The 200,553-nt window shown below is 70.3% G+C and carries 176 protein-coding genes, 1 tRNA gene and 3 pseudogenes (1 of these 180 cut by a window edge); 86 read left to right on the top strand and 94 right to left on the bottom strand.

Annotated elements, in window-relative coordinates; genetic code table 11:
* Positions 1 to 517: 517 nt before the first annotated feature.
* The gene (locus tag ABH935_RS22700; RefSeq protein WP_370379925.1) at positions 518 to 1,120 is read right to left on the bottom strand and encodes a single-stranded DNA-binding protein; all 603 of its coding nucleotides are present in this window, start codon (positions 1,118 to 1,120) and stop codon (positions 518 to 520) included.
* A 247-nt stretch (positions 1,121 to 1,367) separates the two neighbouring features.
* On the opposite strand from ABH935_RS22700, the gene ABH935_RS22695 reads away from it, so the two are divergent.
* Positions 1,368 to 3,233: a long-chain fatty acid--CoA ligase gene (locus ABH935_RS22695; protein ID WP_370379924.1), complete on the top strand. Its 1,866-nt coding sequence runs from the start codon at positions 1,368 to 1,370 to the stop codon at positions 3,231 to 3,233.
* Here ABH935_RS22695 and ABH935_RS22690 read toward each other — a convergent pair.
* Genes ABH935_RS22690 through ABH935_RS22680 form a run of 3 tightly spaced genes read right to left on the bottom strand, consistent with a single transcriptional unit; the run spans position 3,224 to position 4,958 of the window.
* Positions 3,224 to 4,006, bottom strand: a complete 783-nt coding sequence (locus ABH935_RS22690; RefSeq protein WP_370379923.1) for an oxygenase MpaB family protein — start codon at positions 4,004 to 4,006, stop codon at positions 3,224 to 3,226. The genes ABH935_RS22695 and ABH935_RS22690 overlap by 10 nt on opposite strands.
* Entirely contained in the window at positions 4,003 to 4,365 is a 363-nt protein-coding gene (crcB, locus tag ABH935_RS22685; RefSeq protein ID WP_370379922.1) for a fluoride efflux transporter CrcB, read from the bottom strand. The genes ABH935_RS22690 and crcB overlap by 4 nt, the downstream gene beginning before the upstream one ends.
* Positions 4,362 to 4,958: a CrcB family protein gene (locus tag ABH935_RS22680; RefSeq protein WP_370379921.1), complete on the bottom strand. Its 597-nt coding sequence runs from the start codon at positions 4,956 to 4,958 to the stop codon at positions 4,362 to 4,364. Before ABH935_RS22680 ends, crcB begins: the two co-directional genes overlap by 4 nt.
* A gap of 329 nt (positions 4,959 to 5,287) precedes the next feature.
* Here ABH935_RS22680 and ABH935_RS22675 point away from each other — a divergent pair, with 329 nt between their 5' ends.
* On the top strand, positions 5,288 to 7,708 hold the full coding sequence (locus ABH935_RS22675; RefSeq protein WP_370379920.1) for a phosphocholine-specific phospholipase C: 2,421 nt from the start codon (positions 5,288 to 5,290) through the stop codon (positions 7,706 to 7,708).
* 1 nt (position 7,709) lies between these two features.
* On the opposite strand, the gene ABH935_RS22670 is transcribed toward ABH935_RS22675, so the two are convergent.
* Both ABH935_RS22670 and ABH935_RS22665 read right to left on the bottom strand, forming a co-directional pair.
* Positions 7,710 to 8,222, bottom strand: coding sequence for an N-acetyltransferase family protein (locus ABH935_RS22670; protein ID WP_370379919.1), 513 nt, complete (start codon positions 8,220 to 8,222; stop codon positions 7,710 to 7,712).
* Positions 8,223 to 8,307: 85 nt separating this feature from the next.
* Positions 8,308 to 8,646: a hypothetical protein gene (locus ABH935_RS22665; protein ID WP_370379918.1), complete on the bottom strand. Its 339-nt coding sequence runs from the start codon at positions 8,644 to 8,646 to the stop codon at positions 8,308 to 8,310.
* Positions 8,647 to 8,851: 205 nt separating this feature from the next.
* Between ABH935_RS22665 and ABH935_RS22660 the strand changes: the two genes are divergently transcribed.
* The 7 genes from ABH935_RS22660 (at position 8,852) to ABH935_RS22630 (ending at position 17,733) form a co-directional block, all read left to right on the top strand.
* Positions 8,852 to 10,051 (top strand): MFS transporter, encoded by a 1,200-nt coding sequence (locus ABH935_RS22660; RefSeq protein ID WP_370379917.1) that lies wholly within the window; start codon positions 8,852 to 8,854, stop codon positions 10,049 to 10,051.
* 47 nt (positions 10,052 to 10,098) lie between these two features.
* Positions 10,099 to 11,403 carry a D-arabinono-1,4-lactone oxidase gene (locus ABH935_RS22655; protein ID WP_370379916.1) on the top strand — a complete coding sequence of 435 codons (1,305 nt, stop codon included), beginning with the start codon at positions 10,099 to 10,101 and terminating at the stop codon, positions 11,401 to 11,403.
* Positions 11,404 to 11,564: 161 nt separating this feature from the next.
* On the top strand, positions 11,565 to 12,995 hold the full coding sequence (locus tag ABH935_RS22650) for a choice-of-anchor A family protein (protein ID WP_370379915.1): 1,431 nt from the start codon (positions 11,565 to 11,567) through the stop codon (positions 12,993 to 12,995).
* A 232-nt stretch (positions 12,996 to 13,227) separates the two neighbouring features.
* Positions 13,228 to 14,955, top strand: coding sequence for a nitrite/sulfite reductase (locus ABH935_RS22645; RefSeq protein ID WP_370379914.1), 1,728 nt, complete (start codon positions 13,228 to 13,230; stop codon positions 14,953 to 14,955).
* A 28-nt stretch (positions 14,956 to 14,983) separates the two neighbouring features.
* The gene (locus tag ABH935_RS22640) at positions 14,984 to 15,193 is read left to right on the top strand and encodes a hypothetical protein (protein ID WP_370379913.1); all 210 of its coding nucleotides are present in this window, start codon (positions 14,984 to 14,986) and stop codon (positions 15,191 to 15,193) included.
* Positions 15,194 to 15,294: 101 nt separating this feature from the next.
* Positions 15,295 to 16,287, top strand: a complete 993-nt coding sequence (locus ABH935_RS22635) for a GH25 family lysozyme (protein ID WP_370379912.1) — start codon at positions 15,295 to 15,297, stop codon at positions 16,285 to 16,287.
* A 318-nt stretch (positions 16,288 to 16,605) separates the two neighbouring features.
* Positions 16,606 to 17,733: a hypothetical protein gene (locus tag ABH935_RS22630; RefSeq protein WP_370379911.1), complete on the top strand. Its 1,128-nt coding sequence runs from the start codon at positions 16,606 to 16,608 to the stop codon at positions 17,731 to 17,733.
* Positions 17,734 to 17,791: 58 nt separating this feature from the next.
* Here the strand turns inward: ABH935_RS22630 and ABH935_RS22625 are convergent, their stop codons facing one another.
* A complete protein-coding gene (locus ABH935_RS22625; RefSeq protein ID WP_370379910.1) occupies positions 17,792 to 18,577 on the bottom strand; it encodes a hypothetical protein in 786 nt (261 codons plus the stop codon).
* Positions 18,578 to 18,628: 51 nt separating this feature from the next.
* Here ABH935_RS22625 and ABH935_RS22620 point away from each other — a divergent pair, with 51 nt between their 5' ends.
* Positions 18,629 to 20,359 carry a thiamine pyrophosphate-dependent enzyme gene (locus tag ABH935_RS22620; protein ID WP_370379909.1) on the top strand — a complete coding sequence of 577 codons (1,731 nt, stop codon included), beginning with the start codon at positions 18,629 to 18,631 and terminating at the stop codon, positions 20,357 to 20,359.
* A gap of 31 nt (positions 20,360 to 20,390) precedes the next feature.
* On the opposite strand, the gene ABH935_RS22615 is transcribed toward ABH935_RS22620, so the two are convergent.
* Positions 20,391 to 21,239 carry an LLM class flavin-dependent oxidoreductase gene (locus ABH935_RS22615; protein ID WP_370379908.1) on the bottom strand — a complete coding sequence of 283 codons (849 nt, stop codon included), beginning with the start codon at positions 21,237 to 21,239 and terminating at the stop codon, positions 20,391 to 20,393.
* Between the two features lie 486 nt (positions 21,240 to 21,725).
* Here ABH935_RS22615 and ABH935_RS22610 point away from each other — a divergent pair, with 486 nt between their 5' ends.
* The 8 genes from ABH935_RS22610 (at position 21,726) to ABH935_RS22575 (ending at position 29,545) form a co-directional block, all read left to right on the top strand.
* Positions 21,726 to 22,457: a phosphoadenylyl-sulfate reductase gene (locus ABH935_RS22610; RefSeq protein ID WP_370379907.1), complete on the top strand. Its 732-nt coding sequence runs from the start codon at positions 21,726 to 21,728 to the stop codon at positions 22,455 to 22,457.
* 1 nt (position 22,458) lies between these two features.
* Complete coding sequence (gene cysD, locus ABH935_RS22605; RefSeq protein WP_370379906.1) at positions 22,459 to 23,382, top strand: sulfate adenylyltransferase subunit CysD; 924 nt, start codon at positions 22,459 to 22,461, stop codon at positions 23,380 to 23,382.
* Positions 23,382 to 24,743 carry a sulfate adenylyltransferase subunit 1 gene (locus ABH935_RS22600; protein WP_370379905.1) on the top strand — a complete coding sequence of 454 codons (1,362 nt, stop codon included), beginning with the start codon at positions 23,382 to 23,384 and terminating at the stop codon, positions 24,741 to 24,743. The genes cysD and ABH935_RS22600 overlap by 1 nt, the downstream gene beginning before the upstream one ends.
* A 124-nt stretch (positions 24,744 to 24,867) precedes the next feature.
* Complete coding sequence (locus tag ABH935_RS22595; protein WP_370379904.1) at positions 24,868 to 25,986, top strand: ABC transporter substrate-binding protein; 1,119 nt, start codon at positions 24,868 to 24,870, stop codon at positions 25,984 to 25,986.
* Positions 25,987 to 26,012: 26 nt separating this feature from the next.
* The gene (locus ABH935_RS22590; protein ID WP_370379903.1) at positions 26,013 to 26,813 is read left to right on the top strand and encodes an ABC transporter ATP-binding protein; all 801 of its coding nucleotides are present in this window, start codon (positions 26,013 to 26,015) and stop codon (positions 26,811 to 26,813) included.
* Positions 26,803 to 27,684 carry an ABC transporter permease gene (locus ABH935_RS22585; RefSeq protein WP_370379902.1) on the top strand — a complete coding sequence of 294 codons (882 nt, stop codon included), beginning with the start codon at positions 26,803 to 26,805 and terminating at the stop codon, positions 27,682 to 27,684. Before ABH935_RS22590 ends, ABH935_RS22585 begins: the two co-directional genes overlap by 11 nt.
* Positions 27,681 to 28,442: a sirohydrochlorin chelatase gene (locus ABH935_RS22580; protein ID WP_370379901.1), complete on the top strand. Its 762-nt coding sequence runs from the start codon at positions 27,681 to 27,683 to the stop codon at positions 28,440 to 28,442. Before ABH935_RS22585 ends, ABH935_RS22580 begins: the two co-directional genes overlap by 4 nt.
* 125 nt (positions 28,443 to 28,567) lie before the next feature.
* Positions 28,568 to 29,545 (top strand): quinone oxidoreductase, encoded by a 978-nt coding sequence (locus tag ABH935_RS22575; protein ID WP_370379900.1) that lies wholly within the window; start codon positions 28,568 to 28,570, stop codon positions 29,543 to 29,545.
* 19 nt (positions 29,546 to 29,564) lie between these two features.
* On the opposite strand, the gene ABH935_RS22570 is transcribed toward ABH935_RS22575, so the two are convergent.
* From ABH935_RS22570 to zapE, 4 genes and pseudogenes are all read right to left on the bottom strand, one after another.
* Entirely contained in the window at positions 29,565 to 29,975 is a 411-nt protein-coding gene (locus ABH935_RS22570) for a hypothetical protein (protein WP_370379934.1), read from the bottom strand.
* Between the two features lie 58 nt (positions 29,976 to 30,033).
* Positions 30,034 to 30,403, bottom strand: a pseudogene (locus tag ABH935_RS22565) (N-acetyltransferase family protein); the annotation flags it as partial.
* Positions 30,404 to 30,516: 113 nt separating this feature from the next.
* Positions 30,517 to 31,362, bottom strand: coding sequence for a polyphosphate kinase 2 family protein (locus ABH935_RS22560; RefSeq protein WP_370379899.1), 846 nt, complete (start codon positions 31,360 to 31,362; stop codon positions 30,517 to 30,519).
* A gap of 76 nt (positions 31,363 to 31,438) precedes the next feature.
* Positions 31,439 to 32,524 (bottom strand): cell division protein ZapE, encoded by a 1,086-nt coding sequence (zapE, locus tag ABH935_RS22555; protein ID WP_370379898.1) that lies wholly within the window; start codon positions 32,522 to 32,524, stop codon positions 31,439 to 31,441.
* A 144-nt stretch (positions 32,525 to 32,668) separates the two neighbouring features.
* Between zapE and ABH935_RS22550 the strand changes: the two genes are divergently transcribed.
* Both ABH935_RS22550 and msrB read left to right on the top strand, forming a co-directional pair.
* The gene (locus ABH935_RS22550; protein ID WP_370379897.1) at positions 32,669 to 33,445 is read left to right on the top strand and encodes a pyrimidine reductase family protein; all 777 of its coding nucleotides are present in this window, start codon (positions 32,669 to 32,671) and stop codon (positions 33,443 to 33,445) included.
* 5 nt (positions 33,446 to 33,450) lie between these two features.
* Complete coding sequence (msrB, locus tag ABH935_RS22545; RefSeq protein WP_370379896.1) at positions 33,451 to 33,861, top strand: peptide-methionine (R)-S-oxide reductase MsrB; 411 nt, start codon at positions 33,451 to 33,453, stop codon at positions 33,859 to 33,861.
* 71 nt (positions 33,862 to 33,932) lie between these two features.
* Here msrB and ABH935_RS22540 read toward each other — a convergent pair whose 3' ends face one another.
* Both ABH935_RS22540 and ABH935_RS22535 read right to left on the bottom strand, forming a co-directional pair.
* Entirely contained in the window at positions 33,933 to 34,748 is an 816-nt protein-coding gene (locus ABH935_RS22540; protein WP_370379895.1) for a hypothetical protein, read from the bottom strand.
* Positions 34,745 to 37,330, bottom strand: coding sequence for an ATP-binding cassette domain-containing protein (locus tag ABH935_RS22535; RefSeq protein ID WP_370379894.1), 2,586 nt, complete (start codon positions 37,328 to 37,330; stop codon positions 34,745 to 34,747). Before ABH935_RS22535 ends, ABH935_RS22540 begins: the two co-directional genes overlap by 4 nt.
* 250 nt (positions 37,331 to 37,580) lie before the next feature.
* Here ABH935_RS22535 and ABH935_RS22530 point away from each other — a divergent pair, with 250 nt between their 5' ends.
* The gene (locus tag ABH935_RS22530; RefSeq protein WP_370379893.1) at positions 37,581 to 37,874 is read left to right on the top strand and encodes a hypothetical protein; all 294 of its coding nucleotides are present in this window, start codon (positions 37,581 to 37,583) and stop codon (positions 37,872 to 37,874) included.
* Between the two features lie 179 nt (positions 37,875 to 38,053).
* Here the strand turns inward: ABH935_RS22530 and ABH935_RS22525 are convergent, their stop codons facing one another.
* Both ABH935_RS22525 and ABH935_RS22520 read right to left on the bottom strand, forming a co-directional pair.
* The gene (locus ABH935_RS22525; RefSeq protein ID WP_370379892.1) at positions 38,054 to 38,839 is read right to left on the bottom strand and encodes an NUDIX domain-containing protein; all 786 of its coding nucleotides are present in this window, start codon (positions 38,837 to 38,839) and stop codon (positions 38,054 to 38,056) included.
* A gap of 440 nt (positions 38,840 to 39,279) precedes the next feature.
* A complete protein-coding gene (locus tag ABH935_RS22520; protein ID WP_370379891.1) occupies positions 39,280 to 39,990 on the bottom strand; it encodes a hypothetical protein in 711 nt (236 codons plus the stop codon).
* Positions 39,991 to 40,333: 343 nt separating this feature from the next.
* Here ABH935_RS22520 and ABH935_RS22515 point away from each other — a divergent pair, with 343 nt between their 5' ends.
* Together ABH935_RS22515 and ABH935_RS22510 are read left to right on the top strand one after the other, a co-directional pair.
* The gene (locus tag ABH935_RS22515; protein ID WP_370379933.1) at positions 40,334 to 40,999 is read left to right on the top strand and encodes a molybdopterin-dependent oxidoreductase; all 666 of its coding nucleotides are present in this window, start codon (positions 40,334 to 40,336) and stop codon (positions 40,997 to 40,999) included.
* The gene (locus tag ABH935_RS22510; RefSeq protein WP_370379890.1) at positions 40,983 to 41,759 is read left to right on the top strand and encodes a cytochrome b/b6 domain-containing protein; all 777 of its coding nucleotides are present in this window, start codon (positions 40,983 to 40,985) and stop codon (positions 41,757 to 41,759) included. The genes ABH935_RS22515 and ABH935_RS22510 overlap by 17 nt, the downstream gene beginning before the upstream one ends.
* On the opposite strand, the gene ABH935_RS22505 is transcribed toward ABH935_RS22510, so the two are convergent.
* Positions 41,735 to 42,772: a hypothetical protein gene (locus ABH935_RS22505; protein WP_370379889.1), complete on the bottom strand. Its 1,038-nt coding sequence runs from the start codon at positions 42,770 to 42,772 to the stop codon at positions 41,735 to 41,737. The genes ABH935_RS22510 and ABH935_RS22505 overlap by 25 nt on opposite strands.
* Complete coding sequence (locus ABH935_RS22500) at positions 42,769 to 44,589, bottom strand: DUF4192 domain-containing protein (protein ID WP_370379888.1); 1,821 nt, start codon at positions 44,587 to 44,589, stop codon at positions 42,769 to 42,771. Before ABH935_RS22500 ends, ABH935_RS22505 begins: the two co-directional genes overlap by 4 nt.
* 189 nt (positions 44,590 to 44,778) lie before the next feature.
* Between ABH935_RS22500 and ABH935_RS22495 the strand changes: the two genes are divergently transcribed.
* The 7 genes from ABH935_RS22495 (at position 44,779) to ABH935_RS22465 (ending at position 52,109) form a co-directional block, all read left to right on the top strand.
* The gene (locus tag ABH935_RS22495) at positions 44,779 to 45,468 is read left to right on the top strand and encodes a response regulator transcription factor (RefSeq protein WP_015795955.1); all 690 of its coding nucleotides are present in this window, start codon (positions 44,779 to 44,781) and stop codon (positions 45,466 to 45,468) included.
* Positions 45,465 to 47,012 carry an ATP-binding protein gene (locus ABH935_RS22490; protein ID WP_370379887.1) on the top strand — a complete coding sequence of 516 codons (1,548 nt, stop codon included), beginning with the start codon at positions 45,465 to 45,467 and terminating at the stop codon, positions 47,010 to 47,012. Before ABH935_RS22495 ends, ABH935_RS22490 begins: the two co-directional genes overlap by 4 nt.
* A gap of 126 nt (positions 47,013 to 47,138) precedes the next feature.
* A complete protein-coding gene (locus tag ABH935_RS22485; protein WP_370379886.1) occupies positions 47,139 to 48,977 on the top strand; it encodes a trypsin-like peptidase domain-containing protein in 1,839 nt (612 codons plus the stop codon).
* Between the two features lie 31 nt (positions 48,978 to 49,008).
* Entirely contained in the window at positions 49,009 to 49,812 is an 804-nt protein-coding gene (gene lipB, locus ABH935_RS22480; RefSeq protein ID WP_370379885.1) for a lipoyl(octanoyl) transferase LipB, read from the top strand.
* Between the two features lie 67 nt (positions 49,813 to 49,879).
* A complete protein-coding gene (gene lipA, locus ABH935_RS22475) occupies positions 49,880 to 50,830 on the top strand; it encodes a lipoyl synthase (protein ID WP_370379884.1) in 951 nt (316 codons plus the stop codon).
* Positions 50,831 to 51,099: 269 nt separating this feature from the next.
* Positions 51,100 to 51,330 carry a hypothetical protein gene (locus ABH935_RS22470; RefSeq protein WP_370379883.1) on the top strand — a complete coding sequence of 77 codons (231 nt, stop codon included), beginning with the start codon at positions 51,100 to 51,102 and terminating at the stop codon, positions 51,328 to 51,330.
* Between the two features lie 50 nt (positions 51,331 to 51,380).
* Positions 51,381 to 52,109, top strand: a complete 729-nt coding sequence (locus tag ABH935_RS22465; protein WP_370379882.1) for a DUF4191 domain-containing protein — start codon at positions 51,381 to 51,383, stop codon at positions 52,107 to 52,109.
* A gap of 183 nt (positions 52,110 to 52,292) precedes the next feature.
* On the opposite strand, the gene ABH935_RS22460 is transcribed toward ABH935_RS22465, so the two are convergent.
* Entirely contained in the window at positions 52,293 to 52,700 is a 408-nt protein-coding gene (locus ABH935_RS22460; protein ID WP_370379881.1) for an RDD family protein, read from the bottom strand.
* A 241-nt stretch (positions 52,701 to 52,941) separates the two neighbouring features.
* On the opposite strand from ABH935_RS22460, the gene glnA reads away from it, so the two are divergent.
* On the top strand, positions 52,942 to 54,366 hold the full coding sequence (gene glnA / locus ABH935_RS22455; protein WP_370379880.1) for a type I glutamate--ammonia ligase: 1,425 nt from the start codon (positions 52,942 to 52,944) through the stop codon (positions 54,364 to 54,366).
* A gap of 130 nt (positions 54,367 to 54,496) precedes the next feature.
* On the opposite strand, the gene ABH935_RS22450 is transcribed toward glnA, so the two are convergent.
* The 11 genes and pseudogenes from ABH935_RS22450 to ABH935_RS22400 form a co-directional block, all read right to left on the bottom strand.
* Complete coding sequence (locus tag ABH935_RS22450) at positions 54,497 to 54,781, bottom strand: hypothetical protein (RefSeq protein WP_370379879.1); 285 nt, start codon at positions 54,779 to 54,781, stop codon at positions 54,497 to 54,499.
* A gap of 514 nt (positions 54,782 to 55,295) precedes the next feature.
* Entirely contained in the window at positions 55,296 to 57,917 is a 2,622-nt protein-coding gene (locus ABH935_RS22445) for a glycosyl hydrolase (protein ID WP_370379878.1), read from the bottom strand.
* A 521-nt stretch (positions 57,918 to 58,438) separates the two neighbouring features.
* The gene (locus ABH935_RS22440) at positions 58,439 to 60,607 is read right to left on the bottom strand and encodes a hypothetical protein (protein ID WP_370379877.1); all 2,169 of its coding nucleotides are present in this window, start codon (positions 60,605 to 60,607) and stop codon (positions 58,439 to 58,441) included.
* Positions 60,608 to 60,804: 197 nt separating this feature from the next.
* On the bottom strand, positions 60,805 to 62,835 hold the full coding sequence (locus ABH935_RS22435) for a hypothetical protein (protein ID WP_370379876.1): 2,031 nt from the start codon (positions 62,833 to 62,835) through the stop codon (positions 60,805 to 60,807).
* Between the two features lie 392 nt (positions 62,836 to 63,227).
* The gene (locus ABH935_RS22430) at positions 63,228 to 65,072 is read right to left on the bottom strand and encodes a phospholipase C (protein WP_370379875.1); all 1,845 of its coding nucleotides are present in this window, start codon (positions 65,070 to 65,072) and stop codon (positions 63,228 to 63,230) included.
* 214 nt (positions 65,073 to 65,286) lie between these two features.
* A complete protein-coding gene (locus ABH935_RS22425) occupies positions 65,287 to 65,694 on the bottom strand; it encodes an arsenate reductase ArsC (protein ID WP_370379874.1) in 408 nt (135 codons plus the stop codon).
* Positions 65,695 to 65,767: 73 nt separating this feature from the next.
* The gene (locus tag ABH935_RS22420) at positions 65,768 to 66,517 is read right to left on the bottom strand and encodes an aquaporin (protein WP_370379873.1); all 750 of its coding nucleotides are present in this window, start codon (positions 66,515 to 66,517) and stop codon (positions 65,768 to 65,770) included.
* Positions 66,514 to 66,873, bottom strand: a complete 360-nt coding sequence (locus ABH935_RS22415) for an ArsR/SmtB family transcription factor (RefSeq protein ID WP_370379872.1) — start codon at positions 66,871 to 66,873, stop codon at positions 66,514 to 66,516. The genes ABH935_RS22420 and ABH935_RS22415 overlap by 4 nt, the downstream gene beginning before the upstream one ends.
* A gap of 178 nt (positions 66,874 to 67,051) precedes the next feature.
* Positions 67,052 to 68,467 carry an FAD-dependent oxidoreductase gene (locus ABH935_RS22410; RefSeq protein ID WP_370379932.1) on the bottom strand — a complete coding sequence of 472 codons (1,416 nt, stop codon included), beginning with the start codon at positions 68,465 to 68,467 and terminating at the stop codon, positions 67,052 to 67,054.
* Positions 68,468 to 68,533: 66 nt separating this feature from the next.
* A pseudogene (locus tag ABH935_RS22405) lies at positions 68,534 to 69,040 on the bottom strand (M28 family metallopeptidase); the annotation flags it as partial.
* Positions 69,041 to 69,297: 257 nt separating this feature from the next.
* Complete coding sequence (locus ABH935_RS22400) at positions 69,298 to 69,552, bottom strand: hypothetical protein (RefSeq protein WP_370379871.1); 255 nt, start codon at positions 69,550 to 69,552, stop codon at positions 69,298 to 69,300.
* 134 nt (positions 69,553 to 69,686) lie between these two features.
* On the opposite strand from ABH935_RS22400, the gene ABH935_RS22395 reads away from it, so the two are divergent.
* Both ABH935_RS22395 and ABH935_RS22390 read left to right on the top strand, forming a co-directional pair.
* The gene (locus tag ABH935_RS22395) at positions 69,687 to 70,064 is read left to right on the top strand and encodes an ArsR/SmtB family transcription factor (protein ID WP_370379870.1); all 378 of its coding nucleotides are present in this window, start codon (positions 69,687 to 69,689) and stop codon (positions 70,062 to 70,064) included.
* Positions 70,065 to 70,101: 37 nt separating this feature from the next.
* Positions 70,102 to 70,716, top strand: a complete 615-nt coding sequence (locus ABH935_RS22390; RefSeq protein ID WP_370379869.1) for a trans-aconitate 2-methyltransferase — start codon at positions 70,102 to 70,104, stop codon at positions 70,714 to 70,716.
* Positions 70,717 to 70,789: 73 nt separating this feature from the next.
* Here the strand turns inward: ABH935_RS22390 and ABH935_RS22385 are convergent, their stop codons facing one another.
* The gene (locus tag ABH935_RS22385; protein WP_370379868.1) at positions 70,790 to 71,647 is read right to left on the bottom strand and encodes a hypothetical protein; all 858 of its coding nucleotides are present in this window, start codon (positions 71,645 to 71,647) and stop codon (positions 70,790 to 70,792) included.
* A gap of 674 nt (positions 71,648 to 72,321) precedes the next feature.
* On the opposite strand from ABH935_RS22385, the gene ABH935_RS22380 reads away from it, so the two are divergent.
* The 3 genes from ABH935_RS22380 (at position 72,322) to ABH935_RS22370 (ending at position 76,389) form a co-directional block, all read left to right on the top strand.
* Positions 72,322 to 73,131, top strand: coding sequence for a hypothetical protein (locus ABH935_RS22380; RefSeq protein ID WP_370379867.1), 810 nt, complete (start codon positions 72,322 to 72,324; stop codon positions 73,129 to 73,131).
* Between the two features lie 183 nt (positions 73,132 to 73,314).
* Entirely contained in the window at positions 73,315 to 74,001 is a 687-nt protein-coding gene (locus ABH935_RS22375) for a hypothetical protein (protein ID WP_370379866.1), read from the top strand.
* 258 nt (positions 74,002 to 74,259) lie between these two features.
* Positions 74,260 to 76,389, top strand: a complete 2,130-nt coding sequence (locus ABH935_RS22370; protein WP_370379865.1) for a bifunctional polysaccharide deacetylase/glycosyltransferase family 2 protein — start codon at positions 74,260 to 74,262, stop codon at positions 76,387 to 76,389.
* Between the two features lie 133 nt (positions 76,390 to 76,522).
* On the opposite strand, the gene ABH935_RS22365 is transcribed toward ABH935_RS22370, so the two are convergent.
* Complete coding sequence (locus ABH935_RS22365; RefSeq protein WP_370379864.1) at positions 76,523 to 76,945, bottom strand: methionine adenosyltransferase domain-containing protein; 423 nt, start codon at positions 76,943 to 76,945, stop codon at positions 76,523 to 76,525.
* A gap of 71 nt (positions 76,946 to 77,016) precedes the next feature.
* A complete protein-coding gene (locus tag ABH935_RS22360) occupies positions 77,017 to 78,510 on the bottom strand; it encodes a DUF2079 domain-containing protein (protein WP_370379863.1) in 1,494 nt (497 codons plus the stop codon).
* A 398-nt stretch (positions 78,511 to 78,908) separates the two neighbouring features.
* Between ABH935_RS22360 and ABH935_RS22355 the strand changes: the two genes are divergently transcribed.
* The 3 genes from ABH935_RS22355 to ABH935_RS22345 all read left to right on the top strand — a co-directional run bounded on the left by ABH935_RS22355 (position 78,909) and on the right by ABH935_RS22345 (position 83,159).
* Positions 78,909 to 79,457 carry a SigE family RNA polymerase sigma factor gene (locus tag ABH935_RS22355; RefSeq protein ID WP_370379862.1) on the top strand — a complete coding sequence of 183 codons (549 nt, stop codon included), beginning with the start codon at positions 78,909 to 78,911 and terminating at the stop codon, positions 79,455 to 79,457.
* Entirely contained in the window at positions 79,454 to 80,797 is a 1,344-nt protein-coding gene (locus ABH935_RS22350; protein ID WP_370379861.1) for a hypothetical protein, read from the top strand. Before ABH935_RS22355 ends, ABH935_RS22350 begins: the two co-directional genes overlap by 4 nt.
* A gap of 136 nt (positions 80,798 to 80,933) precedes the next feature.
* Entirely contained in the window at positions 80,934 to 83,159 is a 2,226-nt protein-coding gene (locus ABH935_RS22345) for a hypothetical protein (protein WP_370379860.1), read from the top strand.
* 136 nt (positions 83,160 to 83,295) lie between these two features.
* Here the strand turns inward: ABH935_RS22345 and ABH935_RS22340 are convergent, their stop codons facing one another.
* Together ABH935_RS22340 and ABH935_RS22335 are read right to left on the bottom strand one after the other, a co-directional pair.
* Positions 83,296 to 86,091, bottom strand: a complete 2,796-nt coding sequence (locus tag ABH935_RS22340) for an AAA family ATPase (protein WP_370379859.1) — start codon at positions 86,089 to 86,091, stop codon at positions 83,296 to 83,298.
* Positions 86,092 to 86,184: 93 nt separating this feature from the next.
* Complete coding sequence (locus ABH935_RS22335) at positions 86,185 to 87,015, bottom strand: alpha/beta fold hydrolase (protein WP_370379858.1); 831 nt, start codon at positions 87,013 to 87,015, stop codon at positions 86,185 to 86,187.
* A gap of 369 nt (positions 87,016 to 87,384) precedes the next feature.
* On the opposite strand from ABH935_RS22335, the gene ABH935_RS22330 reads away from it, so the two are divergent.
* The gene (locus tag ABH935_RS22330; RefSeq protein ID WP_370379857.1) at positions 87,385 to 88,347 is read left to right on the top strand and encodes a LuxR C-terminal-related transcriptional regulator; all 963 of its coding nucleotides are present in this window, start codon (positions 87,385 to 87,387) and stop codon (positions 88,345 to 88,347) included.
* A 66-nt stretch (positions 88,348 to 88,413) separates the two neighbouring features.
* Here the strand turns inward: ABH935_RS22330 and ABH935_RS22325 are convergent, their stop codons facing one another.
* Positions 88,414 to 89,898, bottom strand: a complete 1,485-nt coding sequence (locus tag ABH935_RS22325) for a UbiD family decarboxylase (RefSeq protein WP_370379856.1) — start codon at positions 89,896 to 89,898, stop codon at positions 88,414 to 88,416.
* A gap of 24 nt (positions 89,899 to 89,922) precedes the next feature.
* Entirely contained in the window at positions 89,923 to 90,486 is a 564-nt protein-coding gene (locus ABH935_RS22320; protein WP_370379855.1) for a UbiX family flavin prenyltransferase, read from the bottom strand.
* 104 nt (positions 90,487 to 90,590) lie between these two features.
* Between ABH935_RS22320 and ABH935_RS22315 the strand changes: the two genes are divergently transcribed.
* Together ABH935_RS22315 and ABH935_RS22310 are read left to right on the top strand one after the other, a co-directional pair.
* Complete coding sequence (locus tag ABH935_RS22315; RefSeq protein ID WP_370379854.1) at positions 90,591 to 91,487, top strand: LysR substrate-binding domain-containing protein; 897 nt, start codon at positions 90,591 to 90,593, stop codon at positions 91,485 to 91,487.
* Between the two features lie 206 nt (positions 91,488 to 91,693).
* Entirely contained in the window at positions 91,694 to 92,416 is a 723-nt protein-coding gene (locus tag ABH935_RS22310; RefSeq protein ID WP_370379853.1) for a hypothetical protein, read from the top strand.
* A gap of 23 nt (positions 92,417 to 92,439) precedes the next feature.
* Here ABH935_RS22310 and ABH935_RS22305 read toward each other — a convergent pair whose 3' ends face one another.
* From ABH935_RS22305 to ABH935_RS22295, 3 genes are all read right to left on the bottom strand, one after another.
* Positions 92,440 to 92,697 carry a transposase gene (locus tag ABH935_RS22305; protein ID WP_370379852.1) on the bottom strand — a complete coding sequence of 86 codons (258 nt, stop codon included), beginning with the start codon at positions 92,695 to 92,697 and terminating at the stop codon, positions 92,440 to 92,442.
* 97 nt (positions 92,698 to 92,794) lie between these two features.
* Complete coding sequence (locus ABH935_RS22300) at positions 92,795 to 93,238, bottom strand: pyridoxamine 5'-phosphate oxidase family protein (RefSeq protein ID WP_370379851.1); 444 nt, start codon at positions 93,236 to 93,238, stop codon at positions 92,795 to 92,797.
* A gap of 59 nt (positions 93,239 to 93,297) precedes the next feature.
* The gene (locus tag ABH935_RS22295) at positions 93,298 to 93,957 is read right to left on the bottom strand and encodes an SDR family NAD(P)-dependent oxidoreductase (RefSeq protein ID WP_370379850.1); all 660 of its coding nucleotides are present in this window, start codon (positions 93,955 to 93,957) and stop codon (positions 93,298 to 93,300) included.
* 91 nt (positions 93,958 to 94,048) lie between these two features.
* Between ABH935_RS22295 and ABH935_RS22290 the strand changes: the two genes are divergently transcribed.
* Positions 94,049 to 94,450, top strand: coding sequence for a MerR family transcriptional regulator (locus tag ABH935_RS22290; protein WP_370379849.1), 402 nt, complete (start codon positions 94,049 to 94,051; stop codon positions 94,448 to 94,450).
* A gap of 48 nt (positions 94,451 to 94,498) precedes the next feature.
* Here the strand turns inward: ABH935_RS22290 and ABH935_RS22285 are convergent, their stop codons facing one another.
* From ABH935_RS22285 to ABH935_RS22275, 3 genes are all read right to left on the bottom strand, one after another.
* Complete coding sequence (locus tag ABH935_RS22285) at positions 94,499 to 95,590, bottom strand: hypothetical protein (protein WP_370379848.1); 1,092 nt, start codon at positions 95,588 to 95,590, stop codon at positions 94,499 to 94,501.
* Between the two features lie 45 nt (positions 95,591 to 95,635).
* Positions 95,636 to 96,385, bottom strand: a complete 750-nt coding sequence (locus ABH935_RS22280) for an SDR family NAD(P)-dependent oxidoreductase (RefSeq protein ID WP_370379847.1) — start codon at positions 96,383 to 96,385, stop codon at positions 95,636 to 95,638.
* 352 nt (positions 96,386 to 96,737) lie between these two features.
* Positions 96,738 to 97,652, bottom strand: coding sequence for a hypothetical protein (locus ABH935_RS22275; RefSeq protein ID WP_370379846.1), 915 nt, complete (start codon positions 97,650 to 97,652; stop codon positions 96,738 to 96,740).
* Between the two features lie 207 nt (positions 97,653 to 97,859).
* Here ABH935_RS22275 and ABH935_RS22270 point away from each other — a divergent pair, with 207 nt between their 5' ends.
* Positions 97,860 to 98,444, top strand: a complete 585-nt coding sequence (locus tag ABH935_RS22270; RefSeq protein WP_370379845.1) for a papain-like cysteine protease family protein — start codon at positions 97,860 to 97,862, stop codon at positions 98,442 to 98,444.
* A gap of 14 nt (positions 98,445 to 98,458) precedes the next feature.
* Complete coding sequence (locus tag ABH935_RS22265) at positions 98,459 to 99,277, top strand: hypothetical protein (RefSeq protein WP_370379844.1); 819 nt, start codon at positions 98,459 to 98,461, stop codon at positions 99,275 to 99,277.
* A 62-nt stretch (positions 99,278 to 99,339) separates the two neighbouring features.
* Here ABH935_RS22265 and ABH935_RS22260 read toward each other — a convergent pair whose 3' ends face one another.
* The 3 genes and pseudogenes from ABH935_RS22260 to ABH935_RS22250 all read right to left on the bottom strand — a co-directional run.
* On the bottom strand, positions 99,340 to 99,927 hold the full coding sequence (locus ABH935_RS22260; protein ID WP_370379843.1) for a hypothetical protein: 588 nt from the start codon (positions 99,925 to 99,927) through the stop codon (positions 99,340 to 99,342).
* A 34-nt stretch (positions 99,928 to 99,961) separates the two neighbouring features.
* Entirely contained in the window at positions 99,962 to 100,156 is a 195-nt protein-coding gene (locus ABH935_RS22255) for a hypothetical protein (RefSeq protein WP_370379931.1), read from the bottom strand.
* Positions 100,157 to 100,348: 192 nt separating this feature from the next.
* Positions 100,349 to 100,486: pseudogene (locus tag ABH935_RS22250) on the bottom strand (hypothetical protein); the annotation flags it as partial.
* A 393-nt stretch (positions 100,487 to 100,879) separates the two neighbouring features.
* On the opposite strand from ABH935_RS22250, the gene ABH935_RS22245 reads away from it, so the two are divergent.
* The 7 genes from ABH935_RS22245 to ABH935_RS22215 all read left to right on the top strand — a co-directional run bounded on the left by ABH935_RS22245 (position 100,880) and on the right by ABH935_RS22215 (position 108,202).
* Positions 100,880 to 102,340, top strand: coding sequence for a carboxylesterase/lipase family protein (locus tag ABH935_RS22245; RefSeq protein ID WP_370379842.1), 1,461 nt, complete (start codon positions 100,880 to 100,882; stop codon positions 102,338 to 102,340).
* 261 nt (positions 102,341 to 102,601) lie between these two features.
* Entirely contained in the window at positions 102,602 to 103,087 is a 486-nt protein-coding gene (locus tag ABH935_RS22240) for a hypothetical protein (protein ID WP_370379841.1), read from the top strand.
* Between the two features lie 312 nt (positions 103,088 to 103,399).
* A complete protein-coding gene (locus ABH935_RS22235; RefSeq protein ID WP_370379840.1) occupies positions 103,400 to 104,164 on the top strand; it encodes an NYN domain-containing protein in 765 nt (254 codons plus the stop codon).
* Between the two features lie 30 nt (positions 104,165 to 104,194).
* Positions 104,195 to 105,037, top strand: coding sequence for a carboxymuconolactone decarboxylase family protein (locus ABH935_RS22230; RefSeq protein WP_370379839.1), 843 nt, complete (start codon positions 104,195 to 104,197; stop codon positions 105,035 to 105,037).
* A gap of 188 nt (positions 105,038 to 105,225) precedes the next feature.
* Positions 105,226 to 105,933 carry a TetR/AcrR family transcriptional regulator gene (locus ABH935_RS22225; protein WP_370379838.1) on the top strand — a complete coding sequence of 236 codons (708 nt, stop codon included), beginning with the start codon at positions 105,226 to 105,228 and terminating at the stop codon, positions 105,931 to 105,933.
* Positions 105,930 to 107,492 carry an MFS transporter gene (locus tag ABH935_RS22220; RefSeq protein WP_370379837.1) on the top strand — a complete coding sequence of 521 codons (1,563 nt, stop codon included), beginning with the start codon at positions 105,930 to 105,932 and terminating at the stop codon, positions 107,490 to 107,492. Before ABH935_RS22225 ends, ABH935_RS22220 begins: the two co-directional genes overlap by 4 nt.
* A gap of 71 nt (positions 107,493 to 107,563) precedes the next feature.
* Positions 107,564 to 108,202, top strand: coding sequence for a hypothetical protein (locus ABH935_RS22215; protein ID WP_370379836.1), 639 nt, complete (start codon positions 107,564 to 107,566; stop codon positions 108,200 to 108,202).
* A gap of 76 nt (positions 108,203 to 108,278) precedes the next feature.
* On the opposite strand, the gene ABH935_RS22210 is transcribed toward ABH935_RS22215, so the two are convergent.
* The 3 genes from ABH935_RS22210 to ABH935_RS22200 all read right to left on the bottom strand — a co-directional run bounded on the left by ABH935_RS22210 (position 108,279) and on the right by ABH935_RS22200 (position 110,066).
* Entirely contained in the window at positions 108,279 to 108,944 is a 666-nt protein-coding gene (locus ABH935_RS22210) for a DUF4097 family beta strand repeat-containing protein (protein ID WP_370379835.1), read from the bottom strand.
* A gap of 193 nt (positions 108,945 to 109,137) precedes the next feature.
* Positions 109,138 to 109,473, bottom strand: a complete 336-nt coding sequence (locus tag ABH935_RS22205; protein WP_370379834.1) for an RNA polymerase-binding protein RbpA — start codon at positions 109,471 to 109,473, stop codon at positions 109,138 to 109,140.
* 203 nt (positions 109,474 to 109,676) lie between these two features.
* Positions 109,677 to 110,066 carry a hypothetical protein gene (locus ABH935_RS22200; protein ID WP_370379833.1) on the bottom strand — a complete coding sequence of 130 codons (390 nt, stop codon included), beginning with the start codon at positions 110,064 to 110,066 and terminating at the stop codon, positions 109,677 to 109,679.
* A gap of 545 nt (positions 110,067 to 110,611) precedes the next feature.
* Here ABH935_RS22200 and ABH935_RS22195 point away from each other — a divergent pair.
* Positions 110,612 to 113,842 (top strand): carbohydrate-binding protein, encoded by a 3,231-nt coding sequence (locus ABH935_RS22195; protein WP_370379832.1) that lies wholly within the window; start codon positions 110,612 to 110,614, stop codon positions 113,840 to 113,842.
* A 52-nt stretch (positions 113,843 to 113,894) separates the two neighbouring features.
* Here ABH935_RS22195 and ABH935_RS22190 read toward each other — a convergent pair whose 3' ends face one another.
* Positions 113,895 to 114,803 carry a LysR family transcriptional regulator gene (locus ABH935_RS22190; RefSeq protein WP_370379831.1) on the bottom strand — a complete coding sequence of 303 codons (909 nt, stop codon included), beginning with the start codon at positions 114,801 to 114,803 and terminating at the stop codon, positions 113,895 to 113,897.
* A gap of 70 nt (positions 114,804 to 114,873) precedes the next feature.
* On the opposite strand from ABH935_RS22190, the gene ABH935_RS22185 reads away from it, so the two are divergent.
* A complete protein-coding gene (locus tag ABH935_RS22185) occupies positions 114,874 to 115,287 on the top strand; it encodes a tautomerase family protein (RefSeq protein ID WP_370379830.1) in 414 nt (137 codons plus the stop codon).
* Between the two features lie 63 nt (positions 115,288 to 115,350).
* Positions 115,351 to 116,139: a thioesterase family protein gene (locus tag ABH935_RS22180; protein ID WP_370379829.1), complete on the top strand. Its 789-nt coding sequence runs from the start codon at positions 115,351 to 115,353 to the stop codon at positions 116,137 to 116,139.
* Between the two features lie 132 nt (positions 116,140 to 116,271).
* Here ABH935_RS22180 and ABH935_RS22175 read toward each other — a convergent pair whose 3' ends face one another.
* Positions 116,272 to 117,078 (bottom strand): trans-aconitate 2-methyltransferase, encoded by an 807-nt coding sequence (locus ABH935_RS22175; protein ID WP_370379828.1) that lies wholly within the window; start codon positions 117,076 to 117,078, stop codon positions 116,272 to 116,274.
* A 63-nt stretch (positions 117,079 to 117,141) separates the two neighbouring features.
* Between ABH935_RS22175 and ABH935_RS22170 the strand changes: the two genes are divergently transcribed.
* Positions 117,142 to 117,465: a hypothetical protein gene (locus ABH935_RS22170; protein ID WP_370379827.1), complete on the top strand. Its 324-nt coding sequence runs from the start codon at positions 117,142 to 117,144 to the stop codon at positions 117,463 to 117,465.
* Between the two features lie 29 nt (positions 117,466 to 117,494).
* Here ABH935_RS22170 and ABH935_RS22165 read toward each other — a convergent pair whose 3' ends face one another.
* On the bottom strand, positions 117,495 to 119,183 hold the full coding sequence (locus ABH935_RS22165; protein ID WP_370379826.1) for a DEAD/DEAH box helicase: 1,689 nt from the start codon (positions 119,181 to 119,183) through the stop codon (positions 117,495 to 117,497).
* A 245-nt stretch (positions 119,184 to 119,428) separates the two neighbouring features.
* Between ABH935_RS22165 and ABH935_RS22160 the strand changes: the two genes are divergently transcribed.
* Together ABH935_RS22160 and ABH935_RS22155 are read left to right on the top strand one after the other, a co-directional pair.
* A complete protein-coding gene (locus ABH935_RS22160; protein ID WP_370379825.1) occupies positions 119,429 to 119,626 on the top strand; it encodes a hypothetical protein in 198 nt (65 codons plus the stop codon).
* Positions 119,627 to 119,711: 85 nt separating this feature from the next.
* On the top strand, positions 119,712 to 120,830 hold the full coding sequence (locus ABH935_RS22155) for a GntR family transcriptional regulator (RefSeq protein WP_370379824.1): 1,119 nt from the start codon (positions 119,712 to 119,714) through the stop codon (positions 120,828 to 120,830).
* 450 nt (positions 120,831 to 121,280) lie between these two features.
* On the opposite strand, the gene ABH935_RS22150 is transcribed toward ABH935_RS22155, so the two are convergent.
* The 6 genes from ABH935_RS22150 to ABH935_RS22125 form a co-directional block, all read right to left on the bottom strand.
* On the bottom strand, positions 121,281 to 122,333 hold the full coding sequence (locus ABH935_RS22150; RefSeq protein WP_370379823.1) for a glycoside hydrolase family 76 protein: 1,053 nt from the start codon (positions 122,331 to 122,333) through the stop codon (positions 121,281 to 121,283).
* A 16-nt stretch (positions 122,334 to 122,349) separates the two neighbouring features.
* A complete protein-coding gene (locus ABH935_RS22145; RefSeq protein ID WP_370379822.1) occupies positions 122,350 to 123,675 on the bottom strand; it encodes an ABC transporter substrate-binding protein in 1,326 nt (441 codons plus the stop codon).
* A gap of 39 nt (positions 123,676 to 123,714) precedes the next feature.
* Positions 123,715 to 124,590 (bottom strand): carbohydrate ABC transporter permease, encoded by an 876-nt coding sequence (locus tag ABH935_RS22140; RefSeq protein ID WP_370379821.1) that lies wholly within the window; start codon positions 124,588 to 124,590, stop codon positions 123,715 to 123,717.
* Positions 124,587 to 125,417, bottom strand: coding sequence for a carbohydrate ABC transporter permease (locus ABH935_RS22135; protein WP_370379930.1), 831 nt, complete (start codon positions 125,415 to 125,417; stop codon positions 124,587 to 124,589). Before ABH935_RS22135 ends, ABH935_RS22140 begins: the two co-directional genes overlap by 4 nt.
* 100 nt (positions 125,418 to 125,517) lie before the next feature.
* Positions 125,518 to 126,942 (bottom strand): glycoside hydrolase family 125 protein, encoded by a 1,425-nt coding sequence (locus tag ABH935_RS22130; RefSeq protein ID WP_370379820.1) that lies wholly within the window; start codon positions 126,940 to 126,942, stop codon positions 125,518 to 125,520.
* Positions 126,943 to 127,123: 181 nt separating this feature from the next.
* Positions 127,124 to 128,326, bottom strand: coding sequence for a GntR family transcriptional regulator (locus tag ABH935_RS22125; protein ID WP_370379819.1), 1,203 nt, complete (start codon positions 128,324 to 128,326; stop codon positions 127,124 to 127,126).
* 147 nt (positions 128,327 to 128,473) lie between these two features.
* Here ABH935_RS22125 and ABH935_RS22120 point away from each other — a divergent pair, with 147 nt between their 5' ends.
* Both ABH935_RS22120 and ABH935_RS22115 read left to right on the top strand, forming a co-directional pair.
* Positions 128,474 to 130,411, top strand: a complete 1,938-nt coding sequence (locus ABH935_RS22120; protein WP_370379818.1) for a glycoside hydrolase family 76 protein — start codon at positions 128,474 to 128,476, stop codon at positions 130,409 to 130,411.
* A gap of 29 nt (positions 130,412 to 130,440) precedes the next feature.
* Positions 130,441 to 131,067, top strand: a complete 627-nt coding sequence (locus tag ABH935_RS22115; protein WP_370379817.1) for a DUF3995 domain-containing protein — start codon at positions 130,441 to 130,443, stop codon at positions 131,065 to 131,067.
* A gap of 16 nt (positions 131,068 to 131,083) precedes the next feature.
* On the opposite strand, the gene ABH935_RS22110 is transcribed toward ABH935_RS22115, so the two are convergent.
* Complete coding sequence (locus ABH935_RS22110) at positions 131,084 to 131,650, bottom strand: TetR/AcrR family transcriptional regulator (RefSeq protein WP_370379816.1); 567 nt, start codon at positions 131,648 to 131,650, stop codon at positions 131,084 to 131,086.
* A gap of 89 nt (positions 131,651 to 131,739) precedes the next feature.
* Between ABH935_RS22110 and ABH935_RS22105 the strand changes: the two genes are divergently transcribed.
* The gene (locus ABH935_RS22105) at positions 131,740 to 132,639 is read left to right on the top strand and encodes an SDR family oxidoreductase (protein WP_370379815.1); all 900 of its coding nucleotides are present in this window, start codon (positions 131,740 to 131,742) and stop codon (positions 132,637 to 132,639) included.
* Between the two features lie 97 nt (positions 132,640 to 132,736).
* Here the strand turns inward: ABH935_RS22105 and ABH935_RS22100 are convergent, their stop codons facing one another.
* Together ABH935_RS22100 and ABH935_RS22095 are read right to left on the bottom strand one after the other, a co-directional pair.
* Positions 132,737 to 134,809, bottom strand: coding sequence for a glycosyl hydrolase family 8 (locus ABH935_RS22100; protein WP_370379814.1), 2,073 nt, complete (start codon positions 134,807 to 134,809; stop codon positions 132,737 to 132,739).
* 34 nt (positions 134,810 to 134,843) lie between these two features.
* A complete protein-coding gene (locus ABH935_RS22095) occupies positions 134,844 to 138,602 on the bottom strand; it encodes a beta-mannosidase (RefSeq protein WP_370379813.1) in 3,759 nt (1,252 codons plus the stop codon).
* Positions 138,603 to 138,845: 243 nt separating this feature from the next.
* On the opposite strand from ABH935_RS22095, the gene ABH935_RS22090 reads away from it, so the two are divergent.
* The gene (locus tag ABH935_RS22090; RefSeq protein WP_370379812.1) at positions 138,846 to 139,436 is read left to right on the top strand and encodes a hypothetical protein; all 591 of its coding nucleotides are present in this window, start codon (positions 138,846 to 138,848) and stop codon (positions 139,434 to 139,436) included.
* A 110-nt stretch (positions 139,437 to 139,546) separates the two neighbouring features.
* On the opposite strand, the gene ABH935_RS22085 is transcribed toward ABH935_RS22090, so the two are convergent.
* Both ABH935_RS22085 and ABH935_RS22080 read right to left on the bottom strand, forming a co-directional pair.
* Complete coding sequence (locus ABH935_RS22085; protein WP_370379811.1) at positions 139,547 to 140,212, bottom strand: hypothetical protein; 666 nt, start codon at positions 140,210 to 140,212, stop codon at positions 139,547 to 139,549.
* Positions 140,209 to 140,715 (bottom strand): RNA polymerase sigma factor, encoded by a 507-nt coding sequence (locus tag ABH935_RS22080; RefSeq protein WP_370379810.1) that lies wholly within the window; start codon positions 140,713 to 140,715, stop codon positions 140,209 to 140,211. Before ABH935_RS22080 ends, ABH935_RS22085 begins: the two co-directional genes overlap by 4 nt.
* A 280-nt stretch (positions 140,716 to 140,995) precedes the next feature.
* Between ABH935_RS22080 and ABH935_RS22075 the strand changes: the two genes are divergently transcribed.
* On the top strand, positions 140,996 to 142,126 hold the full coding sequence (locus ABH935_RS22075; protein ID WP_370379809.1) for a S1C family serine protease: 1,131 nt from the start codon (positions 140,996 to 140,998) through the stop codon (positions 142,124 to 142,126).
* 60 nt (positions 142,127 to 142,186) lie between these two features.
* On the opposite strand, the gene ABH935_RS22070 is transcribed toward ABH935_RS22075, so the two are convergent.
* Positions 142,187 to 142,570, bottom strand: a complete 384-nt coding sequence (locus ABH935_RS22070) for a cupin domain-containing protein (RefSeq protein WP_370379808.1) — start codon at positions 142,568 to 142,570, stop codon at positions 142,187 to 142,189.
* A gap of 64 nt (positions 142,571 to 142,634) precedes the next feature.
* On the opposite strand from ABH935_RS22070, the gene ABH935_RS22065 reads away from it, so the two are divergent.
* The gene (locus ABH935_RS22065; protein ID WP_370379807.1) at positions 142,635 to 143,105 is read left to right on the top strand and encodes a MarR family winged helix-turn-helix transcriptional regulator; all 471 of its coding nucleotides are present in this window, start codon (positions 142,635 to 142,637) and stop codon (positions 143,103 to 143,105) included.
* An 89-nt stretch (positions 143,106 to 143,194) separates the two neighbouring features.
* Positions 143,195 to 143,437, top strand: coding sequence for a hypothetical protein (locus tag ABH935_RS22060; protein WP_370379806.1), 243 nt, complete (start codon positions 143,195 to 143,197; stop codon positions 143,435 to 143,437).
* Positions 143,438 to 144,137: 700 nt separating this feature from the next.
* Here ABH935_RS22060 and ABH935_RS22055 read toward each other — a convergent pair.
* The gene (locus ABH935_RS22055; protein ID WP_370379805.1) at positions 144,138 to 144,641 is read right to left on the bottom strand and encodes a GNAT family N-acetyltransferase; all 504 of its coding nucleotides are present in this window, start codon (positions 144,639 to 144,641) and stop codon (positions 144,138 to 144,140) included.
* Positions 144,642 to 145,144: 503 nt separating this feature from the next.
* On the opposite strand from ABH935_RS22055, the gene ABH935_RS22050 reads away from it, so the two are divergent.
* Complete coding sequence (locus tag ABH935_RS22050) at positions 145,145 to 145,816, top strand: hypothetical protein (RefSeq protein ID WP_370379804.1); 672 nt, start codon at positions 145,145 to 145,147, stop codon at positions 145,814 to 145,816.
* A gap of 44 nt (positions 145,817 to 145,860) precedes the next feature.
* On the opposite strand, the gene ABH935_RS22045 is transcribed toward ABH935_RS22050, so the two are convergent.
* Positions 145,861 to 146,547, bottom strand: a complete 687-nt coding sequence (locus ABH935_RS22045) for a YoaK family protein (RefSeq protein WP_370379803.1) — start codon at positions 146,545 to 146,547, stop codon at positions 145,861 to 145,863.
* A 90-nt stretch (positions 146,548 to 146,637) separates the two neighbouring features.
* Here ABH935_RS22045 and ABH935_RS22040 point away from each other — a divergent pair, with 90 nt between their 5' ends.
* Both ABH935_RS22040 and ABH935_RS22035 read left to right on the top strand, forming a co-directional pair.
* Positions 146,638 to 146,901: a hypothetical protein gene (locus ABH935_RS22040; RefSeq protein ID WP_370379802.1), complete on the top strand. Its 264-nt coding sequence runs from the start codon at positions 146,638 to 146,640 to the stop codon at positions 146,899 to 146,901.
* A gap of 60 nt (positions 146,902 to 146,961) precedes the next feature.
* Positions 146,962 to 147,948, top strand: a complete 987-nt coding sequence (locus ABH935_RS22035) for a DUF4389 domain-containing protein (protein ID WP_370379801.1) — start codon at positions 146,962 to 146,964, stop codon at positions 147,946 to 147,948.
* 5 nt (positions 147,949 to 147,953) lie between these two features.
* Here the strand turns inward: ABH935_RS22035 and ABH935_RS22030 are convergent, their stop codons facing one another.
* Positions 147,954 to 148,145, bottom strand: a complete 192-nt coding sequence (locus tag ABH935_RS22030; protein WP_370379800.1) for a hypothetical protein — start codon at positions 148,143 to 148,145, stop codon at positions 147,954 to 147,956.
* A 109-nt stretch (positions 148,146 to 148,254) separates the two neighbouring features.
* Here ABH935_RS22030 and ABH935_RS22025 point away from each other — a divergent pair, with 109 nt between their 5' ends.
* On the top strand, positions 148,255 to 149,154 hold the full coding sequence (locus ABH935_RS22025; RefSeq protein WP_370379799.1) for a helix-turn-helix domain-containing protein: 900 nt from the start codon (positions 148,255 to 148,257) through the stop codon (positions 149,152 to 149,154).
* Here ABH935_RS22025 and ABH935_RS22020 read toward each other — a convergent pair.
* The 6 genes from ABH935_RS22020 to ABH935_RS21995 all read right to left on the bottom strand — a co-directional run bounded on the left by ABH935_RS22020 (position 149,151) and on the right by ABH935_RS21995 (position 158,027).
* Complete coding sequence (locus ABH935_RS22020; protein WP_370379798.1) at positions 149,151 to 149,972, bottom strand: NAD-dependent epimerase/dehydratase family protein; 822 nt, start codon at positions 149,970 to 149,972, stop codon at positions 149,151 to 149,153. The two genes, ABH935_RS22025 and ABH935_RS22020, sit on opposite strands and share 4 nt — an antisense overlap.
* 14 nt (positions 149,973 to 149,986) lie before the next feature.
* The gene (locus tag ABH935_RS22015; protein WP_370379797.1) at positions 149,987 to 150,967 is read right to left on the bottom strand and encodes a 5-dehydro-4-deoxyglucarate dehydratase; all 981 of its coding nucleotides are present in this window, start codon (positions 150,965 to 150,967) and stop codon (positions 149,987 to 149,989) included.
* A gap of 8 nt (positions 150,968 to 150,975) precedes the next feature.
* Positions 150,976 to 151,809 (bottom strand): carbohydrate ABC transporter permease, encoded by an 834-nt coding sequence (locus ABH935_RS22010; RefSeq protein WP_370379796.1) that lies wholly within the window; start codon positions 151,807 to 151,809, stop codon positions 150,976 to 150,978.
* A complete protein-coding gene (locus ABH935_RS22005; protein ID WP_370379795.1) occupies positions 151,806 to 152,750 on the bottom strand; it encodes a carbohydrate ABC transporter permease in 945 nt (314 codons plus the stop codon). Before ABH935_RS22005 ends, ABH935_RS22010 begins: the two co-directional genes overlap by 4 nt.
* A complete protein-coding gene (locus ABH935_RS22000) occupies positions 152,747 to 154,060 on the bottom strand; it encodes a sugar ABC transporter substrate-binding protein (RefSeq protein ID WP_370379794.1) in 1,314 nt (437 codons plus the stop codon). Before ABH935_RS22000 ends, ABH935_RS22005 begins: the two co-directional genes overlap by 4 nt.
* Before the next feature lie 217 nt (positions 154,061 to 154,277).
* Complete coding sequence (locus tag ABH935_RS21995; protein WP_370379793.1) at positions 154,278 to 158,027, bottom strand: fibronectin type III domain-containing protein; 3,750 nt, start codon at positions 158,025 to 158,027, stop codon at positions 154,278 to 154,280.
* 172 nt (positions 158,028 to 158,199) lie between these two features.
* Here ABH935_RS21995 and ABH935_RS21990 point away from each other — a divergent pair, with 172 nt between their 5' ends.
* From ABH935_RS21990 to ABH935_RS21980, 3 genes are all read left to right on the top strand, one after another.
* Positions 158,200 to 159,060 carry an IclR family transcriptional regulator gene (locus ABH935_RS21990; RefSeq protein ID WP_370379792.1) on the top strand — a complete coding sequence of 287 codons (861 nt, stop codon included), beginning with the start codon at positions 158,200 to 158,202 and terminating at the stop codon, positions 159,058 to 159,060.
* Between the two features lie 254 nt (positions 159,061 to 159,314).
* Entirely contained in the window at positions 159,315 to 160,772 is a 1,458-nt protein-coding gene (locus tag ABH935_RS21985; protein ID WP_370379791.1) for a sugar porter family MFS transporter, read from the top strand.
* A 69-nt stretch (positions 160,773 to 160,841) separates the two neighbouring features.
* Positions 160,842 to 161,327: a DUF2000 family protein gene (locus tag ABH935_RS21980; RefSeq protein WP_370379790.1), complete on the top strand. Its 486-nt coding sequence runs from the start codon at positions 160,842 to 160,844 to the stop codon at positions 161,325 to 161,327.
* Positions 161,328 to 161,390: 63 nt separating this feature from the next.
* Here ABH935_RS21980 and ABH935_RS21975 read toward each other — a convergent pair whose 3' ends face one another.
* Complete coding sequence (locus ABH935_RS21975) at positions 161,391 to 161,762, bottom strand: ArsR/SmtB family transcription factor (RefSeq protein WP_370379789.1); 372 nt, start codon at positions 161,760 to 161,762, stop codon at positions 161,391 to 161,393.
* A gap of 132 nt (positions 161,763 to 161,894) precedes the next feature.
* Here ABH935_RS21975 and ABH935_RS21970 point away from each other — a divergent pair, with 132 nt between their 5' ends.
* Complete coding sequence (locus tag ABH935_RS21970; protein ID WP_370379788.1) at positions 161,895 to 163,373, top strand: MFS transporter; 1,479 nt, start codon at positions 161,895 to 161,897, stop codon at positions 163,371 to 163,373.
* Positions 163,374 to 163,489: 116 nt separating this feature from the next.
* Complete coding sequence (locus ABH935_RS21965) at positions 163,490 to 164,854, top strand: DUF2252 domain-containing protein (protein ID WP_370379787.1); 1,365 nt, start codon at positions 163,490 to 163,492, stop codon at positions 164,852 to 164,854.
* Positions 164,855 to 164,870: 16 nt separating this feature from the next.
* Here ABH935_RS21965 and ABH935_RS21960 read toward each other — a convergent pair whose 3' ends face one another.
* Together ABH935_RS21960 and ABH935_RS21955 are read right to left on the bottom strand one after the other, a co-directional pair.
* Positions 164,871 to 165,386 carry a hypothetical protein gene (locus ABH935_RS21960; RefSeq protein WP_370379786.1) on the bottom strand — a complete coding sequence of 172 codons (516 nt, stop codon included), beginning with the start codon at positions 165,384 to 165,386 and terminating at the stop codon, positions 164,871 to 164,873.
* A 120-nt stretch (positions 165,387 to 165,506) separates the two neighbouring features.
* Positions 165,507 to 167,039, bottom strand: coding sequence for an MFS transporter (locus tag ABH935_RS21955; protein WP_370379785.1), 1,533 nt, complete (start codon positions 167,037 to 167,039; stop codon positions 165,507 to 165,509).
* Positions 167,040 to 167,201: 162 nt separating this feature from the next.
* Between ABH935_RS21955 and ABH935_RS21950 the strand changes: the two genes are divergently transcribed.
* The 5 genes from ABH935_RS21950 to ABH935_RS21930 all read left to right on the top strand — a co-directional run bounded on the left by ABH935_RS21950 (position 167,202) and on the right by ABH935_RS21930 (position 172,272).
* On the top strand, positions 167,202 to 168,086 hold the full coding sequence (locus ABH935_RS21950) for a helix-turn-helix transcriptional regulator (RefSeq protein ID WP_370379929.1): 885 nt from the start codon (positions 167,202 to 167,204) through the stop codon (positions 168,084 to 168,086).
* Positions 168,087 to 168,151: 65 nt separating this feature from the next.
* Entirely contained in the window at positions 168,152 to 168,730 is a 579-nt protein-coding gene (locus tag ABH935_RS21945) for a hypothetical protein (RefSeq protein WP_370379784.1), read from the top strand.
* 42 nt (positions 168,731 to 168,772) lie between these two features.
* Positions 168,773 to 170,899, top strand: coding sequence for a ThiF family adenylyltransferase (locus tag ABH935_RS21940; protein WP_370379783.1), 2,127 nt, complete (start codon positions 168,773 to 168,775; stop codon positions 170,897 to 170,899).
* Positions 170,896 to 171,639, top strand: coding sequence for a hypothetical protein (locus tag ABH935_RS21935; protein WP_370379782.1), 744 nt, complete (start codon positions 170,896 to 170,898; stop codon positions 171,637 to 171,639). The genes ABH935_RS21940 and ABH935_RS21935 overlap by 4 nt, the downstream gene beginning before the upstream one ends.
* Before the next feature lie 30 nt (positions 171,640 to 171,669).
* A complete protein-coding gene (locus ABH935_RS21930) occupies positions 171,670 to 172,272 on the top strand; it encodes a hypothetical protein (RefSeq protein ID WP_370379781.1) in 603 nt (200 codons plus the stop codon).
* 57 nt (positions 172,273 to 172,329) lie between these two features.
* Here ABH935_RS21930 and ABH935_RS21925 read toward each other — a convergent pair whose 3' ends face one another.
* Positions 172,330 to 173,289: a glycosidase gene (locus ABH935_RS21925; protein ID WP_370379780.1), complete on the bottom strand. Its 960-nt coding sequence runs from the start codon at positions 173,287 to 173,289 to the stop codon at positions 172,330 to 172,332.
* A gap of 413 nt (positions 173,290 to 173,702) precedes the next feature.
* On the opposite strand from ABH935_RS21925, the gene ABH935_RS21920 reads away from it, so the two are divergent.
* A complete protein-coding gene (locus ABH935_RS21920; protein ID WP_370379779.1) occupies positions 173,703 to 174,524 on the top strand; it encodes an MHYT domain-containing protein in 822 nt (273 codons plus the stop codon).
* A gap of 132 nt (positions 174,525 to 174,656) precedes the next feature.
* On the opposite strand, the gene ABH935_RS21915 is transcribed toward ABH935_RS21920, so the two are convergent.
* Positions 174,657 to 176,972: a glycosyltransferase gene (locus tag ABH935_RS21915; RefSeq protein WP_370379778.1), complete on the bottom strand. Its 2,316-nt coding sequence runs from the start codon at positions 176,970 to 176,972 to the stop codon at positions 174,657 to 174,659.
* A gap of 656 nt (positions 176,973 to 177,628) precedes the next feature.
* Here ABH935_RS21915 and ABH935_RS21910 point away from each other — a divergent pair.
* Positions 177,629 to 178,252: a hypothetical protein gene (locus tag ABH935_RS21910; RefSeq protein WP_370379777.1), complete on the top strand. Its 624-nt coding sequence runs from the start codon at positions 177,629 to 177,631 to the stop codon at positions 178,250 to 178,252.
* Between the two features lie 137 nt (positions 178,253 to 178,389).
* On the opposite strand, the gene ABH935_RS21905 is transcribed toward ABH935_RS21910, so the two are convergent.
* Positions 178,390 to 180,258 carry a hypothetical protein gene (locus tag ABH935_RS21905; RefSeq protein ID WP_370379776.1) on the bottom strand — a complete coding sequence of 623 codons (1,869 nt, stop codon included), beginning with the start codon at positions 180,256 to 180,258 and terminating at the stop codon, positions 178,390 to 178,392.
* A 45-nt stretch (positions 180,259 to 180,303) separates the two neighbouring features.
* On the bottom strand, positions 180,304 to 181,023 hold the full coding sequence (locus ABH935_RS21900) for an SDR family NAD(P)-dependent oxidoreductase (RefSeq protein WP_370379775.1): 720 nt from the start codon (positions 181,021 to 181,023) through the stop codon (positions 180,304 to 180,306).
* Between the two features lie 248 nt (positions 181,024 to 181,271).
* Here ABH935_RS21900 and ABH935_RS21895 point away from each other — a divergent pair, with 248 nt between their 5' ends.
* Positions 181,272 to 181,769, top strand: coding sequence for a MarR family winged helix-turn-helix transcriptional regulator (locus tag ABH935_RS21895; RefSeq protein WP_370379774.1), 498 nt, complete (start codon positions 181,272 to 181,274; stop codon positions 181,767 to 181,769).
* Between the two features lie 20 nt (positions 181,770 to 181,789).
* Here ABH935_RS21895 and ABH935_RS21890 read toward each other — a convergent pair whose 3' ends face one another.
* Both ABH935_RS21890 and ABH935_RS21885 read right to left on the bottom strand, forming a co-directional pair.
* Entirely contained in the window at positions 181,790 to 183,379 is a 1,590-nt protein-coding gene (locus tag ABH935_RS21890; RefSeq protein ID WP_370379773.1) for an LCP family protein, read from the bottom strand.
* 39 nt (positions 183,380 to 183,418) lie between these two features.
* Entirely contained in the window at positions 183,419 to 185,698 is a 2,280-nt protein-coding gene (locus tag ABH935_RS21885; RefSeq protein ID WP_370379772.1) for an AAA family ATPase, read from the bottom strand.
* A gap of 171 nt (positions 185,699 to 185,869) precedes the next feature.
* On the opposite strand from ABH935_RS21885, the gene ABH935_RS21880 reads away from it, so the two are divergent.
* Positions 185,870 to 187,408 (top strand): hypothetical protein, encoded by a 1,539-nt coding sequence (locus ABH935_RS21880; protein WP_370379771.1) that lies wholly within the window; start codon positions 185,870 to 185,872, stop codon positions 187,406 to 187,408.
* 86 nt (positions 187,409 to 187,494) lie between these two features.
* Here ABH935_RS21880 and ABH935_RS21875 read toward each other — a convergent pair whose 3' ends face one another.
* The 6 genes from ABH935_RS21875 to ABH935_RS21850 all read right to left on the bottom strand — a co-directional run bounded on the left by ABH935_RS21875 (position 187,495) and on the right by ABH935_RS21850 (position 194,392).
* On the bottom strand, positions 187,495 to 188,418 hold the full coding sequence (locus tag ABH935_RS21875) for an undecaprenyl-diphosphate phosphatase (protein WP_370379770.1): 924 nt from the start codon (positions 188,416 to 188,418) through the stop codon (positions 187,495 to 187,497).
* 239 nt (positions 188,419 to 188,657) lie between these two features.
* Positions 188,658 to 189,260 carry a hypothetical protein gene (locus ABH935_RS21870; RefSeq protein ID WP_370379769.1) on the bottom strand — a complete coding sequence of 201 codons (603 nt, stop codon included), beginning with the start codon at positions 189,258 to 189,260 and terminating at the stop codon, positions 188,658 to 188,660.
* Positions 189,261 to 189,357: 97 nt separating this feature from the next.
* Positions 189,358 to 191,097: an MFS transporter gene (locus tag ABH935_RS21865; protein ID WP_370379768.1), complete on the bottom strand. Its 1,740-nt coding sequence runs from the start codon at positions 191,095 to 191,097 to the stop codon at positions 189,358 to 189,360.
* A gap of 162 nt (positions 191,098 to 191,259) precedes the next feature.
* On the bottom strand, positions 191,260 to 192,729 hold the full coding sequence (locus ABH935_RS21860) for an FAD-dependent oxidoreductase (RefSeq protein ID WP_370379767.1): 1,470 nt from the start codon (positions 192,727 to 192,729) through the stop codon (positions 191,260 to 191,262).
* 175 nt (positions 192,730 to 192,904) lie between these two features.
* Positions 192,905 to 194,020, bottom strand: coding sequence for an AI-2E family transporter (locus ABH935_RS21855; RefSeq protein WP_370379766.1), 1,116 nt, complete (start codon positions 194,018 to 194,020; stop codon positions 192,905 to 192,907).
* A 69-nt stretch (positions 194,021 to 194,089) separates the two neighbouring features.
* Complete coding sequence (locus ABH935_RS21850) at positions 194,090 to 194,392, bottom strand: co-chaperone GroES (protein ID WP_370379928.1); 303 nt, start codon at positions 194,390 to 194,392, stop codon at positions 194,090 to 194,092.
* A gap of 150 nt (positions 194,393 to 194,542) precedes the next feature.
* On the opposite strand from ABH935_RS21850, the gene bcp reads away from it, so the two are divergent.
* The 3 genes from bcp to ABH935_RS21835 all read left to right on the top strand — a co-directional run bounded on the left by bcp (position 194,543) and on the right by ABH935_RS21835 (position 196,116).
* Positions 194,543 to 195,022: a thioredoxin-dependent thiol peroxidase gene (gene bcp / locus ABH935_RS21845; protein ID WP_370379765.1), complete on the top strand. Its 480-nt coding sequence runs from the start codon at positions 194,543 to 194,545 to the stop codon at positions 195,020 to 195,022.
* A gap of 40 nt (positions 195,023 to 195,062) precedes the next feature.
* A tRNA-Leu gene (locus tag ABH935_RS21840) sits at positions 195,063 to 195,136 on the top strand.
* A 101-nt stretch (positions 195,137 to 195,237) separates the two neighbouring features.
* Positions 195,238 to 196,116, top strand: coding sequence for a DUF4190 domain-containing protein (locus tag ABH935_RS21835; protein WP_370379764.1), 879 nt, complete (start codon positions 195,238 to 195,240; stop codon positions 196,114 to 196,116).
* 71 nt (positions 196,117 to 196,187) lie between these two features.
* On the opposite strand, the gene rdgB is transcribed toward ABH935_RS21835, so the two are convergent.
* From rdgB to murI, 6 genes are all read right to left on the bottom strand, one after another.
* The gene (rdgB, locus tag ABH935_RS21830) at positions 196,188 to 196,805 is read right to left on the bottom strand and encodes an RdgB/HAM1 family non-canonical purine NTP pyrophosphatase (protein WP_370379763.1); all 618 of its coding nucleotides are present in this window, start codon (positions 196,803 to 196,805) and stop codon (positions 196,188 to 196,190) included.
* Between the two features lie 78 nt (positions 196,806 to 196,883).
* Positions 196,884 to 197,465 (bottom strand): hypothetical protein, encoded by a 582-nt coding sequence (locus ABH935_RS21825; RefSeq protein ID WP_370379762.1) that lies wholly within the window; start codon positions 197,463 to 197,465, stop codon positions 196,884 to 196,886.
* 79 nt (positions 197,466 to 197,544) lie between these two features.
* Entirely contained in the window at positions 197,545 to 198,276 is a 732-nt protein-coding gene (gene rph / locus ABH935_RS21820; RefSeq protein WP_370379761.1) for a ribonuclease PH, read from the bottom strand.
* 151 nt (positions 198,277 to 198,427) lie between these two features.
* Complete coding sequence (locus ABH935_RS21815) at positions 198,428 to 198,919, bottom strand: indole-3-glycerol phosphate synthase (protein ID WP_370379760.1); 492 nt, start codon at positions 198,917 to 198,919, stop codon at positions 198,428 to 198,430.
* A gap of 43 nt (positions 198,920 to 198,962) precedes the next feature.
* The gene (locus tag ABH935_RS21810; protein ID WP_370379759.1) at positions 198,963 to 199,736 is read right to left on the bottom strand and encodes an MBL fold metallo-hydrolase; all 774 of its coding nucleotides are present in this window, start codon (positions 199,734 to 199,736) and stop codon (positions 198,963 to 198,965) included.
* Positions 199,733 to 200,553, bottom strand: the 3' portion of a protein-coding gene (gene murI, locus ABH935_RS21805) for a glutamate racemase (RefSeq protein ID WP_370379758.1). It continues 70 nt past the right edge of the window; 821 of the gene's 891 nt are visible here — the last part of the coding sequence; its start codon lies beyond the right edge, outside the window; the stop codon is at positions 199,733 to 199,735. The genes ABH935_RS21810 and murI overlap by 4 nt, the downstream gene beginning before the upstream one ends.

Genomic DNA, 200,553 nt, shown 5'->3' with positions numbered 1-200,553 from the left:
CGGCGGCTCGGCGGCTCGGCGGCTCGGCGGCTCGGCGGCTCGGCGGCTCGGCGGCTCGGCGGCTCGGCGGCTCGGCGGCTCGGCGGCTCGGCGGCTCGGCGGCAGCGTGCTCGACACGCGGGAGTAGCGCAAGCTTCTGCGGCGCCAAGCATCACGACCATCCGGCAGTGTGCAAGGTCGGGCGTCGCGCGGCCAGCCTCGGGGCGGAAATCCGCGTACTTCAGGCTTCTGCGCCGGCCACTGCGGGCGCGCCAGCCGCAGAGTGCGCGTGCGGCCAGGAGTGAGCGATGCGCGTGTCTCGGGGCATGGCATGCTGACCGGCCGCGGCCGAGTGCGGTCGACTGGCGGTTCTCTCCTTTCCCCCGCCCCCATCCCACCTGCCAGTTCACACGCATGGGCGCGTCGCGAGGGGCGGTCGGTCCCCGCGACCGACCGCGTGCCTCGTTGGCGAGGGTGCTTGAGGGCGGCGATGTGCGCCGCGCGCTCAAGCGATGTTGGTGCTGGTGTTGGTGCGCTGTCAGGCGGCTGCGGGGAGGCTTGTCACCTCCATCTCGGTGGGCGTCGGTTCGGAGGAACTGTCGAGGGTGGGCGCGCTGCCTAGCCTCGGCGGCGCTGCGGTGTCGATCGCCGCCAGCCCCGCGACCGCGGGCTCCAGTTCGCCGGGCGCGGGCGCCGTCTCCGTCGCCGTCGCCGCGAGGGCCGCGGCTGCGGCTTCCTCCTCGCGGCGGCGGGTGGGGCCGGGGATGCGGGTGGTGCCGGGGCGGGGGGCTTGGCGGTAGACGGTGGTGCCCCAGCGGAGGTCGTGGCCGATGGCTTGGATGTCGAGTTCGGCGGTGACCACGTTCTCCTCGCCGCGGCGCCAGCGGCTGATGCGGAGGCGGCCTGCGGCGACTACGGGGTCGCCGACGCCCATGCTGCTCGCCACGTGGTCGGCCAGGGTGCGCCAGCAGACCGCGCTGAAGTAGTTGGGGTCGCCTTCGGTCCAGGTGCCTGTGCGTTTGTCGTAACGGCGGGGGGTGTTGCGGATCTGGAAGCGGGCGATCGGGTTGCCGTCGGCGGACTGGCCGTAGCGGACTTCGCTGCAGACGGTGCCGACCACGGTGACGGTGGTTTCGTTCATCGGTGCATCCCCCTGGATGTGCTGATGTGCTTGTGCTCTGGCTGGTTCTGGCTGGTCTGGCTGGTCTGGCTCTGTGGTGCTGGTGATCGCCGGCCCCCGGGTGGTTCTGGAACTATGCTCGCATTCTTCGCTAATCGGGCACAAGGGTTCGAGGAGGGTGCACTCGATCGGCCCAGTCAGGGCTCTTCCGTGGGGCGGTGGGCGGTTTTAGTGTTTGCCGAAACGAAGCCGAAGCAGGAGGTTCGTCGTGACCGGTACCCAGGAGAGCGCTGCCGCTGAGGACTTCCAGGCCGCGGTCGCGGGGCTGACCGTGCCCGCGCTGATCGAGCGCAACGCGACCGAACACGGGGAGCGGCCGGCGCTCACCAGCGCTCCGGATGCCGACGGCAATACCAGTACCCTGACCTGGGCCGAGTTGCGGGAGCGCGCCGCGGAGTTCTCCGAGGGGCTGGTGGCGCTGGGGTTGGAGCCCGGGGACCGGATGCTCACCATGATGTCCAGCCGGCCCGAGCACTGGATCGTCGACTACGGCGCCCAGCACGCCCGCGCCATCCCCTGCACCGCCTACGCCACCCTGTCCACCGAGCAGATCGGCTACGTCGCCGCGCACAGCGCCGCCCCGATCGTGGTGCTGGAAGGCCGGCAGGAGATCGAGCGCTGGCAGCCGGTGCTGGCCGATCTGCCCGCCCTGCGCCACGTCATCGTGGTCGAGGAGGCCGACTGCGTCGTCATCGGCGAGGCCGCGCACGGCAAGCAGTTCCTGCCCTACAGCGCGGTGGTGGCCATCGGCCGCGAGCGCCTGGCCAGCAACCCGAGCCTGTTCGAGCAGCGGTGGCGGCAGATCCGGGCCGAGGACCCGGTCGGCATGATGTACACCTCCGGCACCACCGGCGATCCCAAGGGCGTCGTGCTGACGCATCTCAACGTCCTGTACGAGGCCGAGGTCGTGGACTCGATCACCCCCGTCGCGGACTTCCCCGACACCATCGCCTACCTGCCGCTGGCCCACATCGCAGAGCGCGAGCTCAGTCTGTACGGCTCCGTCATGAAGGTCGCGCACGTCCATCTGTGCCCCGACCCCCGGCAGATCGTCGGCGCACTGGGCCGCGTCCACCCCGTCGGGCTGTTCGGCGTGCCGCGCATCTGGGAGAAGCTGGTCGCCGGTATCCAGGGCCTGCTGAAGGTGGCGCCTCCGGAACAGCGCGAAGCGTTCGAGAGGGCGCACGCGGTCACGCTGGAGGCGTTCGACCTCCGCGCGGCCGGCAAGCACGTCCCGGAGGAGCTGGCGCAGGCCGTCGAGGAGGCGGACCGCACCGTACTGGCCCCGGCGCGCGCCCTGCTCGGCCTGGACAAGGTCACCCGCGCCACCAGCGGCGCGGCTCCGATCTCCGTGGAGACCCTGCGCTATCTCAACGGCCTGAACCTCCCCCTGATGGAGCTCTGGGGCATGTCCGAGACCAGCGGCGCGGCGACGGTCTGCACGCCGGACGCCAACCGCGTTGGCACCGTCGGCAGGCCGATCCCGGGCGTGGAGTTGAAGCTCGGCGACGACGGCGAGGTGTTCGTCCGCGGCCCGATCGTGCTGGCCGGCTACCTCCAGCCGGACGGCAGCGTCCAGTCCCCGCTGGACGCCGACGGCTGGCTGGCCACCGGCGACGTCGGCACGATCGACGCCGACGGCTTCCTGACCATCACCGACCGCAAGAAAGAACTCATCATCACCTCCGGCGGCAAGAACATCGCCCCGACGCTGATCGAGAGCCACCTGACCACGCACCCGGCCGTCGGCTTCGCCGCCGCGATCGGCGACCGCCGCCCCTACGTCACGGCCCTGATCGTCCTGGACCCCGACGTGTTCCCCGCAGAGGCCGTGCACTCCCCCGAAGCCCGCGCCGCGGTAGACCAGGCCGTGGAGAACGCCAACGCGAAGCTCTCCAGAGTCGAACAGGTGAAGAAGTACACGATCATCGCAGGGCCCTGGACCCCGGACACAGGTGAGGTCACGCCGAAGCTGAGCCTGCGCCGCCGGGTGATCGTCGACCGCTACGCCGACGTCATCGACGAGATGTACGCGCTGGCAGAGGGAGCCGGCGAAGAGGAGCTTCACGCATAAGCGCGGAAGCGCCTCCGGAAGTACTGCATATAGAGCGCCATGGGCAGGCGACGTACCCGTCGGGGAACCCACGGGTACGTCACCCGCGCCGCCCGCATCCCAGAGCGGAACAACCGCTCGCGGCGCGGGCCCCACGCGAGCCCGAACTGTTCCCGCACTTCCTCCGGCAGCAAGCCTGTAGTGATGAGCCGGTTCACCGGCAACAGCGGACGCAGAAGGAGCGGGACCGCCTTGCTGTAGAGCAGGTCATGACAGATGCGCTTGGCCTCGTCGGAGACCACCAGCGCCGCCAACGCGCTGTCCCAGTACTTCTCGAACTCCTCTACAGAGGACGGCCACAAGTCCTCAGGACAGCCAAGAAGAGTGCCGTATACAGAGCTCTCCCGACAGAACTCCTCCCGCATCGCAGGAGACATCGGCCCCAGCGTCAACTCATAGATCTGAACGGCTGACTGGTAGAGCGTCGCGGCGACCCAGAGCTGGAGATCGGGATCGCTAGCGGAGTAGCCCGGCCCTTTGACGTAGGTATGGATCCGGTTCACACGACCGGCGACCCATGCGGATTCCTCACGCGTGCCCAGAGTAGAGCTGTAGATGAAGTCCAGCGTCCCGCGCAGCCGCTTAAAGGGATGCTCTGCGAAGTTGCTGTGTTCGGCCACTCCCTGCGCGACCTTAGGATGCGCCACCTGTAGCAGGATCGCGCGGCCGGCACCGACGAGAACACAAGCCTCGCTGACGACCCTCTGGATCGCGGTCTCGTGCGACGTCCTCACTGCGCCAACCCCAATCCGGCCGCACCCGCGAGCAGCCCGGCAGCCAGGCTCACGCCGACATTCGTCACCGCTTTAGCGAACGCCCGCTCCTCCACCAGCCTCACCGTCTCCACACTGAACGTCGAGAACGTCGTATAGGCCCCGCAGAAGCCGGTACCGAGGATCGCCACCGCCTGTTTGGACAGCCCATGATGGGCACTCATACCCACCAACACCCCCAGGACGAACGCCCCTGTGACATTGATGACGAGCGTTCCCCAGGGGAAAGCGCCCCGGTTCCGGGTCGCCACGAACCTGTCCACCAGGTACCGCGCGGGCGCTCCTACAGCGGAAGCGAGCGCAACAGCAAGAAGTGTCATGCGCGGGACCATCCAGGGGAACGCCTGACGAGAACCGCGCGCGCCAGGAAGATGCCGAGGGCTGTAGCCACCAGCCCGGAGAACAGACTGCCGAAGACGTTAAGAGCGGCGAACCCATAGCGTCCCGCGGCCATGAGCCGGTCCGTATCGACCATCCATGTGGAGAACGTCGTATACGCGCCCAGGAACCCGACCGCTCCGAAGGGCCGCACATAGCGCGTCGGCGGCCACACCTCAATGACGCACACCAGTAGCACCGCCAGGATGAACGACCCGCTCACGTTGATGGCGAACGTCGTCGCCGGGAACGTGTGCGCCGCCGTCGGAAACGCCTGACCGAGCAGGTAGCGCGCGGGCCCGCCGAGGAACCCGCCGGCCGCGATGACCGCAATCACCCGTGCGAGGCTGGGCGCTGGAACGACTGGGACGCCTGAGGAGTCTGAGGCACCCGAGGCTGCTGAGGACGCCGAACCCTCCGAAGGCGCCGCGGACAGGATCGGCGCCTCGACACTGCTGCCCTCGGCTTCGGGCGGGACCTCGTGGTGCCAGGCGTGGTGCTGCCCGGAACTGGAGGACGGCTGCGGCGGATTCACGCGCCCCATGATCGCCTGCACGGCCGCCTGGCGCCAAAAGCATCCGGCTAGGGCCGGATAGGGGCATCACGGACGTCCCCCTATTTTCGCCATGGCGCGTATAGCCGAATCCGACCCCTGTCGATTGTTGACGCGCTGGCCAGAGCCGTAGCGACCGTGGAGCACGGGTCCGGCGTGCGTTCCCTTGGAGTCTCCTCCACAGACGCTTGGATTTTACCGTTACGCCGCAGATCACGCATTTACAAGCACTGCGATGCGCACCTACATTCACAGGGCATCTCGCGCGAGCAACCACCCTCACCCGATCTCTCCCACACGCCTGGAGTGAGATGTCTCCCCTTTCCAGACGCAAGTTCCTGTCCGCTTCCGCGGCGGCCACCGCCGGTGCCGCCTTCCTACCGGAAACGCTGCGCACCGCCATGGCCGCCACCGCGGGCATGACCGGCTCGCTCAGCGACATCGGCCACATCGTGATCCTGATGCAGGAGAACCGCAGCTTCGACCACTACTTCGGCACCCTGGCCGGGGTCCGCGGCTTCAGCGACACCTCGCCGTACGTGTTCCAGAACGGCACCACGGTGTCCACCCAGCCCAACGGCAGCAAGACCATCCTGCCCTGGCACCTGAACACCGCGACCACCAGCGCGCAATGCGTTCCGGACCTTGATCATGGCTGGAGCGGCACCCACAACGCCTGGGCCAACGGCTCCTACAACGGCTGGGTCGCGGCCAAGGGCGTCGAGACCATGGGCTACTACACCCGGGCCGACATCCCGTTTCAGTACGCCCTCGCCGACGCCTTCACCATCTGCGACGGCTACCACTGCTCCGTCATGGGCCCGACCAACCCGAACCGGCTCTACCTGTGGACCGGGATGATCGACCCGAACGGCACCGGCGGCGGCCCGGTCACGGACAACTCCGAGGCCGGATACACCTGGACCACCTACCCGGAGCGGCTGCAGGCCGCCGGCATCACCTGGAAGGTGTACCAGGAGACCGACAACTATGACGACAACGCGCTGGCCTGGTTCAACCAGTACAAGAACGCCTCCACCAGCAGCCCGCTGTACCAGCGCGGCATGGTGAAGTCCACGGACTCGGTCGCCGAGTTCCAGGCCGACGTCACCAACGGCACCCTGCCGCAGGTCTCCTGGATCGTCGCGCCGGCCGGCAAGTCCGAGCACCCGAACTACGCCCCGGCCCTGGGCGCGGACTACGTCTCGAAGATGCTCACCGCGCTGGCGTCCAACCTGGACGTGTGGTCCAAGACCGTCTTCATCCTCAACTACGACGAGAACGACGGCTTCTTCGACCACGTCGTCCCGCCGACCCCGCCGGCCGGCACCCCCGACGAGTTCGTCGGCGGTCTGCCGATCGGGCTCGGCGTCCGGGTCCCGCAGATCGTGATCTCGCCCTGGTCGCAGGGCGGCTGGGTGGACTCCACGATCTACGACCACACCTCCACGATCCGGCTGATCGAGGCCTGGACCGGGGTGCAGGAACCGAACATCTCGGCGTGGCGGCGCGCGGTCTGCGGCGACCTCACCACCGCGCTGAACTTCGCCAGCACGACCACCACGTTCCCGAGCCTGCCGGCCACCGGCCCGCTGGTCACCGCGGCGAACAACCAGTGCTCGACGCTCCCGACGCCGACTCCGCCGACCACGCAGAGCATGCCGACGCAGGAGTCGGGCACGAAGGGCCAGCGCGCCACGCTCTACCAGCCGAACGTCACCGGCCGCTACGACCTGGCCGCCGGCCGGTTCTGGACGGACTTCTCCAACGCCGGCGCGCAGGCCGTCCCACTCCAGGCCTACACCACGGCCTACCGGACCTTCGCGAACTGGCAGTACCTCGTCCCGCCGAACTCCACGTCCTCGGACTACTGGAGCGCGCAGAGCGTCAGCGCGGGCAAGTACTCGCTCGACGTGCACGGCCCCAACGGCTTCCTGCGCACGTTCGTCGGCGACCTGACGACCATCAGCAACGCCTCCCTGCCGCACCTGGAAGTGAAGCCGAGCTACGACACCGCGAACAACGCGCTGGTGCTGACGATGACCAACACCGGCACCGCCTCCGCGGTGATCACCGTCAAGGCGAACCACTTCATCACCGGCGGCCCCTGGACCTTCACGGTCGGCGGCGGCGCGACGGTCACCCACTCCTGGCCCACGGCCGGCGGCTGGTACGACCTGACGGCCACCGCGAACGTCGGCGACAACTTCCTGCGCCGGTTCGCCGGGAAGATCGAGACCGGCCAGCCCGCGGCGCCCGGCACGAACGGCGGGGGCGGCGGCACGCCGGCCGTCCTGGACCGGACCGGCTGGACCGTGAAGTACGTCGACAGCCAGGAGACGGTCGGCGAGAACGGCGCGGCGACCAACGCTATAGACGGCAGCACCTCTACGTACTGGCACACGCAGTGGTACAACGTCTCGCCGAACCCGCCGTGCCCGCACGAGATCCAGCTCGACATGACCGCCTCGCACTCCGTGTCCGGCTTCACGTACCTGCCGCGGCAGGACGGGAGCAACCACGGCTGGGTCGGCCAGTACGAGTTCTACGTCAGCTCCGACGGCACCAACTGGGGCACGGCGGTGGCCACCGGCACCTTTGCGAACGACAACACCCTGAAGACGGTGAACTTCACCGCCGCGACCGGTCGCTACGTGCGCTTCCGCGCGCTGACGGAGGTCAACGGGAACCCGTGGACCTCCTGCGCGGAGCTGAACGTTATAGGGATCTGATCTACCGGAAGGTCTCGTAGCGCATCTCTACGAGGTTGTGGGAGGGGTCGAGGTTGTGCGGCATCGAATCGCCGGTCAGCACGAACCCCTCCCGCTCATAGAAGCGGCGGCCGCGGTCGTTGTCATCCCGGACCAGCAGGACGAGTTCCTTAGCCTCCGTAGTGCGCGCGAAGTCGATGACGGCCCGGTTCAGGCGGCGCGCGACGTCGGTTCCGCGCGCCTCGGGACGGACGTACACACCGAGGACGATCCATGAGCCCGGGCGGTCGAAGTGCGGCGCCGCGCTCCACATGCCGACGAGCCGGCCCGTCGCGTCGTCGACGGCGACGTAGAAGGCCTGCTCCTCGGACGTGGCGTTGATCCGCGCGCGCTCCTGCCACTCCTCGTCCGGAACGGCGAGGGCCTGCTCGTGGGTCTGGCCGAAGTTGGTCGGCGAATCCAGCAGCGCTTCCAAGCGCAGCTCCCTGAAGTCCCGCCACTCATCCGCAGTGGTGCGGCGCACGGTGTAAGCCATACAGCGCATCTTCACAGGCGTACAGAGCCCGGCGCCAGCGAGTTCCGCGGGGCAGCCGATCAGGGAAGTCGGTCAGGCCGTCATGTCAGGCGACCAGCCCGACGAACCCGGCGAGGAACGCCGGCGCCCCGAGTCCGACCAGGCCCCAGCCGACGACCTCCAGCAGGCCTTCCCGCTTGCACTGCCGGTGGTGCGCCGCCCGGCCGCTGCTCAGCCGGGCCGTGGACTCGTGCAGCCACTTCGCGCTGTGGACCGACAGGTCGGCCCGCTTGGAGGCCAGGAGTCTGAGCACGTCCAACGCCAGCACCAGGCCGAGGGCGAGGAACAGCAGTCCGACCGCCACCGCGCCGGCGTCCCCCCAGGTGCCGTGCAGGGCACCGGAGTGGTCGGCGAGGCGAGCGCCCAAAGACCTCGAAGCGGTCATTCCGTGACTCCCAAAGAGTGAATCCGGGACGTGGCCGACGGGGACGGCGACCAGTCCTGCAGCAAGAGTCTCACCTATAGATCTGATAGTCGCGACATGTGGGACGAACGTGAGCAACGTTTCGATTAATTCACGGCGACCGGCGGTGACACCCGCCCGGCCGTCCCAGCAGGCGCACCAGTCCCACCAGGCTGACGATCGCCGTATGGTGGCCAAGCACTACGCCGCGATCTTCAAGGCGCCGGGGTCGAAGGGCTTCTCCTCGGCGGCGTTCGTGGGCCGGCTGCCGATGTCGATGCTCGGTCTGGGCATCATCTTGATGATCAAGGAGTCGACCGGGAAGTACGCGCTGGCCGGTGTGGTCTCCGGGACGATGGCGCTGGTCCAGGCGTTCTTCGGACCGTTCCTGGCCCGGCTGATCGACCGGCGGGGGCAGGCCGAGATCGGGTTCCCGTCGCTGGCCGTCTCGACCGCCGCGCTGATCTCGCTCATGCTCTGCGTGCGTTTCAAGGAGCCGACCTGGTCGTGGTTCGCTTCGGCCGCGCTCGCCGGGGCGTTCATGCCGAACGTCGGGGCGCTGGTGCGGGCCCGCTGGACCAAGCTCTACACCGGTACTCCGTCCCTGCACACCGCGTACTCCTTCGAGGCGGTCATGGACGAAGTCGTCTTCATGATCGGCCCGATCCTGGTGACCTTCCTTACTCTGCAGGTGCACCACGAGGCCGGGGTCGGCCTGGCCACCGGGTTCCTGGCGGTCGGCGCCTCGGCGTTCCTGATCCAGCGCCGCAGCCAGCCGCCGCCGCATCCGCCGGAGCACCACACGGAACCCGCGGCCATCGCGATCCCCGGCATGCGCGTGGTGCTGGTCTGCGCGATCGCGATCGGGCTCATGTTCGGCTCGATCGAGGTGGTGACCGTGGCCTTCGCCGAGGAGCACGGGCACAGCGACTGGGCTGGGCTGCTGCTGGCCGTCTATGCCGGCGGCAGCTTCATCGCCGGTCTGATCTTCGGCGCGACGCACTGGGAGACCCCGCTGGCCAAGCGGGCGCTGATCCTGCTGACCGCGGTGCTGATCACCGCGACGCCGATGACGCTGGCACCGAACATCGGCGTACTGGCCCTGGTGCTGCTGCTGGCCGGGTTCGCCATCTCCCCCACCCTGATCACGCTGGTCGCTCTGGTCGAGTACCTGGTCCCGGCGGCCCGGCTGACCGAGGGCATGGTGATCGAGACCACCGGGGCGGCGGTCGGGATCACCGCCGGGTCGGCGGTCTCGGGCTGGCTCATCGACCGTTCCGGGGCGCACACCGCATATCTGGTCCCAGTGGCAGGAAGCGCACTCGCCCTCTTGACTGCGCTGCTCGGCTCGCGTTGGCTACGTCCGGGGGATCCGGCGATCGAGTGAACGGCGCGGCTCAGAGCTGGCGTGCCGGCGGAAGAATCGGGTGAGGCGTGGCGGGCGCGAACGAGTGGTCCAACTGGGCCGGCAACCAGACGGCGAAGGCGGCCAAGGTGGTCACCCCGCGATCCGCCTCCGAGGTCGTCGAGATCCTGCGCACCGCCGATGACGACGGGATGACCGTCAAGGCCGTCGGCTCCGGCCACTCCTTCACCCCGGCCGCGGTGACCGACGGGGTCCTCGTCAAGCCGGACGGCCTGACCCGCCTGAAGCAGATCGACAAGGAAGCCGGACTGGTCACCGTCGAGTCCGGGATGCCGCTGCACCAGCTCAACGCGCTCCTGGCGGAGAACGGCCTGGCGCTCACCAATATGGGTGATATCCAGGTGCAGACCGTCGCCGGCGCGATCGGCACCGGCACGCACGGCACCGGCCGCGCCTCCGGCTCGATCGCGGCCCAGGTGGCGGCGCTGGAGCTGGTCCTGGCCAACGGCGAGATCGTGATCTGCTCCCCGACCGAGAACGCCGAGCTGTTCCAGGCCGCGCGCCTCGGCGTCGGCGCGATCGGCTACGTGACCGCGGTGACCTTCCGCACCGAGCCGTCGTTCCTGCTCTCCGCCCACGAGGAGCCGATGAAGCTGGACGCGGTCCTGGACGGCTTCGACGACCTGGCCGACGGCAACGAACACTTCGAGTTCTACTGGTTCCCCTACACGACCAGCACCAACATCAAGCGCAACAACCGGTCCTCGGGCCCCGCGGCCCCGCTGTCCGGCTTCCGGCACTGGATGGACGACGAGTTCCTGTCGAACTCGGTCTTCGGCGCCGCGCAGCGCCTGGCCCGCACCGCCCCGCGGCTGACCAGGACGGTCTCGAAGGTCTCCGGCTCGGCGCTGTCCGCGCGCACCTACACCGACCGCTCGGACAAGGTGTTCACCTCGCCGAGGCGCGTGAAGTTCGTGGAGATGGAGTACGCCGTTCCGCGTACCGCGTTCGTGTCGGCCTTCCGCGAGGTCACGCAGCTGATCAACAACTCCACCTGGAACGTGAACTTCCCGATCGAGGTGCGCGTGGTCCCGGGCGACGACCTGTGGCTGTCCACGGCGCACGGCCGCGACACCGCGTACATCGCCTGCCACATGTATCAGGGCACACGGTTCGAGGAGTACTTCAAGGCCGTCGAGCAAGTGCTCGTCGGACACGAGGGCCGGCCGCACTGGGGCAAGATGCACACCCGCGACGCCGAGTACCTGGGCAAGGCCTACCCGCGCTTCGAGGACTTCCTCGGAGTGCGCGACCGGGTGGACCCGAAGCGGTTGTTCGCCAACGAGTACACCCGGCGCGTGTTCGGGGACTGAGGATCCGGGGCGGTATACGACCGACCACCGGCACCGGCACCAGCTCCAGCTCCAGCTCCAGGAACACGGTCTGCAGGACCCCGGCCTCCCCCATCTCGCCACATTGAACTCCTAGCATCGGCACGGAAAGTGAGTGCTCGATCACGCTCGGGAGTTTTTCGGTGGCGACGGAACAGGAAACCGGCACGAAACAGCGGCGCCTGGCGGCGGTGCTCGGCGTGTCCGGGGCGACGCTGGCCGCCGCGGCGCTCGCGGCGGTGAGCGCGGCCCAGGGCGCCGTCGGGCCGATCACCGGGACCTCGCCGCTCGCCCCGCCGCTGGGCGCCTGTATCGGCGCGCAGTGCCCGGGAACGTGGCCGATGCCGCACAACGGCGACTTCGCCGGCCGCGACGCCGCGATCAACATCTTCAGCGGTGCGAACTTCTCCGCGACCGGCCGGGCCGCGGAGGCCGAGGGCAAGATCGTGACGCTCGGCGACTTCACGGTGGACAAGGCCGGAGGCGGCCTGTTCAACGCCGGCGTGGTCGGGGTCGGCTCGCGGGTCCCGCCGCCGGACGGCACGGACTTCCTGACGGTCGGCGGGAACATCGACATCAAGAGCGGCAACCGGCTGGAAGTCGGCGGCAGCGACTCCAAGACCACGGCTTACGGCGACGTGCGCTACGCCGGGACGCTGAGCGGCCGGGTGGACGTGGTCGCTCCGAGCAAGACCGTCCACGACGCGCAGGCCACCGCGCCGTACGCGGCGCTGCGCACCTACATCCAGGACCGCTCCGCCTGCGCCGCCACGGCGCCAGCGACCGGAAGCGTCACCGTGGACGGCCCACTGGTGACCTTCCGCGGCGATGGCGCCAGCATGCTGCAGGTCTTCGACGTACCCGGGGACATCGGCGGGGCCAGGGCCGCGGACTTGGTGTTCACCGGGATCCCCGCCGGGGCCAGCGTCCTGGTCAACATGACCGGGAGCAGCCCGACGCTGAACACCAACACCGGCAGCGGCTTCCCCGGCGACCAGCTGACGGAGATGCGGCCGCGGCTGATGTGGAACTTCCCGAACGCCACCACGGCCGAGGTCAAGGGCGGCGCGCAGTTCCAGGGGTCGATCCTCGGCGGCACCCCGGGCGGGACGCTCACCATCTCGACGCCGGGCCAGAACGGCCGGGTGTACGTGGCCGGGAGCCTGGTGCTGACCAACGCCAGCGCCGGGTCGGAGATCCACGCGTACCCGTTCGACGGGGTGCTGCCGGAGTGCGGGGCGACGCCGAACTCGTCCTCCTCGACTTCGACGACCTCGACGAGTTCCTCGTCCAGCAGCAGCTCGTCGTCGCCGTCCGAGCCCACAGTGGGACCCTCGACCTCCACCACCCCCAGCCGGCCCACCCCCACGACGCCCACCACCCCCACCGGCACGACGACCCTGCCCACGACGCCCACGGGGACCGGCCCGACGGCCTCCGCGTCCGCCCGCGAGCACGGCCTGGCCGCGACCGGCAGCAGCTTCGCCCCGCTCCTCGGCCTGGCCGCGGCCGCCCTGGTCGGCGGGGCCGGCGTCCTGGGCTTCACCTCCCGCAAGAAGGGCAAGCACGCCTGATGTGAGACGGCAGGTCCGCATCCCGGACGACAGTGGACGCGTCCGGGATGCGCTGTCAGGCTGATGACCATGTCCCGTGCCGGAATCGCCCTCGTGAGCCGACGCCATGTCGACTACGGACGTCTGTCCAGCATGGCCTGTACGGTCCGCACCGCGAACTGACCGCGCTGCTCAGCGGCATTCCGCCGCCCTCCCACCGGCCGTATGAACCCTCGCTAAGGACTCCTCCGCCATGACCGCCACCCCGTCCACGCCTGCCCGCGCCGGCCGACCCCGCCAGCAGCGCGGCGAGGGCCAGTGGGCCAAAGGCTATTTCACCCCGCTGAACGCCAACGAGCAGACCAAGAAGGACGACGACGGCCTGAACGTGCGGGCCCGCATCGAGAACATCTACGCCTATCGCGGGTTCGACGCCATCGACGGCGGCGACCTGCGCGGCCGGTTCCGCTGGTGGGGCCTGTACACCCAGCGCCGCCCCGGCATCGACGGCGGCAAGACCGGCATCCTGGAGCCGGAGGACCTCGACGACAAGTACTTCATGCTGCGGGTGCGCATCGACGGCGGCCGGCTGAGCCTGGCCCAGCTGCGCGCCATCGCCGAGGTCTCGGAGAAGTACGCGCGCGGCACCGCCGACGTCACCGACCGGCAGAACATCCAGCTGCACTGGGTGCGGATCGAGGACGTGCCGTCGATCTGGAAGACGCTGGAGGGTGTCGGCCTGAGCACCGCCGAGGCCTGCGGCGACGTCCCGCGCGTGATCCTCGGCTCGCCGGTGGCCGGCATCTCCGCCGCCGAGGTCATCGACGGCACCCCGGCGATCGAGGAGATCTCCCGGCGCTACATCGGCAACCCGGAGTTCTCCAACCTCCCCCGCAAGTTCAAGACCGCGATCAGCGGCCTGCAGGACGTGGTCCACGAGATCAACGACATCTCGTTCGTCGGCGTGGTCCACCCCGAGCTCGGCCCGGGCTTCGACCTGTGGGTCGGCGGCGGCCTGTCGACGAACCCGCACTTCGCCAAGCGGCTCAACGCCTTCGTGCCGCTGGAGGAGGTCCCGGAGGTCTGGGCCGGCGTCTGCAGCATCTTCCGCGACTACGGCTACCGCCGCCTGCGCAGCCGCGCGCGCCTGAAGTTCCTGGTCGCGGACTGGGGCGCGGCGAAGTTCCGCGAGGTGCTGGAGACCGAGTACCTCAAGCGCCCGCTGACCGACGGCCCGGCGCCGGAGCCCGCGCCGACCTACGAGCGCGACCACATCGGCGTGCACGTCCAGAAGGACGGCAACCACTACGTCGGCTTCGCCCCGCGCGTCGGCCGCGTCGACGGCGCGACCCTGGCCAAGATCGCCGACCTGGCCGAGGCCGCGGGCTCGGACCGGGTGCGCACCACCACCGAGCAGAAGCTGCTGATCCTGGACGTGGCCGAGGAGCGGGTCGAGGAGTTGGTCAGCGCCCTGGAGGCGCTGGACCTGCAGGTCCGCCCCTCGGTGTTCCGGCGCTCCACGATGGCCTGCACCGGCATCGAGTTCTGCAAGCTGGCGATCGTGGAGACCAAGAAGAGCGCGTCGAACCTGATCGACGAGCTCGAACGCCGGCTGCCGGGCTTCGACCAGCCGCTGACCATCAACGTGAACGGCTGCCCCAACTCCTGCGCGCGCATCCAGGTCGCCGACATCGGCCTGAAGGGCCAGTTGGTCCTGGACGAGAACGGCGAGCAGGTCGAGGGGTACCAGGTGCACCTCGGCGGCCACCTCGGGGCACAGGTCAAAAAAGAGGCAGAGTCCACGGACCCGGCGGACGTCGAGGACGGCGCGTTCGGCCGCAAGGTGCGCGGCCTGAAGGTGACCGCGGCGGCGCTGCCGGACTACGTCGAGCGTCTGGCGCGCCGGTTCCAGGAGCAGCGGACCGAGGACGAGACGTTCGCTCAGTGGACGGCGCGCGCCTCGGAGGCGGACCTGTCGTGAAGGTGGATCTTGTGAAAGCGGACCTGTCGTGAGCGAGCGCGCGGCCCCGGCGTACTGCCCGTACTGCGGTGACGAGGACCTCCGTCCGGAGGAAGGCGGTCACCGGCGGTGGTCGTGCCGCTCGTGCCGACGGGTATTCGAAGTCGCGTTCGTCGGCCTGCTGGCGCCCGGCGCCGGCCGGCCGGCCGGAGCGGACAATGCGCCGCATTCTGCCCCGCATTCCGGGTCCGGGTCCTGACAACCGAATGCCAAGTTATCCCCAAAGGCACAGTAAAAGCCCTCCCAAAAGCGGCTCCGTGCGACCAGAATGGTCTGTGACGACCCCATAAGGAGCCGCCTGTGACCATTTTCGGACCCGACATATCGTCCTATCAGAGCGGGCTGAGCTTGTCCCGGCTCACGGACGCCTCGTTCGTCATAGCCAAGACGACCGAGGGTACCTACTACACCGATGCCGACTACCAGACCTGGCGAACCCAGGCCGCACAGCTCGGCAAACCGTTCTTCTGGTACCACTTCCTGTCCGGCGAGAGTGCCACGGCCCAGGCCCAGCACACCGCGGCCAACGTGGGTGACAGCTCCCTGCCGGGCATGCTGGACGCCGAGCCCGCGGGATCGTTCTCGCCGTCCCTGGACCAGATCCTGGCGTACATCGACGCCGCGCACGCCGCGGGGCTCAATCTGCGCCTTCTCTACCTCCCGCAGTGGTACTGGGCGCAGATCGGTTCGCCCGGTCTGTCCGCGGTGGCCAACCGGGGAGTCTCGCTCGTCTCTTCGGTGTACCCGGGCGGCTCGGGGGGCCCGGCGAACATCTATCCCGGAGACGGGGCCGCCGGCTGGCAGCCCTACGGCGGGATGACACCCCTGATCTACCAGTTCACGAACCAGGCGTCCGACGGCGGACAGCCGTTGGACTACAACGCGTTCCGGGGGACGGCCTCGGATCTGATCTCGGCGCTGAATCCAGGCACCGGCACCCCTTCCCCTTCGGAGGACGATGACATGCCCGCATTCGCTACAGGAGAGGTCGCGACAGGCGCCGGCGCTGTGACGATCGTGCTGCCGCCGCCGGCGAACATCGGCAGCGCCGGCTGGGGCAACGTGTGGTTCAGCCTCGGCGCCGACTTCGGCACGGCGCACGTGCGCGTCGCCATCTTCACGCACGGCGAGGGATGGTCGCACATCTACCAGGACGTGGTCGTCGACGCCGCGGCCGACCGCGTGAACCCGTTCGGCGGTCCGCTGCCGAGCGGCGTGCAGAAGATCAGCGTCGCCCGCCGGGCGAACCCGGACACCCCGCTGGCGTACCTCATCGAGGCCACTCACCGCTGAGGGGCATGACAAGGGACGGGCAAGGGTTCCGGCCGCACATCGCAGGGTGAGCATCAAGGAAACCTTCGCTTAATCGTTTGAGGCCAACCCGTTGACCCGGGTTGGCCTCATTGCTAGTTTCCCCCTCGCAGACGATCTCAGGGACCGGAAGTTCCCGGGTTTCGTCGGGCGCTGACAGGCCCCATCGCATCGCACCACGGACGTTCACGGCGAGCGCGCGGTACCGCCGCGTGCCGATCCCGTGCGCCCGCGCACCAAACACGCCGCTGCGGCCAACCCCGGCCGGGCGGCGAGGTCCCAGCGAGAGGAAGCCACCACATGCTCCACACCCCCACGACCCGCCGTGGCAAGGCGCGCCTGGCCGCCGCCGCCATCGGCGCCAGTGCCGCGCTGCTCGCCGCGCTCGGCACTTCCGGGACGGCGCAGGCCGGCGCTCCGGCCCCGCACCTGCGTACCGGCGTGCTCCCCACCGTCGCCGGCGCCGCAGCCATCCGCGCGCAGGCCGCCCACGAGGCCGGCCTCGCGAAGACGGCCGCGACCGGTCCGGAGACGCTGTCCTACGGCGGCGGCATCGACGGCATCGGTGTGATGGACCAGCACCCGAAGGTCTACCTCATCTTCTATGGGAGCCAGTGGGGCACTCAGGGCAAGGACGCCAACGGCAACCTGACCTTCTCCAACGACCCGCAGAAGGGCGCAGCGCCGGCCCAGATGCTCTTCAAGGGCATAGGCACCGGCGGTGAGGCGTGGTCCGGGACCATGACGCAGTACTGCGACGGCTCGGGGGTCAAGACCGGCGCGACCAGCTGCCCCTCCGGCGCTCTGCACGTGCCCTACCCGACCGGCGGCGTGCTCGCCGGCGCCTGGTACGACAACTCCGCCAAGTCCCCGGCCGCCGCCAGCGGCCACCAGCTCGGTGAGGAGGCGCTGAAGGCCGCGAAGCACTTCGGCAACACCACCGCGGCGAAGAACCGGGGCGCCTACTACGTGATCCTGTCCCCGCACGGCTCCAACCCGGACAACTACCAGGGCCAGTACTGCGCCTGGCACGACTACAACGGCGACACCACGCTGACCGGCGGCGCCATCGCGTCCACCGTCGGCGACTTCGCCTTCTCCAACCAGCCGTACAACATGGACTCCGGCCAGGGCTGCGGCGTCAACTTCCTGAACTCCGGCAGCAAGGGCACGCTGGACGGCTGGACCATGACCCTGGGCCACGAGTACAGCGAGACCATCACCGACCAGAACCCGGCCGGCGGCTGGACCAACAACGTCGCGGGCTCGGCCTACCAGGGTCAGGAGAACGCCGACGAGTGCGCCTGGCTCAAGGGCGTGACCGGCGGCGCCGGCAACGTGAAGTTCGGCAACGGCACCTACACCTTCCAGGGCAGCTGGTCCAACGACACCAACGTCTGCGCGCTGACGCACGCGACGGTGAAGTAACCCTGCTCTAGGAGCGAAGTAACCCTGTTCTAAGAGCTATGCGATTCCCGCCGAGTTCTCAGCCCTCGGGCTGGGGCTCGGCGGGAGTCCACAGGTCCTGCCGCGGCGGCATCACCGAGGCGCCGGAAGCGCCGAGCTGGTCGTGGGCCGGGTCCGGCTGTGCCGGGAGCATGATCGTCGGCGCGTCGTCCGAGCCGGGTTGCGGGGGGAGCATGAGGGTTGGCTCGTCGTCCGCCTGCTGTTGGGGGATCGCGGTGTGCCCAACAGGGGCGGGCACACCGAGAGCGTCGTGCTGCGGAGCCTCTCCGTACACTTCTACTCCGTTCGTTCGTGCCGTCGCGACCAGACTCTGCCGCACTTGCGGCCAGGTCGCCATCACCAGCGCCGCGAACACCCCGGCCTGGAGCGTCTTCTCGCGCCCGAGCGCACCGCGGTACACGACCTCGCTCACCACGTCGCCGCCGCGCGCCTTCGTCAACCGCGGCGCCGCGAACTCTCCCAGCAGCGCCATCGCGTGGTCCACCACCCACTTGCGGCCCGGCAGCGGCGGCAGCAGGTGCCGGATCTTCTCCGCTTCACGGGCCATCGCCGCGTCGGAGACCACGTCGACCACGTCCCGCACGATCACCCGGACGGCCTTGCCCCAGGGCACGTCCTCGCCGTCGAAGGCCATGTGGTCCGGTCCGACGGCCACCTCGCCGTAGCGGTCGAGCAGCCCCAGGGGTTTGAGCGCCAATGAGGGAAGGTCGGTGCGCCGCCGCAGATACGCCGCGAGGGAGATCTCCCACAAAGCGGCGGCCGGCACGGATGGCATCGGGATCGTCGGTATCTTCTGGTCCCCCACGCGGCTCACTCTAGCGACCCCGGCTCGGGCCCCCTCCCCGAGACTGGCGGCATGCCTACTGTCGCGGACGTGCTGTGGAAAATGCTCGCCGATGCCGGAGTGCGGCGCTGTTACGGGATAGTGGGCGACGCCCTGAACCCGGCGATCGACGCGCTGCGGCGGGCCGGCGACATCGACTTCGTCCACGTCCGGCACGAGGAGTGGGGCGTGTTCGCGGCGGTCGCGGAGGCGAAGATGTCCGGGCGTCCGGTCGCGGTGTGCGGGACCGCCGGCCCCGGCGTGAGCCACCTGATCAACGGTCTGATCGACGCCCGCAAGGAGGGCGCCCCGGTGATCGCGATCGCCGGCGACGTCGAGACCGCCATCATGGACACCGACGGTTTGGAAGAGCTGAACCCTTATACGTTCTTCAATGTGGCGTCCCTCTATACGGGACGCCTGGTAGACCCCAAACAGCTGCGCCCCGTAGTGACCTCCGCGATCACCACCGCGCTGACCGAGCACGGCCCGACGGTGATCTCGCTGCCCGGCGACGTCGCAGCGGCGGACGCACCGGATGTGGCGACGCATATAGCGTTGCCCAACACTGTCGCGGGCCCCGCGCCTGACGAGGACATCGCCGAGCTCGCCGACATCATCAACGGCGCGAAGACCGTCACCATCTTCGGCGGCGAGGGCTGCCAGAACGCCAGGGACCAGGTCCGCGTGCTCGCGGACAAGCTGAACGCACCGGTCGGCTACAGCTTCAAGGGCAAACAGTGGCTGGAGTACGACAACCCGCATGCGGTCGGCATGACCGGACTGCTCGGCTACGGCGGCTGCTGGGAAGCGGCGAACCACGCCGACGTGCTCCTGATGCTGGGTACTGACTTCCCGTTCCCACAGTTCCTCCCGCACAAGGGCGTGAAGGTGGTCCAGGTGGACCGGGACGGACGCCGCCTGGGCCGCCGGGTACCGCTGGCGCACGGACTGGTTGGCGATGTCGGAGCGACCCTGGACCGCCTGATCCCGCAGGTGACTCCTAAGTCCGACGACGCCTTCCTGCGTAAGTGTCTAAAGAAGACAGAAGAGTTCGACAAACAGCTCCAGCACTACGTCGAACACGGTCCGGCGCTCAAGCAGATCCGACCCGAGTACCTGACAGCGACGCTCGACAGGCTCGCCCCCGCAGAGGCGGTGTTCACTGTGGACACCGGTACCGCCTGCATCTGGGCCGCGCACTATCTGCACTTCGGCCCGAAGCGCCACATGTTCGGCAGCCTCACGTGGGCCTCCATGGCCAGCGCCTCACCCAACGCGTTCGGCGCCAAGATGGCCTTCCCGGACCGTGCGGCGATCGCGCTGTGCGGCGACGGCGGTTTCACGATGCTCGGCCTCGGCGACCTTCTCACGGAGGTGCAGCGCAAGGCCGAGATCGTCCACGTGATCCTGAACAACGGCAAGCTCGACTTCGTCTGGATCGAGATGCAGGAAGCCGGGCTCACGCCGTGGGGCGTCGACTTCCAGAACCCGGACTTCGCGAAGGTCGGCGAGGCGATGGGCGCCAAGGGCATCAGGATCGAGCGCCCCGCCGACCTGGAGCAGGGGCTGAAGGAGGCGTTGAACCACCGCGGCGGACCCGTGGTGGTCGACGTGGTCGTCGATCCCTATGCCTTGGCGCTACCGGCGCACACTCCGGCGGAAACCATTAAGGGCTTCACGCTCAGCGTCGCCAAGCAGGCGCTCACCGGGCACCTCGGAGACGTCGTCAAGGAGGCGACGCACAACGTGCGGCTGCTTTAAAGGTCCGCAAAGGTCCGCGGCGCCATAGAGCTCAGATCGCCTCCGCGAGCCGATCCACCTGACCCGGATCGCGGCCGTAGCAGTAGAGCACCACCTCGTCGACTCCGAGTTCCGCGTACTGCGCGATGGTCTGCCGGATCGTCGCCGGAGTCGTGAGCATCCCCTCGACCATCCGATCGGCCCTGCCGCCGGTGAACCGGTAGTACGCGGCCATGGCCGTCCGGGCGTCGTCGACGACGTCCTCAGGACCGAGCGCGACGTTCGCCTGAGCCACGATCCGCGGCCGTCCGGACCGGCCGGCCTCGTCCCAACAGCGGCGCACCGTCTCGATCAGCGGCCCGATCCACGACGGCGCCGCGGCGGCGAGGAACCCGTCGCCGAAGTGGGCCACGCGAGCCAGCGCGGCCGGACGGAACCCGCCGAACAGCACCTCGGGACCGTTCGCGCGGTACGGACGCGGGCCGATCGGCCCGACGGTGTCGCTATGGGGAGCGCCGGACCAGATCCGCTGCATGACGCGCATCTGCCGGTCGAGCAGACGTCCCCGGGTGTGCAGGTCCGTCCCGGCCGCCTCGTGGTCGTCCTCGCGACCGCCGACGCCCAGACCGAGGACGAACCGGCCGCCGCTGAGCCGATCGAGGGTGGCGGCTTGTTTGGCCAACAGGACCGGCTCCCGCAGCGGCGCGAGCAGCACCTCGGTCTGCAGCCGTACGCGGCTGGTCGCGCCGGCCAGGACGGCCAGGGTGACCAGGGGCTCCGGATTGTCGTAGACGAGCCGGTCGAGCAGGCCGAGCGTGGTGAACGGTCCGGTGTCAGCGGCGCGGGCCCAGTCGAGCAGCAGCTCGGGGGCGCTGATGGGCAGACCGATTCCGACTTCCATGGGAAAACCTCCGTGAGGGCACGACTAATCGATGCCGCCCTCTCCAGGACTTCGACGCTGCGAAGCGTAGGGCTCCCGTTCTGCGGCGTTCGTGCTGAGGAGCTCCCTGTCGGAGTATTCGGCAGCCTAAAGCGCGATCCGCGGCCGGAACAAACCCATTTCGGCACCGCGGAGTGGCGTGAGACACACAGTCCGCATCATGGACGACAGTGGACGACCCGCGGACCGCGTGCGACTCTCTAGTCATGTCTCGTGCTGGAATCGCGCTCGTCGGTCGGCGTCACGTCGACTTCGGACGGCTGTCCAGCATGGTCTGTATGCCGGTCCAGTAGACCTCGCCCGCGATCTGCCGTTCAAGATCTTCCAGGGCCACGGTCCGCCGGCACTCCCCCCACGCCGTCCGTGTGACGCCGCTTCCGCGCGGCGCCCGGCGCGTCGGGCGTCCGGCACGCCCGTGTGCCCGCCACTGTAAGGGGAAGCCCCGAAATGTCAGCGGACACCACGCTCGCGTCGGTCGACCCGGCCTCGACGGGACGTACCGACCTGCGGGCGCTGGCCGAGAAGGCCAACGCGGAACTCGAACACGCCCCGGCCGGGCGCGTCGTCGAGTGGGCCCACGCCACCTTCGGCGCGGACCTGGTCGTCGCCTCGTCCATGGCCGACACCCACCTGGTGCACCTGGCGTCCACCGCGGCGCCGGGCATCGACGTCGCCTTCCTGGACACCGGCTACCACTTCGCCGAGACCATCGGCACGCGCGACGCGGTGGCCGAGGTGTACCCGGTGCGGCTGCTGAACATCACGCCGCTGCAGACCGTGGCCGAGCAGGACGCCGAGTACGGCCCCCGGCTGCACGAGCGCGACCCCGACAGGTGTTGCGCGCTGCGCAAGGTCGAGCCGCTGGAGCGCGCGCTGAAGCCCTACGTCGCCTGGATCAACGGCATGCGCCGCGAGGAGTCCCCGACCCGCGCGGACATCCCGGTGATCGGCTACGACGCCAAGCGCGACATGGTCAAGATCTCGCCGCTGGCCGCCTGGACCCAGGACGACCTGGACGCCTACATCACCGACAACGGAGTCCTGACCAACCCCCTGTTCCTTGAGGGCTACACCTCGATCGGCTGCGAGCCCTGCACGCGCAAGCCCCTGCCGGGCGAGGACCCGCGGGCCGGGCGCTGGGCCGGCAACGCCAAGACCGAATGCGGACTGCACACCTGACATGAGCACCCTGACCCACGACGAGACCGCCCCGGCGCACGATCATCTGCGCACGCTGGAAGCCGAGGCGGTCCACATCATCCGCGAGGTGGCAGCCGAGTTCGAGCGGCCGGTGCTGCTGTTCTCCGGCGGCAAGGACTCGATCGTCATGCTGCACCTGGCGCTGAAGGCGTTCGCGCCGGCGCCGGTGCCGTTCGGGCTGCTGCACGTGGACACCGGCCACAACTTCCCCGAGGTGCTGGCCGTGCGCGACCGCACCGTCGCCGAGCACGGGCTGCGGTTGTTCGTGGCGCACGTGCAGGACTACATCGACGACGGCCGCCTGGTCGAGCGCCCCGACGGCACCCGCAATCCGCTGCAGACGGTGCCGCTGGTCGACGCGATCCAATCCCACAAGTTCGACGCCGTCTTCGGAGGCGGTCGCCGCGACGAGGAGAAGGCCCGCGCGAAAGAGCGGGTCTTCTCGCTGCGTGACGACTTCGGGCAGTGGGACCCCAAGCGCCAGCGTCCGGAGCTGTGGCGGCTGTACAACGGCCGGCACCGCCCCGGGGAACACGTGCGCGTGTTCCCGCTGTCGAACTGGACCGAGCTGGACGTCTGGCAGTACATCGCCGAGCAGGAGATCGAGCTGCCGGAGATCTACTACGCGCACGAACGCCAGGTGTTCGCCCGCGGCGGCATGTGGCTGTCCCCGGGCGAGTGGGGCGGTCCGCGCGAGGGCGAGACGGTGCAGACCCGCGTGGTGCGCTACCGCACCGTCGGGGACATGTCGTGCACCGGCGCGGTCGACTCCGACGCCTCCGACGTCGCCGCGGTCATCGAAGAGATCACCGCCTCCCGGATCACCGAGCGCGGGTCCTCCCGCGCGGACGACCGCCTTTCCGAGGCCGCCATGGAGGACCGCAAGCGAGAGGGGTACTTCTAATGACTGTGCTGCTGGACGCGCCGACCGCGAAGGACACCCAGGTCGCAGGACTGCTGCGGCTGGCCACCGCCGGCTCGGTGGACGACGGGAAGTCGACCCTGGTGGGCCGGCTGCTCTACGACACCAAGTCGGTGCTGGCCGACCAGTACGAGGCCGTGGAGCGCACCTCGCGCAACCGCGGCCTGGAGCAGGCCGACCTGGCGCTGCTCACCGACGGCCTGCGCTCGGAGCGCGAGCAGGGCATCACCATCGACGTCGCCTACCGCTACTTCGCCACGCCGCGCCGGCGCTTCATCCTGGCCGACACCCCCGGGCACGTGCAGTACACCCGCAACATGGTCACCGGCGCCTCCACCGCCGAGCTCGCCGTGATCCTGGTCGACGCGCGCAAGGGGCTGGCCGAGCAGACCCGCCGCCACACCGCCGTCTCCGCGCTCCTGCGGGTGCCGCGGGTCCTGCTGGCGGTGAACAAGATGGACCTGGTCGACTTCGACAAGGACCGGTTCGCCGAGATCGAGGCCGACTTCGCCGCCTACGCCACCGCGCTGGGCATCGAGCACCACGCCGCCCTGCCGGTCTCGGCGCTGCGCGGCGACAACGTCGTGGAGCCCTCGGCGGATCTGGCCTGGTTCGAGGGCCCGACGCTGCTGGAGTTCCTGGAGAACGTGCCGGTGCAGACCGAGCGGCGCCCGGCCGGCCGGTTCCCGGTGCAGTACGTGATCCGGCACCAGTCCGCCGACTACCGCGGCTACGCCGGCACCATCGCCTCCGGGCACCTGGAGGTCGGCGACCCGATCGTGGTGCTGCCCTCGGGCCAGCGCTCGACCATCGCCGCCATAGACCTGCTGGGCCGCCCGGCCGAGCGCGCCACCGCCGGCCAGGCCGCGACCCTGCTGCTGGCCGACGAGCTGGACGTCTCGCGCGGCGACCTGATCGCCCCGGCCGAGGCCGCCCCGGCCGCCGTGCAGGACGTGGTGGCGACCGTGTGCCACCTGTCGGAGAAGCCGCTGAAGGTCGGCGACCGGGTGCTGCTGAAGCACACGACCCGCACGGTCAAGGCGATCGTGAAGGAGATCTCCGCCAAGCTGGACATCTCCGACCCGCTGGCCGCCGCGTCCTCGACCGCCGCCGACGCCGCCAACGCCGAGGCCGACGAGTTCGCCTGGGACGACGACGCCCCCACCGCGCACACCCTGCACGCCAACGACATCGGCCGCGTGGTCCTGCGCACCGCCTCGCCGATCCTGCTGGAGCCCTACGCCGCGGACCGCGAGACCGGGTCCTTCCTGCTGATCGACCCCGCCAGCGGCGACACCCTCACCGCCGGCATGTCCGGGGACCCGCTGGGGGTCTTCTCGTGATCGAACACGCTTTGTTCTCCCAGAACTTCACGGGGGACGTCCGATGTCGGGCCGCCGGGCAGCACCTCAGGCCCCTGTTCCGACATCGAAGATCCCCGTAGTCCCGCAGTCCCTGGAGCGCACGTTGATACGAAGGGCTTTCTCCACCGTCGCCGCGACCGTCGCGGCCGGCTGGATGCTCGTGTCGCTGGTGATCGTCATCGCCGCGTACGTCTCCACCACGGATCACTCCTCCGGATCGACCACGGCCTCCTCCACCACCGCCGCGGGCGCCACGTCCACGGCCGCCGGGGAGCTGCGGCTGGGCTACTTCGCGAACGTCACGCACGCCACGGCCGTGGTCGGGGTCGCGCACGGCGACTTCGCCAAGGCCCTGGGCTCCACCAAGCTGACCACCCAGATCTACAACGCCGGCCCCGCGGAGATGACCGCGCTGCTCGGCGGCCAGCTGGACGCCGCCTACGTCGGGCCCTCCTCGGCCCTGTCGGCCTTCGCGCAGTCGCACGGCCAGGCGCTGAAGATCGTCGCCGGCGCCACCAGCGGCGGTGCGGAGCTGGTGGTCCGGCCCGGGATCGCCGGCGTGGCCGACCTCAAGGGCAAGACCCTCGCGACCCCGCAGAAGGGCAACACCCAGGACGTCGCCCTGCGCGCCTGGCTGAAGCAGAACGGCCTGACCGCCAACCCGGACGGCACCGGCGACGTGTCGGTGAACCCGCAGGACAACGCCGCCACCCTGGACCAGTTCAAGGCCGGGCACATCGACGGCGCCTGGCTCCCTGAGCCCTGGGCCTCGCGCATGGTCCTGGAGGCCGGGGCGAAGGTGCTCGTCGACGAGCGCACCCTGTGGCCCGGCGGGCAGTTCGCGGCCACCGACCTGGTGGTGTCCAGCACCTTCCTCGCCGCGCACCCGGACACCGTCAGGGCCCTGATCGACGGCCAAATCGCGGCCAACCAGTGGATCGCCTCGGCTCCCGCCGACGCCCAGAAGCTGGTCAACGACCAGCTGAAGAAGCTCACCGGCAAGGCCCTCACCGCCGCCGAGATCCAGCGCGCGTTCAGCGAGCAGACGGCGACCGACGACCCGCTGGCCGCCTCGCTCCAGACCTCGATGGATCACGCCGTGTCCACCGGGCTGCTCAAGAAGACAGATCTGCACGGCATCTTCGACCTGACGCTGCTGAACACCGAACTGGCCAAGGACGGCCGGCCCGCGGTGTCCGACGCCGGGCTGTCCACCAAGTAGCGCCAGAGAGTTAAGGGGAGACCGCCATGACCGCCGCCATCGCTGAAACCACCACCGACGCCGTCGCCTCGGGCCACTCCCCGGAGTCCCGTCCGGCCGTCCGGCTGACCAAGGTCGGCAAGACCTTCCGGGGCGGGGCCCCGGTGCTCGACGGCATCGACCTGACCGTCGCGCCGGGCGAGTTCGTGTGCCTGCTCGGCGCCTCGGGCTGCGGCAAGTCCACGCTGCTGAACCTGGTCGCCGACCTGGACGCGCCGAGCGCCGGCACCGTCGAGGTGCCCTCCGGCCGCGCCGCCCTGATGTTCCAGGAGTCGGCGCTGTTCCCGTGGCTGACCGCCGGGGAGAACATAGACCTGGCGCTGCGGCTGCGCGGCCTGTCCGGCCGCCGCGACCGCCGCGCCGAGACCGAGCGGCTGCTGGACCTGGTCCGGCTGCGCGGCGCCTACGACAAGCGTCCGCACCAGCTCTCCGGCGGCATGCGGCAGCGCGTCGCACTGGCCCGGGCGCTGGCCCAGGACAGCCCGGTGCTGCTGATGGACGAGCCGTTCGCCGCGCTGGACGCCATCACCCGCGACGTGCTGCACGAGGAGCTCATCCGGCTGTGGGAGGCCACCGGGCTCGCGGTGCTGTTCGTCACGCACAACGTGCGCGAGGCGGTGCGCCTGGGCCAGCGGGTCGTGCTGCTGTCCTCGCGACCCGGCCGGGTCGCGCAGGAGTGGCGCGTGGACATCCCGCAGCCGCGCCGCATCGAGGACAAGGCGGTGGCGGACCTGTCGGTCGAGATCACCGATCACCTGCGCAAGGAGATCAGCCGCCATGGCCGCTGACACCGACACCGGCGGCCGGCCCGGCGACACTCTCGCACACATCGAAGCCGGCCTTGACGCGCTGGAAACATCGGCGGAACCGGAATCCAGCAGACTCAGGAGCGTGGCCGCCTCCGTCATCCCGCCGATCGTCGCCGTCGCGCTGATCCTCGCCGTCTGGCAGATCCTCTACGCGGCGAAGATCTGGCCGGACTGGAAGCTGCCCGGGCCCTCGCAGGTCTTCTCCTCGCTCAAGGACACCTTCTCCGGCGGCGACGCCTGGGGAGCGGTCGGCCACAGCATCGCGCACGGCGCGGTCGGCTTCGGAGCCTCGGTCGCCCTGGGCACCCCGCTGGGCATCCTGGTCAGCCGGTTCAAGACGATCCGGGCCGGCATCGGCCCGATCCTGTCCGGCCTGCAGTCGCTGCCCTCGGTGGCCTGGGTCCCGCCGGCTCTGATGTTCTTCGGCCCGACCCCGGCCATGCTCTACACCGTCGTGCTGCTCGGCGCGGTGCCCTCGATCTCGGTCGGCGTCGTGTCCGGGCTGGACCAGGTGCCGCCGCTGTACCTGCGGGTCGGCCACAACATCGGCGCCCGGGGCCTGGCCTCGGTGCGGTACGTGCTGCTGCCGGCGGCGCTGCCCGGCTACCTCGCGGGGCTGCGCCAGGGCTGGGCCTTCGCCTGGCGCTCGCTGCTGGCCTCGGAGATCATCGTGCAGTCGGCGAACCTCGGACACTCGCTGGGATTCCTGCTGAAGAACTCCCAGGACGCCAACGACATGTCCGGGGCGTTCGCGGCGATCGTGCTCATCCTGGCCGTCGGGGTGGCGGTCAACCAGCTGCTCTTCGCGCCGCTGGAGCGGCGCGTGCTCAAGGCGAGGGGGTTGGCGTGAACCAGGCGGGTGCGATGCTGGCGGTCGCCCACGGGAGCCGCGACCCGCGGCACCGCGAGGTCATCACAGGGCTCGTGGACGCGGTACGCGAGCAGCGGCCGGGGCTGCGGGTCGAGACGGCCTTCCTCGACCACTGCGGTCCGACGACCGCGCGCGCCCTGCACGGCCTGGTCCGTGACGGGTACCAGCAGGTGAAGGTGGTGCCGCTGCTGCTGAACACCGCCTTCCACGTGCGGCAGGACATCCCGGCGGCGGTGGCCGCCGCGCACGAGTCGCTGCCGCGGCGTTGGAAGGCCGGGGTGGCGCAGCCGATGGTGGCCGAGCCGCTGGGACCGCATCCGCTGCTGATGGCCGGCCTGGAGCGACGGCTGCGCGAGGCCGGGGTGTGGCCCGGCGACGAGGAGGCGTCGGTGGTGCTGGCCTGGGCCGGGTCCTCCGACCGGGTGGCCGCCGCGGCGGTGGACGAGCTGGCCGAGGACTGGCAGCGCAGCGGCTGGGAGCACGTGGTGCCGGTCCCGGCGGTCGGCGACCAGGCCGGGGACGCCGTGCGGGCGCTGCGCGAGCGCGGCGCGCGGCGGGTCGTGGTGGCGCCGTACTTCCTGGCGCCGGGGTTCCTGGCCGACCGGATCCGGGGCTCGGCGCTGCGCGCCGGGGCGGACGCGGTGGCGGCCGAGCTCGGGAACGCGCCCGAGGTGGCCTCGGCGGTGCTGGCACGGTTCGACGGGGCGATGACGGGCTGCCTGGCGCACGTGGCGTGAGCCGTGGCGTGGGACGGAGCCTGAGCCGTCACTTGAGCGATTCCGTCATTCGGGCATGCGGAATCAAGCCGGCGGAGGCAAGGTTGCAAGCGGCGAACCACAGCAACCTTTGAAAGGATCCGTGTATGCGCGCGATCGTCGTCGGCCAGACCGGCGGACCCGAGGTCCTGCAGCTCTCCGAGGTCAACGACCCGAAGCCGGGACCCGGTGAGCTCCTGGTGAAGGTCGGCGCCACCGGCGTGAACTTCATCGAGACCTACCAGCGCAGCGGCCTGTACGCCGTGAGTCTGCCGTTCACGCCGGGGGCCGAGACGGCCGGGCACGTGCTGGCGGTCGGCGAGGGCGTCACGGACTTCAAGCCCGGCGACCGGGTGGCGACCGTGGACGCCCGCGGCAGCTACGCCGAACAGGTGATCGTGCCGGCCGAGCGGGCCGTGGCGGTGCCGGACGGCGTGGACATCGAGACCGCCGCCGCCGTGATTCTGCAGGGCATGACCGCGCACTACCTGACGCAGAGCACGTACCCGATCAAGGCCGGCGAGACCGCGCTGGTGCACGCCGCGGCCGGCGGCATGGGCCTGCTGCTGACCCAGCTGGTGAAGGCGGCCGGCGGCAAGGTCATCGGCACCGTCTCCAGCGAGGCCAAGGCCAAGCTGGCGACCGACGCCGGCGCCGACGAGGTCATCCGCTACGACCAGGTGTCCGGCGAGGAACTGGCCGAGGAGGTCCGCCACCGCAACGGCGGGCAGGGCGTGCACGTGGCCTACGACGGAGTCGGCAAGGACACCTTCGAGGCCTCACTCGGCGCGCTGCGCGTGCGCGGGATGCTGGCCAGCTACGGCAACTCCTCCGGCCCGGTCCCGCCGGTCGCCCCGCTGCGGCTGATGCAGGCCGGCTCGCTGTTCCTGACGCGGCCCACGCTGGGCAACTACATCGTGGCCCGCCAGGAGCTGGAATGGCGCGCGAGCGACCTGTTCCGGTGGATCCAGGAGGGTGCGCTGAACGTCCGGATCGGCGCGACGTATCCGCTCGGCGAGGCCGGGCTGGCGCAGCAGGACCTGGAGTCGCGGAAGACCACCGGCAAGCTGCTGCTGATCCCGTAAGCACCGGTCCTCGGACAGGTCACGGCCGCGTCCCGGCTCGGGCCCGTTGGGCCGCCGGGCCGCGGCCGGCGGCGACGGCACACAGCAGCGCGGCGGTCGCGGTGGCAATCGGCCCGGCGTGCATGGTCGAGCCGAGGGCGTCGAGGCATTGGAACGCCGCCACCACCGCGGATGCGGCCAGCGCGGTCGCCGCCGCCAGCGACAGCCACGCCAGCCGGACCGCCGGCACCGTCAGCCGCAGCGACGACAGGACGATCAGACCGGCGCTCAGCCACCGCACCACGTGCAGGCAGTCCAGGTTGTGGCGGGCCGGCCAGGGGACGGCCAGCGACGCGAGAGTCAGCGCCGCGAACCCGAGGGTGGCCAGCGTGTTGGCCCGAGAACGGTCGGTACCGGGCTGCGCCGCCGTGACCATGGCACCCATGGTCACGCATATCATCGGATGAAACAAGGGCCTTGATAAAGCCCGGAAGATCAATCGAACTTCTGATGATCTGAAAACCGATCGACTGCCACAGGTGCACGGCCCGGGCGTTGCTCTCCACGACGGCGTTGAACTGCATCCCCTGATAGCCCTGCTCGCGAGCCCACTTCAGGGAGTACTCACCGAGCGCCCGACCGACGCCCCGACCCGCGGCCGCCGGATCCACCCATCTTGGCGGTGCCGAGGACCGTGCCGGCGTCGTCGACCGCGACCACGGTCAGCCCCGGCGGTCGCTCCATCCAGAGCGCGCGGCCCTCCTCCTCGGAGGGCTCGTAGGGGTAGACGTAGGTCTCCCCCTCGGCGCAGATGGTGCGGAAGAAGGGCCAGATGTGCAGCCAGTCCTCAGCGGTGGCTTCGCGGATGTGCACGGTCATGGCGCGACGATAGCGGCCGGTCAGCTGGCCCCGGTCTGGACCCGGTCCGGCCCCCGCCGGCAGAACCGCCGACCCGAAAGGGGCGTTGAGGGTGTGTTCGAATATTTCGAATATCAGGAAGCGAGCACGCGCTTCTTCTCCTCGTCGACGTCGTAGCCGGCCGGCGGCCACTTCGGGTCCAACCGCTCCAGCGTCTCGACGAGCAGGTTGGTGATCGCGAAGTTCCGGTACCACTTGCGGTCGGCGGGGATCACGTACCAGGGCGCGGTCTCCGTCGAGGTCAGGTTCAGCGCGGCCTGGTAGGCCTCGGCGTAGGCCGGCCACAGCTTGCGCTCGGCGACGTCGTTGGTGCTGTACTTCCACAGCTTCGTGGGGTCGTCCAGGCGGGCCAGCAGGCGTTCCTTCTGCGTGTCGCGGCTGATGTGCAGGAAGCACTTGACCACGGTCGTGCCCTGGTCGGCGAGTTCCTGTTCGAACTCGTTGATCAGGCCGTAGCGCAGCTCCCACTGCTCGCGCGGGACCAGGTCGCGGACCCGGACGATGAGGACGTCCTCATAGTGGCTGCGGTCGAAGACGCCGACCATGCCGGGCGCCGGCAGAGCCTTGCGGATGCGCCACAGGAAGTCGTGGGACAGCTCCTCCTCGGTCGGGGCCTTGAAGGAGGAGATGCGCAGGCCGCCGGGATCCATCACGCCGGCCACGTGCTTGACCGTGCCGCCCTTGCCCGAGGTGTCCATGCCCTGCAACACCAGCAGGAGGCTCTGGCGGGCCGGCTCGACGCCGCCCCGGGACTGCGCGAACAGCCGCTCCTGCAGGTCGGCCAGGCGCGCGGCGAGTTTCGGCAGCTTCTGGAGCGCCTCGGATTTCGAGTCGACGCCGGGGTGCGCGTCGGAGGGCAGCTTGCTCAGCTTGACCGGGGAATCGGGGGCCCGCAGCAGGTGCGTGAAAGACTTCGCCATGAAGGAAGACTGCCATCCGGGTTAACAGTTCGCATGCCATGGCGTCCGTTCCGGGACTGGGAACGGTGCCTGAGAACTACGCTCCCGCGCCGACGGCGGCTTCCTCGGCGGCGGCGAGCGCCACGCCGTCCCGGGCCAGGGCGGTGATCCGGGAGATCGCGCGCAGGTACTTCTTGCGGTATCCGCCGCGCAACAGCTCCGGGGTGAACAGCTCGCCGAGCGGCGTGCCGGAGGCGACGACCGGGACCTTGCGGTCGTAGAGCCGGTCTATCAGCACCACCAGGCGCAGGGCGACGTTCTGGTCGTCGAGCGGCCGCACGCCGGTGAGCCCGACCGCGCTGACGCCGTCGATCAGGGCGCCGTAGCGGCTGGGGTGGACCGCGGCCAGCTCGCCGGTCAGGCCCTCGAAGGTGTCGAGCGTGGCGCCGGAGTGCTGCTCAACGGTGCGCGCCACCGTGTCCTCGGCGACCGGGGCCGGCGGCGTGGGCAGATCGCGGTGGCGGTAGTCGGGGCCATCGACGCGCAGCACCTCGAAGCGCGCGGACAGCGCCTGGATCTCGCGCAGGAAGTCGGCGGCGGCGAAGCGGCCCTCGCCGAGCTTGTCCGGCAGCGTGTTGGAGGTCGCGGCCAGCTTCACGCCGCGGTCGGACAGGCGGGTGAGCAGCGTGGAGACCAGGACGGTGTCGCCGGGGTCGTCGAGCTCGAATTCGTCGATGCAGACCAGCGCGAAGTCCGACAGGCGCTCCACCGCGGCGGCGAAGCCGAGGGCCCCGACCAGACTCGTGTACTCGACGAAGGTGCCGTAGGCCTTCTTCTCGCGCGGGGCCGGGGACTCGTGCCAGAGCGAGGCCAGCAAGTGGGTCTTGCCGACTCCGAAGCCGCCGTCGAGGTAGACGCCGATCGCCCCGGGGGCGGGAGCCTTCTTGAACAGCCCGCCGCTCTTCTTCGGGGCCACACCGACGGTCGCGGCGAAGGCCTGGAGCCGGTCGCGCGCCGCGCTCTGGCTCGGCTCGGCCGGGTTCGGCACGTAGCTGGAGAAGCGCACCTGGTCGAACCGCGGCGGCGGGACCAGGTCGGCTATCAGCCGGTCCGCGCCGACCTCGGGGCGGCGGCCGACGAGGGTCGCAGCGGGCGCGGAGACTATCGGAGCAGACGTCGGCACTCTTCCAATGTCGCAGGCCGGAGCGGGTGTCCAGACCCATTCAGGGGGTGTAATTGATCACATGTGAAGCGAGTCACAAATCCTTGTGCGGCGGGTGGATGAGCAGCGCGTGTCAGAAGTCGCCCAGTGTGATTCGCTGGTCCCATGTATCAGCTGTTGCCACCGTCGAACCGCAGCCGCCAGGTCGATCTGGCCGAGGTCTACGCCTACCCCACCGGGGCTCGGCGCTGGGTGCGGGCGAACATGGTCGCCACCGTCGACGGGGCCGCCACCGCCTCCGGCAAGTCCGAGGGCATCTCCGGCGAGGCGGACAAGCGCATCTTCGGTGTGTTACGCGCGCTGGCGGACGTGGTGCTGGTCGGGGCCGGGACGGTGCGCACCGAGCAGTACCGCCCGGCGCGGGTACGTGAGCAGTACCAGGAGGCGCGGGCGGCGGCGGGGCAGGCCCCGACCGCGGCCGTCGCCGTGGTGTCCCGTGCGTTGGACCTGGACTGGTCGATGCCGCTGTTCACCTCCCCGGCGGTCCCGACGATCGTGCTCACCACGACCGACGCCCCGCAGGACCGCATCGACGCCGCGAGCGAGGCCGGCGCGGACGTGATCGCCGCCGGCACCGGCGACGTCGACCTGGCCCTGGCCGTGGACCGGCTCGCCGAGCGCGGCCTGGGCCGCATCCTGTGCGAGGGCGGACCGCACCTGCTGGGCCAGCTGGCCGCCTCCGGGAAGCTCGACGAGCTGTGCCTGTCCATCGCGCCGCAGCTGCGCGGCGGGGACTCGATGCGGATCCTGGCCGGCCCGGATCTTACGGACGGGTTACCGCTGATACTGCACAGCCTCCTGACGGAAGACGGATTCCTCTTCAGCCGTTATCTAGTCGGGGGAACACACAGTTCCGTCGATGGGCCCGGTAAGGAAGGGTGAGTCACATGGTCGAGAAGGTGGAGAGGTCCGAGGCGGAGTGGCGGTCGTTGCTGACGCCGATGGAGTTCGCGGTGCTGCGCGAGGCCGGTACGGAGCGTCCGTGGAGCGGGGAGTACGTGTCCACGCACACGGAGGGGACGTACCACTGTCGCGCCTGTGACGCGCCCTTGTTCCGGTCGCAGGCGAAGTACGACTCGCACTGCGGCTGGCCGTCGTTCTACGAGCCCGGCGAGGGCGACGCGGTCACGCTGCTCCAGGACCGGAGCCACGGGATGGTGCGCACCGAGGTGCGGTGCGCGGCGTGCGGGTCGCACCTGGGGCACGTGTTCGACGACGGGCCGGCCGCGCACGGCGGTCAGCGGTACTGCATCAACTCGGTGTCCTTGAAATTGGACGAGGAGGAGAACGCTTCCTGAGCGTCTCCCGCCACTAGCGCTGCGCTGTTCCCAGCGCAGCGCCTGTTTCCCGCGCAGCGGAATCGCTCGCCTCAGTCGCCCCGCTGCCACCTCGCGGCACCGGCGCCGACCGCGAGCAGGGCCACCGCCGCGAGCAGGGCGGTGGCCGCGAGCGAGGTCGGTGGGATCGGGTGCATGCCCGACTTCAGCGGCGGCCACGCGGTCAGCACGCGCGGATTGAGCAGCGAGGACAGCACGGGGGTGGTGCGCAGGGACTGCTCGGCGTCGGTCAGAACCTTGGCGACGCTGGGCAGACCGGTCAGCATGCGGCCGGCGGCCAACGGCACCGCGAGTGCGACGACCGCCACAGCCACCGCGACCGACGCGCGGTACCAGGCGGTCAGCCACCCGACAGCCAGCCCGAACAGCCCGGCGGCCGTCGCCGCCGCGGCCGCCGGCGCCACGCCCTGCAGCACGGGATCGGCGGCGGCGCCGTCGGGGATCAGAGTGCGGTCGCCGGCATAGGCCCACGCCAACGCCAGGGCGTAGCCGAGCGCCGCGGACAGCGCGACCAGCGCACCACTCAAGGCGGACAGGAGCGCGGTGAGCGTGGTCTTGGCGACCGTCAGCCAGGCCCGCCGGGGCACCACGGCGAGGGTCACGTAGCGCATGGCGTAGTGCCGCTCATGCCCCGACGCAGCGGCACCGAGCACAACCGCGGCGGCGAGCGCGGGCAGCGTCCCCGCCAACCGCAGCAACGCCACGACCCGCTCCGAGGCCCCCGCCGACACCGCCAGTGCCGCCGCCACGCCGAACGCGGCGGCCGCCACAGCGGCACCTCCGGGGACCCGTCGCGTAGCCCGCAGGCTCCCGAGACGGCGCAGCTCATAACGGAACGCGGCGATCATGCGGACGTTTCCTGCTCTGCCGGGGCCGCCTCAGCGACCGACGCTTGCTGCTGGTTCTGATGCGCCGCCCGCGCGGCGGCGGCCCGCCACGGGGTCATGCCGTCGCTGCCGCCGTCCGGCTGGGACGAGGGCGACGCCACGGTGAAGGGGACGGCGGGCTGGGGCTGTGCAGGGGCGGGCGCGGGGGTGTGCGCCGGGGCTGCTGAGGTGGCGGCGGCGCTGGACGGCGCAGACGCGACGACAGCCGCAACGGGCTCGGGAGACGTAGGCGCCACAGGACGCTGCGACCGGCCGCGTCCCCAACGGAGTCCGAACGCACCGGCGCGGCGGTGCGTCGGACGCGGGGTTTGCGGAGACTTAGTTGGTGTGCGCGGCTCGGGACTCGGCACCGCGCTTTGGGTAACGGCCGACACGCTCGGCTGATCCTCCGCAACAGCACCCTGCGGCTCCGACACAGTGCCCTGCTGATCTGCGCTGTTGGCCGGATCTTGCGACGACTGCGCGCTGACGCTCTTCGCCTCGGCAGCCGATGCCAGATTGCTCGCCGAACCCTGGCCACCGACAACAGTCGGCGCCTTGCTCGGCCGCACCTGCGAACCCTTCACAGCCGACCACCGCGAGCCGGCGACCGACCCCTGGGTGCGCCACGAACCGGCCGCACTCGACTTGACGCCATCAGCCCGCACGGCCGCCGAATCAGCACTCGCAGCCGCGCGCACACCGCTCGCCGCCTCGCCTGCCGCCACCTGCCCCGGCTGCACGGCGGCGACCCCGCCGACCTGCTCAGCCGAGCGCCACTCGCCAACACTCGCCGCGCTCTCGGGCGCTGCCACCGGTGCCTGTTGCTCGGCCGCAACCTGCTTGCCTGCCGCAGACTCGCGCGGCCCGGCCACCGAGCCGTGAACATGAGCCCGCTCCGCCTGCCGCTCAGCCAGAGCCTGCACACCGACGCCCGCCGCAGCTTCCCGCACTGCCGCCGGCTCCTGCTGCTCAGCCGCAACCTGCGGGCCCGCTGCCTGCCGCTCAGCCTGCGCACCGACGCCCGCCGCCGGCGCCTCGCGCACTGCGACCGGCTCCTGCTTCTCAGCCACAACCGGCAGGCCCGCTGCCTGCCGCTCGGCCAGGGCCTGCGCACCAACGCCCGCCCCAGCCTCCCGCACTGCCACCGGCCCCTGCTTCTCGGCCACAACCTGCAGGCCCGCTGCCTGCCGCTCACTCAGGACCTGCGCACCGACGCCCGCCGCCGCCTCCCGCACTGCCACCGGTTCCTGCTTCTCGGCCACAACCTGCAGGCCCGCTGCCTGCCGCTCAGCCTGCGCACCGACGCCCGCCGCCGCCGCCTCCTCGCGTACTGCCACCGGCTCCTGCTTCTCCGCCACAACCTGCGCACCTGCCGCAGACTCGCGCGTCACCAAGCCCCGCGCACCAGCCTGCCGCTCGACCGGGGCCGGCGCTCCGACGCCCGCCGCCGCCTCCCGCCCAGCACTCGTCCCCTGCGAAGCCTGCGCCATCACCTCCGCCAGCGCCGCTCCACCGCCGCCGCCACCGCCGGCAGCCTCGGCGCTCGCCTCCGCCGCGGCCTCGATGACCTCGGCCTCCTCGATCTCGTCGGCGACGAGGCGGACGCCGGAGTGCCAGATGGTGTCGGTGCGGTTGAGGCCTGGGAGGAGTTCCTTTTGGCGGGGGACGGGGCGGAGGCCGAAGACGTCGTCGTCGTGGCCGATCTCGCAGAGTTCGTGGAGGCAGACGCCGGCTACGTGGGCGACTTCGCCGATGCGGGCTCGGTCGAGGCCTCGGACTTGGAGGGCGCCGGGGCCGGCGGGGGCCAGGCGGGCGCCTTCGGCTTCGAGGGCGGCGGCCAGGCGGGCCGCTTGAGGGCTGCGGACTTGGACGACGGTGGCTCGGCGTTCGTCGAAGACCTCGGCGGCGGAGCGGCTGGCGATGACGCGGCTGATGCCGTCCTGCTCGTCGCGGCGGAGGACGACCACGTGGTCGGCGGTGCCGGAGAGGGTGTCGGGGTCGGTGGCGGCCACCAGGACGGTGCGGCCCTGGGCCGCGTAGGCGCGGATCAGGGCGTGGAACCAGGACATGCCGTGGGTGTCGAGGGCGTGCGGTTCGTCCAGGATCAGCGCCGCCGGGTCGCCGAGCAGGGCGGCGGCGATGGCCAGGCGCTGGCGCTGGCCGGGGTCGAGGCGGCCGCAGCGGACGGTGGCCTGCGTGGACAGGCCCGCGACTTCGAGCACTTCCGCGATGCGGGGCTTCGGCACGCCGCCGCCGGCCGCGTAGAGCTGCAGGTGGGCCTGGACGGTGCGCCCCGGGTGGACGGCGTCGGGGTTCAGGGCCAGGCCGACCTCGCGGACCGCCGGGCGCAGGGCGCGGTAGGGCCGCCCGCCGAACAGGGTGCGGCCGCCTCCGGGTTCGAGTTCGACCATCAGGCGCAGGACCGTGGATTTTCCGGTTCCGGGCGCTCCGAGCAGGGCCGTCACCTGGCCCGGATAGACGTCGAACGACACCCCCTGGACAGGGCCGCCGTCCGCGCCGCGCGACCGGCGGGTGCTGGTCAGCTCGATCGCCTCGATCACCGCGACTCCTCTTGCTCCGGGCCCTCCGCTGTCGCGCGGCACCGGCTGTTCGGCGCCGGTGTCCACCGATTGATCACCGTCCGCGACATCGCTGTCCGCTACGGTAGCCGTGATCACTCACGGGACCGGGGGAAATCACCGTGAAGAGTGATGAAGTGTCGCAGCCGACTGCCTATCGCCGGCTTCTGGACAACCCCGCTCCGGCGTGCGCACCATGAGAGGACCCCCCACTCGCGAGGAGGTCTGCGCCATGGCCCTCGCCCCCGCCGTCCCCCTTTCCGCCGCCATCGCCGAACACCTGGCCGCGACCGAAGGCGAACACGGCCTGTACGCCGAGATCGTCGCCGCCGACCCGCGCCTGACCTTCGCCGTCGAGACGCTGATCCGCGAACACGCCGACCTCCGGCGTGCCATGCAGCGCGATATCGCGGGCATGAGCGAGAAGCAGCTGGCCGAGCTGACCCGGCGCCTGGACCGCCACTGCCAGCGCGGGAACGACCTGGTCTACGAGGCCTACAGCGTGGACATCGGCGGGGAGACCTGACCGCCCGCACGCACGCAGCGTGAGGCCGGTCGTTCAGTCTCCTTAGTCGTTCAATCAGTCCAGTGGATCAGCAACCGCAAGCACTCAGCCGAACGCAGCCGTTCAACGACCGTTCGAACGAGCCGCCGGAATCGCCGGAATCGGCGGAATCGGCGGCTCGACCAACCGTTCCGGCCTGCTCAGTCCACTGACGGCCGCAGCATCGGCGGGTTCAGCAGCGTCGCGCTGCCCCGCCGGAACAGCTGTGCCGGCCGGCCGCCCTGCCGCGAGGTGGTACCGCCGGTCGGCACCAGGAAGCCCTGCGTGCCGGTCACCTTCCGATGGAAGTTGCGCGGGTCGAGCTGCACGCCCCACACCGCCTCGTAGACGTTGCGCAGCTCCCCCACCGTGAACTCCGGCGGGCAGAACGCCGCGGCCAGCGACGAGTACTCGATCTTCGACCGCGCCCGCTCGACCCCGTCGGCCAGGATCCGCGCGTGGTCGAAGGCCAGGCCCTCCGATCCGGGCAATGCCGCGACCGGCAGCCACTCGGCGGCACGCGCGTCGCCCCCGGCTGCCGGGAACGGCCCCTCGGACCCCTCCTGCAGCGAGGTCAACGGCGCCAGCGCCAGGTACGCCACCGACACCACTCGCATCCTCGGGTCCCGGTCCGGGGTGCCGTAGCTGGCCAGCTGCTCCAGGTGCACGCCGTGATCGGGCACGCCCTGCGAGTCCTGCCCGGCCACCTCCAGCCCCAGCCCGGTCTCCTCGGCCAGCTCCCGCACCGCGGCGTCGCCGAGGCTCTCGTCCGGCTTCACGAACCCGCCGGGCAGCGCCCAGCAGTCCGCGAACGGCGGCTCGCCCCGTCGCACGGCCAGCACGCTCAGCCCCTGCTCGGCGACGGTCAGCACGACCAGATCGACGGTCACCGCGAACGGCGGGTAGTCGGTCGGGTCGTAGGCCGGGTCGGCGAGGTCCTGTGGCATTCGTTCATCGTAGCGTGATGTCGTCAGGGTGACGAGAACTGGGCTCGGCCGAGCTGATCACGGCAGGTGAGCACCGGCATCAATCCCAGGACCACGCAGCGCCGACGGCGTAGGATCGCCCTATGGCGAATGAGGATCCTGAGTGGATCACCATACTGGCATACGAGAACCTGCCGGGTTGCCCGGCACCGCGGCGCGCCATCGCCGATTGACTGCTCGACCACGGCATCGACTGGCTCCCGTTCGACCCCGCGGACGTCCGCGTCGACCTGTACTGCGGACGACGCCCCGACGGCCACTGGCACGGCAAGTTCCAGATCCAATTCCGCGCAGACCACCTGCGACACCTCGGGCTGCACCCCGAGCAGCCCTGGTCACGCATCACCGGACCGGAGCGCCCGGGCTGGTGGCGCGCCGAAGCACTGCGCCACATGATCGGCTCACCCAAGCACCGTCGCGGCTAACCGCCGCGGGGTCATGCCCGTGCCGGTGAAGAGCCACGACGCGATCTCGACCTCGGTGACGCGAAGCCGGATCGGCGCCACCCGGCGACGCTCCGCGACCCAGCGGATCAGACGGTGCGGGTCCCGAATCGCGGCCGCGAAGTGCACCAGGTTCAGGTACCAGATCTCACGATGGAACTCCTTCTCCAGCCACGCGTCCGGCCCGAGCGCCTGTGCGTAGGCGGCCGAGAGCCGGTCCGCGGCCTCGTCGACGGGCCTCGCGCACGCCATCACCGACAGCCGGGTCAGCGTCAGACCGGTGACCTCGAAGGTCAGGGGCCGGACCCCGACCGACGCCGCACGCAGGGCGTCGGCATAGCGGGCGACGCTGGGATCGTCGTCCTCGACGTCGTCACGCGGGTACTCCAGCGCGCGCATAGTCAGGTGCGAGTTGCCCACGGCGCCGGTCAGCCAGTGACCGTCGCCGGCGACCGCCACGGCTTCGCAGGTCAGCGTCTCCACCGACGCCGCCGCCCGGGAGTCCGGACGGAGCAGCGCGGACACGCCCCACCGCCGATCGCCCTCGGCCGGCACCACCTGGATCCCGTACGAGCCGGTGGCCAACGCCTCCGCACCTTCGGCGAAGAGCCGATCGAAGGTGGCACCGTCGGTCCCGCGCAGCAGCGGTTCTCTCGCCGGTTCACTCACTCAGTGCTCTCCTGTGCTCTCCCGTGTTCTCCCACGCGAGGAGGCTCGCGGGGGTTGAGAGGGAAGACACCTGACCGTCTTCGCTCGGTTGCAGACCCGGGTCGACGTGCGACGCACTGAATGCGGCCGTGGATTCCCGCATAACGCGGGAGCGCGACTTATTACGAACCAAAGAACCTCCTGCTGAATGCTGGTGCCGCACGACCTGCGGTGATCTGATGGGTTTGTGGCAGAGGCATTGGACGCTTCCCGCAGCGACGTCGACGGGGGTGTCGGTGCCGGCGGGCGCGGCGACGGGCCTGGCCGGCCGGACCGGGAAGGGCGGCCGGTCGGGCGACGGGTCGTGGTCGGCGTGATGGGGCTGGGCACCCTGGGGGTGCTCGGCGGTTCCGCCGTACAGCGGTTCCTGGCCGATGTGGCGCAGCACGACCCGACCGGGCTGTCGAATCTGCTCCCCCTGGGCAACCAGTTCCGCATCTACACCGTGACCGGGAGCGTTCCGACCCCGGATCCGACTACCTACCGGCTGTCCGTCTCCGGCCTGGTGGACCACCCTCAGCAGTACTCACTCACCGATCTGGCGGCGCTGCCGCAGACCGACATGGTGCGGGACTTCCAGTGCGTCACCGGCTGGCGCGTCCCGAACGTGCCGTGGAGCGGGGTGCGGTTGCGGGACATGCTCGCCCTGGCCGGGGTACAGAGTTCCGCGAAGGCGTTGCGCTTCGTCTCCTTCGACGGGACCTACACCGAGTCGTTGACGCTGGACCAGGCCCAGAACCCGGACATGCTGGTGGCGCTGAAGATGCTCGGCGGACCGGTCAGCCACGAACACGGCGGGCCGGTGCGCCTCTACGCGGCGCCGATGTACGGGTACAAGAGCATCAAGTGGCTCTCGGAGATCCAGGTGGTGGACGCGGTCCGCCCCGGCTACTGGGAGGGCTACGGCTATGACGTGGACGCCTGGGTCGGGAAGTCGAACGGGAGGAACGGCGATGTCCCGACCGGCTGAGGCCGGCCGCGTCCGGCGCAGGATCGAGCGGTTCACGCGGGCCGAGCGCTGGGTGCACCGCGTGACGGCCACACTGATGCTGACACTGATCGCGACCGGGGCTGTGCTGTATCTGCCTTCGTTGTCGGTCTGGATCGGGCACCGCCCGGCGGTGGCGCTGATCCACCTGTACTCCGGGTTCGCCCTCCCGATCCCCATGGCGGCCGGGCTGTTCTCTCGTGCGTATCGGGCAGACGTGCGGCGGCTGAGCCGGCACACCGACGTCGACCGCGAGTGGCTCCGCAATCGCGCCTGGCGCGAGGACCGGGCCCGGGACCTGACGCTTCCGGTCGGCAAGTTCAACGCCGGCCAGAAGCTGAACGCGTCCTTCCAGTGCGGCGCGATCCTGGTGATGGCCGGGACCGGAACCCTGATGTGGTTCCCGCACCTGGTGGGAGTGTCGGCCCGGACCGGCGCGACGTTCGTGCACGACTGGCTGGCGCTGGCGATCGGGTTCGTGGTGATCGGCCACGTGTGGTTCGCGCTGAACGACCGGCAGGCCCGGATCGGGATGCGGACCGGCTGGGTGACGCGCGGCTGGGCGGAACGGGAGCATCCGGCCTGGGCGGCCGAGGTGGCGGCGGAGGAGGGGTCCGGAGACGGTACCCCGGGCTCCGACGCCCCGAGTGAGGCGGAGGACCGCGCGGCCCGCGGTGAGGCGGGCACGCGCGATCGGGTGGAGGGCCGCGCCGTTCATCAGGCGCGAGCCTGGGACAGGTAGTCGACCGCCGCCGCGCACGGAGTACGCCGGTTGGTGACGACCACGTCCATGGCGTCCCTGGCCGGGTGCATACGCGCCAGCATGTAGCGGTCCGTGCCGGCCGGATAGTCCCCACGCTGACAGGGCACCGCCGACGGATCGGCCGCGGCCATGACCCGCCCGGAAGTCGGCACATGGTTCGCCGTGCCGTCGGGGATGTCAGTGCTCTGCCTGACCGTCCCCAGCATCTGCTTGGTGTTGGCCGGTGCCGAGAACGGGATGAGTGGACCGGGGACGACCCGCGACCGGGCGCCGCGCACGGCTGCGAGGCCGTCCGTGGTCCGGTCGGCGGACCCGCCGCCGAGCTGCGACCAGCCGCTGGGGCCGGAACCATCCGAACCACCCGAACCACCCGAACCGCCCGAGCCGTCCAGGCCGGTCGAGTCGGCGGGGTCGGCAGGGGTCTGCGACTCCGGGGCGGCGGGGTCGGCGGCGCGGGGGCTGGTGTGCGACACCCGGTAGGCCGCGATCTCACCCCGCGTGCCGTCCGGCAGGACCACCGGGCGCGGGTGGAACGCGTACCCCGGGTCGGCCGCCTCGGCCGGCTCGGCGAGCCAGGGCACGGAGTGGCCGTCGTGATGCATGGCCAGGAGGTGACCCCACAGCCCGACGTCGGCCGGGCGGTCCGGGGCGGTGAGCGTCCAGCCGCTGGCCGTCCAGCCCTGGAGCGTCACGGCGCCGGGGCCGGGAAGGACCTGGCCGTGCTCGCCGTGCCGGATGTGGTGCCGGGCATGCGGCGCCCCGGCCGCGTCGGCGGACGACGCCACGCCGAACGCCTGGCTCGGCAGCAACGGCACGGCAAGCGCCGCCATCGCGACGGCGAAACCCGAGGTGCGGCGGGCCCGGGAGGAAGTCCCACCCGGCCGAACCATGGCGTGTGCCGCTCGGCGACGAACGTCGGCGAGAGCCCGGGGAAGGAGCGGCTGCGGCTGCTGGGCCGGGGCCGGCGGGGCGACTTGCTCTATGCGGTTCATGGTGACTCCAGTTCGGTTTCGGTTTTTGTGCGGACTTTCTTGGTGGAGCGAGGAGAAGGAATCGGGGCCGGAGTGTCAGGCACACCGGGGTCGGCGGCGGCCTCGTCGAACATCTCGCGCCGCGTGTTGGCGGCGGACTCGCGCACGCCCTCGCCGTCGATGGCGTGGTGCAGGCCGGCGCGGATCAGCGAGGCGAACTTGTACTCGGGATCGATGGCCAGCGCCCGGTCCACCGCGCACTGCGCGATGGCGGGCCGGCCGATCGCCCACGCCGCCCACGCGGCCAGTGCGTAGGGGGCGAGGCGAAGATCGGGGTGCGGCGCGCGCCGGGCCAGCTCCGCGCCCAGCCGCAGCAGCCGTCCGGCGGAGTCCACGGTCGCGGCGGCGCACGCCAGGTAGTCGCGCACCCGCCAGTTGAGCAGGGCGACCAGCAGCTCGGCGGTCTCAGCGTCGCTGATGACCGGCGGCACGAGCAGCGAGCCGGGTGGCTCGGCGAGCACCGGGCCCTCGGACGCGCCGGCGCCGGCCGGGACACGGTTGGTGACGCGGCGGGACGTGCGCGCGGCCGAGATGACCGCGCCGGCGGACTGCGGAGCGCTGCCGTTGACGTGTGGCGCGGCCTGCTCGGCGGCATCGGCATCGGCAGCGGCAGCGGCAGCGGCAGCGACAGAACCGTCAGCCGAACCGGAGTCCGTCTCGGAGGACTGCGATCCGGAGTGCTCGGTGGACAACGCGGCGGTCGCGCTGCCGGACAGGCCGCGACGACCGGCTCGGGGACCCTCGGGACGTACCGAGCGCGGCGCGGGTTCGTCCGAGTCCGCGCCGCAGCGGGTCAACAGCACGTCCATCAGGCGGCGGGCGTCGGCCAGGCCGGCGTCGGTGTCGTACCAGGTGGGGTCCAGCTGCTCGACGGCGGCGGAGGTGCGGGCCAGGACCTCCGGCGGGTACGGGTCCAGGGTCGCGTCGAGCGCCTCGCGGCTGGCGTAGACGGTGTGGCCGCGGGCGGCGAACGCACCGGCCAGGGCGGCCGGCGCCTCGGCGGGGACGACGGTCCCGGCCGACGGGCAGCAGCGGTTGTTGCGGCACATGTAGGACCACCAGCGGCCGTTCGCCGTGTAGAGCGCGTCGACCACGGTGACCCGCTCCTCGCTGGCCGCCGCCTCCAGCTGGGCCCGGAACGCGGCCATCAGCTTGCGGCAGTGGTCGGGCCGGGCCTTGGAGCCGGCGGCGCCGCGCGGGCCGAACGCGATCAGGATGGCGATGTCCGCGTTCTGATCGCGCAGCCGCGCCGCGAGTTCCAGCGCGGTGCTCCGTTCGTGTCCGCGGACCAGGTCCAGATCGATGCGGACCCCGTGCCGGATGAAGCTGCCGCCTTCGGCCGAATGGCTGACGCCGAGGACGACCAGGCTGTTCTCCGGGTGGAAGCCGAACAGGAACGGGATCGAGGCGACCACCGAGCCCGGGGAGGCCAGCCGGACGGTGCCGACCGGGGCCGCGGGATCGGCCGCACCGGCGTGGCCGCTTGGTCCGGCATCCGGGTCGTCGCCTCCACCGGCAGCCGCACCCGGCGCCGCACCGGCAGCACCCGCAGCACCGGCAGCACCGGCAGCACTGGCGGCACCGCCGGACGCCCCGCCGGGCACACCGGCTCCGGCCTGGCCCGGAATCCCGCCGTGCGCACCGCGCGAACGGGACGGGGCCGGCGTACCGGCGGCGGCTCCGGCGGCCCCGGCTGCGGCGCCGCCGGTATCGGGGCCGCCGGACGGGAGGCCGTCGGCGGCGACGGCTCCGGGGGCGGTGGTGAGGTCGTGATCCATGACCGCTACTGTGCCGATTCCCGGGCACGGAGCGCGACCAAGACATGACCGACTGTGGATAAACCCGGGTTGTGGATAACCGGTATCCCTCTAACGGTCTAATCCGCACGCTCGGCGGCGCACCGATCGCCGGGAAAAACATCCGCGTGATCTCAGCGTCTTCTCAACCGGGCGGGGCAGAATGCGGCCATGCACATCCTCGTGGTGGACGACGACCAGGCGGTCCGGGACTCGCTGCGCCGCTCGCTGGCCTTCAACGGCTACGAGGTCGAGCTGGCGGCCGACGGACTGGCGGCGCTGGAGGCGATCGCGAAGCGGCGGCCGGACGCCGTCGTGCTCGACGTCATGATGCCCAGGCTGGACGGCCTGGAGACCTGCCGCCGGCTGCGCTCGGCCGGCGAGGACCTGCCGGTCCTGCTGCTCACCGCGCGCGACGCCGTCCCGGACCGGGTCGCGGGCCTGGACGCCGGCGCCGACGACTACCTCCCCAAGCCCTTCGCGCTGGAGGAGCTGCTGGCCCGGCTGCGCGCGCTGCTTCGCCGCACCCAGGGCAGCCTGGCCGACCAGTCGGACGCCCCGCTGGCCTTCGCCGACCTCACCCTGGACCCGGCCACCCGCGAGGTGACCCGGGCCGGCAAGCCGGTGCGCCTGACCCGCACCGAGTTCAACCTGCTGGAGCTGCTGATGCGGCACCCCCGGCAGGTGCTGACCCGCGCCCAGATCCTGGAGGAGGTCTGGGGCTACGACTTCCCGACCACCGCCAACTCCCTTGAGGTCTACGTCGGCTACCTGCGCCGCAAGACCGAGGCGGACGAGCTGCCCCGCCTGATCCACACGGTCCGCGGAGTGGGGTATTCCCTGCGTGAGACGGCCCCGTGAACCCATTCATCCCCGCCGACCAACTGGAGTCCGAGGAGCGCCCGGGACCTTACGAACGACTGCGCGCCAAGATCACGGTCATGATGTCGCACGTCCCGCTGCGCACCCGCATCACCGCGCTGGTGATGGTCGCGGTGGGGCTGAGCGTCGCGCTGGCCTCGATCGCGGCCTGGGTGACGGTGCGGAACCAGATCCTGAACCAGATGGACAGCAGCCTGTACCAGAAGGCCCAGAGCGCCAGGACCCTGGTCAACGCGCACGTCGCGGTGGGGCTGCTCGACCCGACCGTGTACGTCGTCTACGACGGCGGCGGCACCCCCACTGGCCAGTCGAATCTGCCTCCCCAAGTGGTCCAGGACGACATCAAGTTCTCGAACGCGGACCTGGAGGTCGCCCAGCACACCCGCGACGACCACTACTCGACGCTGGTCATCGACGGGGTCCGCTACCGGGCGCTGAGCGTGCCGATCACCACCGTCGAGACCGCGCTGCAGCCGCCGACCGAGCGGACCGCCGTCCTGGTCGCGGAGTCCATGGCGGACACCCAGCAGACCCTCGGCCGGCTCAGCCTGGTCTCCATCCTCGTCGGCATCGCCGGCATCGCGGTGGCCGGCAGCGCCGGCATCACCGTGGGCCGGGCCGGGCTGCGCCCCGTGGACCGGCTCACCGAGGCCACCGAGTACGTGGCCAGGACCGGCGACCTGCGGCCGATCGAGGTCCAGGGCACCGACGAGCTGGCCCGGCTGGCCACCAGCTTCAACAGCATGCTGACCGCGCTGGCCCGCTCCCAGGAACACCAAAGACGCCTGATCGCCGACGCCGGCCACGAGCTGCGCACGCCGCTGACCTCGATGCGCACCAACATCGACCTGCTCTCCCAGGTCTTCGGCGCCGCGTCGAACCACCCGGCACCGGGTTCGAGCCGGGCGCCGGGTGTGAACCGAGTACAGATCAGTGACGCGGACCGCGCGGAACTCATCGGCGACGTGCAGGCCCAGATGGAGGAGCTGTCCGTCCTGGTCGGCGACCTGGTCGAGCTCTCCCGTGACACGAAGCCGCAGACCGCGCCGGAGCCGGTGAACCTGAGCGACGTGGTGCGGCAGGCCGTGGACCGGGTCCGCAGACGCGCCCCGCACCTGAAGTTCGACATCCAGCTCCAGCCCTGGTACCTCGACGGCGATCCGGCGGCCCTGGAGCGCGCGGTGACGAACCTGCTGGACAACGCCGCCAAGTGGAGCCCGGAGAACGGGACCGTCACCGTGCGGCTCGCCGACGGGCTGCTCCAGGTCGCGGACCAGGGCCCGGGCATCGCTGAAGAGGACCTGCCGCACGTCTTCGAGCGCTTCTACCGCTCCACCGAGGCGCGCACCATGCCGGGCTCCGGCCTGGGCCTGGCCATCGTGCGGCAGGCCGCTGAGAACCACGGCGGCCGGGTCGCGGCGGCGCGGGCACCGAGCGGCGGAGCCCTGCTCGGGTTCTGGCTGCCGGGGCAGCCGACCGAGGAGGACAGTCCCCAGAACAGCGGTAGGGCAGCGAACGCTTAGCGCATAAGGTCGATAAACAACAGGTCCCGTACCTGTGGAAACACAGGGGATCCGGGCCCTTCTTTTTCGGTCACCTCTTGCCCGGGTCTCAGCAGCATTTAAGGTGAACAGGCGAAGCTCCTCCTCATGAACGAACCCTCGAGCAACGCAGGCGGCAGCGGCGGCCTGGGCGACAACGGCGCCAACGAAGCGGCGCAGCAGGACGTGCGTGAGAGCTTCGGAGCCAACCCCGCCGCGTCGGGCGGCTCGGGGGCCCAGGACCCCCAGGCGGGCCCGGCCCAGCAGGACGCGGTCCCCCCGACCGTGGCCTCGCAGCCGGCCCCGCAGGCCGCCCCCGCGGACAACCCGACGCTGATCCAGCCGGCCGCCGACGGACCGGACCAGACGCTGATCCAGCCCGCCGTCCCGGCGACGCCGGACCCGGCGGCCGGCGGCTACCAGGCCCAGGCTCAGGCGCAGTCCGGCCCGATCGGCCCCGGCCCGCAGGCGCCGCCGACGGCGCCGACCGCGCAGACCGCGGGCCAGCCGCAGCCCGGCGCCGCCTTCGGCCCGGCCGCCCAGGCGCACGAGGCCCAGCAGTCCGGCGTCGGCGCGCACCTCGGTCCCGGGCCCACTCCCCCGCCGAACTGGGCCGCGCCCTCGGACGGCACGGCCTTCCCCCCGTACACGCCCCCCGGCGCCGCCCCGCAGCGCACCGCGCTCAGCGGCGGCAAGATGCTCGTCGCCGTGGCCCTGATCGCCGGCCTGATCGGCGGCGGCATCGGCACCGCGGTCACCTACGCGGCCAAGGACAACAACAGCTCCTCCTCCAGCGCCGCGGCCAGCACGCGGTCCCCGCTGAACACCAACAACACCGCGCTGAGCACCCCCGGCAGCGTCACCCAGGTCGCCGCGTCGGTCATGCCGAGCGTGGTCGACATCCAGGTCAGCACCGCCAACGGCAGCGGTGACGAGGGCACGGGCATCATCTACAGCTCCGACGGCCTGATCGTCACCAACAACCACGTGATCGCGGCGGCCAACACCTCCAGCCAGAGCAACAGCAACTCCAACGGCAACAACGGCGGAACTGGCGGGACCGGCGGCAGCAGCGGCGGCAACGGCAACCCGTTCGGCGGCGGGACCGGCGGGACCGGTGGCAACGGCAACAACTCCACCAGCGGCCCGGCGACCATCACCGTCACGTTCAACGACGGCCGCACCGCCAGCGCGCACATCGTCGGCACCGAGACGCTGGCCGACCTCGCGGTGATCAAGGTCGACGGCGTCTCCGGCCTGACCAAGGCCTCCTTCGCCGACTCCAAGAACCTGGCCGTGGGCCAGCAGGTGGTGGCGATCGGCTCGCCCCTCGGCCTGACCAGCACCGTCACCTCCGGCATCGTCAGCGCCCTGAACCGCCCGGTGGAGACCCAGGCCGAGGACGGCAGCACCGTGGTCCTGGACGCCGTCCAGACCGACGCCGCGATCAACCCCGGCAACTCCGGCGGCCCGCTGGTCGACATGCAGGGCAACGTGATCGGCATCAACTCCGCCATCGCCTCCAACACTCAGAACTCCGGTGGCCTGGGCGGCAGCGGCGGCCAGGCCGGCTCCATCGGCCTGGGCTTCGCGATCCCGATCTCCGAGGCGCTGCCCATCGTGGACGCTCTGGCCCAGGGCAAGCCCGCGCAGATCGCCTCGCTGGGTGTGGCGCAGAACGGCCAGAGCGACACCACCACCCGCACCGCGGGCGGCTACAAGGTCCAGCAGGTCACCTCCGGCGCCCCGGCCGACAAGGCGGGCCTGAAGGCCGGCGACGTGATAACCAAGATCGGCGACCGGCTGGTGTACTCCTACCAGGACGTGGCGGCCGCGGTGCGCTCGCACCGGCCGGGCGACGTCGTCCCCATCACCTACACCCGCGGCGGCTCCTCGACGACGGTCAACGTCACGCTCGGGGTTCTGGCGACGCAGCCGGCCCAGTAGAGCCGGTAATAAGCAGGCGTACCCTTGAGGGGTGTCTGAAGAACGTATCTCGGTCCTCCGCGCCGGTTTCGGCGCGGAGGCCGTTCCGTATCTGGCCGCGTGGGACCTCCAGCGCGAGATCCACGCCCGACGGGTCGCCGACGAGATCGCCGACACCCTGATCCTGCTGGAGCACCCCGCGGTGTTCACGGCAGGCCGCCGCACCGCCCCCGCGGAGCGGCCCACCGACGGCACCCCGGTCATCGACGTCGACCGCGGCGGCCGCATCACCTTCCACGGCCCCGGCCAGCTCGTCGGCTACCCGATCCTGCGGCTGCCGGAGGCGATGGACGTGGTCGGCCACGTCCGCCGGCTCGAAGAGGCGATGATCCGGGCCTGCGCCGAGCTGGGCCTGGAGACCACCCGGATCCACGGCCGCAGCGGCGTGTGGATCCTGGGCGAGCAGATCGAGCGCGAGGACCTGGGCGGCCTGAAGCTGCAGCTGAAGACGGTCGGCGCGCCGGTGGACGAGGACGAGGAGTTCGACCCGCGGCTGGCCGGCCCGGAGTACGCGCCGTCCAACGCCGGGCAGCGCCGGGCCGACCGCAAGCTGGCGCAGATCGGCGTGCGCGTCGCCAAGGGCGTGACCATGCACGGCTTCTCGATGAACTGCGATGTGGACCTGGCCTGGTTCGACAAGATCATCCCCTGCGGGATCCGGAACGCCGGGGTCACCTCGCTGTCCGCCGAGCTGGGCCGGGACGTCACGGTCGAGGAGGTCGCGCCGCTGGTCGCGCGGCATCTCGACGACGTGGTTTCCGAGGCGTTCGGGCTCGTCGGCGCCGTCAAGGAATAGCCTGCGGGCCACGTAGGCTGGCAATCACAGGAAAAAGCAGTACCACTTTCTTGCAAGGAGACTCGAAGTGACGGCCGTCACCCCAGAACCCGAAGGCCGCAAGCTGCTCCGGCTTGAGGTCCGCAACAGCGCCGTCCCCATCGAGAAGAAACCCAGCTGGATCAAGACCCGCGCCAAGATGGGCCCGGAGTACACCGGCCTGAAGAGCCTGGTGCGCAGCGAGGGCCTGCACACGGTGTGCGAGGAAGCCGGCTGTCCGAACATCTATGAGTGCTGGGAGGACCGGGAGGCCACCTTCCTCATCGGTGGCGACCAGTGCACCCGGCGCTGCGACTTCTGCCAGATCGACACCGGCAAGCCCAAGGCGTACGACACCGACGAGCCGCGCCGCGTGGCCGAGTCGGTGCAGACCATGGGCCTGAAGTACGCCACCGTCACCGGCGTGGCCCGCGACGACCTCGCGGACGAGGGCGCCTGGCTGTACGCCGAGACCGTCCGCCAGATCCACGCGATGCTGCCCGGCTGCGGCGTGGAGCTGCTGATCCCGGACTTCCACGCCAAGCCCGAGCACCTGGCCGAGGTCTTCGGCAGCCGTCCGGAGGTGCTGGCGCACAACATCGAGACCGTGCCGCGCATCTTCAAGGAGATCCGCCCCGGCTTCCGCTACGAGCGCTCGCTGGACGTCATCCGCCAGGCCCGCGACTTCGGCCTGGTCACCAAGTCCAACCTGATCCTGGGCATGGGCGAGGAGCGCGAGGAGATCTCGCAGGCGCTGGCCGACCTGCGCGAGGCCGGCTGCGACCTGGTGACCATCACCCAGTACCTGCGGCCCTCGCCGCGACACCACCCGGTGATGCGCTGGGTGAAGCCCGAGGAGTTCGTGGAGCTCGCCGAGGAGGCCCGCGAGATGGGCTTCGGCGTCATGTCCGGCCCGCTGGTGCGCTCGTCGTACCGCGCCGGGCGGCTGTACAAGGAGGCCGTCGAGGCGCGCGAGGCGGCGGCCGGGGTTCCGGCGTGACGTTCGCCGCATCGGCCGGCGCAGCCGCGCTGGTTTCGTCCGCTGGATATCAAGTGGTTTCTTAGGGAGCTGTGATGAGCGGCCCCGGTCCGAGTCGGACCGGGGCCGTTTCGCATGCCGGACGCGGGGAATGCCCGGCATTGCGGATCGCGTTACCACGATTTGACCGGCAACACCAGACCCTGTAACAAAGAAAGCTGATAGTGGTGGTGGCCCGCCACCGGCTCCGTTCCCCGACGTCCCCCTTTCTCTCTGGTCGAGGTTCCGCAATGAGCATCGCAACGTCCTCCGCACCCGCTCCCACGATTCGCACTGCTCACCCGGCGACGTCCTCCGTCCGCACGATGATCCTCACCTTCGAGCGCCGGGTCCTGCGCGCCGGCGGCCAGCGGGGGGCGCTGGCGAACGCCCGCGCGGCCGTGCTGGAGGGGCAGGAGAGGGCCGCGCTGCGCGCCGAGGCTCACGAGTCGCTCACCAGGATGAGCATTCAGTCGCGCTAAGGTCCGCACTGGTTTACCACCGGGCGCCGGTACCACGTATTCTGCGTGGCATGGCACGCGACACCACGACGAAGACCCCCGCCGGCGGGGATGCGCCCAAGAAAAAGGGCCGGCTGAAGCAGATCCGCGAGGTCTACGGGATGACCCGCAAGGAGGACCCCAAGCTTCCCCTGGTGCTGGCCGCCTGGGCCGTGGCCGCCCTGGTGGTGTTCGTAGCCCTGGGCTTCCTGCTCGGGTCCCCGCTGTTCTACGGCATCTTCGGCATCCCGGTCGCCGTGCTGGCCGCGATGATCGTCTTCGGGCGGCGGGCGCAGCGTGCGGCGTACTCCTCGATCCGGGACCAGGCCGGTGCCGCCGCCTCGGTGCTGGACACGCTGCGCCGCGGCTGGGACGTCACCCCCGGCGTGCGCTTCAACCGGCAGCAGGACATGATCCACCGGGTGCTGGGCCGCCCGGGCATCATCCTGGTCGGCGAGGGCAACCCGAACCGGCTCAAGGCGCTGTTCACCGAGGAGCGCCGGCACCTGACCCGGCTGTTCGGCCCGGACGTGCCGCTGGTCGCCGAGGACATCGTGGCCGGCGAGGACGAGGGCATGGTGCCGCTGGGCAAGCTGAACAAGACGGTGATGCGGCTCAAGCCCGCCACCGGCAAGGCCTACCTGCGTCCGGCGCAGGTGCAGGAGTACCAGAACCGGCTCAAGGCCGTCGGGCCGAACATGCCGATCCCGAAGGGCCCGATGCCGCGTAACGGCAAGATGCCGCGCGGCCAGGTGCGCTAATCGTCGCAAGCCTACGTCTGCCGGACGTAACCCCGGCGAAACGCCACGGAACGTACGACGGCCCGCGACCGGTGATCGGTCGCGGGCCGTCGGCGTTCGCCGGAGGTCGCTGGTCAGCGGCGGGGTGGTCTGGACGCGGCCTGGATCATGCGAGCAGCCATATTCGGCCGGGCGAGCGAAGGCTCAGCGGGTGCTGACGATCATCGTGTGCGCGATCCGGTCGTGCAGGCCGCGGCCGTCCGCGTCCCAGACCACCGCGGGGATGACCAGGAACAACAGCACGGTGCGCATGCCGATCGAGTACAGCGAGGCCCGGCCGCCCTGATCGGAGCCGACCCGCAGGCCCAGAACCGCCATCCCGAGGGTGGAGCCGCTGATCCCCAGCCCCACCAGGTAGATCACGGCCAGCAGGCTCAGCGCCGCGAACTGGCCGTTGCGCAGGAGCCGGTCGCCGACCAGCAGGTACGCCATGCCGTAGGCGATGGCCCAGTCGATCATCAGCGCGGCCAGCCGGCGGCCGACCGAGGCCATCGAGCCCGGACCGGTGCGCGGGAGGCCAAAGCGCTGGCCGGAATAGTCGGACGAGGTCATGGCCACCACGGTACTCCGCACCGATTCGCGGTCCGCCACCAACGTCGGACAAGGGCGTTCCCCGGGCACCGCGGGGCCCACAGGGTAGGTTGGAGAAGACCCGGGCTCTGTGTAACACGCCGGAAACAAAAGGGACACGGCCGGGAAACCCCCCGGTCCTACGGTCGCATGAGTGCCTGATGGGTCCCGGCCCCGGTGGCGAGAGGCTTCCGGCCGGTGAGAATACTCAAAGGAGTAGTGGATGTTCTCGAACGCCGACGAGGTACTCAAGTACCTCAGGGACAACGACGTGAAGAGCGTCGACGTGCGGTTCTGTGACCTGCCTGGGGTGATGCAGCACTTCACGGTGCCGGTCGAGTCGTTCGACGCCGACGTCTTCTCGAACGGCCTGGCCTTCGACGGCTCCTCGATCCGCGGCTTCCAGGCCATCCACGAGTCGGACATGCAGCTGCTGCCCGACCCCAGCACCGCGCGCCTGGACCCGTTCCGCGCCGAGAAGACGCTGAACCTGAACTTCTTCATCCACGACCCGCTGACCGGTGAGGCCTACTCCCGCGACCCGCGCAACGTGGCCAAGAAGGCCGAGGCGTTCCTCAAGGGCACCGGCATCGCCGACACGGCGTACTTCGGCCCCGAGGCCGAGTTCTACGTCTTCGACGACGTCCGCTTCGCATCCGGTCCGGGCGAGAGCTTCTACCACATCGACGCCGAGGCCGCGTTCTGGAACACCGGCCGCTCCGAAGAGGGCGGCAACCGGGGCTACAAGCCGCGCGTCAAGGGCGGCTACTTCCCGGTGGCCCCGAACGACCACTACACGGACCTGCGCGCCACGATGAGCCGCACGCTCATCGAGTCCGGCCTGATCGTCGAGCGCCAGCACCACGAGGTCGGCTCGGCCGGCCAGGCGGAGATCAACTACCGGTTCAACACCCTGCTGGCCGCGGCCGACGACCTGATGCTGTTCAAGTACATCATCAAGAACGTCGCCTGGCAGGCCGGCAAGACCGCCACCTTCATGCCGAAGCCGGTCTTCGGCGACAACGGCTCAGGCATGCACTGCCACCAGAGCCTGTGGAAGGACGGCGTCCCGCTGTTCTACGACGAGGTCGGCTACGCGGGCCTGTCGGACACCGCCCGCCACTACATCGGCGGCCTCCTGAAGCACGCCCCGTCCCTGCTGGCCTTCACCAACCCGACGGTGAACAGCTACCGCCGCCTGGTCCCCGGCTACGAGGCCCCGGTGAACCTGGTCTACTCCCAGCGCAACCGCTCGGCCTGCATCCGCATCCCGATCACCGGCTCGAACCCGAAGGCCAAGCGCATCGAGTTCCGCTGCCCGGACCCCTCCTCGAACCCCTACCTGGCCTTCTCCGCCATGATGATGGCCGGCCTGGACGGCGTGAAGAACAAGATCGAGCCGATGGCCCCGGTCGACAAGGACCTCTACGAGCTCCCCCCGGACGAGCACGCCTCGATCCCCCAGGTCCCCGGCAGCCTCCCGGCCGTACTGGACTCCCTGGAGGCCGACCACGGCTACCTGCTCGAAGGCGGCGTCTTCACGCAGGACCTGATCGACACCTGGATCTCGTACAAGCGCGAGCGCGAGGTGGACCCGGTTCGGCTGCGCCCGACGCCGCACGAGTTCGAGCTGTACTTCGACATCTGAGCAGTGCTCAGACCTGCGTAAATAGGTTCGCAGGAACTTGAATCACCCCAGGTTGGCAACCAGCTGACCTGGGGTGATTGCCGTGGCTATCCATTCACTGAAGCCCGGCCACCGCTGTGCGAGAGCTTGGTCAGGGAACGACGGTCAAGGTCAGGGTCCACAGCTTCGACGGTGGGCCGGACGGGTCCGGGTTGTAGGTGCTGGAGCTGCTGAAAGTCACCGTGCCGGGGCGCAGCAGCCTGACTTGGTCGTGGCGGGTCCCGATCGGTTCGACCTGATCGCTGATCGACGCCACGGAGGGGTCGGAGGTGGTCGGCGCGCTCCAGGTGACGCCGCGCAGTGCGAGGAGCTCTAGCTCCACGGTGGTTCCCATGTGCAGACAGGCGCTGCGCACCGGGTTGTCGGTGGTGGGCACTACTACGGCGAACGTCCCGGACAGGCATTTGGCAGGGCTGCTGGCCGATGCAGGAGTTGTCTGCTGTGGCGGGGACGCCACCGAAGCGGGTGGCGCGGAGCCCGAAGCAGCCGTAGTGCTCGGCGCACTGGATCTCGGCGGAGGTGCCGAACCGGTTGTCGTTGTCGCGCTGGTCGAGGCTGGCGTCGTCGGCGAGACGGATCCGGACGATGTCGAGTGCGATGCCGTGTGCGATGTCGATGAGCAGCCGGCGACAACAGTGGTCGCAAGGACGACAACGGCAATCGTCGCACGCTTCGGCGTTCGTGGAAGTACATGCATGGCGGGGACTCCCAGTTGGCACGATGCAGCACCGGCGGTTCGCATTTGGACGCGGCAGCCCCGGCCTCGGTTCCCATCGCGCACCCGCTCCCGCAACCGCAACCAAAACCGCAACAAAAAGAGTGCGGCGTCCCCCAGAGTCGGGGGACGCCACACTCGTCATTTCACTACTGACGGAAGCGGGAACTCAGCCTTACGGCGTCCGGACCTTCCAGATGCCGCGTCCGTGGGTGGCCGCGTAGAGGTTTCCGTCCGGGCCGAGCTGCAGTTGCAGCGTGGCGTTGGTCGGCAGGCCGTTGCCCAGGATGCTCCAGCAGGAGGTGTGCGGGCCCTGGTAGAACACGCCGAGGTCGGTGGCCAGTGCGATGCCGCCGTGCGGCAGGATCTGGATCGAGTCGGCCGGGACGTCGGGCAGGTTCGCCGAGATGTCCTTCCAGGTGGTGCCGCCGTCGTGGCTTTCGAAGATGTGGCCGAAGTCCGCGCCGGGGCCTTCGGTCCACTTCCGGGAGAAGCCGCTGACTGCGACGTAGACGTGGTTGTTGTCGCTGGGGTCGATGGCGATCGAGGACAGGTAGCGGTTGGGCAGCGAGGTGCCGTCGGTCGACAGGGTCAGCTGGTGCCAGCCGGTGCCGTCGGCGTTGCCGACCGCGATGCCGCGGCTGAAGCCGACGCTGTTGCAGCCGCCGCCGCACCAGGCCGCGTAGATCTTGCCGCCGGAGTCTGCGACGGCGGAGGCGTCGTTTCCGGCGCCCAGGTCGTAGACGTCGGTCCAGTCCGAGGTGGCGCGGATGGCGTAGCCCTTGGTTTGGACGGCGATGTGCTGGCCGCCGGCGACCCAGGTGTTGGAGTTCTTGGTGTCGGCGGTGAACGGCGCGGTGAAGCGTGCGGTGCCGTTGACGCCGTCGTTCGGCGGCACGTTGTACTCGGTGGACGTCGAAGGATCGATGGAGACGTTCTGGCCGCAGTCGTTGGTGACCCAGATGTTCTCGTTCGTGTATTCCTCGGCGATGTTGCAGCCGTTGGCCGGGTCCACGAGGGTGTCGCCGCCGTCGCCGCCGAAGTTGGAGCCCATGACCGCGGGGCCGCTGCGCAGGATCGACTGCCCGTTGTCCTGCAGGCCGCCGGAGACCGCGACGCCCTTACCGGACGGGTCGGCGCCGACGCCGACCGAGTAGTACTGCAGGGTGTCGATGGTGCCGTCGTTGAGCGACTGCCAGTCGGCGGCGTGGCCGCCGGCATCCAGCACGCCGTTGACCGGCCGCTTGTAGACACCGCCGTCGTTGCCGACCACCACGTAGCTCTTACCGCCCATGCTGCCGATGGCGACGGCGTGCTGGTCGGAGTGGGTGGTCGGGGAGCAGGTACCGGTCTGCTTGGTCGGGTCGATGGACCAGCAGGGGTAGGTGAAGTTCCAGTACGGTCCGACGGTGTTCCAGGTGGTGCCGGCGTCGTGGGACTCGTAGACCTCTTCCAGGCCCATGTAGACGTGGTTCGGGTCGGTGGGGTCGACCTGCAGGAACTGGTTGTACCAGGCCTGCACGCCGGGGTTGTAGGTGGAACCGGTCTCGGCCGAGCCGGAGGCCTCCAGCTTCGGCGAGTCCGCGACCAGGGTCCACGGCCCGAAGGGTGTGCCGTTGGAGACGTAGACGCCGCCGAGCGTGGACTGCGGGCTGGAGATCTTCGTCGGGTCCTGGTTGATGGCGTAGAACTTCGAACCGTCCGCGGAGGACGCGAAGGTCACCGCACCGACGTTCGCCGCCGCGGTCGGCAGCGCGCCGAGCGAGGTGGTGATCAGGGCCCAGGTACCGCCGGTCTTGGTGTAGAACCCGTTGTAGGTGTCACCGCTGCGCCACCCGACGGCCGCGATCAGCTTGGTCGGGTCCTTCGGGTCGGCGGTGATGTCGTTGACGATGTTCTTGTACGGCGCGTGCGGGTCCGTGGCCTGGGAACCACCGGGCAGGTAGCTGGGGTTCGGGGCGAACTCCAGCTTCCACGCGCCGTGCAGGTCGCTCAGCGGATGCGAGTACAGGCCGCGGGTGGTGGCCGCGTAGACGGTGTCGCCGATGAAGCGGATCTTGCGGATGCTGGTGGACTGCAGCTCGGTGCCGCCGACCCGGTCGTGCGTGGAGAACGTCCCGTGCACCGGGTGTGAGAGCACGTAGACGCCGGAGCCGGTGAAGGTGTCCGAGGCGGTGTTCGCCTCGCCGGTGGCGTACCAGAGCCGCCCGGTGGCATCCAGTTCCAGGTCACCGGTCGAGGCCGCGGGCAGCGCCTGGGAGATCGGCGTCCAGTTGCCGCCGCCGGTGGTGGAGCGCCACACCCCGCCGTTCGCGGCGCCGGCGTAGACGTGCCCGGCGTTGTCCGCGGCCATACCGGTCATCCGGCCGGTGACGTTGCCGGCGCCGGCGGAGGAGTTGGAGTCGTAGTCGCGGTACAGCGGGTCGTCGGAGTTGTAGGCCGCCGTGGTGACCGACTTCCACGTCGGCCCGTAGTGCGGCATCGACTGCATCTGCTGCCACGCCGCGCCATAGGCGCCGGGGGCGACGACGCCGGGCGCGCTACGCGCCGCGAAGTACTCGTTTTCGGCGGCGTTCGGATCGTCGACGCCCCCGTCGGGGTTGCCGGGAGGGCCACCGATGGCCGCGGCTCGATTGTGCCCCGTAGATGAGGCAGGAGTGCCGATCGCATGCGGCCGGTTGTGGTTCTGCGCAGCTCCGATGTTCGCGGCGGATGCCTGCGGCCCGGTGAGTGCCAGCGCTAAGGCGGCACAGGCTGCTCCGATCGGGAGCAGACCAAATCGTGAGGCAGTTCGCATGCCGTGGGTCCCAACCTTTCGAGGAATGGTGAAGGTTGTGCCTGCGCAGCGTTCCATGTGGCATGGCACTTTGAAGAGACCGGAACGGTCACGATTCGGCAAAATGAGGTCCTGACCTGCCCTTGCGTGATTCAGGACGTTCCCTTGACCTACCCTTGTCTCAGTGCCCAAGCAATAGAACCCCTGATGGGAGGGCTGGGCCGTCGTAGCCGCCCCCGGCCTCGGGGCCGATCACCGTGATGGTCAGGTCTGAGACGACCCGCAGTCCAGCAGACTCGTGCCAGGGAACGTATCGCGTATGACAGGGCTCCGTGAGGGCAACACAAGCGCCGCCCGCACCCCGCGGCCAGACTCGGGAATCGGATTCACTCGCGTGGGGGACGAAACGCCACCCTCTGACCAGGACCCGGAGCACGTGCCCTTGCTGCCCGCTCGCACAGACAGCGGACGGCCGTGTCCATCGCTGAAGACGATGGACACGGCCGCCGTTCAGCCTGCCGGAGCAGGCATCACCGGGAGCTCTACCTCAGAGCCCCGAGCGCCGACGTCCTTGGATGCTGGGGCGTAGCGTAGACCGGTCCGGTAGTCGCCCGGATCGGGCCTCCGCGCATCGCGAGGCCGCCGCCGACGGTGTACATGCCTTCGTCGAAGGCCTGGCCGTTGGTCGGTGCCTTGCCGACGGCGAAGACCGCGATGGACTTGCCGTTCACGACCGAGCAGGAGATGTAGTCGCCGACCATCGGGCCCTGTGACGTGCCGGCGATCTGGGCCATGGTCATCGGGCCTGCCACCGTCTGGCCCGCGGCCCAGGTGGTGCCGCCGTCGGTGGAGGAGGTGAACCCGACGTACATCTGGCAGGTCGAGACCGAGCAGTTCGCGTTCGGGTAGAAGTAGTAGTACAGGCCGAGTTTGGCTGTGCTGCCGGAGGTGGCGTGGTCGACGCCGAGGCCGGGGATCATGTGCTCGATGCCGCTGGTGGTGGCGTCGATCGGGATCCGGGTCACGGCCGACCAGGTGGTGCCGTTGGTGGTGGTGGACATGACGATGTCGTTGGCCGGGCAGCCGGAGCGGAAGCGACAGTCCTGCCAGGCCACGTAGATCTTGCCGGAGGAGTCGATCTCCGCTGACGGCAGGCCGTCACCGGAGCGCAGGCCGCCGCCGACGGTGTGGGAGCTGATGTTCGCCACGGTGGTGACCGAGCCCCAGGAGCTACCGCCGTTCGTCGACATGAACGACGCGATCGACCCGCCGTTCGTCGAGAACGGAACGATGACGTTGCCGTTGGGCTGGACCAGCGGCTGGCCGCCCAGACCGCTGGGCGAGCCCGACGGCTGCTGGACCGCCGACCACGTCAGGCCGCCGTCGGTGGAGGTGGACATGACCTCGGAGTTGCCCGAGGAGGTGATGTCGACCTCGGTGTAGCAGTTGCCGTAGTGCGGGCTGGTGGATGTGTTGTCGCAGACGATCCAGTTCTTGTCGTAGCTCTGGCCGTCGAATCCGGCCGAGTTCACAGGGTTGCCCCACGTCATACCGCCGTCGCTGGAGCGGCTGACCAGGACGCCGGGGACGTTGCCGGAGGAGTCGATCGGCAGGGTGGAGATCAGCCAGACGGCGTGCTTGGCGTCGTAGACCACGGACGCGTCAGAGACCTGCGCGTAGCTCCCGCCGCCTTGGTTGACGGTGATCCCGGGCAGGAACCCGTTGTGCCAGGTGACGCCGCTGTCGGTCGAGGTCTCCCAGCCGATGTCCGAGGAGCCGCCGCCGTTCACGCGGCCGACCTGGTGTGTCGCGACGACCGTGGTGCCGAACGCGTAGGTGTCCGGTTCCACCTCGGTCGCATGCTGCGCGTCGGTGTCCGTGAACGGGTCGGTGGAGACCTTGAGCAGCGACGGCCCGGTGCCGTTCACCGTCAGGTTGAACGTCGTGGAGTGCGTCGCGGACGCGCCGGTGCCAGTGACGGTGATCGGATAGGTGCCGCTGGGCGTGCTGGAGGCGGTAGCGACCGTCATCGTCGAAGACCCGCCGGCGGTGATCGGGTTGGTTGAGAACGTCGCCGACGCGCCCGACGGCAGGCCTGAGGCGGACAGCGTCACGCTCTGTGCGCTGCCGGAGGTGACCGCGGTGGAGATCGTCGAAGTCGCCGACGCGCCGGGGTTCACGGCCGCCGAGGCCGGGCTGTCGCTGATCGAGAAATCATTGGTCGGGACGCCGCCGGACAGCGTGACGTCGTCGTACAGCGTGTACGTCGGGTCACCCGGGTAGTTGTCGTCCTTGCTGGTCAACGTCAGCGTGTAGTTGTGGTTGGCGGTTAGCGTCTTCGTGACCTGCTTCCACCCGGAGTTGGACACGCAGGTCTTGGCCAGCACCGTGGTCGTGGTGTTGGTGGTGGTGTCCTTGAGCGTCGCGGTGGCCCAGTCGTAGGTGACGGTGTCCGGACACACCACGTCGTACCAGAACGACAGCGACGGACTGGTCGCCGGCGCCGTGAACGACTGCGCGATCGAGGAGGTGTTGCTCGGGCTGGTCGAACCGACCATCGCGGCGTACGTGCCGGAGTGCGGGTTCGTGGTGGTGACCGAGGTGACACCGGACGTGGTCCAGCCGGTCAGGTTCCCAGTCTCGAAGCCGCCATTGGTGATCGAGGTGGCGGCCGACGCGGGGGTGCCGACGGCCGCGGTGCCCAGGAACATCAGCCCGACCGTCGAGACGACGGCGAGCAGTCTGCTTCTCAGCGGGCGTGGGGGACGGTGACGCACTTTGACTCCCGATGTGAGGCGCCGGGCGGATCCTCGCCCGGCTGCGGATTACGTGGGGTGCACGCGGGGTTGGGTAACGTCAGGGGCGGAGGGTTTTCTCCGACCCCTGACACCCTGCGGTGGGATCCGAATCAGTGCACAGCGACGTCGTCGTACAGCGTGTAGGTGGGGTCGCCGGGGTAGTTGTCGTCGTGGCTGGTCAGGGTCAGCGTGTAGCTGTGGCCGGCGGTGATCGACGAGGTCACCTGCTTCCAGCCGGAGCTGGAGACGCAGGTCTTGGCCAGCACCGTCTTGGTGGTGTTGGCGGTGTTGTCCTTCAGCGTCACGGTGGCCCAGTCGTACTGGACGGTGTCCGGGCAGGTGACGTTGTACCAGAAGGCCACGGAGCTGGTGCCGGTCGGGGCGGTGAAGGTCTGTACTGCTTTGGAATCACCGTTGGTCGCGCTGCTGCTCCCGAGCCGGGCGGCATAGGTGCCCGAATGCGCACCCGAGTTGACCACCGATGCGGTTCCGGCAGTAGTCCAGCCGGTGAAGGTGCCGGTTTCGAACCCTCCGTTGGTGATCCCGCCGGCCGACGGGGAAGTCACGGTCAGCGTGTAAGTGACGGCGTGAGTGTGGGAGGTTCCGGTGCCGGTCACGGTGATCGGGTACGTCCCCGCCGGGGTCGAGGCCGCGGTGGCGATGGTCAGCGTCGAGGATCCGCCGGCCGTCACGGACGTCGGACTGAAGCCGGCCGTGGCACCCGATGGCAGTCCGGACGCGCTCAACGCGACGGACTCGGTGTCGCCACCGACGGCCGAGGTCGAGACCGTGGCCGTCGCGGAGCCGCCTTGGGTCACCGAACCGGAGCCCGGCGTGGACGACAGCGAGAAGTCAGGCGTCGGCGCGGTCTCCGACACGATCGTCGCGTAGATCTCCGCCGTGGAGCTCCCGCTGTCCGCACTCCCCCAGCTCACCGCGAGCTGGTTGTTCGGCAGGGTGGTCAGCCCGAAGGTGTCTCCCGGCCACACCTGGCTGTTGCCGTAGTTCGTGGAGATCTGCTGCGGCGAGCCGATCAGACCCGAGGCCGTGGTGAACGTCTGCAGGTAGGTCGCATACCCCTGCGACGGTGCGTTGGTCTGCCAGCCCACGTACGCGGTGCCGGCCGGGCCGCCGGTGACCTCCATGATGTGGGCCGCGTTGGTGTTGTCCGGCGTGACGCGCGTCGGCGCCGACCAGGTCGCGCCGTTGTCGGTGGAGTACGACAGCCAGCCGGTGTCGGTGTTCGAGGTCTGAGTGTCCCAGGTGGCGTACAGGGTGCCGCCGGCGTCGATGGCGATCGAGCCGTTGATCCACCAGTTGGCCAGCGCTATCGTCCCGGCGTCGGGACGGACCTGCACGGTCGAGGTGGGCCAGGTGGCCCCGGCGTCGTTGGACCAGGTGAAGTACTCGTAGCCGGGATGCAGGGCGTAGGTGCCGGCGTCGGTCTGGTGGCCCTCGTACAGCGCGTCCACCCGGCCTTGGGGATCGACGAGCAGCGGCGCGGCGAACGCACCCATCGTCGGGTAGTTCGGCCCGATCGCCTTGAATCCACTGAAAGTCTTGCCGCCGTCGGTCGATTTCTCCATCACGGTGTTCAGCTCGCCGTTGGAGAAGGAACAGGAGCCGGTAGGGCTGCAAATCGTCTGGACGTTGGAGCTGTCCGGTCCGTAGTCCCACGTCACGTACACGGTGCCGTCCGGCGCCACCGCGATGTAGGGCCGGTCGCCGAAGTATCCACTGCCGGGCGGGACGACGTTCGCGGTCTGGGTGAACGTGGCCCCGTGGTTGAACGACGCCTCAACCACCGGATAGTTGCTCGTCGACATGAAGGACACGTACACGGTGCCGTTCGGAGCGACCGCGAGTCCGGGGTCCCAAGCGCCGGACGACCCCGCCATGGTGACCGGGCTGTTGTAGCTCGTGCCGTTGTTCGTGGATCGTGCGAAGCCGATACCGCCGCAGCCGATCCACGCCTGGTAGATGTCACCGGCTGTGTCCGCAGCCGACACGACTTCCTGGTTCTGGCCGGAGCACGCGGAGCTGACGTCCAGGATCGGGCCCACTGTCGCCCGCGGGGCCGGGTGCGCCGAGGCCGGTGGCGATGTCGCGACTCCCGCGACGAGGAACATCGCTGAGGCCACTGCCAGACTTCGCAACCTGCGACGTGAGGTGTGGCGGTTTCGGGCACGGGCTCGGAGCATGGTGGCACCCCTTTCGACTGCACTGGCGGGTTGGGGGTGTTGCTGGAGCACAACCGCACAAAATGTCGCGGGCACGGCGGATGCTAGATATCGGCCTATACATAGTCAAGGTTCTGCTAACACCCGATATCTACGCAGTCGATAGTAGATATGCGCGGCACGAAACCTGACAACCATCGCCCCCACGTCTGGCTTCTGATCAGATCCCAGCCGGGCGGCGGCGGCGCCGGCCTTGCCCGAAGCAAATGAAGGCGGGGGGGGGGGGGGGGGGGGGGCGCGGGCCGCCCCCCCCCCCCCCCCCGCCGCCTGGCGGTACTCAGCTCACGCCGGGCTCAGCCACGGATCGCGGGCTGGCCGGTGATCGGGTCCAGGAAGAGCTGGTCGTTGTGGCCGTGGTTGCCGTGGAAGTCGAACATGCCGTTCAGGCTTCCGGCGACGGTGGCGAACGAGCCGGGGATGTTGCCCAGCTTCCAGTTGCTCTGGACGAACTTGATGATGCTGCTCTGGTCGGTCAGCGTGTGGTCCACGTAGTTGTGCTTCGCGAACGGGGAGATGACCAGCAGCGGCAGGCGCGGGCCGTAGCCGCAGCGGCCGTTCTGGCCGGCCAGCGGCTTCTGCGCGGTGTTGGTACCGCAGATGCCGGTGCCGTTCAGCCAGTCCTGCGGGCCGGGAGGCGTCGGCACGTTGGCGGTGTTCGAGGGGTTGTGCACGCCGCTGTAGGCGTGGTCGTAGTAGCCGTCGGAGTCGTCGTAGTTGATGACGACCGCGGTGCTGGACCAGTCCGGGGTGTGCTGCAGGGCGTTGATCTCGTTGGTGACGAACTGCTGCTCGTCGTACGGGTCGGAGTAGCCTGCGTGGCCGTCCTCGTAGCCGGGGGCCTTCAGGAAGCTGACGGCGGGCAGCTTGTCCGGGGACACGTAACCGTGCGCGATCCCGGCGACCAGGGAGTCGAAGTCGCTGGTGTCGTACTGGTGGTTGGCCGTGTCGAACTGGGGCGTGCCGTTGACGTAGCTCTGGGTGTCGGTGCCGATCGAGTTCAGCGAGGCCGGCGCCAGGTGGTGCGGGTTGGCCGTGGAGGCGTAGTACTGGAACGGCTCGTGGTGGGCGATGTAGTCGTCCTTGTTGCCGTAGTTGGTGGCGCCAGGCGTGGTGCCGCCGGTACCGCCGACCGCCGCGCCGACCGGGTGGACCGCGTTGCACAGGCCCTGGTCGGAGGCCGGGGCGGTGGCGAACTTGCCCTTGAACTCGTCCGGGATGAAGGTGCTGGTCGGCTGCGGATTGGCCTTGGTCGCGACGGCGAAGGACGTCGTGGGCTTGAAGCCGCCCTGGAACCAGCCCCAGCTCAGGCCGGCGGCGTTGAGCTGGTCGCCGATGTTCTGGCCGGTCAGCGACGCCGCGTCGCGGGTGGAGCAGTCGTCGTAGTAGCCCTGCGCGTCGGCGATCAGGGAGCTGCCGCCGTTGCCGTCGGCGACGGTGTCGCCGTTGGTCGCCGCACCGTTGATCATCTTGTCGACGCTGCCGGTGTCGCCGGAGATCAGGTTGATCGCCCCGGGAGCGGACGGACCGAACGTGGTCCCGTAAGAGTTGTCGCTCATCGCGTACTGCTGCGCGTAGTTCCACAGCCCGGTGACGGTGTTGCCGTCGTAGTAGTTCATGACATCACTCGGGCTGCACTTGGCGCCGGTGCCGCTGGTGCCGCCACCATTGCCCACCGTAGTGACGAACTTGTCCATGGCCCCGCCGTCGAAGGCCTTCTGCTCGTCGTTGTAGTCGTGGTCCTGGTCGCACTGCACGACGTCGTTCAGGTTCGACGGGTCGAGGCGCTGCGGGTTCACCTGCTTGCCCGAGGCGTCCTTGTTCGGGTTGTTGGTCAGCAGGTTCCCCTTGCCACCCGCACCCTTGGTGTCGGCGAGGGTGTTGGCCTTGGGGGTGTTGCCCTTGGCCTTGAACTCCTGGCCGGAGGTGTTCGTCGCGTTCGGGTAGGTGCCGAAGTAGCGATCGAAGGAGACGTTCTCCTGGAAGATGACGACCAGGTGCTTGATCGGGGTGGTGGTCGTGGCACCGTTCGCCGCCGAGCTGCCGGAAGCGGCGGCGCTGACCGCGGCACTGGTCAGCGCGAGCGCCGAACCCAACGCGGCCACGCCGATCGCCGTCCTGCGGATTCTGGACACGCTCATGTCCCTTCATCGAGGTCTGTGGGCGAGCCCCAGCATTCCGCTGCGCGGCGCGCAACCTATCGACGCAGCGTGAACGCGTGGCGAGCCTTTGGCAAACAGAACACGCATACGAACACCCGAATTCGACCTTCTTGCCACACGAAGGTCCTATTCAGTGGCGGGAGGGACGCGGCGCCCGCGGTAACGAGATCGCGCTTACGGAGGTCGGACCGGCTCAGGCCGCCGGGACGATCTCGTCGATGAGCCCCTTGATCAGCTTCTCGATCTCGTCGCGGATCGGGCGCACGGCTTCGACGCCCTGGCCGGCGGGGTCGGGCAGGGGCCAGTCGAGGTAGCGCTTGCCGGGGTAGACGGGGCAGGTGTCGCCGCAGCCCATAGTGATGATGACGTCGGAGGCGAGGGCTGCTTCGTCGGTGAGGACCTTCGGGCTCTCGGCGGACAGGTCGATGCCGACTTCCTGCATGGCTTCCAGCACAGCGGGATTGACCGAGTCGGCGGGGGCGGAGCCGGCGGAACGGACGGTGACGCGGTCACCTGCGTAGTGGGTGAGGAAGCCGGCGGCCATTTGGGAGCGGCCGGCGTTGTGGATGCACACGAAGAGCACGGAGGGCTTGCTAGGCATCGGGAGGGTCCTTTCGGAACGGATCGCGGTCTCAGTGCGTGGAGGCTTGGGGTAGTTCGGTCCGGCTGCTTGATCATCGCGATGCCACCGGAGTCTGTTCGGCGGCCAGCAGATCCGCCTCGTCGGCCGCGTCCACGGCTGCTTTCTCCTGCGGGTACAGCGCCAACACCAGCCCCAGGCCGACGGCGGCGCCGATCACCTGGAAGGCGACGAACCCGAGAATCGAGCCGGGCGCGATCCCGGCGAAGGTGTTCGTGAAGGCTCGCGCGATGGTGACGGCGGGGTTGGCGAACGAGGTGGAGGACGTGAACCAGTACGCCGCTCCGATGTACGCGCCGACTGCGGGCGCGGCGAGGGCGCCCCGACCGGTGCGGACCAGGGAGAAGATCAGCAGGATCAGCCCGGCGGTGGCGACGGTCTCCCCCAGCCACAGGTGCCCGGAGCTACGGGTGTGCGTGGATGCGGTGGCTGCGGGCAAGGCGAACATGAGGTTCGCCAGGAGCGTCCCGCCGATACCGCCGGCGATCTGCGCCGGGATGTAGGCGACGACCGTCTTGGCGTCCACACCGCTCCCGGTACGCCGCCCCAGGACGAAGTCGGCGAGAGTGACGACCGGGTTGAAGTGCGCTCCGGAGACCGGTCCGAATATCAGGATCAGCGCGGTGAGCCCGAACACGGTGGCGGTGGAGTTCTCCAGCAACTCCAGCCCGACGTCGTTCGGCGAGAGGCGTGCGGCCATGATCCCGGAGCCGACGACCACGGCGACCAGCAGCCCGGTACCGAGGAATTCGGCGAAGGCGCGGCGGGTCGGCTGTGGGTTCACGCCGACACCGCGCCGGGGGCGAGCAGCGCGGACAACTGGGCCAGGGCCTCGGGCCGGGCCCGGTAGTAGATCCAGGTTCCGCGACGCTCCGAGTCCAGCAGCCCGGCCTCGCGCAGCACCTTCAGATGGTGGCTGATGGTCGGCTGCGTGACGTCGAAGGAGGCGGCCAGGTCGCAAACACACGCCTCGCCGCCGGCGTGCGAAGCGACCAGGGAGAACAGCCGCAGCCGCACCGGATCGGCCAGCGCCTTGAACACCGTGGCGAGCCCGGCGGCTTCGATCTCGGTCAGGGGCTCGGCGACCAGCGCGGTCGCGCAGGCTTCGCCCTCGACCAGCGGCAGCAACTTCTTCGACATGTGTCTATGTTTACCGTTATCAATGAGTGCAGGCAAACGGACGTGTGAACGTGCTCGTAATAGAAGATGCGCCTCTCAACGCCGGCTACGCCTCCTGTTGCTGTCCGGCGGTAGTGGGAAATCCGCGTACGAAGGTTCCCGCCGGACCTGCTCGGATCGACCGGAACCGGGTCGTTGCTCAGCTGCAACACCCTGGCCCGCCGCCGGTGCTGGCGATCGCCAGTGGATCGGCGAGCAACCCGCCGGAGATGCCCGTGGCCAGCCCGATCGTCACCGGCTCGGACGTGCCGCACGAGCTGCCGCAGCCGCCAGCTTCGGCGTCGTCCCCGGGCAGGGTGGTATTGCAGACGCCGGTCTCGGGCAACTCCAAACGCACGTCGCGTGCGGCGTCCCAGTCCCCGTCCAGAGCGGCGGCCACGGAGCGGGCCTGCTCGTAGCCGGTGGCCAGAAGGAAGGTCGGGGCGCGGCCGTATGACTTCATGCCGATGGCGTAGAAGTTGGGCTCCGGGTGTGCCAGCTCGTCCGCGCCGTGGGGCGGGACGGTGCCGCAGGAGTGCTCGTTCGGGTCGATCAACGGGGCCAGGGCGCGGGTGGAGCCCAGGATCGGATCCAGGTCCAGGCGCAGCTCGGAGGCGATCGAATGGTCCGGACGGAAGCCGGTCGCCCCGACGATCCGGTCTACTGTGACGGCCTTCTTGGCGCCGCGAACATCGACGCTCTCCACCTCGACCGTGCCGTTTCCCAAGGTCCTGATGGCATGGACAGAGAACTGATTCACCAGCTCGATCCGGCCCTCCGTGACGAGTTGCTTCAGTCGGGTGCCCAAGGCTCCGCGGGCCGGGAGCGCGTCGTCTGCGCCGCCGCCGTAGGTGCGGGCGGCCGAGCCGGTGCGGATCGCCCAGGACACGCGCGTGCCAGGCTCCTGGTCGGCGAGTTCGGCCAGCGACAGCAGGGTGTTCGCCGCCGAGTGCCCGGCGCCGACCACCAGCGTGTGCTTGCCGGCGTAGGTGTCGCGGGCGGCGCCGAGGACGTCGGGCAGCGCCCGGTCGATGACGGCGGCGGCCTCGGTTTCGCCGTGTGCGGGCAGGCCGGAGGCACCGAGGACGTTCGGAGTGCCCCACGTGCCAGTGGCATCGAAGACCGCGCGGGCGTGCAGATCAGTGGTCTGATCGTCCGCCTCGACCCTGAGCAGAAACGGCGCGAACTCGCGGCTGCGCGAGCGGACACGGTCCACACCGACCCGGCTGATCGCCACGACTCGATGACCGAGGCGCAGGTGCGGGACGATCTGCGGCGTCGCGGCCAGCGGCACAAGGTACCGCTCGACCAGCTCCGCGCCGGTGGGGGCGGAGTCCTCGTCCGGCGCGGTCCAGCCGGTCTTCTCCAGCAGGGTACGGGCGGCGGCGTCGATGTCGTACCGCCAGGGGCTGAACAGCCGCACGTGTCCCCACTGCTGGACCGCGGCACCGACGGCGTCCCCGGCCTCCAGGAGCAGGAAGTCGATATCGCGGTCGGCCAGGTGCGCGGCGGCGGCCAGGCCGACCGGGCCGGCGCCGATGACGACGACCGGCAGGTTGGCCAAGGACTCGTTCACGGCTTGGGCTCCGTTCGTCTCAGCGTGCGTGTTCGATGTCGCGAGGTTGATGACCGTAGCGATAGCCAAACGCGCCATGGCGGTCAGGGTTTCAGGCTGGACCCGGTCGGCGGTATCGCCCGCGGAGTGGTAGCCGGGCATCCCCGCCCCCAGGCCGACCGCGGCGATTCCGGCGGCGGCGTACTGGCGGTTGTCCGAGGCGACCTGGCCGGCACGCAGCAGGACCCCGGTGGCTTTCCCGGCCGCGTCGAGTGCGGCCAGGATCGCCCATGCCGGACCGCCGGCCTCGACGGCGACCGCCTCGTTCAGCTCCCCGGCGCCGTCGATGTTGACGACCAGTGGCGTGTGTCCGTCGGGGGCCAGGGCGGCGGCGTGGTGCGCGGAGCCGACCGCGCCGATCTCCTCACCGTCCAGCAGCGCCACCGACAATCCGATGCCCGCGGGCACGCGCTCCTTCAGCTGCCGGGCCGCCTCCAGCACAACCGCGACGCCGGAGGCGTTGTCCGAGGCGCCGGGGCGGTGGACGCCGTCGACGTCGCCGACGCCGTCGTAGTGCGCGGTCAGCCAGATCATCGTCCCGCCCAGCGCGGCTTGGGCGACGACGGCGTACAGGTTGGCCGCACCTCCGGCGGCGGTGTCGAACCGGTCGGTCGCGGGGACCACGTCCATTTCGGTCAGCGCGGAGGCCAGGAGGCTCCGGGCCACCGCTCCGCCGGGCGTGGCCACCCGGCGCCCGGCCAGTCCCCGCGCGGCCAGCGCCGCCACCGTGGCCTTCATCCGCGCCGCCGACGGCTCAGCCGACTCAGACGGCGGCACGGTGCTCTCGGTAGTCATGCGCCGCAGCCGCACGTGCCGGAGGCGACCACCTCGGTCTTGGCCTCAGATCCGCAGCACGAGCCCTCGGCCCCGGCCTGCTCGGTGGTGCCGCAGCACGGGGCGGCGGTCCCGGTGACCGGCTCGGTGCCGGTGTTCGTCGCCGGGCTGCCGCAACAGCCCGCCCCGGCCGCCGGGCTGAACGCCTCGGCGAGATCGCCCTGGAAGCCGCCGACGGTGGCGGTGCTGGTGCTCGTGGTCTGCTCGCTCATGGCCTTGCTCCTCACGCAACGGTCCCGTGACCTGGGTGTCAGGTTCTGCGACGGCTGATGGCGTCGCCTTGTCTCGAAGTTTTTCGAAGTAGCGTCAGCTTGCCCCCTGTTTCGAAGTCTGTCAATCTAGACGCATGTCGAAACTGAAGGAGCTGCCGCTGCTCGACCCCGAGCCGGTCGCGTGCTGCGAACCGCTGTCCGAGCACTCGATCTCCACCGCCGACGCCGTCGCCCTGGCCCCGGCGTTCAAGGCCCTCGGCGACCCGGTCCGGCTCCAGTTGCTCTCCCAGATCGCCAGCGCGGCCGACGGCGAGACGTGCGTGTGCGACCTGACCCCCGGCTTCGAGCTGACCGGACCCACCATCAGCCACCACCTCAAAGTGCTGCGCGAGGCCGGCCTGATCGAAGGCGAACGCCGTGGCACCTGGGTCTACTACCGGGCCATCCCGGAGAAGATGACCGCCCTGGCACGCCTGCTGGTCACCGCGGAGACAGCCGCCGCCATCGCCTGACCGGCGGCGGAAGCGCACCGTCGGGTAGAAATAGGCCATGCCATCACTACCGGACCCCGGCCACTGGGACACGGTCTACCGGGACAAGCAGCCCGAGCAGGTCAGCTGGTTCCAGACCGACCCGGCGATGTCGCTGGAGCTGATCGCGGCGGCCTCCCCGCGCACGGACGATCCGCTGATCGACGTCGGGGCGGGGGCCTCGGTGCTGGTCGACCGGCTCCTGGACCGCGGACACACCCACCTCAGCGTCCTGGACGTCGCCGAGTCCGGATTGGCCGCCGCCCGAGACCGGCTCGGAACCCGCGGCGCCGAGGTCGAGTGGATCGTCGCCGACCTGCTGGCCTGGAAGCCGCCGCGCCGCTACGCCCTGTGGCACGATCGCGCGGTCTTCCACTTCCTCACCGAATCGGCCGACCGGGACCGCTACCGGCAGGTTCTGAACCAGGCACTGGCCGACGGCGGCCACGCGGTCATCGGCACGTTCGCCGCCGACGGCCCCCAGCAGTGTTCCGGCCTGCCGACCGCCCGCTACACCCCGGACGATCTGGCCGAACAGTTTCCGGGTCTGCGCGTCCTGGACTCCCGCCGCGAGGAGCACCGCACACCCTGGGACGCGGTCCAGCCCTTCACCTGGCTGCTCCTGACCAGGTAGGCGCCGGGCCGGCTTCTGCCACCGTGCCCGGCCGACACTCTCGGCCGGGCACGGCTCGTTCAGCGACTCGGCGCTACTGCACGCAGCCGCCTGCGGCGTTGCTCCACAGCGGCTGGACGGCGAAGGTGCCCTTGGACGTCGTGATGGTCGACAGGTTCTGCCACGCGCACTTGTCGCCGATCTCCGAGCCGCTGCTGTCGTACCAGGCGTTGAGCAGGGGGTCGGTGATGGTTTCGGCCATTTCGTGGCCCTCGACGATGCTGACGCCGTCCAGGGGGCTGCGGACGGAGTTCGCGCCGCAAGAGCTGCCGGCGTCGGTCATGTAGGGCAGGTCGGTGTAGGTGACGTTGCGATCGGAGCTGACCGCGCCGTGGTAGGCGCACCACTGCGTGCCGAAGCCGCGGGTGCTGTGCCCGGTCGGGGTGGCGACGACGATCTCAACGTTCGATGACGTGCCCGCGCCGAAGTGGCCTGCCGCCTTGGCGGCCTCGGACTGGACCGCGGAGTCGCTCGGGTGGCTGGGTACCGAGGCGCTGTCCGACCAGGTGCCGGCCAGAAGGCCGGACTGGGAGCCGCCGCCGTACTGGTTGACGGTGGACAGCCACTGGGTGCCGCCGACGGAGGACAGGAAGTTGTTCAGATAGGCCTGCTCACCGCTGGGGTCCGACTGCCACCCCCAGTAGACGACGTAGACCTTCGGCGCATTCTCGACCGGACCGCCGTGGTTGATCAGGTTGCTGACGGCGGCCGGCGCCGGGTGCACGGTACGGGCCTTCAGCTGGTGCCCGGCGTTGCCGGATGGGCTCGCCGAGGCTGTTGCGGTAGTGGCCATGCCGAGCGCGGCGGTGAGGGCCGCCGCACCGAGGACGGCGGCGAGGCGCCTGCCGCTGATGCGGCGGTGGGGATGCGCGGTGCTGGGGCTGCTTGACACGGTTCTGTTCTCCCTTCAGCCGTCGGCGTACGGCTCGGCGCAGCGGTGACTGGCGGAGCGCGCGATCCGACGGGGTGATGGATGGTAGAGCCCTGATTTATTGGTGTGGGCAGGGCTCTCCTGGCGTGGAGAAACGAGCGTGCGCGAAGGTGGCGATGTCATGGGGATCAGCTACCCCATGTCTTGCTCAGGTGATTGTCGGGACAACTTCGAACCCTGTCAACGGATTCTGACAAGGAGATTCGGAGCCGGCCCCCGGCATCGCCTCAGAGTCCTCACACTGTTCGCCGCCGCGCTCACCCTTGTCGAGGCGACCTACGACGGATGCGGCAGAACTGAGCGGCTGAAGACCTGCCGGCGTGCACCTCGGCATCGCGTCGTCCGCCCCGGCCTAGGTGGGCACCGCGAGACCGGCTATGACCGGCATTGCGTTTTACAGGAATCGAGCGGGCCGTGGCACGCGGCTCCCGGTCCCACATCCTTTGCCGGGTCTTGTGACTTCTGCCGTGGCCGGGCCGTCGGCGCGGATGGGATACTCGCCCGGCTGGGAAGGCGCGCCCGACCCGTCTGGCGGCGCGCCCGATCCGGCCAGGCACCGAGGTTCCGGCAGCTCGGCGGCCTTGTGGCGGCCGGGCGGGCCCGCGGGCCCGGCGGACAGTGAAGGCGGCACGACCGTGAGCAGCGTGGACTTCCTCGCCGACCTCGGCCCGACGGCGAACGCGCAGGCTCTCACCCGGCTGCTGTCCGCGGCGGCCGCGCCGCCGTGGCCGCACGAGCTGCGCGGCTACGAATCGGCGCGGCGGGCTTTTGAGAACGCTGGGAAGGTCGGTGCCACACCGTTCCGGCGCGGCGTCGGTGTGCCGCTGCGCCGGCTGATCGGCGTGAAGATGGTGGCCGTGGCCGGGGCGCTGACCGTCACCGGCGTGGCGGTCGCGGCCGAGGCCGACGTGCTGCCCTCGCCGATCCAGCGGGCCGCGCATCAGATGCTCGGCGGTGCCGGCGTGCCGGATCCAGGCCAGGAGGCCCGCGCCGGGCAGCCGACGGCGTCCTCGCCGGGGTCACCGTCCGGGCAGCCGGACTCGAACCGCGCGGTCGGCGACCGTTCGAGCAGCGGCGGCAGTTCGCTGCCGGGCACTCCGGCCGGAACGGCCGACGCCCCGGGGCAGACCGGTTCGGCCGCCGACGATGCTTTGACGCTGTGCCGTGCCCACGCCGTGCAGCACGAAAACGGAAACGGGAACGGAAACAGCGGACTCAACGACCACGACCGCGCCCGGCTCGCGGCGATGGCCGGTGGCGAGGACAAGATCGACACCTTCTGCGCGCAGGTGCTCGCTGGGGTCTCGAACACTCCGGTTCCGCAACCGTCCGGCGGTCCCAGTACTTCGACTTCTCCGTCCGCGACTCCGGACCCCTCTCGCGACCACAAGCCAGTCAGCCCCGGGCACACCCACACCCCGACCAAGTCCGGCGCCGTCCGGTGAAAACGCACTCCGACCTGGCCTGGTAACGGCAGAAGGGGTCCGCACGCCTTTTCCCGCAAGAGGGATTCGCGGCATGCGAGCCCGGCCCGTACCCATCCCTGCCGGCCGGTCCTCCAGGTGGTGCCCCGCTGCCCGTGCGGCGGGGCGCAACCATCACCACACGGCGAAGGACGACGGCGAACAGTGCAGACCCCGACGGGACAGCAGTGGCAGACGCATCCGATCCCGCGTCCGCGCCGGGACGGCTCTGCTTCTGCTGACCTCGGCATCCACGCCGACGGACTCGACCACACCGCCACCGGGAACCGTTCCCCGGAGCCGGCCGAACCGACTGGCTCGACCGGCTCGACCGGCTCGACCGGCTCGACCGGCCCAGTCGGCCCGATCTTCGTGGACGCCTCCGGGCGGCGGCGCAAGCTCGCCCGCCGCGCGTCGTTGGCGGCGGTCGCCGTACTGGCCGGTTATGCGGCCCTGCTCGCAGTGAGCTTCGCCGGCGGGCCCATCCCGCCGAACGCTCTGCTGCCGGTTCCGGGGATCCCCACCGGCAAACAGCAGGCGCCCGCGTCCTCGGCCCCGGCCGGCACCGCCTCGGTGTCCGCGACGTCGAGCGCGGCCGCGGGCCGACCGACCGCCGGCGCCCCCGATCACCGGACCGCAGCCCGGGGCACCTCGCTGGGCAGGGCTCCGGGGCAGAGCGCGCCGTCCGAACCTCAGCCCACGACGGCGTCCTCCTCAGGGTCGAGCCCGGTACTACCGACACCGACGGGCACGTCAGTCATCACGACTCCGACCGCCACTCATGGCAATCCGTCGGCGCCCGGCCACACACGGCGCACCGACAAGTCGCCCGCGCCGACTACGACCGCCTGATTTTCAGGCAGACGAAGTCCGGCACGCCCATCGTTTCCCGACTGACGGCCGAGCGAGATGCCCAACACCCCACCCCATCCCGGCTATGACCACGGCGGCCCTTCCCGCCGCCCTGAACTCCGCCCTGAACTCCGTCCTGGCGACGTTCCACCGTTCCCGCCGCCACCTCCGTCCCCGAGACCTGGGCGCGATTTCCGCCAAGCTCCGAGCAGCCACCGCGGCGTCAAGCTCCGGAACCCGCGCAGCCACTGGCTTCTGATGGCCGTGATGATGCTGACGCTGGCCTCGATGCTGTTGCTCGGCGGCATCATGAACCACCAGGTCGGTGCCGAGGGCGCCGGTGGTCCGCACCAGGGGCTCGGCGGCGCGGGCGTGCCGGCGTCGATCACGCAGGGCGGGCCGGTCGTGGACACGCGGGCCGGTGCGCAGCGGTCTTACGCCGTGCAGCCCGGCAAAGTCGCGCTGACCTTCGACGACGGCCCCGACGGCACGTGGACTCCGCAGGTGCTCGCCGTGCTGACCAAACACCACGTCCCAGGCACGTTCTTCGTCATCGGCGCGCACGTCGCGGACGATCCGGGGCTGGTCCGTGCCGAGGTCGCCGACGGCGACGAGGTCGGCATCCACACCTTCACCCACGACGATCTCGCCACCGCACCGGCGTGGCGCCGTTCGCTGGAGTTCTCGCAGACGCAGTCGGCGATCGCCGGCGCGACCGGGATCTCGACTCCGCTGCTGCGTCCGCCGTACTCGTCCGAGCCGGATGCGGTGGACCGGCTGGACTGGGCCGCGATCCAGGACGCCGGCCGGCACGGCTACCTCGTGGTGCTCACCGACCGGGACAGCGAGGACTGGCAGCGGCTGGGCGTGCAGAAGATCCTCGACGCCTCGATCCCGCCGGCGCCCGCCGCGCCGCCGGCCGGTAGGAAGGCGGCTCCGCCGCCCGGCTTCGTCCTGATGATGCACGACGGCGGCGGCGACCGCTCCGAGACCGTCGCTGCCCTGGACCGGCTGATCCCGGCTCTGCAGGCGCGCGGCTACAGCTTCGACACCGTTACCGGCGCCGTGGGCGCCCCGTCCCCGCTGGCGCCCGCGAACACCTCCGCGCGTTGGAAGGGCAAGGGTCTGATCTTCGCGGTCCAGGCTTCGGACTTCGTCGTGCACTGGCTCGGGTGGGCGGTGCTGATGTCCGGGATCATCGGGGGCGTTCGCGTCGTGATCCTCCTGGTCGCGGCCCGGCGGCACAAGAAGGCGCGGACCAGACGATGGGGCCCGGCGGTGACCCGGCCGGTATCGGTGATCGTCCCGGCCTACAACGAGGAGGCAGGGATCCGCGCGACCGTCGAGTCGCTGTCCGCGAGCGTCCATCCGATCGAGATCATCGTGGTCGACGACGGTTCCACCGACGGCACGGCGGCGGTGGTCCAGGAGCTGATCCGGCACCGACACCCCGGCCGGCCGCCACTGCGGCTGATCAGCCAGGCCAACGGCGGCAAACCGGCGGCCCTGAACACCGGCGCGGCAGCCGCCCGAGGCGACCTGCTGGTGATGATGGACGGCGACACCGTCTTCGAGCCGAAGACCATCGCCTGGCTGGTGCAGCCGTTCGCGGACCCGTCGGTCGGGGCTGTGTCCGGCAACGCCAAAGTCGGCAACCGCAAGGGGATCCTGGGACGCTGGCAGCACATCGAATACGTGGTCGGCTTCAACCTTGAGCGTCGGCTGTACGATCTCGCCGGCTGCATGCCGACCGTGCCCGGCGCGGTCGGGGCGTTCCGGCGGGAGGCGCTGGCGCGTGTCGGCGGAGTCAGCGACGACACCCTGGCCGAGGACACGGACCTCACGATGGCGGTGATCCGCGACGGGTGGCGCGCGGTGTACGAGGAGCGGGCGATCGCGTGGACCGAGGCGCCCTCCTCGCTCCGGCAGTTCTGGCGCCAGCGCTACCGCTGGTGCTACGGGACGATGCAGGCGATGTGGAAGCACCGGCGCAGTGTGCTGCGGCGCGGGCCGGAGGGGAAGCTGGGACGTCGCGGGCTGACGTACATGCTGCTGTTCCAGGTGCTGATGCCTTTGCTCGCACCGATCGTCGACGTGTTCGCGCTCTACGGCCTGATCTTCAACGACGCGGCCCGCGTCGGCGCGGTCTGGTTGGCGTTCCTGGCGGTCCAGGTCGTGATGGCGCTCTACGCATTCAAGTTGGACCGCGAGCGCCCGACCGCGCTGTGGACGCTGCCGCTGCAACAGGTCGTCTACCGCCAGCTGATGTATCTGGTGGTGATCCACTCTCTGGTGACGGCGGTCGTCGGGAGCCGGCTGCGGTGGCAGCGGATGCAGCGCTATGGAAGCCTCAGCGGAACACCCGCCGCAGGTCAGCAACACGTGTAACGCCAACGCGCGCACCGACGCCTGTATTAGCGGCGAGAAGGTGGCATCTCGTACAGCGTCCGGCTCCGGAACCCGTCGACCATTCCCGGCGGGGCCCGGAGCCGGACGTTTCACTTGAATCTGTCGGGAGTCCCTACCGCCCGGCGATCGAAGTGTCCCCACAACGCTCAAGGAGCTGCGGCCCCAGGTCGCGCAGTTCCCAGCCGAAGTTCTCTGCCGGGCGTCCGAAATGGCCGAACGTGGCCGTGGGGCGCAGCGGGGTCGTGCGCAGCGCGAGGCGCTCGATGACCGCGCCCACCCTCAGGTCCACTGTCTCCCGCAGGGTTGTGGCGATGGACGCCGGCTCGGCGCGCTCGGTGCCGAAGCACTCGACGTCGAGCCACACCGGCTCCGCGCGGCCGATGGCGTAGGCCAGGCCGATGCGGCAGCGGCGGGCCAGGCCGGCGTCGACGACGTTGGCCGCCAGGTAGCGGGCCAGGTAGGCCAGGGCTACATCGCGCGGCTGTTCAAGCGGCTGGGCGTCATGGACCGCTTCCAGGCCGGAGCGGTGGCGCACTCGATGGGGCTGATCGAGGTACCGCACCGGTAGTGCGCACGAGCGCGCGGATGCCTCATCCCGCGCGCGGCTCAGGGACGGTGCAGGACGAGGATGCCGTCTTCGGCGCTGATCGTTTGGAAGCCGTCCATCGCCAGCTGCGCGAGCAGCGCCTTTCCGTTCGGGCTGCGGAGGTCGGGAAGCGAGGTGTCGGCTGCGATCCAGTCGATGCGCCGCGGTAGGCCGTCGATACCGTCGAGGCTGACCAGCGGGTAGACGGTCGTCCGGTCGACCAGGTGCGGGGCCAGGTTGTTGGTCGTGGCGACCAGGACGCCGGATGGAATCTCGTGCACTGCCGCGTCGGCGGCCGCGACGTGCCGGGGAGTGCGCCAGAACCCTGGAGTGACCAGGTCGTGCAGGGGGAATGCCACGCAGAGGGCTGCGGCGAACACAGCTACCGCAGACGGAAGACGGGTGCCGAGCGGCCGTCGGTCCAGCGCTCGACGTCGGCACAGTGCGTCCACCAGAGCCAGGAAGGTCACGGGCATCAGGACGGCCGAGTAGTGCCAACTCCACCCCCAGTAGCTCGGGTTGTTCGCTGTGAATCGCCAAAGCAGTGTCGGGACCGTCAGCAGTATCAGCGGGCTGGTCGCGGCGGCGAAGCCTCCGGCTGCCAGCACCATGAACACGGTCACCGGCTTCACCGGCGGCCAGATCAGCTTCATCGGGATCAGCCACGGTCGAGCCAGGGCCGCGCCGTAGCCGCCGCCGGCGTTGGCGTCTGCGCCCAGTCGGCCCAGGCCTCCGGCCGCCGCGAAGTGCGGGATCACGACGATCATCGCGACTGCGGCCACCGCGGCGCCGGTGATGCTCAGGGCGATCCCCGTCCTCCGGGCGCGGCGGGCCAGAAGCAGGCCCAGGACGACGACCGTCAGCCCCATGTCCTCTTTCACCAGCAGCAACGGCACCGACCACGCCGCGGCCGCTCGGGGGCGTCCGTCGAGATACGCGGCCAGAGCGCAGGCCATGATCGGCAGCTCGAAGGCGACCTCGTGGAAGTCGAATCCGATCAGTTGCTGCACACCCCACGACAGGGCGTACGCCGCCCCGATGCAGCAGCCCGACCGCGACCCGAGCTTGCCGATGGCGCACCGGGCGACGACGAACACTGATGACGCGACCAACGCGGCTTGAATCAGCAGCAGGGTCTCCGTGTGCGGCCACAGCCGATAAGCCGGGCCGAGCACGACGAGTATCGGGCTGAAGTGGTCGCCGAACAGGTTCGGGCCCGCCTGGCTCAGGGCCGTGCCCTTGGCCAGCCACGGCGATGTGGGTGCGCGACCATCGGCGAACGCCTTGGCGTACTGGGTGAATATCCCCAGGTCATAGCCGCCGGTGCGGTACAAGCGGTTCAGCCGGAGCGCGAGGAGCGAATACGTCAGCGCTGCCGCTGCAGCCAAGGCCGCGGGGAGTCGCCGGTCAGGTGGCGCGTCCCGCGGTGGCCTTTGTGTCACGGCCACGCCCCCGGCGCGGATCCGCGCGGGGTGACCGATCACGATCCCGGTGTCGTCGTCGACGTGTCTCATCCCCGTTGTCCCCTGACGTGGTCGCCCGGCGGCGAAGCGTTTTTGGGCGCGCTTGACCCACTCGTCGCCGTCGGTGTGTGGTGTTCGGCCGGCGTGCTGAAGGGTTAATGCGTTTCAGGGCATGCCGGGCTGCATCGACGATGCGACCAGGAGGAACACGTCGCCGCCGACGAATTCGAAGATGTATCCGAGGTTCCGACCGCCGCGCACGGGGCGCGAACAACCGCAGCATTCGGTCTTAAGAAGCCACAGCACTCCCCACGGTGGGTTCTCGGAGCCGACGTTCGGTCATGGCGTGAAGCATAGTCAGTCAGCCGATATATTCAAGTGAACTGAGTATGGGGGCCAGCGGCAACCTTCTGCGAACCGGTTGAGTGTGTACGGCCAGGAGGTAGCCCATGCAAGACGACGACAGAACCGACTTCGAGCAGTTCATGGCGGCGCGGTGGCAATCGTTGGTCCGCACCGCGTACGCGCTCACCGGTAACCAGCAGGACGCCGAGGACATCGCGCAGACGGCGCTGGCCAACGCGTACAGCGTCTGGCCGAGGATCCGGAAGGCGGACGACGTCACCCTGTACGTCCATCGGATCCTGATCAACGTGTATCGCACGGGCCGGCGGCGGCGGCGCGTGCTGGAGGTGCTCACGGCGGCGGTGCCCGAGCGGCGTGGTGCCGCGGTCGCGGCCGCGGGCGACAGCCTTCACACCCGTGACGAGGTGGTCAGGACACTGACGCTGTTGCCGCCGCGGCAACGGGCGGTGATCGTCCTGCGCTACTTGGAGGACCTGACCGAGGCGCAGACCGCCTCCGTGCTGGGTTGCGCCGTCGGCACGGTGAAGAGCCAGACCTCGAAGGCACTCGCCAGACTTCGCGCCTACCACACGGCGGCCCCGGAGGGCCTGAACCGATCGCACCCCGAACCCCGAGAGCAGGTGGCCCGATGAACCAGACGCTCGATGAGCACGAGATCCGCGACGCTGTGGAGCAGCTGGCCGCCGGGGCCGCGACCGCGCCGCTGCCGGGGCCGGCGATCCTCGCCGCCGGGGCGCGGCGCCGCGTCCGGCGACGGGTCGGGGCGGCCGGCGGGCTCGCGTTGGCCGCGACACTGGCCGTCTCGGTGACGTGGTCGGCGGCATCGGGCGGCTCTTCCGCGGGCCCCGCCGCCGGGCCGGCCACGACGACGAACGCGTTCACCGAACAACTCGGGCACACCTTGGCGGAGGTGCTGCCCGGAGCCAAGGTCACCGCGTCGATGTTCGCCGATACCGACCCCGCCGCACGCCACGAGCGCCTCGACGTCTTCCCGCTTCGAATCACCTACCACGGCCACGTCTCGGACGCGTTCCTGACCCTTCGCGCCTTCACGCCGGGCAAGGGCGCGCTGGGCCAGCCGGCAGCCATCCTGTGCCACGGCGACCTGATTCCGCCTTCGACTCGTTCGGGCTGCGTGTCGAAGGACCTCGCAGACGGCGGAACCGTCCACGCCGAAGTTCAAAAAGGGTCCGGCGCCTGGACCCCCGCCTGGGCCGACCTCGGTGCGGGCGACAGCCCGCTGACGATCGTCGAGGGGGACGTCGACCTCGCCCGGAGCGGAGCGTGGGCCATGGTGCAGGTGCACGGAGGCGCCGAAGCCAATGGCAGCACGCTGACTCCGCCGGCGGTGAGCGCGGCGTTGGGCGACCCGCGGTTCACCGCCTTCCTCAGCGACTTCGCAGCCCATCCCGAGCGCGACCCCTACGGCCCCCCGGCCCCGGACCACGGGACCGTCGTCGCCTCCGGGTCGGTCGGAACCCACCGGTGGACCCTGTCCTTCGGCCTGGTCAGCAGGACCGCGCCGCACGACATCACGCAGGTCCTCACCAACTGCGACTACTGGGACTACACCGTCGACGGCGTCTCGACCGGCCCCGACCCCGAGTACGCCTGCGGCCCGAGCAACTCCAAGAACGACAACCCGCCGCCGACCGACAAGTCGCAGCCCTACCCCGCCAACCGTCTCTACGCCGGCGGATACACGCCGACCAGCATCATCGGCTCGATCCTGACCAGCACTGTGCCGCGCGGCACCGCCACCGTCGAGGCCAGTTTCGACGACGGGTCACCCAAGATCACGACCAAGGTCTTCACCATCCGCGGCGATGTCCCGTACTTCGTACTGGTCAAGGCGGATTCGGCAAGCCCGGGCTGGAAGACGGCGACAGTGAAGTGCCTGGCCGCCAACGGCAATGTGCTGGGCGAGCTGTACTTCACCGCCCCGACGAGTACAGCGCCGCCGACGAAGTAGGGCGCTGTTCACCGCATGAGATCTGCGGGCGACGCCGCCCGCAGATCCTCCTTGCCGGAAAGAACTCCGAGAGGAACCACAGTTGATATCTCGCAGACCCCGAACCACCTCGCTGGCGGTCACGCCGATTACGGCCATGCTGATCACGGCCGCAGCGTTGAGTGCTCCTGCGGCGGCATGGGCCGCTGCTCCTGTCGACTCCGCCGCCGGCAGCTCTCACACTGCTGCCACATCGGCGGTACCGACCGTGTCGCCGGCGGTTTCCGGGCCCGCCGTCGTCGTCCTGCCGACCGGTGACCGGGTCGTGGTCGGCGCGGGCACCGGTACCCACGCACCGCTGACGATGGAACAGGTTCCCGGCGGGTCCGATGCGTTCGCCAGCGTCCAAATCGGCGGCGACCGGTACGTGATCCCGTCCGAAGCGGCGCCGTATGTGGGGCGTTCGCTCGACTTGTCGTTGTTCGACGTGACGAAGCCGGCCGCCTCGGCCTCCGGTCCGAGCACCCGTATCCCGGTGCGGCTGAGTTTCGCCGCAGGCATCACACCGACCGCGCCGGCAGGCGTCACGGTCACCTCGGTCAGCGGGCAGTCCGCGACCGGGTATCTGACCCCTGATTCCGGAAAGGCGTTCGCGCAGGCGCTGCGCGACTCGATCAAGGCCGACCTCGCCGCGGGCCGCCGGGCCGGAACCGGGCCCTTGGTCAGCGGGCTGACCTCGATGGCCACGCCGGGCGCCGGCACCACGACGCCGGTCCAGCCCCACTACCCCTTGCACATCCTGCAGGTGAACACGCTCGACGGCACCGGCGCGCCGTCGGACGTGCCCATCGTCTTGGTGAACACCGACAACGCACGCGCCTTCGCCGCGCAGCTACGATCCGGCCAGGGTGTCGCGCGCGTCGCAGTACCCGCCGGAGACTACGCCGCGTTCAGCTACGATGCCGTCTTCAACGCACAAGCCGATACCGTGCGGTTGAACATCGTCACGCAGGACGGCATCACGGTGCCGGCGACCGGGGCGGTCCCGGCGGTCACCATCGACGAGCGCACCGCGACCAGCCCCGTCACCTTCACCACACAGCGGCCCTCCTCCGAAGAGGCTGGGTACGTCACGGTCGGCCGCCAGGACGTGTCAGGCGTCGGTCTGTCGTTGACGGAGCTCGCGTTGGGCCCGATGTCGATCTACGTCAGCCCGGAGTCCGAACCCGCGATCGGTTCCCTGGCCTACATCGTGAACTGGGTCGGCGTCAGCCCTGCCACGGCCGCCAGCACGTACCGGTACAACCTCGCCGTGGTCTCGGACCAGATCTCTGCGAACCAGGCCTACGCCCCCGCAGACGACTCGCTGGCCACGCTGCACCACACCCTCAACCTCGACCCCGCCTACGGTTCGCTCCAAGCCGAAGTCGGCAGCGGATTCGACGCGCGCTACGGGCCGATCACGTTCTTGTTGCTGGTGTCCGGTACCTCGACCACCGAATACCTCACCGGCGGTCTGCGCTGGTTCAGCACGATGTCGCCGCCGGGCGAGGCGTACATCGTCCTCAGCGACGACGCCAAACGGTACGACGCCGGCCAGACCGACACACGGACCTGGGCCTACGCCCCGGAGGCACCGAACTTCGGCACGCACCCGGCGCCGGCGCCGGGAAACGCCTTCGGCTGCCAAGCCTGCACTGGCGCGGGGAACATGACCGTGACCCCGGGGATGCTCGGCGACCGCCACCCGGACACCGAAGGCGTCGACTTCGGCGCTGACGGCACCGCGCAGCTGTACTGGAACGGGCAGCTGGTCTCCTCCGACACCAACCGCTACGGCTACAACCTCACCAACGTGCCCCCGGGCCCGGCGACCGTCCGTGCCGTGTTCGACTACGACCGCACCGCCACCGGCATCACGCAGTCCACGAAGACGCACACGGACGTCACCATCCCGTACTCGGGCCGGACCGATCCGTCGATGACTCTGCCGGCAGGTGTCGACTGTCCTCCGGCCGACGCCGCCGACACGCCCTCGGTCCCGTGTCAGATCCTGCCGGCGCTGACGTTGAACTACCAGCTCAACGGCTTGGATGCGCAGAACACCTCGCACTCGCCGATCCAGAACCTGGTGCTGCACGCGGGTCACCTGTCCTACGGCGGCGTGGGCTCCCGGGCTCGCATCGACTCCGCGCAGGTGTCAGCGTCCTTCGACAACGGCGCCACCTGGCAGGACGTCCGCACCCACGGGTTCGACGGAACCTACGCCGCGCACTGGGCGAACACGGCCACCGGCAGCCCGGTCCAGCTGCGCGTCACTGCCACCGACTGCCTCGGCGGCTCGATCACCCAGACCATCGCCAACCCCTACACCGTCGGCTGACGCCACGATGAGCCCTGCTTCGGCTCCTACTGCCACCCCGCCAGCACCCGCATGCTCGGCGAGAACGCGATGTCCGTCGTCGACTCCGAGCTTCGGGTCCACGGAGCGGCGGACCTGCTGCGGAGCTGAGCCGTTCTCAACGGTGGGCGCCGGACAGCGCGCCGTCGAGCTCTCGCCGGGAGGAGATCCCCAGCTTGGCGAAGGTCTTTCCGAGATGCCACTCCACGGTGCGCGGGCTCAGGAACAACTGCGCGCCGATCTCAGCGTTCGAACGTCCGGCGGTGACCAGCCGGGCGATCTGGGCCTCCTGCGGGGTCAGCACCGGCGGACCGACCGTGCGCTTGCGGACGGTCTCGCCGGTGGCGAGCAGTTCCCGGCGGGCTCGCTCGGCGAACACGTCCATGCCCATCGTCGCCGCCGTGTCGTAGGCGGCCCGCAGTTCGGTCCGGGCTTCGCCGCGGCGGTTCCGGCGGCGGAGCCATTCGCCGAGCAGGAGTCGGGACCGGGCCTGGAGGACGCCGAGTTCGCCCCGGTCGAAGTGCGCGATGGCTTCGCGGTAGTGGCGTTCGGTTGTGGCTGCGTCGGCGGCGGTTTGGTCACCGTCGTCACCGTCGTCGCCTTCGTCGGCGCCGTCGGCTTCGGTGAGAGCCTGCGCGAGCGCGTAGACGCCCAGGGCCCACGGCGTCCCGGCCCGAGCCCAGGCCGCCAGCCCGTCGCAGGCCTCGCCGGCCGTCGCCCGGTCGCCGACACGGACCGCCGCCTCGACGAGTTCGGTCCGCGCCCAGTTGTGCAAGGCAAAGTCCTGATACTCCAAGCCCTTGCGAGCCGCCTCCACCGCGAGCGGATAGTTCCCCAGGCTGTTGTGCAGCACCGCGCGCGCGAAACCCGCCAGGGCGAGCAGGCGCCCCGTGCCGCGTTGCGTCGCGGCGCGCTCCAGCGCGTCGACCCGGCCCAGGGCCTGCTCCTCCCCGCCGCGGTACACGCCGAGCATGGCGGTGGCGAGCGTGGAGCCGGTCAGGCCCATGGCCTCCTCGGCAGCCGCCGCCTCAAGGATCAGGCCCCGAGTCTCGGCGAACCGCCCGGCGTGGTTCAGGGCGATGATCCGGTAGGTCAGCGCGGTCGGGATCAGGGACAGCGTGCCGGTGGACCTGGCGAGGTCGGCCGCGCGCTCGGTGATGCGCAGACAGGCCTGCAGATCGCCCAGCTCCAGGCCGGCAGCCACGGCAAGCCACAACATCCCGGAGTCGGCGTCGGTGTCGGCGGCGTACGCGTCCAGCACCTGCCGCAGGAACGGGGCCGCAGCGGGAGGACCATCGAGGTACCACACGGTGAACGCGCGCAAGAACGCCCCGGCCATGTCGTCGCCGGGTGGCAGCTCGCGCGCGGCCTCGACGGTCCGCCGCATGCTGTCCGGATCGAGCCGGCCCGCCCACATGGCCGCGCCGAGCGCGGACAGGCAGGTCTGGCGGGCGGCGGCCGGGTCGAGCTCGCGGAGCTGGGCGGTCGCGGCCAGCAGCGGCTGCACCGCCCAGGGGCCGGGGTTGATCATGTACGACGCCTTGGCCCGCAACCGCGCGGCCTCAGCCTGCTGCCGCCGATCCACCGGCCCGAGCTCGGCGGCGGCGAGCAGGTCCGGCACCCGGGCCGGGGCGCCGGCGGCAAGGTGGGCCGACGCGGCGGCCAGCGCGCGCCGCGCCCGGTCCCGCGGTTCCGGGGTGAGCGCGGCGGCACGTTCCAGGAAGGAGGCGGCCGCGGCGCGGCCACCGCGCGCCATCGCCCGCTCGGCGGTGCGTTCCAGTGCGGCGGCGACATCCTCGTCGGGGCCGATCGCGGCGTGCGCCCAGTGCCAGGCCTGCCGGTCCGGGTCGCGCTCGGCGTCGGTGGCCTCGGCGAGCGCGCTGTGCACCGCGCGCAGCGTGGCGGTGTCGGCGTCCCGCCACACCGCCGAGCGGACCAGCGGATGCCGGAACCGCACCGGCGCACCCATGGTGATGAGACCCGCGGCCTCGGCCGGCGCCGCGGCCTCCGGCTCGATGCCCAGCAGCTTGACGGCCCGCCACAACAGCGGACCGTCGCCGACCGGCTCGACAGCGGCGGCCAGCAGCAGCGTGCGGGTGTCGGCGGCCAGCGTGTCGATGCGCCGGCGGAAGCCGGCCTCGACCCGGGTGGCCAGCGGGGCGACGCCGAGCCCGCCGAACCCGAACGCCAGCTCCGCCGACGTCAGGGCGCGGGGCAGCTCCAGCAGGGCCAGCGGGTTCCCGCCGGTCTCGGCGATGATGCGGTCCCGGACGCGGTCGTCGACCGGTGCGGGCAACGCCGAGTCGAGCAGGGCCCGGGCCTCGGCGTCAGCCAGCCCTCGCACCGGAAGTTCGGGCAGGCCGGTGACGCCCGTCCCGTCGTCGAGGATCCGCTCGGCGAAGACCAGGGCCACCGATTCGGCGTCCAACCGGCGGCCGACGAAGGTGAGGATCCGCTGCGACATCAGGTCGAGCCACTGGGCGTCGTCGACCAGGCAGAGCAAAGGGGATTCGGCCGCCGCCTCGGAGAACAGGCCGAGGACGGCCAACCCGACGAGCAGCATCTCCGGCGGGTTGCCCGCGCTCAGGCCGAACGCGACGCGCAGCGCCACCTGCTGGACCGGCGGCAGCCGGTCGATGTGCGACAGCAGCGGGGCGCAAAGACTTTGCAGGGCGGAATAGGCGAAATCGGTCTCGGCCTCGACGCCGGCCGCGCGGACGACCCGCATCTGCCCGGCCTGCGCCGCCAGGTGGTCGAGCAGCGCCGACTTGCCGATGCCGGCCTCGCCCCGGAGCACCAGCACCTGGCTGCGTCCCTGCCGCACCTCGCGCAGGAGGCGGTCGAGTTCTTCCCGCTCCCGGCTCCGTCCGAGCAGTTGGTCCTTCGCGGCCTGTGTGATGGGGTCTTCGTTCACCGGTGAGTTTCCTGGTAGGGGTCCCCCTGCCGGGGAGCTCTGCCCTCATCCTACGAACAGCTGTCCGCCGGGCCCCGGCCTGGGCCGGCCCACCTACCCCAGGAACTTCAGCAGCTCCGCGTTGACTTCCTCGGCATGAGTCCAGCACAAGCCGTGGCTCGCTCCCTCGATCGCCTTGTACTCACTCCCCCGGATCAGCGCGTGGGTCCGGGGTCCGCACGCGTCGATCGGCAGAATCCGGTCGGCCGTGCCGTGCAGCACCAAGACCGGGACGTCGATCTTCGGCAGGTCGGCGCGGAAGTCCGTGTGCCACGTCGCCACGCACGCGATCGTGCCGGTCGGCGACGCCCCGACCGCGGTGTTCCAGCAGTCCTGGACCTCCTCCGGGCTGATGAGCGATCCCAGCGTCTGGTCCAGGTTGAAGAAGTTCTCGTTCCACTCGGTGAAGTACGCCGCGCGGTCCGCGGTCAGCGCCGCCGCGATCTGGTCGAAGACCTCCATCGGCACGCCGTCGGGTGTCTCCGGGGTCTTGAGCAGGTACGGCGGGACGCCGGAGATGATCGCGGCCTTGCGGATCCGGGCCGAACCGTAAGCACCCAGATACCGGGCGATCTCGCCGCCGCCCATCGAGTGCCCGGCGAGGTCCGCGTCCTGCAGGTCGAGCGCCTGCAGCAGCTTGTCGAGGTCGGCCGCGAACGTGTCGTAGTCGTACCCGGTCGACGGCTGGCTGGACCGGCCGAACCCGCGGCGGTCGTAGCTGATGACCCGCCTCCCGGCGGCCAGCAACGCGCGCTCCTGGCGCTCCCAGGCCCGGCCGCTGAGCGGGAAGCCGTGAATCAGCACCACCGGACGCCCGGAGCCGTGGTCTTCGTAGTAGAGGTCGATCGACGCGCTGTTCTCGTGTCCCACGGTGACGAACGGCATGGCGGAGGCTCCCTTTCCGGGCGATTCGGTTGGTGGATCGGCGCTGTGACCGACACCAACCGCCACCCTTCCCCCGGTCGTGGGGAGGCGCTTGCCGGACATCACCCGACCGGTGCGCGGCCGACCCGCCGACCAGCGGATTCCGCGTGGCGCGACAGGCTGCCGTTACGCCGATCGGGTGATGGCCGACGGTGGCTGGCGGACAGCGGGACCGCTGAGATCCCGGACGCCGATGGCGTGTTCGCCCACGTAGCCGGCTCGGCCTGGGCCTGAGCAAAACGAGGCGTTGCTCGCCGATTCACGGACATGCCAGACTCTGACCGATTCCGTCGATCGAGGGCTGGGGGGCGGATGCTCCAAGAGCTGGGCTTGGATGCCATATCAGAGCACGTCTATCGGGTGCTCCTGGAGGAGCCGACGCTCCAGGAGACCGCGCTGGCTCAGTCCCTGAACGTGGCCCAGGCACAGATCGACACCGCGCTGGAACGGCTCACCGATCTCGCAGTGCTGCGAACGTCCCGGGACGATCCGAGCAAGCGGTATCCGGTGAGCCTGGAACGGTGCGTCGCTCTGCTGCGGCGTCGGCAGGAGAGCGAGCTCGAAGCGCGGCGCAAGGCGTTGCTGGACGGCGAAGCGAGCGCCGCGGTCGTCGTCGAGTCCTCCGCGCGCCGCCGGTTCCAGAATCCGACGGCCTTCCAGCACGTCACCACGCTGGACGACATCCAGAACCTTGTGGAATCCCTGACTCAGTCGGCCCGTACCGAAGTCTGCTCCATGGTTCCGAACGTGATGCCCGAAGAGTCGCTGGAAGCCGCTCGCGACGGGGATGACGAGATTCTCAGACGCAAGGTCAAGTTCCGGGCCCTCTGCCACGACAAAATCCGTTCCAACGCGGCGGCGATGGCCTACGAGCAGCGCTTGCTCGCCCAGGGCGCCCAGATCCGCACCTCCACGGTGGTGCCGATGCGGGTGTTGATCGTCGACCAGGCCAATGCCGTCATACCGTACAACCCTGATTCCCGGGAGGAGGGCGCGATCCTGACCGTGGTGCCCGGCATCGTCAGGTCGCTGTACGAGCTGTTCGAGCGGTGCTGGGACGACGCCAAACCGCTGGAGGCCACGCCCCGGTTCGATGACGCCACCGGTCTGACCAAGTCCGAGACCAAGCTGTTGACGATCCTTTCCAACGGGCTCACCGATGAGGTCGCAGCCAGACGGTTGGGCGTCTCCGTCCGCACTGTGCGGCGCCGAATGGAAGATCTGATGCGCCGTCTCGACGCCGGCTCGCGGTTCGAGGCCGGTTACAACGCAGCGAAACGCGGCTGGCTGTAACCGGCCCTGCGGGGCCGTCGGCCATGGTTCTGGCGTCTCAGAGGTTTTCCAGTACCCGCATATTTCTCAGTACCCGTACTCCCGCCAGCGGTCGAGCACCCGCTGCTGGACGTCCTGCGGCCATCCGTTGGCGAAGCTGCCCTTGACCGGGCGGTCGCCGTTCGGGAAGAGGTCGGCGAGCAGGCAGTTGTACAGCACCTTTCCGGCTCGGTAGGAGTGCGCCTCGGCTTCCGACAGGTACACCGACAGTTGGACGTGCGGCTCGGCCGGGAAGTGGACTTCGCCGTGCTCCGGGTGGGCGCGGGTGGCGAAGGCCCAGACGACGTCGTCGACGTCCGTGACGTCGATGTCGTCCTCGACCAGGAGGATCTTGGGGGCGCCGTAGCCGGCCTTGCCTTCGAAGGCCACTTCGCCGATCTTGCGGGCGAGGTCGTTGGAGGGGATCGCGGTGGTCTCGTGCCAGTCCGAGCGCAGGGCGATGATCAGCCAGTGCATCGCGGATTCGTAGGAGAACCAGGTCGAGGACACGGGCAGGCCCGCCGCGCGGAGTTTGTGGAGGATCTCGGCGGCGTGCATCGTGCCGGACAGGGTGTGGTCCTCCTCCACCGGCGGGCCGGCGGCGACGACCGGCAGGATCGCGTCGTGCCGGTGGGTGATCGCGGTGACGTGGAAGACCGGCTTGGGCGAGCGGTCGGTGGCGTTGTAGCCGGGGTACTCGTTCATCGGGCCCTCCATCACCGTCTCGTCGAAGGCGATGTGACCCTCGACGACGATCTCGGCGGTGGCCGGCACCAACAGATCGACGGTCTCGGCCGGGACCACCTCGATGCCCTCGCCGAACAGCGCGCCGAGGAAGTGCGCCTCGTCCGCGCCCTCGGGCAGCGGGTAGGCGCCGACGAACGGCAGCCCCGGCTCGACGCCGAGGGCCAGCGCGACCGGCATCGGCTCGCCGCGCTCGGCCCACTGCGCGCGGATGACGCCGAGGTGCTGCGGCGCCGGGATCAGGCAGGCCAGGGTCTTCGCGTCGTGGATCATCATCCGGTTGACGGACCAGTTGGTCCACGACCCGTCCGGGGTCTTGGCGATGTTCATGCCGTAGGTCTGGAGGTAGCGGCCGCCGTCGTTGCCGTGGATCAGCGGCGTCGGGAACCGGAACAGGTCGACGTCCTCGCCGAGCATCACGTTCTGCTTGCACGGCGCCGAATCCCGGTCCACGACGACCGGCGGGATCCCCGGCTTGTCCCGCGCGGCGACGACCGTCTCGATGATCTCCTGGCCGCCGGCGTCCGCGGACAGCCCGAGCGACAAAGCGATCCGAGCCAAGGGATGCGCCGAACCGGACAGACCGCCCGGCGCGCCCAGGACCCGGAACCCAGACCCCTGATAGCCTGTGATGTTCGTGAACAACGGGGCCGGGGCCCGCAGATCATAGGAGCGGCGGATCACCGCCCCGATCTCCAGGTTCCAGTCCACCTCGGCGTCGATCGGCTGGACCTCGCCGACCTCTTCCAACTCGGATATGAACTCGCGCAGGCTTCGCAGGTGCTTCACCGGTGTTCCTCTCATGTCATCCTGTCATCCGCCCCATCGGGGCAGGTCGGGCACGTCGATCCCGAGCAGGTCCAAAGCCCGCCCGACGGTGTGCTCGACGATGTCGTCCACGCTGTCGGGCCGTAGGTAGAAGGCCGGAACCGGCGGCATGACGACGCCCCCGGACTCCGTCACGGCGGTCATCGCCCGCAGGTGCCCGAGCGTCAGCGGCGTCTCGCGGACCAGCAGCACCAGGCGGCGGCGCTCCTTCAACGTCACGTCCGCGGCACGGGTGAGCAGGTTGTCGCCGTGGGAATAGGCGATCGCCGACAGGGTCCTGATGGAACACGGCGCCACCACCATCCCGGCGGTCCGGAACGATCCGGAGGCGATGGCCGCCCCGATGTCCGCCGGCCGGTAGGAGACGTCTGCCATGGCCGCGAGGTCGCGGGCCGACAGGTCGGTCTCATAGGCGCGGGTCTGCTGCCCGGCGGGGGTGACCACCAGGTGCGTCTCGACCCCCGCCTTCCGCGCCAGTTCGAGCAGCCGCACACCGTACGCGATCCCGGTCGCCCCGCTGATCCCCACGACGAGCCGAGCCGGTTCCATCGGCGCTACCTCCATGTCTGTGGCCTGATCGCCCTGCCCAGTGTCATCCGGAGCGCCGTGCCCGGTCCAAGACCGGTTGGGGCACCTCGGGATACCCTCCGGGTATGGCGATCGATCTCCGTCTCATGCGCTACGTGATCGCCGTGGCCGACGAGGGCGGCTTCCAGCGCGCGGCGGAGCGGCTGATGATGGCGCAGCCGCCGCTGAGCCGGCAGATCCGCGACCTGGAGCGCGAGCTGGGCGTGACGCTGTTCCGGCGACGGCCGGCCGTCGCCCTGACCGAGGCGGGACAGGTGTTCGTCGCCTCGGCCCGCGCGATCCTGGCCGAGGCCGACCGCATGGTCGAGCAGACGGTCTCGGCGGCACGCGGCGAGCTCGGCACGGTGCGCGTCGGCTACATCCACTCGGCGGTCTTCGACACCGTGCCGCAGCTGGTCGCGGCGATGGCGGAGAGCTATCCCGGCGTCACCGTCGACGTCCACGAAGGCTGGAGTCCGGCGCTGGACAGCGCACTCTCGGACGGCGAATACGACCTCGTACTCTCGCGGGACATCCCGGAGCGCCCGACCTACCGACGCGAGCTGCTCCGCGCGGAGCGCCTCGTCGCAGTGGTCTGCGAAAACCACCCGCTGGCCGAGCGCGGCGAGGTCGCGTTGCGGGAGTTCGCCGGACAACGGTTGTGTCACCCGGCGCGCCGTTTGGCGCCCGGCCGTCACGACTTCATGATGACGGCTTTGGAAGGGACCGGAGAGCGCTTCGAGTACTGGGAGAGCCCGGTCCACGGCCTGGGCCACCTCGATCTCTGCGACAAGCGCAGCTTCGCGCTGGTCCCGGCGAGCGTGGCCGGCCGCGGGCCGATCGGCACCGCGGCTGTGGCGATCAGCGACGACCTACCCACCCTCGACCTGCAGCTGGTCTGGCGGCGGGACAACGACTCCGCCGCCCTCGCGGTGCTGATCGGCGCCGCGCGGGATCTCGCGCGGCGCCGCGGCTGGTGCTAGGGCACGTTTGAGAAGCGGGGTCACAGCCAGTCGTTGATGGCGGTGGTCTGCACGGTGGCCTTCTTCAGCCGAGGCTTTGTCTTTACGTGGCCGACTGCGTGGTTCCACCGATGTGGGGCGACCGGCGGGACGCGAAACTGGTGGGCGGCTCATGACACGCAGCATTCTGCGTCACCGAAAGAAGCGCTCACATCACGGAGTCCTTAGTGCACACCAAGAACATCGGGCTCGCCGCCGCGGCGTTCACCGTCGCGTTCGGCACCGCGGCGTGCGGGACGTCCGGCAGCACGGCGGCGACGTCGCATCCGAAGCCGGCGGCGACCCCGACCACGGCTCGCAGCGCCGGCCCCTTCGACGGCAACCAGCTGAAGGCCGCGCTGCTGGACGCGTCAAACTGGGGAAGCGGCTGGACCGACATCGTCGACGGGCCGCTCGTCAAGACCAGCGGATTCGGAACGATCGCCCAGATCCCGTCCGAGCCGTGCACGGTCGCGTTCGGCACGGGCGCCGCACGGAACGGCGCGGTGGCGTCGGTGGAGGACATCGTCGACTCGCACACGGGCGACATAGCGTTTCAGAACATCTACCAGTACGGCCCCGGCGACGCGGCCACCATGATGACCGACACCGCCAAGAAGATGGACAGCTGCGGGACCTTCAAGTACACGGCCGACGACAACTCCACCACCACGGACGTAACCCGCGAGCAGCCAGTCCCCGGGCTGGGCGACCAGGCGATCAAGATCGTCGTCACGTCCGTCAGCCTGCAGAACCCCGAGAATTTCGAAACCCAGCTGTGGGTGCGCTACGGCGACGTCGTCATTGACGTGAGGTACGACTCGTCCATCTCCGCCCACGCGGACGGCTACGACCTGGCCGGCAAGGCCAAGGCCATCGAGGCCAAGCTCGGGAAGACGGCCACCGGCTGAGCACTCGACTTCTCGGACACGGTCTAGATTTCGGGCTGGCCGGGGAAGTCCCGGGCGGCCAGCCACATCGTGACTCGCCGTTTTCGGCATCGGCCCGGTAGAACGTCGCCGGCATCGGCATTCCTTCCCACCCGATGCCGCACCCCGTCGATCAGCCTGCGCTGGAACAACGCCGGCCGGCCCGTCGCCGCCACCGGCAACAACGGCTCCAGCGCCGCCCACTGCGCATCACTCAAGTCCCCACGCGCCACACCGAGATGATCCCGGTGCGGCGCGATCAACGCGACAGGGTTCTAAGGCACGCCGTAGAACGCGCGGCATGCGTGAAGGCTGATACAGCATGCTGATACCGCGTCCGACGATCGCGTGAGCGTCGGGTCAGGAGTTGGAGTACACGCGGCCGGGCGTGATCAGGACGGCGGTGCGCCGCTCTTCGAGCATGACGCGGTCGTAGGTCGGCCAGTCGTCGTGGGTGCCGCCGGCCGCGGTGAAGATGGCGCGCAGGAGGAGTCGGAGCGCCTCGCCGTCGATGCCCGCGTAGGGGTCGTCGGGGCCGATGAGCTCGGCGGTTCCGTCGACGGTCGCCCATTCCCAGCCGGTGCGGGCGGTGAGGGTGGCGTGCGGCCGCGCGCGCAGGTGAGTCAGCTTCCTGCTGCCGCCGATCGCCACGTAGGCGGCCACGTCGTGACCGAGGGTGGGATGGGCCAGCACCCCGGCGTTGACGAGGGAGGAGTGGATCGTCTGGTCTGCCCTCAGCGTGGAGGCCACGCACAGGCCGTGGTCTCCGGCGGCGACCCGGGCGAAGTCTGCGAGTTCTGTCACGTCTGGAGCCTAACGACGGCGGTGGGTTCAGGGCGGGAGGACGGCGCCGGCGCCGATCGTCAGACCGGCGTCGAGCCGACATGCACGATCTCGCTCTGCCACCGGCCGCGCGGCTGCTGGTACAGGGACCAGTAGTGCTCGGCGACCAGGGCGGGATCGGAGTCTGTGCCCGCGACCATGTGGCAGTCGACGGTGACGGTCGCGATGTGGATGCCTGCGGGTCCGTACTCCTCGTCGAGGAGGTGGGTCAGGGTACGTATGCCTGCCTTGCCCAGGGACAGGCTTGTGTATCGGGCGTCCGGGCGTGGCATGCCGCCGGTGAGCAGGATCGTGCCGTGGCCCTGTCGTGCCATCTCGGGTGCGATGTGGGTCGCGCTCTGTAGGGCGCCGAGGACGTTCACCGTCCATGCTTGCTGGTGCTGTGCGATGTCCAGTTCGCCGGGGCGGTCCCGGCGGATGATCGCCGCGTTGTAGACGAGGACTTCGGGGACGCCGTATGCGGCGGCGGCCGCGTCGAGGGCTGCGCGCAGGGCCGACTCGTCGGTGCTGTCGGCTTGCAGTGGCAGGGCTTTGAGACCCTCGCCGTTCAGCGAGTCGGCCAGGTCCAGGACGCGGGGACTGCGCGCGATCAGGGCGACCGGCATGTCCTCGCGCGCGAACCGCCGCGCCACGGCGGCCCCGAGGCCCGGACCCGCACCGATGACGACCGCTCCTGCCATGGGAATCTCCTCATCTCGCCTCGTGTTGGGTGGCTCGACGCTAGGACCTGACATCCATGTGAAGTTCAAGGCTATGTGACGGAGGTCACACGTGCAGATCGGGGAACTCGCGGACCGCACGGGGGTCGCGCAACGGCTGCTGCGCTACTACGAGGAGCGCGGGCTGCTGACGCCGCGACGCACCGGCGCGGGCCACCGCGCGTTCGAGGAATCCGACGTCCCGCGCGTCGAAATCATCCGGGCACTGCTCGCGGCGGGGCTGAACACCGCGACGATCCGCATCGTGCTGCCGTGCACCGAATACCAGGTCGGCCAGCTGGTGCCGACCTGCCCCGAGATGCTCACCCACCTAACAGGCGAACGGGATCGGCACGCGGCGTCCATCGCGCAGCTGGAGCGCTCGAAGGAGGCAATCGCTGGCATTCTGGCCGCGGCACCGCCAGAGCTGAGCGATACCGTCCGGCACGCTGCGCTGCACGGCGAACCTCAGTGAAGGGACCCGACTTGTACTGACTTCCCGAACCGACAGCCACGCCGCGAATCAGGCTGAGCAAACCTTCTGGACCATGGTGGCGAACAGCGTGGGCCGCATGATCTTCATGAAGGACTGATCACCCGTGTCGGGGGTGCCGGCGGCCGTCGTGCGGGCGGCGAACCACAGGAGGCCCCAGTCTGCCGTCCAGGTTCGGGGGGCGGTGCAGCTGGAGAAGGCGACGTGGATCGTCGCGGTGCTGGTGCGGCCGGGGGTCAGGGGCAGGGGTGTGTCGGGGCTGGTGACGGTGACTTCCCGGGACTGGGCGATGATGCCGTCCACGCTCCAGGGTGCTTCGCCGGCGGCTGCGAAGGCGAAGGTGAGGTCGAAGCCGAGGCCGGTGCTCGCGGGGTGAGGGTGTTGGGTGGTGTCGACGGAGACCACGTACACGTTGTTCGTTCCGGGTCGGCAGTGTGTGGCTTGATCGTGGGAGAAGCGGTCCCAGGTGGCGCCGGCGAGGGGTGTGTCGTAGCTGCGGCGCATGTTCGTGTCCTGTGGGGAGCCGACGCTGTAGCGGATCGTGATCGGCAGGACGGGTATGGAGTCGCAGGCGAAAGGCAGCGTCATCGGTAGAGATAGCGTGCTGCCCGCTGCGATCGTTCCGGGTGGCCACGTCGAGGTGGTGCCTATCCGGGCGCCCGTGGCGTCGAAGACGTCTGCGGTGACGATGTCCAGTTGGGACGTGGCCCCGTTGGCCAACTCCAGTCCCAGTACGGCGTCGCCCGCGCCGGCGTCAGACGTCAGCGTCGTCCCGGTGATGCGGACCTTGGCGAGGTCGGCGTTGACTGCGACGGACGTTGGTAGCGGGTTCGGAGTCGGGTGATGGATGCGTGGCGTGGGCCATGCGACGACGGTCAGGGCTGCCACGGCGGCCAGTACCCCGGCATTACGCAGGCCACGTGGCAGACGCCTGATGTGCCAGGGCCTCCGACCGTCGGCGCCGATGGTCTCGCGATCGGCGGCTGCGATGCGCGGGCCCTCACCGGGTAGCGCCGCGTCGTCATCCACCAGCTCGGCGACGAGTTCGACGACGAGTTCGTAGTCGTCGGGGTCCGGCTCCCCGGGCGGGCGCGTCGGGTCCGTCGGGCGCTTCGATCCCATCGCCCCATTGTCCCGTCCGAAGGGAACCGGCCGCCAGGGGTGTGCTCAGTAGTAGATGGGACCGAGCGCGCCACCGCTGGCGATGAGCGGGTCGCCGTTGAGGGCCACGCTGAGCGGGCTGGCCAGGAAGGCGACCACCGCGGCGACCTCGTCCGGGGTGACGATGCGGCCGATGGAGATGGACGCGGCGAATTCGCGCTGGACCTCTTCGAGGGTCAGCCCGCGGGCGGCGGCGGTGGCCGCGAGGGCCTTGGTGCCGGTCTCGGTGCTGGTGGCGCCGGGGTGGACGACCGTGACGTTCACGCCTTGCGGGCCCAGCTCGTCGGCGAGGTTCTTGGTCAGCGCGGCGACCGCGACGTTGCGCACCGATCCGACGACCGAGCCGGTGCGGCGGGCGGCGGTGCCGCCGATGTTGATGATCCGGCCCCAGCCGCGGTCGACCATGCCGGGCGCGAACGACCTGGCGCAGCGCAGGTAGCCGCGCACCTTGACGTTGATCTCCTCCTCCAGCGCCGACTCCGGGATCACGCCGGGGTTGGTCCTGGCCGCGTTGTTGACCAGGATGTCGACACCGCCCAGCCGCTCCTCGGCGACCGCGGCCATGACGGCCACCGAGGCGTCGTCGCCGGTGTCCGCCGCGATGCCGATCACGCGCGCACCGGTGGCGTCGGCGAGCTTGGCCGCCTGCTCCTGCGCGGCGCGGCCGTCACGGCCGACGAGCGCCACGGCGGCCCCTTCCCGGGCCAGCGCCGTGCCCACCGCCAGGCCGATGCCCCGACTGCCGCCGGTGACCACGGCCCGCTTGTCGTTCAGTTTCAGAGGGCGGATTGCGACAATTCGCGGCGCGCTGAGCTGCATGGCGGCGAAGCCGCAGTGGCCTGATGAGCGGCGCCTGGCGTCGCCAGACGACCTTTACAGCCAACCAGGATGCGGCAGGCCGTCTGTCTAGCCATGCTTGCTCCTAGACCGTTTCGCTCGTTCTCGAGGTCAGCTGCGGTTCCGCATACCGCAAATTGTCACAATCCGCCCTCTCAGATCCACGGTGGGTTCTCCTTGGTGCGTCACGGTTTCGTCGGCTCCTCAAGATTCTTGCCCGAGTCGCGCTCCGGCGCCTGACGAACCTCGGGCAGCCGACGAAGCCTGCCGCCTAATGCCAGTCCCACCGGATGCCGACGATGCCCGGCGGGACCGGGTCGACGTTGATGTGCACCGCGTGGTGGCCGGTCATCGGCAGTTCGTGCTCGACCGCGCCCCGGTACGCGAAGCAGGCGACCGGCAGCCGCGCCGGGTCGAAGCGGACCTGGAGCGCGTACTGTCCGGCGGGGAACCGGAAGCCGCGGTGGAAGTCGCGGCACTCGACGGCGGCGCGATCCGTGACCGCGTACCGGATCAGGTGGGTCTGGTCGGGGCGCAGCGTCAGGTCGAAGAGCAGCTCGGCGACCAGCAGGCCGGCCTCGGCGTCGCGGCGGACGCGGCCGAGCCGGCAGTTCTCCAGCGCCTCGACCTCGATCCGTCCGATGTCGGCGCCGGGGTCGGCGTCGACGATGGCGACGTAGCGGTCGACGCCGTCCTGGTGCGCGCGCAGGATCTGGAAGTTCTCGCGGCGCGGCGAGCAGCCCTGGCCGTCGATCCAGACCTGTTCGTGTTGGGCGGCGATGTGGAGCTTGGTGTCGGCGACGGTGCCCAGGGACGCGAGCAGGTCCGTCAGTGCGGCCCAGGCGGGGAGGATGTGGCGGTACTCCCGGGAGCCGGCCGGCAGTCCCACGCCGTGCCCGCGCGGCCGGGGTGGTCCGAGCAGGACCAGCAGCGAGTCCGAGGGCAGCCCGAGGATGTCCTCCAGGACTGAGACGGCGCGCAGCGACGAGGGTCGCTCCGGTCGGCGGCGGCCGTTCTGCCAGCAGCTCAAGGTGGCGACGCCGACCCGGACACCGCGTTCGGACAGGCGGCGCTGAAGGCTGTCCAGCGACAGGCCGCGCGCGGCGACGGCGGCGCGGAAGGCCTCGGCGAACGAGCCGGTGCGCAGGGCTGTCGCGGTGGTGGGCGAACCGGTGTGAATGTTCACAGTGAGACAGGCAACTGCGGTGTTCAGGAGGCTGTCAAGGTGTGCTGACCGGGGGTTGGCCCGACGTTCACACCGGCCCGGGCTGTAAACGGCCGCCACCGCCTTCACCGTGTCGCCGTGCCGGCCGCCTGAGCACTGTTCCCGCTGGTCAGAGCGGACCTACGCTCACGCCACCATCCACCCGGACGGACTCGAAAGGAGTCCCGCGTGTCCCCCACACTTCACGCCAAGCGTCCCGGACGATTGCGGACCGCCGTGATCGCGACAGCGGTGGCGTTGCTCACCGCCGTCGCGGTGCCGGCTTCGGCAGCCACCGCCAACCAGCTGAACCTCACCATGCAGTCCCAGCAATACTCGAACTGGTGCTGGGCCGCCTCCGGCAACACCGTCGCCGCGTTCTACGGCTACAACTACTCGCAGAACCAGTTCTGCGACATGGCGTTCGGCAACTCGCTGAACGCTCCGTGCTCGAACTCGCAGGCGTCGCTGGCCGACGACCAGAACGCGTTCCAGCAGATCGGGATTTCGCCGGGGAACTACGTCACCGGCTACCTGTACTACTCGTCGATCATCCGGGAGATCGACGCCGGGCGACCGGTGATGGCCCGGATCCAGTGGTCGTCGGGCGGCGGGCACATGGAAGTGCTCTACGGCTACGACCAGAGTCGGGGCTGGGTCTACTGGGGCGACCCGTGGCCGTCCGACAATCGCTACAACTGGGGCTCCTACAACTACTACGTGAGCAACGGTTCGTTCTCGTGGACGCACTCGCTCGACTACATCGGCGCGTGAGGAGGCAGCAGACAATGAGACTCATCATGACCGCCGCGGTGGCAACGATGACGTTCGCCATAGGCGGGGTCGCCCACGCCGGCGCGGCCGCCGCACCCGCGGTACCCGCAGCACCCGCAGCCCCGTCCGCCACCGACGTCGCCGCCGCCCGCGATGCCGCGAACAGCGCGCTCCCCACCGTCAGTCAGTTCTTCGCCTCCGGCGGCCGGAAGCCGCAGGGCGACGCCCGACAGCTCGCCGCGGCGGCCGCTGCGGCGGCACCCCGCATCGACAGCACCACCGTGCCGGTCTACTACCTCGCACCGGCTTTCGTCGCGGACCCGTCGTCCTCCGGGACGGCCACGCCCGTGGCCCAGCTGTCCTTCATGGCCACCGACACCGTGAGCGCGAGCGGTTCCCACGCGTCCGTGTGGACGGCGCGGATCGGCTCGGCGGGGTGGAAGGTCGTCAACATCGCGTCGGGCTCGGATGAGACCACGTACACGGCCCAGGCCGCACCGGGCGCCGCCGTGTTCGAGGAGCCGCAGATCGGCGCCTGGTACCAGGTGGCCGGCGGGCGCGTGCTGCCGCTGAACCAGACCGCGCGCGAGTCCGTCGGAAGCGGCGTGTCGCTGGCTCGGTACCACCAGCTCGTCCGCACCCGGTACGCCGACAAGATGCCCGGAAGCGCCTACGACAAGGCCGGGCGCGCGGGCGGGTTCCAGCCGCAGGCTCCGAGTCAGGGTTCGTCCACGAACACCGCCCCGCTCACCGCCGGCCTGGTGCTGGTCGGGTTCGGGGCGGCCGGTGTCGGGGCGGTGGCCTGGCGTCGGTCGAGAGCACAGCGCGGCTGATCAGAACTCCAATGCCGCTCGGCGCCCTTCAGGGCGTCGGGCGGCATGCCGGTTGTCGCGGCTCAGTCCGCGGCCGCCGAAGGCTTGCTCGCCTCGCCGGGCTCCTCCCCCGCCACACCGCGTGTTGCCAGGCCCTTGATCTCGTGCGTCAGGCCGAACGCCGGGCCGCCGATCAGCTCCCAGGTGCGGGCGATGCCGACCAGGAAGAACACGATGACCAGGACGGCCACGGTGTCCACCGCGTTGGTGTCACCGGGCCTGGCGATGATGGCCAGGCCGTAGCAGAGCTGGAAGACGAACGCCGCGGCGAGGGTGGCCACGAAGACGACGTCGCGTCGGTACCGCCACGTCAGGGCGTGGGCCCGCACCATCGAGATCGCCGAGCCGGCGACGAACATCAGGCCGATCACGGACACGGTCAGCGTGGTCCAGCCCACCTTGTCACCGGGCAGGAGCGCGAACAGCGAGACCGTCAGAGCGTTGGTGAAGGCGGTGAGAGTGCCGGAGGCCCGCAGGCGGTAGGTCCGGGCGTCAGCATGGTTGGCGAGCCTGTCGCCGGAGACCGAGATCGCGACGAAGAGCAGGCCCACCAGCGCTCCGGCGACGCCTGCGGACGCGGCGAAGAACTCGTGCAGGTCGGGGGGTGTCACCGGATGAGTTTACGGCGGCGGCGGGCAGGACAGCTCACTTGTCCTGATCGGAAACGCGGATCCGGCCGGTCCGTTTGACCGGGCTGAGGATGGGCGTCACCTCCAGCGCGCGCACGTCGTCGAGCGCTCCGACGGTCTCGGTCAGCAACGCGTACAGACCGTTGAGATCCTGAGCCGCGACGGCCACGAGCAGGTTGGTGGCCCCTGTCGTCGCGGCGGTGAACCGCACCTGCGGATGGCGGCTGAGGGCGCTGCCGATCAGCTCCGTGCTGCCCGGGCCGGTCGCGATCCACAGCAGCGCCTCACTGGCGATGCCGAGGAGGCTGAGGTCGACTTCGCAGGCCAGGCGTACCATGTGGGCCGACACGAGGGTCTCCAGGCGCCGGCGCGCCGTCGATGCCGAGGTGCCCAGGGCGGCCGCCAGTTCGCTGTAGCCGACGCGTCCGTCGATCGCCAGCCGGTCGATGAGGGCTTCGTCGAGCGGTTGGATCTCGACAGCAGGCCAGCGCTCCAGGTGAAGCCGGCGGGGAACACCTTCAACAGGTCGAAGGACTCCCACGACTGCACGTCGGCGGTGGCCGGCAGGTCCCGCAACAGCAGGGAGTTGCGGGCCTCGGGACCGTCGAGGAACAGCAAACTGCTGATCTCGTTGCCGCCGCCGAGGATGTCGACCCAGATCGTGTCCGGCCGGCGCGCCAGGCCGGCCGCGATCGCCTTGATGCGGCTCGGGCGGCAGCGGATCCGCAGGGCCGTCGGGATGATCCGGGGGAAGCGCGCGGGATTGCGGACCGCCGTGGGGCGCAGCGTGCCGTCGTGCAGCAGCGGCACGGCCCGGCGCACGATCGTGCGCTCGGAGAGGTCCAGGACCTCGGCGATCCGCCGATCCGTCTCGTCCAGCGTGTGCGTCGACTGTCTCACAATCACCAGTATTAGGACCAAGAAGGTGAGACGGATGACCATGACGAACCACCCGATCGTCGGCACCGAGTCCGGCAGCGTCCAAGGCGTCGCCGAGGACGGAGTCGCCGCGTTCCGCGGCATCCCCTACGCGGCCTCGCCGGTCGGGGACCTGCGGTTCGCGGCCCCGCAGCGGCACCCGAAGTGGTCGGGCCCGCGCGACGCCTCGCGCCCCGGCCCGGCCGTTCCGCAGGCGGCTTCCCGGCTCGAAGCGGTCATGGGACCGCGCGCCCGGGACTGGGACGAGGACGGCTCGCTCACCGTCAACGTCTGGACGCCCGGGCTCCCCGACGGCGGCTCGGCCGCGCGTGCCCTGCCGGTGCTGGTGTGGTTCCACGGCGGCGGTTTCAGCAGCGGATCCGGCGGCTGGGACTGGTACGACGGCCGGAACCTGGCCGCGTCCGGCGAGGTCGTCGTGGTCACCGCGAACTACCGCATCGGCCCGCTGGGCTACCTCCACCTGCCGGAGCTCGGGGTGGACAACCTCGGCGTCCAGGACCAGGGCGCGGTGCTCTCCTGGGTCCAGCGCAACATCGCCGGGTTCGGCGGAGACCCCCACGCGATCACGGTCGGCGGCCAGTCCGCCGGCGCCTTCTCGGCGCTGTACCTCGCGGTGTCGCCGGTCATGGGCCCGCTGGTCAAGCGCGTCGTCACCCAGAGCGGGCCGTTCGGGCTCGTACCGCAGGACCCTGCCGAGGCGGCGGAGCACGCGCGGCGGTTCGCCGAGATCCTGGGCCTGAGCGGGAGTCTCGACCTGCTCGCCGGGCTCCGCGCGGTCCCGGCCGAGCGCCTGGTGGCCGCCTACGGACAGCTCGCCGGAGAGCTTTCCCGGCCGGGCAGCGTCGCGCCGCCGATGTTCCCGGTTCTCGGCGGTGCCGGGATTCCGGTGCGGTGGGAGGAGGCACTGGCCGCGGGCCGGCTGAACGGGAAGCAGCTCCTGACCGGGACGACCAGGAACGAGATGAGCTCGTTCTTCACCTTCGACCCGCGGATCCAGGCGATGGACGCCGGCCAGGCGCGCGCGTTGGTGGCCGGGCAGATCGACCACGGCGCCGACCGATACGACCGCGCCGCGGCCGCACTCCCGAACGCGAAGCCCGCCGACGTGCTCACCGAGGTCGAGACCGGCATCGTGTTCCGCGACGGGAATCTGGCGGTCGCCGACCACCAGGCCGCGGCCGGCTACGCCGCCTACGTCTACGAGTTCGACTACGTCCCGGCCGGCGACCCGGCGCACATCGGTGCCGCGCACTGTGCTGAGCTCCCCTTCTTCTTCAACACCGTCGACGCCTATCCCGACGCCCCGATGCTCGGCACGCCGACCGCCGAGGTGCGCCGACTCGCCGAGGAGTTCTCCGGCGCGGCGGCGGGATTCGTCGCCACCGGGCGGCCTCGCGATGAGGCGTGGCAGGCGTATCAATCCGCGGATTCGGCGACGATCCGACACTTCGCTTGAGGCGGTGAGCGCCGCGTCGCGCGACCGGATCCGTGGCGGAAATACGACGCTCCGACCATGCAACGTAATACCGGGAACAAGGTCTTGAGGTCAGGCCTCTAAACATCTCCTGTCACCCCGTCGACCTGCGACGGACTGGTTGGACAGGCATCGCGTGCGAAGCCGCCCGCGCCGTACAGTGGTCCCGCCGGTGGTCTACACCGGTTGACAGAAAATGGGGGCGCGCGGTTCTCGCGCGCGCAGTGCGGAAGGGACTTCACCATGGTGTCGAAGTACGGGGTAACGGGGCGCGGCGGCCGGCAGGCGGCCGTCGTGGTGGGCGCGATCGGGCTGAGCCTGGCGGCGGCGCTGCCGGCGAGCGCGTCCACGCACACCGCCGATGCGGGATCCCACTTGCTGGGACTCAGTGTGCAGAGCTATTCGACCTACGACCGCGTCATCCTCAACGTGAGCAGCATCCCGGGTTACACCGTGACGCCCACCGACGAGCTGACCCGGGACGGCTCGGGCAAGGACGTCACCCTGCCCAACTCCAACACCTACCTCAACGTCGAGCTGAACCCCTCGGACATCAGCGGCTTCAGCGGCCCGACCCAGATCACCACGGGTGACCCCGAGGTGGCGGCCGTGGCGGAGCTGACCTCCTTCGAGGGATACACCCAGGTGGGCATCGGCCTGGACCACGCGTCCAGCTACACGGTCACCGTGCTCGACTCGACCCACCTGGCGATCGACGTCGCCCACTAGCGGCTCGTCCGCCGCGTCGCACCGCGGCTTCGCCCCGGGGATCGTCCTTCCCGGGGCGAAGCCGTTTCCGGCGGCCCGCTGCCAGGTTCGGCGGGAATTTCAACACACTCACAACGCTCTTCTCGTTCGTGGAGAACAACGCGACCACGGCCAACATCGACGTCAAGCACACCTTCGACGGCCTCGCGGCGACGGTCAACGGCTGCTGGGCGTAGGCGGCTCGCACGCGTGCCGCGGCCTGCCGGACCGCGGCACGCGCAGCCGGTGCGACGTTGACAGCTATCGTAGACAGCGTCGAAGGGAGCAGAACCCGTGGTCACAGAGAACCCGGTCAAGCTTGCGGTGCTGATCGACGCCGACAACGCCCAGCCCGGCAACGCGGAGACGCTGCTCGCCGAGATCGCCAAATACGGGACGGCGCACGTCAAGCGCGCCTACGGCGACTGGACCGGCACCAGCCTCAAGGGCTGGAAGGAGCATCTGCTCGCGCTGAGCATCCAGCCGATCCAGCAGTTCGCCTACACCTCCGGCAAGAACGCCACCGACGCCGCGATGGTCATCGACGCGATGGACCTGCTGTATTCGGGCCGCTTCGACGGGTTCTGCATCGTGTCCTCGGACAGCGACTTCACCCGTCTGGCCGCCAGGATCCGGGAGTCCGGGCTGATCGTCTACGGGTTCGGGGAGCGCAAGACGCCGAAGCCGTTCGTCGCGGCGTGCGACAAGTTCATCTACACCGAGAACCTCGCGTTCACCGACGAGGTCGTCCCGGAGACCGCGGCGAAGCCGGCCACCCGGACCGAGGCGTCGAAGCTGCGCGGCGACGCGAAGCTCGTGACCCTGCTCCGCAACGCGGTGGAGGCGGCCAGCGACGAGGACGGCTGGGCCGGCCTGTCGAGCGTGGGCCAGATCCTGACGAACCAGCAGCCGGACTTCGACTCCCGCACCTACGGCTTCCCCAAGCTCAGCAACCTGGTGGTCGCGACCGGCCTGTTCGACGTCGACCGCCGCAGCGCGGGCGTCGGCGCGCCGGCCCAGATCCGCGTTCGCGACAAGCGCTACGAGTCGCGGGCTTAGGCGGTGACACCGGCGAGAAGGAGCAGACCCATGACCGGCACCGCGTCCCCGTCCGACAGCACACCCCGGCCTGACGCCCGCTACGACCGCGGCCTGGCCCTGCTCACGCAGGTCGGCGGGGAGAACACGGCCCGGGTGCTGGCCGGCATGGCCGACATCGCGCCCGATCTGGCGCGGCTGACCGTCGAGTTCTACTCCGACATCTACTCCCGGCCGGGGCTGACGCTGCCGCAGCGCCAGATCCTCAACATCGCCGCGCTCACCGCCCTGGGCACGGCCGCCCCGCAGCTGCGGCTCCACATCGACGGCGCGCTCAACGTCGGGGTGACGCCGACCGAGGTCGTCGAAGTGATCATCCACATGACCGTGTACGCCGGGTTCCCCGCGGCGCTCAACGGGCTCGGCGTCGCCAAAGCCGCCTTCGCGGACCGGACCGACCTGGACTGGTCCCCGGTCCCGGCCCAGACCCCGACCGACGAGCCCGAGACCGCCGAGCAGCGCTACGCGCGGGGCCTGGCCGCGCTCCAGGCGATCGACGGGGAGGCCGGCGAGCGAGTGCTGGCGGCGCTGGCCCCGGTCTCGCCGGACTTCGCGCGGCTGCTGGTCGAGTTCTCCTTCGCCGACATCTACTCCCGGCCGGGCCTGGATCTGAAGACCCGCGAGCTGGCCACGGTCGCCGCCTGCACGGCGCTGGGCACCGCCGCCGCGCAGCTGCGCGTGCACCTCCACGGCCTGCTCAATGTGGGCGGCACCCGCGAGGAGGCGGTCGAGGCGATCATGCAGATGGCCGGATACGCCGGGTTCCCCGCCGCGCTCAACGGCATCGCGGCGGCGCGCGAGGTGTTCGCCGAGCGGGACGCGGCCGGCGCGTAGCCGTCTGTCGGAACCACCCCACCCCCCCCATATCGAGATCGAGCCCGGGGTGGCCACTGTCACAGTGGCCACCCCGGGCTCGCGGTTTGCGAAACGGAACAGTTTCGATACGATGTAGTTCCGAGACGCCACCGTTCCGATACAGATTCGTTCAGCAACTCCTACCGCAGTGAGTGGGGTGAGCACCGATGACCCAGACCGTCACCAGTACCGGCACCGCCGAGACCACGCAGGCCGGCCACGCCCCCGGGCGCAAGCGCGACTCGTCCCGAGACGACGCTCTGTGCCAGGCCGCGCTGGAGCTGCTGGCCGACGTCGGCTACGACCGCCTGACGATCGACGCCGTGGCCGCGCGCGCCGGAGCCGGCAAGGCGACGTGCTACCGCCGCTGGGCCGGCAAGGCCGAGCTGGTCGTGGACGCGATCGGCCGGATGAAGGCAGCGCTGGAGCTGCCGGACACCGGCACGCTGCGCGGCGACATGGTCGAGCTGACCTGCCACTTCCACGACCCCGAGGACGCCTTCCGCACCGAGGTCCAGGCCGGGCTGGTCTCAGGCCTGGTGCGCGACGCGAAGCTGCGCGAGGTGTTCGCCGAGCAGTTCATCGCCCCGCGCAAGGCCGTGTTCCGCACGGTCTTCGAGCGGGCGATCGAGCGCGGCGAGATCGCGCCGGTCCCGAACTACGAACTGATCTCGGACATCGTGCCGTCCATGGCCTTCCACCGGATGATCATGACCGGCCGGGCACCCGACGCGACGTTCATCCAGACGATCCTGGACCAGATCGTGCTTCCCCTGGTCACCGCCCCGAACCAGAGCAGTACCAAGAGCGGTACCCAGAGCACCGCCCAAAGCCCCACCGCACGTCCCACGAAGACAAGGACCCTCTCGTCATGACCGAGTCGACAGCACAGCCCCTGGATCGGGTACAGATCCTCGACCCGAGGCGGTGGCGGGCCCTGGCCTTCATCGCCCTGGCCCAGCTGATGGTCGTCCTGGACGGCACCATCGTGAACATCGCCCTCCCCTCCGCCCAGCGCGACCTGGGGATATCCGACGCCAACCGGCAGTGGGTGGTCACGGCCTACGCCCTGGCCTTCGGCGGTCTGCTGCTGTTCGGCGGACGCATCGCCGACCGCTGGGGACGCCGCCGCGCGTTCCTCATCGGCCTGATCGGCTTCGCCGGCGCCTCCGCGCTGGGCGGCGCGGCCGTCAACACCGCCATGCTGCTCGGCGCCCGCGCGCTGCAGGGCGCGTTCGGCGCGATCCTCGCCCCGGCGGCGCTGTCGCTGCTGACCGTCACGTTCACGCAGCCGAAGGAGCGGGCCAAGGCCTTCGGCATCTACGGCGCCATCTCCGGCGGCGGCGCGGCCGTCGGCCTGCTGCTCGGCGGTCTGCTCACCGAGTACGCGAACTGGCGCTGGACGCTGTACGTCAACGTCCTGTTCGCCGTGGTCGCGGTGGCCGGCGCGGTCTTCGAGATCAAGGAGCCCGAGGGCACGCGCAACCACAACCGCCTGGACATCCTGGGCATCGTGCTGGCCGGCGCCGGCCTGGCGTCGCTGGTCTACGGCTTCAACAAGGCCGAGACCGACGGCTGGAGCTCGACCACCACGCTCGGCTTCATCATCGGTTCGGTGGTGCTGCTCGCGGCGTTCGTCTTCTCCCAGACCCGGGTCGCCGCCCCGCTGCTTCCGCTGCGCGTCATCACCGACCGCAACCGCGGCGGCGCGTACCTGACCATCGGCATCGCGGTGGTCGCGATGTTCGGCGCGTTCTTGTTCCTCACCTACTACCTGCAGGTCGTGCTGGGCTACAGCCCGCTCAAGAGCGGCCTGGCGTTCCTGCCGATGGTCGTCGGCATGATGGCTGGCGCGACGCAGGTCGCCGTGCGGCTGCTGCCGAAGGTCCCGACCAAGTTCCTGATGGTGCCCGGCGCCGTGATCGCCGCCCTGGCGATGCTGATCCTGACCCAGATCTCGGTCGGCGGCTCCTACACCACGCACGTCCTGCCGGCGCTGCTGATGCTCGGCTTCGGCATGGGCCTGGTGTTCATGCCGGCCATGAACCTGGCGACCCACGGCGTCCGGCCGCAGGACGCCGGCGTGGCCTCGGCGATGGTCAGCACGTCCCAGCAGGTCGGCGGCGCGATCGGCACCTCGCTGCTGAGCACGATCGCCAACAGCGCCACCGCGAACTACGCCAAGAGCCACGCCGCGGGCGTCCACTCCGCGGCGGGCGGCGCGCAGCTGAAGCTCTCGGCCATGGTCCACGGCTTCTCCGTCGCCTACTGGATCGCGGCCGGCCTGCTGACCGTCGCCGCGATCTCGGCGGGCGTGCTGATCAACGCTCGGCCGCAGCAGCACAGCGGCCGCCCCGAAGGCGGTTCCGGCACCGGCACCGGTGCGGGGAACGCCGACACCGTCGAGGACGCGGTCCCGGTCTTCGCACACTGACACCCGCACAGCACGAAACTGCCCGGCCGCAGCACCACCCCCGCCCCGGCCGGGCAGTGGGGGAGATCGACATGCACACGACGTTGCAGGCTCCTACTCAATCCCAGGCCACCGGGCCCAACACGCCCAACACGCCCAACGCAGCCACCGCGGCCATCCTCGACGCGGCCCGCGAACTCGGCATCGCGCCGAACCGCGTGAAGCGGTTGCGCTCGCGCATGCTCACGGTGCTCGTGGCCTGCTGTGCCGGCCTCGGCGCCTGGATCGTCTACCTGGCGGTCTCCATGCCGACGGGCTATCGCTCGAAAGCGTGGTCCGCCGCGTGGGTCGGCTTCGACATCCTGCTGCTGCTCGCCCTGACCGGGACGATCGCGGCGGCGATGCTCCGGCGGCAGATCGTCGTCATGCTGGCGGTGTTCACCGCGACGCTGCTGTTGTGCGACGCGTGGTTCGACATAGTGCTGGACTGGGGCACGTCCGACGTGTGGGGCAGCCTGGCCTCGGCGGCGTTCGTCGAGGTGCCGCTCGCGCTGTTCCTGCTGACCCGAGCCCGCAAGCTGGTCCGGGTCGCGGTGTCGCGGCGCTGGCACGAACTCGGGCTGCCCGGCGAGCCGCCGGCGCTGTACCGGATCCCGTTGTTCTACTCGGGTGAGACTGCGGTGGCGACGTCTGCGGCCGCGCCCGGACCGGAAACGACGATCTGCGAATAGATCCTCAGTCGACGCCCTCACCGGAATCAGCCCCCTGACCACTGTCGGTCAGGGGGCTGATCTCGTCTCGGGCACCTCAGAGGCTGCTGGCGGTGATGTCGCCCTGCGAGGTGGTGGCCTTGATGGTCAGGCCGGCGCCGCCGCCTTCGCTGTTGCGCAGCGCGTTGCCGATCCGGCCGCAGGAGGTGGCGGCGTCCAGGATTCCGGACACGCCGTGGGCGGCGGCGACCGACAGGTCGCCCTGGTCGGTACGCACCTCGACCCGGCCGGCGTGGGCCTCGGCGACGGTGATGTCGCCCTGGCCGGTGCGGATCTGCGCCGGGCCGGTCAGGCGGGCCACGTGGACGTCGCCGGCGTGCACCTTGAGGTGCGCGCTCGCGGCCTCCTCGACGCTGACGGCGCGGTAGCCGCCTTCGAAGGCCACCTCGCCGAGGCGACCGGTGGTGTGCAGCTCCGCGGCACCGGCCCTGCCCTCGACGCGCGAGCCGGCCGGGACCTCGATCGTGACCCGCAGCGCACCGCTGCCGAGCAGCCGGTGGGCGTCGGCGGTCGCGATGCGCAGGACGCCGTCGCGGAAACCGACCTCGGTCTGGCCGGCGGCCTTGACGTCGCGGCGCTTCGAGGCGTCCGCGGGTGCGATCTCGACGAGCGTGTCGGTGCGGTCGGCGGCGATGACGCGGACGCTGCCGGCGGGGATGTCCAGGTTGACGAAGACCGGGCCGGGGGTGGCGAACTTCTGCATGATGCGCTCCTTGGTGGTTTCACCTCGGCGGGCCCGTCCGGCCCGCCCTCACGCATCTACTGTCGGCGGGGACGCTGACGCCGGTCTGACGGCGTCCTGACACGACCGCTGACACGGCCCGCTGTCACGACGCCCTCGCACCGACTGCCACCGACACAGCCCCGACGCGGCCACGGCCACCGTCGGACTCAGCTCACGAACCCCCGCGGAGCTTCGACAAAGCCTCCGCCAACAGGACCTCCGCGTCGGCGTCGGTGCGCCGCTCGCGAACGTACTCCAGGTGACTCTTGAAGGGAGCCGCGAGCGCCGCGCTCGGCGGGTTCTCGGGGTCCGGGCCGGCGGGCTGACCGCAGGCCTGGCACTCCCAGGTCTCCGGGACCGTCGCGGTCACCGCGAAGACCGGCCGCGTCACGTGGCCGCTGGCGCACCAGAAAGTTACGGTGACCTGCTCGACCGTGTTGCCGCGTTCGGACTCGCCCATCGGGCCCGCGCCAATCCTGCTGCCACGGATACCGCTGCTTCGAGCCATCGTCTGGAGCCTCCTGTGGGGTGACGGCCGGCCCCTGACCGAGTGGTCGAGCCGTACCGACATCACGACAGTACGCCGTCGCGGCCGTCACTCTGATCACGAAAAGGGAGCAATGCGGTCCGGAGGGGCGGTGGCCCGGGGCCGAAACCGGTCGATCACGGTCGCTCAGCGGGGTGGTTTGTCAGGGTTCACGAGAGTTGCGCTCACTCGTCGGGAGGCGTGCCGATACTCACGATCTCGCTGGAATTCGCGGTCAGTTCGCTGAGACACGCGCGCCGCTCCGGGTCGCCGCACCTCGCGACCGCTCGCCGGCCCGCCTCGCGATAGCGCGGTAGGAGTTCCTGCCATTCGGTGTATCGCAGGGCGCTGCGCGGGGTCGGCTCCCCGCGCTGGAAGGCGGTGGACGAAAGATAGTGACGCCCCGGCTGCGCCGAGTACCACGCGTAGGTGGCCCCGACCTGCTCGGCGAAAGTGCCGCGTTCCAGGCGTTCGATGATCCCCTCGTGAACCGGCCGGTGACCGACGGCCGCGACGATGCGCCGGATGAGGATTTCGTTGAAGCTCGGATTCAGGTCGTGGACGACGATGTCCATCAAGGCGGGCAGGTGGATCCGGGCCTCGGCCGGATGGTCGCGGAGATGCGTCGCCAGCGCTCCCCTCTTCATATTGGTCCTCCACCGGGACATAGCCATGGGCCGATCAAAGGCGTAAGCAGGAGGCTCTCGGGACAAGCGCCACTCCGGACGGAGGAGACCGAGCATCTCGTCCAGGCGCGCTTCGAACTCGTCGTACCACTCCGGAACGAATGAAGACGCTCCCATGCGATCTCCCGTGGATGTCTCGGCACTGATCGCAGCATGACGCAGTGTCATGCGATGCTCAAGGTCTCCTCAACGGGCGCGGCTCCGGCGTGCACGACGTCTTGACGAGCCCCCGGAACACGAGTTCAATCACGTCGTGAAATAAGGGCTTGCTCACGGTGTGAAACAAGTCTGTCATCGGGTGCGGCCGGTGATGCCCAGCGCTCCCGCGCGTGGGTGCCGTGAACCGGCCCGTCTCTCCCTCAAGCCACGTGGCGATCTCAGCCTGCTCCACCCCCGAAGAACAAACCAGTACAAGGCGGGAGAAGATGAGACACTTGCGCATCACGCGACTGTTCGCGCGCGGTCCTGCGAAACGGCATCGGGCCGGCGGTGCGAGTCGGACCGGCGGTGCCGGACGCGCGGCCCTCGGCCTGGCGATGATCTCGGCCCTGGCGCTGACGGGCGCGCCGTCCGTCGCCCACGCGGCCGGCAGCAGCCCCTTCGGCGGGACGGCTGCCGCGGTTCCCGGCACCGTCCAGGCCGAGAACTACGACACCGGCGGCCAGGGCGTCGCGTACAACGTCGCCAGCACCAACGGATCGGCCAACACCTACCGCACCGACGGCATCGACCTCGAAGCGACCACGGACACCGGCGGCGGATACGACGTCGGCTGGACCGCGACCGGCCAGTGGTTCGACTACACCGTGAAGGCGGCCTCGGCCGGGACCTACACGGTCAGCCTCAGACTCGCCTCGCCGAACGGCGTGACCGACGGCCTGCACATCGCCAACGCCGCCGGGACGAACCTGTCGGGCGCGGTGAACGTGCCGGCCACCGGCGGCTGGCAGACCTGGGTGACCGTGACGACCAGCGTCACGCTCCCGGCCGGGCAGCAGACGCTGACCGTGTACCAGGACAACGGTGGCTGGAACCTCAACAGCTTCTCCTTCGCCGGCGGGGCGAGCGGTGAAGGCCCCTACGGCGGGACGCCCGCCGCGCTGCCCGGCACGCTCCAGGCCGAGAACTACGACACCGGCGGCCAAGGCGTGGCCTACAGCGTCGCGAGCACGAACGGATCGGCCAACAGCTACCGCACCGACGGCGTGGACCTGGAAGCGACCACGGACACCGGCGGCGGATACGACGTCGGCTGGACGGCGAGCGGCCAGTGGTTCAAGTACACGGTCAACGCCGCGTCCGCGGGCACGTATTCAGTCGGGTTGCGACTGGCCGCGCAGAACGCCGTGACCGACGGCCTGCACATCGCCAACGCCGCGGGCACGAACCTCTCCGGGAACATCAACGTCCCGGCGACCGGCGGCTGGCAGAACTGGACCACCGTGTCGGCGAGCGTCACACTGCCGGCCGGCCGGCAGACCCTGACGATCTTCCAGGACAACGGCGGCTGGAACATCAACGACCTCACGGTCGCCACCGCCGGGATCGACAGCTCGGCCTGGTACGAGGTGGTGAACCAGAACTCCGGCCTGTGCGCGAGCGCGGCGAACGGCGGGACCGCCGACGGCACCGCCGTGCAGCAGGCGGCGTGCACCGGCGCGTCCAGCCAGCTGTGGCAGTTCGTCTCGGTGGCGAGCGGCGAGTACGAGGTGCTGAACCAGAACGCCCAGTCCGGCGGCGAGAGCTGGAACATCACCGGAGGGGTGACGGCCACCGCGGCCGGCGCCCTGCTGCAGACCTGGCAGTACGGCGGGACCAGCAACACCAACGAGCTGTTCGCGGCCAATCTGCAGTCCAACGGCGACTACACCTTCGTCGCCGACAACTCCAAGCTCTGCGTCGACACCCCCGGTGCCTCGACGGCGAGCGGGACGCAGCTGGACCAGAACACCTGCAACGGCACCGGCGCGCAGGCGTTCAGCCTCGTGGTCCCCACCGGCGGCTGCGGGACCAGCTGCGGCGGCACGCCGGACTTCGGTCCGAACGTGTTCGTCTTCGACCCGTCGATGTCGTCCTCGACGATCCAGAACCAGATCAACTCGGTCTTCAACTCGCAGCAGAGCAGCGAGATGGGCACCGGCCGCTACGCCCTGCTGTTCAAGCCGGGCACGTACAACGTGGACGTGCCGGTCGGCTTCTACACCCAGGTGCTCGGCCTCGGGCAGTCCCCCACGCAGACCACGATCAACGGCGGCGGGGTGCACGCGGACGCGAACTGGAACGGCGGCAACGCGACCATCAACTTCTGGCGCGACGCCGAGAACCTGACGGACAGTCCGTCCTCCGGCGACACGGTCTGGGCCACCTCGCAGGCCACCCCGCTGCGCCGGATGAACATCAACGGCAACCTGGAGCTGTCGCTCAACGGCTACTCCTCGGGCGGTTTCATCGGCGACTCTGTGGTCACCGGCCAGGTGAACTCCGGCAGCCAGCAGCAGTACATGTCCCGCAACGACCAGTTCGGCAGCTGGGCCGGAGCGAACTGGAACATGGTGTTCACCGGATCGACCGGGGTGCCGGGCACCAGCTTCCCGAACCCGCCGGACACCTCGGTCGGGACCACGCCGACCATCTCGGAGAAGCCGTACCTGTACGTCGACGGCTCCGGGAACTACAACGTGTTCGTGCCGGGCAACCAGGCCAACCGGTCGGGAACGAGCTGGAGCAACGGCAACACCCCCGGCAGCTCGCTGCCGATCAGCTCCTTCTACATCGCGCACCCCGGTGACAGCGTGGCTACGATCAACTCCGCGCTGGCCTCGGGTAAGAACCTGCTGTTCACACCGGGCATCTACCAGGTCAACGGCACCATCAACGTGACCCGGCCGGACACCGTGGTGCTCGGACTGGGCCTGGCCACACTGGTGTCCAACGGCGGCAACACGATCCTGTCCACCGCGGACGTCGACGGCGTCCACGTAGGCGGGCTCATCTTCGACGCCGGCACCACGAACTCGCAGGTGCTGGTGCAGATCGGGCCGTCCGGTTCGAGCGCGGGCCACGCCAGCGACCCGACCGTGCTGTCCGACGTGTTCGCCCGCATCGGCGGCGCGACGGTCGGCCGGGCGACGCAGACAGTGGTGGTCAACAGCTCCAACGCGATCGGCGACGACCTGTGGTTGTGGCGCGCCGACCACGGCAACGGCGGGACCGTCGGCTGGAACACCAACACCGCCGCGAACGGTTTGGTGGTCAACGGCGCCAACGTCTCGATGTACGGCCTGGCCGTCGAGCACTACCAGGCGGTCCAGACGGAGTGGAACGGCAGCGGCGGGCGGGACTACTTCTACCAGAGCGAGATGCCGTACGACGTGCCCGATCAGGGCTCGTGGTCGGACAACGGGGCCCGCGGGTTCCCCTCGTTCGACGTGTCCGGCTCGGCCACCGGATTCCAGGGCTACGGCCTCGGCGTCTACTGCTTCTTCAGCACGAACAACGGCATCGTGTCGGACAACGCCTTCACCTCGGAGGCCTCCGGTGCGAGCTGGCACGACCTGGTGACGGTCTCGATCACCAACGCCGGATCGATCGCGAACGTGATCAACGGCGTCGGCGGTCCTACCCCGAGCAACACCTCGGCGGTGGACGTGACCAGTTACCCGTAGTCGAAATCGCTTGATAGTGGCGGGTTCGCGAGTCTGAGGACTCGCGGGCCCGCTACTCCGCTAGTTCGGCGGCCTGCTGACGGAGCGCGTGGGCGAGGGCGTCCGTCGCCGGCGCGGTGGGGCCGGGCAGGCGCACCAGGCTGATCCGCCGCCGTTCGTCGGGGACGTCGTCGATGGTGACCAGGCGAATGCCCAAGGGGACCGCGGACAACAGCGTCGAAGGCACGGTCGTGATGCCGGCTCCGGCCGCGACCAAGTGCAGTTTGGTCAGCCAGTCGCGCGCCGCGTGGTGGACGCGGGGGCGGCCGGGCAGTCCCGGCCAGATACCGAGCAAGGGCTCGTCGACGCCGGCCGGGCTGGCGATCCAGGTCTGGCCGGCGAGGTCGTCGGTGGTGACGGTGGCACGGTCGGCGAAGCTGCCGTCAGCGGGCACCGCCAGGACCAGGCGGTCGTCCAGCAACGGCTCCACATGCAGCGGCGGATCGTCGGTGTCCGGCGAGCGGAACGGCGGCCGGGAGGACAGCAGCGCGAGATCGAGGGCGCCGGTGCGTAGCGCCCGCACCAGCGACGGTGTGGTGCCCTCGCGGGTGGTGACCTCGATCTGCGGGCGTTCGCGGCGCAGCATCGCCAGCGCACCGGCCACGACGACGGCTCCGGCGGCCGGGATGAAGCCGAGGCGGACACGGCCGGTGTCGTCCTGCTCGCCGCGCAGCTCCCGGTCCGCCGCCTCCAGGGCGTCCAGCGCGGTCACGGCGTGCCGCAGCAGCGCGCGCCCGGCAGCCGTGAGCCGCACGCCGCCGGGATAGCGGTCGAACAGCCGGGCACCGGCGGCCTGTTCCAGCGCGGCCACCTGCCGGGAGACGGCCGACTGCGTGTAGCCCAGCGCTTCACCGGCCGCGGTGAAGGTGCCGCGCTCGGCGACCTCGCGCAGCACCCGCAGGCCGACCAGCGACACATCCATGATGAATCAGCATATCCAGCATGAAGGACATTCAGTGGCGGAATGCCCCGGCGGTCCCTAGCGTCGAAGCATGCCTCTGATCAACGTCTATCTCCGTCAGGGAACGACCCCTGAGTTCCGCCACCTCGTCTCCGAGGCCGTCCACAAGTCCATGGTGGACGTTCTGAAGATCCCCCAGGACGATCAGTTCCACGTCTTCCACGAGGTCGCGCCCGAGGACTTCGTCATCCAGCCGGTCGCGTTCGGCCTGCGGCGCAACGGCGAACGCGCCATGTTCATCCAGCTCTTGTTCAACCAGCGCACGCCGGAGCAGAAGACCGAGTTGTTCCAGGCGATCGTGGCCAACCTGCGGCTGTACGCCGACGTTCCGGAGGAGGACGTCATGATGGTGGTCCTCGAAACGGCGCGCGAGAACTGGTGGGCCGCCGGCCGTGTCGTGAATCCCGACACCGGCTACGACGAGCGGATGGCGGTGCCGAGCTGACGGGCTGGCGGCGCGGTATGCCCGCGAGCACGGCTGGCTGTAGCGCCGGGGAGACTATGCCTCATGAACATCGGCAGCTACTACGAACCGGCCGGCGAGCACTGCTACAAGCCGACGTCGCACGCCGGCGGCGCCTGGGATCCCGCTGAGCAGCACTTCAGCCCGCTCGGCGGGCTCATCGTCCACGCCATCGACGAGTACGTGGCCGGGCGGCCGGGCGAAAAGCTGGTGCTGTCCCGGATCAGCTTCGACATCCTCGGACGGCTCGCCCTGGACGAGTGCGAGATCCGGGTGGAGACGCTGCGGCCGGGGCGCACGATCGAGTTGGTCGAGGCCGTCATGGTGATCGGCGGGCGGGCGGTGGTGCGGGCGCGGGCTTGGCTGCTGAGTTCGGGCGACACTTCGGCGGTGGCCGGGGGCGGGGGCGGCGGCGTGCTCACCCCGCCGGAGAAGCTGGCGTCCTGGCCGATGACGGATGTGTGGCCCGGCGGCTACATCGCTTCTCTGGACGTCCGTCCGGTGACACCTCCCCGGCCCGGTCGCACGACCGCGTGGATCGGCACCAATCTCGACCTCGTCGCGGGGCGGGAGGTCAGCCCGCTCGCGGCGTTCGTCGCGCTGGTCGACACGGCCAACGGCATCGCGGTGTGGCGGTCGCCGACGGAGTGGATGTTTCCCAACGTGGATCTGACGATCCACCTGCACCGTCAGCCCGAGGGGCGGTGGACCGGACTGGACACGACGGTGACGTTCGGACCGACCGGTCAGGGCGTCACCTCGACCGTGCTGCACGACGTTTCGGGGCCGGTCGGGCACGCCGAACAGATCCTCACTGTTCGGCCTCTGGGCTAGGGCTAGCGACGGACGTCAGGGGCCAGGGATCGGCTGGAGTTCGGGACGACGGTCTCGGCGGCCGGGGTGGTCATCATGCCGCCTCGGCGTGCGGCATGGCGGGCTGCGGTGTGGCGGGCTGAGGCGTGGCGATCATCCGGTGCGGCGCGCGGTGTAGATGACGGTCAGGCGCGGATCGTCGACATAGCCGCCGAGGTCGTCGATGATCGAGCTGAGGCGGGCCAGGAACTGCGCGCGGTCCGGCGGCGCGAGTTCGGCGATGTTCGGGAACGTCGACCACTGGTCCCGTGCGGTCTGCGGAGTCAGGGTCTCCTGCCATTCGATGATCTCGACGGAGACGTCGCCGAAGTAGCCGCCGGCGGTCAGTTGCGCGCGCCATCGGTCGGTGTCCAGGACGTGGGAGCGGCTTTCGCGATAGCTCGTCTCGACGTGCAGCAGGTCGTAGTAGACCGCGTCGAGCCGGTCGCGGAACTCCGTCGGGCGCTTGACGTCCCCGAACTCGTTCCACCACGCCGCCAGCCAGCCGCCCGGGCGGACCAGGCGGCCGATCCGCTCGGTCGAGGTGGCCGGGTCGACCCAGTGCAGCGCGGTCGCGGCGACGGCAAGGTCGAACTCGCCGGACAGGTCCGCGGTCTCGAAGTCGGAGACGCACACTTCCAGCCGATCGCAGGCGTGGTCGGCGACCAGGAGCGCCGCGAGGTTCTCCCCCGGCTCGACCGCTACCACCCGCGCACCGGCCGCCAACAGGGCTCCGGTCGCCAGGCCTGAGCCGGCACCGATCTCCAGGACCCGCGAACCCGCCTCCAGCCCGCAACGCTCGGCGAGCAGATCGAAGACCTCGGCGGGGTAAGGCGGCCGCCCGCGCTGGTACCCGGCGGCGTCGGCGTTGAAGGACATGCGGCGGGTGGCGCGTAAGACGTCAGCTTGATTCTCGTTCACTCCGGCACTCTGCCAGACGGGCTTGCCGGGAGCATACGTGCCGGCAACGTAGCCGACGCACCCATGATCACCGCGTTGCTGCACGCACTCGGCTATCCGTCGAACACCGACGAGGACGTCTCCTCACGCCTGAGGCAATGGTCGGGGCGCGAGGACCTGCTGGCGCTGCTCACCACAGCCGGCCAGCAGATTCTCGGCGTCGTAGCCCTGGCCGTGATCCCGTACTTCGAGCGGCCGGGGTCCTGGGGTCGGGTAGTCGCGCTCGTCGTCGACTCCCGGGTATGGAGATCACCAGCGCCCGCCGACGCGCCGGCGCCCACGCCTTCTACCGGTCGGCCGGATACGCCGACCGGTGCGGCAAATCAGCCCACTTCCTCAAGGACCTGATTCTCTAGTGCGCCGAAACCCCCGGCCGCTCAGCGGTCCCGGTCCCGGCGGATGTTGAGCCGGCGGCCCTTGATGGTCGCGCCGCGCAGGGCCCTGATCACGTCCTCCGCGGCGTCTGTCGGGACTTCGACCAGGGAGAAGCGGTCGGCGATCTCGATCGCGCCGATGTCGCGGCCGCTCAGGCGGGACTCGCCGGCGATGGCGCCGACCAGGTCCTGGGGGCGGATGCCGGAGCCGCGGCCGGCGCCGACGAACAGGCGGGTCGTGCCGGCGCCGGGGCCGCCGCCGGGGCGGCCGGTTTCGCGGCGCTTGCGGGGGCCGCCGCGGTCCTGGCCGGCCTCGCGCTGCGGCCGGTCGGGGACCCTGGCGTCCGGGATGTCCTCCTCGTCGTACGCCGTGCCGCCGGCCTCGTGGACCAGCTTCACGGCGGCCAGGGCCACGTCGAACAGGTCGTACTCCTCCGCCAGGTTCTCCACCACGACCCGGAAGCGGTCCAGGTCCGCGCCCTCGATGAGGCTCTCCTCCAGGGCCGCGCGGGTCAGCTCCAGGCGGCGGGTCCGCAGGTCGGCGACGGTGGGGACCTTCTCCAGGGGGATCTTGCGGCGGGTCGCGCGCTCGATGGCCTTGAGCATGCGGTGCTCGCGCGGCTCGGCCAGGGTGATGGCGACGCCTTCGCGCCCGGCGCGGCCGACCCGGCCGATGCGGTGCACGTAGGACTCGGGGGCGGAGGGGACGTCGTAGTTCACCACGTGGGTCAGGTGTTCGACGTCCAGGCCGCGGGCCGCGACGTCGGTGGCGACCAGCAGTTCGGCGGTGCCCGAGCGCAGTCGTCCCATCACCCGGTCGCGCTGCTCCTGGCTCAGGCCGCCGTGCAGGGCCTCGGCCCGGTAGCCGCGGCCGTTGAGGGTCTCGGAGAGCTGGTCGACCTGCTCGCGGGTGCGGCAGAAGACGATCGCGGCCTCCGGCGCCTCCACGTCCAGCACCCGGCCGAGCGCGGCGGCCTTCTGGGCCCGCGTCACCATGTACGCACCCTCCCGCACCCGAGGCGCCTCGCCAGGCGGCGGCTCCTCGCGCTCGATCCGCACCCGGACCGGGTCGCTGAGGTGGCGCCGGGCCAGGGCGTCGATGCGGCTCGGCATCGTCGCGGAGAACAGCACGGTCTGCCGCTCGGCCGGGGCGTTCTCCAGGATCGAGTCGATGTCCTCGGAGAAGCCCATGTCGAGCATCTCGTCGGCCTCGTCCAGGACCACGGTCTGCAGGGCGTCGAGCCGGAGCGTGCCGCGCGCGATGTGGTCCAGCGCCCGGCCCGGGGTCGCGACCACCACGTCGACGCCGCGCCCCAGCGCGCGCAGCTGGTGGCCGATCGGCTGGCCGCCGTAGACCGGAAGGACGCGCACGCCCAGTTCGGCGCCGTAGCGGTGCACGGCCTCCGACACCTGCATGGCCAGCTCGCGGGTCGGCACCAGGACCAGCGCCGCGGGCTCCGTTCCCCCGCCGCCGCGCGGGATGCGCTGGATGATCGGCAGCGCGAACGCGGCGGTCTTGCCGGTGCCGGTGGCGGCCTGGCCCAGCAGGTCGCGGCTGGCGAGCAGGCTCGGGATGGCCTCGGCCTGGATCGGCGTCGGCTCCTCGTAGCCGAGCTCTGACAACGCCCGGAGGATCTCCGGTTCCAGGTCGAGGTCGGCGAAACCGAGCTGGTCGGCGGTGGCTTGTGCCATGGCGGGGCCCTTCGTCCGGGAGCGTGCGGACACGACGCCCCCACGCTCCCAGTATCGCCCGCATCGACGCGCCTCGCTGGTCGGGGGCTTGGCCGGAGAGGGTCGGCGGCTGTGCTATCGGCGGGCGGCTGCGGACGCGCCGACGAGCCGCCGACCAGCCGCCGGCCGGAGCCTGGTGGTGCCAGACCCAGCATGAACTGGCCCTCCTGACTCGCTCAGCACGTTGACAGAAGGAAAGCGCACGGATGAAGGCAGTGGTCATCTCCGAGTTCGACGCGGCGGAGGTGTTGCGCGAGGCGCGGACGGACCGATCCGCGTCGTCGGGCGCCGAGGACGTCGGGATCTCCGCGAACGAGCTGCGGTTCAGCAACAAGACCGTCTCCTCCCTGGCCGAACTCGCGGCGATAGTAAGGGCCCTGCTGGCCGGAGCCACGGCACACTGAGGTCGGTGCGCCCCGGACCTGGACTCATCGGCCCACCCTGATGATATATTAAACATGTCTAATCGTCTGTTCGAGAGGCCCGCCGGTGCCCGACAAGCTGCTCTACGAGCACGTCCACTCCGAGCTCAAGAGCCGCATCGCCGATGGGCGGTATCCCGTGGGCGAGCGGCTGCCGAGCCCGGCTGAGCTGTGCGAGGAGTTCTCGGTCAGCACGATCACGTTGAAGCGGGCGCTCGACATGCTCGCCGAGGACGGGTACGTGGTGCGGCGGCCCCGGCACGGGACCGTGGTGGTGAGCGCGGAACCGGAGCCTGGAGCGACCGCGGCGGGCAGTGCCGGCGCCGGCGGGCTGCCGTTGTTCGGCGCCGTGCTCACCAGCTTCGACGACACCTTCGGCAGCGGGATCCTGACCTCGATGATCGGCCAGACCTCGGGGCGGGCGAACCTGGTCGTCAAGATGTCCTTCGGCGACGCCGACGCCGAGGAGGCGCTGATCGGCGAACTGCTCGCGGCCGGGGTGTCCGGGCTGGCGTTCCAGCCGAGCTCCTCGGAGTCGGTGCCGCCGGCCCTGCTCGGGCTGCTGGCGCGGCGGTTCCCGGTGGTGATCATCGACCGCTCGTACGACGGGATCCCGGTCTCGGCGGTCTGCTCCGACAACGTGGCCGGCGGCCGCGCGGCCACCGAGCACCTCCTGGACCTCGGCCACACCCGCATCGGCCTGGTGACCAGCGCCAGCCGGGTCTCGACGGTGCAGGACCGGCGCAACGGCTACGTACGCGCGCACGCCGCACGCGGAGTCCCGCACGACGACGCCGACGAGTTCCACGCCGTCGACTCGGTGACCCCCGGCGCCACCACCAGCCCCGAGGAGGACATGGCGCGGCTGACGGAGTTCGTGCGCAGCCGCCCGGGGATCACGGCCTACCTCGCCTCCGAGCACCACATCGCGCTGCTGCTCCGCAAGGCCTGCCAGGCCGTCGGCCGCGCGGTCCCGGAGGACGTGTCCATCGTCTGCTTCGACCAGGCCGACGCGCTGCTGGACGACTCGATGTTCGTCTTCACACACATCGCGCAGGCCCAGCACCTGATGGGCACGCGCGCGATCGAGGAGCTGTTCGCGCAGCTCGACGATCCCGGCGCGGTGACCAAGCACGCGCTGCCGACCCGGCTGGTGCCCGGCGCCTCGACGGCGGCCAGGCACTGATCAAAAGGCGGGAAACACCGGCCGACAAGCGCCGGGCGCCGATCGAAAGCGTGGCACGCTCCGCAATGAGTCACGGCAATGCGCCGACGCCGACCGGAGAGCACGAAGCGCCCGACTAGCCGACCGGCCGACTGCCACGGGCGCTTGCGGACATGCGCGAGACGCCGACCGAGAAGCACGAAGCGCCCGACTGGCCGGCCGGCCGACTGCCACAGGACGCTTGCCGACATGCGCGGGACGCCGACCGAGAAGCACGAAGCGCCCGGCTGACCGACCGGCCGACAGCCACAGGACCCTTGCCGACATGCGCGGGACGCCGACCGAAAGCCGACGCCCCGCGTACCCCCCGCCCGGGCTCCCCCGCGCCTCCCCGTGCCTCCCCGCGCCGCCCGAGCCCTCCGGCCCGCGCCGGCCGGCAGCCGGTGCGGGCCCGAAGCCGTAAGCCGACCTTCAGCCGGCCACTCTGCGGCAGACCTCGGTCCCGATGATCGCGCTGAGCTGCGCCGAGTACGGCACGTGCGCGTCGGTCGCCGGCGGCGTCCGCCAGTCCGTCCCGGCCAGCAGGCGGTCGCCGACAAGCGCGCGCGTCCACAGCACCTGCCCCGCGCTGAGGATCAGCTCCCGGATATCCGTCGCCGACGGATCGGCCTGGACCAGCAGCCCGGCGTAGCGGTACATGATGCCCTTGAACAGCCCCTCGTCGCCGCCGGTGCCGTCGTCGAGCAGGACTCCGTCCGTGCTCAGTTCGCGGAACGCGGTCCTGGCGGTGACCAGTGCGCGCTCCAGCAGGGAGGCGTCGCCGGAGACCGCCGCCAGCTCCACGCAGGCGCCGATGTACAGGCCCTGGTTGTAGGTGAAGCGCCACTGTGTGTCGATCCGGCCGTCGTTCTCGCGGTTGACGCCGTCCTCGATGAAGCCGTCGGCGCCCCGCAGGGTCTTGTCCAGCCAGTCGAGCGATCTGCGGGCCCAGTCCTGGTACTCGGTGTCCCAGGTGGCCCGGTGCAGGCGGGCGCCGAGGATCACGAACGTCCCGTTGGACGGCGTGTTCTTGTACGCGAGCTGCTGCTTGCGCCAGGCGATGCCGCCGCCGCACTCGTCGTTCCAGCCCTCGTCGCGGACGTGGTGCCAGATCTTGACCGCCTCGTCGAGGTAGCGCCGCTCCGAGGTGGCCTCGTGCAGGCGCAGCAGCGCGATGCCGAACCAGAGCATGTCGTCGAAGTAGTCGTTGAACAGCGAGCCCTGGTTGCGGGCCAGGATGTTGTCGCGCACGGCGACCGCGGCGTCGCGCCAGCGGGGGTCGCCGGTCCGCTCGAAGGCATCGAGGCGCGCCTCAAGGGCGTGCGCGAGCCACCAGTAGTTGAAGGTGTCGTCGTCTCCGGGTAAGAGCGGGTGCCAGTTGTGGAGCAACTGGTCGCCGTCGGCGCCGAAGTAGGTGTCCAGGCTTGCTTGGATGCGGTCCGCGCGCTGCCCCCACAGCGCGGCGGACACGGTGGTTTCGCTCATACCGGTGCTTGAGTCCTCATACGCCCTTGGCAAGGATCTGGTCGCCCTGGCTCGCCGCGTTCTTCAACGCGGAGACGGCGTCCGTCTTCCCCGACATCCAGTTCTGCAGTTGCGGCTCCAGGGCCTTGCCCTCGACGTCGCTGTATCCGGGCACGTTCGGCCGCACCACGGCGAAGCTCTCGGTCTGCACGAACGCCGGCCAGTGCCCGCTGCCGAAGTACGGGTCCTGACTCGCCTTCACCGACCCCGGCAGCCAGCTGCCGATCTTGGCGAAGGCCACGCCGTTGGCCGGGACCGTGGTCCACCACTTCACGAACTCCCACGCCGCGTCCCGGTGCTTGGCCTGCGCCGGGATCACCAGGCCGAAGCCGCCGGTGATGGCGCCCTTGCCGCCGGGGCCGGCCGGCGGCGGGACCACGCCGTACTCGAAGCCGCTGATCTTGTCGTACTGCGGCATGTTCCAGGGGCCGTCGTACTTCATGGCGATCTGGCCGGTGCCGAAGCCGTCGACGCCCTGGGCGAAGCCGAGTTCGTACACCTTCTTGTTGTGCAGCAGATCGTCCCAGAACGACAACACGGCCTGGCCGGCCGGGCTGTCGAAGGCCGTGGTCTTCTTGTCCGCGGACAGCATCTGGCCGCCGGCCTGCAGGATCCAGACGTTGAACAGGCCGGGGTCGTCCAGTGCGAAGCCGGCCACCTTGAGCTTGCCGCCGCCGTCGCGCTGGGTCAGCACCTGGGCCGCGGTGGCCAGTTCCTCCCACGTGGTCGGCGGCTTGATGCCGGCCTTGTCCAGCATCGTCTTGTTGTAGACCAGGGAGCGGTTGTCGACGAGCATCGGCAGGCCGTACTGCTTGCCGCCGACGGTCATCTCGCCGTAGGGCGCCGGGAAGAAGTCGCCCGTGTCGACCTTGTCCCGGGCGATCAGGTCGTCGATCGCGGACAGCGCGCCCTTCGGCGCGTACAACGAGGTCTGGTAGCGGTCCCAGAGCACGACGTCCGGGATGTTGGTCCCCGAGGCGATCGCGGTCAGCAGCTTGGTCTCGACGATGTCCTGCGCCTGGTAGGTCACGTGCACCGCGGTCTGGCTGTTGTTGAACGCCGCCAGTTGGGTGTTGATCTGCTTCACCTGGTCGCCGTTGAACGACCCCCACATGGTGATGTTCTTGACGCCGCCCCCGCCGGAGCCGGAGCCGGACTTGGACGAGCCGCAGGCCGCGAGCAGCGGCGCGGCGGCCAGGCCGAGCGCGCCGGCGACGCCGCCGCGCAGCAGGCCGCGGCGTGAGACCGAGCTGGACGAAAGGGCCGGGCCGGACGAGGGCAGGGCTGGACGGTGCTGGTTCATCACGGTTCTCCTGGGTGAGGTGAGGGAGGACGTGCCGTACTACTTGCCGCCGGAGGTCGCCATGTTGTTGACCATCCAGCGCTGCGCGACCATGAAGATCACCAGGACCGGCAGGCTGGCCACGATCGTGCCCGCCATCAGCGGGCCGGTCTGCGAGCTGTAGTTGGTGACCAGCCCGGACAGCCCGACCTGGATGGTCATCTTGTCCGGGGAGTTCAGGACGATCAGCGGCCACATGAACGCGTTCCAGCCGGCCTGGAAGGTGAGGATGCCGAGCACGGACAGCGCGGCGCGGGCCAGCGGGACGTAGATCTTGAAGTAGATGCCGAACTCCGAGGCGCCGTCGATGCGCGCGGCGGCGGCCAGGTCGTCCGGCAGCGACTCGAAGACCTGCTTCATGAAGAACACCGCGAAGGCGCCGATCGCCCCGGGCAGGATGACGGCCCAGTAGCTGTCGAGGAATCCGCTGCCGCCGTTGCCGAGGACGTCGTTGCCGCCGGCCAGCGGGAAGTACCTGAGGATGAGGAACTGCGGGACCATCGTGACGGTGCCCGGGATCATCATCGAGGCCACGTACGCGGAGAAGATGATCCGCTTGCCGCGCAGGTGGAGCTTGGCCAGCGTGTAGCCGGCCAGAGAGCCGAAGAACAGGTTGGTGACGACGCCGATCACCGCGATCAGCAGCGAGTTCAGCGCGTACCGGAGCATCGGCACGGTGTGGAAAACGTTGGTGTAGTTGCCGAACGTCCAGTGCTTGGGGATCAGGCCGAAGCCGCTGGCGACGATGTCGCCAGCCGGCTTCAGGGACGTGGACAGCGTCCACAGCAGCGGCAGCACCGTGGAGACGGCGACCACGGTCGCGGCGATCCACCACAGCGCGGCGCCGAGCTTCCGGCGTATCAGGGTGTTGTTCACTGCTCACCCGCCTTGTTCACCAGCCGCGCGTTCACCAGCGAGACCGCCAGGATGATCGCGAACAGCACGAAGGAGATCGCGGAGGCGTAGCCCATCTTCAGGGCGCCGAAGCCGCGGTCGTAGATGTAGTAGACGAGGGTCACCGTGGAGTTGCCGGGACCGCCCTTGGTCAGCACGTAGGCCTGGTCGAAGACCTGGAACGCGCCGATGATCAGCAGCGTGGTGACCAGCATCGTGGTCTTGGTCAGGGCCGGGAGCGTCACGTGCCGGAAGACCTGCCAGCTGTTGGCGCCCTCGGTGCGTGCGCTCTCTATCAGCTCTTTGGGGATGTTCTGCAGGCCGGCCAGGTAGATGACCATGTTGGTGCCGAAGCCGGCCCAGACCGACATCAGCACGATCGCCGGCATCGCCCAGTTGGAGTCGTAGAGCCAGGCCGGGCCGTTCACCCCGAGCTTGCCGAGGATCACGTTGATCAGGCCGTGCTGCGGGTTCAGCATCCAGTACCAGATCGAGGCGGTGGCCACGGTCGAGGAGATCACCGGGACGTAGAACAGGACGCGGAAGTACTTCGCCGCGCGGACTCTGCGGTTCAGCAGCAGCGCCGTCGCCAGCGCGACCACGATTCCGAGCGGGACGTACATCAGGGTGTAGAGGACCGTGTTCTCCAGTGCTTTGGTGAAGAACGGGTCGTGGATCAGGTCGGTGTAGTTCTTGAAGCCGACCCAGTTCATGCTGCTGATGACGTCGTAGTCGGTGAAGCTGAGCACCGCCGCCATGACCACCGGCAGCAGGACGAAGAGCACAAACAGCAGGACCGGCAGGGTCATGAACAGCGTGGCCGCGCGGCGCTCGGAGCGGCGGGTGTCGCGGGTCCGCCGGCCGTGCGGCGTGTGGGCGGCGGCCGCGGCGGCGGATATCGCCTCGATGTCAGCGGCCATCGCTGACTCCTTCCGACGGGAGGGGACTGGAGGGGACGCCGGCGGAAACGCGGTCGGCGGGAGCGTTGCCGACCGTGACGTAGCTGGCCGGGGTGGTGCCGATCGGGATGTCGCCGACCGGGGTGTAGCCGCAGTAGTCCAGGACGAGTTCGGTGAACATGGCCTCGGCCCAGGAGAACCACTCCCGGGTCCAGACCCTCGGGTTGTCCGCGTGGAACGACTCGTGGACCCGGGAGGTACCGGCGTCGGTGGCCAGCAGGGTGGCGATGGCGGCGCGCTGTTCGGCGCGGTCGCCGCTGGTGAGCGCGGCGACGGCGATCGCGATCGGCCAGACGTGGCCGGGCGGGGTGTGCGGGCTGCCGACCCCGGAGGCGGCGCGGCCGGCGACGAACGTCGGGTTGCGCTCGCTGAGGACGAAGGCGCGGGTCGCGAGGTAGGTCGGGTCGTCGGCGGCGCAGTAGCCGAGGAGCGGGAGCGCGAGCAGGCTCGGGACGTTGGCGTCGTCGGCCTCCAGGACCCCGCCGAGGCCGTCGACCTCGTAGGCCCAGCGCGGTCCGGTGACGGGGTCGTCGACGACGGCGTGCTCGGCGATGCCGGTCTGCAGGCACTCGCGCAGCCCGTCGGCGCGGGCCAGCAGCTCCGCGCGCCGGTCGTCGGGCAGCGCCGACCCCGGCGTGTGGGTCAGGATCTCCGCCAGCTGGCCGAGCACGACGACCGCGAACATGTTGCCCGGCACGTTGTAGCCGAAGCGGGTGGCGTCGTCGCTGGGGCGGAAGCCGCTCCAGGTGAGGCCGGTGACCGCGGTCTTCGGGCCGAGCCCGTCCCGGACCAGGGTGTCGGAGTCCGGCGCGTCGAAGCGCTGGAAGCGGTAGGCGGAGACGCCCTCGTGGTCGAGCTCGGTCTCCCAGGTGGTCAGCACCGCTTCGGCGGCGGTCCAGAACGCCTCGTCGAGGAAGTCGTCGCGGCCGTAGGCACGCCAGGCCAGGTGCGCGAGCCACAGCGGGTAGCACAGTGAGTCGACCTCGTACTTGCGCTCCCAGACCCAGGGGTTGGAGGCGGTGACGTCGGCACTGTGGCCGGCGCCGTCGGGCCGCGCGTTGAAGGCGTTCGCATACGGATCCACGGCGATGTAGGCCAGCTGCCGCCGCAGCACCCCGATGACGAACGACTGCGCCAGCGGCAGCACCTCGCGCAGCCGGAGGAAGGGCAGAACCTGCGCCGCGGAGTCCCGCAGCCACATCGCCGGGATATCGCCGGTGAGCAGGAAGACGGTGCCGTCGTCGAGGTACCGCGCGGTCCGCTCGCGCACCTCGGTCAGGAACCGGGTGACGATCACCGCGGCCCCCGGGTCGCCGCCGACGGCCTCGGTCACCCGCCGCTGGAGCTCCTGCAATCCGGCCTCGCCGTACTCCACGATCACACCTAACTGAATATATTCAATCTACTGGATGTGTCGGGAGGATAGACCCGGGCGTGCCGTCAGCGCAACGGTTAACCCCCGCGCAATCCGGAGCGGATCATGCGCGGGGGCTGGGGGACGAAATGTCAGGGTTCGATGATGCTGAAGAAGGCGAGCGGGCGGGGCGCGGGAGAGGTCAGGGCTCGACGATGGTGAAGGGGACGAGCGCGCGGACCGGTGCGGTCTGGCCGGCCAGTTGCGCACGCAGCAGTTCCACCGCGCGGCGACCCATCTCGGCCTGGTCCTGGCGGACGTGCAGGAAGCGCGGCGGGGCGAAGGGGTCCACCGGGGAGTCGAAGCAGGCGATCTCGGGCAGGGCTGGTTGCTTGCCGGGCGCGGATTGCTTGCTGGGCGCGGGCTGCTTGGTGTGCTCGGCGACGGCCAGCGCGATCACCCGCGCGAGGTTGTACTCGCTGGCGACGAAGGCGGTCACCTGCGGTGCGGCGTCCAGGAAGCGCCGCACCTCCGCTACGTCGTGGCGGATGTTCTCGGTGGTGAGGGCTCCTGGCAGGGTGCTGACGAGGTCGGTCAGGCGGTGGGCGTCGGGGCCGAGTTTGTGGGTGGCCAGGGCTCGGCGGAAGCCGTCGAGGCGCTGCTCGATCGTGGAGGTGTGGGAGGGGGCCGGGGAGGCGAAGCAGATCTCGGTGTGGCCGCGGCGGATCAGGGCTTCCGTGAGGGCCTGGGCGGCGGCGATGCCGTCGGTGTGGACGGTGCTCGCGGCGATGCCGTCGAGGGAGCGGTCGACCAGGACCAGGGGGAATCCGTCGAGGACCAGGCGCAGGAGGCTGGCGTTGTGGAACTCGCCGTGGACCGGGAAGACCAGCAGGCCGTCGACGGTTCCGGCGGCGCGCAGCCGTTCGACGGCGAGTTCCTCCTCGCGCTGGCTGCCTCGGGTGCGGCGGAGGATCAGGTCGATCCCTGCTTCGGAGCACGCCTGCTCCACGGAGGTGAGCAGGTCCAGGCCGTAGGACTCGGAGAAGTCCGGGAGTAGGAAGGCGATGGCCTGATCGACGTCACCGTCGGGCCCGCGGCGGCGGGAGACTGCGCCGGCCGCTGCCGATGCCGGCTCCGCCTCGGGCCGTTCGGCCAGGTCACGGGCGGTGACGCCGGCGAGGTCCGGCGGTGCGGGGACGACGAACGAGCCCTTGCCGCGCAGCCGCTCCACGATCCCGGCCTGCCGCAGGACTTCGAGCGCGCTCTTGGCGGTGACGCGGCTGACGTCGAAGGCGCCGGCGAGTTCGGTCTCCGACGGGACCCGGCCGCCGGGTACCAACTCGCCTGCTCTGAGCTCGTCGAGGAGGTGGTCGACGATCGTCTCGTAGAGCAGCGGCCGCGTCATTCCAGTCACCCTATCTTCACCGGTCGTCACGGACGATGTCGGCAGCTGATCCAGGTTGATGCATGTTGACATATCTCAAGTCGGGAGTACCGTCGCGCTGACCGAGTCCCCGACCCGCACACCCCCGACCGAAGGACTGCATGGATCATGCGAAGACTCCGCTCCAGAATTCGCTCAAGAATCCGCGCGGCGGCCGTGGCCGGCCTGGTCACCGCTCTGGCCGGCACCGGCCTGGCCGTCGCGGCCCCCGCCCCGGCGCACGCCGCCACCTCCTCGGACGCGAGCGCGGCGATGTCCGCGTTCGTCTCGGCGTTCTGGGACCCGACCGCGAAGTACTTCTTCTGCAACAGCGACCACCAGGTCCACTCCCAGCACGCCTACGGCCCCGACGGCGGCTTGTACTCGGACTTCTGGTGGGAGGCGCAGAACTGGGAGACCGTCATGGACGCCTACCAGGCGACCGGCGACCCCGCCTACCGGCAGATGATCGACGACGTCTACACCGGCTTCACGGCCTTCTACCCGACCTTCAGCACCAACTTCAACGACGACCTGGGCTGGTGGGCCCTCGCCTCGGCGCGCGCCTACGACATCACCGGCGAGACCCAGTACCTCACCACCGCCGAGAACCTGTTCAATTCGGTCTACGCCTACCAGGACACCACCTACGGCGGCGGCATCTGGTGGCAGCGCAACCTGCAGAACCAGAAGAACGTCGCCTCCAGCGCCCCGGCCGCCGAGGCCGCGGCGATGATCTACAAGGACACCGGGAACACGGCCTACCTCACCGACGCCCAGGGCCTGTACTCCTGGATGAAGTCGACATTGCAGTCCAACGGCCACGTCTACGACCACGTCGACGGCAGCGGTGTGGCCAAGTGGGACTTCACATACAACTTCGGGGCCTACATCGGCGCGGCGGACGCGCTGTACACGGCGACCAGCAACTCGACGTACCTGGCGGACGCGAACAGCGCGGGCTCGTGGGCCACGACGTACCTGACCAACGCCGGGACGCTGGACTACGAGGGCGTCGACGACGCCGGGGGCTTCAAAACCGTCCTGATCCGCAACCTCGCGCATCTGGTCAGCGCGCACGGACAGACGCAGTACCTGCCGTTCCTGCAGATGAACGTCAATCAGGGCTGGAACCAGCGCCGCTCCTCGGACAGCCTGGTCGGCCCGGACTGGTCGCAGCCGACCGGGAGCGCGTACCTGCAGTCGCTGACCGCCGGCGCGATGGCCGGCGCCGCCGCTGTGGTCACGCCGGACGGGACCTCCGGCCCGCAGCCCGGCTTCGCCACGTATCAGGCGACGAACGCGCGCACCACGAACCTCAACTCCGAGAGCACCAACCCCGGCTTCTCCGGCCGCGGCTACCTGGCCGGCTGGAACGCCGACGGACAGTCGGTGACCTTCGAGGTGCAGGCCCCGGCCGCGGGCGCCTACGAGATGGCGCTGCGCTACGCCGGAGGAGCAGGGAACGCCACCCGGCAGATCTCGGTCAACGGCTCGGTGGTCGCGGGGAACCAGTCGTTCCCCGGCACCGGCGGGTGGTCGAACTGGTCGACGGTGACGCTGAACGGCATCGCGCTGAACCAGGGGCACAACGAGGTCACCATCGCGTACTCCTCAGGGGCAGGCAGCTCGAACTACCTCAACCTCGACTCGATGCGGCTGAGTTACCAGCTCCAGGCCGAGAACGGGGTGCTGCACGGCGGCATCGGGCTGGAGTCCTCCAACGCCGGATACACCGGCACCGGCTACCTGGCCGGCTGGAACGCCGACGGGCAGTGGGTCGATCTGAGCCCGAACGTCAGCCGCAGCGGGACGTACACGGTGACGTTCCGGTACGCGGCAGCCGCCGGGAACGCGTCGCGGTACATCTACGCCGACGGCTCCGACGTGACGGACAACCTGGCGTTCCCGGGGACGGCGTCGTGGTCGGCGTGGAACACGGTGACGCTGAGCGGCGTGCACTTGAACGCGGGGAGCAACACCCTCTCAGTGATCTACGACTCGACGAAGGGCAGCAGCGACTACCTGAACCTCGATGAGGTAACGGTGCAGTACACCGGCGGTTGAGATCACCCGCCGACGGGGACGGTGGGGGCATGGTCGCGGCAGAACACACAGCTGACGTGCCAGACGTGCCGCCGGACGCCCCGCTCCGAACCGGGACCGGGACCGGGACCCGCAATCGTGCGGCGTGGGTGGCGGTGGCCTGGGGTGTGCTGTTCGCGGTGCCCAGCTTCATCTGGGCGACCGGGCACACCGCCGGGGCCACCTCCACCGTGTCGCCGACCTTGGTGGCGAAGGTGCGCGACGGGGAGACGGGGTTCCTCGTCGTGTTGTGGCTGAGCGGGTTCCTGAAGCTGTTCGCGAGCGCCGTCGGCGCGATGCTGGCGCGGCCTCGGGGCCCGCGCACGGGGCGGTTCGCAGTGTTCTGCGGCGCCGGGGCGGCGGTGCTGCTGGCGGGGCACGGGCTGCTCTTCGTGATCGGCGGCGCGCTGGTGGAGTCGGGGGCGGTGCACGGGAAGCCCGATGTCGTCGTGCTGTTGCGCTGGTATCTGTACCTGTGGGGGCCGTACTTCTTCGCGGGCGGCGTCGCGTTCGGGATGGCGACGCTCTGGTATCTGCGGCAGGCCGCAGATCGGGCCCGGATCGCGCGTTACGCGAAGGTCGGTGCCGTCGGCGGGGCGCTGGTGGTGCTGCTGTCGACCTTGTCCGGGCTCGGCTGAACCGACCTCAGGCATCTCAGCGTCCGGCCTCCACCAGCTTCTCCAAAGCGACGAAGCACCCCTCCATGGTCCCCGACATATCGCCGGTCTCGCTGCGCACCCACTTCGCGAACGCCGAGCGGAACACCGCGATCCCCGCGTCCGCCGCCAGGCGCGCGTCCGGGTCGGTGACGCCGCGCGCCCGCAAGCCCTCGGCCAGGGCCGTGGCGATCTTCGCCATCTTGGCGCCCTCGCGTTCCTGGAGTTCCGGGTGGGCGTCGATGATGCCCTGCCGGAGCCGGGCCCGGTCGTGGCGCTCGTCGAAGATGCCCGCGACGGCGGCGAGGGCTTCGTGGATCGCGCTCAGCGGGGTGGCGTCCGGCGGGGCGGCCGCCAGGGCCTCGACCATCGCGGCCTGGAGGAGCTCGCCGCCCTGGAAGAGCACCTCGCGTTTGTCGCTGAAGTGGCGGAAGAACGTGCGCTCGGTCAGGCCGGCGCGTTCGGCGATCTCCGCGACCGTCGTCTGGTCGTAGCCCTGCTCGATGAACAGGTCCATGGCGGCTTGTTCGAGACGTCCTCGGGGGTTCGACGGCCAGCGGCTCATGGCCCCATGGTAGATGATGACAGCGACTGGCATCAGTGTTAGCGTGAGTGATGTCAGTCGCTGTCATCAACGGCCCGGGAGGCCAACTCATGCGTGTCTTCGTCACCGGCGCGTCCGGACACATCGGTTCCGCCGTCGTCCCCGAACTGCTCGAAGCCGGGCACCAGGTCGTCGGCCTGGCCCGCAACGACGCCGCCGCCGAGCGGATCGCCGCGCGCGGCGCCGAGGTGCACCGCGGCGACGTCTTCGACCCGGACTCCTACCTCGACGCCCTGGATGCCTCCGACGGCGTCATCCACCTCGCCTACGACCACTCCTTCACCGACATGGCGGCCGCCGCGGCCGAGGACCTGCGGATCACCAAGGCCATCGGCGAGCGCCTGGTCGGCACCGGCAAACCCCTGGTCGGCACCTCCGGCACGCTTATGCTGGCCCGGCGCGCTCCCGGCGTGCTCGGCCTGGAGGAGCACACGGTCGAGGCCGGCCCGCGCGTCGACACCGAGAACGCGGTCATCGCCCTGGCCGAGCGCGGCGTCCGCTCCTCGGTGGTGCGCCTGGCCCCGCTGGTCCACAGCGATCTGGACCACCACGGCTTCAGCCCGGTCCTGATCCGCATCGCCCGCGAGAAGGGTGTCGCGGCCTACGTCGGCGACGGCGCCAACCGCTGGCCGGCCCTCAACACCCGGGACGCGGCCCGGATCTACCGGCTGGCGCTGGAGTCGGCGCCCGGCGGCACCCGGCTGCACGGCGTGGAGAACGAGGGATACGCCTTCCGCCTGATCGCCGAGACCATCGCCGAGCGCCTCGGGCTCCCGACCGCGTCGATCGCCGCCGACGACGCCGCCGCGCACTTCGGCTTCCTCGGCTTCGCCGTCGGGGCGGACAACCCGACGTCGAACGCCTTCACCCGCAAGACGCTCGGCTGGGAGCCGGAGCATTTGGGCCTGATCGAGGACCTGAAGCAGGACCACTACTTCGTGGAGCAGTAAGAGCTTGTAGGGCAGCAAAACAGGCACCGGCCCAGACGCCTCCCTCAAAGCGTCCGGGCCGGTGCCCCTCTCTTTCCGAATTGGTCTAGGAGTTGGTCTAGGAGGTCGTCACCGCGGTGTCGTCGATGACGGAGTTGGTGGTCCCGCCGCTGGTGTCCGTCTCACTGCCGATGAACTTCAGCGTGACGGTCTGGCCCGCGTACGCCGACAGGTTCGCGGTCTGCTGCGAGTAGCCGGAGTTCGCGTTCAGGTTGGAGAACGAGCCGACGGTCGCCAGCACGGTCCCGGAGGAGTTCAGGACCTGCACGGTGAAGGTGTCCGGCTTCGCCGTCGTGGTGTTCTCCGTGGTGTCGATGTGCAGCCAGTAGGTCAGCGTCGCCGAGCAGCCGGCCGGAATCGTCACGCTCTGCGCGGCGGTGTCGGTGTCCTTGCTGCCGTTGCCGTTGAACCACGCGATCCACGAACCGGAGTGCGAGGGCTCAGCCGACGTCGCCTTGGTGATCGGCGTGTATCCGAGCGTGGAGGTCTGCGTCCACGACACGGCGCCGGACTCGAAGCCGGGGTTCGCCAGCAGCTGCGCCGGGGTGCAGCCCCCGCCGCCGGCCGCGGTCACGGTCAGCGAGTACGAGGCCGTGTGCGACCCGGAGGACGCGGTCCCGGTCACGGTGACCGCGTACGTCCCCGCCGGGGTCGACGACGACGTCGCGATGGTCAGCGTCGAGGACGCCCCGGAGTTCACCGAGGCCGGGTTGAAGCTCGCGGTCGCCCCGGTCGGCAGGCCCGACGCGGACAGCGCCACGGACTCCGCCGACCCGGAGGTCACCGCGGTGCTCACCGACACGGTCGCCGAAGAGCCCTGACTCACCGACCCGGACGCCGGCGAGGCCGAGACCGAGAAGTCGTTGGTCGGCGGCGGGGCCGAGGCCGAGGCCGGGCTCCAGTAGTCGCCGGCCATCACGATCATGACCAGCGTCTTGATGGTCTCGCCGTAGTAGCCGTCGCCGTACGGGTTGGTCTGCAGGTAGTTCCAGATCGTGTCGGTCCACGCCTGGTCGCCGGCGGCCATGGCGGACGGGCCGATCGAGTCCCCGGCCTCCTCGGCGACGTCCGAGGTGTTGTAGCCGGTGCAGTTCAGGTTCAGGTGCGGGTAGACGTTCGCCGGGTTGCTCCCGGAGACCTTCTTGGCGCACGCCGACCACTTCTGCGCCTCGCTGAGCTCGAACGCGGCCGTCGAGGAGCCGTTCAGCAGCGCGTCGGTGCCCATGTGCCAGGGCACGCGGATCGAGTTGTAGCCGACGATGTTGTCCGGCTGGTTCTCCTGGTAGTTCGCCGGGGCCGGCTTCGGGCTGCTGCCGTCCGCGCCGACCACGAAGTCCGACAGCAGGCCGTAGGACGATGAGTAGTGGCTCACCAGCGAGCCGTCGACGGCCTCGGTCCGGGCGATGACCTTGTTCCAGTCGTGCGAGGTGTCGTACGCCGCGTAGGCCCGGAGGTGATCGATCATGTGGTCCGAGGGCCGGGTGTCGGTGTTCGGGCCGTCGTCCTCGCACTTGAGGTGGCCGTCCGGCGCCACGTTGTGGTTGTAGAAGTTGTTCAGCCACGTCATCGCGTCGCTGGTGTAGCCGCCCCACTGCTTGTCGGCGAGGATCAGGCCGTAGCCGATGTCCAGGTCGCCGTCGGTCGCGCCGTCGGGGGTCCCGCCGCTGTAGTACTTGCAGGTCTTCCCGTCGAGCTGCCACTGCATCATGCCGTACTGGTCCTCGTGGTCCTTGACCAGCTGCCACAGGCCGTTGAACTCGGTCTGCGCGCCGGCGTCGTACCCGGCCATCAGCGGCACGATGTTCATGCCGTAGCCCTGGCCCTCGGAGACCGGCCCGTTATTGGTGGCGTCGCCGTCGCCCTTGGTGGACACGTAGTACTCGTTGCTGGCGCAGCCGTGCACGAGGTACGTGGACTTCCAGGAGTTGTACTGCTTCTCCACGGCGGCGTCGCGTGTGGACTGCGAGGCCGACGGCACGACCCCGACCTTGTAGGTCTGGTGCTGGGGGAAGGCGAAGTTCGGTCCGGCGGCCTGGACCGGGGCGGTGTGCGCGACGGCGAGCGCCACGCATCCGGCCAGGGTACTGATTCCGGTCGCCAGGCTGAGCACACGCTGGGAGCGGCGCTTCACAAGCTCGTTCCTTTCTGCGGGGGGTGTGGGGACGTCAGCTGGTCTGCAGGGCGGTGTCGTCGGCCACGAAGTCCGTGGTCCCACCGCTGGTGTCCGTCTCCGAGCCGGTGAACTTCACCGTGACGCTCTGGCCGGCGTAGGCGGAGAGGTCGGCCGTGTGCTGGGTGTAGCCCGAGTTCGCGTCGAGGTTGGAGAACGAGCCGACCGTGGCCAGGACGGTCCCCGAGGAGTTCAGGACCTGCACGGTGAACGTGTCCGGCTTGGCTGTCGTCGTGCTCTCCGTGGTGTCGATGTGCAGCCAGTACGTCAGCGACGCGCTGCATCCGGTCGGGATGGTGACCGTCTGCGCCGCGGTGTCGGTGTCCTTGCTGCCGTTGCCGTTGAACCAGGCGATCCACGAACCGGAGTGGGCCGGCTCGGCCGATGTCGCCTTGGTGATCGGCGTGTATCCGAGCGTGGAGGTCTGGGTCCAGGAGACGGCGCCGGATTCGAAGCCCGGGTTCGCGAGCAGTTGCGCCGGGGTGCAGCCGCCCCCGCCGGACGCGGTGACTGTCAGCGAGTAGCTCGCGGTGTGGGTGGCGGATGGGGCGGTACCGGTGATGGTGATCGGGTACGTGCCTGCCGGGGTGGCCGCCGCGGTCGAGATCGTCAGCGTCGAGGACCCGCCGGCGGTGACCGAGGCCGGGCTGAACGTCGCGGTGGCGCCGGTCGGCAGGCCGGAGGCGGTGAGCGCGACCGATTCGGCGGTCCCGCTGACCAGCGAGGTGGACACGGTCGCGGTGGTCGAAGAACCCTGCGTCACGCTGCCGGAGGCCGGCGAGTCGGTGAGCGAGAAGTCGTTCGGGGCGCCGGTCCCGGTGCCCGCGACCACGTCGGTCTTCGCCGCGTTCCAGCCGTACAGGCTCACGACTGGCGTCGCGCCCTTCAGGTCGGCGGACTTGAAGGTGGCGGTGAGAGTCTCGGACTCCCCCGGCCACAGCGTGACGTCGTTGTCGCTCCAGACCGCCGAGGTCACCTCGTTGTCGCCGGACAGCTCGGAGCCGGAGGCGGTCCCGCGCCGCAGGTCCGCGCGGAGCAGGAAGCCGACGGTCGGGGTCGTGGACTTGTTGGTGACGGTGACGGTGACCAGGCTGTCCGCGCCGTTCGGGCCGGACTGGCTGGTGGTCGAGGCGGTCGCGGAGACGGCTGCGGCGGGCAGGTTCTGCAGGGCGCTGAGGTTCGCGTAGGAGCTCATCGTGGCCTGCGGGTTGCCGCCGCCGGAGGGGATGGTCGAGCCCCAGTTCACCGCGTCCGGAGTGGTGGAGTCCCAGTAGACGTTGCGGTCGACCACGGTGCCGTTCTGCTTCACCAGCAGTTCGACGAAGTAGACGGTTCCGGAGCCGCTGGGCAGCTTCGGCGTCAGCACCTTGTTCTGCACCTTCTGCGAGGCCAGGGACAGCGAACCCGAGGTCTGGTCGTCGAGCAGGGAGCCCGCGGTGTTGTAGACCTTTGATTCGACGGTCACGCCGGACTGCGGCTGGCCGGACAGGTTGTCGACGGTCACGGTGTGGTTGTCGAGGGTGTAGAGCGCGTGCAGCGACCGGTTCGCCTCCTGGGCCCCGAAGTAGGCGCCGGCCTGGTCGTAGTCATTGTTGTAGAGCGACCACAGCAGCGTCGGCCAGCCCTTGTTCATCTGCCAGTAGATGGTGCCGGTGGAGGGCTGCGTGGAGTTGGTGGAGTGCGCGATGAAGGCCTCGAACTGCGCGCGGGTGTCCTCGTAGTTCTGGGCCTGCGCCTCCTGGATGTACTGCGCCAGGCTCGACCAGGATCCGTAGCGCTTGGAGACGGCCTGGTCCAGGTTGTAGAGCGTGCCGAAGGCGTAGCCGCTGTGGCTCGTGCCCTCGTAGTTGTTGTGGTACTGGTTGGCGCCGGTGTTCTGCCACAGCGCCGACTGGTCGGAGGCGGACAGGAAGCGGTTGATGGAGTCCATCGTCGGGACGGTGTTGCCGGCGCTCTGTTCGGAGTCGAAGCCCCAGGCGCCGCCCGCGTTGGTCAGGGTGGAGTCGCCGGAGGGGTAGTGCGAGGTGTCGTACCAGTAGTTCGACGGGACCCAGTCGTAGGGGCCTTCCTTCTCCCCCGACACTCCGAGCTGGGAGCTGGAGTTGTACTCGGCGGAGGAGATGAACGGCCCGGGGTAGTCGGCCGCGGCGAAGCCGTTCAGGGCCTGGGATTCCTGGGTGCTGCTCGGGGCGTTGTCGCTCCACTGGAAGCTGAAGATGCTCGGGTGGTTGCGCCAGAGCGCGCCCTGGGTCGCCGCGGTGTTCTGGTAATTCGTCCCGGCCGAACCGCTGTTCTCCCACTCGTCGCAGCACTGGTAGCCGACGTTGATCAGGATCCCGGCGGCGTCCATCTGCTGGTAGAAGTCCGGCGGCATGAAGTGGCCTTCGAGCCGGATCGCGTTCAGGCCCATGGACTTCATCAGGGCGATCTGCTGTGCGGTGTCCGCGGGGTCGTAGCGCAGGAACAGGTCCGGGTCCCAGCCGCCGCCGCGGATCACCAGGGTCTGGCCGTTGACGCCGAACTGGCGGACCCCGGAGGACGCGGCGCTGCCGGCCCCGACCAGGTTCGAGGTGACGGTGCGGATGCCGAAGGTCTCAGAGGTCGTGTTCAGGACGGTCGAGCTCTGCGCGACGGAGGTGGCCAGGGTGTAGAGCGGCTGCGCTCCCATCTGGTACGGCCACCAGATCTGCGGCGAGGACAGGTTCAGGGCCGGGTAGCTCGACGGCGTGAACGTGACGGTCGAGGTGGCGTTGGCGGCGACGGTGACGTTCTGGGTCACCGAGACCGGCGTGCCGCCGCCGGGCGGGGTGACGGTCGCGGTGACCGCGCCGGTCTGCGAGGAGCCGGTGGCGTTGATCACCGAGGCCTTCACGGTCAGCGCACTGCTGGACAGGTCGGCGGCGGTGTTCTGGTCGACGTGGGCGTTGTCGACGATCAGCGGGCCGCCGGACTCCAGCTGGACCGGGAACTGGATGCCGGTGTTGTTGTCCGGCGGGATCTGGCTCCAGTCGACGTTGTCCAGCGTCAGCATCGAGTTGGGGTTGTTCGGGTGCATCTCGACGGCCAGCGAGTTGGTGCCGGAGACCAGCTTGGAGGTGATGTCGAAGACGTTCTTGACGTAGTCGCCGGTGACGGTGGAGGCCGAGGCGACCTGCGTGCCGTTGACCCAGACGTCGGCCGAGCCGACGACACCGTTCAGGACCAGCCGCGCGGCCTGACCGCTCGGGGGTGCGGTGAAGTCGGTGCGGTACCACCACGGGACCGAGAACTGCGCGATGGTGTCGGGGCCGACCTTGGTCATCTGGCCGAAGCAGCTTTTCATGTTGCCGGAGAAGTAGACGTTCGGGCAGGTACCGTTCTGGAGCAGGGCGTTGATCTCGGTGCCCGGGGCCCCGCCGCCGTCGTTGGCGACGGTGAGCCAGCCGGACGTGGAGAAGCCCGGCGTCGATATCTGGCCGCCGCCCTGGGTGGCGGTCGAGCTGGTGACGACCTTCCAGCCGGTGGTCGCGCCCAGGTTCTGGACCGCTGACGAGCCGGTCGCGGGGTTGACGGCGGCCGCGGCGGCGGCTGTGGCGGCGGCGTCGGCCGCTTGTCCGGGGGCGGATGCGGCCAGACGGGCGCTCAACCCGTTTTGAGGACTGTTGCCGGCCGTCGCGATCTGGACGGTGCCGGCGAGGACCGCGCAGACGAGTGCGGCGGCCCCGAACGCTCGGGTCGCGGGACGGCGTGTGCGGGTCGTGTCAATGGATCTCATGTCCGGCTCCTCGTGGGCTTGGCGGACGACGCAGAGGTGACACAGGGTGCGACGGTGCTTGGAGCGGTGCGCGATGGAATTAGGAAAGCTTCCTAACGAGATCGGGGCGTACGCTACTCACCCCGCGAGCGGGTCGTCAAGAGTCTGTGAAAGGTCCTTAACCAGGACCGGCGCACCTTGCGATCACGTCAGGGTTTCCATACAGTCTCGCGTAAGGAAATCCTGACATCGAAGGAGCACCTGATGGGCTGGCTCTACGAAGGCGTCCCCGACGAAGAGCACGAGGGCCACGCGGTCGGGGTGCTCGCCAACGGCGTGATCCCGACGTACGGCTCGGGCGGCCGATGGTCCGAGATGGAGTTCCGGGACGGCTGGTGGTCACCGGGCAGCGGCGCGGACGCGCCGGGCGCCGAGCCGGCGTGGCTGGTCCCGGCATGCGTGTGCGGATGGCGCGGCGATCGCGTCGCCTACGACCCGCGGGCCGAGGAGGCCGCGCGGGCGCTGTGGGACGCGCACATGGACGACGTCACCGTGTACTTCCTGTCGGTCGCCAAGGCCGCCGAGGGGCTGGTCGGCGTGCTGGAGAAGGCACGGAAGGACGGCGAGTACGACGCCCGGCCGCTGGCGGTGGTCAAGGCCCTGCGGGTGACGCAGACGCGGATCGGCACGGAGATCGCGGCGGCGGTGGGGGCGGCTCGCGCGCAGGAGCTGAGCTGGGAGCTCATCGGGGACGCGCTGGGGGTCACGCGGCAGACCGCGCATGAGCGGTATCGGGAGGTGCCGGCCGTGGCGGCGGAGGAGCGGGAGTTGGAGGCAGAACTCTCGCAGAAGTAGCACCACCGGTTCCTCAGAGCCCGAGCACCTTCGCCTTCGCCGCCGCGAAAAAGCGGCATCAAGCTCCGGATCGGCGCCCCCGCGCCGATCCGGAGCTCTTCGTTTCCTGATCAGCCGTTCTGCTGGTTCAGTGCCGGCACGGAACCGGAGTCCGGTCCCCCGGTCTGGCTCAGCTGACCATTACCGGTCCCGGTCACGGCGCCGTTCGGCGGACCGGCCGGCAGGCTCACGCACGTCGGCACGGGGCGGTCGGTCAGCACCGAGGCGACCTGACTCTTGCCGCCGTCGAAGCTGAACACGACCAGCATCGTGTCGTTCTTCGGAAGGCCCCGGCCCTGGACCGTGACCGAGCTGAGGCCGCCGGGGCCGACCCGCACGCCGAGCGTCGTCTTGCCGGCGTTCTGGTTCGGGGCGGCGAAGGTGCTGATCGACGGGCAGCCCGGCGTGGCCTTGATCACCGCCACGCTGGCGCCGAGCTGGTGGAGCTTGGCGTTCGCGCCGGCGATGCCCCCGGCGTCGTCGACGGAGACCGTCACGGTCCCGTCGTGGTTGTCCGTCACGGCGTAGGCCGCGGCGGTGCTGCCGAAGACGCCGAAGCCGACGGCCGCGGCGCCGGCCGCCGCGACGGTGCCGACGCCGGCCCAGGCCGGGCGGGCGTAGCGGCGGCGCGGGGCAGAGGCCGGGGCCTGCGCGGCGGCGGCCGCGGCGGCCGAGGTCAGCTCGGCTCCGTGCTCGGCCATCAGGTCCTCGAAGAGGTGGTCGGCGAAGTTGGTCATGGTGTCACTCCGGGTTCCGGGCGCGTGGCGTGCGCCCTGCGTAGACGGGTTCGGGCGCGCATGAGCCGCATGCGGAGCGCGCCCGCGGAGATGCCGAGTACCTGCGCCGCCTCCTTGGCCTTCAGGCCCGCGATGTCGACCAGTTCGACGGCCTGGCGGTCCAGGTCCGGCAGCCGGGTCAGCTCGCTGACCAGGGCCCGGCCCTCGCGCTCGGCGTCGATGCGGTCGAGGAGTTCTTCGACGTGGTCCGCCGCCAGGTCGCGGCGGCCCGCCAGCCGGACCGCGCGCTCGCGGTGCCGGGCGTCGGATTCGCAGTGCCTGGCGAAGATTCGGCGGGCTATGCCGAACAGCCAGGCGCGCGCGGTTCCGCGGCGGGGGTCGAAGGTGGTGTAGGAGGTGATCGCCTCGACGAAGGTGTCCGCGGTCAGGTCGGCGACCGTCTGCGGATCGGTGGTGCGTCGGGCGAAGTAGGCGGTGACCGCGTCGATGTTGGCGCGGTACACGTGCTCGAAACCGGCGGCGGGGTCGTGGTCCGGGGCGGGCCGCCGGGGGCGTCCCGGATGCGGTCGCTCCGATCGCGGCTGATTTCGAGGGCGCTGTGGTCGCTGCGTCGTCGTCTCGCTCACACCTGTAGTTGCCGTCTGCGCCGGATTCTGTCACACGCCCTGCCGGACTCCCGGCCGCGCGGGCCGGTTCACACGTCCGGCGCTGGCGACGTTTGCGCAGGCCCCGGCGTGCGCAAACCCCCGGGTGACCGTTGCCCCCGACTCAGCGAGGTCACCGTTGAAGCAGCGTGCGAACAAGGGTGCGGCCGCCGCCGCGGTGTGCGCGATCCTGCTGGCCGCCGCCGGCTGCGGATCGTCGAAGGCGAAGTCCTCGGACTCCTCGCCGGCTGCGGCGTCGTCGAGTTCGTCGGCGTCGGCGGCGGGGTCTTCGGCGTCGTCCGCGTCGGCGTCCGGCTCGCCGGGCGGGCAGACCTCGGACCAGCTGCAGTCGGACTACGAGACCGTGGTGAGCAACGTGCTGCCCTCGGTGGTGCAGATCAGCACCGACAGCGGACTCGGCTCCGGCGTGGTCTACGACAGCAAGGGCGACATCGTCACCAACGCGCACGTCGTCGGGCGCGCCACCAGCTTCACGGTGACCCAGCCCACCGGCGGCCAGCCGCTGACCGCCTCGCTGGTCGGCAGCTACCCGGCCGGTGACCTGGCGGTGATCCGGGTGGGCAACGGCGGCGGCGGGCTGAAGCCGGCGAAGTTCGGCGACTCCACCAAGCTGCGGGTCGGGCAGATCGTGCTGGCGATGGGCAGCCCGCTGGGGCTGACCGGCACGGTGACCCAGGGCATCGTCTCGGCGCTGGGCCGCACCGTCACCTCCAACGACGCCTCCGGCGGCGGCGCCGCGATCACCGTCGGCGACGCCATCCAGACCTCGGCGGCGATCAACAACGGCAACAGCGGCGGCGCGCTGGTGGACCTGTCGAGCGAGGTCGTCGGCATCCCCTCGGCCGCGGCGCTCAACCCCGAACTCGGCAACAGCGCCGCACCCGGCATCGGCTTCGCGATCCCCACCGCGACCGCGACCCGGATCGCCGACCAGCTGATCGCCTCCGGCAAGGTGACCGACTCCGGGCGCGCCGCGCTCGGGGTGAAGGTGATCGGGGTGGTGGACAACACCGGGTCGCCGGCCGGGGTGGGGATCGCGCAGCTGGAGACGAACAGCGCCGCCGGGGCCGCCGGGCTGAAGGTCGGCGACGTGATCACCGCGGTGAACGGCACGCCGACGCCGGATCCGACGACGCTGTCCCAGGTGCTGGTGACGCTGAAGCCGGGGCAGCAGGTGAAGGTGGACTACACGGCGTCGGACGGGTCGAAGAAGACTGCGACGGTCACGCTGGGGACGTTGAACGGCTGATTCGGGCGGGTGGGTTCGGGCGGTCGGCCTTCAGACAGTCAGCCTTCAGACGGTCAGCCTTCAGACGGTCCACGGCGGGACGATGCCGTCGCCCTCGCGCGGCAGCGTCCACGCCCGGCCGCCGGCCGGAGCGGTCACGATCGCGCTGAAGCCGCTCGCGGGATCCGCGGCGACGGAGCGCTCGGCGTCGGCCGGCACCACGATGGTGTCGCCGGCGGCCACCGCGAACGACTCCCCCGCCAGCTCCACCGTGGCGGCGCCGTCGGTGAAGACCCAGATCTGCTCGACGTCGATCACGTGCCGCGGCCCGGACGGCGCCCCGGCGACGACGTCCACGCGCCAAACCGGCCGGTCGGCGGTGCCCAGGGTGGGCGAGGCGAGGGTGGTCATGGTGGCCGCCGGGGTCTGGCTGCGGCGGGTCTCGGCGGTGCGGATGACGGACATGGTCGGCTCCTGCGGGTAGAATCGACAACGGTGTTGTCCTTAATAGACAATGAGGTTGTCGATCGTGTCAAGCGCGTTGCCCCCGCGAGGCTCCGACCTGCCGTTGCTGCTGCTGCTCGGATTCCGGGCACTCATCGACGACGTACACGCCGAACTCGCCGAGGCCGGCCACCCCGCATTCCGGCCGCTGCACGGCATCACGTTCAAGGCCATCGGCGACGGCGTCACCGCCTCCGAACTCGGACGCCGGCTCGGCGTGTCGAAGCAGGCCGCGGGCAAGACCATCGAAGGCCTCGAACGCGAGGGGTACGTGGAGCGAGTCGCCGACCCGGCGGACGCACGCAGCAAGATCATCCAACTGACGGCGCGCGGCACGGAGGTACAACAGCGGGCGTTCGAGGTGATGGCCCGGCTGCGGGCACGCTGGGCCGAGCAACTCGGCGAGGAGCAGATGGTCGCGATCGAGGAAGGGCTGCGCGCGATGACGGCCGACCGGGAGACACGCTTCGACATCCCGGGGTGGTTCAACGGCTAGAAGGCCGATCATCAGCCTTATGCCGCCGCCGGCCGATCGAGGCCGTGTCGGTCCTGGACCCAGGGCGGGCGGAGGTCTCGACTGTGATCATGAGACATCGCCTTCTCACCGGCCTCACCACAGCTCCCTTGACCCTCGTCGCGCTGCACGCCGGCCCCGCGAACGCGGCATCCGAGGCGCGCGTGACCACCCATTCGGTGCCACTCGCCGCCGAAGCGAGCCAGCCGGGAAAGCAGGCCGCTGATTCGGTGGGGCCGCTCGCTGCAGGCTTGGTGGCGGCGGCGAGTGCGGCGTTCGCGGGGACGGCGATGATGCGGCGGCGGAAGGGGTGAGGGGCTGACGCTGGTGCGAAGGCGGTCGGGCAGCCGGGGAAATGCCAGCACAGCAAGCAGTGTGCAGCGGCTGGGCAGCAACGCGAGTGCCAGGGCAACAAGCTGGCTGCGCGACATGCGACAGCCGGGGCGCAAGCGCGGCACAACAAGCTCGCCTTCGCAGTACGCGGCGGCCGGACAGCCGGGGAAGTGCTGGCGGCGCGACAGGGCTGGCTTTGCGAGATGCGGCGGCCGGGCAGCAGCACCAGCGCAACAAGCAGCGCGTGCCGGTCGGGCGGCCGCAGAAGTGCCAGCGCAGCGAGCAGTGCGCGGCGCCCGGGCAGCAGCGCGAGTGCCAGGGCAGCAAGCTGGCTTTGCGACATGCGACAGCCGGGGCGCAAGCGCGGCACAACAAGCTCGCCTTCGCAGTACGCGGCGGCCGGACAGCCGGGGAAGTACTGGCGGCGCGACAGGGCTGGCTTCGCGAGATGCGGCGGCCGGGCAACAGCACCAGCGCAGCAAGCAGCGCGTGCCGGTCGGGCAGCCGCAGAAGTGCCAGCGCAGCAAGCTAGTTCCGCGAGATATGCGGCGGCCGGATAGACGCACCACGCAACAAGTTATGCGCGCGGCGAGCAGCAGCAGTACCGGCGCAGCGGGCTGGCCTCCGCGACAGCCTCGCCGAGCAGCGTTCGCACGAACCCGGCCGCGAGCGCGCCAGCCCCTATCCCTCCGGCGCCAGGTAGATCCGCACGCGCGCGGGCAGGCCGTCGGCGGCGATCCAGCCGCCGGTGTCGGTGCGGAGGAAGTGCCAGCCGGCTCGTTCGTAGAAGGTGACTGCGGCGGTGGCGTTCGCGTCTACTTCGAGGACTGCTTGGCGGCCTTCGTCGCGGGCGGCTTGGGCTGCGTGCGACAGCAGGGCTGAGGCGAGGCCGGTTCGGCGCGCGTCTGGTGTCACGAACAGGCGGCCCACCAGGGCTAGGTTTGGTGCCGGTTGGTTGATGGCGGCTGCGAATGGGGCGGTGGGCTGCGTGAGGGCGACGTGGCCCAGGATCGAGTCGCCGTCGGGTGCCACCCAGGCTCCGAGGAGGTGGTCCGGGGTCAGCCAGTGCTCGGGGTCGGTGGGCCAGTGGACCGGGTAGCCGTCCTTTTCGTGGACGCCGAACAGGGCTTTGGCGCAGGCTGGCAGGTCGTCGGGGTGGCGGGGGCGGATCTGTGGTGCGGGCATGGCGTTCAAGATAGCCAGTGCTGGACGCGTGGCTGCCGGTGCGGTCGGCGGGCGGCCCGTCCGAGCCCGTCGGGGCCGCCCGCCGCCGGGGCCGCGTGTCACGCCCCATTCGCTGACACGCGGCCGTCTTCCCCCGGTCTGGCCCAGGTCGGGGCGGCTGCCCCGGACCCGGTCGACCTCGGCGACGTAGAAGACCTCATCGTAGGTGCGCGCCGGGGCCCCGGTCGAGATGTCTGGCCGAATACGGCGGATCTCGTAGGACTGGGCGCCGGTCACGGCCTTCGTCGAGGGTGAGCAGCATCTCAGCTGTCGAGACGTTGACGCGTTGGGCCCCCTCTTGGATGACAGCACTCGAAGAAAAGCGCTTTAGTTCACGGTGAGGGTCTCACCGCGAAACTGATCGGTCAATGGCCGCGCCATGTTGTACGCTCTCCCGGCGCCCGCCTTTTGGGCGCTCGGGGTCAAGGTGATCTGTACTGTTTCAAAATCGGCGGGGATACACCATGTACGCAGAGCTGCCGTGCTCTGATCCGGACTGCCGGACCGTCGCCAGCGTGCCGTCGAGCCTGCTGCCGCTGCGGCTGCGGGTCGTCGTGCAGCCGGCCGGGGTGCCGCTGGGGGACGACGCGTTCACCGCGGACTTCCATCCGGACCTGATCGGAGCGGTCGTGGTGAAGGGGCGCCAGGACGAGCCGCTGGTGCTGACGCGGCACCTGGCCGCGACCTGGCAGGTGCCGGCGGAGCGGCTGTGGGAGGACGCGCTCGTCTCGCTGGGGATCGAGCCGCTGGATGTACAGCGCTTTACTCTGCCCGACGTGCCCGACCGCCGCACCGAGGCCTACTCGGTGACCGGCGTCGGCTGGCCGGGGGTGGCGCACATGTTCCGGCTGGAGCAGGCGCTGGGGTGGCGGCTGCCGCTCGGGGCGCTGGTGATGGTGACGGACGCCAACTCGTTCGTCGCGCTGCCGCTGGAGTCGAACGCGACGTTGGCCGGGGCGTCCGCGCTCTGGGACCTCAACGAGACGCTGCGCCGGCAGCGGACGGAACCGCTGCCGCCGCGGATGCTGTGGGTGCGCGGCTGGGCGGTGCACGACCTCGGCGCGGGCGTCGTCGAAGGGCAGTTCACGGCCGAGGTGCCGCGGGAGCTCCGCGCGGCGCTGGCACAGCTGAATTAGCGCAAGCCCACACTGCACCAGCACTGCACAAGCCGCGAGCCGCCTCACTCCACCCGCGCCAGCACCGCCGTCGCGACCAAAAGCGCCAGCGCCAGCCCGAGCGCCGCGCTGATGCTCTGGTGCAGCACCAGCAGCCCGCCGCACAGCGCGCCGGCGAAGATGCAGCCCAGCGACAGCAGCCGCCGCAGCGTCGGCTTGCCGAACGGGTCGGCGGCGATGCCGGTGACCGTCATCGTGAGCACCGTCGTGGTCAGGTCCGGGACGGCGAGCTTGCGGACCACCGCGTTCTGCACGCCGAAGCCGAAGGCCAGGATGGCGGTGAGCTGGACGTGCGTGGAGGTCTTGGCGTCGTCCTCCACGGCCGCGATCAGCAGCGCGACCGCGACGAACACCGCGTGCGCCGCCACCGCGTTGGCCAGCCGGTGGTGTTCGGCGTCGCCGGGGGTGCGGCGGGCCAGCCGGGTCTCGGTCCAGGCGCCGGCCGCGAAGCAGGCGATGGCCAGGCACGGGGCCCAGACCGTCAGGCCCTTGGCACCGGCCAGGGCGAAGCCGAGGAAGACCACGTTGCCGGTCATGTTGGCCACGAAGATGTGGTTCAGGGCCAGGTAGCTGACGGCGTCCACGACGCCGGTGACGAGCGTGGCGACGATCAGCGGGCCCGGGAGGACGCCGTGCTTGGCGGCCCCTCCGTCGTAGAGGCGGTCGGACAGGCTCAGCAGAGCGGCTTTCACGGAGGTGATTAGACCAGATGCCTGGCATCCCGGCCGCCGGTCCGGGACGTGTCCCGTTCACGCGGCGCCGGGGCGGGTATGGGTCGGAACGTGACGAAAGGAACAGACAGCTTCGCCTTCCCCTCCGGCGGGACCGTCGTCGAACTCGCTTCCAGCGCCGAATGTCCGCCCGAGATCCGCGAGCGGGCGCTGCGGGCGCTGGCCGCCCGGGCCCGCGACGCCCCGGACGCCCGGCTGCTGATGGAGGCCCTGGGCCTGGTGGCGACGCCGCCGCGGATCCGTCCGACGCGGCGCCGGGGCCGCTCTGTCATCCGTTCGGTCGGCAGCGGAGGTGACGGCACGGTACGGGAGTGATCCTGGGGGCCTGTGGCGCGTGCCCGCGCGCCGAGCCCGAAGAAGGAGGCCCGAGGCCAGATGAGCGACCAGCTGCCGCCGGCCCCTCCGCCCCCGCCGGAGGACCCCAACCAGCCGCCCTTTGGACAGCAGCCTCCGCCGTACGGGCAACAGCCTCCGTATGGCCAGCAGCCGCCTCCCTACGGCCAACCACAGCAGCCGTACGGCCATCCCTACGGCCAGCAGCAGGGCTATCCGCAGTACCCGCAGTATCCCGGCGGCGGGGATCCGTACGCCGGGCTGCAGCGTGAGCCGGAGGTCCAGCTGGACGTCCACGGCCTGCGTCCGCAGAAGCGCTGGACGGTGCTGATCCGCCTGATCCTGGCCATCCCGCAGCTGATCATCCTGTACTTCCTGCTGCTCGCCGGCTTCTTCGTGCTGATCGTGGGCTGGTTCGCGGCGCTGTTCACCGGCCGGCTGCCGGCCGGCATCCGGGACTTCCTGATCGGCATCCTGAAGTACCAGGTCCGGGTGCACGGCTACCTGTTCCTGCTCGTCGACGAGTACCCGCCGTTCGCGTTCTTCGAGGCGCCGGGCTACCCGATCCAGGTGGACATGCCGGAGGCGACGCGGCTGAACCCGGCCGCGGTGTTCTTCCGCATCATCCTCATGGTCCCGGGCTGGATCGTCACGTCCGTGGTCGGCGAGGGCGCGGCGGTCGTGTCGTTCTTCGTCTGGATCATCATGCTGTTCACCGGCGTCCAGCCCGAGGCCGCGTTCGGGGCGACGAGCGCCATGCTGCGGTTCGAGACGCGCTTCATGGCGTTCTCCGGGATGCTGACGCCGACGCAGCCGAAGGGCTTGTTCGGCGACGTGCCCGGCACTCCTGGCGAGGGCGACCGCCGGTCGCCGACGCGGCCGCTGTTCATGTCGAGCAACGCCCGGACGCTGATGATCGTGATGATCGTGATCGGGGTCATCGCCGTGATCTTCAACAGCGTGTGGAACTCCGACACCAGCAGCTCGAACAGCGGCAAGGCCCCGTACACCGTGTCGCAGCACCGGTAGTCGTTTCAGGGACGCATCCGCGTATAGAGCTCGCCGAGCAGACCGCCGACCAGGGCAGCCAGCGCGACGAGCTCTATAGCGCTGCCCGCCACACTCCCCCGATACCAGCCGCGCGTCCGTTGCGCCGCCGTCGAGACCGCGCGCCCGAGCAGCGCGACGACGACACACCCCGCGACCGCCACAAAGATCACCACCACGGCCACCTCCTCCTCTTCAAGGCTGGCGCACACCCCGCGCCCCGACCAGGAACACCCGCCGGAAGTTGCGCGGACGATTAGCCGCACGTCAGCCGGGCAGACTGCCGCTGTGGAGGAGGGGGACGGCCCCGCGGCCGGCTTCGCGGAGGCGATCCGCGCCTGGCGTCAGCGCCGAGGCTGGACGCAGGAGGAGCTGTCGCACGCCAGCGGCCTGAGCACGCGGGCCATCAGGAGCCTGGAACGCGGCCGGACGCAGCAGCCGCGCAGGTCGACGGTGCAGATGCTGGCTGACGCGCTGCAGGTGCCGCGGGCGCGGTTGATGGCGACGGTGCGGCGGGCGGTCGCCGAGGCGGAGACGGAACCGGACGAGGCGATCGACGCGATCGATGAAGCCGGCGGCATGCCTGCCGGCACCAGCGGTCTCGGCGGGGCGAGAGGATTCGGCGGAAGCGGCGGCGGGGCCGGAAGAATCGCTCGCGGCGGGCTCGGCGCGGGCACGGAAGTGTCCGGCAGCGGCGGCCTCGGCGGAGCCACAGTAGGCCGGGACCCGCGAATCGGCGGCGATGTGCCGCGAGAACTGCCGCCGGACCTGGCTGACCCGGAACTGGATGTCCGAGAAGTGGTGGCGGAACTGGTCGCCGGACCCACGCAGCCCTATCGAGCGGCGATCGTGCGAGTCGATGCGTCGGAAGCAGCGATCAGAGCGGCACACCACGCCTCAGCCAAGTTCCCCGACGGCCAGCTCTACGCGAGCCTCGCGGACCCCATCGAACCGGCCGCATTGCTTCGCAGGTTCCTGCGATCACTACAGGTCGACCGGCCCGCTGAGGCCACCAGCGACGAGCTCGCCGCCACCTTCCGCAGCACCCTGGCCGGCCGCCGCATCCTGGTGGTCCTGGTCGAAGCGCGGTCCGAAGCCCAGATCCGGCCCCTGATTCCGGCCGAGGCCCACTGCGCGCTGCTGGTGGCGTTCGGGCCCCGCCCGCAGGCGGGGCCCGAACCCGCCTAGTCCTCCGGCGGCACGAAGGTCGTGAACCGTCCGCCGAGGTAGCGGTACTCCGGGTCCTGCGGATCCGGCTCGCGGTCCTCGGCGGCCTCGACCTTCTCGGCGAACGCGTCCGAGTCGTCCTGCGGCTCGTACCCGAGGCGGCGCGCGGGTTCCAGGTCCCACCAGGCCGTCTTGTTCGCCGAGATCCCGTACACGATCTCGTAGCCGAGGTCCGGCGTGGTCGCCAGGGCGTCGAACAGGCGCGTGGCGTCGGCCGGGCTGAGCCAGGTGTCCAGCATCCGGCGGCTCCTGGGCTCCTCGAAGCACGAGCCGATGCGGACGCAGGCCACCTGCAGTCCGTGCCGGTCGTGGTAGAAGGACCCGATCGCCTCCCCGAACACCTTCGAGACGCCGTAATACGTGTCCGGCCTGGGCCGCACGTCCACGCCGATCGGCGCGTCCCGGAAGTCCGCGCGCTCGTAGTAGCCCACCGCGTGGTTGCTGCTCGCGGTCAGGATCCGGGGCACGCCGGCGCGCACCGCGGCGTCGAAGACCTGGTAGGTCCCGTCGATGTTGCTCTTCAGGATCCGGGCGAAGGTGTCCTCGACCGGGATCCCGGCCAGGTGCACCACCACGTCCACGTCGCGCATCGCCGCGTCCAGGGCCGCGGCGTCGCCGACGTCGCCGACCAGCCATTCAGTGGTGCCCGGCTCGTCCGGGGTGACCAGGTCGAACCCGCGGACCTGCCAGCCCGCCTCGGCCAGGCCGGCGCGCAGGAACGTGCCCACCCCGCCGGCCGCGCCGGTCATCAGTATCCTGCCGCGTTTCATCTCAGACATCTATGATCCCGCCCTCACGCCGCCGTGTCGATCCCGTGCTCGGTCAGTACCCGCCGCCCTTCCGTGACCAACTCCGCCAGGCGCTCCACGTGCTCCGGCGCGGCGTCGGTCAGCGGCGGGCGCACCGGGCCGGCGTCCAGGCCGTCCAGGCGCACACCCGCCTTCACCAGCGCCACGGCGTAGCCGGGGGCCTTGGCGCGCAGCTCGACCAGCGGCCGGTAGAAGCGGTCCAGGAGCGCGTTGACCAGGCCGGCGTCGCCGGCGCGGTAGCCGTGGTAGAAGGCCAGCGCGAGGTCGGGGACGAAGCAGAACACCGCCGAGGAGTAGTTCGGCACGCCGACGCCGGCGTAGGCGAGCTGCGACATCTCGGCGGTCGGCAGCCCGTTGAAGTAGTGCAGCTTGCCCTCGCCGTGCCGGTCGCGAACGGCCGAGACGATGCGCTGCATCAGGTCCAGATCGCCCTTGCCGTCCTTGAACCCCACGATGTTCGGGACCTCGGCGAGGTCGGCGACCACGTCCGGGGTGAAGGTCACGTTGTCCCGCTGATAAATGATCAGTTCCAGGTCGGTGCTCTCGGCGACCGCGGTGTAGTGGTCGCGCAGGCCGGCCGCGCCCCCGGCGACCAGGTACGGCGGCATCACCAGCAGGCCGTCGGCGCCGGCCTCCTTGGCCGCGGAGGTGAAGGACGCGGCCAGCGCCGCCCCGTACCCGACCCCGGCCACCACCGGCACCCGGCCCGCCGCGACCTCGGCGGCGGCCCGGACGCACTCGGCGAACTCGTCCACGTCCAGCGAGTGGAACTCGCCGGTCCCGCAGCACGCGAACACCGCCGCCGGCCCGGGCCGGTCGGGGGCGTCCAGGAACGCCAGCCGCGAGCGCAGATGCTCGCGGTAGACGTCCAGGTCGACACGGCCGGGCTTGTCGCCGGCCGCGCGTGTGAAGGGGGTGACGGGGAAGAACAGCAAGCCGTCCAGCCGGTCCACGAGTGATTGCATCAGTACCCTTATCCCTTGAGCGATCCGCTGAGCAGGCCGCGTTCGAACAGTCTCTGCAAGGCCAGATAGACCAGCACGCCGGGCACCGCGAGGATCAGCACGGCGGCCAGCCGCACCCCCTCGCCCTGTTCCTGCGACGCCTGCAGGCTGGTGACGACGACGGTCAGGGTGTCCATCTTCGGAGTCTGCGACACCAGCAGGGGCAGCAGGTACTGGTCCCAGATCATCAGGAACCCGAACACCGCGCACGTGCCCAGCGCCGGGCGGCACACCGGCAGCACGATGCGCCAGAAGATGCGGAAGTCGCCGGCGCCGTCGATCCGCGCGGCCTCTTCCAGCTCCAGCGGGACCCGCTTCATGAAGCCGGTCAGCACGTACACCGGAAGCGCCCAGCCGACCAGCGGCAGGATCAGGCCGCCGTAGGAGTTGACCAGCGTACCGCCGGTGAACGGCTGGTGGATCTTGCCGAGCACCTGGAACAGCGGCACCGCGATCACCTCCTCGGGCATCATCATGGTGGCCAGGACGGCCAGCATGACCAGCCCGGCGCCCTTGAACCGCTTGCGGGCCAGCGCGTAGGCCGCCAGCGCGGACACCGTCAGCTGCAGAGTCAACCCTACGGCCACCACGATCAAGGAGTTGAGCAGGCCGCGCGCGACACCCAGGTGCCAGGCCTGGGAGATGTTGGCGCCGGTGAGGCCGTGCGGGACGTTCATCAGCGCGCCGAGCTTGGCCTGCTGCTTGGAGAAGGCGGTCGCCACGACCGTCCACAGCGGGTAGACGAACACGAAGGCGACCAGCGCGTAGAGCAGCCAGACACCGGCTCTGGTACGGATCCTCATATGTCCTTGCGCCTCCGCCACAGCAGCATCAGGCACGTCAGCAGCATCGTCACCACGAGAAGCGCCGTCCCGATGGCGGCGGCGTAACCGGTGTCGTTGTTCTGGCTGAACTGCCGGTAGAGAAAGGTGACCACGGACTCCGACGACCCGGCCGGCCCGCCGTTGGTCGCGACCCAGATCTCGGTGAAGACCCGCAGGCCCCTGATGATCCCGAGCACCAGCACGATGGTGGTGATCGGGCGCAGCGAGGGCAGCGTCACGAAGCGCAGCCGCTGCCACCAGTTCGCGCCGTCGAGGTGGCAGGCCTCGTACATCTCGCGGTCCACCGAGGCCAAACCGGCGACAAAAATCACCATGTCGTACGGAGCGTTCTTCCAAATCTGCATCAGGATCACCGACGCCAGCGCCGAGTGCGGGCTGCTGAAGAACGGCTCCGGCCCGATGCCGACCTTGCCCAGCAGCGAGTTCACCGAGCCGTAGGGCGAGGGGTAGAGCAGCGTCGTCCACAGCTCGGCGGCGGCGACCATGGCGATCACGGTCGGCAGGAACACCGCGGTCCGCAGGATCCTGATGTGCCGGGCCGGCCCCTGCAGCAGCACCGCCAGCCAGAAGCCGACGAGGATCGAGCCGGAGACCGCGAACACCGCGTCGAAGAGCGTGTGCACGACCGCGGAGCGCAGATCCGGGTCGGAGAACAGCTTGGAGTAGTTCGCGGTGCCGACGTACTGGTTGCCGAGGTAGGGCCGGACGTGGAAAAAGCTGAGGTAGACGCCCCAGATCGTCGGCCACACCTTGAACACGCCGATGAACGCCAGCAACGGCGCCAGGTACAGCCACGGCCCCAGGCGCCGCCAGAACGGTTTCGCGGGGGGACCGCCGGTACGGCGGCGGCCGGACAGCACGCTGTCCGCCGCCACCGTGCTCTGAGTCTCGGCCGTCATCCGACGCCCTGCTGCTTCAGGAGCGAGGCGACGTCGGAGTTCATGGAGTCCAGACCGGTCTGCACGCTCCCGCAGGAGGACAGCAGCTTGTTCAGGTCGTCGGACATCTTCTGCCGCAGCTGCGTCCAGTTCGGCGCGTTGTCGTACTCGTAGTGGCCGGAGGTCGTGTAGACCTGCTGGGCCAACTGCCAGCGCGGGTCGTCGCCGTGCACCACGGCCGCGTCGACCGACTTGTTCACCGGCAGCCGGACGACGGTGGCGGTCTTGCTCGCGGTCATGCCGATCTTCTGGGCGTCGGGCGTGACCATGAACTCTTCGAGCTTGGTCACCTCGTCCTGCTTGCTGTCGGCCATCGTGAAGATGTCGGTGCCCTCGGCCAGGGTCCCGGCGGTGCCGTCGGGACCGGTCGGCGGGGCGACCACGATGTACTTGCCCTTGACCGCGGTCGCGTCCATCGTGGCGTAGGCGTAGGGGCCGGTGAGGTACATGCCGGCCACACCGGTCTGGAACGCCTTGTTGGCCGCGGTGGTGTCGTCGCCGAGCGCCGAGGGCTGCACGTCCTTGTTCTTGCAGACCTGGTCTTCCAGGAACTGCGCCGAGGACACGGACTGCGGGGTGTTCAGGGTCGCTGTGAACTTGCCGCCGCTCTGCTTGAGGTAGTCGCCGCCGGCGGAGTACAGGAAGGACGACCAGAACCACGAGGTGTAGCCGCGGGACGTCGAGCCGGGGACGGCCAGGCCGTAGGTGTCGTTCTTGCCGTCGCCGTCCGGGTCCCCGGTGGTGAAGGCCTGCGCGACCTTGGCCAGGTCGTCCCAGGTCTTCGGCGGCTGCAGGCCGAGCTTGTCCAGCCAGTCCTTGCGGATCAGCAGCACGTTCGCCTGCGCCGAGAACGGCACGGCGTAGGTCTGCCCCTTGAGGTCCGTAGCCGAGGCCCACGCCTGGTCGGTGAGCTGGTCGGCGCCGGTGAACTTGGTCTTGTCGATCGGCAGGACGATGCCCTGCGAGACGAAGTTGCCCATCTGCGCCGCGTCGTCGATGACGACGTCGGGGAGCTGGCGCGCGGAGGCCGCAGCGGTCAGCGCGGTCTCGAAGTCGGTGAGCGTCGCCTTGCCGATGGAGACCTTGATGCCGGTCTGCGCGGTGAACGCGTCGAAGATCTTCTGGTACGCCTTCGACGAGTCGCCGGACGCGCGGACCCAGACGTTGAGCGTGCCGGTGGCGGCGGCGTTCTTCGACGTGCCCGCACCGGAGGAGCTGCTGGAGCCGCCGCACGCGGCGCCGGATATCGCAACGCCGGCTGCTACGAGCACGGCGCACAGGGATCTCGCTGTTCGGGGTGTCACGGTTCGCATGGGGCCCTCGGCTTCGACGGGGATTCATGGATGTGAACGAAAGACATGGAGGTGAATGTGCTCAGATGCTGGAAACGTAGTGGCGAACGTCCGAGTGGTCAAGAGGAGCCCGAAGGGCAAGCGGAAGGGGGCTCCCGACGGAGCCCCCCCCGGTTGGTGGGCGATCAGTGGGCGGTCAGCTGTTGGGCGCGCCCGAGACGGTGTAGGCGTCCCAGTCGTAGAGGAAGCCCTTGGCGTTGGGACCGTCTGTGGACGGGTTCCCGTGGTCGTCCACCAGGATGTCGCTCTGGTTCAGCGCATGGCTGATGTAGCCGTGGTCGAGCTTGTACTTCAGGTCCAGCGTGCCGATGTGGTACTGCGCCTCGGTGCCGGCGGCGGAGAGGTTGAAGTCGCCGAGCACCTCCATCGCGACCCGGGAGCCGGTGACGTTCATCCAGCCCTCGAACGTGTACAACGCCGAGCTGCGCAGACCCTGGGAGTCGGTGCTGTTGAACTCGTGGCCCATGCAGCACTGGCCGTCGTAGGGGCTGGTGGTGTTGTCGGCGATGTGCGCCGGGCTCACCGTGCTCTGCGCGGTCTTGTCGAACGTGTTCCCGGCGATGGTGCTCCAGATCCCCATCAGGTCGCTGGAGTGGTGGCCGGAGTAGACGAACGGCCGCGCGATCGCCGAGTTCCCACCGCTGCCGACCGCCGCGAAGCACTGACCGGCGTTGGTCAGGCCGGCGGCGTTCAGCTGCGAGGTGAACGTCGCGTCGTTGAACGCGCTGAGCATGCCGTCCCAGGTCGAGGCGCCGAAGAACTGGATCGCCGCGATCTCGGTGTCGACGCCGCCGTCCCGGTAGTTCGGGTTGTTGGTCTTCGAGAAGTTCCCGAAGCCGCAGATCCCGGACGAGAAGCTGTTGGCGTCGTTGTAGGTGTAGTTGCTGCCGTAGCCCATGGCCGCTTCCAGCAGCGTGACCTTGTTCTGTTCGGCGGAGGACAACTGGCTCCACGCCGAGCTGTCGTTCTTGAGCAACAGCAAGGCCTGTGCCACCGGCGCCTGGCCCCACATCTCCAGGCCGCCGTCCGCGTCCGGCTCGCGGCCGCCCGCTATCAGGCTCCTGATTTGTGTCAGCAGCGCGCTCCGGACACTGGTTCCACTAGTTGCCGCAGAACCAGGGGCGACCTTGTCGACCAGGGCCAGGTAGTAGAGCACCTTCGCCTGGGCGATGTTGGCCGGGTTGGTACCGGGACGCGGGACCGACGAGGTCGGCGCGGCCCAGGTGAACGGCGCGGCGGCGACCGCACTGTCGATCAGCGACTGCGTGAACGGGTTCGGTCCGCCGCCGCCGGAGGTGCTGCCGGTGACCGGGGCGCTCGGCGCGGAAGCGTTGCCCGCGCTGTCGATAGCCTCAACCGTGTAGGTGTGCGTGCTGCCGGCTGCCAGACCACTGATGGTCGCGGACGCCGTGGTCGGCGAGGCCACCACCGTGGAGCCCTCCAGAACCCGGTACGAAGCAGCGGGATCGCCGTTGTTCGCCTCGGTCCAGGACAGGCTGATGCTGGAGGACGTGGTGCCGGTGACCGTCAGGCCGGTCGGCGTGGCCGGCGTGGTCGGACCGCCGGAGCCGGTGGTCGCGGTGACCGGCGCGCTGGCCGCTGAGCCGTTGCCGGAGGCGTCCACCGCGGTCACCGTGTAGGTGTGCGTGCTCCCGGCCGCCAGCCCCGAGATGGTGGCGCTGGTGGTCGGAACGGTCGCGACCGGGACGCCGCCCTCGGACACGGTGTACGAGGCGGCCGGATCGGTGTTGTCAGTCTCGGTCCACGACAAGCTGATGCTGGACGTCGTGGTGCCGGTGACGGTCAGGCCGGTCGGCGTCGCCGGGGTCGGCTGCCCCGACAGGGCGTAGGCCGCGACGTTGGCCGGCGCGATGTAGCCGCCGGAGCCGTAGTCGCCGCTGAACTGGAACTGCAGGCTGGCACCGGCCGCGAGGGTCGCGTCGGCGCTGGTGTTGGAGAGCGTGTAGTGGTTCGCGCTGGCGGCGTAGGTGGCGCCCGCCGAGCTCTCGATGTTCTCGCTCTTGTCCAGATCGAACTGCACGTCCCAGCCGGTGACCGCGGAACCGGAGGTGTTGGTGAGCGTCGCGGTGTCGGTGTAGCCGCTCCCCCAGTCCTTGGTCTTCTTGACGGTGACGGTCAGCCCGCTGCCTCCACCGCCTGTCGTGCTGCCGGTGGCCGCGGCGCTGTGTGCGGACTCGTTGCCCGCAGCGTCGACGGCCGTGACGGTGTAGGAGTGCGTGCTGCCCGCGGCCAGACCTGTGACGGTGGCGTTGGTCGCCGTCGAAGTGGCGACGCGGCTGGTGCCCTCGTAGACGTTGTACGAGGCCGCCGCGTCCGAGTTGTTCGTCTCGGTCCAGTTCAGGCTGATGCTGGACGAGGTCGCACTGGCCACGACCACGTGCTGCGGAACAGCCGGAACGGTGCTGGGATTGGACGTGGTGCCGGTCGCCGACGCGCTCGGCGCCGAGGCGTTGCCCGCCGCGTCGAGGGCTTCGACGGTGTACGTGTGCGTACTCCCGGCGGTCAGACCGCCGACGGTGGCACTGGTACCGGTCGCGGTGGCGACCACGGTGGAGCCTTCGAGGACCTGGTACGACGCGGCCGGGTCCGCGTTGTTCGTCTCGGTCCAGGACAGGCTGATGCTGGAGCTCGTGGTCCCGCTGACCGCGAGGTTCGCCGGCGTCGCGGGGGTGTTGGCCGAGCTCGGCGTCGTCGCCGTCGCCGCGGTGCTGTGCGCGGATTCCACGCCGGAGCCGTCGACGGCGGTGACCGTGTAGGTGTGGGTGCTGCCCGCGGCCAGGCCGGTGATCGTGGCGCCGGTACCGCTGACCGTCGCGACCTTCGTCGAGCCCTCGTAGACGTTGTACGAGGCCGCGGCGTCGGAGTTGTTCGTCTCGGTCCAGTTCAGCGCGATGCTGGAGCTGGACGCCGCCGAGGCGCTCAGCGCGGTCGGGGTGGCCGGCCCGGTGGACGTGGGGGTCTGCGGACCGTCGGTGGCCAGGCTGAAGTCGGCGAACTCGGCGTTCTCGGTCTTCTTCGGGCTGTAGCTCAGGTCGTGCCCGCCGTGGAAGGTGGAGAAGAACACGCCGGAGTGCGCCCCGGGCATCGGCTCGGTGACCTGGCAGACGTTCTTGCCGTCGCTCCAGATGGTGATGGACCCGGTCGAGACGTTGGTCAGCTGCTCGATCGAGTGCCACTTGCCGTCCGCGGCGAACGTCCAGTTGCCGTTGCACAGGTCGGCGCCGTACCCGGAGCCGGACGCGGTGTAGAAGTACAGCTCGCCGTTGGGTGCGCTGGAGCTGCCGCCCTTCCACATGTAGCGGGTCGACCAGCCGCTGGCGCAGTGCTGCGCGCCGCTCTCGCAGCCCATCACCCCACCGCCCCACAGGCCGGGCATCTTGCCCTGGGTCTTGCCGCCGAAGTCGAAGCCCACCGGGAAGCTGTAGTCGTACTTCAGATCCAGGCTGGGGCTGTTCGCCAGGGCGGTCTGGCCGTTGGTGGTCAGGTCCTGGTAGAACTGGCCGCCGCCGAGCACGCAGCCGCTGACCGACAGGTAGCAGCTGGGCGGTCCGCTGTTGGCGGGATAGGTGACCTTCAGCGCCTGCCCGGATCCCGGGGCACTGGAGTCGGTGACCGGAGCCAGGTTTCCGTAGCCCCAGTTACAGGTGAATGTCCCCGAGGCACCCTGACACTGCGCGGTGTCAGACGTGGTGCCCCAGTTCGCGATCCACGGTGCGGTGTGGAAGTTGTCGAACGTCCCGGTCCACGCGGGAACTGTCGAGGCCGGTGCCGGGGCCGCCGCTGGTGTCGCGGCGGCGGCGAACCGGCCGGTGGCGGCCTGTCCGGCCTGGGTCACGCCGAACAGCGTGAGCGCTGCGGCGAGCATCCCGATCAGGATTTTCGTCCCCCGACGTCTTGATGGTCGCACTGGAGAGATCTCCTTTCGAACACATGTGACGTACTGAGCGGGCGTTTCAGATATATGAACGATTGTCAGATATCTGAAATCCGTCGCAGACGGTAATGTGGGGCAGGAGACCTGTCAACGAAGGAGTCCCATGGCCGAGACCGGCATATCCCGCGGCCCGGCGGCCGGATCCGCCGCCCCGACCTCCGACGCGAGCGCGGACGGGACCTCTGAGCTGGGCGGCGGCGATTCCGCGGCGGGCGTGAAGTCGGCCCGGCGGGCCGTGGAGCTCCTGGAGGCCTTCGGCGCGAACCACTCCTGGCTCTCGCTCACCGACCTGCACCACCACACCGGGTTCCCGCGCTCGTCGCTGCACGGCCTGCTGCGCACCCTGCGCGACGTGGGTTGGATCGAGTCCGACGACGCCGGCACCCGGTTCCGGCTCGGCGTCAAGGCCTTGATCTGCGGCACCGCCTACCTGGACCGCGACCCGGTGATGCCGTACGCCACCGAGGCGCTGGAGAAGGTGCGCGAGCAGATCGGCTACACCTGCCACTTCGCACGGCTCAACGGCCCGGACATCGTCTACCTGCAGACCCGGGAGTCGCGCACGTCGGCGCACCTGGTGTCGCGGGTCGGCCGGACGCTGCCGGCGCACGCCACAGCGCTGGGCAAGGTGCTACTGGCCGAGCTGGCCGACGACGAGCTGACCGCGGTGCTGCCCAAGAACCTGGCCGCGCTGACCGACCTGACCATCACCGACCGCGAGGCGCTGCGCTCGGAGCTGGCCTTCATCCGCGAGCGCGGGTACTCCACGGAGCGCGGCCAGAGCTCGCCGAACGTGGCGTGCGTGGCGGCCGTGGTGCCGTACCGGATCCCGGGCACCGACGCGATGAGTTGCTCGATGCCGGGCGAGCGGGTCACCGACGCCGAGTTGCAGCGGGTCGGATCGCTGCTGCGGGACGTGGCCGAGGACCTGAGCCAGCAGCTGCGGCGCGCCGGGATCCGGTGATCCCGGCGGCGCTGTTCCCGGCTTGGGCCCGACTGGTCCCCCGGCGGCCCCGGCATGGCCCCGGTGCGATCCCGGTGTGATCCCGGCCTGCTCCTGACCGGCTCCCAGCAGGGCTGACTCCCGCACCGCGGAGGTCGGGGACGTCCGTTCGACAGCCGCTGGCAGCGTTCTCATATGTGAACGTCGTCTACTTTGCTGAATTGTTACCGGCTGATGTCTTGTCAGCGTCCTTAACCAGTGCCACGGTTCCGGCCATGGCGACTACTGCGTCCCCCGCAGCCCCGGCCGCGCGCCGTCCGGTGAACCGCGCGACCCTCTACACGTTCGGTGCCTTCGGCGGCATCCTGTTCGGCTACGACCTGGGCGTCATCGCCGGTGTCCTGGTGCTGCTCGCGAAACAGTGGTCTTTGACCGCTTTCCAGAAGGGCGCCATCACCGCGAGCCTGTCGGTCGGCGCGATGGTCGGCGCGGTCCTGGCCGGCCGGCTGTGCAACCGGATCGGCCGGCGGCTGACCATCATGACGGCCGCGGTGGTGGTCATCGTCGGCACCGTCGCGTGCGTACTGGCCGGCGACTGGCAGGTGATGATGCTGACCCGCGGCGTCATCGGCATCGGCATCGGGCTGTCCTCGGCGACGGTCCCGACCTACCTGGCCGAGCTGGCCCCGGCTCGCGTGCGCGGCGCTCTGGGCTCACTCAACCAGCTGTTCATCGTGAGCGGCATCCTCACCGCGTTCCTCGTGGACTACGCGTTGTCCAGCCACAACAACTGGAAGGGGATGTTCCTCGGGGCCCTGATCCCCGCGGCCATCCTGATAGCCGGGCTGCTGGTGCTGCCGGAGACCCCGCGCTGGCTGCTGAGCAAGGGCCGGGACGCCGAGGCCAAGGCGGTGCTGGCCGCGACCCGCCCGGACGCGAGCGACGCGGAGCTGGACGTCGAGGTCCAGGACATCCGCGACGTCATCCGGCGCGACAGCGAGGAGCGGGGCCGGGTCCGCGACCTGTGGCAGCCGTGGGTGCGGCCGATGGTGCTGGTCGCGATGATCCTGGCGATCGGGCAGCAGTTCTCCGGCGTCAACGCCATCAACGCCTACTTCCCGACGATGCTGAAGTCGCTGGGCTTCGCCACACGCACCGCGCTGCTCTCGGCGGTCGTGCTGGGCGTCGTGAAGTTCCTGTTCACGGTGTGGGAGCTGTTCGTCGTCGACCGCTGGGGCCGCAAGCCGCTGCTCCAGATCGGCGCGGCGATCATGGTGGTCTCGCTGTTCGCCGCGGGTCTGGTCATCAAGAACGTGACCGACAAGAACACGCTCGGCACCATGACCCTGATCTTCCTGATCCTCTACCTGGCCGGGTACGAACTCGGCTGGGGCGCCACGGTGTGGGTGATGATCGGCGAGATCTTCCCGCTCCGGGCCCGGGCCGCCGGCACTGCCGTCGCGACCACGGTTCTGTGGGCCGCCACCGGCCTGGTGACCGCGGTCTTCCCGACGATGTCGGCGAAGAGCAACCTCGGGATCGGCGGCGCGATGTGGGTGTTCGCGGGGATCAACGTGGTGCTGCTGATCCTGGCCCGGTTCTACATCCCGGAGACGAAGGGCCGGAGCCTGGAGCAGATCGAGCGGGATCTGCGGGGCGGGAAGATGTCCGGCGGTGCGGCCGGAGAGGCGGCTGAGGAGACCGGCGAGGCGGGACTGGTTTCCGAGGTCTGATCCGGTTTGCCGCCCGGCGGCGCACGAGCGTTCAAGACACTCCTGTGCGCCGCCGGGAATCCTCGGATCATGAACGACAGCACCAACAAGGACAGCACTCACAAGGACGACGCCGTCGAGGACGGCGCTCCGCATGACAGCCCCGTCAGGTTCGACACGAAGATCGCCGTGCTGCTGCGCGACGACCTCGCGGTGTGGCAGCGGCTGAACGTCACGGCGTTCCTGGTCAGCGGGATCGGATCGGCGCATCCCGAAGTCATCGGCGAGGCCTATCGGGACGCCGACGACACCATCTACCTCTCGGAGTTCCGGCAGCCGGTGATGGTGTTCGAGGGGAGCGCGGAACTGCTCGCCGCCGCCCGAAGCAGAGCCCTGTCACGCGGTCTGGACGTCGCGGTGTTCACCGCCGACATGTTCAAGACCGGCAACGACGCCGACAACCGGGCGGCGGTGCGCGCCGTGCGCGGCGACGACCTGGATCTGGTCGGGATCGCGGTGTACGGCGCGAAGAACGCGGTCGACAAGGCGTTCAAGGGTGCCGCGATGCACCGCTGAGCTCCGGTGCCGACCGATCGCGCTGAGCGCCGCTGACTCCGGCGCGCAGACCCGCGCCGCGCCCTACCGCCCCTCGTGCGGTTCCAGGCGCGGCGCGCTGGTGTCCGCCAGGACCGCGTCCAGCAGGCCCGGCCAGCGGACGTCCATCAGCTCGCGGCGCAGCCGCACGTGCTTCTTCGCGCCGACCCACCACATGACGACCAGCCCGGCCTCGCGCAGCACCTTGTAGTGGTGCGACATCGTCGACTTGGTCGCGGTGAGCCCGCTCTTGTCCCAGACGTCCAGACAGGCCATCCCGCCCTCGGGGGCGAACGCCCCGACGGTGCGCACGATGGTCAGTCGCGCCGGCTCCGCCAGCGCGGACAGCACGGCGGTCAACTCCACCGCGTCCTCGCCGGGATGGCTCAGTTCGTACTGCTCGACCTGGGTGTCCATTGCCACAGCCTAAACCCGCTTGCCTTCAGTTCGATAGTCGTCGTACAGTTCGATGGTAGTCGAACCGTTCGATGAGTGTCGAACTCTTCAACTGCCGATCAGCACTGGTCCGAGCGAATGCGATGGTGCCCCGTGTCAGCCACCACGGAAGAAGTCCTCACTCCCTTAACAACGAAGCCGGCGCCGGAATCTTCCCCCGATCCGCGGCGCTGGCGCATGCTGCCGGTGATCCTGTCGGCGATGTTCATGGCGATGTTCGACTACTTCGTGGTCAACGTCGCCGCGCCGTCGTTCCAGCACGACCTGCACACCACCGACGCCGGGCTGGAGCTGGTGGTCGGCGGGTACGGCTTCGCCTACGCGGCCGGCCTGATCACCGGCGGCCGGCTGGGCGACCTGCTCGGCTACAAGCGGATGTTCGTCATCGGCATGGCCGCTTTCACGCTGGCCAGCCTGGCCTGCGGGGTGGCCACCACGTCGACCGTGCTGATCGTCGCGCGCCTGGTGCAGGGCGCCACGGCGGCGGCGATGGTCCCGCAGCTGCTGGCCCTGATCAACGTGATCTACCCGGTGCACGAGCGGCCGCGGGCGATGGCGTGGTTCGGCGCCACCATCGGCACCGGCTCGGTGGCCGGGCAGGTGCTCGGCGGCGTGCTGCTGGAGGCCAACCTGTTCCACTGGACCTGGCGGCCGATATTCCTGGTGAACGTGCCGATCGGGCTGATCGCGGTGGTGCTGGCGCTGCGCTGGCTGCCGGACACCCGGGGCACGCACCGTCCGAAGTTCGACCCGGTCGGCGCGATCGCCATCGCGCTGAGCATCGGCCTGGCGCTGGCCCCGCTGATCCTGGGGCGCGCCGAGGGATGGCCGATCTGGACCTGGATCTCGCTGATCGCCTCGGTGCCGGTGATGATCGTCGCGATGCGCTGGGAGTCCAAGCTGTCCCGGGCCGGCGGGGCGCCGATGGTGGACCTGGCGCTGTTCAAGGAGCGGACGTTCAGCCTGGGCCTGGCGCTGTCCGGGCTGATGCTGGCCATGTTCGGCGGGTTCATGCTGGCCATGACCCTGTTCCTGCAGGGCGGCATGCACATGAGCCCGGTGCGGGCCGGGCTGCTGTTCGGGCCGCTGGGCGTGGCCTTCGCGGCCAGCTCGATGCTGGCCCGGCGGGTCTCCGGCCGGTACGGCTCCCGGGTGATCGCCATCGGCGCCTCGCTGAGCACCGCCGGGCTGGTGTTCCTGGGCATCGTGCTGGCCTGGCGCGGCGCGGACCTGGCGTCCTGGCAGCTGCTGCCGTCGATGATCCTGGTCGGCACCGGCAACGGGTTCGTGCTGCCCTCGCTGGTCGGCTCGGTCCTGGCAGGGATCAAGTCGAAGAACGCCGGGGCGGCCTCCGGGATGCTGGTCACCTCGCAGCAGTTCGGCGGCGCGGCCGGCGTGACGATCCTGGGCACCGTGTTCTTCTCGGCGCTGGGCTCGCACCCGAGCGGGTTCGGCAGCTATGTGAGCGCGATGCGCTGGGTGGACCTGGTGGACGTGGTGTTCGTCGTGGCCATTCTGGCGATGGCGTTCCTGCTGCCCAAGCAGGCCGCGGGGATGGCTGCCAAGCGGTAGGGGCTCACCACCGTCGCCGGACAGATGCCCGCAGATGCCCGGTCGGATCGCCTCATCAGCCGATCCGGCCGGGCATCGGCGTGCGCCCGGCCGTTCGCGGCGCCACTGTGGGACGCATGACGAATTCCAGCCTGGCCTCCCGGGTGGCGGCCGGGCGAGCGGCCCGCAAGCAGGTCACGCGCTCCTCGACCGGGAACTGGTCGGCGCCCCCTGACCGCCGCGACCCGATGGCGATCCTGGAGAAGCAGGCGGGCACCCGGCTGCCGGGCCTGGTGCCGATCCGCTACGGCCGGATGGCCGCCTCGGAGTTCGCGTTCCTGCGCGGCGCCCCGGCGATCATGGCCGCGGACCTGGCTCACTCCCCGAACACCGGCCTGACGGTGCAGCTGTGCGGCGACGCGCACCTGTCCAACTTCGGCCTCTACGCCTCCCCCGAGCGCCGGCTGGTGTTCGACCTGAACGACTTCGACGAGACCCTGCCGGGGCCCTTCGAGTGGGACGTGAAGCGGCTTGCGGCGAGTATCTCGGTGGCCGCGCGGCAGAACGGGTTCAAAGACGACTTCGGCGCGGACGCGGCCAGGGAGGCGGCGCGGGCGTACCGCACGATGATGGCGCGGCTGGCGGGGATGAGCGAGCTGGACGTCTGGTACCAGAGCGTGGACGCCACGATGCTGCTCCAGCTGACCAAGCGCAAGCGGGGCCGGCAGGAGGTGCAGGCCTCGCTCACCGAGGCCGAGCGGCACACGAACCTGCAGGCGCTGCGCAAGCTGACCGGCCCCGGGCCGGACGGCACGCCGCGCATCCGATACCAGCCGCCGCTGTTGGTGCCGTTCGCGGAGCTGGGCTTCGACCGGGACGCCGAGGAGGAGACGATCCGCCGGGTGTTCACCGACTACCGGTCGACGCTGCAGGAGGATCGCAGGGCTCTGCTGGAGCGGTTCCGGTATGTGGAGTCGGCGCTGAAAGTGGTGGGCGTCGGCAGCGTGGGGACGCGCTGCTCGATGTCGCTGCTGCTCGGCGAAACCACGTCGACGCCGTTGTTCCTGCAGGTGAAGGAGGCCGAGGAGTCGGTGCTCGCGCCGTACCTGAAGGCCAGCCGCTACGAGCACCAGGGGCACCGGGTGGTCGGCGGGCAGCGGCTGATGCAGGCGACCAGCGACATCTTCCTGGGGTGGGCCAGCGGGCCGGAGGGACGGTACTTCTACGTGCGGCAGCTGCGGGACATGAAGGGGTCGGCGAACGTGCCGGACATGGACAAGGCGACGCTGCGCGCCTACGCGGAGCTTTGCGGGCAGACGCTGGCGCGGGCACACGCGCGGTCCGGGGACCGGGTGGCGATCGCGGCGTATCTGGGCGGCGGGGATTCCTTCGACCTGGCCATGGGGCGGTGGGGCGTGGCGTACGCCGATCAGACTCGGGAGGATCACAAGGCTTTGATCAACGCGATCAAGACCGGTGCGGTGCGCTCGGTTGATGCTTAGGTCTTCAGTTAGGTGTTCAGTACCGGCGGCCGTTGCGCAGGAGGCCTTGGTCTTCAAGGAGATCGACGAGTCGGGCCCGCTGCTCGGGCTCCATCGCCTTGTCGGGGAACGCCAGCCCGCGCGTCGGCGCGGCGGCGAGCTTGAGGTGCCAGATGCCGAATCGCCGGTAGGCGCGGCGCCATTGCGGCCACGGGAGCTTGGCGATCCTGCCGGACACCGCGTAGGTCACGCCCTCCGCGTCGAACGCGACGGTGATCGGCGCGGGGTGCAGGTATCCGGAGGCGCGGAGCTTGCGGTAGCGGCCGGCGACCACCGCGACGACGAGCAGGACGGAGATGACGGGGAGGACGACGGTCGCGTCGCGCAGCGCTCCGGCGAGGCCGGCCGCGATGATGACGCCGATCCAGAGCACCGTCGCCAGCGCGTCGCCGAGCTCGGCGACGACCGCGGTTCGGGCGGTGCTGATGAAGGCGACGACGACGGGCGCGTCGGCGTCCGCGATCTCCTCCGGAACGCCGCCAAGATCCCCCACCCGCCACAGCATGCCCTATCTGGGCGAAGACGCGAAAGAGATTGTCGCGGTGGCGTATGAGGGAACGGCCCCGCCAGTGCGGGGCCGTTCCCTGTACTTCATGCTGTCGGCTTCACGCGCTCAACGCGCGGTCCGGGTCCGCAGGCCGAACCACACCAGCGCGGCGACCACGAGCACGACGACGCCGTCGGCGCCGAGGCTGAGCCGGATGCCGCCGGCGAGCGCGTCTTTGGCCGCGTGCCCGGCGGACTTGAGGCTGTCGGAGCGGGCCGAGGCCACGGCCGACAGCAGCGGGATGCCGAGCGTCAGGCCGACCTGCTGCGAGGTGGTGACCAGGCCGGTGGCCAGGCCCTGCTCGGTATCGCCGAGGCCGGAGGTCGCGGTGACGCCGTAGGAGACGATCGCGGCGAGGTGGCCGAAGGCGGCGACGGCGCCGAACGTCACCAGCAGCAGGGTCGCGTTCCCGGGCGCGATCATGGCCAACGGCAGGATCAGCACGCCCTGGAACAGCAGCCCGCCGACCAGCGTGGCGCGGGCGCCGAAGCGGCCGATGAGGCGCGGGGCGACCATGCCGCCGAAGGCCGCGGCGATGCCCATCACCGCGAAGACCAGGCCGGTCAGCGTCGGGGACATGCCGTTGATCTGCTGGAGGAACAGGGTGCCGAGGAAGACGACCGCGCTCATGCAGGCGAAGGTCACCAGGCCGCCGAGGTTGCCGATGGCGACGTTGCGGCGGCGCAGGATCCGCAGCGAAACCAGCGGTTCGGCGGCGCGGGACTCGATGACACCGAACGCTACAAGCAGCGCCACGCCGGCGACCAGGCCGATCACCACGTCGGCGCGGCCGAAGCCGACCTGCGCGGCGGTGGAGAGGGCGTAGATCAGGGCCAGCAGGGCGGTCGTGACGGTGACGGCGCCGGGGATGTCGAGGCGGGAGGCGTGCGGGTTGCGGCTCTCGGTGAGCAGCCGCGGCGCGCCGAGCAGGACGATGGCGCCCATGACGGTGTTCAGCACCATGGTGGAGCGCCAGGACAGGGCCTGGGTCAGCGCGCCGCCGAGCACCATGCCGGCGGTGAAGCCGACGGTCATCAGGGTGCCGTTGATGCCCAGTGCGCGCTCGCGCTGCGGCCCCTCGGCGAAGGACGTGGTCAGCAGCGCCATACCGGTCGGCACGATCATCGCGGCGCCGATGCCCTGCAGGGCGCGTCCGGCCAGCAGGACCGCCGGGATCCAGGCGACAGTGGCGATCACGCTGGCCGCGGTGAACAGCACGGTGCCGGCGATGAAGACCTTCTTGCGTCCGACGAGGTCGCCGACGCGGCCGGACAGCAAGAGCAGGCCGCCGGAGGGCAGGGCGAAGGCGGTGGCGATCCACTGCAGGTTCGCGTCGGTGATGTGCAGGTCCTTGCCGATGCTGGGGACCGCGATGTTCAGGATGGAGAAGTCGACGGCGACCATGAAGTTCGCCGCGCAGAGCAGGAAGAGAACAAGCTTGGCCCGGGCGGACAAGCCGGAAGTCGTCGAAGGGGTGTCGATGTTCGGGTTGTCGGTGTTGCGGGTGTCGATGGTGCGGTTGTCGATGTTCGCGGTGGCTGCCGCACCGGCCGACCCGGTGGGCGTCACCGGCGTGGGCTGGTCGAGGACATCTGTCATGGCATCCAGGATTCGGCGCGGCGAGCGGACGTGGGTAGCGCCTGTTTATGCTGGTGGTCCTTACACCAGGCTGAGCACCGGGGTGGATCGCGGTTCGCGGGGTAGGACGCGGGGGATGGCCGCCGTGCTCGATGGTGTGCTTGAGGGGAGAGAGCTGTGTCGATGACGGCCCCGGTCCAGGTGGACCCCGAATCCGTCCGACGTGCGAACCTGCGCGAGTTCCTGATCGCGCGCCGCGCCCGGATCACGCCCGAGGAAGTGGGTCTGGCACCCGGCGGACGCCGCCGTACGCCGGGGCTGCGCCGCGAGGAAGTGGCCGTGCTGGCCGGCGTCGGCACGTCCTGGTACCAGTGGCTGGAGCAGGGCCGGGACATCACGGTGTCCTCGCAGGTCCTGGACGCCGTCGGCCGGGTGCTCAAACTCGACGAGCCGGGACTGCGCCACCTGTACGCCCTGGCCGGCCTCAACCCGCCGCCGGTCGGCAGGATCTGCCCGGACCACGCCTCCGGCCCGGTCAACCAGGCGCTGCTCCGCCTCGTGGACACCTGGCTCCCCAACCCGGGCATGATCATCGACCGCTACTGGAACATGGTGGTCGCCAACCGTGCGGCGGAGCTGGCCCTACTCACCAACGAGGGCAACTGGAACTGCCTGCACCAGTACTTCCTCGACGAGATCTACCGCGAATCCCTGGAGAACTGGGCAGAACTGGCCCCGCGCGTGGTGGCGACGTACCGCTCGGAGATGACGGCGTGCCCCGGCGACGAGGGCTTCCGCCAGGTCGTCGAAAGCCTGCTGCCGCAGAGCCCGGAGTTCGCCGAACTGTGGGCCCGCCAGGGCGTCGCGCACGGCGGCGTGAACATCAAGACTCTGAGTTCACGCGTCGGACCGCTGCACTTCGAGTCGGTGACGCTGTCCGTGCCGGACCGCGCGGACCTGCGGATCGTGCTGCACAATCCGCGGGCCGGGTCGGACACCCGGGCGAAGATGGAGCGGTTGCTGGCTGAGGACGAGCGACGGAACGGGTTGCGGTTGGTGGCCGGGTAGTTTCCTATCCGGGCGGGCAGATCTACCCTGAAAAACGCACGGAAGTCCAGTGCTAGGGGTAGGCCATGTCAGATGTCGAACGTACCGACCTGAACCGGCTGCGGGACATCATCCGCAGCGCGCAGCAGCAGGGGGACCAGTATCCGGTGGATCCGCGGGCGCGGGTCACGGTGGGGACCGAGGGTGAGATCTATACCGGGCAGGCGCCCGCGGGGCGTCCTTTGAGCAAGGTGCAACACGGGACTTTCGCGGCTCGGGTGCGAGGGCGCGAGGTCGAGGATCTGCGGTGGGCGGCGAAGCACATGCCGCGGAACACGCAGTTCATCGAGCATCGGGATGCGCGGGGGTGGTGTTACAGCTTCCTGTCGCAGATGGGGCGGCCGTACACGATGTTCGCGTACTTCGACGGGGTGAGTTATCAGGTCAAGCTGGTCGAGCCCCGATTGGAGGGGCTGGTCGGGGCGCACGCGGGGCATCTTTATGCCAACGGGCGTTTGTGTCTGAGCCAGTCCGGGGGTTCGGGCCAGCCGACTTTGGAGGAGGCCTACTCGAAGTCGGTGCTGTGGGCCACGGGGATGGATGTGGTGTTGGCCGGGTTTCCGTTCCCGTTCTCGACGAACAACGAGTTCGAGTACGACCTCTGATTCGGTGGCATTCGCCGCCGGCGTCTTTGTGGAGGGCCGCGCATGCTGACACCCGTGCGGGTGGCGGATTTCGTGGTGGACGCGATCGCCGCGCGCATCGGTGCGGTCGAGCCGGAGCAGGGCGGGGCGCTGTTGGGGCTGCCGGGGCTGGACTACGTCACGGAGTTCATCCACGACGCCGGCGCCGCCACGACCGGGACGCGGTATCGCAACACGGACCGCCTGATCGCGACGATCGGCGCGCGGGAAGCGGCGAGCGCGGCGCGGTTCAAGGGGATCGTGCACTCGCACCCGCGCGGCATGCCCGTGCCTTCGAGCCAGGACCAGTCGGAGTACGCGGAGTCACTCCGGCTGAATCCGCAACTGGCGCGCTACCTGGCGCCGATCGTGACGCACGACGTGGACACGCCGCTGGCGGGACACGAGCTACGCCTCGGGCCGGCGCGCTTCTCGTTCTACGGGGCGGAGCGAGCGGCCGACGGCTTCGTACTCGCGCCGGTGCGTCCGCTGGTGGTGCCGGTGACCCGGATGCTGCGGCGCGCCGGCGTCCGGCCGGAAGGCAACCCGGCGGCGATCGAGGTGGAGGGCGCGACGCTACTCGCCACGCACGCACAGCTGCCGGGGTTCGGGGCGGTGACGCTGCTGCTGGGGGCGGACTTCCCGGCGACGGCCCCGATAGTGCTGCCGCAGGACGGCACCGGGCCGCTCGCGCTGGGATGGGACCTCGGCCTGCCGCCGGTGGAGCGGCTCGCGGGGGCGGTGCTGGCGCTGCGGCGGGGTCGGGGGCGCGGGCGTGCTCGGGAGCGGGAGGGGCGGGATGCTTCGCATCGAGGTGGGGCGCGCGGCAGAGACGACGGCTCGGGCAGCTCGGGCGGCTCAGGGCGGGCGGAGGGATCGGCGCGGGCGGTAGCTGGAGCGAGCGGCGGGGATGTGGCGACGGGCGGCGAGAAAACCGGGGGAAGGCTCGCGAAAGCAGTGGATGGCGTGGCGGGAGCGGAAGGCTCGGCGCCAACGGTAGGTAAGGCAGGCGACGGACGCGGCGCGGACGCGGCGGCGGGCGGCAAGAAAACTGCGGGAGGGCTCGCGGAGGCAGCGGATGGCGCGGCGGGATCAGAGGGCCTCGCGGGTTCGGCGGCGGATGGCGCGGCGGGCGCGGGAAGCATTGCGGATTCTGGAGTCGAAGTCGCGGCGGGCGAGGTCCCGGGAACTGAGGATGGGGTCGAGGCCGGTGGCGTAGGTGTGCGGGATCCGGGGGTGGTCTTGTTTGCGCGGACCGAGGGCATTCTGTCGCCGGCGCTGAGCGATCGCAGGGTACTGATTGTTGGTGCCGGGTCGGTCGGGTCTTATATGGCCGAGGTTTTGGCGCGGAGTGGGGTTGGGGCTTTCACGATCGTGGATCCCGATGTGGTTGAGGCCGTCAATGTGGGGCGGAGTGCCTATCGGGTTGCGGATGTGGGGTTGGGGAAGGGGGTGGCTGCTGCCGAGGTTGTGCTTTCTGTCAATCCTGGGGCACGGGTTGGGGTATTCGGGGCGCGGCATGAGGATGTGGATTTGGCGGCTTTGGTTGGTGATGCCGACTTGGTCGTGGTGGCGACCGATGATCCGGGGGCGCAGGCGCGGGTTGGGCATTTTGCTTATTGGGCCGGGCGGCCTGCTGTCTTTCCCGGGCTTTATCAGGGGGCGCGGGGTGGCGAGATCATTGTGGCGGCGGGTGGGAGTGCTTGCTTCGCGTGCGCGACTGGTGGGGTGCGGGCTGATTTGCAGGAGACCGGGAGTGGGGAGGTCGCCGCGCCGACTGACTACGGCACCGGGCGCCTGATTGCGGAGCCCGGCTTGTTGGCCGACGTGCATCACGTGGCGGCGATCGCGGCGAAGCTGGCGCTCGGGTTGCTCCATGAGCCGGATGACGACGTCGCGGCCGCTCGCTTCGCGTACGGCATCCTCAAGGCCGGCACCACGTACGCCGTCTTCGGGCACGAGCCCGAGTACTGGATCTTCGCCGAGCTGATGCGCGCCGCTCCGGCGCAGTACGCGTACCAGTCGCTGTGGTTGTCGGTGGCGAGCAGGAGCGATTGTCCCGTGTGCGGCGAGCCCGAGGGCCGCACGGATCCTTCGGCCTTCCAGGAACCGGATCTCGATCTCATCAGAGCCCTGAAAGACTCGCGATGAGTGCTCTGTATCCCGCGCCCTCCCCCGTGGCCACGAACTGGCTCGCGACGCTGCGTACGACCCTCGCGCGTCTTGCCGACCAGGTCGGCGAAGGCCCAGCGATCGACGTGGCGACCCTTGCCGCGCACCTGGAATCCGAGTCGCCGGAGGCCGCGGAGCTCGGCGACGCGTTGACCGCGACGCTGGAGGAGTTCGAGGACGTCATCAGTGGGCTGACAGAGGCGTTCGGGCTGGTGCCGTCGACGTTGCTCATCGCGCTCGGGCGCGGCGAGGAGATCGGCGAGCTCGACCCGGTGGTAGCGGGGGCGTTGGGGGATGTCACCGAGATCAGATCACTGACATCCTCCGGGACCGTGACCATCGAGAAGGACGGGCGCTCGACCACGCTCATCGCGGCGACGACCGTCGCCGCACCGGTGGGGCCGGCGCGGATCGCGTGGCCCGATCGGGAGGACGTGTGGCTCTGTGCTGTCGCGAGCACAGGTGCGGGTAACGGTGCGCCGGCACTAGCCAGGGCAGCGCTGGAGCGGATCCTGCCCCACGTCGGTGTCAGTCGGGCTCACCTCAGGACGGCGCCCGCAGGACCCCCGCAGAACGCCCCCACAGCCCTCCACGCCGCCCTCCTGGCCATCGACCCCACCGCGGACCCCGACCTCGTCATGGCCCGCCTGGAAGGCTGGCGCGCCGCCCTCGAACAGCTCCACCGCGGCGCGGTGGCCATCCACTGGGAGCAGTCCTGATGGCGCGAGTCCTGATGGAGCAACCCTGACATGGCCAACGACGACATCGCCAAGATCCGCACCGCGATCGCCCGGCAGGAGGGCCGCGTCCCGCGCGCCGTCATCCGCCCCGGCCGCAGCCACCGCCCGCACCTGCGGCCGGCGCCGCAGACCCGCGGCGAGTTCGCGCTGGCGCTGCTGTCGATCGGGCTGACGTTCCCCGCCCTACTCTTCAGCCTCACCGCGGGGCAGTTGGCCGCGTTCTGGGTCGGAGACCACGCGCAGAGCGGCGGGAAGGCCTGGCCGGTCTTCAGGGCCCTGGGTTACCGGCCTTGGCGGCTCGGAGGGCCCGAGTACCTGTACCACGCGATGGTGGTGGAGTTCCGGCTGCTGCCGTGGATCGCGATCGCCGCGGTGCTGACCGCCGCGGTCGCGCGGCCGTATCAGGCGGTGCTGGCGGCCTTCGCGGCCGGGATCGTGGAGAACAACTGGTGGCTGCACCTGCCGAGCTACGACTTCCCGAAGTGGTTCGCCGACCTCGTCGACAAGCAGCGGACGCTCCTGGAGCACCACGACCCCTGGCAGGCTTTCGGAATCCTGCTGGCGTCGGCTCTGTTGGCCATGGCCTGGGCAGAGCGGACCCAGGCCGCCTGAATCGGCTTGGTCGGCGCGTCCGGTCGGGTGGCCCCGGAGCGCGCCGTCGCACGTCCGTCAGCCGTACTGGAGCAGGTAGTCCAGGACCTCGCTCATCGAGGCGGTGGCCATCGCGATGCAGGAGTCGGCCGCGCCGTAGTACAGCCGCAGGTCGCCGGTCTCCTCGTCGTGGATCATCCCGGTCGGGAACACCACGTTCGGCACGTCGCCGTGGGTCTCGTAGTCGGTCGCCGGGCCCAGCACCCACTGCGGCGAGCGGCGGATCACCTTGGCCGGGTTCTCCAGGTCGAACAGGACCAGGCCGGCGCGGTACAGCGGCCCCGCGGCCATCTGCTTCACGCCGTGGTAGACGCCGAGCCAGCCGTGCTCGGTCTCGATCGGGGCCGGGCCCAGGCCCATGCGGGCCGCGTCCCACCAGGCGCCCTCGCGGCTGGCCATCACCGGCTCGGGGTTGCTCCACGTGCGCAGGTCCTCGGAGCGGGACATCCACACGTCGGCGCGGCCGTCGTGGCCGGCGTACGGGCGGTGGTACAAGCAGAACTCGCCGTTGACCCGGCGGGGCAGCAGCGAGGCGTTCTTGTCCTCCGGCGGCAGGATCACGCCGAGCTTCTCCACCGAATGGAAGTCCTCGGTGGTCGCCAGGGCGACGCAGGGGCCGGAGGGTCCGTAAGCGGTATAGGTGATCACATATGCCGAAAGTTCGGCCACGTAGGTGATGCGGCAGTCCTCGACACCCCACATGCTCGTGTGGTCGGCCGGGTCGTCGGCCAGCAGCGGCTTGGGGTCCACGCGCCAGCCGTGCACCCCGTCGGGGGAGCGCGCGACGGTGAGGTGTGACAGGCCGCGGCGGTCCTCGACGCGGCACAGAAGGACCGTCTCGCCGTCGTGGCTCGTGGCGCCCGGGTTGAAGACGGTGTTGATCTGGTAAGGCCAGTCGTTGGCCGTCAGGATCGGATTGGCAGGGTCCCGGCGGAACAGTTCGCCGTGGGGGCTGGTGGTGCCGAGCGGGGTCGACATCTTTTGCCTCGCAGGTGGTCTGGTTGCGAACAGGTTTCGATCTTCGCAAACGGCACAGTTCGCCGCTGGAAAGCACCGACTGTAGCGCCCGTGATCACGCCCTGTCTGGACAACACGCTAAACGCAGGCGCCAACAGGACCTTTCCATTCGTCGGCCGCAATAGCAGCTCCCGGTCTTTTCGCCACGACCCGCCACGCATAAGGAATCACGGGCCATGGCGGCGCCAGGGTCGATTGTGTGACGAAGGCCACAGCGCGCTCTCACGCTCGCGCCACCCCCTAAAAGACAGTCGGGCACCACCCCTATGATTACTCGGCCGTTGACGGATCGCCTGCTGTTCACCAGCTCGCGAGGTCCCGGACGGCAGCCACCACGCTGTTGTCCGTTCCACGCTGGGAAGAGGTGTGCGCTTTTGCACGTCAATGGTTTCACCTACGGTCCACTCACCCCCCTATTGGCCTACTTCATGGCGTTCCTGGGCTCGGCGATCGGGCTGCAAAGCGCCTCGCGGGCCCGGGTATCCGCCGGCGGGTCCCAAGCCCGCTGGCTCGCCATGGCCGCGATAGCCCTCGGCGGCACGGCCATCTGGGTCATGCACTTCATAGCCATCCTCGGCTTCACGGTGCCGGGCGTCGAGATCCGCTACGACCCGGTGCTGACCGTCACGAGCCTGGTCGCGGCCATCGCGTTCGCCGCGGCCGGCCTGACGCTGGTGGTCCGGCGTGACGGCGACACCAAGGCGTTGCTGCTCGGCGGATTCATCACCGGCTCGGGCGTCACCGGAATGCACTACCTGGGGATGGCGGCGATGCGCATGACGCCGCAGGTCCACTACAACGTGCTGGTGGTCGCGGCCTCGGAAGTGGTCGCCGTGGTCGCCGCGACCGCCGCGCTCTGGTTCGCGCTGCGGGTCCGCGGGCTGCCGGCCACCATCGGCGCCGCGATCGTCATGGGGGTGGCCGTCACCGGAATGCACTACACCGGCATGGCCGCGGTGCACGTGACGGCGACCGCGATGGATCCGACGCCCTGGTCGGCCGGGATGCCGATCGCCGCGGAGTCGGTGCCGACCGGGATGTCGGCCTCGGCGCTGCTGACGCCGCTGGTGCTCGGGATCAGCGTCACCACCACGATCCTGCTGCTGGTAGTGGCGATGGCGCCCACCGAGCGCGAGTTGCAGGAGGAGCGGCGGGCCGTGGAACTGGCTTCATCGCTGCGAGAGCGCAGCTACTAGCAACGACGGATCAACCCTCACAACGGGTCCGGCCCTGTACCACACCACCGCTCTCGCGAGGCGTGGCACAGGGCCGGTGTCGCCGAGACGGGCCGAATCTCCAAGGCGCGCCTGGAGTTCCGCCCCTGGCGGTCACACCAAGTCGGCGGACCGCAGGGCCAGCAGCGCCTGGTAGTACGCGAGCGTCGACTCAGCCCCCTGATTCGGGTTCGCGTCGGTCTCGCGCAGCCCGTCCCGGCCGCCGCCGCTGCTCGCGTCGTACAGCGGCAGGCCCAGCCGGTTGGCTCCGAGGAACCAGCCGAAGGCGCGCCGGGCCCGGTCGGCGTAGAACTCCCGGCCGGTGACGCGCCAGGCCTCGACGCAGGCCTCGACCACCGCGGCGGCGTCGATCGGCTGCTCGTCGCCTTCGTACCGCGCAGGCACCGCACCCTTGCGCCGCCACAGGTTCCCGATCAGCGTCAGGTGGCCTTCGGGCTCCTCCCCCGGGCCCGACGGACCCGCCTGGCCCGACGGACTCGACTCTCCGAGCCCGACCTGCCCGAGATACCAGTCCAGGGCCCGCAGCGCGTCCCCCACCACGGCACCGTCCCCGGCCCGCTCGCCGCCGGCCAGCAGGGCCTGCGCCAACCGGGCGTTGTCGTAGGTGAGCTCGTTCTCGAACCAGGGCCAGTCGTCGGTGGCCGTGGCCCGGAACGCCGCCTCCAGCCGCGCCACGCCCAACGCCAATTCGGGCGTCGGCTCCGGGACGCGCACCAGCCCCAGCAAGGCGTAGGCGGTCGAGCGGACCGTCGCCATCGCCCGCAGCGCGGGGCTGGCCTGCTCCAGCAGCGCCGCGGCGCGCTCGCGGTACTTGTCGGGCACCGAGCCGCCCGCGGCCACCGCGCCGAGGGACCACAACAACCGCCCGACATGATCGCCGGTGTGCGGCTCGTCGAGCCACACACCGGTCGCGTCGCGCATATTGCGGGAGCCGAGGGCCGAAGCGTCGTAGCCGGCCTCCAGGAAGCCCAGAGACGTATCCAGCCAGTCGTGCGGGTCGGCACCCTTCAGCTCGCGTACGGGAACGTCGCACAGTCCGGCGGCGACGATCGCCAGCCGGGACACGTCGTCGACGCAGTAACCCGACCCCAGGTCCGGTTTAGCTCGGTCGCTGAACTGGACGATGCCGCCGGAGTCGGTGATCCGGTTCAGATGGGTGAGTTTCAGCTTCGGCACGTCGACCCGCGCCATGCCGGCGGCGTCGGTGGCGACGGCGTCGGGCACGGGGCGCGCGCGCCGGGCCGCGGTGGCCCGTGCGATCCCGGCGAATCGGCGGGCCACCGCGGTCCAGTGCAACCCCGCGCCCTGGGTCCTGGCGGCCTCCCTGGCGCGCTCCATGCGGTCCGGGTCGGACAGGAGGGTGTGCAAGGCCTCGGCGTACGCCTCGGGGTCCTCCGGCGGGACGGTGATGCCCGCGCCGCCGGCGAGCATGTCCTCCGCGTAGAAATACGACGTCGACACCACCGGACAGCCCGCGGCGACGGCGAAGGTGAGGGCCCCGGACGAGATCTGCTCGCGGGAGCGGTAGGGGGTGCAGAAGATCTCGGTACGGGCCAGGACCGCGGAGATCTCGGCATCCGACAGGAACAGGTCGAGGAAGACCACGCGGTCCTCCAGCTTGGCGCCTTTCACGGCGAGGACCAGTTTGTCGCGGTAGTGCTCGCCTTCCTGGCGCGCGATCTCCGGGTGCGTGGAGCCGGCGATGAGATACGTCACGTCGGGGTGCTGCTCCGCGATCCGGCCCAGAGCCGCGATCGCGGTCTCCAGGCCCTTGCCGGGCGAGAGCAGACCGAAGGTGGACAAAAGGCGGCGGCCGGCGAGCCGGTCCAGGGTGGCGGCCACCTCCGGGCGGATCTCGCCGCCGCTTCCGGGCGGCGGCGCGCCGTGCGGGACGTGCACGATCCGGTCCGCCGGGGCGATGCCGGTGTCGACCGCCAGCCGGCTGGCGGTCCCGGTGAACACGGTGACGGCCGCGGCGTCGCGGCACAGCCGGTACAGGGTGTCGGCCTGCGAGGAGCTCGGCTCGGAGAGCACCGTGTGCAGCGTGACCAGATACGGGACGCCGAGCCGGTGCAGCTCGGCGGCGAAGTCGGTGATCCAGGCGCCGTCCGGGCCGCCGAAGATCCCGAACTCGTGCTGGATGACGACCGCGCCGACCCCGGAGGCGGCCACCTGCTGGGCCGCCCTGCGGTAGTCGGTGCGCTCGTCCTGGCCGATCACCGTCCGCACCGTCGCGGGGTATGCCAGTCCGTCCCGGTCCAACGCGCAAACCTCCACGCGCACGTCCGGAGCGGCATCGTTGAGCGCGACAGCCAGGTCGCGCGAGTAGGTGGCGATGCCGCACCGTCGCGGCGGATACGTGGAAACGATCGCGAGTGTTATGCCGATGTTCGAGACAGTCCCTGCCATGACCTCTCATACCTCTCTCCGTCGTCACTAAATACGACGGAACCGGCAAGTCACTCTAACGTCACTCAGTGGACTTAATCAATACTCTTAGACACATTGCCGGTCCCGCTCCGGTGAGCAGCGCGGTTCAGGCACCGTCTTTGGCAAGCCGCTGTCCGAGGCGAAAGCGGCCCGCCCCACCTGCGCCTGTGACGTGGGCCGCTTGACAAGCCCCCGGGAGCGGCATGGTTTAATAGCGCCATGACCGGCGCTTGCATCACGTGCTGCGCGACCTGCCATGGGACGAAAGCCCATATGGCCGGCCGCGTATGCCGCATGCGCCGAATGTGCGGCCGCTGACGTCCGATAGCCCGCTGGTACGGATGACGCGAGGGTTCGCCCCCGCTTCACCCGGAGGGCACCTTCCAGCCGCCGTACACCTGTAGAGGTAACTCTGATGACAGTCCTCACGAGGCCCCGCCTCAGCTCATCCGCACCCGTCCGCCGCACACCGGACTACCGCTTGTGCCTGCTCACGCACCGGGTCCCTCCCCGGGTTCATAAAACGTGCCGCCGAATGCGCCGGGGCGTACCAGCCAACGCTGTCTGCGTACGCCCTTCCCGGACCGACGACCCCCGATTTGTGAGTTCCGCGAACCCGCTGAGGAGCACCCCCGATGGACCCCCGCCGCCTGGAGAAGATCTACGACACCGTCCGTGACGAACTGGACGGTCTGGACCGCTTCGAGATCGAGCAGCGCGCCTGCGTGGCCCGCGCCCGCTGGCACGCAGCCTCGACAAGCCCCAACGCCAATCCTGAACAACGGGCCCTGGCCGGGGCCCGCGCCGCGGCCATCGGCCGGATCCTGATCCACCTGCGGCGGACCTGGACCGACGAGTACGACGCCGCCGACCACGCGGCCCGCGCGCTGGCCGCCGAGCGTGTCGACCCCGAGGTCGCCGCCGGGGTCCGGGCCGCCGGACACCCGGTCGGGGCCCGCGTCGAGGTGGTCGGCGAGGAGCGCACCGGGGTCGTGCAGCAGATCCTGGTCTCGCGCGAAGAGGACGGGTACTACGCGCGCTGGTACGTGGTGCACGTCGCGGAACTGCAGTTGTGCCGGGCCTACGGCTGCGACGAGTTGGAGACGCTGGAGCCGGAGCAGGCGCCGCTGGCGCCGGCCGCGCAGCACTCGGCGGCGTCGTTCGCGGCGCTGGCCGAGCGGGCCGAGCGCGCCGAGCGGGGCTCGGTGACGGTGCGGCACGGGCAGCGCGGCGGCCGACGGGTGCTGGCCGCGGCCTGAGGACGAGCGTGGCGGGGGTGGCGGGGCCGGATCCGGCCCCGCCACCTGGCGTCTGTGGAGGCTGGAAACCGCCGGATGGCCTGTCGAGCGATGGTTTCCGGCCAGGCGGGCGTGACTGACGACACAACCGTGGTCGCTCACCGCCGGAAGAAGTCCCGCACGTTCACCAGCAACAGCAGCAGCGCGGCGACGCCCATCGCGACGAGGAAGCCGTCGCGGGCGTGGCGCGCCGTCCACTCCAGCACGCTGATCACCACGCCGGCCGCGACCAGGATCACCGCGAGGCTGACCGCCGTGGTCAGCAGGCGGCGGCGGGCCAGGGCCTCCAGCGCGGCGAAGATGACCAGGATCCCGAGGAGTGTGGGGATCTTCTGGCGGTCGTCGGGCAGCAGCAGCACCGTCGCCACCGCCAGGAACAGCAGGGGGACGCTGACCGCGGCCCAGATCTGCAGCAGGATGCCGTGGTGCTTGCGGTCGCCGGGGACGTAGGGCTTGTGCGAGCGGGTGACGTGGGCCTGCGGGTCCTGCGGGGGCGGGCCGCCGCGTTCCAGGACGGCCAGGTGGACCGTGCGTTCCTCGGCCATCGCGGTGCGCTCGCGGATCAGGCTCATGACGGACTGCTCGGCCACGCGCGCCTCGCCGAGGCGTTCGGCCGCGGCCTTGGCGGTCTGGAACTCCGTGTTCAGGGACAGGACTTCGGCGTGGCGTTCCCGCGCTCGCTGTTGCAGGAGGTCGGTCTGCTCGTCGGCGTCGGCGATGCGGGTGTCGAGGTCGGCGACGCGGCTTTCCAGGCTCTGCGCGAGGCCGGTGTCGTCCGGGGAGACCTTGTGCAGGCCGGCCCAGCCGAGCGGGTCGGCCCAGGAGAAGCGGACGGTGCCGTCGCGCTCGTAGCGCGGGCCGGCCGGGGCGCGTTCGCCGCCGGCCCAGTCGCGGGTGTCGACGCCCCACAGGCCGCGGAAGCCGCGGACCCAGGGGGTGTCGTCGTCGATCAGGACCGGATGCCATTCGCGGTCCTCGCCGGGGCCGACGCGGGCGCCGTCGCCGCGGGCGTAGTCGATGAAGGGGATGCCGAAGCCGTGGTCCTCGCTGCGGGCCCGGCGCAGCATCGTCTCGGCGGCGCGCTTCCACCAGCGGGCCGCGGTGCCGAGGAAGCGGGGGTTGACGGTGACGAGGTAGTCGCCGGCTAGGAAGGCACCCGAGTGCGAGCCGGCGCCGGCGAAGACCACGGGGTGGGTGCCCTCGGCGACGGTCAGGTCCGGGTCGTCCCAGCGGCGGCGGAGGTCGTCGCCGGTGTAGTCGTGGGAGGAGAACGCGACCCAGCGCGGGGACAGGGTTCTCGGGCCGCCTTCGTCGGCGGCGGGGCCCTCCGCGAGGTAGACGGTCACCATCTCCCAGTCGGCCTCGTGGTCGTTGACGCCGCCGAAGGTGGAGCGCCAGTCGTTGGCCGCGTAGAAGTACCAGTACTGCAGGATGACGTAGCCGCCCTGGCGTACGACGCGGCCGTAGTACGGCGACACCGCCGCGCCGCCGCCGGCGTGGTACTGCTCGGCGGCCTTGGTCATCACGCCGCCGGGGACGGTGCCGCGGATCAGCAGGCTCAGGCGGAGCAGGACGTCGATCAGGCGGGCGACGAAGCCGACGGCCGCGAGGCGTCCGGTGCGGCGGATGCCGGTGGGGTGCGCCTTGCGCCAGCGGCGGACCTCGCCGCCGCCGGCCGGCTTGAGGACGTAGCGGAGGAACAGGGGGCGGTCCGGGTGCTGGTCCGCCGCCTCCAGGAGGCGGGCGAGGTCGAGCTCGCCGGCTGGGACGAGTTCGGTCTGCTTGTCGCCGTCGCGCCACAGACCCGCCCCGGCGATGTAGCGCTCGATGTCGGTCGGCAGGAAGTACTCGCCCTTGGTGTAGGCCAGGATCGGCTCGTGGGTGCGGAGCAGGGCGAGGTCGTCCGGGGACGGGGCGGGGGCCGGGTCGGCGGGGTCGGCCTGGTCGGCGAGGTCGGCGGCAGTCATCGATGCCGACGATAGGTCACGGCGATCATCGCCGCGCGCCGGATCTCAGCGAGTGGTGAACGCGCCGCCATTGACGTGGATCGTCTGACCGGTGATGTGGCGGGCACCGGCGGAGGCCAGGAAGAACACGGTCTCGGCGATGTCCCGCGGCGTGCCGGCGCGCTTGGTGTGGGTCTCGGCGATGAGGGCCTGCTCGCGGGCATCGGTCATGGCGCCCTGGAAGAAGTCGGTGTCGGCGACGTAGCCGGGCGAGACCACGTTGGCGGTGACGCCGCGCGGGCCGAGCTCGGCGGACAGGATCGCGTACCAGGCGGCGAGCGCGGCCTTGGCGGCACCGTAGGAACCGCCGCGGCGTTCGGCCCCGATGGAACCGACGGCGACGGCGGTACCGCCGGGAGCGAGGACGGGCTTGAGGGCGGTGGTGGTCAGGACCGCGCTGAGCAGGTTGCCGTCAAGGTCGGCACGCCACTGGGCCAAAACGGACTCCAGCTCCCCGGCGGCCGGATCCAACTGCGCCCGGCCGAGGCCGCCAGCAGCGTTGACCAGGACATCGAGAGTGTCGAAGCGGCCCGCGAGCGCCTCGACCGCACGCGGATCGGTGGCATCGCACACCACCCCGGTCGCGCCGAGGTCCTTGGCGGCGGCCTCGACGAGTTCGGCCCGGCGGCCGGTGATGACGACGCGGGCGCCATCGGCGGCAAAACGCTCGGCGACGGCGCGGCCGATACCTCGGGAGCCGCCGGTGACGAGGACGGTGCGGGTCATGGTCCCCTCCTGATATGTTTAGGGCTAAACGTTTAGACCTTAACACGAAGATCGGCGCGGAGGCGGGCTCGATGGCCGGCAGCGCGGACCGGCACGCCGAAACCGCGCCGTCGAGTGCCGAGACAGCGGGCAGACAAGCACACCGAAGCCCACGCAGCGCCGCACGACATCAGAGCACCGCAAGCCCGCTGATCGCCGCCGAAGCGACACGCACCGGCGCCGAGCCGGACCGACCCGAGGGAGCCGCCGTGAGCACCACCGCCGCTGAGATCGCTGAGGCGTGGCGCCGGGAGCGCCCGGGTACGCCTGTGGACTCGATCGAGGTCTTCACTCCGATCGTGCGGTTGGCGAAGATGCTCGGCGATGATCGGGCTCGGGTGCTGCGGGCGGCCGGGATTGATCGGGCGACGTTGGATCTGTTGTCGGTGCTGCGGCGGTCTGGGGCGCCTTACACGCTGACCACGCGGCAGCTCACCGAGCGGACGCTGGTCACCGCCGGGGCGATCTCGCAGCGGGTGGCTCGGGCCGAGCGGGAGGGGTTGGTCACCAGGGCGCCGGATCCGGTGGGGCGCAAGGCGGTGGCTGTGGCGTTGACCGATGCCGGGCACGCGGTGGTCGAGCGCTCCGTCGACGCGGTGCTCGGGCGGGACTCCGAGTTGCTCGGCGGGCTCAGTGCCGAGGAGCGGGAGGTGCTGATTCCGCTCCTCGGCAAGCTGGAGGCCTTCGTCAGGGCACAGAGCTTGTAGCTCTTGCTACGACGCTCTTGCTAGGACCCCGCCGCCGTCACGCACTGGTTCGAGTCCGCGGCGTTCTCCCCGGCGGCGCTCGACAGGGCCGCCGAGGGTAGGGCGCTCGGTGTGGACGACGTGGCCGCCACCGGGTTGTAGACGTCCCCGCTGGCGAAGTCGGCGCCGACGCGGACCACGATCGGTGCGCTGCCGTCGCCGCCCTGCTGGACCGCGGAGGCCGGCAGTTGCAGGGCGGCGGCGACCGCCTGCGCCGCGGCCTGGTGCTGCGGGGTGCTGTAGTAGACGGTCGTCGTGGCGACGTCGCCGGTGTAGCTGACGCCGGTGGCGTTCTTGAAGCCGTCGGCCTGGAGGGTGGCGGCGAGTTGGCGGGAGCGGCCGTCGTTGGTGGTGCCGTTCTCGACCAGGATCGCGTCGGTCACCGAGCCGGGGCTCAGGGTGCTGGCGGTTGCCGAGGGCGTGGGGGCCGGCGCCGCGGGGGTGGCGCTGCTGCTCGCCGCGGTGGTCGGGCCGGTGACCGACTGGTCATGGGCGATCAGCGAGAAGATCTGGTTGTCCAGGGCGGTGTCCGGGGCCACGCGGTTGGGGTCCGGCTGGTAGGCGACCGTGGGCATGGTCAGGAAGGTGATGTTCTGCGTCGGCACCTTCTTCAGCGTGTTGGCCAGGTCCAGCAGGCCGCTGACGCTGGCGATGCCGTTGTCCACGGTCAGGGACTTGCTCGCGATGTCCATCAGGTGCGTGGCCTGGATCGGGTTGTCCAGCGTCGCCTCCGACTTCATCTTCCGGATCAGCGCCGACAGGTACTGGTGCTGCGCCTCCGTCCGGTAGAGGTCCGAGCCGTCGCTGAAGCCCTCGCGGGTGCGCAGGAACGCCAGCGCGGTGTCGCCCTGGATCACCGAGGTGCCGGCCGGCAGGGTCAGGTGCGAGTCGGGGTCGTTGACCGCCTTGGTGACGCAGACCGGGACGCCGCCGACCGCGTTGGTCAGCGCCACGACGCCGGAGAAGTCGACCATCATGAAGTGGTCGATCTTCACGTGCGTGAACTCCTCGACGGTGTCCACCTGGCAGCCCGGGCCGGCGGCCAGTGCCGAGTTGATCATGGCGACGCTCTGCGCCGGGTACTGGTTGCCCTTGGCGTCCACGCAGGCCGGGATCGGCACCATGGTGTCGCGCGGCAGGGACACCACGGTCGCGTTGCTGCGGTCGGCCGAGACGTGCACCAGCATCTCCACGTCGGAGCGGCCGGAGGGGTCGGTGTAGCCGCCGAGGCTGGCGTCCTGGCCGGGCAGGCGGGCGTCGGTGCCGATCAGCAGGATGTTGATCGGCACGTTGCCGTACGGGTCCGGGGTCGGCTGCACCACCGACAGCTGGTTCGGCGGCACGACCGCGCCGTGCAGCGGCGCGCCCTTGATGTTGTGGTCGATGCGGTAGTACCAGTAGCCGGCGTAGGCCACGGTGCCGCCGATGACCAGCACCAGCATCCCGGAGATGATCATCAGCGTGCGCTTCACCCGCCGCCGGGTCGTGCTCTGCGCCCCCGGGGTCCCGTCCTGCGAGTGCTTGGGAACCCAGGAGCTGTCGTCGGCTATGCCGGAGGTGTCCTCGCTCATCGTTCCTGTTCCCCTCTCACGGCGTACCCGCTCACCCGCCTACTTCGATGACGTTTGTCCTCCGGCTGCGGTTCCACCCTGTAGCGACACTGTGACGAGCAACTGCGTCGCACGCGTAGCAGTCACATAGTGCGTCCGCGGGCCCATCGGCGACTCCGAGGCGATCAGGTCCGGGTCGACCAGCACCACCGCGTCGAACTCCAGGCCCTTGGACTCCAGCGAGCCCAGGACCTGCACGCGCTCCGGGACGTCCGGCACGCTGAACGCTCCGAGCCTGGTCATCGGCACGATCACGCCGACCGTGCCCTCGACCTCCCCGGCCAGCCGGCGGGCCGCCGAGCCGGCGGCGATCGCCAGATCGGCCTCGTCGCTCACCACGAACTCCGGCGGCCGTCCGGTCGAACGCACGGCGCGCGGCAGCGGCGCGTCGGGCAGGAACCGGTGCAGCAGGGTCGCGGCGTAGTCGGCGATCTCGACCGGGTTCCGGTAGTTGGTGGTCAGCTCGAACTGCCGGCGCTCGCGCGAGGTGCCCAGCGCCAGGTCCATCGAGCGCCGCGCCTCGTCCAGGTCCTCCCACGAGCTCTGCGCGGCGTCGGCGACCACGGTCCAGGTCGCGTGCCGGCCGCGCCGGGCCAGCATCCGCCACTGCATCGGCGAGAGGTCCTGGGCCTCGTCGACGACGATGTGCCCGAACTCCTCGGGGTCCGGCTCCTCCTCATAGCCGCCGCGCTGCGCCGTGCGCCGGTCCCCGAAGGTGGACAGCTCCCGGAAGCCGCCGGCCTCCGGGTCCGAGCCGTCGTCGGTCTCCTCGCCGGTGAGCAGGTTCACGCCGTCCACGACGTACGGGTTCGCCGCGGCGGCCGCCCGCGCCGTGCGCGGGCCCTCGCCGAGCAGCGAGTCGAGCTCGTCCAAGAGCGCCACGTCGGAGTAGGACAGGCCGGCGCCGTCCTCCCCCACCGCGCGCCAGGACTCGGCGAGCAGCTGGGTGTCACCGGGGCTGAGCACGCCGCGCGAGACCTCGGCCAGGTACGCCGGGTCCCCGAGGGAGCGCAGCACCTCCAGCGGGGAGCGCTGGGGCCACCAGGCGGTGACGAAGTCCGCGAACGGCCGCTCGGAGCGCAGCTCGGACAGGAAGGTGCGCCTGTCGTCCTCGAACAGGTCCGGGTACTCGTCGTAGGGCGAGGCGTCGCCGGCGGCGCGCTTGGCGTCCTGGTAGGCGTTCCAGGCGGCGTCCTGCAGGGCCCGGATGACGTCGGCGCGCACCGCGTTGGGCCGGCGGCTGCCGCCGCGCAGCATCCGCTCCCGCAGCGCGACCAGCTGCGGCGCGTCCAAGCTGAAGAAGGTGCCCTGGTAGATCAGCCGCACGTCCTTCGGGGCGCCCCACGGCGCGTCGTTCGCCGCCTTGCGCAGGATCCGCACCATGCGCGGGGAGCCCTTCAGCTTGGCCCGCGCGGCGTCCTCGTGCCGGGTGGCCTCGACACCGTTGACCACGTCGCCGAGCGAGCGCAGCGCCGCCCCGCCCTCGCCGAGGGAGGGCAGCACCCGCTCGATGTAGTCGGTGAAGCGCCGGTTCGGCCCGACCACCAGCACGCCGCGCGAGCCGAAGCGGCGCCGGTGCTGGAACATCAGCCAGGCCACGCGGTGCAGCGCGACCGCGGTCTTGCCGGTGCCGGGGCCGCCGGTGACCACCACGCTCACGTCGGCGGGCGAGCGGATCACCACGTCCTGCTCGCGCTGGATGGTGGCCACGATGTCGCGCATGTGGCCGGTGCGGGTCCGGGCCAGCGCGGCGATGAAGGCGCCGTCGCCGACCACCGGCAGGCCGTCGGGGGCGGCGTCCGGGTCGAGCAGGTCGTCCTCGATGTCCAGGACGCGGTCGCCGCGGCAGTGCAGCACGCGGCGGCGCACGACGCCCCTGGGGTCCTCCGGGGCGGCCTGGTAGAAGGCCGCGGCGGCCGGCGCGCGCCAGTCCACGACCAGCGGCTCCAGCTCCTCGGTACGGACCCCGAGGCGGCCGATGCGGTAGGTCTCCAGTTCCTCGCCCGGGATCTCCGGCTTCAGGTCCAGCCGGCCGAACACCAGTTCGTTGTACGCGTTCTCCAGCGACCGCTCCCAGATGGCCGCCTCCATCACCTGCACGTCCCGGTCGACCAGGGCCGAGTAGGTGCCGCCCTGAGCCACCTTGTAGCTCTCGCGCACGCGGCTCGCGGCCTGCTCGCGCATCTGGGCCAGCCGGGCGTACGCGGCGTCCACGGCCTGCTGTTCGACCGCGATCTCGCGTTCCTTGACGTGCGCCGAACCGTCCTGCTGAGGTGACACCCCGCGACCTCTCATCGTTTACCGACCGGTCCGCTGGACCGGCACAACCGCACGATCATCCAAGACCGAGCCCACCCGGGCAAACGCCGTCCGCCCTGGAAGTGTTTGCATTCCGTTTGAATCAGCCGTCACAGGTGCCTCACTCACACCGTCCGGCCCTATGTTCAGACCGTGTCGGGGACTCTCACTCAGGCGCCCAACCGCAGTACAGCGCACCGGGCAGCCACCAGCGGAACAAGTTTCAGCGATCATCTCACTCACATCCCGCACGCACCTCGCGGGACCACGCCGAACTTCCTGCGCGCGGCCGTGGCCGCCGCCGGGGTTCTGGCAGTCATCGCCGCCGTCGTCCTGACGAGCGCGGCTTCGGGGGCCCGAGCCCAGATCAGCACCGTCGGCAACACGGACGCGCCCAGCGTGCGCGCCACCGACGACTTCCTGTTCCGGCTCCAGGACATGGACGCGCAGCTGGTCAACGCGCTGCTCGTGAACGGCGACACCCAGGTGCACGTGCCCCGCGCGGCCAGCGAGGCGCTGTACGAGAACGACCGCACGACCGCGGACCTGGACCTGGAGAACGCGACGGTGGCGCTGGCCGGCGACCAGCCGGCGCTGAAGCAGCTGCACACCGTGTCCGACGACTTCGGCCAGTACCAGGCGCAGGCCGCCCGCACCCTCGCCGACGACGAGCGCGTCGGCGGCTCGGTCGCCGGGGCCGCGCCGGTCGCGGTGTTCACCGGCTACCAGAACGGGCACGATCTGCTGTTCGGCACGGACGACAAGGGCGGCCTGATGAAGGCCGCCGCGGACCTGGAGAGGTCCAGCCGGGACGCCATCGACTCCTCCGCGTCGTCGGCGAACGATTCGCTGGACGTGATGATCGCCAAGTTCGTGGCCTTCGGAATGGTGCTGCTCAGCATCCTGATCGTGCTGCAGGTGTACATGTTCCGGCGGTTCAAGCGCGCGGTGAACCCGGCGCTGGCCGGCGCGACCGTGGTCGCGCTGGTCCTGCTGGTCGGCGGTGCCGCGGGCACGGCCGCCGCGGCGGGCGACTTCCACACCGCCAAGAACGACGCCTTCGACTCGGTGCTGGCGCTGAGCGAGGCCAACGCCACCAGCGCCGGGATCAACGCCGACGAGAGCCGCTGGCTGCTCGCGCACGACATCTCCGGGCAGCGCGGCGAGTACGAGCAGTCGTTCTTCCGGGCCGAGAACGCGATCGCCGACGTGCCCGGCGGGACCGACATCCCGAGCTACGCCGGGGCGGTGTACCAGGAGCAGAAGGCCCGCACCGTGGACGACCTGTCGCAGACGTCGATGACCCGGAACAGCAGCTTCGGCGAGGAGTTCCACAACATCACCTTCCCGGGCGAGGCCGAGGCGGCGCTGAACGCGTTCAGCGCCTACAACACGTACCTCCAGGACGACGCGCAGCTCCGGAACATGCCGCTGGACACCCCGGCGGGGCTGAAGGCCGCGATCGACTTCGATACCAACGCCACCACCCTCGGGTCCTCGGACCAGGCGTTCAACGCCTACAGCCAGGCCCTCGGAGACGTCATCAACCTCAACGAGGCGCAGTTCGAGAGCTCGATGCCGGCGGCGAGGAACGGGATCGGGACCTGGACGTGGCTGCCCTACGTCCTGGCGGCCCTGCTGATCGGGCTGACCGTGCTGGGGCTGCGGCCGCGGCTCAACGAATACCGCTGACCGCGCCGTGAAAACCCTGTGAGACGCCTTCGGGCCGCCACCCCGCTCACGCGGGTGGCGGCCCGGAGTGCTCGGGGCACGGAAACTCAGTGGTGCACCGTGAACCAGACCAGCGAGATGGCTCCGGCGATCACGCAGTAGACGCCGAACGGCCGCAGCGAACGGTTCTCGAAGTACTTGGTCAGGAAGCGCACCGAGATGTAGGCGGCGATCCCGGCCAGCACCGAGCCGGCGATGGCCGGGCCCAGGATGCTGTGGTTCGCCGGCTTGGCCAGCTCAGGGGCCTTGTACACACCGGCGGCCAGGATCACCGGGGTGGCCAGCAGGAACGCGAAGCGGGCCGCGTCCTCGGTCTTCAGGCCGCGGGCCAGGCCTGCGACCATCGTGATGCCGGAGCGGCTGATGCCCGGCAGCAGGGCGAAGGCCTGCGCGCCGCCTATGCCGGCGGCGGACTTCCAGCCCAGCCGGGCCAGGCGGCGGTCGGCCGCGACCTCCGGCGGCTCGCCGCGGCGCGGCGGGACGTTGCCGTCGTCGGCGTGCCGGCCCTTGGAGGAGCTCTTGAGCATGGCGTCGGCCAGGAAGATGACGAAGCCGTTGATGAGCAGGAAGGCGGCGGCCGGCACCGGTTTGCCCAGGTGCGTGCGCAGCGCCTTGTCCGCCACGATGCCGATCAGGCCGACCGGGATCGTGCCGATCACCAGCAGCCAGGCCAGGCGCTCGTCCGGGCCCTCCACGCTGCGGTGCCGGATCGAGGTGAACAGGGCCCTGATGATGCGAACCCAGTCCCGCCAGAAGAACGCCACCAGCGCCAGCGCCGTCGCCACGTGCGCCAGCACCAGGAACGCCAGGTACGGCGAGTCCTTGGCGGTCATGTCCAGGTCGGCCTTCCAGCTGCCGCCGATGAAGGCCGGCAGGAGTATCGAGTGGCCGAGGCTGGATATGGGGAACAGCTCGGTGACGCCTTGGACCAGCCCGATGGTGCAGGCTTCGAGATAGTTGAGGCCGGACAACTCGTACCCCTGTCGGAAAATGGATGCAGTCTGCCGGAGGATAGTGGGAGCGTCCGACGGCGCGAGGAAACAGACGGTGAACGTAGGGCAAAGCAGCAGCACACGAGCCCGGTCTGAAGCGTTCGGCAGGACCCGCCGCCCCCTTCGCGGATACCGGGGACAGCCTACGACACGCTGTAGCAGTTATGCGCCCGAAAGTAGATGCAGATGCAGACGCGGATGCGGATCCGGATCGCAGCCTACGGCGTCCGGCCGGCGTACCAGCCGTCCAGATCCGCCGGCTGCACCCGCAGCACGGCCGCGAGCTGTTCCCGCGACAGGGGTTCGGGACCGGACACGGCCATGTTCAGCACCGCCTGCAGCATGGCGTTCAGCACGCCGCGGGCCTTCATCAGGGACTCCAGCGCGTTCTCGTACGAGCCCTGGTCCACGGCCCGGGTCACCATCGGCAGGCCGACGTTCACCAGCCCGTTGATCCGGCCGCGCAGTTCGGCGTCGAGCTCCCCGGGCAGCAGCGCGCGGCCGTCGGCGTGCACCTCGGCCAGCGCCATGCCGGTCTTGTCCCGGATCATCGCGCGCACGCTGTGGTACGCGCCGTACCGCAGCGCCGGGGAGTGCGCCTCCCCGTTCGGCTGGGCCACATGCTCGGCGAAGTCCCGCAGCCGCGGGACCATCGCCAGCACGTAGTCCTTCAGAGCGTCCATCCCGTTCAGCGGAGCGGGATCGACGGCGTCCACCGCGGCGGTGGCCCACTGAACCACGCCGGCTGCGGCCTCGGCGGGATCGGGGTGCGCGGTGAGAACGTCATACTCCACCCGCTCCGGGCGGAACTGTCGCGCCATGCCCCCGAGTCTTGTCGATCAAGGCGAACCCCCGGTGAACATCCGGAGAAGTCCGAACGCCCGCGGGGGCAGCAGTAGGCTCGTGAGCTGGGGTTTGTCAGTGGGCGAACACAGGTGCGAGATCCTCGGAACCGGCGTCGTCGCCGGCCCCGGAAGAGTCGTCCGCGCTCTTGGCCCGCACGTTCTTCGGCAGGAAGAACATCAGCAGGAAGACAAGGAACTGTCCTCCGGCGACGAACCACAGCGTGGTCTCGTACCCGTTGATCATGGTCTCCTGGCCGGTCTTCGCCCCCTGCGCGGCGAGGATCTGCCCGACCGCCGGCGACTGGTTCGGGTCCGGGTGGGCCGGGTTCGGGCAGGACGCGGGCAGCGTGCTCGGGTCCTTCTCCTTGGCGCGGTCCACGGCGCACTGCTTGAACGAGGCGAAGACCTGCTCGGCCTGCTGCGCCGGCACGCCGGCGGCCACCAGCTGCCGGGTGACGACCGGCTTCTGGTCGTCCACCGCCTTGGTGGCGTTGGTCCCCATCATGTTGAAGAACACCAGCGCGGTCAGCGCGATGCCGAAGGCCTGGCCGAGCTGCTGGCTGGTGTTCAGCAGGCCGGAGGCCGAGCCGGCGTCGCGGGTCGGCACGTCGGTGAGGATCAGGTCGAAGATCGGGGCCACCACCAGGCCCATGCCCACGCCGGTGATCAGCAGCGGCAGCGCCATCTGGAAGGAGTTGAAGGACTGGTCCAGGTGCTTGGCCATCTCGATGTACAGCACCAGGCCGCCGCCCATCAGCAGCACGCCGAACTGCACCACCTTGCGCCCGAACCGGGGCACCAGGAACTGCACCGACATGCCGGCCGCGGCCGAGACGCCGATGGAGAACGGGATGCCGGTCAGGCCGGCGTGCAGCGGCGTCCAGCCCAGGCCCAGCTGCATGTACAGCGACCACACCAGGAAGAAGACACCGAGCGTGGTGGCGAAGGTCAGGTTGGTCAGGATGCCGGAGGCGAACGAGCGGAAGCGGAACAGGCTCAGCTCCACCAGCGGCGAGTCCCCGCGCCGGCCCTTGCGGCGTTCGTAGAGCACGAACAGGGCCAGCACCGGCACCGCGGCGGCCATCATCAGCCAGCCCCACAGCGGCCAGCCCAGGTCGCGGCCCTGCATCAGCGGGAAGACGAGCATGAACAGGCCGAGCACGGACAGCCCGACGCCGGGCAGGTCGAGCTTGGTGGCGTGCGGCGCCCTGGACTCGGTGATGACGCGGAAGGCGACGATCAGGCCGAAGATCCCGACCGGCAGGTTCACCAGGAAGATCGGGCGCCAGTGCAGGCCGAGCAGGTTCCACTGCACCAGCAGGCCGCCGACGATCGGCCCGGCGACCGCGGCCGAGCCGACGATCCCGCCGAACATGCCCATCACCTTGCCGCGCTCCTCGGCCGGGAAGGTGACGTGGATGATCGCCATGACCTGCGGCACCATCAGCGCCGCCATGCCGCCCTGGAAGACCCGGGCGCCGATGAGCATGCCGGGCGTGGCCGCCACGCCGCACAGCGCCGAGGCGATCGTGAAGCCGGTCATGCCGATCAGGAACAGCCGCTTGCGGCCGAAGATGTCGCCGAGCCGGCCGCCGGTGATCAGCACCACGGCGAAGGCCAGCGCGTAGCCGGCGGTGATCCACTGGATCGCGGAGTAGCCGGCCTTCATCTGGCTCTGGATCGACGGGATCGCCACGTTCACGATCGTCACGTCGAGCAGGTCCATGAACGCCGCGGACAAGATGACCGCCAGCGCGAGCCAGCGCTTGGGATCAGGAGTCGAAATCCCCGTGGATATGTCAGGTTCAGCCATGCCTCGTCAGCCCCCTCAGGCTTTGGACTCAATCTCAGATTGAGTCCAGGCTAGAGGAGGCCACTGACAATATGCCGAGGTGAGAGGCGTCTGATGGCTCACAAAGCGTTGTGACACGGATACGGTGTGATCCGTGTCACAACGGCATTGATTGAATGCAGATCAGCTCTCGACGACGTGCTGCGCGAACCGGTCCCGCGCCTCGGCCCACATCCGCGCGTCCCACTGTCCGCTGCCCAGCGCGTCCGCGGCTTCGTAGCCCATCATCAGCGCGTGGTGCGTGTTGTCCGGCGTGAACAGGCCAAGCCGGCCGAACGTGGTCACGTGCGGCAGCGACTCGACCCAGCTCTCCAGATCGGCCAGCGCCTCGCGGTAGCCCTTGTGGTAGATCGGGTACACCTGGCGCATCCGCTTGACCTGGACCCATTCCAGGTTCAGCTGCGGCAGGCCCAGGCGGCGCACCGTCTCCACGATCAGCTTCGCAAGCTGGTCCTCGTCCGCGGCCCACAGGTCGTCCCCTATGTCGCAGGGGATCTCGAAGCACAGCACGGACCGCTCGGTCGGGTCGTCCGGCGAGAAGCGGTGGTTCGCGGGCTCTGAGATGCGCGTGACCGGGGTGTCGCCGTCCGGGATGTAGTGCACGTCGCAGCCGGTCCAGCGGCCGCCGGCGTGGACCGCGTAGACCAGCAGGATCGCGCGGAACTTCAGCTTGCCGCTGGCCTCCACGGCCTCGTACGGCGCGCCGGGCGAGGTCAGCCGGGCCAGCAGCGGCACCGGGATGGTCGAGAAGACGTGGCCGGCCCTGATGTCCGAACCGCCCTCGGCCCAGTGCTGCTCCCCCGACCAGCCGCCGCGTTCGGCCGCCGAACCGTGGAACTCCGAGCGGGCCAGGGTCACGCTGACCCCGTCGCCGTCCACCGCCAGGTGCTCGGCCGCGGCACCCAGGCGGATGCGCGCGCCGGCCTCCATGGCCGCGTCCGCGAGGGATTCGCAGAGCTGGCCGAAGCCCCGGCGCGGATACAGATACGCCAGCGACTCGCCGGCGATCGAGTTGCGGACGCTGCGCACCAGCGCGCCCCACATCGTCTGCGAGCCCGCCTTGCGCCGGGCCTGGTCGATGTCGATGTCCTCGCCGGCCACGCCCCAGAGCTTGGCGGCGTAGGGCTCGTAGACCTGCTTGTACATCGTCGGCCCGAAGCCGGCGCGCATCAGCTCCGCGTAGGACTCGGCCGCCGCGATCTGCTTCTTGCCGCGCCAGGTGGTCGCCAGCGCGTCGAAGGCGGCGCGGGCCATCGGCACCGCCGGCATCGACTTGGCCAGCTCCCGCGGTTTGAACGGGTAGGTCACCCAGCGGTCCCCGACCAGCAGCCGGCCGTTGCGGTAGCGGGTCTGCAGATCCGAGCCCATCAGGGCTCTGAGATCGGCGAGGATGTGCTCCGGCAGGTCCGGGTTCAGCCGGTGGCTGCCGAAGTCCACGCGGAACCCGGCGACGTCGAACGACGCCGCCATCCCGCCCACGGTCTCGGCCCGCTCCAACACGTCCACGGACAGGCCGCGGCGGGCGGCGCGCCACGCGGCGGCCAGGCCCGCGGGACCCGCGCCGAGCACGACGAGATCAGCCCTACCGGTCATCGCTGGTATCCATCAGAACGCCCACAGTAGTAGTCCCACCCCATTCCCGGAACGCGCCGCGCATGCTGCGTCTCGGGTCTCACCCGATAGGGGAGATCATGCCGTATCCGGGGGCCCACCCGTCGCCCACCACCGCCCGTTGTGGAGACGCTTCGCGTCACAGTACTGATAGCGATCACATCTCGTCGATGCGCGGCAGGAGCACTTCGGTGGCGATGAGCCTGATCGCCACCGCCGCGGGGATCGCGACCAGGGCCCCGACGATGCCGAACAGCGCGGCGCCGATCAGGACGGCCAGGATCGTGACCATCGGGTGCACGTCCACGGTGCGCCGGTTCACCCGGGGTGCGACCAGGTAGTCCTCGGCCAGGCGCGCCGCCACGTAGTAGGCCAGGGTGAAGATGGCCACGTTGAGCGAGACGGTCAGCGCCACCAGCGTGACCACCGCGCCGCCGATCGAGGAGCCGACCACCGGCACCAGCCCGAACAGCGCGACCACCAGGCCGAGCGCCGCCGGATAGGGGATCGACCAGGCCATCGCCCAGATCCAGGTGAAGAACCCGCCGATGGAGGCGATGATCATCTGACCGATCACGTACTTGCCGACCTGCGCCAGGATCCGGTCGGAGAGCTCGGAGACCCGCGGGCGGCGGCGGACCGGCACCAGGTGGTAGGCGAAGTTCTTGATGCCGGGCATGTTCGCCACGAAGTAGAAGGTCAGCGCGATCCCGGCCAGGGTGCCGGTGAGCAGGGTGAACACGGCCTTGCCGGCGCCGAGGATGCCGTTGAGGTCCAGGGTCCCGGCCTTGTTGGCGTTGATCCAGGACTTGACCTTCTCGATCAGGTGGTACTTGTTCTCCAGCTTGCCCAGGTACGTCGACTTGTTGCGCAGGTCGTTCAGGTAGCCGGGGATGGCGTTGATCAGGGAGTTGACCTCGCGGTCGATCGGCGGGAAGATCACCGCCACGAAACCGGCGAACACCGCCAGCACGCCCAGCGCGACGATGAAGACCGCCAGGCCGCGGCGCAGCCCGCGGTTGACCAGCGCGGTCACCATCGGGTCCAGCGCGGTCGCGAAGAACACCGCGAGCATCAGGATCGACAGCAGGCTGCCCAGGCCCGAGATCAGGTGCACCAGGGCGTAGGCGGTGATGCCGCCGGCGGCGAGCCAGAAGGCGAACGCGAACCAGCCGCCCGCGGGCATCGCGGACAGCGACGGCGGATCGTCGGAGCTCGCCCTCGACGGCTCGGAGTGCGGGGCACGCGTCGAGGTCGCCTGGTCACCAGCCATGCCCACGACCTTAGGGGAAGCGGGTGGTCTACGGGTAACCAGTCGGTGGCCGGAAACTCAGGGGCGAGATCAGAGGTACAGGCCGGGTTCGCCCTCGCCCTCGGCGAGCCGCTCGGCCGCCACGGCGTGCACGTCGCGCTCCCGGAGCAGGACGTAGTCCGTCCCGCGCACCTCGACCTCGCCGCGGTCGGCGGGATCGTAGAGCACCCGGTCGCCGACCTGGACCGTGCGCACGTTCGCGCCGATCGCCACGACCTCCGCCCACGCCAGGCGGTTGCCCACGCGCGCGGTGGCCGGGATGAGGATGCCCCCGGACGAGCGCCGGTCCCCCGCCTCGGGGTCCTCGCGCACCAGCACGCGGTCGTGCAGCATCCGGATCGGAAGCTTCTCTCCTGAACTCACGCTTGTGACGCTATCGCACGAGCCCGCGGTCGGGCGCCCGGGGAAGAAATGAGCGCCGGCGGTTCGGCGGCACGCGGCTCGCGGCAGGTGGCGGCGGGCACGGAAGGCTAGCCTGGAGGCGTGAAACTCAACTCCGGAGACACCGCCCCCGCCTTCACCCTGACCGACGACCACGGTGCGTCCGTGAGCCTGGCCGACTACGCCGGCCGCAAGGTGATCCTGTACGTGTACCCGGCCGCGATGACCCCGGGCTGCACGAAGCAGGCCTGCGACTTCCGCGACAACATCGCGTCCTTCCAGAAGGAGGGCTTCGCGGTCCTGGGCCTGTCCCCGGACAAGCCGGAGAAGCTGGCGAAGTTCCGGGAGCGCGACGCGCTGACCTTCCCGCTGCTGTCCGACCCGGACAAGGCGGTGCTGCAGGAGTACGGCGCGTTCGGCGAGAAGAAGCTGTACGGCAAGACCATGGTCGGCGTCATCCGCTCCACGTTCGTGCTGGACGTGGACGAGAAGGGTGTCGCGAAGGTGGACGTGGCGCAGTACAACGTGAAGGCCACCGGGCACGTGGCGAAGTTGCGGCGCGATCTGGGGCTGGACGAGTAGGTCGCGTGCGGCGCCGGCCGCCGACGCGATAGCCTGCGGTGGGGCCGTAGCCCAATGGCAGGAGGCAAACGGTTTAGGTCCGTTACAGTGCGAGTTCAAATCTCGTCGGCCCCACTCCAAAATCTTGTTCATGTCGGCCGCCGCCCGGCTGCCGGCCGCTAGGCTCCCGCCGACGGTTGAAGATCGACGCGACGAAGCCTGGGGGATGCGCGACCGTGAGCACACCGACCAACGAACCCAACCCGTTCGGCTACGACGGCCCGCCCGCCCCACCCGGGCAGGCGCCGCTGCCGGGCCAGTTCGGGGCGGCGGGCGCTCCGGGCCGGGGCTACCCGGCGCTGCCCGAGCAGAGCTACCCGACGGAGACCGCGCCGGCGATCGGCGAGGGGCAGCCCGGGCCGGGCGCGCAGTACGCGCCGGGGACCGAGTACCCGCCCGGCGGGACGGCCGGGGCTCCGGGTCAGCAGTTCGGGCCCGGTGGATTCGGCGGGCCCGGTGCTCCTGGCGGGTTCGGCGGGCCGGACGGCGCACCGGGACAGATACCGGGTCCGGGTCCGGGGCCGATGCCGCCGCTGTACGGCTACGGCTATCCGCCGCCGCGGCCCACGGTGACCAGCGCGGTCGCGATCGTGGCGCTGTGCCTGTTCTGGGTCCCGCTGGCCGGCCTGATCCTGAGCATCATCGGGATGGTGAAGACCGCCAAGGGCAAGGCGCGCGGACGCGGCCTGGCGATCACGGCGCTGGTGCTGTCCATCCTGGTGACCGCCGGGGCCGGCATCATCGGAGGCGTGATCGCCTCGAAGCCGTCCGTGCTGGACCCGGGGTGCACGCGCGGCAAGACGGCGGTGCTGGAGCGGTCGAAGCAGATCGAGGCCGACTCCAACAAGGGCGACCAGACCGCCGTCCAGAACGACCTCACCACGCTCATCAGCGACCTGGCGACGGCCGCCGCCGACGCCAAGCGCAGCGACGTGCGCGCGACGGTGCAGGCGGTGCACGACGACTACGCCGCGATCGCCGCCGGGACCGGCGACCAGACCAAGCTCCAGTCCGACCTGCAGCAGATGGACCACCTCTGCACGTACGGGAAGTAGTTTTCGCGGGAACGCAGAAGCCCGCCGCCGACCGGGATGCGGTCGGCGGCGGGCTTCTGCCTGTCAGCCCTTCAGCCCTTCAGCAGCGGGACCAGCGCGCGAAAAGCCCGTCCCCGATGGCTGATCGCGTCCTTCTCCGCCGGGCTGAGCTCGGCGGTGGTGCGCGTCTCGCCCTCCGGCACGAAGATCGGGTCGTAGCCGAACCCGCCGTCGCCGCGCGGCGCCCGGATCAAGTGCCCGGTGACGATCCCCTCGACCACATGCTCGGTGCCGTCCGGCTGCACCAGCGCCGCCGCGCAGGTGAAGTTGGCGCCCAGCGCCTCGTCGGGGACGTCCGCGACCTGGTCCAGGACCAGCTGCAGGTTCGCCACGTCGCGTCCCGGCCCGGACGGCAGGTCGCCGAAGCGGCCGGACCAGCGCGCGGACAGCACGCCCGGCATGCCGTTCAGCGCCTCCACGCACAGCCCCGAGTCGTCGGCGACGGCGGGCAGGCCGGTGGCCGCGGCCACCGCGCGCGCCTTGATCAGCGCGTTCTCGGCGAAGGTCAGGCCGGTCTCGGGGATCTCCGGCAGCGCCGCGTAGGTCTCGGGGCCGGCGAGCTCGACGTCGGTCAGGCCGGCGGCGAGCAGGATCCGCTCCAGCTCGGTGATCTTCTTGGCGTTGCGGGTGGCGAGGACGATCTGGCGCATGGGCGCCAGTCTAGGTGTACATCCGGGGCACGCCGCGGTCGGCTTCGACTGCCCTCGCGGCGGCACTCACGGCTGACCTCACGGCTGCGAGCAGATGTTGCCCATGATCTGGAAGTCCTGCTTCACCGGGCCCTTGTCCGGCGTCTTGCCCTGCTGCGCCTGGCTGTACATGGTCTGCAGGTCGGCGGCCAGCTTGTTGATCGGCTGGGACGCGCCGGGCTTCTTGGTCTGCTGGGCGCCGGCACGGATCTTCGGTAGGGCGCCGGGGATCGCCGCGATGCCCTGCGCCTGACCCTGCTCCTGCGCGTAGAGGAAGGTGCTGAAGCCGGCCAGCGCGGTCTTGCAGCCGGGGTCGGTCCACAGGGAGTTGAGTGTCTTCAGCGACGAGGCCAGGGCCGAGGGGTCCTGCGAGCTCGGCGCGGCCTGGGACGAACTGGCCGGGGCGGAGGGCGCCGAGGAGTCGGTGCTCGCCGAAGAGGGGGCGCTGGTTCCGGTCGCGGACGTGCCGCCCGCCGGAGTCGAGCTCGCCGCCCCGGGCAGCGACCCGCCCGCGGCCCCCGCCGCGCTCGTCCCGATCGTGCCCTGCGAAGCACACCCCGCCAGCGCCAGCGCGCTCAGTGCCAGTCCCGGTATCACGCTCGCGCGCAGCCGCACGGTCATGACCCACCCCCTGTGGAAGACGTTCGGAGCCCCGGCTCGCGCGGGGCTGCCGAACAATATAGGAGGTGGTGCCGTGCTATCAGCTCAGCAGGGCCTTGACCTGGTGTGAAGCCAGCTCGCGGCAGCCGGCCGCGGCCAGGTCGAGCAGCGCGTCCAGCTCGGCGCGGTCGAAGGGGGCGCCCTCGGCGGTGCCCTGCACCTCGACGAACTTGCCGTCGGCCGTGCACACGACGTTCATGTCGGTCTCGGCGCGGACGTCTTCCTCGTAGCAGAGGTCGAGCATCGGCACGCCGTCGATGATGCCGACGCTGACCGCCGACACCGAGCCGGTCAGCGGCTCCTTGGTGGCCTTGATCATCTTCTTGTCGCGCATCCACGTGACCGCGTCCTGCAGCGCCACGTAGGCGCCGGTGATGGCCGCGGTCCGGGTGCCGCCGTCGGCCTGCAGCACGTCGCAGTCCACGATGATGGTGTTCTCGCCCAGCGCCTTGGTGTCCACCACGGCGCGCAGCGCGCGCCCGATGAGCCGGGAGATCTCCTGGGTGCGCCCGCCGACCTTGCCCTTGACCGACTCGCGGTCGCCGCGGGTGTTGGTGGCCCGGGGCAGCATCGCGTACTCGGCGGTGACCCAGCCCTTGCCGCTGCCCCGCAGCCAGCGCGGGACGCCTTCGGTGACGCTGGCGGTGCACAGCACCTTGGTCTGGCCGAACTCGACGAGGACGCTGCCCTCGGGATGGATCGACCACTTGCGGGTCAGGGTGACCGGACGGAGCTGGCCTACTTTGCGGCCGTCGACGCGTGCTGCTGACATGTGTAGACCCTAGCCCACCCCCGGGGCGGGCGCGGCCGGCGGTGCGGGGCGCGCGGCTGGCGGGGGCGGGCGGCGGACAGCGCCGGTGCTGGTCGGGCCGGTGACGCAGGTCGAGCTGGTCGAGGTAGTCGAGGTAGTCGAGCTAGTCGAGCTAGTCGAGCTGGACGTGCGCCAGCAGCCGCAGTGTCGGCAGGTCGGTGGCCTTGCGCAGCCGGGAGGCCAGGTCCCGGTGGAAGAACTCCTCGACCAGGTGCGGCACGGTCAGCACGATGATCTCGTCCACGACGTACTTGGCCGCGATCTCCTTCAGGCCGTCCACCGGAGGCCCGGCCAGCAGCTCGCCGGCGGCCTGCTTGCCGGCGTTCTGGAAGGCCTGGACGGTCGCGGTCAGCACCGCGCGGGCGGCCACCACCGCCTCGTTCAGCGGCTCGTCGTGCGAGTCCTCCTCGGCCCCCTTGAAGTTGCCCAGCGCCAGGTCGTCGAGGGTGGCCAGGACTTTGCCGTTCTCCTTGCCGACCGGGACCACGACGACGTAGTTCTCCGCGGCCATGCCCTCCTCGACGTTGTCGGCGTGCAGGCCGACGACGTACTCCAGGTCGTGCTGGTTGATCGTCTTCTCGACGATGAGCATGGTGGTCGGCACGGTCGGGGTCCTTTCCGGTGCTGCTGTTGGTCCCATCATGGTCTCAGATCTGGAACACCGCGCCGGGCGTGGCCAGATTCACCGGTCCGTCGTAGGCGGCCCGGGCCGCGGTGAGGTTGAGCTCGGCGTCGGTCCACGGCGGGATGTGGGTCAGCACCAGGCGTCCGACGCCGCCGGCGGTCGCGCTCTCGCCGGCCTCGCGGCCGTTGAGGTGCAGGCCCACCAGGCCGTCGTCGCGCGGCTCCTGGAACGAGGCCTCGGCCAGCAGCAGATCGGCGCCCTTGGCCAGGTGGTCCAGGGCCTCGCAGGGTCCGGTGTCGCCGGAGTAGACCAGGGTGCGGCCGGCCGCCTCCAGACGGATCGCGTAGGCCTCGACGGGGTGGTCGACCCGCGTCACGCGGACGGTGAAGGGCCCGGTCTCGAAACTGTTCCCGGTCGCGCCCTCGGGAGCGCCCTCCAACACGTTGCGGAAGTCGAAGACGGACTCGCACTCGGCGTCGTCGGTGTCGTAGGCCTTGGCGATCCGCTCCCGGGTTCCGGACGGGCCCCACACCGGCAGCAACGGCAGCGGCACGCCGCCGGGCCGGTACTTGCGCGCGACGTAGTACCCGCACATGTCGACGCAGTGGTCGGCGTGCAGGTGCGACAGGATCACAGCCTGCAGGTCGTAGACGTCGCCGTACCGCTGCAGTTCGCCGAGCGCGCCGTTGCCGAAGTCGAGCAGGATCCGATGGCCCTCGTGCTCGACCAGGTAGCTCGAACACGGGTTGCCGGGCCCTCCGAAGGAGCCGGAGGAACCGATCACGGTGAGCTTCATGAGGACTCCGCAACTGTGGCATATCGAGGTTCGGTGGCGTCTTGCGTCGCGGCCGGGAGCAGCCCCTGGTGGACGTGGCCGATCTCGGGTCCGAGGAAGCGCTGCCCGATCTGCAGGAACTGGTCCGGATCGCCGGTGGTGGTGAAGCTGTGCACGGGTTCGGGGAGGTCGCTAGGGCGCATCAGCGCGTTCTCGGCCAGGACGCGATAGACGTCCTTGGCGGTCTCCTCGGCACTGTTGATCAGGATGACGTCCTCCCCCATGACGTAGGAGATGACGCCGGTGAGCAGGGGGTAGTGGGTGCAGCCCAGGATCAGGGTGTCGACGCCGGCCCGCGCGACCGGGTCGAGGTACTCGTGCGCGACCTTGAGCAGCTCCTCCCCGGCGGTCTCCCCGGCCTCGACGAACTCCACGAACCGCGGGCACTCCTGCGTGGTGAGCTCAATCTGCGGCGCGGCGGCGAAGGCGTCGACGTAGGCCATCGAGCGCCGGGTGGACCGGGTGCTGATCACCCCGACGTGCTGGTTCCGCGTGGCGGCCACGGCCAGCCGCACAGCCGGCCGGATCACCTCCACCACCGGGATCTCGTACCGCTCGCGGGCATCACGCAACACCGCCCCGGAAGCCGAGTTGCACGCGATGACGAGCATCTTCACCCCGGACTCGACCAGCTTGTCCATGCACTCCAGCGCATACGCACGCACCTGCGCGATGGGCCGCGGCCCATAGGGCTGGCGCGCGGTGTCGCCGAAGTAACTGACGGCCTCGTGCGGCAACTGGTCCAGCAACGACCGGACGACGGTCAGCCCGCCGAAGC

The organism is Catenulispora sp. GAS73, from assembly GCF_041262085.1.
Lineage (GTDB): Bacteria > Actinomycetota > Actinomycetes > Streptomycetales > Catenulisporaceae > Catenulispora.
This window is presented reverse-complemented; position numbering and strand designations above follow the sequence as displayed.

Coding starts and splice junctions, on each gene's coding strand:
- ABH935_RS21915 (WP_370379778.1), bottom strand. CDS start 176,972: ATGGCAGGGACTGTCTCGAACATCGGCATAACACTCGCGATCGTTTCC.
- ABH935_RS21905 (WP_370379776.1), bottom strand. CDS start 180,258: ATGACTGCCGCCGACCTCGCCGACCAGGCCGACCCCGCCGACCCGGCC.
- ABH935_RS22355 (WP_370379862.1), top strand. CDS start 78,909: ATGCAAGACGACGACAGAACCGACTTCGAGCAGTTCATGGCGGCGCGG.
- ABH935_RS22135 (WP_370379930.1), bottom strand. CDS start 125,417: ATGACCCTGCCGGTCCTGCTGTTTGTGCTCTTCGTCCTGCTGCCGGTG.
- ABH935_RS22610 (WP_370379907.1), top strand. CDS start 21,726: ATGTCAGCGGACACCACGCTCGCGTCGGTCGACCCGGCCTCGACGGGA.
- ABH935_RS22070 (WP_370379808.1), bottom strand. CDS start 142,570: ATGTCCGTCATCCGCACCGCCGAGACCCGCCGCAGCCAGACCCCGGCG.
- ABH935_RS22470 (WP_370379883.1), top strand. CDS start 51,100: ATGAGCATCGCAACGTCCTCCGCACCCGCTCCCACGATTCGCACTGCT.
- ABH935_RS21955 (WP_370379785.1), bottom strand. CDS start 167,039: ATGACAGATGTCCTCGACCAGCCCACGCCGGTGACGCCCACCGGGTCG.
- ABH935_RS22165 (WP_370379826.1), bottom strand. CDS start 119,183: ATGGCACAAGCCACCGCCGACCAGCTCGGTTTCGCCGACCTCGACCTG.
- ABH935_RS22395 (WP_370379870.1), top strand. CDS start 69,687: ATGTCGAAACTGAAGGAGCTGCCGCTGCTCGACCCCGAGCCGGTCGCG.
- ABH935_RS22440 (WP_370379877.1), bottom strand. CDS start 60,607: ATGTTCCTGGGCACCGCGGCCGTCGGCACCCCCGCGTCGGCCGCCACC.
- ABH935_RS22320 (WP_370379855.1), bottom strand. CDS start 90,486: ATGGAACCGGCTCGGCTCGTCGTGGGGATCAGCGGGGCGACCGGGATC.
- rph (WP_370379761.1), bottom strand. CDS start 198,276: ATGTCAGCAGCACGCGTCGACGGCCGCAAAGTAGGCCAGCTCCGTCCG.
- ABH935_RS21870 (WP_370379769.1), bottom strand. CDS start 189,260: ATGGCGCGACAGTTCCGCCCGGAGCGGGTGGAGTATGACGTTCTCACC.
- ABH935_RS22630 (WP_370379911.1), top strand. CDS start 16,606: ATGCTCCACACCCCCACGACCCGCCGTGGCAAGGCGCGCCTGGCCGCC.
- ABH935_RS22160 (WP_370379825.1), top strand. CDS start 119,429: ATGAAGGCAGTGGTCATCTCCGAGTTCGACGCGGCGGAGGTGTTGCGC.
- ABH935_RS21900 (WP_370379775.1), bottom strand. CDS start 181,023: ATGACCCGCACCGTCCTCGTCACCGGCGGCTCCCGAGGTATCGGCCGC.
- ABH935_RS22505 (WP_370379889.1), bottom strand. CDS start 42,772: ATGAACCGCATAGAGCAAGTCGCCCCGCCGGCCCCGGCCCAGCAGCCG.
- ABH935_RS22360 (WP_370379863.1), bottom strand. CDS start 78,510: ATGAGACACGTCGACGACGACACCGGGATCGTGATCGGTCACCCCGCG.
- ABH935_RS22095 (WP_370379813.1), bottom strand. CDS start 138,602: ATGAGATCCATTGACACGACCCGCACACGCCGTCCCGCGACCCGAGCG.
- msrB (WP_370379896.1), top strand. CDS start 33,451: ATGGTCGAGAAGGTGGAGAGGTCCGAGGCGGAGTGGCGGTCGTTGCTG.
- ABH935_RS22530 (WP_370379893.1), top strand. CDS start 37,581: ATGGCCCTCGCCCCCGCCGTCCCCCTTTCCGCCGCCATCGCCGAACAC.
- ABH935_RS22035 (WP_370379801.1), top strand. CDS start 146,962: ATGAGCGACCAGCTGCCGCCGGCCCCTCCGCCCCCGCCGGAGGACCCC.
- ABH935_RS22460 (WP_370379881.1), bottom strand. CDS start 52,700: ATGACCTCGTCCGACTATTCCGGCCAGCGCTTTGGCCTCCCGCGCACC.
- ABH935_RS22230 (WP_370379839.1), top strand. CDS start 104,195: ATGACCGGCACCGCGTCCCCGTCCGACAGCACACCCCGGCCTGACGCC.
- ABH935_RS22185 (WP_370379830.1), top strand. CDS start 114,874: ATGCCTCTGATCAACGTCTATCTCCGTCAGGGAACGACCCCTGAGTTC.
- ABH935_RS21940 (WP_370379783.1), top strand. CDS start 168,773: ATGCTGACACCCGTGCGGGTGGCGGATTTCGTGGTGGACGCGATCGCC.
- ABH935_RS22495 (WP_015795955.1), top strand. CDS start 44,779: ATGCACATCCTCGTGGTGGACGACGACCAGGCGGTCCGGGACTCGCTG.
- ABH935_RS22215 (WP_370379836.1), top strand. CDS start 107,564: ATGCACACGACGTTGCAGGCTCCTACTCAATCCCAGGCCACCGGGCCC.
- ABH935_RS22425 (WP_370379874.1), bottom strand. CDS start 65,694: ATGCCTAGCAAGCCCTCCGTGCTCTTCGTGTGCATCCACAACGCCGGC.
- ABH935_RS22200 (WP_370379833.1), bottom strand. CDS start 110,066: ATGGACATCGTCGTCCACGACCTGAATCCGAGCTTCAACGAAATCCTC.
- ABH935_RS22660 (WP_370379917.1), top strand. CDS start 8,852: ATGGTGGCCAAGCACTACGCCGCGATCTTCAAGGCGCCGGGGTCGAAG.
- ABH935_RS22670 (WP_370379919.1), bottom strand. CDS start 8,222: ATGGCTTACACCGTGCGCCGCACCACTGCGGATGAGTGGCGGGACTTC.
- ABH935_RS22600 (WP_370379905.1), top strand. CDS start 23,382: ATGACTGTGCTGCTGGACGCGCCGACCGCGAAGGACACCCAGGTCGCA.
- ABH935_RS22220 (WP_370379837.1), top strand. CDS start 105,930: ATGACCGAGTCGACAGCACAGCCCCTGGATCGGGTACAGATCCTCGAC.
- ABH935_RS21850 (WP_370379928.1), bottom strand. CDS start 194,392: ATGCTGCACGACCGCGTGCTGGTGCGCGAGGACCCCGAGGCGGGGGAC.
- ABH935_RS21995 (WP_370379793.1), bottom strand. CDS start 158,027: ATGCTCGCCGCAGCGCTCACGCTGTTCGGCGTGACCCAGGCCGGACAG.
- ABH935_RS22675 (WP_370379920.1), top strand. CDS start 5,288: ATGTCTCCCCTTTCCAGACGCAAGTTCCTGTCCGCTTCCGCGGCGGCC.
- ABH935_RS21945 (WP_370379784.1), top strand. CDS start 168,152: ATGTCAGATGTCGAACGTACCGACCTGAACCGGCTGCGGGACATCATC.
- ABH935_RS22120 (WP_370379818.1), top strand. CDS start 128,474: ATGCGAAGACTCCGCTCCAGAATTCGCTCAAGAATCCGCGCGGCGGCC.
- ABH935_RS22345 (WP_370379860.1), top strand. CDS start 80,934: ATGCTGATCACGGCCGCAGCGTTGAGTGCTCCTGCGGCGGCATGGGCC.
- ABH935_RS21810 (WP_370379759.1), bottom strand. CDS start 199,736: ATGAAGCTCACCGTGATCGGTTCCTCCGGCTCCTTCGGAGGGCCCGGC.
- ABH935_RS21930 (WP_370379781.1), top strand. CDS start 171,670: ATGGCCAACGACGACATCGCCAAGATCCGCACCGCGATCGCCCGGCAG.
- ABH935_RS21965 (WP_370379787.1), top strand. CDS start 163,490: ATGACGAATTCCAGCCTGGCCTCCCGGGTGGCGGCCGGGCGAGCGGCC.
- ABH935_RS21890 (WP_370379773.1), bottom strand. CDS start 183,379: ATGAGCGAGGACACCTCCGGCATAGCCGACGACAGCTCCTGGGTTCCC.
- ABH935_RS21975 (WP_370379789.1), bottom strand. CDS start 161,762: ATGGACACCCAGGTCGAGCAGTACGAACTGAGCCATCCCGGCGAGGAC.
- ABH935_RS21935 (WP_370379782.1), top strand. CDS start 170,896: ATGAGTGCTCTGTATCCCGCGCCCTCCCCCGTGGCCACGAACTGGCTC.
- ABH935_RS22245 (WP_370379842.1), top strand. CDS start 100,880: ATGACCATGACGAACCACCCGATCGTCGGCACCGAGTCCGGCAGCGTC.
- ABH935_RS22295 (WP_370379850.1), bottom strand. CDS start 93,957: ATGGCAGGAGCGGTCGTCATCGGTGCGGGTCCGGGCCTCGGGGCCGCC.
- ABH935_RS22335 (WP_370379858.1), bottom strand. CDS start 87,015: ATGCCGTTCGTCACCGTGGGACACGAGAACAGCGCGTCGATCGACCTC.
- ABH935_RS22590 (WP_370379903.1), top strand. CDS start 26,013: ATGACCGCCGCCATCGCTGAAACCACCACCGACGCCGTCGCCTCGGGC.
- ABH935_RS21825 (WP_370379762.1), bottom strand. CDS start 197,465: ATGACCGTGCGGCTGCGCGCGAGCGTGATACCGGGACTGGCACTGAGC.
- ABH935_RS22015 (WP_370379797.1), bottom strand. CDS start 150,967: ATGCAATCACTCGTGGACCGGCTGGACGGCTTGCTGTTCTTCCCCGTC.
- ABH935_RS22005 (WP_370379795.1), bottom strand. CDS start 152,750: ATGACGGCCGAGACTCAGAGCACGGTGGCGGCGGACAGCGTGCTGTCC.
- ABH935_RS22550 (WP_370379897.1), top strand. CDS start 32,669: ATGTATCAGCTGTTGCCACCGTCGAACCGCAGCCGCCAGGTCGATCTG.
- ABH935_RS22540 (WP_370379895.1), bottom strand. CDS start 34,748: ATGATCGCCGCGTTCCGTTATGAGCTGCGCCGTCTCGGGAGCCTGCGG.
- ABH935_RS21925 (WP_370379780.1), bottom strand. CDS start 173,289: ATGTCGACCCCGCTCGGCACCACCAGCCCCCACGGCGAACTGTTCCGC.
- ABH935_RS22585 (WP_370379902.1), top strand. CDS start 26,803: ATGGCCGCTGACACCGACACCGGCGGCCGGCCCGGCGACACTCTCGCA.
- ABH935_RS22315 (WP_370379854.1), top strand. CDS start 90,591: ATGGCGATCGATCTCCGTCTCATGCGCTACGTGATCGCCGTGGCCGAC.
- ABH935_RS22010 (WP_370379796.1), bottom strand. CDS start 151,809: ATGAGGATCCGTACCAGAGCCGGTGTCTGGCTGCTCTACGCGCTGGTC.
- ABH935_RS22115 (WP_370379817.1), top strand. CDS start 130,441: ATGGTCGCGGCAGAACACACAGCTGACGTGCCAGACGTGCCGCCGGAC.
- ABH935_RS22180 (WP_370379829.1), top strand. CDS start 115,351: ATGAACATCGGCAGCTACTACGAACCGGCCGGCGAGCACTGCTACAAG.
- ABH935_RS22125 (WP_370379819.1), bottom strand. CDS start 128,326: ATGACGCGGCCGCTGCTCTACGAGACGATCGTCGACCACCTCCTCGAC.
- ABH935_RS22205 (WP_370379834.1), bottom strand. CDS start 109,473: ATGGCTCGAAGCAGCGGTATCCGTGGCAGCAGGATTGGCGCGGGCCCG.
- ABH935_RS22575 (WP_370379900.1), top strand. CDS start 28,568: ATGCGCGCGATCGTCGTCGGCCAGACCGGCGGACCCGAGGTCCTGCAG.
- ABH935_RS22645 (WP_370379914.1), top strand. CDS start 13,228: ATGACCGCCACCCCGTCCACGCCTGCCCGCGCCGGCCGACCCCGCCAG.
- ABH935_RS21950 (WP_370379929.1), top strand. CDS start 167,202: ATGACGGCCCCGGTCCAGGTGGACCCCGAATCCGTCCGACGTGCGAAC.
- ABH935_RS22265 (WP_370379844.1), top strand. CDS start 98,459: ATGAGACTCATCATGACCGCCGCGGTGGCAACGATGACGTTCGCCATA.
- ABH935_RS22525 (WP_370379892.1), bottom strand. CDS start 38,839: ATGCCACAGGACCTCGCCGACCCGGCCTACGACCCGACCGACTACCCG.
- glnA (WP_370379880.1), top strand. CDS start 52,942: ATGTTCTCGAACGCCGACGAGGTACTCAAGTACCTCAGGGACAACGAC.
- ABH935_RS22430 (WP_370379875.1), bottom strand. CDS start 65,072: ATGAGCGTGTCCAGAATCCGCAGGACGGCGATCGGCGTGGCCGCGTTG.
- ABH935_RS22615 (WP_370379908.1), bottom strand. CDS start 21,239: ATGGAAGTCGGAATCGGTCTGCCCATCAGCGCCCCCGAGCTGCTGCTC.
- ABH935_RS22210 (WP_370379835.1), bottom strand. CDS start 108,944: ATGCAGAAGTTCGCCACCCCCGGCCCGGTCTTCGTCAACCTGGACATC.
- ABH935_RS21860 (WP_370379767.1), bottom strand. CDS start 192,729: ATGACCGGTAGGGCTGATCTCGTCGTGCTCGGCGCGGGTCCCGCGGGC.
- crcB (WP_370379922.1), bottom strand. CDS start 4,365: ATGACACTTCTTGCTGTTGCGCTCGCTTCCGCTGTAGGAGCGCCCGCG.
- cysD (WP_370379906.1), top strand. CDS start 22,459: ATGAGCACCCTGACCCACGACGAGACCGCCCCGGCGCACGATCATCTG.
- ABH935_RS22370 (WP_370379865.1), top strand. CDS start 74,260: ATGGCCGTGATGATGCTGACGCTGGCCTCGATGCTGTTGCTCGGCGGC.
- ABH935_RS22665 (WP_370379918.1), bottom strand. CDS start 8,646: ATGACCGCTTCGAGGTCTTTGGGCGCTCGCCTCGCCGACCACTCCGGT.
- ABH935_RS21985 (WP_370379791.1), top strand. CDS start 159,315: ATGGCGACTACTGCGTCCCCCGCAGCCCCGGCCGCGCGCCGTCCGGTG.
- ABH935_RS22465 (WP_370379882.1), top strand. CDS start 51,381: ATGGCACGCGACACCACGACGAAGACCCCCGCCGGCGGGGATGCGCCC.
- ABH935_RS22110 (WP_370379816.1), bottom strand. CDS start 131,650: ATGAGCCGCTGGCCGTCGAACCCCCGAGGACGTCTCGAACAAGCCGCC.
- ABH935_RS22350 (WP_370379861.1), top strand. CDS start 79,454: ATGAACCAGACGCTCGATGAGCACGAGATCCGCGACGCTGTGGAGCAG.
- rdgB (WP_370379763.1), bottom strand. CDS start 196,805: ATGCGCCAGATCGTCCTCGCCACCCGCAACGCCAAGAAGATCACCGAG.
- ABH935_RS22150 (WP_370379823.1), bottom strand. CDS start 122,333: ATGAGCGAAACCACCGTGTCCGCCGCGCTGTGGGGGCAGCGCGCGGAC.
- ABH935_RS22240 (WP_370379841.1), top strand. CDS start 102,602: ATGGTGTCGAAGTACGGGGTAACGGGGCGCGGCGGCCGGCAGGCGGCC.
- ABH935_RS22415 (WP_370379872.1), bottom strand. CDS start 66,873: ATGTCGAAGAAGTTGCTGCCGCTGGTCGAGGGCGAAGCCTGCGCGACC.
- ABH935_RS22055 (WP_370379805.1), bottom strand. CDS start 144,641: ATGCCCGCACCACAGATCCGCCCCCGCCACCCCGACGACCTGCCAGCC.
- ABH935_RS22020 (WP_370379798.1), bottom strand. CDS start 149,972: ATGTCTGAGATGAAACGCGGCAGGATACTGATGACCGGCGCGGCCGGC.
- ABH935_RS21865 (WP_370379768.1), bottom strand. CDS start 191,097: ATGGCTGAACCTGACATATCCACGGGGATTTCGACTCCTGATCCCAAG.
- ABH935_RS22500 (WP_370379888.1), bottom strand. CDS start 44,589: ATGGATCACGACCTCACCACCGCCCCCGGAGCCGTCGCCGCCGACGGC.
- ABH935_RS22060 (WP_370379806.1), top strand. CDS start 143,195: ATGAGACATCGCCTTCTCACCGGCCTCACCACAGCTCCCTTGACCCTC.
- ABH935_RS22050 (WP_370379804.1), top strand. CDS start 145,145: ATGTACGCAGAGCTGCCGTGCTCTGATCCGGACTGCCGGACCGTCGCC.
- ABH935_RS22485 (WP_370379886.1), top strand. CDS start 47,139: ATGAACGAACCCTCGAGCAACGCAGGCGGCAGCGGCGGCCTGGGCGAC.
- ABH935_RS22510 (WP_370379890.1), top strand. CDS start 40,983: ATGTCCCGACCGGCTGAGGCCGGCCGCGTCCGGCGCAGGATCGAGCGG.
- ABH935_RS22445 (WP_370379878.1), bottom strand. CDS start 57,917: ATGCGAACTGCCTCACGATTTGGTCTGCTCCCGATCGGAGCAGCCTGT.
- ABH935_RS21910 (WP_370379777.1), top strand. CDS start 177,629: ATGGACCCCCGCCGCCTGGAGAAGATCTACGACACCGTCCGTGACGAA.
- ABH935_RS22620 (WP_370379909.1), top strand. CDS start 18,629: ATGCCTACTGTCGCGGACGTGCTGTGGAAAATGCTCGCCGATGCCGGA.
- ABH935_RS21980 (WP_370379790.1), top strand. CDS start 160,842: ATGAACGACAGCACCAACAAGGACAGCACTCACAAGGACGACGCCGTC.
- ABH935_RS22145 (WP_370379822.1), bottom strand. CDS start 123,675: ATGAACCAGCACCGTCCAGCCCTGCCCTCGTCCGGCCCGGCCCTTTCG.
- ABH935_RS22225 (WP_370379838.1), top strand. CDS start 105,226: ATGACCCAGACCGTCACCAGTACCGGCACCGCCGAGACCACGCAGGCC.
- ABH935_RS22285 (WP_370379848.1), bottom strand. CDS start 95,590: ATGGGATCGAAGCGCCCGACGGACCCGACGCGCCCGCCCGGGGAGCCG.
- ABH935_RS22700 (WP_370379925.1), bottom strand. CDS start 1,120: ATGAACGAAACCACCGTCACCGTGGTCGGCACCGTCTGCAGCGAAGTC.
- ABH935_RS22560 (WP_370379899.1), bottom strand. CDS start 31,362: ATGGCGAAGTCTTTCACGCACCTGCTGCGGGCCCCCGATTCCCCGGTC.
- ABH935_RS22090 (WP_370379812.1), top strand. CDS start 138,846: ATGGGCTGGCTCTACGAAGGCGTCCCCGACGAAGAGCACGAGGGCCAC.
- ABH935_RS22105 (WP_370379815.1), top strand. CDS start 131,740: ATGCGTGTCTTCGTCACCGGCGCGTCCGGACACATCGGTTCCGCCGTC.
- ABH935_RS22400 (WP_370379871.1), bottom strand. CDS start 69,552: ATGAGCGAGCAGACCACGAGCACCAGCACCGCCACCGTCGGCGGCTTC.
- ABH935_RS21855 (WP_370379766.1), bottom strand. CDS start 194,020: ATGGCTGGTGACCAGGCGACCTCGACGCGTGCCCCGCACTCCGAGCCG.
- ABH935_RS22170 (WP_370379827.1), top strand. CDS start 117,142: ATGATCACCGCGTTGCTGCACGCACTCGGCTATCCGTCGAACACCGAC.
- ABH935_RS21990 (WP_370379792.1), top strand. CDS start 158,200: ATGGCCGAGACCGGCATATCCCGCGGCCCGGCGGCCGGATCCGCCGCC.
- ABH935_RS22190 (WP_370379831.1), bottom strand. CDS start 114,803: ATGGATGTGTCGCTGGTCGGCCTGCGGGTGCTGCGCGAGGTCGCCGAG.
- ABH935_RS22390 (WP_370379869.1), top strand. CDS start 70,102: ATGCCATCACTACCGGACCCCGGCCACTGGGACACGGTCTACCGGGAC.
- ABH935_RS22085 (WP_370379811.1), bottom strand. CDS start 140,212: ATGACCAACTTCGCCGACCACCTCTTCGAGGACCTGATGGCCGAGCAC.